Source organism: Serratia sp. JUb9, from assembly GCF_014298095.1.
GTDB classification, from domain to species: domain Bacteria; phylum Pseudomonadota; class Gammaproteobacteria; order Enterobacterales; family Enterobacteriaceae; genus Serratia_B; species Serratia_B rhizosphaerae.
This window is the reverse complement of sequence record NZ_CP060416.1, coordinates 4,876,524-5,038,687: the sequence shown is the minus strand read 5'-3', so window position 1 is coordinate 5,038,687 and position 162,164 is coordinate 4,876,524. Positions and strand designations below refer to the sequence as shown.

General features: G+C 58.3%; 142 protein-coding genes, 1 tRNA gene and 1 pseudogene (1 of these 144 only partly in view). 92 read left to right on the top strand and 52 right to left on the bottom strand.

All coding sequences use genetic code 11. From position 1 onward, the window contains the following. Positions 1-168 precede the first annotated feature (168 nt). Positions 169-870, top strand: coding sequence for a FadR/GntR family transcriptional regulator (locus HF675_RS23685; protein ID WP_105233124.1), 702 nt, complete (start codon positions 169-171; stop codon positions 868-870). 35 nt (positions 871-905) lie between these two features. Beyond that, positions 906-2,312, top strand: coding sequence for a multidrug transporter subunit MdtD (gene mdtD, locus HF675_RS23680; RefSeq protein WP_187043868.1), 1,407 nt, complete (start codon positions 906-908; stop codon positions 2,310-2,312). Here the strand turns inward: mdtD and rbsR are convergent. The 7 genes from rbsR to kup form a co-directional block, all read right to left on the bottom strand. Continuing rightward, positions 2,305-3,309: a ribose operon transcriptional repressor RbsR gene (rbsR, locus tag HF675_RS23675; protein WP_187043867.1), complete on the bottom strand. Its 1,005-nt coding sequence runs from the start codon at positions 3,307-3,309 to the stop codon at positions 2,305-2,307. The genes mdtD and rbsR overlap by 8 nt on opposite strands. A gap of 4 nt (positions 3,310-3,313) precedes the next feature. Continuing rightward, positions 3,314-4,240 (bottom strand): ribokinase, encoded by a 927-nt coding sequence (gene rbsK, locus HF675_RS23670; RefSeq protein WP_187043866.1) that lies wholly within the window; start codon positions 4,238-4,240, stop codon positions 3,314-3,316. A 62-nt stretch (positions 4,241-4,302) separates the two neighbouring features. After that, positions 4,303-5,190 carry a ribose ABC transporter substrate-binding protein RbsB gene (rbsB, locus tag HF675_RS23665; protein ID WP_105233128.1) on the bottom strand — a complete coding sequence of 296 codons (888 nt, stop codon included), beginning with the start codon at positions 5,188-5,190 and terminating at the stop codon, positions 4,303-4,305. 23 nt (positions 5,191-5,213) lie between these two features. After that, entirely contained in the window at positions 5,214-6,182 is a 969-nt protein-coding gene (rbsC, locus tag HF675_RS23660) for a ribose ABC transporter permease (protein WP_187043865.1), read from the bottom strand. 6 nt (positions 6,183-6,188) lie between these two features. Beyond that, positions 6,189-7,694 carry a ribose ABC transporter ATP-binding protein RbsA gene (gene rbsA, locus HF675_RS23655; protein WP_105233130.1) on the bottom strand — a complete coding sequence of 502 codons (1,506 nt, stop codon included), beginning with the start codon at positions 7,692-7,694 and terminating at the stop codon, positions 6,189-6,191. Positions 7,695-7,701: 7 nt separating this feature from the next. Next, positions 7,702-8,121, bottom strand: coding sequence for a D-ribose pyranase (gene rbsD, locus HF675_RS23650; protein ID WP_105233131.1), 420 nt, complete (start codon positions 8,119-8,121; stop codon positions 7,702-7,704). A 194-nt stretch (positions 8,122-8,315) separates the two neighbouring features. After that, positions 8,316-10,184, bottom strand: a complete 1,869-nt coding sequence (gene kup / locus HF675_RS23645) for a low affinity potassium transporter Kup (protein WP_105233132.1) — start codon at positions 10,182-10,184, stop codon at positions 8,316-8,318. Between the two features lie 279 nt (positions 10,185-10,463). Between kup and ravA the strand changes: the two genes are divergently transcribed. Together ravA and viaA are read left to right on the top strand one after the other, a co-directional pair. Continuing rightward, complete coding sequence (ravA, locus tag HF675_RS23640; protein ID WP_105233133.1) at positions 10,464-11,972, top strand: ATPase RavA; 1,509 nt, start codon at positions 10,464-10,466, stop codon at positions 11,970-11,972. 2 nt (positions 11,973-11,974) lie between these two features. Beyond that, the gene (viaA, locus tag HF675_RS23635; protein WP_187043864.1) at positions 11,975-13,438 is read left to right on the top strand and encodes an ATPase RavA stimulator ViaA; all 1,464 of its coding nucleotides are present in this window, start codon (positions 11,975-11,977) and stop codon (positions 13,436-13,438) included. A gap of 7 nt (positions 13,439-13,445) precedes the next feature. Here viaA and asnA read toward each other — a convergent pair whose 3' ends face one another. Next, the gene (gene asnA / locus HF675_RS23630) at positions 13,446-14,438 is read right to left on the bottom strand and encodes an aspartate--ammonia ligase (protein ID WP_105233135.1); all 993 of its coding nucleotides are present in this window, start codon (positions 14,436-14,438) and stop codon (positions 13,446-13,448) included. A gap of 154 nt (positions 14,439-14,592) precedes the next feature. On the opposite strand from asnA, the gene asnC reads away from it, so the two are divergent. The 16 genes from asnC (at position 14,593) to HF675_RS23550 (ending at position 30,709) form a co-directional block, all read left to right on the top strand. Beyond that, positions 14,593-15,054, top strand: coding sequence for a transcriptional regulator AsnC (asnC, locus tag HF675_RS23625; RefSeq protein WP_015962426.1), 462 nt, complete (start codon positions 14,593-14,595; stop codon positions 15,052-15,054). A 96-nt stretch (positions 15,055-15,150) separates the two neighbouring features. Continuing rightward, positions 15,151-15,591 carry an FMN-binding protein MioC gene (gene mioC / locus HF675_RS23620; protein ID WP_111737985.1) on the top strand — a complete coding sequence of 147 codons (441 nt, stop codon included), beginning with the start codon at positions 15,151-15,153 and terminating at the stop codon, positions 15,589-15,591. A 381-nt stretch (positions 15,592-15,972) separates the two neighbouring features. Further along, positions 15,973-17,862 carry a tRNA uridine-5-carboxymethylaminomethyl(34) synthesis enzyme MnmG gene (gene mnmG / locus HF675_RS23615; protein ID WP_111737986.1) on the top strand — a complete coding sequence of 630 codons (1,890 nt, stop codon included), beginning with the start codon at positions 15,973-15,975 and terminating at the stop codon, positions 17,860-17,862. 125 nt (positions 17,863-17,987) lie between these two features. Beyond that, a complete protein-coding gene (gene rsmG, locus HF675_RS23610; RefSeq protein WP_187043863.1) occupies positions 17,988-18,608 on the top strand; it encodes a 16S rRNA (guanine(527)-N(7))-methyltransferase RsmG in 621 nt (206 codons plus the stop codon). Positions 18,609-19,250: 642 nt separating this feature from the next. Continuing rightward, the gene (gene atpI / locus HF675_RS23605) at positions 19,251-19,634 is read left to right on the top strand and encodes a F0F1 ATP synthase subunit I (RefSeq protein ID WP_105233139.1); all 384 of its coding nucleotides are present in this window, start codon (positions 19,251-19,253) and stop codon (positions 19,632-19,634) included. Between the two features lie 20 nt (positions 19,635-19,654). Next, positions 19,655-20,434 (top strand): F0F1 ATP synthase subunit A, encoded by a 780-nt coding sequence (gene atpB / locus HF675_RS23600; protein WP_015962431.1) that lies wholly within the window; start codon positions 19,655-19,657, stop codon positions 20,432-20,434. Between the two features lie 50 nt (positions 20,435-20,484). Then, on the top strand, positions 20,485-20,724 hold the full coding sequence (gene atpE, locus HF675_RS23595) for a F0F1 ATP synthase subunit C (RefSeq protein ID WP_004093904.1): 240 nt from the start codon (positions 20,485-20,487) through the stop codon (positions 20,722-20,724). A gap of 59 nt (positions 20,725-20,783) precedes the next feature. Continuing rightward, positions 20,784-21,254 carry a F0F1 ATP synthase subunit B gene (gene atpF, locus HF675_RS23590; RefSeq protein ID WP_015962432.1) on the top strand — a complete coding sequence of 157 codons (471 nt, stop codon included), beginning with the start codon at positions 20,784-20,786 and terminating at the stop codon, positions 21,252-21,254. Between the two features lie 14 nt (positions 21,255-21,268). Next, positions 21,269-21,802, top strand: a complete 534-nt coding sequence (gene atpH / locus HF675_RS23585) for a F0F1 ATP synthase subunit delta (protein ID WP_105233140.1) — start codon at positions 21,269-21,271, stop codon at positions 21,800-21,802. 12 nt (positions 21,803-21,814) lie between these two features. Beyond that, entirely contained in the window at positions 21,815-23,356 is a 1,542-nt protein-coding gene (atpA, locus tag HF675_RS23580) for a F0F1 ATP synthase subunit alpha (protein WP_111737988.1), read from the top strand. 57 nt (positions 23,357-23,413) lie between these two features. Next, a complete protein-coding gene (gene atpG / locus HF675_RS23575; RefSeq protein WP_105233142.1) occupies positions 23,414-24,277 on the top strand; it encodes a F0F1 ATP synthase subunit gamma in 864 nt (287 codons plus the stop codon). Positions 24,278-24,433: 156 nt separating this feature from the next. Then, positions 24,434-25,816 carry a F0F1 ATP synthase subunit beta gene (gene atpD, locus HF675_RS23570; protein WP_105233143.1) on the top strand — a complete coding sequence of 461 codons (1,383 nt, stop codon included), beginning with the start codon at positions 24,434-24,436 and terminating at the stop codon, positions 25,814-25,816. 20 nt (positions 25,817-25,836) lie between these two features. Further along, complete coding sequence (locus HF675_RS23565) at positions 25,837-26,256, top strand: F0F1 ATP synthase subunit epsilon (RefSeq protein WP_004933814.1); 420 nt, start codon at positions 25,837-25,839, stop codon at positions 26,254-26,256. Positions 26,257-26,535: 279 nt separating this feature from the next. Further along, on the top strand, positions 26,536-27,909 hold the full coding sequence (gene glmU, locus HF675_RS23560; RefSeq protein ID WP_105233144.1) for a bifunctional UDP-N-acetylglucosamine diphosphorylase/glucosamine-1-phosphate N-acetyltransferase GlmU: 1,374 nt from the start codon (positions 26,536-26,538) through the stop codon (positions 27,907-27,909). 197 nt (positions 27,910-28,106) lie between these two features. Beyond that, entirely contained in the window at positions 28,107-29,936 is a 1,830-nt protein-coding gene (glmS, locus tag HF675_RS23555) for a glutamine--fructose-6-phosphate transaminase (isomerizing) (protein WP_105233145.1), read from the top strand. 116 nt (positions 29,937-30,052) lie between these two features. Beyond that, a complete protein-coding gene (locus tag HF675_RS23550) occupies positions 30,053-30,709 on the top strand; it encodes an O-methyltransferase (RefSeq protein WP_105233146.1) in 657 nt (218 codons plus the stop codon). Between the two features lie 46 nt (positions 30,710-30,755). On the opposite strand, the gene HF675_RS23545 is transcribed toward HF675_RS23550, so the two are convergent. Further along, positions 30,756-31,067 (bottom strand): hypothetical protein, encoded by a 312-nt coding sequence (locus tag HF675_RS23545; RefSeq protein WP_105233147.1) that lies wholly within the window; start codon positions 31,065-31,067, stop codon positions 30,756-30,758. A gap of 213 nt (positions 31,068-31,280) precedes the next feature. Between HF675_RS23545 and pstS the strand changes: the two genes are divergently transcribed. From pstS to HF675_RS23500, 9 genes are all read left to right on the top strand, one after another. Beyond that, on the top strand, positions 31,281-32,321 hold the full coding sequence (gene pstS / locus HF675_RS23540; RefSeq protein ID WP_105233148.1) for a phosphate ABC transporter substrate-binding protein PstS: 1,041 nt from the start codon (positions 31,281-31,283) through the stop codon (positions 32,319-32,321). Positions 32,322-32,399: 78 nt separating this feature from the next. Next, positions 32,400-33,356 (top strand): phosphate ABC transporter permease PstC, encoded by a 957-nt coding sequence (gene pstC, locus HF675_RS23535; protein WP_105233149.1) that lies wholly within the window; start codon positions 32,400-32,402, stop codon positions 33,354-33,356. Position 33,357: 1 nt separating this feature from the next. Next, complete coding sequence (pstA, locus tag HF675_RS23530) at positions 33,358-34,248, top strand: phosphate ABC transporter permease PstA (RefSeq protein ID WP_105233150.1); 891 nt, start codon at positions 33,358-33,360, stop codon at positions 34,246-34,248. Positions 34,249-34,296: 48 nt separating this feature from the next. Further along, the gene (gene pstB, locus HF675_RS23525; RefSeq protein WP_105233151.1) at positions 34,297-35,073 is read left to right on the top strand and encodes a phosphate ABC transporter ATP-binding protein PstB; all 777 of its coding nucleotides are present in this window, start codon (positions 34,297-34,299) and stop codon (positions 35,071-35,073) included. A 12-nt stretch (positions 35,074-35,085) separates the two neighbouring features. Then, positions 35,086-35,829 (top strand): phosphate signaling complex protein PhoU, encoded by a 744-nt coding sequence (gene phoU, locus HF675_RS23520; RefSeq protein ID WP_105233152.1) that lies wholly within the window; start codon positions 35,086-35,088, stop codon positions 35,827-35,829. 249 nt (positions 35,830-36,078) lie between these two features. After that, entirely contained in the window at positions 36,079-37,923 is a 1,845-nt protein-coding gene (locus tag HF675_RS23515; protein ID WP_111737992.1) for a polyurethanase, read from the top strand. A gap of 169 nt (positions 37,924-38,092) precedes the next feature. Next, the gene (locus HF675_RS23510) at positions 38,093-38,932 is read left to right on the top strand and encodes an ABC transporter substrate-binding protein (protein WP_187043862.1); all 840 of its coding nucleotides are present in this window, start codon (positions 38,093-38,095) and stop codon (positions 38,930-38,932) included. A 77-nt stretch (positions 38,933-39,009) separates the two neighbouring features. Beyond that, positions 39,010-39,735: an amino acid ABC transporter permease gene (locus HF675_RS23505; RefSeq protein ID WP_105233155.1), complete on the top strand. Its 726-nt coding sequence runs from the start codon at positions 39,010-39,012 to the stop codon at positions 39,733-39,735. 1 nt (position 39,736) lies between these two features. Continuing rightward, positions 39,737-40,474: an amino acid ABC transporter permease gene (locus tag HF675_RS23500; RefSeq protein WP_105233156.1), complete on the top strand. Its 738-nt coding sequence runs from the start codon at positions 39,737-39,739 to the stop codon at positions 40,472-40,474. Here HF675_RS23500 and yieH read toward each other — a convergent pair. After that, positions 40,471-41,136 (bottom strand): 6-phosphogluconate phosphatase, encoded by a 666-nt coding sequence (gene yieH / locus HF675_RS23495; RefSeq protein WP_105233157.1) that lies wholly within the window; start codon positions 41,134-41,136, stop codon positions 40,471-40,473. The genes HF675_RS23500 and yieH overlap by 4 nt on opposite strands. 195 nt (positions 41,137-41,331) lie before the next feature. On the opposite strand from yieH, the gene HF675_RS23490 reads away from it, so the two are divergent. Further along, the gene (locus HF675_RS23490) at positions 41,332-42,669 is read left to right on the top strand and encodes an NCS2 family permease (protein WP_105233158.1); all 1,338 of its coding nucleotides are present in this window, start codon (positions 41,332-41,334) and stop codon (positions 42,667-42,669) included. A gap of 48 nt (positions 42,670-42,717) precedes the next feature. Here the strand turns inward: HF675_RS23490 and HF675_RS23485 are convergent, their stop codons facing one another. The 11 genes from HF675_RS23485 to rpmH form a co-directional block, all read right to left on the bottom strand. Beyond that, entirely contained in the window at positions 42,718-43,761 is a 1,044-nt protein-coding gene (locus HF675_RS23485; protein ID WP_105233159.1) for a hypothetical protein, read from the bottom strand. A gap of 94 nt (positions 43,762-43,855) precedes the next feature. Continuing rightward, positions 43,856-44,422, bottom strand: coding sequence for an NADPH-dependent FMN reductase (locus HF675_RS23480; protein WP_105233160.1), 567 nt, complete (start codon positions 44,420-44,422; stop codon positions 43,856-43,858). A 415-nt stretch (positions 44,423-44,837) separates the two neighbouring features. Continuing rightward, positions 44,838-46,118, bottom strand: a complete 1,281-nt coding sequence (locus tag HF675_RS23475; RefSeq protein ID WP_105233161.1) for a histidine-type phosphatase — start codon at positions 46,116-46,118, stop codon at positions 44,838-44,840. Positions 46,119-46,166: 48 nt separating this feature from the next. Next, entirely contained in the window at positions 46,167-47,531 is a 1,365-nt protein-coding gene (locus HF675_RS23470; protein WP_105233162.1) for an MFS transporter, read from the bottom strand. A 153-nt stretch (positions 47,532-47,684) separates the two neighbouring features. Beyond that, on the bottom strand, positions 47,685-48,494 hold the full coding sequence (locus tag HF675_RS23465; protein WP_111737994.1) for an inositol monophosphatase family protein: 810 nt from the start codon (positions 48,492-48,494) through the stop codon (positions 47,685-47,687). Between the two features lie 133 nt (positions 48,495-48,627). Next, complete coding sequence (locus HF675_RS23460) at positions 48,628-49,620, bottom strand: LacI family DNA-binding transcriptional regulator (RefSeq protein WP_111737995.1); 993 nt, start codon at positions 49,618-49,620, stop codon at positions 48,628-48,630. Positions 49,621-49,667: 47 nt separating this feature from the next. After that, entirely contained in the window at positions 49,668-51,032 is a 1,365-nt protein-coding gene (gene mnmE / locus HF675_RS23455) for a tRNA uridine-5-carboxymethylaminomethyl(34) synthesis GTPase MnmE (RefSeq protein ID WP_105233165.1), read from the bottom strand. Positions 51,033-51,164: 132 nt separating this feature from the next. Then, positions 51,165-52,802, bottom strand: a complete 1,638-nt coding sequence (gene yidC, locus HF675_RS23450) for a membrane protein insertase YidC (protein ID WP_105233166.1) — start codon at positions 52,800-52,802, stop codon at positions 51,165-51,167. A 2-nt stretch (positions 52,803-52,804) separates the two neighbouring features. Further along, a complete protein-coding gene (yidD, locus tag HF675_RS23445) occupies positions 52,805-53,062 on the bottom strand; it encodes a membrane protein insertion efficiency factor YidD (RefSeq protein WP_105233167.1) in 258 nt (85 codons plus the stop codon). After that, positions 53,026-53,385, bottom strand: a complete 360-nt coding sequence (rnpA, locus tag HF675_RS23440) for a ribonuclease P protein component (RefSeq protein ID WP_105233168.1) — start codon at positions 53,383-53,385, stop codon at positions 53,026-53,028. The genes yidD and rnpA overlap by 37 nt, the downstream gene beginning before the upstream one ends. Positions 53,386-53,403: 18 nt before the next feature. Then, positions 53,404-53,544: a 50S ribosomal protein L34 gene (gene rpmH / locus HF675_RS23435; protein WP_015842368.1), complete on the bottom strand. Its 141-nt coding sequence runs from the start codon at positions 53,542-53,544 to the stop codon at positions 53,404-53,406. Between the two features lie 735 nt (positions 53,545-54,279). Between rpmH and dnaA the strand changes: the two genes are divergently transcribed. The 5 genes from dnaA to yidA all read left to right on the top strand — a co-directional run bounded on the left by dnaA (position 54,280) and on the right by yidA (position 61,396). After that, the gene (gene dnaA / locus HF675_RS23430; RefSeq protein ID WP_105229200.1) at positions 54,280-55,671 is read left to right on the top strand and encodes a chromosomal replication initiator protein DnaA; all 1,392 of its coding nucleotides are present in this window, start codon (positions 54,280-54,282) and stop codon (positions 55,669-55,671) included. A 4-nt stretch (positions 55,672-55,675) separates the two neighbouring features. Continuing rightward, positions 55,676-56,776, top strand: a complete 1,101-nt coding sequence (gene dnaN / locus HF675_RS23425) for a DNA polymerase III subunit beta (RefSeq protein ID WP_015344002.1) — start codon at positions 55,676-55,678, stop codon at positions 56,774-56,776. A gap of 161 nt (positions 56,777-56,937) precedes the next feature. Beyond that, positions 56,938-58,026, top strand: coding sequence for a DNA replication/repair protein RecF (recF, locus tag HF675_RS23420; RefSeq protein WP_187043861.1), 1,089 nt, complete (start codon positions 56,938-56,940; stop codon positions 58,024-58,026). A gap of 18 nt (positions 58,027-58,044) precedes the next feature. Then, complete coding sequence (gyrB, locus tag HF675_RS23415; protein ID WP_105229202.1) at positions 58,045-60,459, top strand: DNA topoisomerase (ATP-hydrolyzing) subunit B; 2,415 nt, start codon at positions 58,045-58,047, stop codon at positions 60,457-60,459. Positions 60,460-60,580: 121 nt separating this feature from the next. Beyond that, a complete protein-coding gene (yidA, locus tag HF675_RS23410; RefSeq protein WP_105229203.1) occupies positions 60,581-61,396 on the top strand; it encodes a sugar-phosphatase in 816 nt (271 codons plus the stop codon). 25 nt (positions 61,397-61,421) lie between these two features. Here yidA and HF675_RS23405 read toward each other — a convergent pair whose 3' ends face one another. From HF675_RS23405 to HF675_RS23395, 3 genes are read right to left on the bottom strand one after another with little or no spacing between them, the layout of a single operon-like run. After that, positions 61,422-62,363: an ornithine cyclodeaminase family protein gene (locus tag HF675_RS23405; RefSeq protein ID WP_105229204.1), complete on the bottom strand. Its 942-nt coding sequence runs from the start codon at positions 62,361-62,363 to the stop codon at positions 61,422-61,424. Continuing rightward, complete coding sequence (locus HF675_RS23400; protein ID WP_111736161.1) at positions 62,350-63,318, bottom strand: threonine/serine dehydratase; 969 nt, start codon at positions 63,316-63,318, stop codon at positions 62,350-62,352. The genes HF675_RS23405 and HF675_RS23400 overlap by 14 nt, the downstream gene beginning before the upstream one ends. After that, positions 63,315-63,920, bottom strand: a complete 606-nt coding sequence (locus HF675_RS23395) for a transcriptional regulator (RefSeq protein WP_105229206.1) — start codon at positions 63,918-63,920, stop codon at positions 63,315-63,317. The genes HF675_RS23400 and HF675_RS23395 overlap by 4 nt, the downstream gene beginning before the upstream one ends. 253 nt (positions 63,921-64,173) lie before the next feature. Between HF675_RS23395 and dgoR the strand changes: the two genes are divergently transcribed. From dgoR to HF675_RS23360, 7 genes are all read left to right on the top strand, one after another. Beyond that, on the top strand, positions 64,174-64,869 hold the full coding sequence (dgoR, locus tag HF675_RS23390) for a D-galactonate utilization transcriptional regulator DgoR (RefSeq protein ID WP_160029318.1): 696 nt from the start codon (positions 64,174-64,176) through the stop codon (positions 64,867-64,869). Continuing rightward, the gene (locus tag HF675_RS23385) at positions 64,866-65,759 is read left to right on the top strand and encodes a 2-dehydro-3-deoxygalactonokinase (protein ID WP_105229208.1); all 894 of its coding nucleotides are present in this window, start codon (positions 64,866-64,868) and stop codon (positions 65,757-65,759) included. The genes dgoR and HF675_RS23385 overlap by 4 nt, the downstream gene beginning before the upstream one ends. Then, positions 65,743-66,360 carry a 2-dehydro-3-deoxy-6-phosphogalactonate aldolase gene (locus HF675_RS23380; RefSeq protein ID WP_105229209.1) on the top strand — a complete coding sequence of 206 codons (618 nt, stop codon included), beginning with the start codon at positions 65,743-65,745 and terminating at the stop codon, positions 66,358-66,360. The genes HF675_RS23385 and HF675_RS23380 overlap by 17 nt, the downstream gene beginning before the upstream one ends. After that, complete coding sequence (gene dgoD / locus HF675_RS23375; RefSeq protein WP_111736164.1) at positions 66,357-67,505, top strand: galactonate dehydratase; 1,149 nt, start codon at positions 66,357-66,359, stop codon at positions 67,503-67,505. The genes HF675_RS23380 and dgoD overlap by 4 nt, the downstream gene beginning before the upstream one ends. A 118-nt stretch (positions 67,506-67,623) precedes the next feature. After that, positions 67,624-68,940 (top strand): MFS transporter, encoded by a 1,317-nt coding sequence (locus tag HF675_RS23370; RefSeq protein ID WP_187043860.1) that lies wholly within the window; start codon positions 67,624-67,626, stop codon positions 68,938-68,940. Between the two features lie 75 nt (positions 68,941-69,015). Next, on the top strand, positions 69,016-70,308 hold the full coding sequence (locus HF675_RS23365) for an MFS transporter (RefSeq protein WP_105229212.1): 1,293 nt from the start codon (positions 69,016-69,018) through the stop codon (positions 70,306-70,308). Between the two features lie 46 nt (positions 70,309-70,354). Continuing rightward, a complete protein-coding gene (locus tag HF675_RS23360) occupies positions 70,355-71,635 on the top strand; it encodes a DUF3748 domain-containing protein (RefSeq protein ID WP_187043859.1) in 1,281 nt (426 codons plus the stop codon). Positions 71,636-71,670: 35 nt separating this feature from the next. On the opposite strand, the gene HF675_RS23355 is transcribed toward HF675_RS23360, so the two are convergent. Continuing rightward, complete coding sequence (locus HF675_RS23355) at positions 71,671-72,009, bottom strand: YceK/YidQ family lipoprotein (protein WP_105233170.1); 339 nt, start codon at positions 72,007-72,009, stop codon at positions 71,671-71,673. Between the two features lie 302 nt (positions 72,010-72,311). On the opposite strand from HF675_RS23355, the gene ibpA reads away from it, so the two are divergent. Continuing rightward, the gene (gene ibpA / locus HF675_RS23350) at positions 72,312-72,722 is read left to right on the top strand and encodes a small heat shock chaperone IbpA (protein ID WP_105229214.1); all 411 of its coding nucleotides are present in this window, start codon (positions 72,312-72,314) and stop codon (positions 72,720-72,722) included. Between the two features lie 103 nt (positions 72,723-72,825). After that, on the top strand, positions 72,826-73,254 hold the full coding sequence (gene ibpB / locus HF675_RS23345; RefSeq protein WP_105229215.1) for a small heat shock chaperone IbpB: 429 nt from the start codon (positions 72,826-72,828) through the stop codon (positions 73,252-73,254). A 75-nt stretch (positions 73,255-73,329) separates the two neighbouring features. Here ibpB and HF675_RS23340 read toward each other — a convergent pair whose 3' ends face one another. The 8 genes from HF675_RS23340 to HF675_RS23305 form a co-directional block, all read right to left on the bottom strand. Continuing rightward, the gene (locus HF675_RS23340) at positions 73,330-74,583 is read right to left on the bottom strand and encodes a valine--pyruvate transaminase (RefSeq protein WP_105229216.1); all 1,254 of its coding nucleotides are present in this window, start codon (positions 74,581-74,583) and stop codon (positions 73,330-73,332) included. A gap of 168 nt (positions 74,584-74,751) precedes the next feature. Next, positions 74,752-75,726, bottom strand: a complete 975-nt coding sequence (ghrB, locus tag HF675_RS23335) for a glyoxylate/hydroxypyruvate reductase GhrB (protein ID WP_187043858.1) — start codon at positions 75,724-75,726, stop codon at positions 74,752-74,754. A gap of 87 nt (positions 75,727-75,813) precedes the next feature. Further along, positions 75,814-77,082, bottom strand: a complete 1,269-nt coding sequence (locus HF675_RS23330; RefSeq protein ID WP_105229218.1) for an MFS transporter — start codon at positions 77,080-77,082, stop codon at positions 75,814-75,816. 187 nt (positions 77,083-77,269) lie between these two features. Continuing rightward, the gene (locus HF675_RS23325; protein ID WP_105229219.1) at positions 77,270-78,229 is read right to left on the bottom strand and encodes a sugar kinase; all 960 of its coding nucleotides are present in this window, start codon (positions 78,227-78,229) and stop codon (positions 77,270-77,272) included. A 5-nt stretch (positions 78,230-78,234) separates the two neighbouring features. Further along, the gene (locus tag HF675_RS23320; RefSeq protein WP_111736166.1) at positions 78,235-78,987 is read right to left on the bottom strand and encodes a sugar phosphate isomerase/epimerase; all 753 of its coding nucleotides are present in this window, start codon (positions 78,985-78,987) and stop codon (positions 78,235-78,237) included. 153 nt (positions 78,988-79,140) lie between these two features. Continuing rightward, on the bottom strand, positions 79,141-80,178 hold the full coding sequence (locus HF675_RS23315) for a LacI family DNA-binding transcriptional regulator (RefSeq protein ID WP_105229221.1): 1,038 nt from the start codon (positions 80,176-80,178) through the stop codon (positions 79,141-79,143). A gap of 147 nt (positions 80,179-80,325) precedes the next feature. Next, a complete protein-coding gene (locus HF675_RS23310) occupies positions 80,326-80,988 on the bottom strand; it encodes an OmpA family lipoprotein (protein ID WP_105229222.1) in 663 nt (220 codons plus the stop codon). Positions 80,989-81,235: 247 nt separating this feature from the next. Then, a complete protein-coding gene (locus HF675_RS23305; protein ID WP_105229223.1) occupies positions 81,236-81,802 on the bottom strand; it encodes a DNA-3-methyladenine glycosylase I in 567 nt (188 codons plus the stop codon). A gap of 197 nt (positions 81,803-81,999) precedes the next feature. Here HF675_RS23305 and HF675_RS23300 point away from each other — a divergent pair, with 197 nt between their 5' ends. Further along, complete coding sequence (locus HF675_RS23300; protein WP_187043857.1) at positions 82,000-83,988, top strand: autotransporter outer membrane beta-barrel domain-containing protein; 1,989 nt, start codon at positions 82,000-82,002, stop codon at positions 83,986-83,988. A gap of 36 nt (positions 83,989-84,024) precedes the next feature. Here the strand turns inward: HF675_RS23300 and HF675_RS23295 are convergent, their stop codons facing one another. Next, on the bottom strand, positions 84,025-85,350 hold the full coding sequence (locus tag HF675_RS23295; RefSeq protein ID WP_111736168.1) for an MFS transporter: 1,326 nt from the start codon (positions 85,348-85,350) through the stop codon (positions 84,025-84,027). A gap of 277 nt (positions 85,351-85,627) precedes the next feature. Here HF675_RS23295 and glyQ point away from each other — a divergent pair, with 277 nt between their 5' ends. The 3 genes from glyQ to HF675_RS23280 all read left to right on the top strand — a co-directional run bounded on the left by glyQ (position 85,628) and on the right by HF675_RS23280 (position 89,518). Further along, the gene (gene glyQ, locus HF675_RS23290) at positions 85,628-86,542 is read left to right on the top strand and encodes a glycine--tRNA ligase subunit alpha (RefSeq protein ID WP_015344023.1); all 915 of its coding nucleotides are present in this window, start codon (positions 85,628-85,630) and stop codon (positions 86,540-86,542) included. Positions 86,543-86,551: 9 nt separating this feature from the next. After that, positions 86,552-88,621 (top strand): glycine--tRNA ligase subunit beta, encoded by a 2,070-nt coding sequence (gene glyS / locus HF675_RS23285; protein WP_105229226.1) that lies wholly within the window; start codon positions 86,552-86,554, stop codon positions 88,619-88,621. 177 nt (positions 88,622-88,798) lie between these two features. Further along, the gene (locus tag HF675_RS23280; RefSeq protein ID WP_187043856.1) at positions 88,799-89,518 is read left to right on the top strand and encodes a DUF3053 domain-containing protein; all 720 of its coding nucleotides are present in this window, start codon (positions 88,799-88,801) and stop codon (positions 89,516-89,518) included. A gap of 42 nt (positions 89,519-89,560) precedes the next feature. On the opposite strand, the gene adhE is transcribed toward HF675_RS23280, so the two are convergent. Then, positions 89,561-92,233 carry a bifunctional acetaldehyde-CoA/alcohol dehydrogenase gene (gene adhE / locus HF675_RS23275; protein ID WP_111736169.1) on the bottom strand — a complete coding sequence of 891 codons (2,673 nt, stop codon included), beginning with the start codon at positions 92,231-92,233 and terminating at the stop codon, positions 89,561-89,563. Positions 92,234-93,370: 1,137 nt separating this feature from the next. Between adhE and HF675_RS23270 the strand changes: the two genes are divergently transcribed. The 4 genes from HF675_RS23270 to HF675_RS23255 all read left to right on the top strand — a co-directional run bounded on the left by HF675_RS23270 (position 93,371) and on the right by HF675_RS23255 (position 97,607). Next, complete coding sequence (locus HF675_RS23270) at positions 93,371-95,290, top strand: PTS mannitol transporter subunit IICBA (protein WP_111736170.1); 1,920 nt, start codon at positions 93,371-93,373, stop codon at positions 95,288-95,290. Positions 95,291-95,348: 58 nt separating this feature from the next. Continuing rightward, a complete protein-coding gene (locus HF675_RS23265) occupies positions 95,349-96,500 on the top strand; it encodes a mannitol-1-phosphate 5-dehydrogenase (RefSeq protein ID WP_111736171.1) in 1,152 nt (383 codons plus the stop codon). A 93-nt stretch (positions 96,501-96,593) separates the two neighbouring features. After that, positions 96,594-97,145, top strand: a complete 552-nt coding sequence (locus HF675_RS23260) for an MltR family transcriptional regulator (protein WP_234008661.1) — start codon at positions 96,594-96,596, stop codon at positions 97,143-97,145. 99 nt (positions 97,146-97,244) lie between these two features. Further along, a complete protein-coding gene (locus tag HF675_RS23255) occupies positions 97,245-97,607 on the top strand; it encodes a YibL family ribosome-associated protein (RefSeq protein WP_105229231.1) in 363 nt (120 codons plus the stop codon). 69 nt (positions 97,608-97,676) lie between these two features. On the opposite strand, the gene yiiM is transcribed toward HF675_RS23255, so the two are convergent. The 3 genes from yiiM to sodA all read right to left on the bottom strand — a co-directional run bounded on the left by yiiM (position 97,677) and on the right by sodA (position 101,113). After that, positions 97,677-98,348: a 6-hydroxyaminopurine reductase gene (gene yiiM / locus HF675_RS23250; protein WP_111736172.1), complete on the bottom strand. Its 672-nt coding sequence runs from the start codon at positions 98,346-98,348 to the stop codon at positions 97,677-97,679. Positions 98,349-98,439: 91 nt separating this feature from the next. Then, a complete protein-coding gene (locus HF675_RS23245; protein WP_187043855.1) occupies positions 98,440-100,368 on the bottom strand; it encodes a methyl-accepting chemotaxis protein in 1,929 nt (642 codons plus the stop codon). A gap of 121 nt (positions 100,369-100,489) precedes the next feature. After that, the gene (gene sodA / locus HF675_RS23240) at positions 100,490-101,113 is read right to left on the bottom strand and encodes a superoxide dismutase [Mn] (RefSeq protein ID WP_105229234.1); all 624 of its coding nucleotides are present in this window, start codon (positions 101,111-101,113) and stop codon (positions 100,490-100,492) included. Positions 101,114-101,458: 345 nt separating this feature from the next. Here sodA and fdnG point away from each other — a divergent pair, with 345 nt between their 5' ends. The 11 genes from fdnG to HF675_RS23185 all read left to right on the top strand — a co-directional run bounded on the left by fdnG (position 101,459) and on the right by HF675_RS23185 (position 115,710). Continuing rightward, positions 101,459-104,506 (top strand): formate dehydrogenase-N subunit alpha, encoded by a 3,048-nt coding sequence (gene fdnG / locus HF675_RS23235; protein ID WP_160029281.1) that lies wholly within the window; start codon positions 101,459-101,461, stop codon positions 104,504-104,506. Positions 104,507-104,518: 12 nt separating this feature from the next. After that, positions 104,519-105,424, top strand: a complete 906-nt coding sequence (gene fdxH, locus HF675_RS23230; protein ID WP_015344035.1) for a formate dehydrogenase subunit beta — start codon at positions 104,519-104,521, stop codon at positions 105,422-105,424. After that, on the top strand, positions 105,421-106,056 hold the full coding sequence (fdoI, locus tag HF675_RS23225) for a formate dehydrogenase cytochrome b556 subunit (protein ID WP_105229237.1): 636 nt from the start codon (positions 105,421-105,423) through the stop codon (positions 106,054-106,056). The genes fdxH and fdoI overlap by 4 nt, the downstream gene beginning before the upstream one ends. Then, a complete protein-coding gene (fdhE, locus tag HF675_RS23220; protein WP_105229238.1) occupies positions 106,056-106,985 on the top strand; it encodes a formate dehydrogenase accessory protein FdhE in 930 nt (309 codons plus the stop codon). Before fdoI ends, fdhE begins: the two co-directional genes overlap by 1 nt. Positions 106,986-107,129: 144 nt before the next feature. Continuing rightward, positions 107,130-107,765: a DcrB-related protein gene (locus tag HF675_RS23215; RefSeq protein WP_105233171.1), complete on the top strand. Its 636-nt coding sequence runs from the start codon at positions 107,130-107,132 to the stop codon at positions 107,763-107,765. 35 nt (positions 107,766-107,800) lie between these two features. Next, positions 107,801-108,406, top strand: coding sequence for a glutathione S-transferase (locus HF675_RS23210; protein ID WP_105229239.1), 606 nt, complete (start codon positions 107,801-107,803; stop codon positions 108,404-108,406). Positions 108,407-108,480: 74 nt separating this feature from the next. After that, on the top strand, positions 108,481-109,872 hold the full coding sequence (selA, locus tag HF675_RS23205; RefSeq protein ID WP_105229240.1) for an L-seryl-tRNA(Sec) selenium transferase: 1,392 nt from the start codon (positions 108,481-108,483) through the stop codon (positions 109,870-109,872). After that, positions 109,869-111,710 carry a selenocysteine-specific translation elongation factor gene (selB, locus tag HF675_RS23200; RefSeq protein ID WP_187043854.1) on the top strand — a complete coding sequence of 614 codons (1,842 nt, stop codon included), beginning with the start codon at positions 109,869-109,871 and terminating at the stop codon, positions 111,708-111,710. Before selA ends, selB begins: the two co-directional genes overlap by 4 nt. 258 nt (positions 111,711-111,968) lie before the next feature. Beyond that, the gene (locus HF675_RS23195; protein ID WP_187043853.1) at positions 111,969-114,278 is read left to right on the top strand and encodes a type VI secretion system Vgr family protein; all 2,310 of its coding nucleotides are present in this window, start codon (positions 111,969-111,971) and stop codon (positions 114,276-114,278) included. An 11-nt stretch (positions 114,279-114,289) separates the two neighbouring features. After that, positions 114,290-114,619, top strand: a complete 330-nt coding sequence (locus HF675_RS23190; RefSeq protein ID WP_187043852.1) for a hypothetical protein — start codon at positions 114,290-114,292, stop codon at positions 114,617-114,619. 98 nt (positions 114,620-114,717) lie between these two features. After that, positions 114,718-115,710 (top strand): acyltransferase, encoded by a 993-nt coding sequence (locus tag HF675_RS23185; RefSeq protein WP_187043851.1) that lies wholly within the window; start codon positions 114,718-114,720, stop codon positions 115,708-115,710. Between the two features lie 37 nt (positions 115,711-115,747). Here HF675_RS23185 and HF675_RS23180 read toward each other — a convergent pair whose 3' ends face one another. From HF675_RS23180 to xylA, 3 genes are all read right to left on the bottom strand, one after another. Beyond that, positions 115,748-117,145, bottom strand: a complete 1,398-nt coding sequence (locus tag HF675_RS23180) for an amidohydrolase family protein (protein WP_187043850.1) — start codon at positions 117,143-117,145, stop codon at positions 115,748-115,750. Between the two features lie 204 nt (positions 117,146-117,349). Beyond that, positions 117,350-118,801: a xylulokinase gene (gene xylB / locus HF675_RS23175; RefSeq protein WP_187043849.1), complete on the bottom strand. Its 1,452-nt coding sequence runs from the start codon at positions 118,799-118,801 to the stop codon at positions 117,350-117,352. 70 nt (positions 118,802-118,871) lie between these two features. After that, positions 118,872-120,191 carry a xylose isomerase gene (xylA, locus tag HF675_RS23170; protein ID WP_105229256.1) on the bottom strand — a complete coding sequence of 440 codons (1,320 nt, stop codon included), beginning with the start codon at positions 120,189-120,191 and terminating at the stop codon, positions 118,872-118,874. A 374-nt stretch (positions 120,192-120,565) separates the two neighbouring features. Here xylA and xylF point away from each other — a divergent pair, with 374 nt between their 5' ends. The 4 genes from xylF (at position 120,566) to xylR (ending at position 125,558) form a co-directional block, all read left to right on the top strand. Continuing rightward, a complete protein-coding gene (gene xylF / locus HF675_RS23165; RefSeq protein WP_105229257.1) occupies positions 120,566-121,564 on the top strand; it encodes a D-xylose ABC transporter substrate-binding protein in 999 nt (332 codons plus the stop codon). Positions 121,565-121,586: 22 nt separating this feature from the next. Beyond that, positions 121,587-123,128 carry a xylose ABC transporter ATP-binding protein gene (locus HF675_RS23160; protein WP_187043848.1) on the top strand — a complete coding sequence of 514 codons (1,542 nt, stop codon included), beginning with the start codon at positions 121,587-121,589 and terminating at the stop codon, positions 123,126-123,128. Beyond that, complete coding sequence (gene xylH / locus HF675_RS23155) at positions 123,106-124,290, top strand: xylose ABC transporter permease XylH (RefSeq protein WP_105229259.1); 1,185 nt, start codon at positions 123,106-123,108, stop codon at positions 124,288-124,290. The genes HF675_RS23160 and xylH overlap by 23 nt, the downstream gene beginning before the upstream one ends. Positions 124,291-124,379: 89 nt before the next feature. Next, on the top strand, positions 124,380-125,558 hold the full coding sequence (gene xylR, locus HF675_RS23150) for a D-xylose utilization transcriptional activator XylR (RefSeq protein WP_105229260.1): 1,179 nt from the start codon (positions 124,380-124,382) through the stop codon (positions 125,556-125,558). Between the two features lie 6 nt (positions 125,559-125,564). On the opposite strand, the gene HF675_RS23145 is transcribed toward xylR, so the two are convergent. Continuing rightward, complete coding sequence (locus HF675_RS23145; protein ID WP_111736186.1) at positions 125,565-126,419, bottom strand: LysR family transcriptional regulator; 855 nt, start codon at positions 126,417-126,419, stop codon at positions 125,565-125,567. A 185-nt stretch (positions 126,420-126,604) separates the two neighbouring features. Between HF675_RS23145 and HF675_RS23140 the strand changes: the two genes are divergently transcribed. Together HF675_RS23140 and HF675_RS23135 are read left to right on the top strand one after the other, a co-directional pair. Further along, entirely contained in the window at positions 126,605-127,750 is a 1,146-nt protein-coding gene (locus HF675_RS23140; protein WP_255427367.1) for a cyanate transporter, read from the top strand. Positions 127,751-127,841: 91 nt separating this feature from the next. Beyond that, complete coding sequence (locus HF675_RS23135) at positions 127,842-129,182, top strand: esterase-like activity of phytase family protein (RefSeq protein WP_105233173.1); 1,341 nt, start codon at positions 127,842-127,844, stop codon at positions 129,180-129,182. A 45-nt stretch (positions 129,183-129,227) separates the two neighbouring features. Here the strand turns inward: HF675_RS23135 and HF675_RS23130 are convergent, their stop codons facing one another. Genes HF675_RS23130 through HF675_RS23120 form a run of 3 tightly spaced genes read right to left on the bottom strand, consistent with a single transcriptional unit; the run spans position 129,228 to position 131,039 of the window. Then, a complete protein-coding gene (locus HF675_RS23130) occupies positions 129,228-129,722 on the bottom strand; it encodes a fimbrial protein (RefSeq protein WP_105229262.1) in 495 nt (164 codons plus the stop codon). 13 nt (positions 129,723-129,735) lie between these two features. Further along, complete coding sequence (locus HF675_RS23125) at positions 129,736-130,695, bottom strand: fimbrial protein (RefSeq protein WP_232251589.1); 960 nt, start codon at positions 130,693-130,695, stop codon at positions 129,736-129,738. Positions 130,696-130,712: 17 nt separating this feature from the next. Then, positions 130,713-131,039 carry a hypothetical protein gene (locus tag HF675_RS23120; protein ID WP_111736188.1) on the bottom strand — a complete coding sequence of 109 codons (327 nt, stop codon included), beginning with the start codon at positions 131,037-131,039 and terminating at the stop codon, positions 130,713-130,715. A gap of 652 nt (positions 131,040-131,691) precedes the next feature. On the opposite strand from HF675_RS23120, the gene HF675_RS23115 reads away from it, so the two are divergent. From HF675_RS23115 to HF675_RS23065, 11 genes are all read left to right on the top strand, one after another. Further along, a complete protein-coding gene (locus HF675_RS23115) occupies positions 131,692-132,213 on the top strand; it encodes a fimbrial protein (protein WP_105229264.1) in 522 nt (173 codons plus the stop codon). Between the two features lie 63 nt (positions 132,214-132,276). Next, positions 132,277-132,822 carry a fimbrial protein gene (locus HF675_RS23110; protein ID WP_105229265.1) on the top strand — a complete coding sequence of 182 codons (546 nt, stop codon included), beginning with the start codon at positions 132,277-132,279 and terminating at the stop codon, positions 132,820-132,822. A gap of 46 nt (positions 132,823-132,868) precedes the next feature. Continuing rightward, a complete protein-coding gene (locus HF675_RS23105) occupies positions 132,869-135,442 on the top strand; it encodes an outer membrane usher protein (protein WP_238404489.1) in 2,574 nt (857 codons plus the stop codon). Between the two features lie 22 nt (positions 135,443-135,464). Then, positions 135,465-136,226, top strand: coding sequence for a fimbria/pilus periplasmic chaperone (locus HF675_RS23100; RefSeq protein WP_187044793.1), 762 nt, complete (start codon positions 135,465-135,467; stop codon positions 136,224-136,226). A gap of 32 nt (positions 136,227-136,258) precedes the next feature. Next, on the top strand, positions 136,259-136,915 hold the full coding sequence (locus tag HF675_RS23095) for a fimbrial protein (protein WP_111736189.1): 657 nt from the start codon (positions 136,259-136,261) through the stop codon (positions 136,913-136,915). 51 nt (positions 136,916-136,966) lie between these two features. Continuing rightward, on the top strand, positions 136,967-137,506 hold the full coding sequence (locus HF675_RS23090; protein WP_105229267.1) for a fimbrial protein: 540 nt from the start codon (positions 136,967-136,969) through the stop codon (positions 137,504-137,506). Next, positions 137,472-139,238, top strand: a complete 1,767-nt coding sequence (locus HF675_RS23085) for a Wzy polymerase domain-containing protein (RefSeq protein ID WP_370569825.1) — start codon at positions 137,472-137,474, stop codon at positions 139,236-139,238. The genes HF675_RS23090 and HF675_RS23085 overlap by 35 nt, the downstream gene beginning before the upstream one ends. After that, on the top strand, positions 139,228-139,635 hold the full coding sequence (locus tag HF675_RS23080; RefSeq protein ID WP_105229268.1) for a hypothetical protein: 408 nt from the start codon (positions 139,228-139,230) through the stop codon (positions 139,633-139,635). The genes HF675_RS23085 and HF675_RS23080 overlap by 11 nt, the downstream gene beginning before the upstream one ends. After that, a complete protein-coding gene (locus HF675_RS23075) occupies positions 139,632-140,867 on the top strand; it encodes an FKBP-type peptidyl-prolyl cis-trans isomerase N-terminal domain-containing protein (protein WP_187043847.1) in 1,236 nt (411 codons plus the stop codon). Before HF675_RS23080 ends, HF675_RS23075 begins: the two co-directional genes overlap by 4 nt. A 40-nt stretch (positions 140,868-140,907) precedes the next feature. Next, positions 140,908-141,540, top strand: coding sequence for a LuxR family transcriptional regulator (locus HF675_RS23070; RefSeq protein WP_187043846.1), 633 nt, complete (start codon positions 140,908-140,910; stop codon positions 141,538-141,540). A 76-nt stretch (positions 141,541-141,616) separates the two neighbouring features. Beyond that, positions 141,617-141,711 (top strand) — tRNA-Sec (locus HF675_RS23065). A 122-nt stretch (positions 141,712-141,833) separates the two neighbouring features. Here HF675_RS23065 and HF675_RS23060 read toward each other — a convergent pair. Further along, a pseudogene (locus HF675_RS23060) lies at positions 141,834-142,022 on the bottom strand (transposase); the annotation flags it as partial. A gap of 773 nt (positions 142,023-142,795) precedes the next feature. Between HF675_RS23060 and HF675_RS23055 the strand changes: the two are divergent. Together HF675_RS23055 and HF675_RS23050 are read left to right on the top strand one after the other, a co-directional pair. Continuing rightward, a complete protein-coding gene (locus tag HF675_RS23055) occupies positions 142,796-143,089 on the top strand; it encodes a contact-dependent growth inhibition system immunity protein (protein ID WP_105229276.1) in 294 nt (97 codons plus the stop codon). 517 nt (positions 143,090-143,606) lie between these two features. Then, positions 143,607-145,100 (top strand): sodium:alanine symporter family protein, encoded by a 1,494-nt coding sequence (locus HF675_RS23050; RefSeq protein ID WP_105229277.1) that lies wholly within the window; start codon positions 143,607-143,609, stop codon positions 145,098-145,100. A gap of 200 nt (positions 145,101-145,300) precedes the next feature. Here the strand turns inward: HF675_RS23050 and HF675_RS23045 are convergent, their stop codons facing one another. Genes HF675_RS23045 through HF675_RS23030 form a run of 4 tightly spaced genes read right to left on the bottom strand, consistent with a single transcriptional unit; the run spans position 145,301 to position 149,225 of the window. Continuing rightward, on the bottom strand, positions 145,301-146,236 hold the full coding sequence (locus HF675_RS23045) for an HpcH/HpaI aldolase/citrate lyase family protein (protein ID WP_105229278.1): 936 nt from the start codon (positions 146,234-146,236) through the stop codon (positions 145,301-145,303). Next, positions 146,236-147,315, bottom strand: coding sequence for a cysteine protease StiP family protein (locus tag HF675_RS23040; RefSeq protein WP_187043845.1), 1,080 nt, complete (start codon positions 147,313-147,315; stop codon positions 146,236-146,238). The genes HF675_RS23045 and HF675_RS23040 overlap by 1 nt, the downstream gene beginning before the upstream one ends. A gap of 1 nt (position 147,316) precedes the next feature. After that, positions 147,317-148,090 (bottom strand): hypothetical protein, encoded by a 774-nt coding sequence (locus HF675_RS23035; protein ID WP_187043844.1) that lies wholly within the window; start codon positions 148,088-148,090, stop codon positions 147,317-147,319. Then, a complete protein-coding gene (locus HF675_RS23030) occupies positions 148,083-149,225 on the bottom strand; it encodes a phosphoribosyltransferase domain-containing protein (protein ID WP_187043843.1) in 1,143 nt (380 codons plus the stop codon). Before HF675_RS23030 ends, HF675_RS23035 begins: the two co-directional genes overlap by 8 nt. Positions 149,226-149,857: 632 nt before the next feature. Here HF675_RS23030 and HF675_RS23025 point away from each other — a divergent pair. From HF675_RS23025 to HF675_RS23000, 6 genes are read left to right on the top strand one after another with little or no spacing between them, the layout of a single operon-like run. Then, the gene (locus tag HF675_RS23025; protein ID WP_187043842.1) at positions 149,858-150,439 is read left to right on the top strand and encodes a TerD family protein; all 582 of its coding nucleotides are present in this window, start codon (positions 149,858-149,860) and stop codon (positions 150,437-150,439) included. A gap of 2 nt (positions 150,440-150,441) precedes the next feature. Continuing rightward, the gene (locus tag HF675_RS23020; protein WP_187043841.1) at positions 150,442-151,593 is read left to right on the top strand and encodes a TerD family protein; all 1,152 of its coding nucleotides are present in this window, start codon (positions 150,442-150,444) and stop codon (positions 151,591-151,593) included. A 22-nt stretch (positions 151,594-151,615) separates the two neighbouring features. Continuing rightward, complete coding sequence (locus HF675_RS23015; protein WP_105229284.1) at positions 151,616-152,071, top strand: tellurite resistance TerB family protein; 456 nt, start codon at positions 151,616-151,618, stop codon at positions 152,069-152,071. Positions 152,072-152,087: 16 nt separating this feature from the next. Further along, the gene (locus HF675_RS23010) at positions 152,088-153,128 is read left to right on the top strand and encodes a TerC/Alx family metal homeostasis membrane protein (RefSeq protein ID WP_105229285.1); all 1,041 of its coding nucleotides are present in this window, start codon (positions 152,088-152,090) and stop codon (positions 153,126-153,128) included. Positions 153,129-153,176: 48 nt separating this feature from the next. Further along, positions 153,177-153,755 (top strand): tellurium resistance membrane protein TerD, encoded by a 579-nt coding sequence (gene terD / locus HF675_RS23005; protein ID WP_105229286.1) that lies wholly within the window; start codon positions 153,177-153,179, stop codon positions 153,753-153,755. Between the two features lie 36 nt (positions 153,756-153,791). Further along, positions 153,792-154,367 carry a TerD family protein gene (locus HF675_RS23000; RefSeq protein WP_105229287.1) on the top strand — a complete coding sequence of 192 codons (576 nt, stop codon included), beginning with the start codon at positions 153,792-153,794 and terminating at the stop codon, positions 154,365-154,367. Between the two features lie 130 nt (positions 154,368-154,497). On the opposite strand, the gene HF675_RS22995 is transcribed toward HF675_RS23000, so the two are convergent. After that, positions 154,498-155,160 (bottom strand): HAD-IB family hydrolase, encoded by a 663-nt coding sequence (locus tag HF675_RS22995; RefSeq protein ID WP_187043840.1) that lies wholly within the window; start codon positions 155,158-155,160, stop codon positions 154,498-154,500. 419 nt (positions 155,161-155,579) lie between these two features. After that, positions 155,580-156,581, bottom strand: coding sequence for a zinc-binding alcohol dehydrogenase family protein (locus HF675_RS22990; protein WP_187044790.1), 1,002 nt, complete (start codon positions 156,579-156,581; stop codon positions 155,580-155,582). A gap of 151 nt (positions 156,582-156,732) precedes the next feature. Here HF675_RS22990 and HF675_RS22985 point away from each other — a divergent pair, with 151 nt between their 5' ends. The 4 genes from HF675_RS22985 to HF675_RS22970 form a co-directional block, all read left to right on the top strand. Further along, positions 156,733-157,638, top strand: coding sequence for a LysR family transcriptional regulator (locus HF675_RS22985; protein WP_187044791.1), 906 nt, complete (start codon positions 156,733-156,735; stop codon positions 157,636-157,638). Between the two features lie 523 nt (positions 157,639-158,161). Then, positions 158,162-159,325: a putative lipopolysaccharide heptosyltransferase III gene (gene rfaQ, locus HF675_RS22980; RefSeq protein ID WP_105229290.1), complete on the top strand. Its 1,164-nt coding sequence runs from the start codon at positions 158,162-158,164 to the stop codon at positions 159,323-159,325. A gap of 72 nt (positions 159,326-159,397) precedes the next feature. After that, positions 159,398-160,639, top strand: coding sequence for an O-antigen ligase (locus HF675_RS22975; protein WP_187043839.1), 1,242 nt, complete (start codon positions 159,398-159,400; stop codon positions 160,637-160,639). 368 nt (positions 160,640-161,007) lie between these two features. Continuing rightward, positions 161,008-162,164, top strand: partial view of a ShlB/FhaC/HecB family hemolysin secretion/activation protein gene (locus HF675_RS22970; protein WP_187043838.1) — the 5' portion only. The gene runs 574 nt beyond the window's last position; only the first 1,157 of its 1,731 coding nucleotides appear in the window; its start codon is at positions 161,008-161,010; its stop codon lies beyond the right edge, outside the window.

The window sequence follows — 162,164 nt, the reverse complement described above, 5'->3', positions numbered from 1 at the left end:
TCAGAACGCCGCAACCCCTAATTTCAAAAAACTTTTCAACTGCGTTATTTTTCAGCAAAAGGGGCTAAAAAGCGCATTTTTACATCACTTTTTCCGACAAACAGCCATAAAACCCCGCGCTCAGTAGAGTAAAATAAGAGTAACGACGTAAGCCAAGGACCCGCAGCCATGCAATTAAATGCTCAACAACAGGCCGCACAACGCAATCTTTCTTATTTACTGGCAGAAAAACTCGGCCAACAGATTCTGGCCGGCGAATTTAAAGCGGGCAGCATTCTGCCCGGTGAAATGGAGCTGGGAGAAACATTTGGCGTCAGCCGCACCGCCGTACGGGAAGCGGTAAAAATATTGGCGGCCAAAGGCATGCTGCTGCCGCGACCGCGTATCGGGACGCGGGTGATGCCGCAAAATCATTGGAACTTCCTCGACCAGGAGCTGCTGACCTGGTGGATGACGCGGGAAAACTTCGATCAGGTCATGCAGCACTTCCTTATTCTGCGTACGTCGCTGGAGCCGCAGGCCTGTTCACTGGCCGCCATACAGGCTGACGGTGAACAAAGAGCGCAGTTGACGGCGCTGATGGCGGAAATGCGCGCCCTGCACGATGATTTTGACCGCGAACGCTGGATACAGGTGGACACGCAATACCACCAGCTAATTTACGCTTCCAGCGGCAACCCTTTCCTGATCTCGTTCTCTAATCTGTTCAGTTCCGTATACCAGAGCTATTTCAGGGCGATAACCAATAATGAGGTGATCAAGCTGCAGCAGCACCAGGATATTGTCGACGCCATCCTGGCCAAAGACGCCCAGGCCGCCTTTAAGGCATGCCAGACTCTGTTAGGCGAAAAAAATCCTTCTTCTATATAGAAGAAGGGATTTACCCAGGATTAAGCAGGAAAATAATGACGAAAAACGCACGCAGTATGGCAGGGTTGCCTTGGATCGCCGCTATGGCGTTCTTTATGCAGGCGCTGGACGCCACCATTCTCAACACCGCCTTACCGGCGATCGCCCATAGTCTGGAACGTTCGCCGCTGGCCATGCAGTCGGCGGTCATCAGCTATACCCTGACCGTCGCCATGCTTATTCCGGTGAGCGGCTGGCTGGCCGACCGCTTCGGCACGCGGCGGGTGTTTATCTTCGCCGTTTCGCTGTTTACGCTGGGATCATTATTGTGTGCGCTCTCTCCCAGCCTTAGTTTCCTGGTCATGTCCCGCGTTATTCAGGGCGTCGGCGGAGCGATGATGATGCCGGTGGCGCGGTTGGCGCTACTGCGCGCCTATCCGCGCAGCCAACTATTGCCGGTACTCAATTTTGTCACCATGCCCGGTCTGGTGGGGCCGATCCTCGGCCCGATGCTCGGCGGCTGGCTGGTGACCTACGCCACCTGGCACTGGATTTTCCTGATTAATATCCCTATCGGCCTGCTCGGCATTTTTTATGCGCGCAAATATATGCCGGATTTCACCACGCCAAAACGGCCGTTTGATTTCCTCGGCTTTATGCTGTTCGGTTTAAGTCTGGTGATGATATCCACCGGCCTGGAGCTGTTCGGCGAACGCGTGCTGGCCAGTTATATCTCGCTGGGCGTATTTTTAGGCGGGTTTGTGATGCTGGCAGGCTATATCGCCCATGCCCGTCGTCGTACGCAGCCGTTGATTGGCCTGGATTTATTCAAGACACGCACATTCTCTGTCGGCATTGCCGGCAACGTAGCCTCACGCCTTGGCACCGGCTGTATTCCCTTTTTGATGCCGCTGATGCTGCAGGTTGGCTTCGGTTACTCGGCGATTATTGCCGGCTGTATGATGGCGCCGACCGCCATCGGCTCGCTGCTGGCTAAATCGACCGTGTCTCAGGTGCTGCGCTGGTTCGGTTACCGCAGTACGCTGATTGGCGTTACGGTGATTATCGGCGTGTTGATTGCGCAGTTTGCGCTGCAAAGCCCGGGGATGCCGCTGTGGCTGCTGATTATTCCGCTATTTTTACTGGGGATGGCGATGTCGACCCAGTTTACGGCGATGAATACCATCAGCCTGGGCGATCTGAGCGACGCCAACGCCAGCTCAGGCAACAGCGTGCTGGCGGTAACCCAGCAGCTTTCCATCAGTTTCGGCGTGGCAGTCAGCGCGGCGGTGTTGCGCTTTTATGATTCACTGTCGCTGGGCACCATTATCGACCACTTCCACTATACCTTTATTACCATGGGTATCGTCAGCGCCGTCTCCGCGCTGGTCTTTATGCTGCTGCGCAAAAAAGACGGTCGCAATTTGATCACCGGCAAGGAGAAACGCGCCAAAGTCAGTTGAGTTGGCCGACCGAGGCGCGCTCCACCAGCTCCGGGGTCAACACCATCACCTGTGCCGCACGCTGTGGGTTCTGCAGGCGATTGATCAACGCATCGATCGCCAGCTCTCCCAGAGAGTCTTTCGGCTGATGAATGGTGCTTAACGGCGGCGCCAGATATTTCGCCAGTTCTATATCGTCATACCCCATCACCGCCATATCCTGCGGCACGCGCAGCCCGGCCTGGAACAGCGCCTGATACACGCCGACCGCCACCGCGTCATTACCGGCAAACACCGCATGCGGCGGTGCCGGCAAGGCAAGCAGTTGCTGCATGGCGCGAACGCCACCTTCAAACTCAAAGTCACAATGCACTTCATAGCCCGCTGGGATCGGCAATCCTGCCTGCCGCATCGCGCGGCGGTAACCTTCCAGACGGTTGCACGCGGTGGTTTTATCCTGCGGCCCGGCAATACAGGCAATCTGCCGGTAGCCGCGGGCGATCAGATGTTGCGTAGCCATTTCACCACCGAGCAGCGAGTTGTCCTGAATAATGTCATTCGCCCCTTCAAAAGGCGCCCAGTCCATCATCACAATGGGCAGTGACGGATAACGGCTCAGGTTCGCCGGCGACGGCCGATGGTTTTCGGTGCACATGACCAACAGGCCGTCGACGCGTTTTTGCAACAGCGTTTCCATGCTGCGGTTCATCCGCGCCGCATCTTCCTCGGTGTTACACAGAATCAGGCTATAGCCACGTTCGTAACAGCTGCGTTCCACGCCGCGCACCACTTCGGCGTAAAACGGGTTATTGCTGGCGGTCACCAGCATACCGATGGTATGCGTCTGTTTGAGCTTCAGGCTGCGCGCCAGCGCCGAAGGCGCATAGTTCAGCTGCTCAACCGCCGCCATCACTTTGTCTCGCACCGCATCGCTGACAAAACGGTTGTTATTAATGACGTGCGACACGGTTGAGGTTGATACGCCCGCCAAACGGGCGACATCTTTCATGGTGGCCAAAAACTTACTCCTGCCGTTGCAAAAAGGCGTCTATCTCTTCACGCCAGGGCACGGAAGGCTGCGCACCCGGACGCGTGACGGCGATCGCCGCGGCGGCATGGCCGAAACGTACGGCCTCCAGCATCGTTTTACCTTCCAGCAGCGCCGTCAGCAGCGCGCCGTTAAAGGTATCGCCGGCGGCGATGGTGTCAACCGCCTCAACCTTAAAGGCCGGTACCAATTTGCCCTCACCGCGTTCGCTCAACCACACGCCGCGGCTGCCGAGTGTAATCAGCACCGTATCAATGCCTTTTTGATGCAGCGCCTGTGCCGCACGCGCGGCATCCTGTTCATTGCCCACCGCAATACCGGTCAGACGCTCGGCTTCGGTTTCATTGGGCGTGATCATATCCAGCATCGCCAGCAGCTCGTCCGGCAGTTCACGCGCCGGCGCCGGATTGAGGATCACCCGCGTCTGATGCTGTTTGGCCAGGTGCGCAGCGGCGATCACCGTATCGAGCGGTGATTCAAGCTGCATCAGCACGGCATCGGCATCGATCACCCGCTGCTGATAGCTCGCCAGATAGTCCGGCGTCAATGCCGCATTGGCTCCGGCATCAATGCCGATCACGTTTTCACCTTCGCCATTGACGAAGATAAGCGCCACGCCGGTGGTGCAGTTTTCAACGGCTTCGATGGATTGCGTATCAACGCGATCGGTCGCCAGTTGCCGGCGAACCCGTTCGCCAACGTCGTCGGCGCCCACGCAGGCAATAAAGGCAATATCGGCGCCGCTGCGGCCAGCGGCCACCGCCTGGTTAGCCCCTTTGCCGCCGAACGCCACCTTATACTGTTTCCCGATCACCGTTTCGCCCGGGCGGGGAAATTGCTCAATATTAAGGATATGGTCGGCATTGATGCTGCCCAGCACCACCAGTTTTCCTGTTTCCATCGCATGGATTCCTTTAACTGCACGCCATCGGCACGTCTGTTCCGATGGCGCGGGTATGACTCTTATTGGGTGACCAGTTTCAAATCAACCGGAATGGTTGCCGCCACTTTTTCGCCTTTCAGCACTTTATCCGCGGTTTCTACGCCGATAACGCCGATTTGATCGGGACGCTGCGCCACCGTTGCCGCCAGCTTACCGCTCTCAACTGCTTTAACGCCGTCGGCGGTGCCGTCAAAGCCGACGACGATTACGTCGCTTTTCCCGGCGGTTTGCAGCGCGCGCAGTGCGCCCAGCGCCATTTCATCGTTCTGAGCGAACACCGCCTGCACGTCCGGGTGCGCCGTCAGCAGGTTCTGCATCACGTTCAGCCCCTTGGTGCGGTCGAAATCCGCTGGTTGGCTGCCCAGCAGCTTAAACTTGTGCTGCGCCTGCGACTGTTTGAAGCCTTCACCACGCTCACGGGCGGCAGAAGTGCCGGCAATGCCCTCCAACTGGATCACTTTGGCGTCCGCACCGACTTTGTCGGCAATAAAGTCGCCGGCCATTTTACCGCCGACGCGGTTATCGGACGCGATATGGCTGACCACCTCGCCTTTGGACGCCACGCGATCCAGCGTAATGACCGGAATTTTCGCCTGGTTGGCCATTTTAATCGCATTACCGACCGCATCGGAATCTGTCGGGTTGATCAACAGCATTTTTGGATTCTGCACCATCAGATCCTGCACATTGGCCAACTCTTTCGCCGGGTTATTCTGCGAATCCAGCACCACCAGCTTATAACCCAGCTTGTTGGCTTCCTGCTGCGCGCCATCCTTCATCGACACGAAGAACGGGTTATTCAGCGTGGAGACCACCAGCGCGATGGTGTCTTTCGCCAACGCATTGGCGCTCAGGGTAGCGCTGAGCGCCACCGCGGAAACCAGCATCGTTACTTTTTTCATTTTCATGGTCATTATTCCTGTAGGGGAGGTTACTTGTTGCTTTTATTGTCTACCAGTACCGCCAGCAGTATCACCACCGCCTTGACGATCATTTGGTAGTAGGAAGAAACACCCAGCAGATTCAGTCCGTTATTCAGGAAGCCGAGGATCAGCGCGCCGATCAGGGTGCCGACGATACGCCCCTTGCCGCCGGCCAGGCTGGTGCCGCCCAGTACTACGGCGGCGATGGCGTCCAGTTCATAACCGGTGCCGGCGGTAGGCTGCGCCGAAGACAGGCGTGCAACTTCAATCACCCCGGCCAGCGCCGCCAGCAGGCCACACAGTGAATACACGATGATTTTGACCCGACCTACGCTGATACCGGACAGGCGCGTCGCCGCTTCATTGCCTCCCAGCGCGTAGATGTAGCGGCCCAGACGGGTATGTTGCAGTATGTACCAGACGGCAATAAACACCATCGCCATAATCCAGATCGGCGTAGGCACGCCCAGCGGACGGCCGATGCCGAACCAGCCAAACGCGTCGGCCACATCGGTAAAGCCGGTATTCACCGGGCTGCCGTTGGTGTAAACCATGGTGACGCCGCGCAGCAGCAGCATCATCACCAAAGTGGCGATAAACGCCTGCACCTTACCTTTGGCGACGATAACGCCGGTACAGGCGCCGACCGCGGCCCCCAGCGCCAGCGCCGCAGCAACCGCCACCAGCGCGTTGACTTCCAGGCCGACGATCGAGGCCGCCACCGCGCCGGTTAGCGCCAGCAGCGATCCCACCGACAGATCGATGCCGGAGGTCAGGATCACCAGCGTCATCCCTACCGCCATGATGGCGTTGACCGAGGTCTGCTGCAGAATGTTAAACAGGTTATTGAGCGTGAAAAAGTTCGGGCTCATGGACGACACCACGGCGATCAGCACCAGCAGCGCAATCAGCGACTTCTGTTCCAACAGCCATTCTTTACTGAACCAGCGCTTGGTTGCGATAGTCTGAGAACTCATAGTTAATTACTCCTGCTTTGCGCCGTATTGCTTGCCGACGGCCGCGGCCATCAACGCTTCCTGAGTGGCCTGCTCAATCGGGAACTCACCGCTGATGTGGCCTTCATGCATCACCAGTACGCGATCGCTCATCCCTAACACTTCCGGCATCTCCGAAGACACCAGAATGATGCTGAGCCCTTCTTGCTTGAACTGGTTGATAAGCTGGTAAATCTCTTTTTTCGCCCCGACGTCGACGCCGCGCGTCGGTTCATCAAGGATCAGTACCTTAGGCCGCGTCATCAGCCCGCGGGCAATCGCCACCTTCTGCTGATTGCCGCCGGAAAGCAGGCCAATCGGCTGCTCCATTGACGGGGTTTTGATGTTAAACAGGCGAATAAAATCCCCTACCGCCTGCCGTTCCTCAGCCTGTTTCAGGCTGCCACCGGTGCGGCTGAAATAGCGCAGCGCGGTCAATGACATGTTTTCTTTGACCGACATGCCGAGCACCAGGCCGTCGCGCTTGCGGTCTTCGGAAATATAAACGATGCCGTTTGCCAGCCCGTCCTGCGGCGAACGGCACAACACTTCGCGGCCGTCCAGCCGCACGCTGCCGCTCTTGCGCGTCGCCGCGCCGTAGAGGATTTTCATTAATTCGGTACGGCCGGCGCCCATCAGCCCGGCAACGCCAAGAATTTCGCCGCGATACAGGGTGAAACTGACATCATGCACGCCGGGGCCAGACAACTGGCTGACTTCCAGCCGTTTGTTGCCGCGCGGCAGGTTCAGCCTCGGGTATTGGTCTTCCAGTTTACGGCCAACCATCATTTCAATCAGCCGCTCTTCCTGCAGCTCATTCACCGGCCGCTCGGCGATAAACTGGCCGTCGCGGAAGATGGTAACGTCATCACAGACCTCGAAAATCTCTTTCATCCGGTGCGAGATATACACAATGCCGCAGCCTGCCGCTTTCAGTTCATTGATCACCTTAAATAAGGAGGCGGTCTCGGTATCGGTCAGCGCGTCGGTAGGCTCATCCATAATGATCACCTGCGACTCAAAGCTCAGCACCTTGGCGATTTCCACCATCTGCTGATCGCCAATCGACAGTTCCCCCACCAGACGGTGGCTGCTGTAACGCAGATTAAGACGCTGAAGCAACTTGTCAGCCTCGGCGTACATGCGTTTCCAGTCGATACGGCCAAAGCGGTTAACGAATTCGCGGCCGAGAAAGATGTTCTCCGCAATGGTCAACTGCGGGATCAGGTTCAGCTCCTGATGAATAATGCCGATGCCCGCATCCTGTGACGCTTTCGGCCCGTGAAACGCCACCTCTTTACCGAGGAAACGCACGCTGCCGGCATCTTTGCTGTAGATGCCGGTCAACACTTTCATCATGGTGGATTTGCCGGCGCCGTTTTCGCCCACCAGCGCCATCACCCTGCCGGGGTACACGCTGAGCGCCGCCCCGGACAGCGCCTTCACGCCGGGAAACGCCTTATCTATCCCGGTCAGTTGCAATAAAGGTTGCATAAATACCTCAGAAAGTTACGCCGGCGCACAGGATAATGTTCGCATAGGGCGAACATTCCCCGCTGCGAATCACCGCCCGGCTGTGCCCGGTTTGCGCTTTGAAATCGCCGTGGCTGATATAGCGCACGCTGATGGTATTTCCCTGCTGCTGCCCCAACTGCGTCAGTTGCGCCAACAGAGCGCTATGGAGCGAGGGGTTTTGCGTGACGAGCTCTTCGGCCAACATGGCACTTTCCACCTGCATTTCCTGCGTGACCGCAGTAAACAGCTGTAAAAAAGTCGGCACGCCGGCCATCAGCGCCACATCGATACGCTCAACGCCGGCCGGGATCGGCAAACCGGCGTCACACAGGGTGAGCTGGTCGGTATGGCCGAGACGGGAAACCGCCGCGGAGATGTCGGCATTAAGCAGCACGCCTTTTTTCATTTCTTTCGCTCCACTTATTCTTTACCAGCGAAACGTTTCGCTTGTCGTGGAGTGTAAAAAAACAACAAAGGAAGGCAACCGACATAGCGTGGAAATGTGATCGCTATCGAAACGTTTCGATATCAGCACGGCAACGCAGGTAAAAAAGAAGGGGCGCCGCATGCGACGCCCCCGAGAGAAGAGATAACGGAACCTTATATTTCGACCTGCGTTCCCAGCTCGATAACCCGGTTCGGCGGAATTTCAAACTGATCCGGCGCCCGCAGCGCATTACGGCTGAGCGCAATAAACAGCTTACCGCGCAAGAACAGATACCACGGCCGTTTGCTCAACAGCAGCGATTCATGCGACATAAAGAATGAGGTTTCCATCATACGGCACGGTAAACCCTCCAGGCCGCAGCGGTGGAACACCTCCTCGACGTTCGGCGTTTCTCGCCAGCCGTAGCTGGCGACCACGCGCCAGAAGGTCGGCGACAGCTGCTCAATGGTGACCCGCCGGACATTATGGACGTACGGCGCATCTTCGGTACGCAGCGTCAGCAGCACCACACGCTCATGCAGCACCTTGTTATGTTTGAGGTTGTGCAGCAGCGCAAACGGGATCACGTTGGTGGCGCGCGACATAAACACCGCGGTGCCCGGCACCCGCACCGGCGGCGATTTCTCCAGCGAGGCGATCAGCGCCTCCAGGGAGTTGCCGTGCTCATGCATACGGCGCAGCAGGCGAAAACGTTCGCTCTTCCAGGTGGTCATGACGATAAACATCATCAGGCCGATGGTCAGCGGCAACCAGCCGCCGGAGAACAGCTTCAGCGCGTTGGCAGAGAACATCGGCACATCAATCAGCAACAGAGCTATCAATATGCCCACCGCCAGGAAGCGATTCAGGTGCCAGTTTTTAATCGCCACCGAGGTCACCAGAATGCTGGTCAGCACCATGGTGCCGGTTACCGCAATGCCGTAGGCCGCAGCCAGATTGCTCGAATGTTCAAAGCTGACGATCACCAGCACCACCGAGATATACAGCAGCCAGTTAATCACCGGGATATAGATTTGGCCGGACTCCATTTCCGAGGTATGGATAATGCGCATCGGCGGCAGATAGCCCAGACGCACCGCCTGACGGGTTAAGGAGAAGACGCCGGAGATCACCGCCTGCGAGGCGATCACCGTCGCCAGCGTGGCCAAAATCAGCAGAGGAATCAGCGCCCAGTCCGGCGCCAGCAGAAAGAACGGGTTTTTGATCGCTTCCGGGTTCTTTAACAGCAGCGCGCCCTGGCCAAAATAGTTCAGCACCAGCGACGGCAACACCACGGTGAACCAGGCCAGACGAATAGGGAATTTACCGAAGTGGCCCATATCGGCGTACAGCGCCTCAACGCCGGTAATCGACAGCACCACCGCCCCCAGGGCAAAGAACGACACTTTCTTATATTCGAAGAAGAAGTTCAGCGCCCATTTCGGGTTCAGCGCCTGCAGCACCTCCGGGTTATCGATGATGCTGCGCACGCCGAGCAGCGCCAGGGTCAGGAACCAGATCAGCATTACCGGAGCAAACAGTTTGCCCACGCTGCCGGTACCGTGCTTTTGAATAATAAACAGCAGCGTCAGCACCAGAATCGCCAGCGGAACAATATAGGGATCCAGCGCCGGCGCGGCGATTTCCAGACCTTCGATCGCTGACATCACCGAGATCGCCGGGGTGATCACCACCTCGCCGTAAAAGAAGCTGCCGCCAATCAGGCCGAGTATCACCAGCACCGCCGTGGCGCGCGCCGAGGTATTGCGCCCGGCCAGCGACATCAGCGTCAAGATACCGCCTTCACCGGCGTTGTCCGCCCGCATTACGTAGGTGAGGTATTTCAGCGAGACAATAATGACCAGCATCCAGAAAATCAGCGACAGGAAGCCAAACACCACATCGGGCCGGACATCAAAACCATAATGACCTGAAAAACACTCTCTCAGGGTATAAAGCGGGCTGGTGCCAATATCGCCATACACCACGCCGATAGCCGCCAAGGTTACCGCCGCCAGGGACTGCTTACGTTCTGTGCTCATAATTCGTTTTCTTGATTAGAACAACCGTTAGCGCTGCATCCGCCAAGACGGGCTCCAAGATCCATTACGTCCACTAAAAACCGCACAGTATGCACGAATTCCTTAGGTTGCCTACTCTATAAAATGTCTCAGAAAAACGACAAAGTGTGAGCAAACAATACATTTGATAATAGAAAGTTTTGGCTAATCAACCAGCTATACCATTAAAAATGATGGTGGTTTATCATCGCCCATTCGGACAAGATTGGCTAATTTATCTCGGACAACGCGAAAAATCTTATGGCGTCTTCATCACTACTGGCAGAACGAATTTCCCGGCTCAGCAGCGCGCTTGAGAGCGGCCTTTATGAACGTCAGGAAGCCATCCGGCTCTGCCTGCTGGCGGCGTTAAGCGGCGAAAGCGTATTTCTGCTCGGGCCGCCGGGTATTGCAAAAAGTCTGATCGCCCGCCGCCTCAAATTCGCCTTCCGCCATGCCCGCTCCTTTGAATACCTGATGACCCGCTTCTCCACGCCGGAGGAAGTATTCGGCCCGCTCTCCATTCAGGCGCTCAAAGACGAAGGGCGCTACCAGCGCCTGACCGACGGCTACCTGCCGGAAGCGGAAATCGTGTTCCTCGATGAAATCTGGAAGGCTGGCCCCGCCATTCTCAATACCTTGCTGACCGCGATTAACGAACGCCGCTTCCGCAACGGCAACAGCGAAGAGCCGATACCGCTGCGCCTGCTGGTCGCCGCCTCGAATGAACTGCCGGAGGCCGACAATAGCCTGGAGGCACTGTATGACCGCATGCTGATCCGTCTGTGGCTGGACAAGGTGCAGGATAAGCAGAACTTCCGCTCGCTGCTGACCAACCGGCAAAGTGAAAACCAAAACCCGGTGCCGGAAGCACTGAGCGTCAGCGATGAGGAGTTCCGGCAATGGCAGGCGCAGATCGATAAAATTCAGCTGCCGGAGAACTGCTTTGAACTGATATTCCTGCTGCGCCAGCGGCTGGATGCGCTTGAACAGGCGCCCTATGTTTCCGACCGACGCTGGAAAAAAGCGCTGCGCTTACTGCAGGCCTGCGCCTTCTTCAGCGGCCGCGAAGCCATTGCCCCGATCGATCTGATGCTGCTGAAAGACTGCCTGTGGCACGATCTGGCCTCCATGAAGCTGATGCAGCAACAAATTGACCAACTGCTGAGCGAGCAGGCCTATCAGCAACAGACGTTACTGCTCCAGTTGCAGCAGTTGCATACCCGCTGGATGCAGCACCAACAACAGCAAAGCGATCGCCGGGCCATCAGCCTGGTGAAAAAAGGCGGCATGTTCAGCCGTAAACCGCAATACGCGCTGGGTGAATCACTCGGCAGCGGCACGCTGACGCTGTTGCTGCAAAAGCCGCTGCAGCTGCATGATATTCAGGTTAACCATTTGAGTATCGACAGCAGCACGCTGGAAAGCTGGCTGCAAAAAGGCGGCGAGGTGCGCGCCAAGCTCAACGGCATTGGTTTCGCGCAGCAGATTGATTTAGAGGTGGATGAGCAGCAGCACCTGACCGTGCTGGACGTCAGCCGCCAGCCGTCGCTGCTGGCGCTGCCGGGCAAACAGACCAGCGCCACGCCGCCGGAACTGCTGGAGGAACTGGATACGCTGATGCAGCGGCTGGCGGAACAGCGGCGGTTATTCAGCCAGCATCAGCCCTGCCTGTTCACCCCGGCCGCCGGCCTGGCCAAGATAGAAGCCAGCCTGCTGCAGGTAGCGGAGCAAATTAAACAGCAGCAACAGCAAATGCAGGGCCAGTAACCGTGCTGAACCTGGAGACGCTCAACCTGCTGCTGGCCATTACTGAAGGCGAGCTGATCGAAGATATGATCGTCGCCATGCTGGCTGCGCCGCATCTGTCCGCGTTCTTCAGGAAATTCCCGGCGCTGCGCCGCGCGCTGGATCGCGATCTGCCGCGCTGGAAGCTGCAACTAAAGCAGCGGATCCATGAGGCAATGGTCCCGCCGGCGCTGGCGCAGGAATTCTATCGTTACCAACAGTGCCAATTGGAAAGCAACGCGCAGTTTTATCAAAACCTCAACGATACCCTGGAACTGCTGCGCCAGTTGGTTTCCCCCTTCTATGAACAGGCGCGCAAGCTGGTGGACGCCGCCGATCTGCCCAATCATCCGCTGGATGACAGCTTCCAGACCCTGTTTCTGCAGCGTTGGCGCATCAGCCTGACGCTGCAGGCCACCATGCTGCACCACCAGCTGCTGGAGCAGGAGCGCGAACAGCTGATGGCGGAACTGCAGGAGCGCCTGGCGCTGAGCGGCACGCTGGAGCCGGTGCTGGCGGAGAACGATACCGCCGCCGGCCGGCTGTGGGATATGAGCAAAGGGCAGTTGCAGCGCGGCGACTATCAGCGGCTGGTGGAATACGGCAACTTTCTGCAAACCCAGCCCGAACTGAAGAAACTGGCCCAGCAGTTGGGACGCAGCTACGAGGCAAAAGCCATTCAGCAGCAGGATGCGCAGCCGGAGCCGTACCACGTCATGGTGCGGGTGCCCGCCACACTGCCGGAAGAGGTGAACGGCGTGCATCAAAGCGATGATATTTTACGCCTGCTGCCGCCGGAGCTGGCGACGCTCGGCATTGAGGAACTGGAGTTTGAGTTTTACCGCCGCCTGCTGGAAAAACAGCTACTGAGCTACCGTTTGCAGGGGGATGCCTGGCAGGAGAAGCTGATGATCCGCCAGGTCACTTATCAGCAGCAGGATCAACAGCCGCGCGGGCCGTTTATTGTCTGTGTTGATACCTCCGGCTCAATGGGCGGCTTCAACGAACAGTGCGCCAAGGCGTTTTGTCTGGCGCTGCTGCGCATTGCGCTGGCGGATAACCGCCGCTGCTACATCATGCTGTTCGCCAACCAGATCGTCCATTATGAACTGACCGCCGCCAGCGGTATTGAACAGGCGGTGCGCTTTCTCGGCCAGCATTTCCGCGGCGGCACCGATCTGGCGGCCTGCCTGAGCGCAACGGTGGGGAAAATGGCGGAGAGCGGCTGGTTCGACGCCGACGCGGTGATTATTTCCGACTTTATTGCCCAGCGGCTGCCGGACGAAGTGATTAAAAAGGTGAAACAGCAGCAGCAGAGCCATCAGCAGCGTTTTCATGCGGTGGCAATGTCCGCCTACGGCAAACCCGGCATCATGCGCATCTTCGACCATATCTGGCGCTTTGATACCGGGCTAAAAAGCCGCTTAATGCGCCGCTGGCGGCGCTAACCCGGCGTTACAGCAGGCCTTCCACGCTTTCACGCACTTCCGGCGACCATACGCCGCACTGCACCTGGCCGATATGCGACAGTTGCAGCAGCAGCATCACCAGGCGCGACTGACCAATACCACCGCCGATGGTCTGCGGCATTTCACCTTTCAGCAGCGACTGATGCCACTCCAGCTGCAGGCGATCTTCATCTTCCGTCAGGGCCAGCTGGCGCTGCAATGCGGCGGCGTCAACGCGGATCCCCATTGAAGATAGCTCGAACGCGTCTTCCAGCACCGGGTTCCACACCAGAATATCGCCGTTAAGGCCGGACAGTCCTTCAAAGCTGGTGGTGCTCCAGTCATCATAATCCGGCGCACGCACGTCGTGAGAGCGGCCATGTGACAGCTTGCCGCCGATGCCGATCAGGAATACCGCGCCCAGCTCTTTGGCAATCGCCCGCTCACGCCCTTTAGCGTCCAGTTCGGGGAAACGCTGCAGCAACGCTTCGCTGTGCACGAAGTGAATCTGTTCCGGCAGGAACGGCGCCAGCCCATATTCGCGACTGACCGCCGCTTCCGTTTCCTTGATAGCGCTATAGAGGCTGCGTACGGTGCTTTTCAGGTGATCCAGGTTGCGTTCGCCATCCCCCATCACCCGCTCCCAGTCCCACTGGTCGACATACACCGAGTGGATGGCGCTCAGGCGATCTTCATCCGGACGCAGTGCCTTCATATGGGTATACAGGCCCTCACCGGCGCTGAAATCATGGGCGCCCAGAGTTTTCCGTTTCCATTTAGCCAGGGAATGCACCACTTCAAACGTCGCGTCCGGCAGGGTTTTCACCTTGACCTGCACCGCTTTTTCGCTGCCGGACAGGTTATCCTGCGTACCGTCGCCCAGGCGGCTGAGAATAGGCGCCTGAACCTCAATCAGACCCAGCCGCTGCTCCAGCTGGCGGGAGAAGAACGATTTTACGAAGCTGATTTGTTGTTGTTTTTGGATAAACTGTTTTTTCATTGCCGTATCTCTTAAATCCTGTCTCTGTTGCTGATGATTAAGCAACACAACAGCGCCTCAATTCAATATCCATCAAACAATATTGCGCTTTGACTTTTAATCGTTCATTTTTAAGCGGTGATAATTCAATAAACCATAATTTATGGGGGATAAAATGGCGGAAATTTATCAGATCGATAATCTCGATCGCGGCATTCTCAACGCGCTGATGGCTAACGCGCGTACGCCTTATGCCGAACTGGCAAAAACCTTTGCCGTCAGCCCGGGGACCATTCACGTACGCGTCGAGAAGATGAAGCAGGCCGGCATCATTACCGGCGCCCGGGTCGATGTGAACCCCAAACAGCTGGGCTACGACGTCTGCTGCTTTATCGGCATCATATTAAAGAGCGCCAAAGACTACCCTTCCGCCCTGAGCAAACTGGAAAGCCTGGAAGAAGTGGTCGAGGCCTACTACACCACCGGCCATTACAGCGTGTTTATCAAGGTGATGTGCCGCTCGATCGATGCGCTGCAACAGGTACTTATCAACAAGATCCAAACGATTGACGAAATTCAGTCGACGGAAACGCTGATCTCGCTGCAGAACCCCATTATGCGCACCATCGTCCCGTGACGGATTTTTACTATACCCATATTATCCACAGGTAGATCCCTGGCGATTCACAGCGTACAATGCAGCCTCTTTGCAGCAGGTTGAGATCATTCATTCATGGCAGACATTACTCTGATCAGCGGCAGTACGCTTGGCAGTGCTGAATATGTGGCGGAACATCTGGCCGAAAAACTGGAAGACGCCGGTTTTTCCACCGAGATGCTGCACGGGCCTGAACTGGATGAACTGACGCAGTCCGGACGCTGGCTGGTGGTCACCTCCACCCACGGCGCCGGCGAACTGCCGGATAATCTGCAACCGCTGTGGGATGAGATCTCCGAACGCCAGCCTGATTTATCCGAGGTGCAGTTCGGCGCAGTCGGTCTGGGCAGTTCGGAATACGATACCTTCTGCGGCGCGATCAAACAGATCGACGATCTGTTACAGGCTCGCGGCGCAAAAAGGATCGGCGATCGCCTGGAGATCGACGTGACGCAGCACGACATTCCGGAAGATCCGGCGGAAGAATGGCTGAAAAGTTGGGTTAATTTACTCTGATTCGTTCAAAGATCGTGCGAACGATTGTGTATAACTAAGCTTAAAAGCAGGGTAAAAGCGGTAGTTATCCAAATAACAACTGCCGTATGCTTTTTGTCCTGTGCATAACTAGCCATTTAGATCCCAGCTTATCAGCGTCAGGATCACCGGTCATTCACAGTAAACGATCCTTCCTAATTTCATGATCTCTATCGTGAATACGCGGTTATCCACAGAGGATCGCGATCCTAATAAGAGATCTAATAAAGAGATCTTTAAATAAAAAGATCTTCTTTTAATTACCTGACGATCCGTACCGCTTGGTCGATCGTCTAAACTTGAGTAGAATCCCCCACCCCAGGGCAAACAACGATCGTTCGCAATACGGCGAGGTGCAGTTCCATGTTTTATCCAGAGCAGTTTGACGTCATTATCATCGGCGGCGGCCATGCCGGCACCGAAGCGGCAATGGCCGCGGCAAGAATGGGGCGTCAAACCTTATTACTGACGCACAATATTGATACGCTGGGGCAAATGTCTTGCAACCCGGCGATCGGCGGTATTGGTAAAGGGCATCTGGTTAAGGAAATTGATGCACTGGGCGGCCTGATGGCTACGGCGATCGACCATGCCGGCATTCAGTTTAGGATACTAAACGCCAGCAAAGGCCCTGCGGTACGCGCTACCCGCGCCCAGGCCGACCGCGTGCTCTATCGCCAGGCCGTACGCACTGCCTTGGAGAGCCAGCCCAACCTGATGATCTTCCAGCAGCCGGTAGAAGATCTTATCGTTGAGAACGATCACGTTGTCGGCGCCGTTACGCAAATGGGGCTGAAGTTCCGCGCTAAAGCAGTGGTGCTCACCGTGGGGACATTCCTCGACGGCAAAATTCATATCGGCCTGGAAAACTACAGCGGCGGCCGTGCCGGCGATCCGCCTGCCATTTCACTGTCGCAGCGTCTGCGAGAACTGCCGCTGCGGGTTGACCGTCTGAAAACCGGCACTCCGCCGCGCATTGACGCCCGCACCATTGATTTCAGCGTGCTGGCCGAACAGCACGGCGACACGCCGACGCCGGTATTTTCGTTTATGGGAAATGCCGACCAGCATCCGCGTCAGGTGCCGTGCTATATCACCCATACCAATGAAAAAACCCATGACGTGATCCGCAGCAACCTCGATCGCAGCCCGATGTACGCCGGGATCATCGAAGGGATCGGCCCACGTTACTGTCCGTCGATCGAAGATAAAGTGATGCGCTTTGCCGATCGCAACGCACACCAGATCTTCCTCGAGCCGGAAGGGCTGACCAGCAACGAAATCTACCCGAACGGTATTTCCACCAGTCTGCCGTTCGACGTACAGATGCAGATCGTCCGCTCGATGGAAGGGATGCAAAATGCCCGCATTATTCGTCCGGGTTACGCTATTGAGTATGATTTCTTCGATCCGCGCGATTTGAAACCAACGCTGGAAAGCAAATTTATTCAGGGCCTGTTCTTTGCCGGTCAGATTAACGGCACCACCGGTTACGAAGAAGCCGGTGCGCAGGGGCTGCTGGCCGGTTTGAATGCCGGACGTTACGCCAACGAAGACGAAGGCTGGGCGCCGCGTCGCGATCAGGCCTACCTTGGCGTGCTGGTGGACGATCTGTGCACGCTGGGCACCAAAGAGCCGTACCGCATGTTCACCTCACGGGCGGAATATCGTCTGATGCTGCGTGAAGACAACGCCGATCTGCGTCTGACGGAAAAAGGCCGCGAGCTGGGCCTGGTGGATGATGTCCGCTGGGCTCGCTATAACGACAAACTCGAACAGATCGAGCGCGAACGTCAGCGTCTGCGCGACGTTTGGCTGCACCCGCATTCGGAAAACGTTGAGCAAGTCAACAAACTGCTGAAAACGCCGCTGTCGCGCGAAGCTAATGGTGAAGAACTGCTGCGCCGTCCGGAAATGGATTACGCACTGCTGACCTCGATCGACGCTTTCCAGCCGCCGTTGGCCGATATTCAGGCCGCCGAGCAGGTGGAAATTCAGGTGAAATACGAAGGCTATATCGCCCGTCAGCAGGAAGAGATCGAGCGCCAGCAGCGCAACGAGAACACCTTGCTGCCGCTTGACCTGGACTACCATCAGGTTTCCGGGCTGTCGAACGAAGTCATCGCCAAGCTCAACGATCACAAACCTACCTCCATCGGACAGGCATCGCGCATCTCGGGGATTACTCCTGCGGCGATCTCTATTCTGCTGGTGTGGTTGAAGAAGCAAGGCCTGCTGCGCCGCAGCGCATAAATCTGCATTTTCGGCGGCCGATTGCCCAATGGATAGGCAATCGGCCGCTGACATCATTTTCAGCCTGAATTATCATAGCCCTTCGCCATCTTCGGCGGATTTCGCGTTGGTCAGAGGACTCCATTGTGGACAAAAAGTTAGACTCGCTGCTGGCTGCAGCCGGTATTTCGCTTCCCGATCGTCAAAAACAGCAGTTGCTGGGCTATGTCGGCATGCTGGATAAGTGGAACAAGGCGTACAATCTGACCTCTGTGCGCGATCCGCAGCAAATGCTGGTCCGCCATATTCTCGATAGCATCGTGGTTAACCCGCACCTTGAAGGCTCACGCTTTATTGATGTCGGCACTGGCCCAGGTCTGCCCGGCATTCCGCTGGCCATTGTGCGTCCGGATGCGCATTTTACGCTGCTCGACAGCCTGGGTAAGCGGGTGCGTTTTCTGCGGCAGGTACAGCACGAGCTGGGGCTGACCAATATCGAGCCGGTACAGAGCCGGGTGGAAGAATTCCCGGCCGAGCCGCCGTTTGACGGCGTAATCAGTCGCGCATTCGCCTCACTGCAGGATATGCTGACCTGGTGCCGCCATCTGCCGGCGCAAGGGCAGGGGCGCTTTTATGCGCTGAAGGGCGTCCGTCCTGACGAAGAGCTGGATGCATTGCCAGAGGGTATTGCGCTTGAAGAGGTGGTGCGTTTGCAGGTGCCGGAATTGGAAGGCGAACGTCATCTGGTGGTGCTTAAGGCAAACTGAGTTTGTTTTTGATCAAACAGACGGCAGATTGAACCTTGCTACATATGTAAAAATAAGCAGACTAATTAACTGGCCGCTTTTTTTAGTTAATTTACTTTTTTTTAACACAAAGGCAGCAGTTAATTAGCGAAAATACCCTAATTACGTGTAGTAATTGTCACGTTAGCAATTATGTGAATAAGATCGCCTTTTGCTGCTGTTGTTAACGCGTAATAACAATATTCTTTCTGTGGATGTCAACGAAAGGTTTTTAGCGGGTATAAAGATTGTTTTTGAACGGTTAAATTATACTATTTTGATTTATAAAGCATTTTTATCGCCCTAATCGCTAAAGACGTTTTATGCGCACATGGGTTATAAATCGAACGTTAGCCCTATTGTTGTGATCAATTGCACGTTTTAGTGTGCAACAGAGGAATAATCGGACAATAAAATCGAGGTATTATTCCGCCTATTTTCTTGCGAAAATAGTCTGAATTTGGTGAATTTAAATAATTGTTCACCTTTTCGCTACTTATCGATTGAATTCGTTGAAGTGACCCGTATAATTTGCTCGTTTTTTGCTGCTTGACTCTATGCAGCAAAGACAGTGTCATACGTCACTCAGCATACCCCCTTAGGGGTACGGAGAGAACAAACGTCATGTCTGTGTCCCTTTACAGCGGGAAAGTCGCACGCAAACTGCTGTTTTTGCAGTTTATGACTTTTGTTCTGATCAGCGCCGCCTTCGGTTTCAAGGGGCTGGCGTGGGGCGTTTCGGCGTTGGCAGGCGGACTTGCCGCCTGGCTGCCAAGCGTCATGTTTATGCTGTTTGCCTTGCGCCACCAGGCGCAGACGCCGGCGCCCGGTCGGGTTGCCTGGTCGTTCGCCATTGGCGAGGGGCTAAAGGTCGTGATCACCATCTTTTTGCTGATCGTGGCGCTTGGGGTGTTCAAAGCGGAATTTATGCCGCTTGGCCTGACCTATTTAGCGGTGTTAGTGGTGCAGATAGTGGCACCAGCCGTGATTAACAGTTACCGAACTTAACTAAAAGGGTAAGAGGCATCATGTCTGCAGGAGAAGTCTTGACTCCACAGGAGTATATCGGTCACCACCTGACGCAGCTTCAGGTCGGGACGGGGTTCTGGTCGATTAACATCGACTCGATGTTTTTCTCCGTCGTCCTCGGGGCGCTCTTCCTGGTGATCTTCCGCAAAGTGGCCAAAAACGCCACCAGCGGTGTGCCGGGTAAACTGCAAACCGCAGTGGAACTGGTGGTTGGGTTCGTCGACAGCAGCGTGCGCGACATGTATCACGGCAAGAGCAAGGTGATTGCTCCGCTGGCGTTGACCGTGTTCGTCTGGGTCTTCCTGATGAACCTGATGGATTTGCTGCCTATCGATTTCCTGCCGTATATCGGCGAACACGTTCTCGGCCTGCCTGCGCTGCGCGTAGTGCCTACCGCCGATGTCAACGTGACGCTGTCTATGGCGCTGGGCGTGTTTATCCTGATTCTGTTCTACAGCATCAAAATGAAAGGCGTTGGTGGGTTCGTTAAAGAGTTGACCATGCAGCCGTTCAACCACCCTGTATTCATTCCGATTAACCTGATTCTTGAAGGTGTCAGCCTGCTGTCCAAGCCTGTTTCACTGGGCCTGCGACTGTTTGGCAACATGTATGCGGGTGAGTTGATCTTCATCCTGATTGCCGGCCTGTTGCCGTGGTGGTCACAGTGGGTCCTGAGCTTGCCTTGGGCTATCTTCCACATCCTGATTATTACGCTTCAAGCCTTTATTTTCATGGTTCTGACGATCGTCTATCTGTCGATGGCGTCTGAAGAGCACTGATTTTTCCTAAAACACTTGCATTTATAAACTGAAACAAACTGGAGACTGTCATGGAAAACCTGAGTATGGATCTGCTGTACATGGCTGCCGCTGTGATGATGGGCTTAGCGGCAATCGGTGCTGCGATCGGTATCGGCATCCTGGGTGGTAAATTCTTGGAAGGTGCAGCGCGTCAGCCTGACCTGATTCCTCTGCTGCGTACACAGTTCTTTATCGTTATGGGTCTGGTTGACGCCATCCCGATGATCGCTGTTGGTCTGGGTCTGTACGTGATGTTCGCCGTCGCGTAAGCAGAGAAACGCTCTGCCGACTTACCCACACTCATTAACTTTAAAAGAGGCATTGTGCTGTGAATCTTAACGCAACAATCCTCGGCCAGGCCATCGCGTTCGTCCTGTTTGTCTGGTTCTGCATGAAGTATGTATGGCCGCCAATTATGGCTGCCATCGAGAAGCGTCAGAAAGAAATTGCTGACGGTCTCGCTTCTGCAGAGCGTGCCAAAAAAGATTTGGACTTGGCGCAAGCCAATGCGAGCGACCAGCTGAAAACTGCTAAAGCAGAAGCTCAGGTGATCATTGAGCAAGCGAACAAGCGCAAAGCTCAGATCATGGATGAAGCGAAAGCCGAAGCCGAGCAGGAACGTAACAAAATCGTGGCGCAGGCTCAGGCTGAGATCGAAGCTGAACGTAAGCGCGCTCGTGAAGAGTTGCGTAAGCAAGTCGCGATGCTGGCTATCGCCGGCGCCGAGAAGATCATCGAACGTTCCGTGGATGAAGCTGCTAACAGCGACATCGTTGATAAACTGGTCGCTGAACTGTAAGGAGGGAGGGGCTGATGTCTGAATTTGTTACTGTAGCTCGCCCCTACGCCAAAGCAGCTTTTGACTTTGCCGTTGAGCACCAAAGCGTAGAACGCTGGCAGCAGATGCTGGCGTTTGCTGCTGAAGTCACTCGCAACGAACAGATTTCCGAACTGCTGTCCGGCGCTGTTGCACCGGAAACGCTGTCGAATACGTTCACCGCGGTTTGTGGCGATCAACTCGACGAAAATGGCCAAAACCTTATTCGCGTTATGGCCGAAAATGGGCGTTTACTGGCGCTTCCTGACGTAGTGCAGCAGTTCGTTGAACTGCGCGCCGCGCTGGAATCCACCGTCGAAGTCGAGGTGCTCTCTTCAAGCGCACTGAATGACGAACAGCAGGCCAAGATTGCCGCTGCGATGGAAAAACGTCTGTCACGCAAAGTTAAGCTGAATTGCAAAATTGACAAGTCTGTACTGGCCGGCGTGGTTATCCGCGCAGGCGACATGGTGATCGATGGCAGCGTACGCGGCCGTCTTGAACGCCTGGCAGACGTCTTGCAGTCTTAAGGGGACTGGAGCATGCAACTGAATTCCACCGAAATCAGCGAACTGATCAAGCAGCGCATTGCTCAGTTCAATGTAGTGAGCGAAGCTCACAATGAAGGTACTATCGTTTCCGTCAGCGACGGAATCATCCGCGTACACGGCCTGGCCGATGTTATGCAGGGCGAGATGATCGCACTGCCAGGCAACCGTTACGCAATCGCATTGAACCTGGAGCGCGACTCCGTAGGTGCCGTCGTCATGGGTCCGTATGCGGACCTGGCTGAAGGCATGAAGGTAAAATGCACCGGCCGTATCCTGGAAGTTCCAGTCGGCCGCGGCCTGCTGGGCCGCGTGGTTAACACCCTGGGCGCGCCTATCGACGGCAAGGGCCCGGTTGAGCACGACGGTTTCTCCCCGGTTGAGACCATTGCACCGGGCGTTATCGACCGTCAGTCGGTCGACCAGCCGGTACAGACCGGTTATAAATCCGTTGATGCCATGATTCCAATCGGCCGTGGTCAGCGTGAGCTGGTGATCGGTGACCGTCAGACCGGTAAAACCGCGCTGGCGATCGATGCGATCATCAACCAACGCGATTCCGGCATTAAGTGCGTCTACGTGGCTATCGGCCAGAAAGCGTCCACCATTTCTAACGTGGTGCGTAAACTGGAAGAACACGGCGCGCTGGCCAACACCATCGTTGTGGTGGCTACCGCTTCTGAATCCGCTGCACTGCAATACCTGGCGCCATATGCCGGTTGCGCAATGGGCGAATACTTCCGTGACCGCGGTGAAGATGCGCTGATCGTATACGATGACCTGTCCAAACAGGCCGTTGCCTACCGTCAGATCTCCCTGCTGCTGCGTCGTCCGCCAGGTCGTGAAGCATACCCAGGTGACGTATTCTACCTGCACTCCCGTTTGCTGGAGCGTGCAGCGCGCGTTAGCGCCGACTATGTTGAAGCTTTCACCAAGGGTGAAGTGAAAGGCCAGACCGGTTCTCTGACCGCGCTGCCGATCATCGAAACCCAGGCGGGTGACGTTTCCGCGTTCGTTCCGACCAACGTAATCTCGATTACCGATGGTCAGATCTTCCTGGAATCCAACCTGTTCAACTCCGGTATTCGTCCGGCAGTTAACCCGGGTATCTCCGTATCCCGTGTTGGTGGTGCAGCGCAGACCAAGATCATGAAGAAACTGTCCGGCGGCATCCGTACCGCGCTGGCGCAGTATCGTGAACTGGCGGCATTCTCTCAGTTCGCTTCCGATCTGGATGATGCAACCCGCAAGCAGCTGAACCACGGCCAGAAAGTGACTGAACTGCTGAAGCAGAAACAGTACGCGCCAATGTCCGTCGCACAACAGTCTCTGGTGCTGTACGCTGCAGAACGCGGCTACCTGGAAGACGTTGAAGTCGCCAAGGTCGTGAGCTTCGAAGCTGCACTGGTTGCTTACGCGGATCGCGAACACGCCGAGCTGCTGAACCACATCAACCAAACTGGTAATTTCAACGATGAGATCGAGGGCAAACTGAAAAACGTCCTCGAAACCTTCAAGAAAACCCAGTCCTGGTAACGCGCAGCGGCCTGCAGTTGAAAGACAGCAGGCCGCTGGCAATGAGGAGAAGCAGAGATGGCCGGCGCAAAAGAGATACGTAGTAAGATCGGCAGCGTGCAAAACACGCAGAAGATCACTAAAGCGATGGAGATGGTCGCCGCCTCCAAAATGCGTAAATCGCAGGATCGCATGGCGGCCAGCCGTCCTTATGCAGAGACCATGCGCAAAGTGATTGGTCACCTTGCGTTGGGGAATCTGGAATATAAACACCCGTACCTGGAAGAGCGTGATGTTAAGCGCGTCGGGTATCTGGTGGTGTCGACTGACCGTGGTCTCTGCGGCGGCTTGAACATCAACCTGTTCAAAAAGCTGCTGGCGGAGATGAAAGGCTGGTCCGAAAAAGGCGTTGAAACTGATTTGGCGCTGATTGGCTCTAAAGCCGTTTCTTTCTTTGGTTCCGTGGGCGGCAACGTGGTTGCCCAGGTGACCGGCATGGGGGATAAACCTTCCCTGTCGGATCTGATCGGGCCGGTGAAAGTGATGCTGCAGGCCTACGACGAAGGTCGTTTGGACAAGCTGTACATTGTCAGCAACAAATTTGTTAATACGATGTCCCAGGAGCCGCAGGTTCTTCAGTTGCTGCCGCTGCCGCCTGCCGATGACGGCGAGCTGAAGAAGACAGCCTGGGATTACCTGTATGAACCCGATCCAAAAGTGCTGCTTGATACCTTGCTGCGCCGCTATGTGGAATCGCAAGTTTATCAGGGCGTCGTGGAAAACCTGGCCAGTGAGCAGGCCGCGCGAATGGTAGCGATGAAAGCCGCGACCGATAACGGCGGTAGCCTGATCAAAGAGCTGCAGTTGGTATACAACAAGGCACGTCAGGCCAGCATCACTCAGGAACTCACCGAAATCGTTTCGGGAGCCTCCGCGGTTTAACCAGGTTATTACCCTAAGTAGTTCAGATTGCAGGAAGGCGGCAACTGAGCGAGTCCCCAGGCGCTTACTTGAGTAAGCAACTGGGAGGAAAGAAAGCCGTCAACGCATCTGCAGTTTGAAATACGACGGGTAAACGAATTACGTAGAGGATTCAAGATGGCTACTGGAAAGATTATCCAGGTAATCGGCGCCGTGGTGGACGTCGAGTTCCCTCAGGATGCCGTACCAAAAGTGTACGATGCCCTTGAGGTAGAAAACGGTAACGAAAAACTGGTGCTGGAAGTTCAGCAGCAGCTGGGCGGCGGCGTTGTACGCTGTATCGCCATGGGTACTTCCGACGGTCTGCGTCGCGGTCTGAAAGTTAACGACCTGCAGCACCCGATCGAAGTACCAGTAGGTAAAGCAACGCTGGGTCGTATCATGAACGTATTGGGTCAGCCAATCGACATGAAAGGCGACATCGGCGAAGAAGAGCGTTGGGCGATTCACCGCGCGGCGCCAAGCTACGAAGAACTGTCCAGCTCTCAGGATCTGCTGGAAACCGGTATCAAGGTAATGGACCTGATCTGCCCGTTCGCCAAGGGTGGTAAAGTTGGTCTGTTCGGTGGTGCGGGCGTAGGTAAAACCGTAAACATGATGGAGCTGATCCGTAACATCGCGATCGAGCACTCCGGTTACTCTGTGTTTGCGGGCGTGGGTGAGCGTACTCGTGAGGGTAACGACTTCTACCACGAAATGACCGACTCCAACGTACTGGACAAAGTTTCCCTGGTTTACGGCCAGATGAACGAGCCGCCGGGTAACCGTCTGCGCGTTGCACTGACCGGCCTGACCATGGCGGAAAAATTCCGTGATGAAGGCCGTGACGTTCTGCTGTTCGTGGATAACATCTACCGTTACACCCTGGCGGGTACCGAAGTGTCCGCACTGCTCGGCCGTATGCCATCCGCGGTAGGTTATCAGCCAACGCTGGCGGAAGAGATGGGCGTTCTGCAGGAACGTATCACCTCGACCAAGACCGGTTCTATCACCTCCGTACAGGCCGTTTACGTCCCTGCGGATGACTTGACTGACCCGTCTCCAGCCACCACCTTTGCGCACTTGGACGCAACCGTGGTACTGAGCCGTAACATCGCTTCCCTGGGTATCTACCCGGCCGTTGACCCGCTGGATTCCACCAGCCGTCAGCTGGACCCGCTGGTTGTGGGTCAGGAACACTACGACGTTGCGCGTGGCGTGCAGTCTATCCTGCAGCGCTACCAGGAACTGAAGGACATCATCGCGATTCTGGGTATGGACGAACTGTCTGAAGAAGACAAACTGGTCGTATCCCGCGCGCGTAAAATCCAGCGCTTCCTGTCTCAGCCGTTCTTCGTGGCAGAAGTCTTCACCGGCGCGCCGGGCAAGTTCGTATCGCTGAAAGATACCATCCGTGGTTTCAAAGGCATTATGGACGGCGACTACGACCACCTGCCGGAGCAGGCGTTCTACATGGTTGGCACCATTGAAGAAGCAGTGGAAAAAGCCAAGAAACTGTAACGCCTTGAGAGGAGGGTGATATGGCTATGACTTACCATCTGGATGTTGTCAGCGCGGAAAAACAGATGTTTTCCGGCCTGGTGCAGAAGATCCAGGTGACAGGCAGCGAAGGCGAACTGGGTATTTTCCCGGGGCATGCGCCGCTGCTGACTGCCATCAAGCCTGGCATGGTGCGTATTGTTAAACAGCACGGTGAAGAAGAGTTCATCTACCTGTCTGGCGGTATCCTTGAGGTACAGCCAAGCGTGGTGACCGTGCTGGCGGACACTGCCATCCGTGGAACGGACCTCGATGAAGCCAGAGCGCTGGAAGCCAAGCGCAAAGCTGAAGAGCATATCCGTAGCTCTCATGGTGATGTCGACTATGCTCAGGCATCCGCTGAGCTGGCGAAGGCGATCGCGAAACTGCGCGTTATCGAACTCACCAGAAAAGCGATGTAAGCAATACCGAAATAAGAAAGCGACCCAATGCGGTCGCTTTTTTTTTGCATTAAAATAAGCGTTTGACCCTGCTTATCGTTGCGGCGTATTCGAGCAGGCGGCGGCGGTATTGTGTCTCCGAACGCCGACAGTTTGCCAGCTGTGGAATCGGATTGCGCCGAATGACGGCGCGCCTAGAGCCACGCGGCTTAGCTCGGCTTCGTGCAGAGAAATATGTAGTAATTTCGATGCTAAACGGTTTTACTTTCGTCTATTAAAATTGGAGTTATCAGGTTGCTTATGTCGAACAGCGCAATGAGTGTAGTGATCCTCGCCGCGGGCAAGGGAACGCGTATGTATTCCGACCTGCCCAAGGTTTTGCATCCGCTGGCGGGTAAACCGATGGTGCAGCACGTTATTGATGCCGCGATGAAGCTGGGGGCGAAGAATGTCCACCTGGTTTATGGTCATGGCGGTGAACTGCTGCAAAGCACGCTGAATAACGCAGAGCTGAACTGGGTGCTGCAGGCTGAGCAACTGGGCACCGGCCATGCGATGCAGCAGGCGGCGCCGCACTTTGCCGATGATGAAGACGTGCTGATGCTGTACGGCGACGTACCGCTGATCTCCGTCGAGACGCTGACGCGTCTGCTGGCGGCCAAGCCGCAGGGCGGCATTGGCCTGCTGACCGTCAAGCTGAACGACCCGACCGGCTATGGCCGCATCGTGCGTGAACAGGACGACGTGGTCGGCATTGTTGAACATAAGGACGCCAGCGAACAGCAGCGTCAGATTAACGAGATCAATACCGGTATTCTGGTGGCCAACGGCGGCGATCTGAAACGCTGGTTAGGCATGCTGAGCAACGATAACGCGCAGGGTGAATATTACATCACGGATATCATCGCGCTGGCTCATGCCGACGGTAAGAAAATCGAAGCGGTGCATCCTGATCGCCTGAGCGAAGTTGAGGGCGTGAACAACCGCCTGCAGCTGGCGACGCTTGAGCGCATCTACCAGGCCGAACAGGCGGAAAAACTGCTGCTGGCCGGCGTGATGTTGCTGGACCCGGCGCGTTTCGACCTGCGCGGCGAGCTGACGCACGGGCGCGACGTGCTGATTGACGCCAATGTCATCGTTGAAGGGCAGGTACAGCTGGGCAACCGGGTGAAAATCGGCGCCGGCTGCGTGCTGAAAAACTGCGTGATCGGCGATGACTGCGAAATAAGCCCTTACAGCGTGGTCGAAGACGCGGTATTGGCGGCTGATTGCACCGTCGGTCCGTTTGCCCGACTGCGTCCCGGCGCGGAACTGGCGCAAGGCGCGCACGTTGGCAACTTTGTCGAGATGAAAAAGGCGCGCCTGGGCGTGGGCTCCAAGGCGGGGCACCTCAGCTATCTGGGCGATGCGGTGATTGGCGACGACGTGAATATCGGCGCCGGCACCATTACCTGCAACTACGACGGCGCCAACAAGCATCAAACCATTATCGGCGACGGGGTGTTTGTCGGTTCCGATACGCAGCTGGTGGCGCCGGTCACGGTGGCCAAAGGGGCGACGATTGCCGCCGGCACCACGGTCACGCGCAACATTGCGGAAGATGAGCTGGTGCTGAGCCGGGTGAAGCAGGTGCACATCCAGGGCTGGCAGCGTCCGACCAAAGCGAAAAAGTAAAAATAAGGATGGCCGTTATGCGGCCATCCTGTGTTTTGCACTGCCTTTTCGCGGCAGAAGGCAGCGCAAAACATATAAGTCCTCTTCAGAGGATCATCCCCATTCTCTACAAGGCTCGGGGCGCACGGTAATAACCGGCAAAAAATCAGGTCAGGCATCGAAGCGTCCGAAAAGACGCTTAATTAGGAATAGAATCCATGTGTGGAATTGTAGGCGCAGTAGCGCAACGTGATATTGCAGAGATCCTGTTGGAAGGCTTACGCCGTCTTGAATACCGTGGTTATGACTCGGCCGGGCTGGCGGTCGTCGACGCCGAGGGCCACCTTAACCGCGTGCGTCGCGTAGGTAAAGTCAACGCGCTGGCGGAAGCGGTAGAGCAGCAACCTTTGCACGGCGGCACCGGCATCGCGCACACCCGTTGGGCGACCCACGGCGAACCGACCGAAGCTAATGCTCACCCGCACGTTTCTGATTACATTTCCGTGGTGCATAACGGCATCATTGAAAATCACGAGCCGTTGCGCGAGCTGTTGATTGAGCGCGGCTACCGCTTTGCGTCTGAAACCGATACCGAGGTGATCGCGCATCTGGTGCACTGGGAGCAGCTGCAGGGCGGCACGCTGCTGGAAGTGGTCAAGCGTGTGATCCCTCAGCTGCGCGGCGCTTACGGCACCGTGGTGATGGACAGCCGCGACCCAAGCGTGCTGGTGGCCGCCCGTTCCGGCAGCCCGCTGGTGATTGGCCGCGGCGTCGGCGAGAACTTTATCGCCTCCGATCAGCTGGCGCTGCTGCCGGTGACCCGTCGCTTCATCTTCCTGGAAGAGGGTGACGTGGTGGAAGTTACCCGCCGCACCGTGGCGATTTTTGACCAGCAGGGCAACCCGGTCGAGCGCGAGGAAATCGAGTCGCAGGTGCAGTACGACGCCGGTGACAAGGGCGCTTACCGCCACTACATGCAAAAAGAGATCTTCGAACAGCCGTTGGCGCTGAAAAACACCCTGGAGGGGCGCTTCAGCAACGGCCAGATCAACCTGAGCGAACTGGGCCCGCAGAGCGAAGCGCTGCTGGCGCAGGTGCAGCACGTGCAGATCATCGCCTGCGGCACCTCCTATCACTCCGGGATGGTGGCGCGTTACTGGTTTGAAGCGCTGGCCGGCGTGCCGTGCGACGTAGAGATCGCGTCCGAATTCCGTTACCGCAAATCGGCGGTGCGCCCGGGCAGCCTGATTATCACCCTGTCGCAGTCCGGCGAAACCGCAGATACCCTGGCGGCGCTGCGCCTGTCCAAACAGCTGGGCTACCTGGCGTCGCTGGCGGTGTGCAACGTGGCCGGCTCGTCGCTGGTGCGTGAATCCGATATGGCGCTGATGACCAAGGCCGGCACCGAAATCGGCGTGGCGTCCACCAAGGCCTTTACCACTCAGTTAACCGTGCTGCTGATGCTGGTGGCGCGTCTGGGCCGCCTGAAAGGCATGGCGGAAAGCGTCGAGCACGATATCGTGCACGGCCTGCAGGCGCTGCCTGCGCGCATTGAACAGATGCTGTCGCTGGATAAAAACATCGAGGCGCTGGCGGAAGGCTTCTCCGATAAGCATCATGCGCTGTTCCTCGGCCGCGGCGATCAGTACCCGATCGCCATGGAAGGGGCGCTGAAGCTGAAGGAGATCTCCTATATTCACGCCGAGGCCTATGCGGCCGGTGAGCTGAAGCACGGCCCGCTGGCGCTGATTGACGCCGATATGCCGGTGATCGTGGTGGCGCCGAACAACGAGCTGCTGGAAAAACTGAAATCCAACATTGAAGAGGTGCGCGCGCGCGGCGGTCAGCTGTACGTGTTCGCAGATCAGGACGCCGGTTTCGTCAGCAGCGAAGGGATGACCATTATCCCGCTGCCGCACGTGGAAGAGATCGTTGCGCCGATCTTCTACACCGTGCCGCTGCAGCTGCTGTCTTATCACGTGGCGCTGATTAAAGGCACCGACGTCGATCAGCCGCGTAACCTGGCGAAGTCGGTAACCGTCGAGTAAAACCGCTGCTTTTTTGCTGATTAATCCGGCGTGCTGTGTAAACGGCGCGCCGGATTTTTTATGGTGGAAGAACGGCTGAACTATACTGAATGCGGTTCAACGATGAGGAGTCAGGTATGCAGCAGTCGTGGCAGGACGTGGATACTTATCTGGAGCGTTGTTTAGCACATCAGGATGATAATTTGGCGCAAACTTTGGCGCTGAACGCCGAGCGTGGTTTACCGGCGTTTGATGTGTCGCCGCTGCAGGGGCAGTTCCTGACGCTGATGGTGCAAATCAGCGGGGCGCGTCGGGTATTGGAGATTGGTACGCTGGGTGGGTACAGCACCCAATATCTTGCCCGCGGGTTGCCGGAGGACGGCCATGTGGTGACGCTGGAAAAAGAGCCGGCCAACGCGGCGGTGGCTCGGGAGAATCTTCAACGCGCCGGCTTGCTGGAGCGGGTGTCGATTGTGGTGGGTGCCGCAGCGCAGACGCTGCCAACGCTACAGTCTCAGCTGCCGTTCGATCTGACGTTTATCGACGCCGATAAACAAAATAGCCTGCTGTACCTGCAGTGGGCGATCAAGCTGAGCCGCACGGGCAGCGTAATTATCATGGATAATGTGGTGCGAGGAGGAGCTATCGTCGCGGCCCAGCGCGATGTTCATGCCGAAGGCATCCGCCAGGCGCTGGAGGCGGTGCAAAATATGCCGGCATTAAGCGGCACCGTATTTCAGACGGTGGGCGAGAAAGGCTGGGACGGTTTCGCAGTCTTGCGCGTGGAAAAGTGAACACCGCGTAATAACAAGCCGGCCTCAGCGCCGGCTTGTTTATTCGCTAGCCTTTCACCTTATTGCTCAGTTCCTGCAACGAACGTTTTAGCTCATCGATCTGACGATCTTTATTCCTGTTTTCATCCTGCAGCTGTTTTAGCTCCCTTTCATGATTTTTCTGTTGATTGATAAGTTCATCGAGATCCCGCTGCGTATAGTTGGATGTTCGGTAACCGTCATCGCCTTCAAACAGAATTTTTTCGCCGCCTGTGGTGCCTGAGAACCTAGAATCGCGTGGAAAATTATTTGCCGCCATAACGTTGGCAGAAGCCAGCAGAGACAGGCCAAGCGCCGATAAGATAAATACTTTTTTCATTTGAGATCCTTTCGTTTTCGTACTACGTAATCGGAGTCATATTCGGAAGGTAGTATAATCAATGAGTTATATTGTTTTATTGCTGGTTGTCATATAACTGTCATATTTCATACATTTTACTGTCACCAAACTGTCCTATTTTCCCTCCTGCAGCAATACTTACTCTGATGAAAACGATTTGAAATCGATTTTTGATGCCCCTTAGGAGGGATTATGAAACTGATGCGTACCACCGTCGCCAGTATTGTAGCAGCGACTTTCTCCATGGCCTCTGTGTCCGCGTTCGCTGCCGCCAGCCTGACCGGTGCAGGTGCGACATTCCCCGCGCCGGTGTATGCCAAGTGGGCAGATTCCTATCAAAAAGAAACCGGCAACAAAGTTAACTATCAGGGGATCGGTTCCTCCGGCGGCGTGAAGCAGATCGTTGCCAATACCGTTGACTTTGGCGCCTCCGACGCACCGCTGTCCGACGAAAAGCTGGCGGCTGACGGCCTGTTCCAGTTCCCGACCGTGATTGGCGGCGTGGTGCTGGCGGTGAATATTCCCGGTATCAAATCCGGCGACCTGACGCTGGACGGCCAGACGCTGGGTGATATCTACCTGGGTAACATCAAAAAATGGAACGACCCGGCAATCGCCAAACTCAACCCGGGCGTGAAACTGCCGGATCAGAATATCGCCGTGGTGCGCCGCGCTGACGGTTCCGGCACCTCTTTCGTCTTCACCAGCTACCTGGCGAAAGTGAACGCGAAGTGGAAAGAGAAAGTGGGCGCCGGCTCGACGGTAAACTGGCCGACCGGTCTGGGTGGTAAAGGCAACGACGGCATCGCCGCCTTTGTCCAGCGCCTGCCGGGTTCTATCGGCTACGTTGAGTATGCCTACGCCAAACAGAATAACCTGGCGTACACCAAGCTGGTCTCCGCCGACGGCAAGCCGGTCAGCCCGACCGAAGATGCCTTCAGCGCCGCCGCCAAAGGCGCGGACTGGAGCAAAACCTTCGCGCAGGATCTGACCAACCAGAAAGGTGATAACGCCTGGCCGATTACCTCCACCACCTTCATCCTGGTGCACAAGGCGCAGAAGAAGCCTGAGCAGGGCACCGAAGTGCTGAAGTTCTTTGACTGGGCGTACAAGTCAGGCGCTGAGCAGGCCAAAGCGCTGGATTACGCGGTACTGCCTGATGAAGTGATCGAGCAGGTGCGCGCCGCATGGAAAACCAACGTGAAAGACAGCGCCGGTAAGGCTCTGTACTAAACGGCCGAAGCAGCACGCGCCGTTTCTGTAGGGGCCCGGTTCGCCGGGCCCTCCAAGCTTTAAACAGAAGAGTAATTTATGGCTGAGTACAAGCCGACCATCAAAGCGCCGAGCAAAAACGGCGACGTCATCTTCAGTGCGCTGGTTAAGCTGGCTGCGCTGATTACCCTATTGTTGCTGGGCGGCATTATCGTTTCGCTGATTTTTGCCTCCTGGCCAAGCATCCAGAAATTCGGCTTCGCCTTCTTGTGGACCAAAGACTGGGATGCGCCGGCGGAGCAGTTTGGTGCGCTGGTGCCGATTTACGGCACCATTGTTACCTCGCTGATTGCGCTGATTATCGCCGTGCCGGTCAGCTTCGGCATTGCGCTGTTCCTGACCGAGCTGGCGCCGAACTGGCTGAAGCGCCCGCTGGGCGTCGCCATTGAGCTGCTGGCGGCGATCCCGAGCATCGTCTACGGCATGTGGGGGCTGTTCGTCTTCGCCCCGCTGTTTGCCGAATACTTCCAGACGCCGGTGGGCAACGTGCTGTCCGGTATCCCGATCGTCGGCGAACTGTTTGCCGGCCCGGCCTTCGGCATCGGCATTCTGGCCGCCGGGGTGATTCTGGCGATTATGATCATCCCGTATATCGCTGCGGTAATGCGCGACGTGTTCGAACAGACGCCGGTGATGATGAAAGAGTCGGCCTACGGCATCGGCTGCACCACCTGGGAAGTGATCTGGCGTATCGTGCTGCCGTTTACCAAAAACGGCGTGATCGGCGGCGTGATGCTGGGGCTGGGGCGCGCGCTGGGGGAAACCATGGCGGTGACCTTTATTATCGGCAACACCTACCAGCTCGACAGCGCATCGCTGTATATGCCGGGCAACAGCATCACCTCGGCGCTGGCTAACGAGTTCGCCGAGGCGGAATCCGGGCTGCACACCGCGGCGCTGATGGAGCTGGGGCTGATTCTGTTTGTTATCACCTTTATCGTGCTGGCGCTGTCGAAACTGATGATCATGCGTCTGGCCAAGAATGAGGGGCGTTAACATGGCGACGATGGATATGCAAAACCCTGAAGCGGTGGCGGAAACCCGCCGCAAAATGCAGGCCTGGCGCCGGCAGAAGAACCGCATCGCTCTGTTTTTATCAATGGCGACCATGGCGTTCGGCCTGTTCTGGCTGATTTGGATCCTGTTCTCGACCGTCACCAAAGGCGTGGACGGCATGTCGCTGGCGCTGTTTACCGAAATGACGCCGCCGCCGAATACCGCCGGCGGCGGGCTGGCCAACGCCATTGCCGGCAGCGGCCTGCTGATCCTGTGGGCGACCATCTTCGGCACACCGCTCGGCATTCTGGCCGGTATTTATCTGGCGGAATACGGGCGTAAATCCTGGCTGGCGGAAGTGATCCGTTTTATTAACGACATCCTGCTGTCTGCGCCGTCGATTGTGGTTGGCCTGTTCGTCTACACCATCGTGGTGGCGAAGATGGAGCACTTCTCCGGCTGGGCGGGTATCGTCGCGCTGGCGCTGCTGCAGGTGCCGATCGTGATCCGCACCACGGAGAACATGCTCAAGCTGGTGCCGGATACGCTGCGCGAGGCGGCCTATGCGCTCGGCACGCCGAAGTGGCGCATGATTTCCGCCATCACGCTGAAGGCGTCGGTCTCCGGCATTATCACCGGCGTGCTGCTGGCCATCGCGCGTATCGCCGGCGAAACCGCGCCGCTGCTGTTTACGTCGCTGTCGAACCAGTTCTGGAATACTGACCTGATGCAGCCGATCGCCAACCTGCCGGTCACCATCTTCAAGTTCGCCATGAGCCCGTTTGCCGAATGGCAGCAGCTGGCCTGGGCCGGGGTGCTGTTAATCACGCTGTGCGTACTGCTACTGAATATTCTGGCGCGTGTGGTTTTCGCCAAGAAAAAGCATGCATAAAAATTTTACGCGTCGCTGCGGCGGCGCGGTAACAAGAGAGAAGTCTTGATGAGTACAAGTGAACTCGCTTCCAGCAGCAAAATTCAGGTCCGCGATCTGAACTTTTACTACGGCAAATTCCACGCGCTGAAAAACATCACGCTGGATATTGCCAAAAATAAAGTGACCGCGTTTATCGGCCCGTCCGGCTGCGGTAAATCCACCCTGCTGCGTACCTTCAACAAGATGTACCAGCTGTATCCGGAGCAGCGTGCCGAAGGCGGCATCCTGCTGGATGGTCAGAATATTTTGACCGATAACCAGGATATCGCGCTGCTGCGCGCCAAGGTCGGCATGGTGTTCCAGAAGCCGACGCCGTTCCCGATGTCGATTTACGACAACATCGCCTTCGGCGTACGCTTGTTTGAAAAGCTGTCGCGCGCCGATATGGACGAGCGCGTACAGTGGGCGCTGAGCAAGGCGGCGCTGTGGAATGAAACCAAAGACAAGCTGCACCAGAGCGGTTACAGTCTGTCCGGCGGTCAACAGCAGCGTCTGTGCATTGCGCGCGGCATCGCCATTCGCCCGGACGTGCTGCTGCTGGATGAGCCGTGCTCGGCGCTGGATCCGATCTCCACCGGTAAGATTGAAGAGCTGATCAGCGAGCTGAAGTCGGATTACACCGTGGTGATCGTAACGCACAATATGCAGCAGGCGGCGCGCTGTTCCGACTCAACGGCGTTTATGTATCTGGGCGAGCTGGTGGAGTTTAGCGATACTGACACCCTGTTTACTGCGCCGCAGAAGAAACAGACCGAAGATTACATCACTGGTCGTTATGGTTGATTAGGATGCATCATGGATAACCTGAATTTAAACAAGCACATTTCTGGACAGTTCAACGCCGAGCTTGAGCACATCCGCACTCAGGTGCTGACGATGGGCGGGCTGGTGGAACAGCAGCTGACCGACGCCATTACCGCGATGCATAACCAGGACGGCGAGCTGGCCAAGCGGGTGATCGACGGCGATAAAAAGGTCAATATGATGGAGGTGGCGATTGATGAGGCCTGCGTGCGCATCATCGCCAAGCGCCAGCCGACCGCCAGCGATCTGCGCTTGGTGATGGCGATCATCAAGACCATTTCCGAGCTGGAGCGCATTGGCGACGTGGCGGATAAAATCTGCCGCACCGCGCTGGAGAAGTTTTCGCAGCAGCATCAGCCGCTGCTGGTGAGCCTGGAGTCGCTGGGACGCCATACCGTACAGATGCTGCACGACGTGCTGGATGCCTTTGCACGTATGGATCTGGACGAGGCGATACGCATCTACCGCGAAGATAAAAAGGTCGATCAGGAGTATGAAGGCATCGTCCGCCAGCTGATGACCTATATGATGGAAGATTCGCGCACCATTCCCAGCGTGCTGACCGCGCTGTTCTGCGCCCGTTCGATTGAGCGCATCGGCGACCGCTGCCAGAATATCTGCGAATTTATCTTCTACTTCGTCAAGGGGCAGGATTTCCGCCACCTGGGCGGGGATGCGCTGGATGAGCTACTGGCGGACGGCAAAAAGCCCGAGGAAGATGACGAAAGCGAATAACTTTCTGAACGTTTAAAAGGCGCACACTGTGCGCCTTTTTTTATACCTGCCGAGCCAGATAAAAATAACCCCCGCCAAATAAATAATATTTATTTTATATATTTCTTGGTTTCTGATTTCGTAAAAAAAATAATCGACACCATGGAATGGTGTCGATTAATATCGCCATGAACACTACGGTGGTGTTAATTGACTGACGCTATCTTATCTTCATTGGAAATATAAAATACAAATAAAAAAGGAATTTGTATGGGTATTTTTAATTATAAAGGCTTGAGCGATGCTGAATCGCAGGAATTATTCTCCGATGCATTAGCCATGACTATGTATAGCTACCATAATCTGGATGATGGCTTAGCCTACGGTTATCAACATTATGGTTTTAACCTGGGGTTGCCGCTCACGCTGCTCACCGCGCTGGTCGGCAATTCCCAGTCGCAGGGCATTGTGCCGGGGTTGCCGTGGAACCCCAATTCCGAACAGCAGGCGCTGGATAAGATCAATGCCGCCGGCTGGCAGGTGATTAGCGCTGAACAGCTGGGGTACCAGGGTAAAACCGATAAGCTGGGCACGTATTATGGCGAATCCTGGAAGTACAAAACCTCCCAGGCGGAAGTGCTGGGCAAATACGACAGCGAGGGGAAATTAATCGGCCTGGGCGTCGCGTTTCGCGGCACCAGCGGCCCGCGTGAAACGCTGATTACCGACACCATTGGCGATGCGATCCACGATCTGGTTGCCGGCCTGGGGCCGGCCTCGTTCTCGAACAATTTCGCGTTGAACGCCTTCGGTCGTTTACTGGCCGACGTGGCCAAGTTTGCCGCGGCAAACGGCCTGAGCGGCGAGGATGTGACGATCACCGGCCATAGCCTTGGCGGTCTGGCGACCAATAGTCTGGCCTTTTTAAGTGAAGACTATTGGGGCGGCTTTTATTCAAACTCAAAATATCTGGCTTTTGCTTCGCCGACTCAGCATGAGGGCGATGGTAAGGTGCTGAATATTGGCTATGAAAACGACCCGGTATTTCGCGTGCTCGACGGCACGAGTTTTAATTGGTCGACGCTGGGGGTTCATGATAAACCGCATGAATCAGCGACCAATAATATTGTTAATTTTAACGATTATTACGCGTCGAAATTCTGGGGGATGCTGCCGTCATCAATATTAAATCTGCCCAGCTGGATCTCGCATATGCCGTTCGCCTACGGTGACGGACTGTCGCGCATCGTTAATTCTGAGTTTTATTCGTTTATGGATCGGGATTCCACGGTGGTTGTTTCTACGCTGTCCGATGTGATGCGCGGTAAAACCTGGGTGGAAGATCTGAATCTTGCGGCGCAAAAACATACCGGCACGACCTTTATTATCGGGACGGATAAGAACGATATGATCGGCGGCGGCAAGGGGAATGATTACCTGGAAGGTGGGGGCGGCAATGATACCTTCCGCGACGGCGGCGGGTTTAACTATATCTCCGGTGGTGAAGGGCATGACACCCTGATTCTGCAACAGGGAATCGCCAAGACGCAGGTGGCTTATGACGGGGAAAACCTCTATCTGCGCGACAGCACCGGCGCCATTACCATCGCCAACAGCGTAGAGACGTTGCGCAGTCAGAGCAGCGGCGTATTCGGCAGCAAGAAGCATGTTGATTATCTGGTAAAAGATGACGGGCTGATGGTGGGCAATGTCCATGTTGATTACACCCGGCACGGCATCGGCAGCGAAGCGGACGATGTTCTGCAGGCGGCCGGCAACCAGCGCTGGCTGTTCGGGCTTGACGGTGATGACACCCTGCTGGGCAGCAGCAGTGGTAACCTGACGTTCGTCGGCGGCAGAGGCAATGATGTGATGCACAGCGCCGGCCAGAACAATACCTTCCTGTTTGAAGGCGAGTTTGGTCAGGATCAGGTGATTGATTTTGGTCAGAGCGACAGGCTGGTGTTCTTTACGCCGCAGGATAAGGGCGGTGATTTCCGTCAGTATGCGACGCAGCAAAACGACGATGTGGTGTTTAACTTCGGCGATAATCAGGTCACGCTGGTGGGCGTTTCTCTGGATTATCTCAGCAACAGCCAGATCGTGCTGGTATAACGCCATAATCCGGCGTGCGGGCGTGGCATCAAAGGCGCCATGCCCGTTTATAGACTCAATGGCCATAAAGATAAAATGGTTATAAATATAGCGATTTATATTATTTCCAGCCCTAAATGGCGGCTGCTAGCTTAGCTGACAACAGGACATCAACCACTTAGGAGCCTTTATGAAACCGCGCGTTTTAGCATTCACTCTGCTCGCCAGCCTGAGCGGCCTGGCCGTCGGGACCGCCCAGGCGGATAAGCTGGATGATATTATACAGGCCGGCGTGGTGCGCGTTGCCGTGTTCGACAGTAACCCGCCGTTCGGCTATATCGACCCGCAGAGCAAAAAACTGGTGGGCTATGACGTGGACGTTGCCGAGGCTATCGGCAAGGCGCTGGGCGTGAAGGTTGAACTGCGCGCCACCAACCCGGCTAACCGTATTCCGCTGCTGGCATCGAAAAAGGTGGATTTGATCGCCGCTAACTTCACCATTACCGATGAGCGCGCGAAAGCGGTGAATTTCAGCGTGCCCTATTTCGCCACCGGGCAGAAGTTTATCGCCCGCAAAGGCGTACTGAAAACGCCGGATGACATTAAAACGCTGCGTATCGGCGCCGATAAAGGCACGGTGCAGGAGATCACGCTGCGCGAGCGCTATCCGACGGCGAAGGTGATCTCTTACGACGATACGCCGCTGGCCTTTGTTGCTCTGCGCAATGGCAATGTACAGGCGATCACCCAGGATGACGCCAAGCTGGTGGGGCTGCTCGGCAACCTGACGCCGGCGCAAAAGGCCGACTTTGAAATTTCACCGTTCAGCATCACCAAAGAGTATCAGGGGATCGGCATTCCCAAAGGGGAAACGCGCCTGACGACGACCATCAATGACACCTTGATCAAGCTGGAGCAGGACGGCGAAGCGGTGAAAATTTATAACCGCTGGTTCGGCCCGGACAGCAAATCGGCCCAGCCGCGCGGCGAGTTTAAAATTGCGCCGCTGGATCGGCAGCCTAAAGCCTGACGTACGGCGCATCCGTTGTTTCTGTCAAAGGTGCGGCATGCCGCGCCTTTGGCGCATACTCAGCCCAGAGGATAACCATGAATTTGCCACCCATCGAGGACTGGCTGCTGGCGCCGCAGTATTTACACTGGCTGTGGCAGGGTTTTTTGCTGACGCTGTGGCTGTCTGCCTGCGCCGGAACGGCGGCGACGCTGTTGGGGTTTGTGCTGGCGGCCCTGCGCGACAGCGGGCTGGCGCCGTTACGCTGGTTGGTCACGGGGTACTGTTCACTGTTTCGTAATACGCCGTTGCTGGTGCAGCTGTTTTTCTGGTACTTCGCCGCCGGGCAGCTTCTGCCCGCCAATGCCATGCAGTGGCTGAATATGCCGCATCAGCTCGGCTGGCTGACGTGGCCCTCTTTTGAATTCCTCGCCGGTTTTGTCGGCCTGACGCTCTATTCCGGTGCGTTTATTGCCGAAGAGATCCGCGCCGGCATTCGCGGCGTCGCCGCGGGACAGAAGCAGGCGGCCAGCGCGCTGGGGTTGGGCCGCTGGCAGGCGATGCGCTATGTGGTACTGCCGCAGGCGCTGAATATCGCGTTGCCTCCTCTGCTGGGCCAGTATATGAATCTTATCAAGAACTCCTCGCTGACGATGGCGATTGGCGTTGCCGAGCTGTCCTATACCTCACGTCAGGTGGAGACCGAAACGCTGCGTACCTTCCAGGCGTTTGGCGTGGCGACGCTGCTGTATATTGCCGTTATTGCGCTGCTGGAGGGCTGGGGACTGTGGCGCCAGCAGCGACGGCTGCAGAGGGGGCATTAAGATGGATTTTCGCGTTATTCACGACAATCTGGGCTACCTGTTATGGGGAGCCTGGCCGGATGGCGAACTGGGCGGCGCGGCCCTGACGCTGGCGCTCAGCTTGATGGCCGGCGTCGCTTCGGCGTTGATCGGCATCGTTCTGGGAACCCTGCTGGCGATGTCGCGCGGCGTCGCCGCCGGATTGCTGGCCGCCGTGCTGGGGTTCTTCCGCGCGATTCCGGTGATTATGCTGATCTTCTGGGCCTACTTCCTGCTGCCCATGGTGTTCGGCGTCGAGATCCCGGCAATCACCACCGTGGTATGCGCGCTGGCGCTGATTGCGGGCGCCTATCTGGCGCATGCGGTAAAAGCCGGGATCCTGGCAATTGCGCCCGGCCAGTGGCAGGCGGGGCTGTCGCTGGGCCTGACGCGCTGGCAAACGCTGCGGCTGATCGTCCTGCCGCAGGCGCTGCGCATGATGACGCCGTCGTTTATCAACCAGTGGATCGCGCTGATTAAAGATACCTCGCTGGCTTATATCGTTGGCGTGGGCGAGCTGACGTTTCTGGCAACCCAGGTGAATAATCGCAGCATGGTTTACCCGATGGAGATCTTTCTGTTTGTGGCGCTGGTTTACTTTGTGCTGTGCCTGGCGCTCGATCTGCTGGCCAACGCGCTGGGTAAGCGCTTCAGCCCGCAAAGCAAAGCGCCGCGGCGCTTCTGGCATTGGCGGCGCAAGCCGGCCGTCGCAGCCGGCTAGCGGGTCAGCTGCCAGCCGCGCTGTTTCCACAGCGCCGGCAGTTGCGTCAGCGCATCGAACGTGGTCACCAGCGGGTGATCGATCGGCGGATTATGCGGATCGGCGCAGAAGTAAAAGACCGGAATGCCGGCGGCGATGCCCGCCTGCGCACCCGCCGGGGAATCATCCACCATGATGCAGCGTTCCAGCGGCACGTTCATCTGCTGCGCCGCGTGGTAGATCACCGCCGGGTCCGGCTTCCAGCGTTGCAGATCGTAGCCGCTGTACAATCGGTCATCAAAATAGCCTAGCATGCCGGTCAGGCCAAGCGAGTGCTGCATCTTGCTGACCGGCCCGTTGGAGACGGTGCAGACCGGAACGGTGATCTGCGCCAGCAGTTCGCGCGCGCCGGCAATTTCCTGCAGCTCGCTGTCGAACAGCCGCGCCACTTCCTGACGGAACAGCGGTTCCAGCACGTCCCTGGCCAGCGTGACGCCATGCTCGGCGTTCACCCGATCGATAATCTCATACAGCTTGATGCCTTTGTATTTCTTGAATACCTCTTCCAGGGACAGCGTGATGCCGTGCTGGGCGAACATATGCACATAGGCCATGCTGCACAGCACTTCGCTGTCCACCAGCGTACCGTCACAGTCAAATAGGATGCAGTCAATCTGGGTCATCGTTGTTATATCCTTATCGGGAAGCAATGCTGCCACTTTAACCGAAGCGGTACGCTATCGGCGAATAAATCAACGGATTAGCGATTCTCTGCGCGCTGAGGACGGAAAAAAACCGCCGAACGACGTCAAATTGCCGAATTTTTGTTATAGGATAGCCCGCAGACCGTTCTGTTCCCTTCTTCGGAATTCTTGATAATGACCAAACCAGTAACCGGCCTTGTTGCTGAACAAGGCTTGCTTGGGCGCGTGTTTAAGCTCAGGCAACATGACACCACGGTGCGTACGGAAACGATTGCCGGCTTCACCACGTTCTTGACCATGGTGTATATCGTGTTCGTTAACCCGCAGATATTGGGCGCGGCAGGGATGGATACGCAGGCGGTATTTGTCACCACCTGCCTGATCGCCGCGTTCGGCAGCATTTTGATGGGCCTGCTTGCCAACCTGCCGGTGGCGCTGGCGCCGGCGATGGGACTGAACGCTTTCTTCGCCTTTGTGGTGGTCGGCGCGATGGGCATCTCATGGCAGGTGGGCATGGGCGCCATCTTCTGGGGCGCGGTCGGCCTGCTGCTGCTGACCATTTTCCGTATTCGCTATTGGATGATCGGCAATATTCCGTTGAGCCTGCGCGTCGGCATTACCAGCGGCATCGGCCTGTTTATCGCCATGATGGGGCTGAAAAACGCCGGCATCGTGGTGGGCAATGCCGATACGCTGGTTACCGTCGGCAACCTGACTTCCCACAGCGTGCTGTTGGGGGCGCTGGGCTTCTTTATTATCGCCATTCTGGCTTCGCGCAATATCCATGCGGCGGTGCTGGTGTCGATTGTCGTTACCACCCTGATAGGCTGGGCGCTGGGGGATGTGCAGTACGGCGGCGTGTTCTCTATGCCGCCGAGCGTCACTTCCGTCGTTGGCCAGGTCGATCTGGCCGGCGCGCTGAATATTGGCCTGGCCGGGGTGATCTTCTCCTTTATGCTGGTTAACCTGTTCGACTCCTCCGGCACCCTGATCGGTGTGACCGACAAAGCCGGCCTGGCCGATGAAAAAGGCAAGTTCCCGCGGATGAAGCAGGCGTTGTACGTTGACAGCATCAGTTCGGTAGCCGGCTCCTTTGTCGGTACGTCGTCCGTGACCGCCTATATTGAAAGCAGCTCCGGCGTTTCCGTCGGCGGCCGCACCGGTTTGACCGCGGTGGTGACCGGCATTTTGTTCCTGCTGGTGATTTTCCTGTCGCCGCTGGCGGGGATGGTGCCGTCGTATGCGGCGGCGGGCGCGCTGATTTACGTTGGGGTGCTGATGACCTCAAGCCTGGCGCGCGTTACCTGGAGCGATCTGACCGAAGCGGTGCCGGCCTTTGTGACGGCGGTGATGATGCCGTTTAGCTTCTCGATCACCGAAGGCATCGCACTGGGCTTTATTGCTTACTGCGTGATGAAGCTGGGCACCGGGCGCTGGCGTGAAATCAGCCCTTGCGTGCTGGTGGTGGCGCTGCTGTTTATCCTGAAAATCGTCTTTGTTGACGGTCATTGATCGTTAATCCGACGGGCCAGGCGCCGCTGGCCCGTCGGATTACTCTTGCTATTCAGCGCTTGGCGTCTTGCCGAGCATCCACTCCAGCGGTTGTGCAAAGCGGGCGAGCCAGCTCTGTTTAGCGCTTTCCGGCTGTTCAAAGTGCAGTACCTGCACCTGATTTTTTGCGCCGAAAAGTTCGGAAAAATCTAATGCTATTGCTTGGGTACTAAATTTTTGTCGGTTGTAGTAAGCAATGACGATGCGCTTATTGCCGGCCAGGCTCTGAGTTGCCGGTTTGATCGCCCCCACCGGCGCCACCAGCAGGCCGCCTGAGTAACACTGAGGATATTTCGCCAGCAGATTGGCGGCGTGCAGAGCGCCCTGACCGCGGCCAAAAAGATAAACCGCCTGAGGGTTCAGCCCGAGCTGCGGCGTCAAGTCGTGCAGGGTGCGCTGCACCATATTGTGGGTGCTTTCATCGCTGTAGTTTGACCAGCGGAAGCTGTTTTCCGACAGCATCTGCGTGCCATTCAGCTCGATATAGGCAACGCCCATGGCGCCGAACATCAGCTTCTCCTCGGCGCTGATGTTGGCCTGTTTGCCGTAGGCGTGCAGGAACACCACCGTTGGCCAGCCGCCGGCCGGCGGTTCGCCCTGCGGCAGCGTATAGCTGGCTTTGCCTTCATGCCGCTGCGCACGCTGCTGATAGCGGGCTTTGGTTTGCGCCAGGATGGACTGGTAGGTTTTGCCGTGCTGAATGGCGTTAAAGGCATCCTCTTCCAGCAAGTTGTAGTAATACCACAGGCCGCGTTTGGCGCTGAGCTGCAGATAGCGTTCCGCCAGTTCAGTTTGCCCTTTTTCGGCAGAAGAGACGGCAAGCTGATAAGGCGCCCAGATGCTGTGTTCATCTTCACGCATCAGCGTCAGGTAGAGCGACATTGCCTCTGTTTTCTGATCTTCTTTACTGTGTGCCGAACGGGGCAGTTTGTTATGCAGCGGGCTGTCTGTCGGGAGTTCAACCGGTTCTTCTCCCGCAGGGTAATGCATTTCTGTGGCGTTGACAGGACTGGTGTTAAAAGCCGTTAATAAGGCTAAAATTAAAAAATACATGATTATATTATTGATAGGTAAAAATATTTTGGCATATCCATTCCATTATTGGCGTCTTCTGTGCTTTGTTTTTGAAGACGCCAAAAAGGAAGCCTTATCGCAACTGGGCGATATAATCGCGGAATGCGGCTAACTGGCTGCGCAGAAAATCCAGCGTAGCCTGATCGGTCAGCTCTCCCGCCTGCTCATCCACTTTATTTTGAATCACGCCGCCCATAAATTCGGGCCGGTTCATCACCATCGCATCCAGGAACACCATGATCTGCCGCAGGTGATACTGACAACGCGCACCGCCGATCGGCCCCATGGAACTGGTTTGGATCGCCAAGGGTTTACCGGCCAGCGGCTGGTTCGGCAGGCGTGAAATCCAGTCAATGGCGTTTTTCAGGCCGCCGGGTACAGAGTAGTTATATTCCGGCGTAACGATAATGACGCCGTCGGCCTGGCGAATTTTCTCGGCAATGGTTTCAACCGTGGCGGGAAATCCTTCTTCCTGCTGCAGGTCGGCGTCATAAAGCGGGATATCGCGAATGGAGGGTAAGGCTTCGATAACCATGCCTGGCGGCGCCAGTTTGGGCAGCGTATTGGCTACGATGGCGTTGTAAGAGCCTTTACGCAGGCTGCCTAGTAGGGTCACGATCTTTAATGCTTGGTCTGACATGATGATACCTCCCTGACTAATGAACAGATTCAGCTTAGAACAACCGTTAAATAGTATGGCAAATAACCGAGGGTTAACAGTGAGATTTTGTCGTATCTACGCTTTTCTTGCGGTAAAACAAGAAAAAATGGTGAGGGGAATGTGTGTTTTTGCTTGCTTCGTCCTGTTTTTTCTTTCAGTCCGCTATTTTTGTGATAATTGTTTAAGCTGGTCAACTTGATGAAACGTAGGGACTTTACCTGCGATTGCGCGGCAATTTCACCGCTTTTTTCCAGCCCGAACTGCGGGACAAACTGCCAGCATGGCAGCCGCTTCAGCGGCGGTTCGCGCGCGACCAGCGTTGGTCATCGTCTTTCTTCTGTGTGATGTGGCCGATAAGACGTGGCGCATCATGGTGCGCCACGTCGCCGGGCCATTACGGCGTGTAATGCACCGCCGGTAATGCCGTCGGGTCAATTGCCGCGCGCAGTTGGTGTAACGATGCAGACCAGGGGCACAGTACGCCAACCGGTGACGGCCGGCAGCCAGGGCGGCTGAGGTCGGTTTTTAACGGCGGGGTCCGGGCGTCCAGCGGCGTCAGACGACGAATTTGATCGAGCGACTGTGCCTGAAAGTAGGTGCGCAGAAAGCGTTGACCGCTCTGTTTATCGCGCCAGCGCTCAAACACCAGACTGCCGGCCGGCGGAATATTTCCGCGCGGGTACCGATCCTGCTGCCAGCTGAAGCCCAGCAGGGTGCGCAGATAGGCGATATTGGTGTCATGCGCGACGAACAACAGCCAGCGCGCCGGCGGCGGGGCATCAGCCGATGCACGATCGGAGGCTAAAGCCTGCGTTATTTGATTCAGCAATACCGAACCGCCGCGCCGGGCGATATAGGGTACGTCATTGGTAAAATCGTAGCGGGCGGTGAGCAAGGGTAGCAGAGGCGCAATCGCCGACGCGCTGCCGCCGTGGCCGAAGGCCACCTGCGCGGCGGGCAGGTTCTCGCTGTATGCCAGGCGAATGCTTTCCGCCATATTAGACAGGGTGCCAAGGCCGGTGATGCTGAAGCGGCCGTCCTCTTTGCGTTCGATGCGCCAGGGTTGCTCAAAGGCCGGGCAGGGCTTGTTCGGCTGGCAGACGGCGGCCTGCAGGCGAGCAATGTCACGGCTGAGGCGCTGCTGAGCCTGCTCCGGGCTGCCGCCCATCGCCTGCTGGATCGCCGCCCGGGCTTTTTCCGCGTCCAGCGGCGTCAGCCCCATTTTATCCGCCTGAAATAACGGATCCTGCTTGTCGCTGACCGCATGGATCGCCACGCCGCAGCCGGGAAATGCCCCATCCATCAGCGCCTGAGCGGTGGCGCGGGTACGTTGCAGCGGGCTGGCCCAGACGTACACCGCGCCGGGAGCCGGGCAGCCGCGCTCAAGCAGCCCTTGACGCCGATAATATTCGGCCTCGTAACGCCCTTTCAGCACGGCGGCCGCGTAGCCGTGGCCGGTGAGCTCGCCGTCGCGGGTGGTCCATTGCGGCCAGGCGCGATCGGTACCGTCCTGCATCGCCTGCCGGTTGCCGGGCGTCGGCGGCCTGACGCCATGACGGCTGACCTCCACCACTTTTTCCAGCACATAGTGTGATTCCGCCTGACTGGCGCAGGAGGCCGCGCCCAGCACAACGGCAAATAACAGGCGTGACCATCCCTTTTGCGAAAGCAACATGACTTATTCCTCGCTATTTTTAATTAAGGTTAATCTATTTATTTAATTTTATGAACGGGATATTTGCGTTTGCCGATGTATTGTCTGGCGGTGAGCAACAATGCCGGCGGTAATAAATGTCAGCGCAGCGGAAAATAAACCGGCGCCGATCCAAAACAGCGATAAGGTGTCAAAATTATACAGCGTTTTACCTGCTTCAATCACCGAGGTGCGATCGATAATCACGCCGGTAATACATTCACCCAGTCCGGCGCCGGCATAGCTGGCAATACCGATGGTGCCGAGCGCGGCGCCGGCCGCTTTCTTCGAAGAGATATCCACCGCGATTAAGCCGCCGAGAAAACAGGTCAGAGCGCCAATCGTCGCGCCGAAGATAATCATCGACAGCACGTCGGTGTAGTCGTTACGCGGAAACCACACCATCAAGGCGAAGCCGGCGGTATTTAACAGGCCGATTGCCCCCGCCATGATGCTGCGGTTACGCGGGAAGATACGATCGGACAGGATACCGGCGATAATGGTGCCGGCGATGCCGGCAATGGCGTTGACGCCGATAATGCCGGAGGCTTCCAGCGTGGTGTAGTGCTTGGCCTGCTGTAAAAAGAAAATGCCCCAGGAGTTGACCGCGTAACGGTCGATATACATAAAGGCCGAGGCCAGCGCCAGCGTCCACAGCGCCGGGTTGCGCAGCGACCACAGCTGGTTTTTCAGCACCGTTCCCTTATCTTCCGACAGGGCTTCCGGTTCGTTGCGGATCACGCCAATCGGCGGATAGCCGGCGCTTTGTGGCGAGTCGCACATAAACAGTAAAATTAACACCACGCCCACGACGCCGAGCATCGCCGTGGTGAAATAGCCAAAATGCCAGCCAAAGGCGGCGATCACCGCGGCGATGGCCATATAGGTCACCGCTTCGCCAATATTGTGCGCCGTGGACCAGATGGCGTAGAAGGTCCCGCGCTCTTTATTGCCGTACCAGCGCGCCAGCGATACGGCGCACGGGCCGACGCCCATGGACTGCGCCCAGCCGTTGATGCCCCAAAACAGCGTCAGCAGCAGCGCGTTGGTGGTCATGCCCATCATAACGTTCATCCCGGCGCTCAACAGCAGCCCCAGGCTCATAAAACGCACGACGTTGGCATGGTCGGCCAGGAACCCGTTCACCAGCTTGCCGATGGCGTAGCAGAAAAACAGGGCGGAACCGATCATACCCAATTCGCCGGGGGTGATGCCGATGTCGACCAGGGCGCTTTTCGCCACGGTGAACGACAGCCGGCAAACGTAAAACATCACGTAAGCCGCCGTCATCGCCAGAAAGGTGCGGCCGCGCAGGAGGCGGAATTTTTTCTCATTCAGCGGGCCATGGGAAGGCGTGGCCGGCGCCGCTTTAAAATAAGCGAAGATACCAGACATAATTTCACTCCATAAGGCGGATTAGCAAAATACACGCCGATTAAGCGCTCTGCGGTTATTCCGTTGGCAGAGAAATTTGTCCTTAACTATTTTAATCTGTAGGGCACATAATCTGAATAAATTGCCTTTCCATTTATTTTTTCGAGCAAGCGGTTATTTAACCTGTTGCTGAATTAATTCACGCAGCTGGGAATAAATCTCCGCGTTGGCCATTAACGCCACGTTGCCTTTCTGTAATCCCCGATCGGCCAGGAAATCATTGGTGACGCCGCCGGCTTCCTGCACCAGCAGCATGCCGGGCAGGCTGTCCCAGGCGTTCATATGTGGCTCGTAATAGCCGATTAATCGGCCGGCGGCGACCTGAGCGGTCATCAGCGCACCGGAACCGCTGCGGATAAACATGCCGCCGGCGTGCAACAGGCGGCTGACAAACGGCACAAACTCTTCCGGCGTCACGCGGTGCGAGGTGCCGACCCCCATCACGCCATCGCGCAGTGAACGGCCCGGATGCACGCTGATGGACGCATGATTGAGAAAGGCGCCGCCGCCGCGCCGGGCGTGGAACATTTCCTGATGGTTGGGATCGTAAACCACGCCGATAACCGGATCGCCGTCGAAGATCACGCCGATCGAGACGCACCAGGTATGTAATCCGTTGAGAAAACAGGCGGTGCCGTCGATCGGATCCACCACCCAGGTGTAGGGCGCGGTGCCGTGGCCGCCGCCGCTCTCTTCCCCGAGAAAGTCGTCCTGAGGAAAGCGCTGGGCGATCAGACGACGCGTCAGCGCTTCCACTTCCCGATCGGCCTGGCTGACCACGTCCTGCAGGTCGCCGCCTTTGTGCTCAACGGCCAGCTGCTGGCGCCGCTGGTAAAAATCGTACGCCAGCCTGCCGGCCTGTTGCGCAACGTCGCAGGCAAAGCGGTAGCGCGCTGCGATATCCTGTTCAGATGTTGATGCCATTTTCCCTCCGCTGCATTTGCACACGTGTGCAATTAGAATGATAACACGGTGTTGTTACGAGATTGCTACAGGATAATGGCGAAAGTGAAAAGTTTATTCCGTGATCGTTCGCGCATAAAACATAATTTTCGTTTTATGCCGATCCTCGCACGATAAGCTCGACGGGGACGCTTTTGCGCACCGCCGGCTGATTGAAGTGGCGGATGCGGCTGACCAACAGGTCTACTGCGGTACGCGCCAGCATTTCCGTATCCTGACGCAGGGTGGTCAGCTGATAGGCGGAAAAATCTGCCTGTGGGATATCGTCGAAACCGATAATCGGCAGCGTGCGTGCGGGGTGATGACGGCGTATAAAATCCATGGCGCCAATGGCCAGCATATCGGTGGCGCAAAACAGGGCGTCTAGCTGCGGCCGTTGCGTCAACAGCGTGGCTGCCGCCTCCCAGCCGGCCTGGTAACCCCCTTGCGGGCAGATCGCGCTGGTGACCGTCAACTGTTGCTCGCTGAGCCGGCGGGTGAACGCCTGTTGCCGCTGATGGCTGCTGAAGGAGGCGTCTTCGCCGATAAACCCCGGATGTTTTACCCCATGCTGCATCAAGCGCTGCGCGGCCTGCTGCGCGCCGTCGCTGTTATCGCTGCATACCTGATCGGCGCCGTCCAGCTCCGCCTGGCGGTTGATCAGCGTCACCGGGATTTTGCGCGCCAGGTATGCTTCCGCCAGCGACAGCGGCGGGGCGCCGGAGGTCAGGATCACGCCTGCGACGTGGTAACTTAACAGCTCGCGCAGCTGCGGCTCCAGCTGCTGAGGGTCATCGGCATTGATCAGCAGCGGCATAAACCCCTGTAAGGTCAGGTGGTGCGTCAGCGGCGCCAGCAGTTTACTGCGGAAAGGGTTGTCAAAGCCGGCGGTGACCAGGCCGATGAAGTTACTGCTGCCGGTAATCATCGAACGGGCGATGATATTGACCTGATAACCCAGCTCGGCGGCGGCCGCTTCTACCCGCTGGCGCGTTTTTTCAGAGACGGAAGCGCCGGGGGTGAAGGTGCGTGAAACGGCGGAGCGTGAAACGCCCGCCAGGCGCGCAACGTCGCTGGCGGTAACCCAACTGTTTTTTGCATCACTCATGACTGCCGTTTCCCGCTGGTTGGCGCGGCGTTGTTGCCTCGCGCTGATTATTTCCCGATACAGAAGCTGGAGAAGATGCGCCCCAGCAGGTCGTCGGAGGTAAATTCGCCGGTGATTTCGCTCAGCGCCAGCTGCGCCTGCCGCAGTTCTTCCGCCAATAGCTCACCCGCGTAAGCGCTCACTAACTGTTCCTTGCCCTGCAGCAGGTGCTGTGCCGCCAGTTCCAGCGCCTGCAGATGGCGGCGGCGGGCCAGGAAGCCGCCTTCCATATTGCTGGTGAAGCCCATGCTTTGCTTCAGGTGGTCGCGCAGCACCTCGATACCGTCGCCGGTTCGCGCCGACAGGCGAATAAGTGAGTGACCATTCACTTCCGTTATGCCCTGCGATTCGCCGGTGATGTCTGCCTTGTTGCGCACCACGGTGATCGGCAGTTTGCCGGGCAGGCGCGCCATAAATTCCGGCCAGATCTCGGCGGGTTCGGTGGCGCCGGTGGTGGTGCCGTCCACCATAAACAGCACCCGATCCGCCTGTTCAATCTCGCTCCAGGCGCGTTCGATGCCGATACGTTCCACCTCATCGCTGGCCTCACGCAGGCCGGCGGTGTCGATGATGTGCAGCGGCATGCCGTCGATATGGATATGTTCGCGCAGCACGTCGCGGGTGGTGCCGGCGATATCGGTGACGATGGCCGCTTCACGACCGGCTAACGCATTGAGCAGGCTGGATTTTCCTGCATTTGGCCGGCCGGCGATCACCACCTTCATGCCCTCGCGCAGCAGGCTGCCCTGACGCGCTTCGCCGCGTACTTCGTCAAGGTCGCCGATCACCGCGTTCAGCTGGGCTTCGATTTTGCCGTCAGAAAGGAAGTCGATTTCCTCATCCGGGAAGTCGATCGCAGCCTCCACATAGATTCGCAGGTGAGTAAGTGCTTCCACAAGCTGGTGGATACGGCTGGAAAAAGCGCCCTGCAGCGAGTTCATCGCCGAGCGCGCCGCCTGCTCGGAGCTGGCGTCGATCAGGTCGGCAATCGCCTCCGCCTGCGCCAGATCGAGCTTATCGTTCAGGAAGGCGCGCTCGGAGAATTCGCCGGGCTGCGCAATACGCACGCCGGGCAGCGCCAGGACGCGCTTAAGCAGCAAATCAAGGATCACCGGGCCGCCGTGGCCCTGCAGCTCCAGCACGTCTTCGCCGGTAAATGAATTCGGCCCCGGGAACCACAGCGCAATGCCCTGATCGAGGGTAGCGCCGTCGGCGTCGCGGAACGGCAGATAGTCGGCGTAACGCGGCTTTGGCAGCTTGCCGAGCAGCGTCTGGGCGACCTCGGCAGCTTTCTGGCCGGAGATACGCAGAATGCCGACGCCGCCGCGTCCCGGCGGGGTGGCTTGGGCGACGATGGTATCGGTGGTATTCATAGCCTTTATCCTTCAACGGGCAGCTGCGCTGCTAAAAACCTGTTGTTCATCATATCAGATACAAAAAGGCGGTCTCGCGACCGCCTTTTGGGATGACTGCAAACGTTCGGCAACCGAACGCCTACAATACGCTTATGTCTTTTTCTTGTCGCGGCTGTGCAGGCCGCGTTTTTCCAGGCCGCGATAAATCAGCTGCTGCTGGATGATGGTCACCAGGTTACTGACGATGTAGTACAGCACCAGACCGGACGGGAACCACAGGAAGAACACGGTGAAGATCACCGGCATGAAGGTCATGATCTTCTGCTGCATCGGGTCGGTCACGGTGGTCGGCGACATCTTCTGGATGAAGAACATCGTCACGCCCATCAGGATTGGCAGGATGTAGTACGGGTCCTGCGCCGACAGGTCATGGATCCACAGCGCGAACGGCGCGTGACGCAGTTCTACCGAGCCCATCAGCATGTAGTACAACGCCAGGAAGATTGGCATCTGAATCAGCAGAGGCAGGCAGCCGCCCAGCGGGTTCACTTTCTCCGCCTTGTACAGCGCCATCATTTCCTGACTCATACGCTGCTTGTCTTCGCCGATACGTTCACGCATCGCCTGCAGTTTTGGCTGCAACATGCGCATTTTCGCCATCGAGGTGTACTGCGCTTTGGTCAGCGGGTACATGATGCCGCGCACGATAAAGGTGATGACGATGATCGAGAAGCCCCAGTTGCCAATAAAGCTGTGCAGGAACTTCAGCAGCTTGAACAGCGGTTGGGAGATGAACCACAGCCAGCCGTAATCCACCGTCAGGTCGAGATGCGGCGCCAGTTCAGCCATTTGGTCCTGCAGTTCCGGGCCAACCCACAGCGTCGAGTTCAGCTGCTGTTGTGCGCCGGCCTGCACCACTACCGGCGTAGACTTGAAGCCGATGGCCGACTGGTCATTGCCCAGCTTGGCGGTATAGAAGGTGTTGGTACCCTGCGTAGCCGGCACCCAGGCGGTAGCGAAGTACTGCTGCAGCATGGCAACCCAGCCGCCCTGCGTGGAGACGCTCAGATTCTCGTCTTTATCAAACGCGTATTTTTCGTACTTGGTGTCGCTGGTGGAGTACGCCGCGCCGCGGAAGGTGTGCAGCGCAAAGTTGCTGCTGCCGGTGTCGCGGTGCTTAGGCAGTTCGGTGGTCTGCTTCAACTGGCCGAACAGGGTCAGCTCCAGCGGGGTTGAGCCTTTGTTGTCGATGTTGTAATCGACGCCGACCGCATAGTGGTTGCGCTTCAGGACAAAGGTCTTGGTATAGACGGCGCCGTCTTTGCCGGTAAAGGTCAGCGGAATGCGCAGCTCGTCCTGACCGTCGGCCAGGGTATAGCTGTCCTGTGCGCTCTGATACAGAGGACGCTCGCCGTTGGCCGGGTTATCCGGGCCGTTTTTGCCGGTCAGGCCGCTTTGCGCCTGATAAACAAATGACGGTGTGGTTTCTAGCAGCTGGAATGGAGTCGATGAACCCAGGGTATCCGGGTAAGCCAACAGTTTAGCCTGCTCGATATCGCCACCGCGGGTGTTGATAGTCAGCGACAGCACGTCGGTATTAACGGTAATCAGTTTACCTTGGCCGCTGGCGGGTACGCCTGAGCTTGTGGCATCACCGGTTGCGGAATTCGTGGTCTGCGTCGTGGTCTGCGCGGCTGGTTGCGGAGCGTGGTCCGTCTGCCAGGCCTGCCAGATCATGAAAGACACGAACAGCAAAGCGATGAGAAGAAGATTGCGTTGCGAATCCATCGTTAGTGTTCTCTGTTATCGTCGGTTTTCGGCGGCACGGGATCATCGCCACCTGGGTTCAAAGGGTGGCATTTTAATACGCGTTTCACTGTCAACCAACTGCCTTTTATCATGCCGAACCTGCTTAATGCCTCAATTGCGTAATGAGAACATGTCGGCTGGAAGCGACAACGAGGCCCAAGCAGCGGACTGATGACGAGCTGATAGCCTCGCACCAGCCCGATCAGGATGCGGGAGCCTGGCGACAGTGGCGACGCCATAATTTTTCCAAAGCTTCCGTCAACGCGCGGTTATCCAGATCCGCTATCCCCTTTTTCGCCACCACGACAAAATCCATCGGCGGCAGCTCATGCTGACGTAAACGGAAGCTTTCGCGGGTTAGGCGTTTGATTCGGTTACGTTCATGGGCGCGTTTGACGTGTTTTTTGGCGACGGTAAGACCGATGCGGGGATGCCCCAGCTGGTTCAGGCGGCCGAGAATGGTGATTTGCGGCGTGCCGGCCCGTTGTGGCTGCTGGAAGACGAAAGTGAAATGAGTGGGAGTTAACAAACGTAACTCCCTGGGAAAAGCGAGCTTAACCACTCAGAGGGTTAGCTTTTATTACTTAGAAACAGACAGACGAGCACGGCCTTTCGCACGACGGCGGGCCAGAACTTGACGACCATTTTTAGTGGCCATACGAGCACGGAAACCGTGGCTACGGTTGCGCTTCAATACGGACGGTTGGAAAGTGCGTTTCATGGCGATTTCTACCTAAACTTAAATTGATTACTGATCAGTAAACGCGTTTGGCTACTCGGCGTGAAGACGACCGACGCCTCAATCGCAATACATAAAGAGGCGGGATTGTAATAATTGTACAGTCCTGAGTCAATTCACATTGCGTTAGCCTACCTGGTTGCTTGCCAATACGGCATAAAATCCGGCTTGGCCCGTGGTCAACGCAGAATCCCGTCTGGCGAATAACGCACCATGAAGGAACCAGGCATCACACGTAGGGCGAAGATTATACGGACTCAGGGTTAAATCGCAAGGATCCGCGCGCGATCCCGGTGATAAAGCGCAAGATCCGCAGGTGGATAACCGGGTATAACCTGTTACCGATGTAAAAAACGCACCCTGACAGACAATATAATGCGGTGAATGACCGGATTTTGTGGAAAAGATCGCCGCGCGCCGGGGTCTGTGGATAAAATGGATCTAATCTGTGAGGAAGGGGAGGATCTCTGGCTCCATTTGCGCTATGATCCGTTGTTCCGATCGCGATCTCCCATGCCGGGATCGTGGCCGGGCGACCCTGAAATTCGCCGCGCAGCCTCCGGGTGCGACGGTCATGTGGAAGGGATAAACCGTGAAAGGCGGTTCGCATGCCCCCAGGCGGTCAGCCGATACCGGGCCTGTGTCAAAAACCATGAGTTATAAAAAAGTAGCCCGATTCTTTTCTTTATTATTGATCTTGTTCGAGTGGAGTCCGCCGTGTCACTTTCGCTTTGGCAGCAGTGTCTTGCCCGATTGCAGGATGAGTTACCTGCCACAGAATTTAGTATGTGGATACGCCCCTTGCAGGCGGAACTGAGTGACAACACCTTGGCGCTGTATGCGCCCAATCGTTTCGTGCTGGACTGGGTACGAGATAAATACTTAAACAATATCAACGGACTGCTGAACGATTTCTGCGGTACGGACGCCCCTTTGCTGCGTTTTGAAGTCGGCAGCAAGCCCATCAGCCAAACCGTCAGCGAAGCGGTGGCCGAAAGCCGCAGCGCCCCTGCGGCGCCGGTGGCGCGCACGGCTGCGCCTTCACGGCCGAGCTGGGACAACGCGGCCCCGCAGCCGGAGCTGTCCTATCGCTCTAACGTCAATCCCAAGCACACGTTTGATAACTTCGTTGAAGGTAAGTCGAACCAGCTGGCGCGCGCGGCGGCGCGTCAGGTGGCGGACAACCCGGGCGGCGCCTATAACCCGCTGTTCCTGTACGGCGGCACCGGTCTGGGTAAAACTCACCTGCTGCACGCGGTGGGCAACGGCATTATGGCGCGCAAGGCCAATGCCAAAGTGGTCTATATGCACTCGGAGCGTTTTGTGCAGGACATGGTCAAAGCCCTGCAGAACAACGCGATCGAAGAGTTTAAGCGTTACTACCGCTCGGTTGACGCGCTGCTGATCGATGATATTCAATTTTTTGCCAATAAAGAGCGTTCGCAGGAAGAGTTCTTCCATACCTTTAATGCGCTGCTGGAAGGCAATCAACAGATTATCCTGACGTCGGACCGCTATCCGAAAGAGATCAACGGCGTGGAAGACCGCCTGAAGTCCCGCTTCGGCTGGGGTCTGACGGTGGCGATCGAACCGCCGGAGCTGGAAACGCGCGTCGCGATCCTGATGAAAAAGGCCGACGAGAACGACATTCGCCTGCCGGGCGAAGTGGCGTTTTTCATCGCCAAGCGCCTGCGTTCCAACGTGCGTGAGCTGGAAGGCGCGCTGAACCGCGTGATCGCTAACGCCAACTTTACCGGCCGCGCCATTACCATCGATTTCGTGCGTGAAGCGCTGCGCGATCTGCTGGCGCTGCAGGAAAAACTGGTCACCATCGACAACATTCAAAAGACGGTGGCGGAATACTATAAGATTAAAGTCGCGGATCTGCTGTCTAAACGGCGTTCGCGCTCCGTCGCCCGTCCGCGCCAAATGGCGATGGCGCTGGCGAAAGAGCTCACCAACCACAGCCTGCCAGAAATCGGCGATGCGTTTGGTGGCCGCGACCATACCACGGTGTTGCACGCCTGCCGGAAGATTGAGCAGTTGCGTGAGGAAAGTCACGACATCAAAGAAGATTTCTCCAACTTAATCAGAACATTATCTTCGTAGCGCTATGAAATTTATCGTCGAACGTGAGCATCTGCTAAAACCGTTGCAACAGGTGAGCAGCCCGCTGGGCGGCCGCCCAACGCTGCCGATTCTGGGTAACCTGCTGCTGCAGGTGACGGAAGGTTCCCTGTTGCTGACCGGTACCGATCTGGAGATGGAGATGGTGGCGCGCGTCGCCCTGTCCCAACCCCATGAGGCGGGCGCGACTACCGTCCCCGCGCGCAAATTCTTTGATATCTGCCGTGGTCTGCCGGAAGGCGCCGAGATCGCCGTGACCCTGGAAGGGGAGCGGATGCTGGTGCGCTCCGGGCGCAGCCGCTTCTCGCTGTCCACCCTGCCGGCGGCGGATTTCCCTAACCTGGACGACTGGCAAAGTGAGGTGGAGTTCACCCTGCCGCAGGCGACGCTCAAGCGGCTGATCGAAGCGACCCAGTTCTCCATGGCTCACCAGGACGTGCGCTATTACCTGAACGGCATGCTGTTTGAAACCGAGGGCGCGGAGCTGCGCACCGTGGCGACCGACGGCCACCGGCTGGCGGTCTGCGCGATGCCTATCGAGCAGCAGCTGCCGCTGCATTCGGTGATCGTGCCGCGTAAAGGGGTGATGGAGTTGGTGCGCCTGCTGGACGGCGGCGATACGCCGCTGCAGCTGCAGATCGGCAGCAACAATATCCGCGCCCACGTCGGCGACTTTATCTTCACTTCCAAGCTGGTTGACGGCCGCTTCCCGGATTATCGCCGCGTATTGCCGAAGAATCCGGATAAAACGCTGGAGGCCGGCTGCGATCTGCTGAAGCAGGCGTTCGCCCGGGCGGCCATCTTGTCGAACGAGAAGTTCCGCGGCGTGCGGCTGTATGTCAGCCATAACCAGCTGAAGATCACCGCCAATAACCCGGAACAGGAAGAAGCGGAAGAGATCCTCGACGTGGCGTATGAAGGCACCGAGATGGAGATCGGCTTCAACGTCAGCTACGTGCTGGACGTACTGAACGCGCTCAAGTGCGAAGAGGTGCGCCTGCTGCTGACCGACTCGGTATCCAGCGTGCAGATTGAAGACGCGGCGAGCCAGGCGGCGGCCTACGTTGTCATGCCAATGCGGTTGTGATCGACATCCGGGCTATCTTGCTTGCCATTTTACGTTTGGGCAGTGCTCGCAATCCTCACGTACTCGACGTACGCTCCGGTTGCTGCGCGCTGTCCGCACGTAAACTGCCTGCGCCGATAACGCCCTCACATTGAGCGTCATTTCCCGGTGATAGAATAGGCATGGCATTAACGCGTTTACTGATTAAAGATTTCCGCAATATTGAAGCGGCGGATCTGGCGCCGGCGCCGGGGTTTAATTTCCTGGTTGGCGCCAACGGCAGCGGCAAAACCAGCGTGCTGGAGGCGGTATACACCCTTGGCCACGGGCGCGCGTTTCGCAGCCTGCAGGCCGGACGGGTTATCCGCCACGAGCAATCGGAGTTTGTGCTGCACGGCCGCATAGACAACGGCGCGGAGCGTGAACTGTCGGTCGGGCTGAGCAAAAGCCGCCAGGGCGACAGCAAAGTGCGCATCGACGGCAGCGACGGCCACAAAGTGGCGGAACTAGCCCAGCTGTTGCCGATGCAGCTGATCACGCCGGAAGGTTTTACCCTGCTGAACGGCGGGCCGAAGTACCGGCGCGCTTTCCTTGACTGGGGCTGTTTCCATAACGAACCCGGTTTTTTCATCGCCTGGAGCAACCTGAAGCGGTTGCTGAAGCAGCGCAATGCCGCGCTGCGCCAGGTGAGCCGCTATGCGCAGATTCGCGCCTGGGATCAGGAACTGATCCCGCTGGCCGAGCGCATCAGCGAATGGCGGGCGGCTTACAGCGACGCAATCGCCGCGGATATCACCGCGACCTGCGCGCAGTTTCTGCCCGAGTTCGCCCTCAGTTTTTCGTTTCAACGCGGTTGGGACAAAGAAAGCAGCTATGGCGAACTGCTGGAGCGTCAGTTTGAACGCGACAGAGCATTGACCTATACCGCGTCGGGGCCGCATAAGGCGGATTTCCGCATTCGCGCCGACGGTACGCCGGTAGAGGATTTACTATCGCGCGGTCAGCTGAAACTGCTGATGTGCGCGTTGCGCTTGGCGCAGGGTGAGTTTCTCACCCGGCAGAGCGGGCGGCGTTGCCTGTATCTGATTGATGATTTTGCCTCCGAGCTGGACACCGGCCGTCGCCGGTTGCTGGCCGATCGCCTGAAAGCCACCCAGGCCCAGGTTTTTGTCAGCGCGGTGAGCGCTGAACAAGTAATCGACATGGCCGGTGAAAAGGGCAAGATGTTCCGCGTGGAACAAGGTAAAATAGAGGTTCAACCACAGGACTAAAATGAGCGAGAAACGTTGATGTCGAATTCTTATGACTCCTCAAGTATCAAGGTATTAAAAGGGCTGGATGCGGTGCGTAAGCGCCCGGGCATGTATATCGGCGATACCGATGACGGCACCGGTCTGCACCACATGGTATTCGAGGTTGTGGACAACGCTATCGACGAAGCACTCGCTGGCCACTGTAGTGATATTCAGGTCACCATCCATGCCGACAACTCCGTGTCGGTGCAGGATGACGGCCGTGGCATTCCGACCGGGATCCACCCGGAGGAAGGCGTTTCCGCCGCGCAGGTCATCATGACCGTACTGCACGCCGGCGGTAAGTTCGACGATAACTCTTACAAGGTTTCCGGCGGCCTGCACGGCGTGGGCGTCTCGGTGGTTAACGCCCTGTCCGAGAAGCTGGAGCTGACTATCCGCCGCGATGGCCAGGTGCACGAGCAAACCTACAGCCACGGCGAGCCGCAGGCGCCGCTGACCGTGGTCGGCGAGACCGAGCAGACCGGCACCATGGTGCGCTTCTGGCCGAGCCATCAGACCTTCACCAACGTGGTGGAGTTCGAGTACGACATCCTGGCAAAACGCCTGCGCGAACTGTCGTTCCTGAACTCCGGAGTTTCCATCCGTCTGAAAGACAAGCGCAGCGACAAAGAAGACCACTTCCACTATGAAGGCGGCATCAAGGCGTTTGTCGAGTACCTGAACAAGAACAAAACCCCGATCCACCCGAACGTGTTCTATTTCTCCACCGTGAAAGACGATATCGGGGTGGAAGTGGCGCTGCAGTGGAACGATGGTTTCCAGGAAAACATCTACTGCTTCACCAACAACATTCCGCAGCGCGACGGCGGCACCCACCTGGCGGGCTTCCGTGCGGCGATGACCCGTACGCTGAACGCCTATATGGACAAAGAAGGCTACAGCAAGAAGGCGAAGGTCAGCGCCACCGGCGACGATGCGCGTGAAGGCCTGATCGCCGTGGTTTCCGTGAAGGTGCCGGATCCGAAGTTCTCCTCCCAGACCAAAGACAAACTGGTCTCCTCCGAGGTGAAATCGGCGGTGGAACAGCAGATGAACGAACTGCTGAGCGAATACCTGCTGGAAAACCCGTCCGATGCGAAGATCGTCGTAGGTAAAATCATCGACGCGGCGCGCGCACGTGAAGCGGCGCGCAAGGCGCGTGAGATGACGCGTCGTAAAGGGGCGCTGGATCTGGCAGGCCTGCCGGGCAAGCTGGCGGACTGCCAGGAACGCGACCCGGCGCTGTCCGAACTGTACCTGGTGGAAGGGGACTCCGCGGGCGGCTCTGCCAAGCAGGGGCGTAATCGCAAGAACCAGGCGATTTTGCCGCTGAAAGGTAAAATCCTCAACGTGGAGAAAGCGCGTTTCGACAAGATGCTCTCTTCGCAGGAAGTGGCTACCCTGATCACCGCACTGGGCTGCGGCATCGGCCGCGACGAGTACAACCCGGACAAACTGCGTTACCACAGCATCATCATCATGACCGATGCCGACGTCGACGGCTCGCACATCCGTACGCTGCTGTTGACCTTCTTCTACCGTCAGATGCCGGAAATCATTGAGCGCGGCCACGTGTTCATTGCCCAGCCGCCGCTGTACAAAGTGAAGAAAGGCAAGCAGGAGCAGTACATCAAAGATGATGACGCGATGGACCAGTACCAAATCGCCATCGCGCTGGACGGCGCCACCCTGCACACTAACCCTGATGCGCCGGCGCTGTCGGGCGAAGCACTGGAAAAACTGGTGTCCGAGCACAACAGCGTGCAGAAGCTGATTGCGCGTATGGAGCGCCGCTACCCGCGCGCGCTGCTGAACAACCTGATCTACCAGCCGACGCTGGCGGAAGAGGACCTTGGCGACCGTGCGAAAGTGCAAGGCTGGATCGAAGCGCTGGCTAACCTGCTGAACGAAAAAGAGCAGCACGGCAGCAGCTACAGCTTTGAAATCTATGAAAACCGCGAACGTCAGCTGTTCGAGCCGGCGCTGCGCATCCGTACCCACGGCGTGGATACCGACTATCTGCTGGACTTCGACTTCATCCACGGCGGCGAATACCGCAAGATTTGCCAGCTGGGCGAGAAGCTGCGCGGCCTGATCGAAGAGGGCGCGTTTATCGAACGCGGCGAGCGTCGTCAGCCGGTCGACAGCTTCGAAAAAGCGCTGGAGTGGCTGGTGAAAGAGTCACGCCGCGGCCTGGCGGTTCAGCGCTATAAAGGTCTGGGCGAGATGAACGCCGAGCAGCTGTGGGAAACCACCATGGATCCGGAAAACCGCCGCATGCTGCGCGTCAGCGTCAAAGATGCGATCGCGGCGGACCAGTTGTTCACCACCCTGATGGGGGATGCGGTTGAACCTCGTCGCGCCTTTATCGAAGAGAACGCCCTGAAAGCGGCGAACATCGATATCTAAGCGTCGACAGCACGATAAAATCCGCGCCGGGCAACCTGCGCGGATTTTTTTTCGGCTTTTTTCACGCTGACAAGCCAGGCTGAAACGCGTTAGCATGACAAAAAACAGTGGGAGACTGCGCATGGCTATTGAACTGATTGCAATTGATATGGACGGCACGCTGCTCAATCCGCAGCACCAGATTACGCCGGCGGTAAAGCAGGCGATCGAGGCCGCGCGCCGCCAGGGAGTGCACGTGGTGCTGGCGACCGGGCGGCCTTACGTTGGCGTGCAGGACTATTTGCGTCAGCTGGATATTCAGGGAGCTAACGATTACTGCATTACCTATAATGGTGCGCTGGTGCTGCAGGCGGTCGACGGCGCCTGCGTCCTGCAGGAAACGCTGGGTTTTGAGGACTATCTATACTTCGAACAGCTGGCGCGCGAGCTGGGCGTCCACTTCCACGCGTTTGATTTCGACACGTTGTACACCCCGAATAAAGACATCGGCAAATATACCGTGCATGAGGCTTCTCTGACCGGTATCCCGCTGAAATACCGCAGCGTGGAAGAGATGGATCGCCAGATGCGTTTCCCGAAAGTGATGATGATCGATGAGCCGGCGCTGCTCGACGCGGCGATTGCGCGCATTCCCGCCGAAGCGCAGGCGCGCTATACGCTGCTGAAAAGCTCGCCGTACTATCTGGAGATTCTGCATAAGCAGGTGGATAAAGGCGCCGGGGTGAAAATGCTGGCCGAACATCTGGGCATCGCGCAGGCAAACGTGATGACATTGGGCGATCAGGCCAACGATACCGCGATGATCGAGTATGCCGGCGTCGGCGTGGCGATGGGCAATGCGATTGACGAACTGAAAGCGGTGGCGCAGTTTGTCACCAGCAGCAACGCCGAGGACGGCGTGGCGCGGGCGATCGAGAAGTTTGTACTCAATGCCTGACCAACCAGGGGCGCCGCGGCGCCCTTTACACGGCGGCTAACACCCCTTTCGCAATTTGTAGGTCCTGAATCGCCAGCCCGGTGAGATCGGCTACCGTGATCTGCTCTCGGCCGCTGCGGACTTTTCCACCTTGCGCCAACGCGGCGCCAAATTCGACGATCGGCGTCGATGTCAGCATATTTTGCCGGTAAGCCGCCGCTATTTCGCCATATTCCGCACACTGCGCCAGCGCATCAACCAACAGAATATCTGCCTTGGCCGTCAGCGCGGTCGCCAGCTCCTGTTTGCCGTCCGCGTCGGCGCCGACCGCGGTGATATGGGTGCCGGGGCGGATATCCGCCGCCTGCAAAATTGGCTCACGGCTTGGCGTGGTGGTGACGATCAGCCGGCAGTGTGTCGCCAGCTCTGCCGCATCCTGCGTAGTGCGCACCCGGAAGCCCTCGGCTTCGGCATCGTGGCGATAAGCCTCCAGCGCCTGCTGATTCCGGCCCCATACCCATAGGTCGCGGCAGTCGGTAACCGGCTTCAGATATTGCAGCTGCAGCCTTGCCTGCAAACCGGTGCCGAGGATGCCGATCGCCTGAATATCCGGCGGTGCGCAGAGTTCGGCGGCGATGCGTCCGGCCAGCGCGGTGCGCAACGCCGTCAGCCACCCCTCATCCAGCAGCAGCGCCTGCGGTTCACCGGTCAGGGCGGAAAATGCCATCATCAGCCCCTGGTTGCTGGGCAACCCGCGTTCAGCGTTGCGGTAGAAGCCGGTGGACACTTTGACGACGAATAACTCATCCCCCTCCAACCAGGCCGATTTGATACAGCCATCACCGGCCGCCTGTTCAAACAGGAAGTGCTGTACCGGCGGTTGCTGAACCCGGCGCTGCGAATAGGCGATAAAGCCCTGCTTCAGCAGCGCCGTGACGGCATCGGCATCGAAAGCGGCCAGGATTTGCTGCCGGTCAAGGATGCGCATGGTCGATGGCCTTCAGGTATTTCTCCAGCACGATATTTTTGCCGCACAGCACTACCGCGACCTTTTTCCCCTGCAGTTCCGGCGCCAGCTTTATGGCGGCGGCCAACGCCACGCCGGCCGCACCTTCGATAATCCAGCGCTCGCTGGCGGCCAGGGCGCGCATTGCCCGGCGGATTTCCGCTTCGCTGACCAGCACGCGCCGATCGATCAGGCGCTGGCACAGCGGGAAGGTGATAGCATCAGGTTCGACGCCACCGGCGGTGCCGTCAGACAGGGTCTCCTGCTCCTCGACCGGGTGGATATGGCCGGCCTCCAGCGCGCTGTACATGCTGGTGGCGTTCTCCGGCCAGCAGCCAATCAGCCGGGTTTTCGGCGACAAATGCTGCAGTACGCTGCCGATGCCTGCAATATACCCGCCGCCGCCGACCGCCACGAATACCGCATCCAGATCGCTAAGCTGTTCGACCAGCTCCATGCCGCAGGTGCCCTGACCGGCGATCACCTGTTCATCGTTATACGGGGAAATATACACCTTGCCCTGTTCGGCGGCGGCGCGCTCTCCGGCGATTTCCGCCTGCAGTGCATCGCCGGGCACCAGCGTCACATCGGCGCCGAGCGCGCGGATGGCGTCCAGTTTGACCGAGGCGGCGTTCTCCGGCGCATAAACCGTCACGCCGATACCCATCAGTTTACCCGCCTGCGCAATGGCCAGGCCGTGGTTGCCGCTGGAGGCGGCGATCACGCCGTTGCGGCGCTGGGCGTCGCTCAGCAGGCGCAGTTTGTTGCTGGCGCCGCGAAACTTGAAGGAGCCGGTTTGCTGCAAATGGTCGCACTTTAGCCACAGTTCACAGCCTAATTGCTGTGAAAGCAGGATGCTGTGCTCCAGCGGCGTGACGCGTACCTGTGGCCGCAACTGCCGGTGCGCGTCCTCAATGGCGGCGAATAAATCTGTCATACCGACTCCTTAATATTTTTCAGGTAGTTGTAAACCGTGGCGCGGCCGATACCGAGGATTTTCGCGACATAGCCGGCGGCATTTTTTCCCCGGAAGGCGCCCTGGTGATACAGCGCTTCCACCAGCGCCCGTCTGGCGGGGCCGCCCAGCGTCGACAGCGTTTGCTGATGCTGCTGCAGCCACTGGTGAATAAAGGTATTGATGCGTTCCTGCCAGTCGTCCTGGAACAGCACGGCGGGCTGTGGCTGGAGCGTGCTGCCGGACAGGAAAGTCTCCAGCGCCGCTTTGGCGCTGCTGAGCACCGTAATATCCAGATTGATGCACATCAGGCCGATCGGGCGCTGGTTGTCGTCACGCAGCACTGCGCTGATAGAGCGCATTTGGCCGCCGTCCCAGTTGTGCTTCTGATAGGGGCCGAGCACCTGCAGATCCAGGTTGTCCTGCAGGTCGTTCAGGTTGGAATCTTCGCCCAGTTCACGCTGCGAACGGTTATTGGCGATATACACCAGCTTCTGACTGGCCAGATCGTGGATCGCTACTTCGGCATAGGGGGTAAACAGCAGCGCGATGGCATCGGCGATGGCGTGATAGCGGTTCAACATGGGCGGAGGCATTCCGAATAGACTTAAAAGTCTACATTGTACTTTTTATTCCAATTTGTAAAACAAAATTGATGTCAGGTGATTGCCGTGTTTGTTTTGTGACCCAGATTGTAGTACGAGATTTATTAATGGTACTACAATCATGGGGTAGGTAACGGTGAGTCAATAAAGATTGTGCTGCAATCACAGGTATTACCAACGCTGGCGGAGTAAAGTTAAAGCCTGTCCAGCAGGTGAACACAGTGGGGAAACCATGAAGCAGCAGATCGGTAAAACTGACCGCATCATTATTGAGATTGGCCGGCAGATCGTCGGCGGTAAGTATGTTCCTGGTGCAGCGCTGCCGTCAGAAGCGGAGCTGTGTGAAGAGTTTGCTACTTCGCGCAATATCATCCGCGAAGTGTTACGGGCGTTAATGGCCAAACGGCTGGTGGAGATGAAGCGATACCGCGGTGCCTTCGTCACCCTGCGTAATCAGTGGAACTATCTGGATACCGATGTCCTGAACTGGGCGCTGGAGCAGGATTATGATCCGCGCCTGATTGCGGCAATGAGCGAGGTACGCAACCTGGTGGAGCCGACCATCGCCCGCTGGGCGGCGGAGCGTGCCACGTCCAGCGAGTTGGCGGTGATAGAGGCGGCATTGAACGACATGCTCGCCCATCACCAGCAGCGCGAGTTGTTTAATGAGGCGGATATTCGCTACCACGAAGCGGTGTTGGCGTCGGTGCATAACCCGGTATTGCAACAGCTCAGTGTGGCGATAAGTTCACTGCAGCGCGCAGTGTTTGAGCGTACTTATATGCCGGATGAGGACAATATGCCGCGCACGCTGCGTGAGCATCAGGATCTGTATGACGCGATACGTCATCAGGATGCGGATGCGGCAGAGCGCGCTGCGCTGACGATGATCGCCAGTTCGACAAAAAGGTTAAAGGACATGCTATGAGTGACAGCTTTATCGCGATTGACTGGGGTTCCACCAACTTGCGCGCCTGGCGTTATGAACGGGGCGTATGCGTCGACAGCGTGCAGTCCGAAGCCGGAGTCACCCGCCTCGGTGAGCGTTTGCCGCAGCAGGTATTTGGCGAGCTGATGGCCCGTTGGGCGGAGCCGCTGCCGGTGGTGATGGCGGGGATGATTGGCAGCAATGCCGGCTGGATTCAGGCGCCGTATTTGTCTTGTCCGACCCGCCTGACCGGCATCGCCGCCCAGTTGACCACGATAGAGCAAGCCGCGCCGTATCACGCCTGGATTATCCCGGGGATATGCGTTGCTAACGAAGATAACTGTAATGTGATGCGCGGCGAGGAAACACAGCTGGTCGGCGCCTATGCCGCGCGGCCGTCGCCGCTGTACGTCATGCCGGGTACTCACAGCAAATGGGTGCGGATGGACGGGGATGCGCTGGTGGATTTTCGCACCGTGATGACCGGCGAACTGCACCATTTACTGCTGGCCCATTCACTGGTTGGCGCCGGCCTGGGCGAACAGCTGAGTGATGAACGGGCGTTTGAACGCGGGTTGGCGATAGGGCTGAGCGAACGGCATATCGTCCGTCGGCTGTTTGAAACCCGCGCTGCCCATTTGCTTGGCAAGTTGGAAAAGAGCGCGGTCAGCGACTGGCTGTCCGGCCTGCTGATCGGCAATGAAGTGGCGCAGATGCAGCAGGAATTTGCGTTACCGGCGCAGGATGCGTTAACGGTAATCGGCAACCCAAAACTGACGGCGCGTTATGCCCGGGCGCTGAGCATGGCTGGCATGGCTCACAGCGTATTGGATGGCGATGACGTTTTTCAATTAGGCATCAGGAGCATAGTCAATGAGTTGGAATACTAAATTGCCGTTGATCGCTATTCTGCGCGGCATCACGCGGCCGGAGGCAGGTGAACATATAGAGGCGCTGCTGGCAGCGGGTTTTGATGCGATAGAAATCCCGCTGAACTCGCCGGAGTGGGAGGAGAGCATCGGTGATGCGGCGCAGCGTTTTGGCGATCGCGCGTTGATTGGCGCCGGCACGGTATTGCAGACGCAGCAGGTAGAACGCCTGGCGACACTGGGCAGCCGGCTGGTGGTGACGCCCAATACGCAACCGGCGGTTATCAGCCGTGCGGTTGCGCTGGGCATGACGGTGTGCGCCGGCTGTGCGACGGCGACCGAAGCATTCAACGCGCTGGACGCCGGTGCGCAAGCGTTGAAAATTTTTCCGTCCATGTCGTTCGGCCCGTCTTATATCAAAGCGCTGAAGGCCGTATTGCCGCCGCAGGTGCCGGTCTTCGCCGTTGGCGGCATCACGCCGGAAAACGTGCACCAGTATTTGGCCGCAGGTTGTGTTGGCGCAGGATTAGGCAGCGATTTATATCGCGCCGGTCAGCCGCCGGAACGTACCGCGCAGCGGGCCGCTGCTTTTGTCCAAGCCTATAAGGAAGCCACATCATGAAAATCACCAAACTGACCACCTATCGGCTGCCACCGCGCTGGATGTTCCTGAAAGTAGAAACCGATGAAGGCATTATCGGCTGGGGCGAGCCGGTAATTGAAGGACGGGCGCGCAGCGTTGAAGCCGCAGTGCATGAGCTGTCCGAATACGTGGTTGGGCAGGATCCGGCACGCATCAATGATATTTGGCAAACGCTGTATCGCGGGGGTTTTTATCGCGGCGGGCCGGTGCTGATGAGCGCGATCGCCGGCATCGACCAGGCATTGTGGGATATCAAAGGCAAAGCGCTGGGGGTGCCGGTGTACCAGCTGTTAGGGGGGTTGGTGCGTGATAAAATCAAAGCGTATAGCTGGGTCGGTGGCGATCGGCCGGCAGAGGTGATCGCCGGCATAGAAAAACTGACGCAGATTGGCTTCGACACTTTCAAGCTGAACGGCTGCGAAGAGATGGGCATCATTGATAGCTCGCGCAAAATCGATGCCGCGGTGGCGGTGGTGGCACAGATTCGCGAAGCGTTTGGCAACAAGATTGAGTTTGGCCTCGATTTTCACGGCCGTGTCGCTGCGCCTATGGCGAAGGTCTTAATTAAAGAGCTGGAGCCTTACCGTCCGCTGTTTATTGAAGAGCCGGTATTGGCGGAGCAGGCCGAATATTACCCGCGTCTGGCGGCGCAAACCCATATTCCTATCGCCGCGGGGGAGCGTATGTATTCACGCTTTGATTTTAAACGCATCCTGGCTGATGGCGGCCTAGCGATCGTGCAGCCGGATCTTTCACATGCGGGCGGCATCACCGAATGTTTTAAGATTGCGGCGATGGCGGAATCTTACGACGTATCGTTAGCGCCGCACTGTCCGCTGGGGCCGATCGCGCTGGCTTCTTGCCTGCACGTTGACTTTGTGGCGCGCAACGCGGTGTTCCAGGAACAGAGTATGGGGATTCACTATAACCAGGGGGCGGAACTGTTGGATTACGTGCTTAACAAGGATGATTTCGCCATGGACGACGGCCATTTCTATCCGCCGTGTAAACCAGGGTTAGGGGTTGAGGTGAACGAAGAGCTGGTGGTTGAACGCAGCAAACAGGCTGCCGACTGGCGCAATCCGATCTGGCGCCATGCCGATGGTGCCGTTGCTGAATGGTAAGCGTGCGTTAGTCAAAATAATCAAACCTAATAGGAAAGTATATATATTAAACAGCGCCCGGCTGAGGGGGTTTCCTGGCCGGGTGCACACCTGCAAATAGATAGCTCGGGGGTAAGTGATGAATAACGATCTGTACTCCTCAACCATCAATAAAATGAATGTCAGGATCATTCCTTTTATTATGGTTCTGTATTTAATTGCTTATATCGATCGATCTAATATTTCGGTGGCGGCGTTACAGATGAATGCCGATTTGGCCATGACGGCCGAAATGTACGGTATTGCCGCCGGTATATTTTATATTTCCTATATTATATTTGAAGTTCCGAGCAATGTTATCCTGACCCGTGTTGGCGCAAAACTCTGGATTGCGCGGATTATGGTCACCTGGGGCGTTATCGCGGCCGGCATGAGCCTGGTGCAAACGCCGATGCAGCTGTACATCATGCGTTTCCTGCTGGGCGTCGCCGAAGCCGGCTTTACTCCCGGCATTATTTATTATCTCTCCTGTTGGTATCCGCGCAGCGAGCGTGCACGCGCTATGTCCCTGTTTTATATCGGCGCGGCGCTGGCTTCGGTGATCGGTTTGCCCCTTTCCGGCTCTATTCTCAATCTGCACGGTCTTTTCGGTATTGAAGGCTGGCGTTGGTTATTCCTGTTGGAAGGCATCCCGGCGTTTATGCTGGGGATCGTGGTGTATTTCTATCTGGATGATGCGCCGGAAAAAGCGCGTTGGCTAACTACGGCACAGCGTAGCTGGCTGAGTGAGCAACTGGCCAGTGAAAATGCGCAGACGGCGATCGGTCATCATCATGACTGGCGCACAGCGTTGAAAACCCGGCGCGTCTGGGTGCTGAGCCTGTTATGGCTGCTGCAGGCGTTCGGCACCATTGGCATCACCCTGTTTCTCCCGCTGATCGTGAAAGGTGTGGCGGCGCAGCAGAGCAATTTTATGGTCAGTGTGCTGTCCGCCGTCCCGTTTCTGTTCGCCTGTATTTTTATGTATGTGAATGGCCGCCATTCCGATCTGACCAAGGAGCGCGCCTGGCATCTCGGTTTGCCACTGATGGTCGCTGGTGCGCTGCTGTTGCTGGCGATCTACAGCCAGAATCTGCTGCTGGCGTACGTGTTGCTGGTATTGACCGTTGGCCTTAACTGGGCCATTACGCCTATTTTCTGGGCGGTGACTACCGAAACCGTCGTGGGTGCTGCCGGCGCCGCCTCTATTGCGTTGATTAATGCCGTAGCGAATATTGCCGGCCTGATTTTCCCTCCGGTAATGGGAAGAATAAAAGATGTGACCGATAGCTATAACAGTGCGCTGATTATTGTCGCTCTGGCATTAATTATTGGTGGTGCCATCGGTTTGAAAATTGGCCGGAAAAACATGTCATCCGTTGCTAAAAAAGAAACCAGTATTTCCTCTCGTTACTAGTATTTATCCGGCGAAATCGTACCCTACACACGTATTTCGCCATTATTAAAATCCGAAAAATAACGGAATACGATAATGGAAATGACATTAACCGCAACACCAAAAACCAAGCGTCGCTACCTGACATTATTAATGATATTTGTCACCGTGGTGATTTGTTATGTCGATCGCGCCAATTTAGCGGTGGCGTCGGCGCATATTCAGCAGGAGTTTGGCATCAACAAGGCGCAGATGGGCTATATCTTTTCTGCCTTTGCCTGGACGTACACGCTGTGCCAAATCCCCGGCGGCTGGTTCCTCGATCGCTTAGGTTCCAAACTGACCTACTTTATCGCCATTATGGGTTGGTCGATTGCGACATTGCTGCAGGGGTTCGCCAACGGGTTAAGCGCGTTGATCGGCTTACGGGCGGTCACCGGGCTGTTTGAAGCGCCGGCATTTCCGACGAACAACCGTATTGTGACCAGCTGGTTCCCGGAACAGGAACGTGCATCGGCCGTCGGTTTTTATACTTCCGGCCAGTTTGTCGGTCTGGCGTTTTTAACGCCGCTGTTGATTTGGGTGCAGGAGCTGCTGAGCTGGCACTGGGTGTTTATTATCACCGGAGGCGTCGGCATCGTCTGGGCGCTGATTTGGCACTTCGCGTATCAGTCGCCGCGGAAAAGCAAAGGCGTGAATGAAGCGGAGCTGGCGTATATCCAGGCCGGCGGCGGCATGGTGGACGGCGATGTTCCCGATGAGAAAAAGGCGCGTGTCGCCCTGACAGCGGCGGACTGGAAGTTGGTGTTCCACCGCAAGCTGTTGGGGGTATACATCGGCCAGTTTGCCATTACCTCGACCCTGTGGTTTTTCCTCACCTGGTTCCCTAACTACCTGACGCAAGAAAAACACATTGCTGCGCTGACCGCCGGCTTTATGACCACCGTACCATTTTTGGCGGCATTTTTCGGCGTACTACTGTCAGGATTTGTCGCCGATCGCTTGCTGCGTAGCGGGAAATCAATAGGTTTTGCACGTAAAACGCCGATCATCTGTGGGCTGCTGCTCTCTACCTGCATCATGGGCGCGAACTACACCGACGATCCGTTCTGGATTATGGTGCTGATGGCGCTGGCGTTCTTTGGTAATGGTTTTGCCTCGATAACCTGGTCGCTAGTGTCATCGTTAGCGCCGGTGCGCCTGATTGGCCTGACCGGCGGTTTGTTTAACTTTGTTGGCGGATTAGGCGGAATTACCGTACCGCTGGTAGTCGGCTATCTGGCACAGGACTACGGCTTCGCCCCGTCGCTGATTTATATTTCCGCCGTGGCGCTGATTGGCGCATTGTCCTATTTGTTGCTGGTGGGCGATGTGAAACGGGTAGGTTAATCCGCTAAACTGGCGGCTCAATGCCAGCATGCGCAGGGGAGCCGCCATGAGTCAACGGGACACACAGCTTACGTTCGATCAACGGGGCCATCAGTTAACCAATATCAACGTCTGGACGCCGTGCAGCCAGTGGCTGGCGTATGACGTGCGCCCGAGCGGCGCATCGTTTACCGGGCTGACCATCGAGCGGGTCAACGTAGCCAGCGGCGAAGTGCAGGTGGTGTACCGCGCCGAGCATGGCGCGCACGTCGGCGTGGTGACCGTCAGCCCGGACGCGCCGGCGCGCTATGCGTTTATCCACGGGCCGGAGCACCCGGACAGCCACTGGCATTATGATTTTCATCACCGTCGCGGCGTGATAGTCAGCGAGCCGGACCGCGAACTGGCGGTGACGCTCGACGCGTTGGATATCACCGCCCCCTACACGCCGGGCGCGCTGCGCGGCGGCAGCCATGTTCATGTGTTCAGCCCCGACGGCAGCCGGCTCAGTTTTACCTATAACGATCACGTGATGCATGAGCGCGATCCGGCGCTGGACCTGCGCAACGTCGGCGTCGCGCTGCCGCTGCGCGGCGTTAATCCGCCGAAACAGCATCCGCGCGAATATGACGGCAGCCACTTCTGCGTGCTGGTCAGCCGCACCACGCCGCAGCCGGGTCCGGGAAGCGATGAGATTAACCGGGCGTATGAAGAGGGGTGGGTCGGTAATCACGGCTACCTGAAGCCGGACGGCAGCCGGCAGCGCTGGGCGCTGGCGTTTATCGGCGACACGCTGGCGGAAAACGGTGAAAAACTGCCGGAAGTGTTTATCGTCGACCTGCCGGAAAACGACGCCGACTATGCAAAGGCCGGCGATGAGCCGCTGCAGGGCAGCGAAGGTCGCCTGCCGGCACCGCCGCGCGGCGTGCGACAGCGGCGGCTGACCTTTACCGGCGAACGGCGCAACCCCGGCGTGGCGACAGCGCCGCGCCACTGGCTGCGCAGCGCGCCGGACGGCAGTCAGATCGCTTTTTTGATGAAAGATGATAACGGCGTGGCGCAGCTGTGGACGGTTTCTCCCAACGGCGGGGCGCCGCGGCAGGTGACGCAGGGCAAACATGCGGTGCAGTCGGCGTTTAGCTGGCACCCGCAGGGCGGGCATGTTGCGCTGGTCTGTGATAACAGCGTGATGTTGTGCAATATGGCGACCGGCGCGCTGCGTCGCCTGACGCCGCGTAGCGAGCAGCCGCCCAGCGGCGATGCGGTGGTGTTTTCTCCCGATGGCAAACGGGTGGCGTTTATGCGGGACGTGGCGGGCTTTAGCCAGATATTTATCGTCGAGGTCTAGCAAAGAGGGCGGGTCGGCGTGCGACCCGTATCACGTCAGTGTGTGACGGGGCCTTGTCCCGGGTTGCCGGTAGAGGCCAGATTCTGCTGCTCGCTGCGCAGAATGCGCTCTCTTGGCGAGTCGGCAGTTTTGTCGCTGTCGGCACGCAGGTAGTCGTAAGGCAGCAACACGGTATCCATTACCGCAGAGAAAGGCAGATCCAGCGCCACCAGCGGCTTCATTGCCCAGCCGGTCTCATTGTCTTTCAACATGTTCATACTGGCGCGCGTGCCGGGATAGTAGCCCATATCGGGGCCGCTGTGGCTCATTACGCTGGAGCAACCGCTGGTCGCCAACAGCAGGCAACTGGTCGCCATCAATCTTTTCATCATCATTTCCATCCTGAAGGGTGCTGTTCCCCTGAATTGCTGATTTATCACATCCGGCAGATGCTTTTAAAGGAGCAAAACGCCGCTCTGTGGCGGTTATCTCACTCTTTATTGTATGTGATAAAAAAACTTTCGCTGCCTTCATTGGCAATTTTTTATCTTGGGCGCTTGAAAGGGAAAAAGCAAACCCCATTTAATCTACAAGGCCAAATTAAGAATTCGCCGTCAGGGAATTCCGGTCGTTGCGTCTGTCCATGATGGAAGACCTGTTTTTTAAACCTCGCTAAAGTGCCTTAGGAGGCTATGTTATGCGCAGTTTCGATTTGTCCCCGCTCTACCGTTCCGCAATTGGTTTTGACCGTTTATTTAACGCGCTAGAAGCCGGGCAGAGTCAGGGAAATGGTTATCCTCCCTACAATGTTGAGCTGGTTGACGAGAATCATTATCGCATTGCCATTGCGGTTGCCGGCTTTACCGAGCAAGAACTGGAGATCACCTCGCACGATAATCTGCTGACGGTGCGCGGCGCACACAGCGGCGAGGCGACAGAAAAAACCTATCTGTATCAGGGGATTGCTGAAAGAAACTTCGAGCGTAAATTCCAGCTTGCCGAACATATCCATATTAAAGGCGCCAAACTGGAACATGGTTTGTTGTATATCGATATGCAACGCATCGTGCCGGAAACGTTAAAACCGCGCCGTATCGAAATTAAATGATTGTTATTATTTCCGCTGATTAATTATTTTCAAAGGAAATATCTGATGCCCGCCGAAAGGGGGCGTTATAAGTGTCTCTCGCTTCATAGAAGGAGTAACTATTATGCGTAACTACGACTTATCCCCGCTGCTTCGCCAATGGATCGGTTTTGATAAATTAGCCAGTTCAATGGGTGGACAGGAACCTCAGGGATTCCCTCCCTACAATATTGAAAAAAGTGATGATAACCATTATCGCATTTCCCTGGCGCTGGCCGGATTCAGGCAAAGCGAGCTGGATATCGAGGTGGAAGGCCCGCGCCTGACGGTGCGCGGTAAACCGACGCCGGCGGAGAAACCGGTGGAGTACCTGCATCAGGGGCTGGTCTGCAAAGAGTTCAGCCTGAGCTTTACGCTGGCTGAACATCTGCACGTGGCCGAGGCCCAGTTTGAGAACGGCCTGCTGCACATTGATTTGGTGCGGCAGGTGCCGGAAGCGTTGCAGCCGCAGCGCATCGCCATCGGCAGCACGCCGGGGCTGGAAGAAAAATAACCGGCCGCTGACGCGGTAAAAAAACGGGGGGAAGTCCTGACGGACTTCCCCCCGTTGCGTTTATGGCCGGCGGCGTTACTGCGCTTCGCGGTGCGCCCGCTCCACTTCCTCCGCCAGAATGGCGATGCCGCGTTCGATTTTATCCGGCTCCGGCACGTAGTTCATGCGCATGCACTGATGGGTATGCGGCCACTCGTGCTCCAGCCCCGGGAAGAAGTAGTGCCCCGGCACCATCAGTACGCCGCGCTGCTTCAGGCGCTGGTACAGCAGCTCGGTGCTGATCGGCAGGTCTTTAAACCACAGCCAGAGGAAAATCGCGCCTTCCGGTTTATGGATCAGGCAGCGCTCTTCCGGCAGATAACGGCGGATGGTGGCGATGGTCTGCGTCACCCGTTGCTGGTAGAACGGCTTAATCACTTCGTTTGACAGGCGCAGCAGGTCGCCGCGTTCAATCATTTCCGCCGCGATTGCCGGGCCGATGCTGCCCGGTGACAGGCTGATAATACCGTTCATATTGGTCAGCGCGGTGATGGTTTTCTCATCGGCAATCACGATGCCGCAGCGCGACCCCGGCAGGCCCAGTTTAGACAGGCTCATGCACAGGATGATGTTCGGGTTCCACAGCGGCGTGGCGTCGCTGAAGATAATGCCCGGGAACGGCACGCCGTAGGCGTTATCGATCACCAGCGGAACATCGTGCTGCTGTGCCAGCGCGTCAAGCTGGATCAGCTCGTCATCGGTGATGACGTTACCGGTCGGGTTGGTGGGGCGCGACACGCAGATCATGCCGATATCGTCGCCGATAGTCAGGTTGTCGAAATCGACGTGATACTTGAACTGGCCTTCCGGCAGCAGCTCGATATTCGGCTTGGCGGAGACAAACAGCCCTTCGTCCAGGCCGGCGTCGGCGTAGCCGATATACTCCGGCGCCAGCGGGAACAGCACGCGACGCCGGTTGCCGTCGGCGCAGCGGCCGGCGAACAGATTGAATAAGTAGAAAAACGCGCTCTGACTGCCGTTTGTCAGTGCAATGTTCTGTGGTTCGATCTGCCAGCCCAGCTCTTCACTCAGCAGGGTGGCCAGCGCTTTAAGCAGCGTATTCTTCCCTTGCGGGCCGTCATAGTTGCACAGCGCTTCGGTCAGTTTGCCCTGGTCGAGCATCTCCTGACACAGCTGTTTGAAGTAGTGCTCCATCTCTGGGATTTGCGCCGGATTACCGCCGCCGAGCATGATGGCGCCCGGGGTGCGCAGGCCTTGGTTCAGGTCGTCCATTAAGCGGGTGATGCCCGAGTAACGGGTAAATTTGTCGCCGAAAAGTGAAAAAGTCATAGGTGCAGCATATTGGTTTTTGCAGGGAGTCGCCCACCATACCGCCAGATAATTGCGGGCGCAATGCGCAGGATAAAACCCGCATCAGCGTTAAATTTTAATTATATGCATAATGTTGGGGTTTTGTTCTGATGGGTAAGGGCGGGTGATCCCGCCCGGTACAGAGCGCTATTTCAGCACCTGTGGGTTAACGCAGTTTTCCGTCACCGTGCCGGTCAGCGCGGCGATCAGGTTATCCACCGCGCACTCGGCCATGCCGTAGCGGGTTTCATGGGTGGCGGAGCCAATATGCGGCAGGGCGACCACGTTCGGCATTTTCAGCAGCGGCGAGGAGACCGGCAGCGGCTCTTTTTCGAACACGTCCAGCCCGGCGGCGTGGATAGTGCCGTTTTGCAGCGCCTCAATCAGCGCCTGCTCGTCGACCACCGGCCCGCGGCCGGCGTTGATCAGAATGCCGCTTTGCTTCATCTTCGCCAGCTGCTCGCGACCGATCAGGTGGAAGGTCTGCTCGGTCAGCGGCAGGGTAATACAGACAAAGTCCGACTCGGCCAGCAGGGTATCCAGGTCGCAGTGACGCGCGCCAAAGCGCTGCTCCGCTTCCTGATGCGGGCGACGCGCGTTGTACAGAATCGGCATGCCGAAGCCGAAGTGGGCGCGCTGGGCCAGCGCCAGGCCGATGCGGCCCATGCCGAGAACGCCCAGCGTTTTATGGTGCACGTCGACGCCGAACCAGTCCGGGCCGATGCTGCCCTGCCAGTCGCCGGCCTTCACCCGCTCGGCCACTTCCACCACGCGGCGCGCCGTCGCCAGCACCAGGCTCATGATGGTATCGGCCACGGTTTCCGTCAGCACCGTCGGCGTGTGCATCAGCACGATATTACGGGCGTTAAGCGCCTCGACGTCGAAGTTGTCATAGCCGACGGAGACGGTGGATGCCGCACGCAGTTTCGGCGCCTGCTGCAGAAAGGCTTCATCAACCTTGCCGCCGGAACCGATGATCCCCTCGGCCTGTTGCAGCGCCCGTTTGAATTCATCGGCATTGTCAGGATTCAGGCCGTTGAAGGCATGTACGGTGAAATGTTGTTCCAGGCGTTCACGCAGGGCGGCGGGGAGTTTTTTGTACAGTACGATCGAAGGCTTCATCTTGAACTCCAGTTGGCCCCGCGGGGCCAAAGCGCTGTGCTTTGGCCCGCGGGACGGACTCGTTTTGAAAACAGAAAGTGTAGCTAATTACGCCAGTTGCGGCTGCGCGTCGTTACGCGGGGGCTTGACCACCAGTGTCACCACCACTGCCACCACCAGCGCGACGGCCATAAACATATAGGAGGCCGCCGGCGTGCCGGTGGCGCCGTTCAGGTAGCCGACGAACCAGGAACCGAAGAACGATCCCAGAGCGCCCATGCTGTTGATCAGCGCCATGGCGCCGCCGGCCACGTTTTTCGGCAGCATTTCCGGAATGATGGCGAAGAACGGGCCGTAAGGGGCGTACATGGCCGCGCCGGCTACCACCAGCAGGCCGTAAGACACCCAGAAATGATCGGCGCCTACCGCATAAGAGCCGAAGAACGCCAGCGCGCCGACCAGCAGCAGCGGCCAGACGAACAGTTTGCGGTTTTGCATCTTATCAGAGGCCCAGGAGACCACGATCATGGCGATGGTCGCCGCCAGATATGGCACCGCGGACAGCCAGCCGGCCTCTACCATGCCCATATTCATGCCGCTGCGCAGAATCGACGGCAGCCACAGCACGAAACCGTACACGCCGATGCTCCAGGCAAAGTACTGGACGCACAGCAGGATCACGTTGCGCGAACGGAACGCCTCGCCGTAGTTGCGCACCGCCTTGATGCCCTGCTGCTCGGCTTCCAGCTGCGCCTGCAGCGCCTGTTTTTCTTCTGCGTTCAGCCAGCCGACCTGAGACGGTTTGTCTTTCACCAGCGCCCACCAGCAGAAGGCCCAGATTACCGCCGGAATGCCCTCGATGATAAACATTTCACGCCAGCCGAAGGCGTGAATCAGGTAGCCGGACACCACCGACATCCACAGGACGGTCACCGGGTTGCCGAGGATCAGGAAGGTGTTGGCGCGTGAACGTTCGGATTTGGTAAACCAGTTGCTGATATAGATCAGCATCGCCGGCATCACCGCCGCTTCCACCACGCCAAGCACAAAGCGGATGGCCGCCAGCATCGGGATATTGCTGACCACGCCGGTCAGGGAGGCGCAGCCGCCCCACAGGATCAGGCACCAGAAGATCAGCTTTTTAACGCTGCGGCGCTCGGCGTAGATAGCGCCGGGTATTTGGAAAAAGAAGTAACCCAGGAAAAACAGCGCGCCCAGCAGCGAGGACATGCCTTTGGTGATGCCGAGGTCGTCGTTGATGCCGGCGGCCGAGGCGAAGCTGAAGTTGGCGCGGTCGAGATAAGCCAGACTGTAGGTGATAAACACGATGGGCATGATGTACCACCAGCGTTTAGCCGCAACGGTTGCTTTATTCATGTTCAGATTCCTCAGTGGTGTCGTTTCCGCGCAGACGGGCTGCCAATCCCGCGGAAGCGGTTCTCCCGACGTTGTCTGGGTGTAGGGCCAGAGGGGCGTCTTGGGAGCCGGCGGTTAGCCGATTATGTTTTTTTGTTGGCCCGTGGCGGTCAGGTACGGCCTGCGGCCGCGTCTGACCACGGCGGGATCACTCCGCCAGCGCCGCGCGGGTTGGCAATCCTTCGCTGTCGCCGATGGCCTGAATGGCCAGCGAGCCGATCTTGTTGCCGCGCTGCACCGCCTGTTTTAGCGTTTTGCCTTCCAGCAGGGCGCTAAGGGTCCCGACGGCAAAGCCGTCTCCCGCACCAACGGTATCCACCACGTTGCTGACTTTAATTGCCGGCACCGCCGCACAGTCGCCGGCGGCGGTTTTAAACCAGGCGCCGTCCGGGCCGGTTTTGATGATCACCGCCTGCACGCCGCGCTCCAGATAGAAATCGGCAATGCCTTCCGGCGTTGACTGACCGGTGAGGATTTGCCCCTCTTTCAGCCCCGGCAGCACCCAGTCGGCGGCGAACGCCAGTTTGTTCAGCTGTTCGATCATCACCTGCTGGCTGGACCACAGCACCGGGCGCAGGTTGGGATCGAAGGAAATGGTTTTGCCCATCGCGCGCATTTCATGCGCGGCGAAGTGGCTCAACTCCAGCGACTGGCCGGAGAGCGCGGCGGCGACGCCGCTAAGATGCAGGTGACGCGCCGCGCCGAAGTAGTCGCGGTTGAAGTCGGCGGTTGACAGATGGCTGGCGGCGGAGCCTTTGCGGAAGTACTCCACGGTGGGATCGGTTCCATCTGTGTTCTTGGATTTGATCTGGAACCCGGTCGGATACTGGCCGTCGACCGTCACCTGCTGATAGTTAATGCCTTCTTTTTTCAGCTGCTGCAGAGTGAAGCGGCCGAAGGTGTCGTTACCCACCCGGCTGACCCAGCCGACCTGCAGGCCGAGGCGCGCCAGGCCGATGGCGACGTTCAGCTCCGCCCCGGCGATGCGTTTGGTGAAGTGTTCCACCTCCGCCAGATCGCCGGTCTCCGCCGCGACGAACATCGCCATGGCTTCGCCCAGCGTGACGACATCCAGAGAGGTATTGCGCTGTGCTGTCAGTATGCTCATGGTGATTACTCCGCGCGTAACAGGTTGACGTAGTGACGGGTAACGGCCTCAAGGTCGTCGCCCTGCAGGGGGAATTCGATACCGCGCGGCACGTCCGCCGGCAGTTGAGCCAGAAGCCGGCGCCACTCGTCGCCGGCATCGTCCAGCGCAATGGCGCGCCAGCCGCGCGGCCCCTGCACCGCCGCTTTGACGTGGATATAACCGACGTGACGCGCCAGGCGTTCGGCTGCGGCGCGGGGGTCTTGCCCCACCCAGAGCCAGTTGGCCATGTCGAAGGTCATGCTGATCGGCAGCTGGCTATCTTCCGCCGCGTGCAGGAAGGCGTTCATCGGCGACAAAATCCCGCAGTCGGCGGTCTGGTCGTTTTCCACCACCAGCTGAACCGGATGTTGCATCAGGTCCACTTTCAGTTCAGTGAAATCAAAGCCCGGCTGGTAATGGCCCAAAGAGAGTTTCAAACGGCGCGCTTTCAGCGCCTGGGCCTCCGCCAGCAGCGCGGGCAGTTTAGGGTTAACGTGATGATCGGGAGTGAAAAGCGGCTCCGGGGCGGAATACACCGCGAACAGCTGCTGACGTTCGATCTCCTGCGCCAGCTGCGGCAGGTTATCCAGTTCGGCCGGGCTGAACAGTTCCCGGCGGATTTCCACGCCGTCCGCGCCGGCATCGGCAATGATCGGCAGCATGGCGGCCTGTCCGCCCCTCTGCTGAACGGTATCCGTGCCGTAAGCGCCGGTCACCACGATAACTTCTCTTTTCATATTTTTACTCCTGAGGTGGCGAAATCTCCACCGCTGCTGTTAATGGCACGTTAAATGGAACCGGTTCCATATAAAAGCCTCAGAATGTAAAAATATGATCGCAATCACGACAATGCAGCAAAGACGCGGGGCGGAGCGTGATAAACGCCGGAATTAACGGGTGGTGGAGCCGCGTACGATCAGTTCACCGGAGAACACACGCTCGTCAGGCGGAGCGTCGCGGCCTTTGATGCGCTGTACCAGCTGTTCCAACGCGGCATGGCCGATCTGGTAGGTCGGCTGCTTCAGCGTGGTGATGCCGACGCCGGCCAGCTCGGCCCATTCCAGTTCGTCAAAGCCCAGCAGGCCGATGTCGCTGCCCCAGTGGATGCCCAGCCGGCGCATCGCGCGCGCCACCTGCAGCGTCAGGGCGCCGTTGGCCGACAACACCGCCTTGCGCATGCCGCGGCGGCGGGTGTGGAAATCGCGCAGCGTCTGCTCCAGCTGCGCGGCGTCGTTCAGCGGGGTTTCCGTCTGCTCGGCGATCAGGTCTGGGTGCTGCTGCGTCATAATCTGGCGGAAGGCGTGCAGACGTTCGAGGCGCGTATTGACCGTGCCGACCGGCTCGCTGAGGAATAAAATCGCCTCAAACCCCTGCTGCACCAGGTGCTCGGTGGCGATCACGGTGGCCTCGTGGTTGTTCAGGCCGACCACGTCGCAGGCAAAGTCGGGGATCTTGCGGTCGATCAGCACCATCGGCAGCTGCGACTGCTGCAGCTGCGACAAGGCTTCCTCCCGCATGCCGACGGCGTTCACCACAATGCCTTCCACCCGGTAGCTGCTGAGCAGCTGCAGGTAGTGCTGTTCCTGATTGACTTCGTTATTGGTGTTGCACACCAGCAGGGTAAAACCGTGCTGACGGCAGGCGGCTTCGATGCCGCGCATCACGTCGACGGAGTAGGGATTGGTGATATCGGCGATGATCAGGCCGATCAGGCGCGTTTGTCCGCCTTTCAGGCTGCGGGCCATCTGGCTGGGGCGATAGTCGAGCTGCAAAATCGCCTGTTCGATACGCTGTTTGAGCGGGGCGGAAAGCAGGTGCTGTTCACCGTTGAGATAGCGCGACACGCTGGTTTTGCCGGTTTTGGCCATTTTCGCCACGTCGCTGATGGTGGCGCGCCCGGTTGCACGTGAAGCTTTCACACTGCTCACAATCAATCCCCCGTAGATTTATTGCCAAGGAGACTAACATAGTGCGCGGCGCTCTTCCTACTGACGAAGAGCCTGATGGGGCCGGCGCTGAAGCAGGGCGGTCGCGCACGGGGCCGGACGTTGCCCGGCCCCGTCAACAGCCGCCGGTTACTGCAGCGGGCTGAGGGTGATTTCCACGCGACGGTTTTGCGCCTTGCCTTCGGTGGTGCTGTTGGAGGCAATCGGGTTGTCCGGGCCGGCGCCGACGCTGCGGATGCGGTTGGCGGCTACGCCCTGGGTGATCAGCGCGCTGCTGACGCCGTCGGCGCGCTGCTGCGACAGCTTCATATTGTGGGCGCGCGCGCCGGTGCTGTCGGTGTAGCCGACAACGTTAACCGCGGTTTTCGGGTACTCTTTCAGCACCATCGCCACGCCGGTCAGGGTGTTGGCGCCCGCCGGTTTCAGCGTGCTGCTGTCGGTGTCGAAGGTGACATTGTTCGGCATGTTCAGCACGATGTTGTCGCCCTGACGGGTAACGCTGACGCCGGTGCCGCGCATTTTGTCGCGCAGTTTCGCTTCCTGCACGTCCATGTAGTAGCCTGCGCCGCCGCCGAGGGCCGCACCGGCCGCAGCGCCGATCAGCGCGCCTTTGCCGCGGTCTTTCTTCGATGACGACAGTGCGCCGATGCCAGCGCCCAGCGCCGCGCCCAGGCCGGCGCCGACGCCGGATTTACCTGCCTGAGACTCGCCGGTGTAAGGGTTGGTGGTACAGGCCGACAGAGCCATGGTCATCGCCACGGCGGCGGCGATAATCGCAACGCGTTTTTTCATGTTATTTCCTTTTGTGCATCAAAATCTGTGCGCATATTTCCAATCGGGAAGCGCTTAAAAATAGCCATTGGGCCAGCGCCAGCGTGAAGACTCCATGTGGCGCGCTAGTATGACGTCTTTTCCGGCCGGCAGTTCCGGCCAGGCGCGACAAACGCTTTTTTTGTGCCTTTTCAGGCGCCTCTGTTATCCGGCAAAACGCGTGGGATGGCTATGTCCAGAATTCTGAAAGCGCATTGCTGAACGTTATTTACGGCGTTTTGGGGTAACAGAGACAATCGGTGAGATGATCGTTCACCAGGCCGCTGGCCTGCATAAAGGCGTAGCAGATGGTGGAACCGATAAATTTGAAGCCGCGTTTTTTCAGTGCTTTCGACATGGCGTCGGAGACTTCGGTCTTTGCCGGCACCTGCGCCAGTTCGTGCCAGTGATTAAGCTGCGGCCGGCCGTCGACAAAGCGCCAGATAAAGGTGACGAACTCCTCGCCGGCGGCCTGCATTGCCAGATAGGCGCGGGCATTGGCGATGATCGCTTCGATTTTGCCGCGGTGGCGGATAATGCCGGCATCCTGCAGCAGCCGCTCCACGTCCTGTTCGGTCATGGCGGCGACCCGCGCCGGATCGAAGTTATGGAAGGCGCGGCGGTAGTTTTCACGCTTTTTCAGCACGGTGATCCAGGAAAGCCCCGCCTGCTGCCCCTCCAGACACAGCATTTCAAACAGTTCGCGCGCATCGGTGGTCGGCACGCCCCATTCATGATCGTGATAGGCCAGATACAACGGATCGGCGGTGACCCAGCCGCAGCGTTGGTCAGTCATACAAAGTTCCTTTTTCTGTATATATTTACAGCCATCATTGCCCTAAACGGCGTATCTGGCAAGTCTCTGATTATTTTATTATCTGCCGCCTTGACGTGAGGGAAAAGCCGACAATATTTATAACAGTGCCGTTTAACAAATGGTCAAAAAATACGCGGTTTTTTCTTTAATATTTACGGACTCTCAGGAGTCAATTCATGCCTCTAAAAATAATGCGCGCTCCCGGCAGGGCAGCGCTGGCGGTGGCTTTAGTCCTGGGGCTGGCGGTGTCCGCATCGGCCCATGAGCGGGTGTATGTGTTTGGCGACAGCCTGAGCGACAGCGGCAACAACGGACGCTACACCTACGATGGCAGCCGGCATCAGCTGTACGACGAAGCGCTGGCGCAGCGTATCGGTGCGGCGCTGCTGGCGTCCGATCTCGGCGGCGACAACTATGCGGCCGGCGGTGCGGTGGCGGTGCCGGCGCTCAACCCGGCGGACAATACCCAGGAACAGGTGCAGCGCTATCTGGGGCAGAACAACGGCCGCGCCGACGGTAACGGCCTGTATATTCACTGGATCGGCGGCAACGATCTGGCGGCGGCGGCGTTAAATCCGGCTACAGCGTCGCAGGTCAGCTATAACAGCGCGGCAGCGGCGGCGCTGCAGGTACGCTCCCTGCTGGATGCCGGCGCCGGTACGGTGATCGTGCCGACGGTGCCGAACATCGGCTTTACCCCGCAGCTGATGGAAGCGATTGTGCAACAGGCGCTGGCGCCGGTGCAGGCCGCCGCACTGCAGGCGGCCTATGCGGCGCTGAACGCGGTGGCGACGCCGGACGCCGCCTCGCGGCAGCAGGCGATTCACCGGGCGCTGAGCGCGGCGGCCCAGCAGGGCAGCAGCGATCCGCAGATGCAGCAGGCGATCGCCGCACAGCTGATCGCCGCCTATGACAGCCTGAGCGCGCAGGCGAGCCAACTGACCGATTTTTATAACCGCAGCGAGGACCAGTTGCTGGCGCAGGGCGGCGGCAATATCGTACGCGCCGACGTGAACCGGCTGTTTGGCGAGGTGATCGCCAATCCGCAGCAGTTCGGCTTCACCAATACCGCCGGCATGGCGTGTCCGGCCGGCGTTTCTTCGGCGGTATGTCGTTCCGCCGCGCCCGGTTTTAACGACGGCCAGGCCTTCCTGTTTGCCGACCATTTCCACCCCAGCCCGCAGGCGCACCTGCTGATTGCCGATTATATTCAGGCGGTGCTGGACGGCCCGGCGCAGGCGGCGGCGCTGACGCAGGCGACGGCGGCGATGGCGCGCGACAGCCGCGCCACCCTCGACAGCCGTCTCCAGCAGCTGCGCAGCGGCGGCAACCCGCAGGGGGCGTTGGGGGTATTCGGCGGCTATGCCGGGCAACATTATGATTATGCCGCCAATAACGCGGCCGGCGACGGCAACGCCACCACCCACAATCTGACGCTGGGGGTGGATTACCAACTGACGGACCGCTGGCTGATCGGCGCGCTGATCGCCGGCGCCAATGACGATCAGCAACCCTCCAGCCGCTATGACTACAAGGCGCGCGGCGTGCTGTTCTCCGCCTTTACCTCGCTGGATGTGTTTGAACACGGCTGGGTGAATGCCGATCTGCACTACGCCAGACTGGATTACGACGATATTCGCCGCAGCGTGCAGCTTGGCCCGCTAACGCGCAGCGAAACCGGTTCGACCTCCGGCAAACAGTGGGGTGCACGCGTTACCGCCGGCTATGACTTCCCGCTGACCGCCAGCCTGACCACCGGGCCGATGGCGCAGTTTGCCTGGGACTACAGCAACGTTTCCGGCTATAGCGAAGACGGTAATGACAGCACCGCGATGCGCTTTAACGATCAAACCTACCATTCGCAGATCGGCGCGCTGGGCTGGCGGCTGGACAGCAATCTCGGCGTGGTTAATCCGTACGCTGAAATCAGCTATCAGCATCAGTTCGGCGACGACGTATATCGCGCCGGCGGCGGTCTGAAGTCGACGCAAACCTCGTTTACCCGTGACGCCGCCGGCCAGGATAAAAACTGGGTCGATGTGACGCTCGGCGCCAATATGCCGCTGACCGACCGGGTGGCGGCGTTCGCCACCGTATCGCAAACCGGCGGCCTGAGCAGCGGCGAACAGGTGATGTACAACGTCGGCGTCAGCGCCCGCTTTTGATGAGCCTGCCGGGCGTTTTCCTACGCCCGGCGCATATCAGGCGGGATGGCGCGCAATGCCGGCGGCGGCAGCGCGGGCGGTAATTTTCTTTTCCGGCTGCAGCCGGGTCATGCACAGCATGCTGCAGAAAGAGACCAGCGCGGTGGCGAAGAACATCGCGCTGTAGCCGTGCTGCTGCGCCAGCCAGCCGCTGAGCATCGGCGCGCTGATGGACGCCAGGTTGGCGATGGCCAGCGTAATGCCGCTGTACGCCCCGACCGACGCTTTCGGCGTCACGTCCAGCACCACCGACCAATACACGTTATTCACCAGCGCGTTCAGCGCGTTGCCCAGCGTCATCAGCGCAATAATCGCGGCGGGCGACTGCATAAACGGGATCAGCAGGAAGCAGCCGGCGGTCAGCAGCAGCGTGACGGCGGCGAACAGATTGCGCGCCACACGCAGGTTACCGCTGCGCGCCAGCAGCGCATCGGTGATGCGTCCGCCGAGCAGCACGGTGAAGCAGGCGCCGCTCCACGGGATCATCGCCACATACCACAGCGCATGCAGGTCGTAATGGAAGCTGTCCTGCAGATATTTCGGTCCCCAGGTGACCAGCACAAAGGTGACATACAGAAAGGAAAAGTAGCCGAGCGCGTTGAACACCAGGGTGCGGTTGGTGAAGAACGCCCGCCACGGCAGCGGCGCCTGATGCTCGTCATTTTCCTCCCGATCGCTGCCAATTGCCGCCAGTTCGGCGGCGTTAACCTTCGGGTGCTGCGCCGGCGTATCGGTAAAGCAGGCGGCGAACAGCAGAATCGCCAGCAGCGAGAACAGCCCGAGCAGCATAAACATACTGCGCCAGTCGTCGGTCAGCAGCAGCAGGCCGACCGCCAGCGGCGCGGTCAGCAGCGAGCCGATCTGCGTGCTCAGCAGCCCGATACCCAGCGCGAAGCCGCGCTCTTTGCGCGGCGACCAGTGGCCGATGGTTTTATTCATCAGCGCGTAGGCCGGGCCTTCGGCAAAGCCGAACAGGATGCGCAGGGCGGCAAAGCCCATCAGCGCGGAGCCGCCGAACAGCGCAACGCCCAATTCGCCCGCCCAGGCGGTGGCGATCTCCAGCAGCGACCACAGCGCGCCGGCCAGCAGCCAGACTTTTTTGCTGCCGACGCGGTCGGCGAGGATGCCGCCGCACAGCGAGCCGAACAGATAGCCGAAGCCGAAGTAGCCCAGCACCGCCCCCAGCTGCGTCTTGTTGAAACCGAACTCGCGGGCGATGTCGTTGGCGGCGAACGACAGCGCGCCGCGATCGACATAGTTAATCAGCGCGATAAAAAACATCATGGCGAAAATGCGGTAGCGATAACGACTGTCTGCCTGCATGGAACAACCTCCTGAGCGTGGGGAACCTCAGGCAGCGAGCAAGATTGGTGCCAGCCGCGGCGATAAACGGCGCAGTGCGCGCCGGCCGCGGCGGCGGAGAGGCCAGGCGGCAGCAGAACATGCGCTTTCAGCGTGCCGATGCGCCGCGCTGGTGCGCAAAACGTTTTTTTTGCACGCTGATTTACACCGGAGGCCGGATTCTGGCTGTATATCTTACGGTCAACGGGTATACTGGCCCATTCCATCTAAATCCACTTGTATCGCGTGCGAATCTAACATGCAAAAGTTTGATACCAAGACCTTTCAGGGCCTGATCCTGACACTGCAGGACTATTGGGCGCGCCAGGGCTGCACCATTGTTCAACCATTGGACATGGAAGTCGGCGCGGGAACCTCTCACCCTATGACCTGCCTGCGTGCGCTGGGCCCAGAGCCGATGGCCTCCGCCTATGTGCAGCCGTCCCGCCGTCCGACCGACGGCCGCTACGGTGAAAACCCGAACCGCCTGCAACACTACTACCAGTTCCAGGTGGTGATTAAGCCTTCACCGGACAATATTCAGGAACTGTACCTGGGCTCGCTGAAAGAGCTGGGTCTGGATCCGACCATCCACGACATCCGCTTCGTGGAAGACAACTGGGAAAACCCGACGCTCGGCGCCTGGGGCCTGGGCTGGGAAGTGTGGCTGAACGGCATGGAAGTGACCCAGTTCACCTACTTCCAGCAGGTCGGCGGCCTGGAGTGCAAGCCGGTGACCGGCGAGATCACCTACGGCCTGGAGCGTCTGGCGATGTATATCCAGGGCGTGGACAGCGTCTACGATCTGGTGTGGAGCAACGGCCCGCTGGGCGTAACCACCTACGGCGACGTGTTCCATCAGAACGAAGTGGAGCAGTCGACCTACAACTTTGAATACGCCGACGTGGATTTCCTGTTCAGCTGCTTCGAGCAGTACGAGAAAGAAGCGCAGCAGTTGCTGGCGCTGGAAAAACCGCTGCCGCTGCCGGCGTATGAGCGCATTCTGAAGGCCGGACACACCTTCAACCTGCTGGACGCGCGCAAGGCGATCTCCGTCACCGAGCGTCAGCGCTATATTCTGCGCATCCGCACGCTGACCAAAGCCGTGGCGGAAGCCTACTACGCGTCCCGAGAGGCGTTAGGCTTCCCGATGTGTAAAAAGAACGAGAACTAAGAGGCAGCCATGACTCAACAGACTTTCCTGGTGGAAATCGGCACGGAAGAGCTGCCGCCGAAGGCTCTTCGTTCCCTGGCGGAATCCTTTGCCGCCAACTTCAGCGCCGAGCTGGACAACGCCAACCTTGAGCACGGCGACGTCAGCTGGTTCGCCGCGCCGCGCCGTCTGGCGCTGAAAGTGGCGAACCTGAGCGCGGCGCAGGCCGATCGCGAAGTTGAAAAACGCGGCCCGGCGATTGCGCAGGCGTTTGACGCCGAAGGCAAGCCGAGCAAAGCGGCCGAAGGCTGGGCGCGCGGCTGCGGCATCAGCGTCGATCAGGCCGAGCGTCTGAAAACCGACAAAGGCGAGTGGCTGCTGTACCGCGCGCTGGTCAAAGGCCAGTCCGCGCAGCAGCTGCTGGCGGAGATGGTCAGCACCGCGTTGGCGAAGCTGCCGATTCCGAAACTGATGCGCTGGGGCGACCAGGAGACTCAGTTCGTGCGTCCGGTGCATACCGTGACCATGCTGCTGGGCGATGAGCTTATCCCGGGCACCGTGCTGGGCATCGAGTCGGCGCGCACCGTGCGCGGCCACCGTTTTATGGGCGAGCCGGAATTCACCCTGGATAACGCCGACCAGTATCCGCAAATCCTGCTGGAACGTGGCAAAGTGGTGGCGGATTATGAAGCGCGTAAGGCGATCATCAAGCGCGACGCCGAGCTGGCGGCGCAAAAGATTGGCGGCAAGGCCGATCTGAGCGACAGCCTGCTGGAAGAAGTGGCGTCGCTGGTGGAATGGCCGGTGGTGCTGACGGCGAAGTTTGAAGAGAAATTCCTGGCGGTGCCGGCGGAAGCGCTGGTGTACACCATGAAGGGCGACCAGAAGTACTTCCCGGTGTACGACGCCGCGGGCAAACTGCTGCCGAACTTTATCTTCGTCGCCAATATTGAATCGAAAGATCCGCAGCAAATCATCTCCGGTAACGAGAAGGTGGTGCGCCCGCGTCTGGCTGACGCCGAGTTCTTCTTCGACACCGACCGCAAGCAGCGTCTGGAAGACAACCTGCCGCGGCTGGAGAGCGTCCTGTTCCAGAAGCAGTTGGGCACCCTGCGTGACAAAACCGACCGCATTCAGGCGCTGGCGGGCTGGATTGCCGGCCAAATCGGCGCCGACGTCAACCACGCCACCCGCGCCGGCCTGCTGTCGAAGTGCGACCTGATGACCAACATGGTGTTCGAATTTACCGACACCCAGGGCGTGATGGGCATGCACTATGCGCGTCACGACGGCGAAGCGGAAGACGTGGCCGTCGCGCTGAACGAGCAGTATCAGCCGCGCTTTGCCGGCGATGCGCTGCCGCAGTCGCTGGTCGCCTGTTCGTTGGCGATTGCCGACAAGATGGACACCCTGGCGGGCATCTTCGGCATCGGCCAGCACCCGAAAGGCGACAAAGACCCGTTTGCGCTGCGCCGCGCGGCGCTGGGCGTGCTGCGTATCATCGTTGAGAAGAACCTGCCGCTGGATCTGCAGACCCTGACGGAAGAAGCGGTGCGCCTGTACGGCAGCAAGCTGACCAACGCCAAGGTGGTGGATGAGGTGGTGGACTTTATGCTGGGCCGTTTCCGCGCCTGGTATCAGGAAGAAGGCCACGCGGTCGACACCATTCAGGCGGTGCTGGCGCGTCGTCCGACCAAGCCGGCGGACTTTGACGCCCGGGTGAAAGCGGTGAGCCACTTCCGCACGCTGGACGAAGCGGCGGCGCTGGCGGCGGCGAACAAGCGCGTCTCCAACATTCTGGCCAAATCCACCGACACCCTGCTGGATCAGGTGCGCGCGTCGGTGCTGAAAGAGCCGGCGGAGCTGAAGCTGGCGACGCATCTGGTGGTGCTGCGCGACAAGCTACAGCCGTACTTCGCCGAAGGCCGCTACCAGGAAGCGCTGGTGGAGCTGGCGGCGCTGCGTGAAACCGTCGACGAGTTCTTCGAAAGCGTGATGGTGATGGCGGAAGATGAAGAAGTGCGCGTTAACCGCCTGACGCTGCTGAGCAAACTGCGCGAGCTGTTCCTGCAGGTGGCGGATATCTCCGTGCTGCAGTAAGTCTGCGCGGTGAGGAACGAAGGCGCCTGCGGGCGCCTTTTTTTACGCCTTTTTGCCGCGGCGATCGGTAAATCGCGTATCGAACCCGCATCAGTTGTTCTATTCTTATAGGCGCAGGGAGAGCGAAAAAGGCAGGAAGCTGATGAAAAGACACGTTTATCACGGGAGTTATTTCACATGGCGGTAGGGATTCAGAGCAAAGGCGTAATGCGCTGGTTGGCGCCGATTGTGGCGTTGTTGGTGGTGATGCAGCTGACCGCCTGCGGCGATAAAGAGCCGGAGCAGCGCAAGGCATTTATCGACTATCTGCAAAACACCGTAATGCGCAGCGGCGTGAAAATACCGACGCTGAGCGAAGACCAAAAGCAGAAGTTTGGCAACTATGCCGGCGATTACGCAATTTTAGTCGCATTTTCACAGCAGTTAACCAAATCCGTTGACGCCAGTCTGATACCGGCGATCGATCAGGTGAGCCAGATCCGCACCGCGCAGGATTACATCAGCAAGCGCGACGGGCTGCAGCAGTCGATAGGCGCGCTTAATCTGCTGGGGCAGCAGATACAGACCGCCAAGTCGCAGGCGGACAGCGCCCGTACGGCGCTGAAGCAGCCGGACGATCTGAAGGCGGTGTATAACCAGGCCTATGACAAAATCGTCACCGCGCCGGCCAACGCGCTGATGCCGACCATTCCGGCAGCGGCCGGCTTTATTCAGGAGCTGGTGCAGGTAGGGGATTTCCTGCAGGCGCAGGGCAATCAGGTCAGCTTTAACAACGGGGGCGTGCAGTTCCGCAATCAGCAGCAGGTAGCGCAGTACAACGCCATGATGACCAATCTGGCGGCGAAGCAGCAGGACCTGCAGAACGCACAGAAAGCCATCAATGAGGTGGTGCGTTAAGCCTGCTGGACATGCGCCCTGACCAGCAGGGCGCATTTAGCGTTAGTCCGTGACTTTGACGGCCTCTTTTTCTTTCACCGCGCGCTGGCGCTCGACGTCGGGCGCATCGCTGTAATAGCGGCCGTAAAAACAGTCCAGCAGGAGCTGCCGAAGATCCTTAATCAGCGGATAGCGCGGATTGGTGCCGGTGCACTGGTCATCGAAGGCGTCAACCGCCAGCTTATCCAGCACCGACAGAAAATGCGTTTCATCAACGCCGGCCTCCTGCAGCGAAGCCGGGATCGCCAGCTCCGCCTTTAATCCCTCCAGCCACGTCAGCAGGTTCTCGACCTTTTGCTCTGCGCTGTCGCCGGCGGCGGCCAGCCCCAGATGATCGGCGATTTCGCCATAGCGGCAGCGGGCCTGCGGGCGATCGTACTGGCTGAAGGCCGTCTGCTTGGCGGGGCCGTCATTGGCGTTGTAACGAATGACGTTGGTCAGCAGCATGGCGTTGGCCAGCCCGTGGGCGATGGGAAATTCCGCCCCCAGCTTGTGCGCCAGGGAGTGGCAGATGCCGAGAAACGCATTGGAGAAGGCGATGCCGGCGATGGTGGCGGCATTGTGCACCCGTTCCCGCGCCCGCGGGTTTTGCGCGCCGGCCTGGTAGCTGAGCAGCAGGCTCTCCTTCAGCAGCTTCAGCGCCTGCAGCGCCTGCCCGTCGGCATATTCGTTGGCCTGCACCGAGACATAGGCTTCCACGGCATGGGTGATGGCATCCATACCGCCGTAGGCGCACAGCGTTTTGGGCATATTCATTACCAGATCGGCATCGACGATCGCCATATCGGGCGTCAGCGCATAGTCGGCCAGCGGGTATTTTTGTCCGCTGGCTTCGTCGGTGACGACGGCGAACGGCGAGACCTCCGAACCGGTGCCGGAGGTGGTGGGGATGGCGATCAGCCGGGCTTTTATCCGGGTGTTGGGGTAAGTGTAAATGCGTTTGCGGATGTCATGAAAACGCAGGGCGAGATCGCTGAATTTGACGTCGGGATGTTCATACATCATCCACATCACCTTGGCGGCATCCATCGGCGAACCGCCGCCGAGTGCGATAATCACGTCCGGTTTAAACTGCAGCATGCGCTGGGCGCCGGCGTTAACCATCGTCAGGGTTGGCTCCGCGCCCACCTCGGAGAACACGTCGGTTTCCACGCCTTGCGCATGCAGAATGGCCAGCACCGGTTTGATGAACCCCTGGCTGAACAGATACGGGCCGGTGACGATAAACGCGCGTCTGGCTTTGCCCTGTACGGCGACCTCCTTCAGTGCGGAGGATAAGGCGCCGCGACGGAAGTAGATGGCCTGCGGCAGTTTGTGCCACAGCATGTTTTCCGCGCGCTTGGCCACGGTTTTACGGTTGAGCAGGTGTTTGGGGCCGATATTTTCTGAAACGGAGTTACCGCCCCAGGAGCCGCAGCCCAGCGTCATGGACGGAGGCAGCTTAAAGTTATACAGATCGCCGATGCCGCCTTGGGATGCCGGCGTGTTGATCAGAATGCGCGACGTTTTTAGCCGGCTGCCGAAGCAGGCGATGCGCGCCTTCTGATTATCCTGATCGGTATACAGACAAGAGGTGTGGCCGGCGCCGCCAAACGCGGCCAGGGCGACGGCTTTATTGATGGCGTCATCGAAGTGCTGTGCGCGATACATGCCCAGCAGCGGGGAGAGTTTCTCGCCGGAGAACGGTTCGCTCTCGCCTATCTCGGTGGCCTCGCCAATCAGCACTTTGGTGTTGGGCGGCACCTCAATACCCGCCATTTCGGCGATTCTCAATGCGGATTGACCGACGATGTCGGCATTGATGCGGCCATTTTTCACAATGATGTCGCGCACCGCCTGCCGCTGCGCTTCCGGCAGCAGATAGCCGCCGTTGGCGGCAAAGCGTGCACGAACCTCGTCATACACGGCGTCGACGACGATCACCGACTGTTCGGAGGCGCAAATCATGCCGTTATCGAAGGTTTTGGACATCAACACGGAGGCGACCATGCGTTTGATATCCGCCGTTTCATCGACCACGACCGGCGTATTGCCGGCGCCTACGCCGATGGCGGGTTTACCGGAGCTGTATGAGGCTTTTACGCGGCCGGGGCCGCCGGTCGCCAGGATCAGATCCACCTGCGGATGGTGAATCAACCGATCCGCCATCTCGACGGTGGGGCTGTCCAGCCAGCCGATAATATCGGGCGGCGCGCCGGCGTCTACCGCAGCGCGCAAGATCACTTCCGCCGCCTTATTCGCGGCCTTGCTGGCTCTGGGGTGAGGGGAAAAAATAATGCCGTTACGGGTTTTCAGGCTGATCAGCGCCTTGAAAATGACCGTCGACGTCGGGTTGGTGGCGGGGACGATCCCGCAAATAACCCCGATTGGCTCGGCGATGGTCAGGGTGCCGAAGGCGTCATCTTCTGCCAAAATACCGCAGGTCACCTCATCCTTGTAGGCATGATAGACATGCTCGGAAGCAAATTGATTCTTCATCACTTTATCTTCAACGATCCCCATACCTGACTCGTCAACCGCCAGCTGCGCCAGTGGGATGCGGGCATCAGCCGCCGCCAGGGCCGCGGCATGAAAAATTCTATCAACCTGCGCCTGAGAATAGTCGGCGAATATCGCCTGGGCTTTTCTGACACGCGTAATTAACTTGTTTAAATTCGACGTCGTGATGTGTGGCATATTTCTCTCCCGTAAAAAATGCAATAAATAAAAAAGCAAAATAGCAAGGTAGAGAGAAAGTATAGGTAGCCCGTGGCGGCTTTCTAGCGGAAGGCTAAAAAAAATCCTAACTGGATAATTAGGATGGATAAATATTTTTTTAATATGCATATCGAATGATTATGATGTGATTATCAATGAATATATATTATCGTTGAAATTATTTTTATGCTGATAGTACCGCATTTGTTTTATTTTCTATTTGTTGTTTTTTATTTTCATAATTAACTGTTGTTTATGTGTTTTTTGTTTGTTTTTGCCGTTGTTTTTTGTCGTCGATTCTGAGGTTATATTTCTTTTTGTGATTTTGTTTTTTATTTTTTGAGTAAGTGAGTGAATATAAAACCAAGTGTGTCTTTAGGGTTGAGAAAGATGCCTGCTGGCAGTTTCCGCCAGGCTGCAGTAGACCATGTTATGGTTTGATGAGATTATTTTTCTCACTGCGGTGATGGATTTTTCGTTTTTTAATTAACACAAAGAATAATAACGTCTTTCATCGGTATGTGCCCTTTGGTGGATTTTGATGGCGACATCCCACGGGATAAAGAACAAAAGAGATGGGGTGAGGGGGGCAAGCGGACAAGAATGGCGCTAAAGCGTCCGCGAGGAACCTGGCAGGATACACTGCGCCGGGTGGTTTCTGTACTACACTTCACGATAATTCCGCGTTGTAACTTTCTTACGGGCAGACGCCCTGTTTCTCCACGATGTCGCCTGCCGGCACGGGATGACCGCAACATTTTCCGCCAGGCGTTAGCGCAGTGAAAATAAATTGTGACTAACATCACAATATAAAAACAAACAACAAAAGACTAAGTGTGATTTGAGTCACATAAAATGGCGTATTTCGATCGGAATTGCCGCAGTGTTGCTTTTTTACACGACAAAAATGTGACCATGATCACTGTGTAGGGTGGTGTTTTGCGGTCATTTGAGTGACTTGTGTCACAAAATTTCCGTGAGGTACGCGTTGTCAACCGAGCGTGCTAGAGTCCGCCTCACAGACAGCACCAAGCGGCTGGATCGTAACAACAATAATGCGCGCTCTTATTCGCCGGCGCGTAATGCTATTACCGCTTCACAATAGGGGTGTGTTTTATGCTTTCACCAGACATTAAGGTTAAAGTGCAGAACTTTGGCCGTTTCCTCAGCAATATGGTGATGCCGAATATCGGCGCGTTTATCGCCTGGGGCATCATCACCGCACTGTTTATCCCAACCGGCTGGCTGCCGAACGAAACGCTGGGCAAGCTGGTCGGCCCGATGATCACCTACCTGCTGCCGCTGCTGATTGGCTACACCGGCGGTAAACTGGTGGGCGGCGAGCGCGGCGGCGTGGTCGGCGCCATCACCACCATGGGGGTGATCGTCGGCGCTGATATGCCGATGTTCCTCGGCTCAATGATCGCCGGCCCGCTGGGCGGCTGGGCCATCAAGCATTTTGACCGCTGGGTGGACGGCAAGATCAAAAGCGGCTTCGAAATGCTGGTGAATAACTTCTCCGCCGGCATTATCGGCATGCTGCTGGCGATTCTGGCCTTCCTCGGCATCGGGCCGCTGGTGGAAGCGCTGTCCAAACTGCTGGCGGCGGGCGTCCACGTGATGGTGGTGCATAACCTGCTGCCGTTGACCTCGATCTTTGTCGAACCGGCGAAAATCCTGTTCCTGAATAACGCCATCAACCACGGCATCTTCTCGCCGCTGGGCATTCAGCAGGCGACCGAAGCCGGTAAATCCGTCTTCTTCCTGATTGAAGCCAACCCCGGCCCGGGGCTTGGCGTGCTGCTGGCGTATATGTTCTTCGGCCGCGGCAATGCCAAGCAGTCCGCCGGCGGCGCAGCGATCATCCACTTCTTCGGCGGCATTCACGAAATCTACTTCCCGTATGTGCTGATGAACCCGCGCCTGATTCTGGCGGTGATCCTCGGCGGCATGACCGGCGTGTTTACGCTGACGATGCTGAACGGCGGGCTGGTGTCTCCGGCATCGCCCGGCTCGATTCTGGCGGTGCTGGCGATGACGCCGAAGGGCGCCTATTTCGCCAACCTGGCGGCAATCTTCGCAGCCTTTGTGGTCTCCTTCGTGGTTGCCGGCTTCCTGCTGAAAACCTCAAAAGTGAAAGAAGAGGACGATCTGGAAGAAGCGACCCGCCGGATGCGCGACATGAAATCGCAGGCGAAAGGCGGCCAGCCGGCCGGTGCCGCGCTGGACGGCGATCTGAGCACCGTACGCAAAATCATCGTGGCCTGCGATGCGGGCATGGGCTCCAGCGCCATGGGCGCCGGGGTGCTGCGCAAGAAAGTGGCCGACGCCGGGCTGAGCAGTATTTCGGTCACCAACAGCGCCATCAACAACCTGCCGGACGACGTGGATCTGGTGATCACCCACCGCGACCTGACGGAGCGCGCGATGCGTCATGCGCCGCAGGCGCAGCATATCTCGCTGACCAACTTCCTCGACAGCAACCTGTACAGCGATTTGACCGCGCGTCTGCTGGCCGCCAACGACGGCGCGTCTCAGCAGCCGCAGCCGGCGGCCGCCGCGCCGGAAGAGAGCGCCGCCGACGATGAACCGGCGCTGTTCAAACTGGGCGAGGGTAATGTGTTCCTCGGCCTGGAGGCCAGCGATAAAGAGCAGGCGATCCGCTTTGCCGGCGAGCAACTGGTGAAAGGCGGCTACGTCGAGGCGGAATACGTGCCGGCGATGCTGGAGCGTGAAAAACTCACCTCCACCTATCTGGGGGAATCCATCGCCGTGCCGCACGGCACCATTGAGGCGAAAGACCGCGTACTGCGCACCGGGGTGGTGTTCTGCCAGTACCCGCAGGGCGTGCGCTTCGGCGAGGAAGAAGATGAGGTGGCTCGCCTAGTGATCGGCATCGCCGCGCGCAATAACGAACATATTCAGGTGATTACCAGCCTGACCAATGCGCTGGACGACGATACGGTGATTGAGCGCCTGGCGAATACGACAAGCGTGCAGGAAGTGCTGGAGCTGCTCGGCGGCAAGAAAGACTAAATCCCATAAGGGCGCGGCGACAGGCTGCGCCCTTGTCATATTTAAGAAGGTTATCATTATGAAAGCATTACATTTTGGCGCCGGTAATATCGGCCGCGGCTTTATTGGCAAACTGCTGGCCGATGCGCATGCCGAACTGACTTTCGCCGACGTTAACCAGACGGTGCTGGACGCGCTCAATCAACGCCATAGCTACCCGGTGCGCGTCGTCGGCGAGCAGGAACGCACGGAAACGGTGAATAACGTCAACGCGGTCAACAGCGGCAGCGATGACGCCGTGGCGCTGATCGCCGACGCCGATATCGTCACCACCGCCGTCGGCCCGCAGATCCTGGCCAAAATTGCCGCTACGATCGCCAAAGGGCTGAGCGAACGCCGCCGCCAGGGCAATCAACAGCCGCTGAATATTATTGCCTGCGAGAACATGGTGCGCGGCACCAGCCAGCTGAAACAGCACGTCTTCGCCGAACTGTCGGCGGAAGAGCAGGCGTGGGCGGAGCAGCATGTCGGCTTCGTCGATTCCGCTGTGGATCGCATCGTGCCGCCGGCGGAAGCGGGCAGCGACGATCCGCTGGCGGTAACGGTGGAGACCTTCAGCGAATGGATCGTCGACCAGACCCAGTTCAAGGGCGCGCCGCCGGCGATTGCCGGTATGGAGCTGACCGATAACCTGATGGCGTTTGTCGAACGTAAACTGTTCACGCTCAATACCGGCCACGCGATTACCGCCTATCTGGGCCAGCAGGCCGGGCTGCAGACCATCCGCGACGCAATTCTCGACCCGGCGGTGCGCCTGGTGGTGAAGGGCGCGATGGTGGAGAGCGGCGCGGTGCTGATCAAGCGCTACGGCTTTGAGCCGGCAAAACACGCGGCCTATATCGAGAAAATCCTCAGCCGGTTTGAAAACCCCTACCTGCACGACGACGTCGAGCGCGTGGGCCGTCAGCCGCTGCGTAAACTGAGCGCCGGCGACCGTCTGATCAAGCCGCTGCTGGGCACGCTGGAGTATGGCCTGCCGCACGCCAACCTGATTCAGGGAGTTGCCGCCGCCATGCATTACCGCAGCGCGCAGGATCCGCAGGCGCAGGAACTGGCGCAGCTGCTGAGCGAACGCGGGCCGAAAGCCGCGCTGGCGCAAATTTCCGGTCTGCCGGAAGACGGCGAGGTTGTGGAACAGGCCGTAGCTGTGTATAACGCCATGCAAAAGTAGTGCGTGATGATGAACACACGGGCGCAGCCTGCTGCGCTCCTGCAGCCCGAGTTCGCCATTGACGGCCTCCCTTACGCCTTTCGAACAGCGACGATGGAAGAAGCACAGGCATTTGAAAACCAGGTTCTGGAAAAGCTGAACGCCGGCAAAACGGTACGCAGTTTCCTGATTGCGGCGGTAGAGCTGCTGGCGGAAGCGCTGAACGTATTGGTGGTGCAGGTGTTTCGCAAGGACGACTATGCGGTGAAATATGCCGTCGAGCCGCTGTTGTCCGGCGCCGGCCCCCTGGGGGAACTGTCGGTGCGGCTGAAGCTGATGTATGGCCTCGGGGTGATCGCGCGTCATGAGTATGAAGACGCTGAACTGCTGATGGCGCTGCGTGAGGAGCTGAACCACGACGGCGCCGAGTATCGTTTTGTCGATGATGAAATCCTCGGACCGTTCGGCGAGCTGCACTGCGTCAGCGCACTGCCGCCGCCGCCGGCGCTGTTGCCGCCCGGCGAGGCGGATGAAGCGCTGCTGGCGATGCAGCAGCAGCGCTACCAGCAGATGGTGCGCTCCACCATGGTGTTGTCGGTGACCGCGCTGATTGCCGGCATCGGCGCCAAGCAGCCGTCCCGCCTCTCCCCGCTCGGACGCGCGTAACGGCGTCCGCGTATCCCGCCGGGTAACCGGCCGCGCATTTTGCTACAATGCAGCAAACCCTCCTTTAAACGTGCCGGTTCGGCACTTCAGGTCAGAGAAATGAAAGAGAAAGAAAAGGCAGAGATTAAGCGCCTTAGCGACCAGCTGGACGCGCTGAACCATAAAGATGTCCAGGTCATCCAGCAGGGCAACCCGGAGCTGATCGCGCAGCACAACAAGGAAAAAGAGAAGCTGGCGACGGAGATCGAGCGTCTGAAAAACGTGCGTACGGAAAAGTTGAGCGACGAAGCGCAGAAGCTGAAAAAACTGCCGTTCAGCCGTGAAATCACCAAAAAAGAGCAGGCCGATATGGGCGCGCTGAAAAAAAGCGTGCGCGGGCTGGTGGTGGTGCACCCGATGACCGCGCTGGGCCGTGAAATGGGCCTGAAAGCGGTCACTGGCTACGCGAAAAAAGCGTTTTGATGTTCGGACGGGGCGACGCGTGCGCCCCGTCTGCCTGCCCCGTCGTCCTTCTTCCTTCGCCGCCCGGCGTCAGCGCCCCAGCAAACGACGGTTAAAATCTTCGATTTTGCCGCGGGTAATACGCAACAGCATGGTTTTACTCCAGCTGGCGGACAACCCGGCCGCCGACAACAGGCGGCGATACTGCTCCTCATCGAACGGCATGTGCCAGGCGATGCCGATCGCCTCGGCCAGCGAGACGTCGCTGCAGCGCGTCGCCAGCAGCAGCGGCTGGTCACCGCTGACCTGCCCGGGAGAGATCACCCGGTACAGCCAGCCGCAGCGGCCGCTTTGCTGCATCAGCAGCGACAGATCGTCGATGTCGAAATGATAATTGAGCTTGAAGCACGGCGAGCGCGGCTGGGTCACCTGAATCAACGCGTCGCCCCAGTGGAAAATATCGCCGATAAACACGTTGTGCTCGGTCAGCCCGCGGGTTGAGAGGTTTTCGCCGAATGCCGGCGCGCTGAACAGTTCGGCCTGCGCCGGAAACTGCTGCCGCCAGTGGTCATAATGTTCGCTCGGGTAGTGGCACAGCGCGCGATCGGGGCCGCCGTGATAGCTTTTTTCCGCCTGCTGATCGCCCTCCAGGCCGAGCGGGGTCAGCGGCAGGGCGCCGTCGACCTGCCGTTTGGCAATCGCGCTCGGGCGTCCGCCCGGATAGGTCTGAATGTGGCCGATATAAACGGCGGGATTGGTCATAGGCGCCTCCTGGCTCAGGACTGGTTCTAGCATAGCCCGTGTGCGCCGGGAGGAACAGAGACGCCGCCCCGAAAACGGCGCGGCGATACGGTTAAAACGTGGTCCAGTTATCCTGTTCGCTTGGCGCGGGCGCGACGGTTTTCACCACGCGCGCGGGCGGCGCATCGGGCGGCTCGGCGCCACGTGACGGCGCATCTTCCAGCCGGAACACCGCCACGCTCTGCTGCAGAATTTCCGCCTGCTCCTCCAGCGAGTCGGCGGCGGCGGCGGACTGTTCCACCAGCGCGGCATTTTGCTGCGTGGTCTGATCCATTTCGGCAATCGCCTGGCCTATCTGGTCGATGCCGCGCGTCTGCTCATCGGAGGCGGAGGCGATCTCCGCCATGATGTCGCGCACGTGGCCGACGGCGAGTACGATCTGCTCCATGGTGCTGCCGGTGTCTTCCACCAGTGCGGTGCCGTTTTGTACGCGGTCGACCGATTCGCCGATCAGTCCCTCAATCTCCTTGGCCGCCTGCGCGCAGCGCTGCGCCAGGCTGCGCACTTCGCTGGCCACCACCGAGAAACCGCGCCCCTGCTCGCCGGCGCGCGCCGCTTCGACGGCGGCATTCAGCGCCAAAATATTGGTCTGGAAGGCAATGCCGTTGATCAGGGTGGTAATTTCAGCAATACGCTGCGAACTGCTGGAAATATCGCGCATGGTGGCGACCACGCTGCTCACCAGCTTGCCGCCCTGAAGGGCGGTTTTAGAGGCGTCCGACGCCAGCTGGTTGGCATGATGGGCGTTGTCCGCATTCTGCTTCACCGTGGCGGTCAGCTGCTCCATGCTGGCGGCGGTTTCTTCCACCGCTGCCGCCTGCTGTTCGGTGCGTGAGGAGAGGTCGGTATTGCCGGCGGAGATTTCACCGGCGGCGGTGTAGACCTGGCCGACTCCTTGCTGAATTTTTTCAATCATATCGCGCAAGTTCTGGTTCATCGTCGCCATCGCCTGCAGCAGTTGACCCAGTTCGTCGCGGCGTTCAGGCACCTCCACCCGGCGCAGATCGCCGGTAGCGATGCGCTGGGCGATTTCCAGCGTGTTGCTCAGCGGCCGGGTGATCTGCAGCGTCATCCGCCACGACACCAGCAGCCCGGCGATAATGGCGAGCAGCGTGGTCAGGCCCATCTTCCACTGCGCACTGTCGATGTCGTTTTTGGTCTGGGTCAGCTCATCTTTCAGAAAAGCGCGCACCAGCTTGCCGATGTCGCCGGCGTTTTTTCCCAGCTCGGCGTTCAGCGCCTGCTCATGCTCATAGGCGGGCATATAGGCTTTGATATGGACGAGATAATCGTCCAGCGTGTCGAGTAAGGGCTGCAGCAGGGATTTTTGTGCATCGGGCAGCCGCTGGTGCAGCGTTTGCGCGCCGTGGCGGGCGTCATCAATGGCGGCCAGCAGCGGCGCTTCAGCATCGCGGGTCAGGTTCAGCAGCAGGCCGCGCGCATTATAGCGGATCTGCGTCAGTTGCCTGCCAAGCTGAATAAAGGCCAGCTGCAGATCGCCGCTGCCGATCTGACGTTCGGCCTGCGTGAGCTGTTGCTGGACTTCCGACATATTCCAGCTCTGGCGAATGGCGTTTTTGGCGGCGATCGCGTCGATGAATTTCTGCTGTTGCTGTTGGTATTTGCCAAGCATGTCCACCAGCCGTTGCAAATCTTTGCGGCTTTGCGGGTCCCAGTCCAGGCTTTGTCCCTGGGCGATAAGCTTTTCTGCGGCGTTGATATTTTTGTAGTTTTCTTCCAGGTATTCGGCGCGGTAGCTCTGCGCATACAGTGCCCGGTTGTAGCGGGCCTCATTGATTTCGTGACTCAGCCGGTCGCTGAAATCGATGCGTGCAGAGCGGGATTCGATCAGTGTGAGGTAGCGGATGCCGGTAGCGGCGATGGCTATCGCCAACAGCAGCATCAGGACGAAGCCGAGAGTGAGTTTTTTCCCTACGCCAAGGTGAAGATACCTGCCTGTTAATGTTTGTAATACCGCCATGATTTGTCCTTTTTTTAAGCGATGCGATTGGAAAGACCATCGGCATGGCAGGGATAAACTTTAGCGGGTTTTTAAACAAAAAATGCCCGCGGGAGGCGGGCATTATGCGGTGAGGCGAAGATTACTTCTTGGCGGCGAAACGCGCGGCGGCTTCGTCCCAGTTCACCACGTTCCAGAATGCTTTGATGTAGTCCGGACGTTTGTTCTGATATTTCAGGTAGTAAGCGTGTTCCCACACGTCCAGGCCGATAATCGGGAAACCGGATGCGCCGGCAACGGCTTCGCCCATCAGCGGGCTGTCCTGGTTAGCGGTAGACACCACCGCCAGTTTGCCGTCGTCTTTCAGCACCAGCCAGGCCCAGCCGGAGCCGAAGCGGGTGGCGGCGGCTTTCTCGAACTCTTCCTGGAATTTCTCCACGCTGCCGAAGTCACGCTCGATGGCGGCTTTCAGATCGCCGGACAGGGAGGTGCCGGTTTTCAGGTTTTTCCAGAAGAAGCTGTGGTTGGCGTGGCCGCCGGCGTTGTTGCGCATAAAGGTGCGCTTGTCGGCCGGGACTTTATCCAGGTCTTTGATCAGCTCTTCAACGCTCAGGGAAGCCAGTTCCGGGTAGGCTTCCAGCACGGTGTTGGCGTTGTTGACGTAGGTCTGATGGTGTTTGGTGTGATGGATCTCCATCGTCTGCTTGTCAAAGTGCGGTTCCAGCGCGTCATAGGCGTACGGCAGTGATGGCAGTGAATAACTCATGATCATCGTCTCCAGTGTGATAGGGCGGCGCAAGGATGTAAGCACCGCGTAAGCAGTCGGATCATTATAGTTAATTAAATGATATTGAAAATGATTATCAATGCCCTGTGCTTTGTGCGGTTTTTGCGCAACCCATGACTGTGATCAATGTCTCACTTTTGTGTCATTTTGTGTCTATATTATTCACTGAGACAGCACGGCTTTATAACAACCCCTGTATCGCTATGGTAATATACGGGCGTTATAACGTTACCACTATAACAACGATCATTATTAGCGCTTCCACGCCTGGCGTGAGGCAAGCGCATTCGAAACAATGTGACTACGCGATGAAGGAGACCCCCCATGCAGGTCAGCAGAAGGCAGTTCTTTAAGATCTGCGCTGGCGGTATGGCAGGGACGACGGTGGCCGCGCTGGGGTTCACCCCCGAGGCGGCGTTAGCGGAAACCCGGCAGTACAAACTGCTGCGCGCCCGTGAAACCCGTAACAACTGTACATACTGTTCCGTCGGCTGTGGGTTGTTGATGTACAGCCTTGGCGACGGCGCCAAGAACGCAAAAGAGAGCATTTTCCATATCGAAGGGGATCCGGATCATCCGGTCAGCCGCGGCGCGCTTTGCCCGAAAGGCGCAGGTCTGGTGGATTTCATCCACAGCGAAGGCCGGCTGCAGTACCCTGAATACCGCGCGCCAGGCTCCGACAAATGGCAGCGGCTCAGCTGGGATGACGCCTTTACCCGCATCGCCAAGCTGATGAAAGAAGACCGCGACGCCAACTTTATCGCCGCTAATGAACAGGGCGCCACCGTTAACCGCTGGCTGTCCACCGGCATGCTGTGCGCATCAGGCGCCAGTAATGAAACCGGCTATTTAACACAGAAATTCACCCGCGCTCTCGGCATGCTGGCCGTAGACAACCAGGCGCGCGTCTGACACGGACCAACGGTAGCAAGTCTTGCTCCAACATTTGGTCGCGGTGCGATGACCAACCACTGGGTGGATATTAAGAACGCGAATTTGATCGTCGTGATGGGCGGTAATGCGGCAGAAGCGCATCCGGTGGGGTTCCGCTGGGCGATGGAAGCCAAAATTCACAATAAAGCCAAGCTGATTGTGATCGATCCGCGCTTTACCCGTACGGCATCGGTGGCGGATTTCTATACGCCAATCCGTTCCGGCACCGACATTGCTTTCCTGTCGGGCGTCCTGCTGTACCTGATCACCAATAACAAAATCAACCGCGAGTACGTCGAGGCCTACACCAACGCCAGCCTGCTGGTGCGGGAAGACTTTGCCTTTGAAGACGGCCTGTTCAGCGGTTACGACGCCGACAACCACAAGTACGACAAAACCACCTGGAACTACCAGCTGGACGAAAACGGCTACGCCAAGCGCGACGTCACGCTGCAGGATCCGCGCTGCGTGTGGAACATGCTGAAAGAGCACGTCAGCCGCTACACGCCGGAAGTGGTGGAGAATATCTGCGGTACGCCGAAGGCCGACTTCCTGCAGGTGTGTGAATATATCGCCGAAACCAGCGCTCATGACCGCACTGCGTCGTTCCTGTATGCGCTGGGCTGGACGCAGCACTCGGTCGGGGCGCAGAACATCCGCACCATGGCGATGATCCAACTGCTGCTCGGCAATATGGGCATGGCCGGCGGCGGCGTCAACGCGCTGCGCGGCCACTCCAATATCCAGGGGCTGACCGACCTGGGCCTGCTGTCGCAGAGCCTGCCGGGCTACCTGACCCTGCCGTCCGAACAGCAGACCGACCTGACCAGCTACCTGAGCGCCAATACGCCGAAGGCGCTGCTGCCGGGGCAGGTCAACTACTGGAGCAACTACCCGAAATTCTTCGTCAGCCTGATGAAGAGCTTCTACGGCGACAAGGCGCAGAAAGAGAACGACTGGGGCTTTGACTGGCTGCCGAAGTGGGACAAAGGCTACGACGTGCTGCAGTACTTCGAGATGATGTCGCAGGGCAAGGTCAACGGCTACTTCTGCCAGGGCTTTAACCCGGTGGCGTCGTTCCCGAACAAAAACAAGGTGGTGGCCTCGCTGTCCAAGCTGAAGTTCCTGGTGACCATTGACCCGCTGAATACCGAAACCGCCAACTTCTGGCAGAACCACGGCGAGTTTAACGACGTGGATCCGTCGCAGATTCAGACCGAGGTCTTCCGTCTGCCATCGACCTGCTTCGCCGAGGAGAACGGTTCGATCGTCAACTCCGCGCGCTGGCTGCAGTGGCACTGGAAGGGTGCCGACGGCCCGGGCGAAGCGATGAACGACGGTGAAATTCTGTCGGGCATCTTTACGCGTCTGCGCGAGATGTACGCGCGCGACGGCGGCGCCGCGCCGGAGCCGGTGCTGAACATGACCTGGGACTACCTGACGCCGGACAACCCGTCGCCGGAAGAGGTGGCGCAGGAGAGCAACGGTAAGGCGCTGGCGGATATCCTCGACGCCGACGGCAAGGTTCTGGTGAAAAAAGGCCAGCAGTTGAGCACCTTTGCCCATCTGCGCGACGACGGCACCACCGCCAGCGGCTGCTGGATCTTCGCCGGCAGCTGGACGCCGGACGGCAACCAGATGGCGCGCCGCGACAACGCCGACCCGTCCGGTCTCGGCAACACGCTGGACTGGGCCTGGGCGTGGCCGCTTAACCGCCGCATTCTGTACAACCGCGCCTCGGCCGATCCGTCCGGCAAGCCGTGGGATCCGAAACGCCAGATGCTGGAGTGGGACGGCGCCAAGTGGACCGGGATGGACGTGCCGGACTACAGCACCGCCGCGCCGGACAGCGACGTCGGGCCGTTTATCATGCAGCCGGAAGGTATGGGGCGTCTGTTCGCCATCGATAAAATGGCGGAAGGGCCGTTCCCGGAACACTACGAGCCGTTTGAAACGCCGCTCGGCACCAACCCGCTGCATCCGAAGGTGGTGTCCAACCCGGCGGCGCGCGTGTTTAAAGACGATCTGGCGACGATGGGCAAATCCGACAAGTTCCCGTACGTCGGCACTACCTACCGTCTGACCGAGCACTTCCACTACTGGACCAAGCACGCGCGGCTCAACGCCATCGCGCAGCCGGAGCAGTTTGTGGAGATCGGCGAGAAACTGGCGCAGAAGAAAGGCATCAAGCAGGGCGATACGGTAAAAGTCAGCTCCAACCGCGGCTATATCAAGGCCAAGGCGGTGGTGACCAAGCGTATCCGCACGTTGCAGGTGAACGGTCAGGAGGTCGACACCATCGGCATCCCGATCCACTGGGGCTATACCGGGGTGGCGAAAAAAGGCTTCCTGGCCAATACCCTGACGCCGTTTGTCGGCGACGCCAATACGCAGACGCCGGAGTTCAAGGCGTTCCTGGTCAACGTGGAAAAGGTGTAACGGAGACGAGTTATGGCAATGCAATCTCAGGACATTATTCGTAAATCCGCCACCAACGGCCTGACGCCGGCGCCGCGCGCCCGTGACGACAAAGCGGAAGTGGCGAAGCTGATCGACGTCACCACCTGTATCGGCTGTAAAGCCTGTCAGGTGGCCTGTTCCGAGTGGAACGACATCCGCGATGAGGTCGGTCACAATGTCGGGGTGTACGACAACCCCGCCGATCTGACCGCCAAATCCTGGACGGTGATGCGTTTCTCCGAAGTGGAGATGGACGACAGCGGCAAACTGGAGTGGCTGATCCGCAAGGACGGCTGCATGCACTGCGCCGATCCGGGCTGCCTGAAGGCCTGCCCGTCGGAAGGGGCGATCATCCAGTACGCCAACGGCATCGTCGACTTCCAGTCGGAGCACTGCATCGGCTGCGGCTACTGCATCGCCGGCTGTCCGTTCGACGTGCCGCGCATGAACAAGGACGACAACCGGGTGTACAAATGCACCCTGTGCGTCGACCGCGTTGATGTCGGCCAGGAACCGGCCTGCGTGAAAACCTGCCCGACCGGCGCCATTCACTTCGGCACCAAAGAGGCGATGAAAAACGTCGCCGCCGAGCGGGTGGGCGAACTGCAGACGCGCGGCTACCAGAATGCCGGGCTGTACGATCCGGCCGGCGTCGGCGGCACGCACGTGATGTACGTGCTGCACCATGCCGACAAGCCGCAGCTGTATCACGGCCTGCCGGACAACCCGTCGATAAGTCCGGCGGTGACGTTCTGGAAAGGCGTGTGGAAACCGCTGGCGGCCATCGGCTTTGCCGCCACCTTCGCAGCCAGTATCTTCCACTATGTCGGCGTCGGCCCGAACCGCGTCGAAGAGGATGAGAACGACGAGCTGCACGATGAGGAGACGCGCAAATGAGGAAGGAAAAGCCAATTCAGCGCTACAGCGCGCCGGAGCGGATTAACCACTGGATCGTGGCGTTCTGCTTTATTCTGGCGGCCATCAGCGGGCTGGGGTTCTTTTTCCCGTCCTTTAACTGGCTGATGAATATCTTCGGCACGCCGCAGCTGGCGCGCATTCTGCACCCCTTCGCCGGGGTGATCATGTTTGCCGCGTTTATGCTGATGTTCCTGCGCTACTGGAAGCATAATCTGATCAACCGTGAAGATATCCTCTGGGCCAGGAACATCCACAAGATTGCGATGAACGAGGAAGTCGGCGACACCGGGCGCTATAATTTCGGCCAGAAGTGCGTCTTCTGGGCGGCGATTATCAGCCTGCTGTTGCTGCTGGCCAGCGGCATCGTCATCTGGCGGCCTTACTTTGCGCCGGCCTTCCCTATTCCGTTGATCCGCATCGCGCTGCTGGTGCATTCGCTGGCGGCGGTGGGGCTGATTATCGTGATTATGGTGCACGTGTACGCCGCCCTGTGGGTGAAAGGCACCATTACCGCGATGGTCGAAGGCTGGGTGCCGGCCGCCTGGGCCAAAAAACACCACCCGCGCTGGTACCGTGAGGTCCGCGAAAAACGACAGGAAAACAAACCCTGATGAGTATCCGCATTGTTCCTAAAGAGCAGTTAGGGGCACAGCGTGAAAAGCCACACACGGCGGAAGCAATTCCGCCGTTACTTTTCGCGAATCTGAAAAGCCTGTACACCCGCCGCGCTGAACGCCTGCGTCAGCTGGCGGCCGATCACCCGCTGGGGGATTACCTCCACTTCGCCGCCGCCATTGCCGAGGCGCAGCAGCACGCGCAGCATGACCACCCGCTGCAGCTGGACCTGTCCGACGCGCTGCGTCAGGGCGCCGAACGCGGCAAACCGCCGCTCGACCTCAGCGTTTATCCGCGCAGCGCGCACTGGCGTACGCTGCTGACGGCGCTGATCGCCGAGCTGCGCCCGCAGGCGCCGCAGCACGTGCTGGCGGTGCTGGATAACCTGGAGAAGGCCTCCGAACAGGAGCTGGAGCAGATGGCGACCGCCTTGCTCAACCGCGAGTTCGCGCAGGTGGGCAGTGAAAACGCGCCCTTTATCTGGGCGGCGCTGTCGCTGTACTGGGCGCAGATGGCCAGCCAGATCCCCGGCAAGGCGCGTGCCGAATACGGCGAACACCGCCAGTTCTGCCCGGTGTGCGGCAGCATCCCGGTCTCCAGCATGGTGCATATCGGCACCGTCAACGGCCTGCGCTACCTGCACTGCAACCTGTGCGAAAGCGAGTGGCACGTGGTGCGCGTGAAGTGCAGCAACTGCGAGCAGACGCGCGATCTGAACTACTGGTCGCTGGACAGCGAACAGGCGGCGGTGAAGGCGGAAAGCTGCGGCGACTGCGGCACCTATATGAAAATTCTCTATCAGGAGAAGGATTCACAGGTGGAAGCGGTGGCCGACGATCTGGCGAGCCTGATCCTCGATGCCAAAATGGAAGACGAGGGATTTGCCCGCAGCAGTATCAACCCATTCCTGTTCCCGGGCGAGTAGGCGGAAATCGGCGACAGGCGCTGTGACAAGGGGCTGGGGCGTGATTTTGCAGGCGCCTCGGTAATTTCCTGTGTCTTATCTGGCATTCGCCGGAGCGTCTTGCTACGTTTACGCCATAGCGCGTAAAGCGAAAGGAAAGGGATGATGTTCAAAAAGATAGTGAAATTCGCCGCCGTAGCGGCCCTGATCGCCGGCCTGAGCGCCTGCGATGACTCGGACACCAAACAGCCGACGGTGCCGAAGCCCGCGCCGAAACCGACCGCCGCCCAACCCGCGCCGCAGCCGGAGAAGCCTGCGCCGCTGCCGGGGCTGAGCGTCTCGCTGCAGCAAGGCAAGCTGACCTTTGAGCTGCCGTCCGGCTTTAGCGATCAAACGGAAAACAGCGGCATCATTAACGACCATACGTCGACCATTCAGCGTTTCCTGAATGGCAAGTCGCGGCAGAGTGCCGTCTCCTCCGAGGTGATTCCGCCGGCGGGAATGAAGCTGAACGGCAGCGACAAAATGCTCAGTGAGCTGATGCAGAGCATGCTTACCGAACTTTCCGGCCGCTATAAGCAGATTGAAAAGACCAAAGAAGAGAACTTTACCGTCGGTAAGCAGAAATTCCGTCGTCTGGATACCGAACAGAGCGTCAACGGGCAAAAAGTGGTTTCCACCATTGTCCTGACGGTGTTCAATAAACGCGTGATTACGCTGCAGATGCTGTCGCCGGCGAAGGAGCTGGAGGTGCACCAGGCGCTGGTGCAGCGCATTGTTGATACGCTGACGGTGAAATAAACGGCGCTGCCTACCCGCAGCCAACGGGAGGGAAGATGAAACTGATCGGCAGTTATACCAGCCCTTTTGTCCGCAAGATTTCCGTGCTGCTGCTGGAGAAGGGGCTGGCGTTTGAATTCGTCAACGATCCGCCCTATGAGGCGCAGACGCGGGTAGGCGAGCACAACCCGCTGGCCAAAGTGCCGGTGCTGATCGATGAGCACGGCGAGGCATTTTATGACTCGCGGGTGATCGCCGAATATCTGGACCTGCTGCCTGCTGGGCCGCGCTTCCTGCCGGACGACCGCGCGCTGGCGCTGCGGGTGCGGCGCAGCGAAGCGCTGGCGGACGGCGTGACCGACGCGGCGTCGCTGCTGTATCGCGAGAGCCTGCGCGCCGCGGGCAAACAGGATGAAGCGTGGATGCTGCGGCAGCGCGATAAGCTGCAACAGGGACTGGACGCGCTGGAAGCGCTGGCGCAGGAGAAAGCGCTGCTGAACGGCGAGCAGCTGACGCTGGCGGATATCGCCGCCGGCTGCGCGCTGGGTTATCTCAACTTCCGCCGTATCCTGCCCAACTGGTGCGTGGGGCGTCCGGCGCTGGTCAAACTGGCCGAGCGTCTGTTCGCCCGCGAAAGTTTTGCCCGCACCTCGCCTCCCTGATGAACTGACGGGCGCGCCGGACGCGCCCCGTTTTTGCTGAATACAACCCTGAACACACCTGACACCGAGCGACCATGAGCACTGAAGCCCATTCTCTTTACAGTCAGCTGCCGGCGATTGACCGCCTGCTGCGCGACCCGGCGATAGAACCGTTGTTGGCCAGCCACGGCCAGACGCTGATTGGCGAACTGCTGCGCCAGATGCAGGCGCAGGCCCGCGAGGCGATTAAACGGCAGGGATGCCTGCCGGAGTGGTGCGGCGACTGGCCGCAGGCGCTGCAGGCGCGGCTGGCGCAACAGCAGCAGCCGCGTCTGAAGACGGTGTTCAATCTCAGCGGCACCGTTTTACACACCAACCTGGGACGCGCCCAACTGGCGCAGCCGGCAATCGCGGCGATTGGCCGGGTAATGGGCGCGGCGGTGACGTTGGAGTACGATCTGGACGGCGCCGGCCGCGGCCATCGCGACCGTGCGGTGGCCGATATGCTGTGTCAGCTGACCGGCGCGGAAGACGCCTGCATCGTCAACAATAACGCCGCGGCGGTGCTGCTGATGCTGGCGGCGGTGGCACCGGGCAAACAGGTGGTGGTGTCGCGCGGCGAGCTGGTGGAGATTGGCGGGGCGTTCCGTATCCCGGACGTGATGCGCCAGGCGGGCTGCCAGCTGGTGGAGGTGGGCACTACCAACCGCACCCATCTGAAAGACTATCAGCAGGCGATTACCGAGCAGACCGGGCTGTTGATGAAGGTGCACACCAGCAACTACAGCGTGCAGGGCTTTACCGCAGCGGTTGATGAGGCGCAGCTGGCGCAGCTTGGCCGGCAGCACGGCCTGGTGACCGCCACCGATCTGGGCAGCGGTTCGCTGATTGATATGACGCAGTACGGCCTGCCGGCGGAACCGATGCCGCAGCGGCTGCTGGCCGACGGCGTCGATCTGGTGACCTTCTCCGGCGACAAGCTGCTGGGCGGGCCGCAGGCCGGGATTATCGTCGGCAAAAAAGCGCTGATCGCGCAGCTGCAGCAGCACCCGCTGAAACGCGCGCTGCGCGTCGGCAAAATGACGCTGGCGGCGCTGGAGGCCACGCTGCGCCTGTACCAACAGCCGGAGCTGCTGGCGCAGCAGCTGCCGACGCTGCGCATGTTGACCCGGCCGCAGCAGGAGATGCAGACCGCCGCCGAGCGTCTGCTGGCGCAGTTGTCTCCGCACTATGCAGGCCGTTTTGCACTGGGTGCCGAACCCTGCTGGTCGCAAATCGGCAGCGGTTCGCTGCCGGTCGATCGTCTGCCGAGCTATGCGCTGACCTTCGCGCCGCTGGACGGCCGCGGCGCTACCCTGGAGCGTCTGGCGCAGGCGTGGCGCGCGCTGCCGCAGCCGGTAATCGGCCGCATTAACGACGGCAAACTGTGGCTCGACCTGCGCTGTCTGACGCAGGAAGCGGCATTGGCGGAGGCGCTTTTGTCATGATTATCGCCACCGCCGGCCATGTCGACCATGGCAAAACCACGCTGCTGCAGGGGATCAGCGGGATCAACGCCGATCGCCTGCCGGAGGAGAAACGTCGCGGCATGACCATCGATCTCGGCTACGCCTACTGGCCGCAGCCGGACGGGCGGGTGCTGGGCTTTATCGACGTACCGGGGCACGAAAAATTTCTCGCCAATATGCTGGCGGGCATCGGCGGCATCGATCACGCGCTGCTGGTGGTGGCCTGTGACGACGGCGTGATGCCGCAAACCCGTGAGCATCTGGCGATCCTGCGCCTGAGCGGTCGTCCGGCGCTGACGGTGGCGCTGACCAAGGCCGATTGCGTCGACGCCGAGAGGCTGGCGGAAGTCGAAGCGCAGGTGCAGGCTGAACTGGCGCGGCAGGGCTGGCCCGACGCGCCGCTGTTTATTACCGCTGCGGCGCAGAATCTGGGCATTGAGGCGCTGCGTGCGCATCTGCTGGCGCTTGAGCCGGCGGCGCATGCGCTGACGCGCCGTTTCCGTCTGGCGGTCGACCGCGCCTTCAGCGTGAAGGGCAGCGGGCTGGTGGTGACCGGCACCGCGCTGGGCGGCAGCGTCAAGGTGGGTGACACCCTGTGGCTGAGCGGCCAGAACGTGCCGGTGCGGGTGCGCGGGCTGCATGCGCAGAACCAGTCGGCCCAGCAGGCGCAGGCCGGGCAGCGTATCGCGCTGAATATCAGCGGTGATGTCAGTAAAAGCGACGTGACGCGCGGCGACTGGCTGCTGGCGCAGCGGCCGGCGCTGCAGGCGGAACGCATTCTGGTGACTCTGGAGCAGGACCAGCCTCTGAAGCACTGGCAGCCGCTGCATATTCACCATGCGGCCAGCCATATCACCGGCCGGGTGTCGCTGCTGCAGGATTCACTGGCGGAACTGATCCTCGACCGGCCGCTGTGGCTGGCGGAAGACGATCGGCTGGTGCTGCGTGATATCGCCGCGCGTGAAACGCTGGGCGCAGCGCGCGTACTGGCGCTGACGGCGCCGAAACGCGGCAAACGCCAGCCGGCGTATCTGCACTGGCTGACGCAGACGGCGCAGGCGCAGGATGATGCGCAGCGGCTGATGCTGCAGCTGCAGCAGGGGCCGCTGGACGTGGCGGCCTTTGGCTGGGCGCGCCAGCTGAGCGATGAGCGGCTGACGCAGCTGCTGGAGGAGCACGAGGTGCTGGCGGCCGGCGGCAGGGCGCTGTCGCTGGAAAACGCCCGCCAGGCGGAGCAGCGCCTGCTGCAGGTGCTGGCAGAGTATCACCAACAGCATGGCGATCAGTTGGGCCTCGGGCGCGCGCGCCTGCGGCGCATGGCGCTGCCGACGCTGGATGAGGCGCTGGCGTTTTTACTCATCGAACGGCTGCTGGCGGTCGGCGCGCTGCGCAACAGCCGCGGCTGGCTGCATCTGCCGGAACATGGCCTGGCCTTTAGCGAACAGGAGCAGGCGCTGTGGCAGCGCATCGCGCCGCTGTTTGGCGATGCGCCATGGTGGGTGCGCGATCTGGCGGCAGAGCTGGCGGCCGATGAGGCCGAGGTGCGCGCCACGCTGCGCAAGGCGGCGCAGTTGGGTCATGTGACCGCGGTGGTGGTCGACCGCTACTATCTCAGTCAGCGTGTGGCGCAGTTCGCCGCGCTGATCCGCGAACTGCACGACGGCCAGGGCGGTGCCAGCGCCGCTGATTTTCGCGATCGGCTGGGCGTCGGGCGCAAGCTGGCGATCCAGGTGCTGGAGTTCTTTGACCGCAGCGGGTTTACCCGCCGTAAAGGCAATCAGCACCTGCTGCGCGACCGCGGGCTGTTCGACGCCTGATCCCCCTATTCTCCTGTCTTCCTGCGCGCTCAGCCGGGCTTTCCCTGGCTGAGCGTTTCGCGTTTTCTCGCCTTGGTGTGCGGTTTTCATCTAAGAATATGCTGATTTTTTGTGCATCAACCGGCTTCCGTCACATTGTTTTATAAGCAATGTGTTAACAATAGAGTAACTGTATCGTAGCAATGGTGCTGCTCTCGCTGAGGCTGGCATCCCGCTCATCGTCAGCAAAGATCGTCTTGGTTTTAGGGAGAAGCAGTCATGTTTGACCGTATTACTGTGACAACGCCGGCGGGCGCCGGTGCGCTGAAGTTCTGGAAGCTCAGCGGGGTGGAAGAGGTTTCCAGCTCGTTCGAACTGCAGGTGATGCTGCTCAGCACCGATGCCCGCCTGGACCGCCGGGCGATGCTGGGCCAGCCGATCACTTTGACCATTCCGACGCAGGGCGTACTGTCCGCACCGCGTTATCTCAACGGCAAGGTCACCTCGGTCAACGTGCACAGCGCCGATATTAACGGCGCGCGCTACGCCGTTTACACCCTGACGATGGAATCTGACCTGTGGCCGCTGAAGCGGGACCGCAACCAGCGTATCTTCCAGAACCAGCGCGTGCCGGATATCGTCAGAACGGTGCTCGGCGAGTACGGCGTACAGGTGGAGGAGCAGCTTTCCGGCAGCTACCGCAGCTGGGAGTACTGCGTGCAGTATCAGGAGAGCAGCTACGACTTTATCTCCCGGCTGATGGAGCTGGAGGGGATTTACTTCTTTTTCCGCCACGAGGCGGACAAACACACGCTGGTGCTGCACGATGCGCCGCAGCAGCACCAGCCGTTCAGTGGTTATGAGGTGATTCCCTATCACGCCACGCCGTCCGGCGGCAGCACCGGCGAACAGGGAATCGGCCAGTGGGCGATCTCCGAGCGGGTGACGCCGGGGATCTACAGCATCGACGACTATGACTTCCGCAAGCCCAACGCCTGGCTGTTCCAGGCGCGGCAGAACCCCAGCTCGCCGCAGCCGGGGCAGATTGACTACTACGACTGGCCGGGACATTTTGTCGAGCACGGCGACGGTGAATTTTACGCCCGGGTGCGGCAGGAGGAGTGGCAGGCGGAGCACCAGCGTATTAACGCCACCGCCACCGCGCTGGGCATCGTGCCGGGCTGCACCTTTACGCTGCTCAACCCGCCGTTTACCAGCGACAACGGTGAGTATCTGGTGCTGAGCGCCCGCTACGATCTGGAGGAAAACAGCTACGCCAGCGGCGGCGACGAAGCGGTGCACCGCATCGAGATGACGGTGATCCCCGCCGATACGCCGTACCGTTCGCCGCAGCGCACGCCGTGGCCGCGCACCCACGGCCCGCAGACCGCGCGGGTGGTGGGGCCGCAGGGCGAATCGATCTGGACCGATAAGTACGGCCGGGTGAAGGTGAAATTCCATTGGGACCGGCAGGCCAAGGGCGACGAAACCAGCTCCGGCTGGGTGCGCGTCTCCAGCGCCTGGGCCGGTCAGGGCTTCGGCGGCGTGCAGATCCCGCGCGTCGGCGACGAGGTGGTGATCGACTTTATCAACGGCGACCCGGACCGGCCGATGGTCACCGGCCGGGTGTATAACGAGGCCAGCATGCCGCCGTGGGCGCTGCCCGCCGGCGCCACCATGATGGGCTTTATGACCCGCTCCAAAGACGGCCACAGCGACAACTCCAGCCATCTGTTCTTTGAGGACAAGGCCGGCTCGGAGATGGTGCAGCTGCACGCCGAAAAGGATATGAATATTTCGGTGGAGAACGATAAAACGGTGGCCATTGACGGTAACCGCACCACCACCATTCAGAAAAAACAGAAAGATGAGGTGATCGGCGACGCGACCTTTATCTACCACGGTACGCGCACCACCACGGTAACCAAGAAAGAGACGAAAACGTTTGAGGACGGCGAAAAGGTCACCATCACCAACGGCCGCAACTCGGAGATCGCCAGCGGCGGCGAAAAGCTGAAGATTACCGGCGAACGCAGGGTAGAGACGGTGGGTACCGAAGAGCAGATTGTGTCGAAAAAGGTGACCCGGCGTTATAACGATGGTATGGATTTTTATCTGGACGGCAAACGTTATGACCAAATAACGGGCGAACGTCATGTTATCGTGACCGATGACGTTACCGACGAGTACCAGAGCAACCTGAACCAAACGATCACCAAAAATGTCGACACCAAAATTCTCGGTAATTGGAAGCAGGATGCCAAAGAGGGCATGACGCTGACCTCAGATCAGATGATTACCATCGACAGTAAGGTTAAGGTCAGTATCAAAACGCCGGCGGCGCTGGAGTACAAGGACCATAAAGAGACTATGTCGATGTTCTCGTTCGATTTCACGGCGGCGAAGGTGGTGACGGAGGGCTATTCCACCACCATTACCGTCGGCGGAAAACTCGGTCTGGCAACGATGAAATTCGACAAGACCGGTTTTGATCTCTCGACCAAAGAGGGGCGGGTGGAGTTTGGTCAGGCAATGGTGCAGGTTGGGCAGATCATGTCGCAGTTTAACGGCCTGACAATCATAGGCTGAGGGATATAGTTATGAAGTTCGCTATCATTATTTCCGTGATTATTTTTGCGGGTTTTTTTGCATATATCGCCCACCTGTTTTACCGCGACCACAAGATAGACGCCCAGGGACGGGAGCTGCTGGCGCGCGTGGAGGAAGTGCATTACCGCAGCGCCAACGATACCGGCAGCGTCAATATCCGCTACCGGCTGTCGTGGCCGGAAGGCGGCGGCACCAAACAGGTGGAGGGCAGGGAGACCATCCCGGCCTTCTACTCGTCACAGGTGCAAAAAGGCAGCGAAGTGACGATCCGCTATCTGGACGACGACCATATCGCGTTTGTGTTTGATAAAGATCGCTAGGCCGAATCTGATAGTGCGCGTTGGGCTTGTCGCTCAAATCCGCACGCTATACCCTGCGCTGTAACTTCGTTAACGATAAGTGACATGCAAGGGCGTGGATGAGCAATAAAATTGGCTGGATAGATAACTTACGCGCCGTAGCGTGCCTGATGGTGGTGATGATCCACGCCACCACCGCGCTGCTGACCACGCCGGAGAAACTGGGCAGCCTCGCCTGGGATGCGGCCAACCTGCTCAATGCCCTGTCCCGCGCGGCGGTGCCGCTGTTCTTTATGATCTCCGGCTACCTGTTCTTCGGCGAGCGCAGCGCCAACCGCAAACACTTTGTGCGGATCGGCTGCTGTATTTTGTTCTACAGCGCCGTGGCGCTGGCGTATATAGCCTTCTTCACCAAGATTGGCTTCTGGCCTTCATTGCGCACGCTGCTGCAAAAACCGGTGTTCTATCACCTGTGGTTTTTCTACGCCATCGTGGTGGTTTATCTGCTGTCGCCGCTGATCAACGTCAAGCCGGTATCCGGCCGCTATCTGGCGGCGGCGCTGCTGATTCTGGCGGTGATGGCCAACCCGAATACCGATAAGTTCGCCATCGACGGCGTGCACCTGCTGCCGGTTAACCTGTATATCGCCGGCGATACCTTCTACTACCTGCTGTATGCGCTGGCCGGGCGGGCGATCGGCATGATGGACACCGGACGACGCGGCGTCAGCCTGCTGGCGGCGCTGGCCTTTGTCGGCAGCGTGGCGCTGATTATCATCGGCACCCGGCATCAGTCGCTGATTAACGGCAATTTTGCCGCCACCTACTACCTGTACGCCAACCCGCTGGTGTTTATCGCGGCGGTGTCGCTGCTGGTGTGGTTTAAAAACTGCCTGGCGCAGCCGGTGGACTGGCTGGCGGTATTCTCCCGCCATTCGCTGGCGATCTACGGCCTGCACGCCCTGATTGTCAATCTGGTGCGCCATCAGGGCTGGGATCTCGGCGGCCATCCGCTGCTGGATATTTTCTGGGTGTTCGGCCTGGCGCTGGGCCTGAGCCTGCTGCTGTCCGCCGGGCTGCAGAAAATCGACCGCCGCCGGCTGGTGTCCTGAACGGGCTGCGGCATAGCCGCCGCAGCCGTTATTCGCCTCAGGCTCTGGTGACGCTGCCGTACACCAGACGCCCCTGATGGAAAGTGGCGCGGCGCGGCGACATGCGCGCCACCGCTTCGGCCGAACAGCTGGCGTCGACCAGCATAAAGCCGGCGTCGTCGCCGGCCTGCGGCCACACGCGCTGGCCTTTATCGTTCAGCGGCAGCACGTTGCCGGTGGCAATGGCCAGGGAACGCGACAGGTGGAACTCGTCCGAACCCCGGTACAGCTGGGCATAGAGGTTGGCTTTTTCCAGCATATCGCCGCTGCCGAACGGCGACCAGTGGTCGATCACGCTGTCGGTGCCGGTCATCACAAATACCCCTTTTTCACTCAGCTGCGGCAGCGGCATCATCAGGCTGCCGATCGGCACCGTCGAGGCGATGGTTATCTGCTGCGCCGCCAGCCGTTCGGCGGTCTCCGCCACGCGTCCTTCATCCAGCGTGCTGAGCGCGAAGGCGTGGCTGATGGTGACCTTGCCGCGCAGCGCCGGGTTTTTCTCGACGGTGGCAATCATATAGTCGATGGCCGCGACGCCCGCCGGGCTGGTTTCATGCAGGTGAATATCGACGCCCTTGCCGCTGTCGAGTGCGATCTGGAACATGGCGTCGAGCGATTTCTCCATCGCGCCGTCGACGTTGGTCGGGTCGAGACCGCCGACGTACTGCACTCCCATCTGCATCGCTTCACGCATCAGCGCATCCACCTTTGAATGCAGCAGGCCGTGCTGCGGGAAGGCGACGATCTCGCAGCTGAAGCCGGCGCGCTGATTTTCCAGCGCACGCTGCAGGTGTTCAAGACTTTTCAGCCCGCTGACCGGGTCGATATTGCAGTGGCTGCGCGCCACCGTACTGCCTTTGGACTGCAGCAGGGCAATCAACCCTTCGGCGCGCTGCTGCGAGGTCGGCAGCAGTTTGGGGATCAGCGTCTGCTCCAGCGCAATCATATCCATAATGGTTTTGCCCTGGCGCGGGCGCGGCGCCTGCCACGGGCCGCCGTAGAAGGTTTTATCCAGGTGGATATGCATATCGCGCGTGCCGGGCAGCAGCAGCTGGCCGCCTGCCGAATAGCGCGGCAGAGCGGCGGGCGGCGTGGCGCCGGCCGGGTGCAGCGCCGCGATGTTGCCGTCTTTAATCTCCAGCGTGTAGCGCGCGGTGCGGGTGCCGATCACCGTATCGCCGTCGTATTCGAAGCCCTCTTCCAGCAGGACGTCGCTCAGCAGGTAGTGGCGGTCGGTGAGGATCATCGGCGGCGCCGGTGCGGCGCTGGGGTCACTATTGGCGGGCGTGGCCGCCTGCGCCACGCCGCCGCTGAGGCCGAGCACCGCGCAGGCGGTGGTCAGCTTGCCGGTTTGGCTGAGAAAGGTTCTGCGGCTTTGTTGTTGGCTGTTTTCCACAATCGGTTCCTTATCCAGAGGTGTTGTGTTGCAGCCATTAATTTAAAAAAGTCGCGCCGGGGTTGGCAGCGACATTTGCCACTGGTGATTATTCGATTTGGTAATGATGAAGGAGAGGCGGTCGCAACAAGAGGCGGTGCAATGCTGGCGGATCCGTCGTTCTGCGGATTCTTATCGGGGCCAACGCGGGTTGGCCCCTTTTGTTCACATCAACGGCAGCAGACAGCGATACAGTTCGCGGAAGGTGGCGCGGCGCTCCGCGTACTCCTGATGACGCCCGGCATCCGGCGTGTGCAGCTGCTCCAGCGGCAGCGGGGGCAGCAGTTCGGCCAACGGACGCTGCGGGTTGAGCGCGATCTGCGCCAGCCGCGCCGCGCCCAGCGCCGGGCCGACGTCGCCGCCGGTGCGGTATTCCAGCCGCTGGCCGCTGATATCCGCCAGCATCTGCCGCCAGAACGGGCTGCGTGCGCCGCCGCCGATCAGCGTGATGCTGTCAGGATGCAGGCCGCTGGCGTGCAGCGCATCCATGCCGTCGGCGAGCGCAAAGCCCACGCCTTCCAGCACCGCGCGCGCCAGATCGTCCGGCCCGTGCTGATGGGTCAGCCCCCAGAATACGCCTTTGGCGTTCGGATTATTGTGCGGCGTACGTTCGCCGGACAGGTAGGGCAGGAACCACAGCGGCGCGTCCGCCGGACTGGCCTGCTCGACGTTGTGCAGCAGGGTAGCGACGTCGGCAACGTTGGTCAGCCGGCATACCCAGTTCAGGCAGGAAGCGGCGCTGAGCATCACCGACATCAGATGCCAGGTATCGGGCAGCGCATGGCAAAAACTGTGGACGGCGCTGGCCGGGTTGCTGAGGAAACCGTCGCTGACGGCGAAATAGACCCCGGAGGTACCGAGCGACAGCATCGCCTGGCCGGGCTGATACAGCCCGACGCCGATCGCGCCGGCCGCATTGTCGCCGCCGCCCGCCGCCACCGGCGCCTGCGGCATGTCCCAGCGCTGCGCCAGCTCGGCATTCAGCCGGCCGGTGAGCTGGCTGCCTTCAAACAGCGCCGGCATCTGGCTGCGCGTCAGGCCGCAGGCGGCCAGTATCTCATCGCTCCAGTCGCGCCGGGCGACGTCCAGCCACAGCGTGCCGGCGGCGTCCGACAGATCGCTGGCGAATACGCCGCACAGCCGCCAGCGCAGGTAATCTTTCGGCAGCAGCACCTTGTCTATCTGACTGAAGATGTGCGGCTCATGCTGCCGCACCCACTGCACTTTCGGCGCGGTAAAGCCGGGCATAATCAGGTTGCCGGTAATGGCGCGCGAGCGCGGCACCGCCTGCTCCAGCTGGCGGCACTGCTCAAAGCTGCGGCCGTCGTTCCATAACATGGCGGGGCGCAGCACCTGCTGCCGGTGATCCAGCAGCACGGCGCCGTGCATCTGGCCGGTCAGACCGATGGCCTGCACCTGCCGCAGGCCATGTTGCCGGCCGAGCGACAGCATGGCGCGATCGGTCGCCTGCCACCAGTCCTGCGGATCCTGTTCGGACCACAGCGGCTGCGGGCGGGAGATGGTCAGCGCTTCAGTGTGGCTGGCCAGCAACTGCCCGTGTTCATCCAGCAGAATGGCCTTCACGCCGGAGGTGCCAAGATCGATGCCGATATACATAGAAGGTCCCTTTAAGTGGCATATCCGGATTAACGCGGCTGCGGGGCGGACGCGTCCGCCCCTGACAGGGTTAACCGAACAGATAACGGTTGATCAGATTCTCATATTTTTCCTGGTGGCCGCTGTGGTGCTGCGGCGCCAGATCATGCTGTTCAGCGTACTTGGCCAGCGCTTCCAGCGACAGTTTTCCCTGCAGAATCTGCTGGCCCAGTTCGCCGTTCCAGCCGGCATAGCGTTTGGCGACCTGCCGATCCAACTGCCCGTCCTCGATCATTTTGGCCGCCACTTTCAGCGCCAGCGCCATGGTGTCCATTGCGCCGATATGGCCGTAGAACAGGTCATATTTATCGGTGCTCTGGCGGCGCACCTTGGCGTCGAAGTTCAGGCCGCCGGTGGTGAAGCCGCCGGCCTTGAGGATTTCGAACATCACCAGCGCGTTCTCCTCGACGCTGTTCGGGAACTGGTCGGTATCCCAGCCGAGCTGCGGATCGCCGCGGTTGGCGTCTACGGAACCGAAGATGCCGAGCGCGATGGCGCTGGCGATTTCGTGGTGGAACGAGTGGCCGGCCAGCGTGGCGTGGTTAGCTTCAATATTGACCTTAATCTCCTTTTCCAGCCCGAACTGTTTCAGGAAGCCGTAAACCGTGGCGACGTCGTAATCGTACTGATGCTTGGTCGGTTCCTGCGGTTTCGGCTCAATCAGCAGCGTGCCCTGGAAGCCGATTTTGTGTTTGTGCTCCACCACCATCTGCATAAAGCGGCCAATCTGCTCGCGCTCCTGCCGCAGATCGGTGTTCAGCAGCGTTTCGTACCCCTCGCGGCCGCCCCACAGCACATAGTTTTCGCCGCCGAGCTGCTGGGTGGCGTTCATGGCGCTGTATACCTGCGTTGCCGCCCAGCTGAAGACTTCCGGGTCCGGGTTGGTGGCCGCGCCGGCGCCGAAGCGCGGGTTGGTGAAACAGTTGGCGGTGCCCCACAGCAGTTTGACGCCGCTGCTTTGCTGTTTTTCGGCCAGTACGTCGGTCATCACGGCAAAATTATGCAGGTACTCTTTCAGCGAATGTCCTTCCGGCGCCACGTCGACGTCGTGGAAGCAATAGAAGGGGACGTTGAGCTTATGGAAAAATTCAAAGGCGACGTCCGCCTTGCGCCGCGCCAGCTCCAGCGCATCGCCCGCCTGCTGCCAGGGGCGCTCGAACGCGCCGCTGCCGAACATGTCCGCGCCGTTCCAGCAGAAGGTGTGCCAGTAACAGGCGGCAAAGCGCAGGTGGTCGGCCATGCGTTTGCCCAATACGATTTCATCCGGGTTGTAGTGGCGGAATGCCAGCGGATTGTTGCTGCCGGTGCCTTCGTAACGAACTTGTTCAAGCTGATCAAAATAAGATTGCATTCTCGACTCCTTGGTAACGGAACCCGGCTTTACGGGATGCCTTAATCTTCGGAGTTCGTGATGATTGTCTCAATTATGTTATTTCACACTCAAATTCAGATAATTATTAAATGTGCGTCGGATCTCATATTGCGCATTTAATTACGCGATCTGCCCGATGGCGCCATAAGACGTTTTTATTGTCGCTGACAAATTGTCACAAGGTTAAAACATGATCGCCATCATAAAAATAACATTAAACCAAAAAACGTAATTCGCCGGTAAAAATCAGTAATTGCTGTGCGATAGGTAAGCGACAACAATTCCCGGGACGTTGTGCCACAAAAAGTCGTTTCAATTATTACCCTACAATTTCAATAAAGAAGGTATATAAGATGAAATTTAAGCACTTATTCCTCTCCGCCTGCGCCATGCTGGCGCTGGTCAGCCAGCCGGGGTTCAGTAAAGACGTCAAGATAGGTATGGCGATTGACGATTTGCGCCTGGAGCGCTGGCAGAAAGACCGCGATATTTTTGTCAAAAAAGCCGAATCGCAGGGAGCGAAAGTGTTTGTGCAGTCCGCCAACGGCAATGAAGAAACCCAGATGGCGCAGATTGAAAACATGATCAACCGCGGCGTCGATGTGCTGGTGATTATTCCTTATAACGGGCAGGTGCTGAGCAACGTTATTGGCGAGGCGAAGCGTGAAGGGATCAAAGTCCTGGCCTACGACCGCATGATTAATAATGCGGACATCGATTTTTATATCTCGTTTGATAATGAGAAAGTGGGCGAGCTGCAGGCGCAGAGCCTGGTGCAGCGCGTGCCGCAGGGCAATTACTTCCTGATGGGCGGCTCGCCGGTGGACAATAACGCCAAACTGTTCCGTCAGGGGCAGATGAACGTGCTGAAACCGTTGATTGACGGCGGCAAAATCAAAGTGGTCGGCGATCAGTGGGTGGACGCCTGGCTGCCGGAAAACGCCTTGAAAATCATGGAGAACGCCCTGACGGCCAATAACAACCATATCGATGCGGTGGTGGCGTCCAATGATGCGACCGCCGGCGGCGCGATCCAGGCGCTGGCTGCGCAGGGGCTGGCGGGTAAGGTGGCGATCTCCGGGCAGGATGCCGACCTGGCGGCGGTAAAACGTATTCTCGCCGGCAGCCAGACCATGACGGTGTACAAACCTATCAGTAAATTGGCCGATGAGGCCGCCAATATTGCGGTGCAAATGGGCCGGGGCGAACAGCCGAAATCCAACGCCAAATTAAATAACGGTACTAAAGACGTGCCGGCCTGGTTATTGACGCCTATTTCCGTCGATAAATCGAATATCGACAGCACGATAGTCGCTGATGGTTTCCATAAAAAATCCGATCTGGGTAAATAAACGCCGCCGTACGGAGGTCGTTATGTCCTGTTTATTGCAAATGAAGGAAATCACGAAACAATTTGGCGCGGTAAAAGCGGTGGATAATATCAGTCTGCAACTTGAAGCCGGCCAGGTTTTATCATTGTGCGGTGAAAATGGTTCGGGAAAGTCCACGTTAATGAAGGTGCTGTGCGGGATATATCCGCACGGCAGCTATCAGGGCGATATTTATTTTTCCGGTCAGTTAATAACGGCGAAAACCATTCGCGATACCGAGAAAAAGGGTATCGCCATCATTCATCAGGAGCTGGCGCTGGTCAAACAGATGACGGTGCTGGAGAACATGTTTCTCGGCAGCGAGTGGGGGCGCTATGGCCTGATGGACTATGACGCCATGTATCAGCGCTGCCAGCGCCTGCTGGCGCAGGTCAAGCTGGCGGTGGACCCGGATACCCGCATCGGCGAACTGGGGCTGGGCCAGCAGCAGCTGGTGGAGATTGCCAAGGCGCTGAACAAGCAGGTGCGCCTGCTGGTGCTGGATGAACCGACCGCCTCGCTGACCGAAAGCGAAACCGCCACGCTGCTGACGATCGTGCGCGATCTGCGCGATCGCGGCATCGCCTGTATTTATATTTCCCATAAATTGAACGAGGTGAAGGCGATCTCGGATCTGATCTGCGTGATCCGCGACGGCAGGCACATCGGCACCCGCCCGGCAGCCGACATGAGCGAGGAGGAGATTATCGCCATGATGGTCGGCCGCGAACTGACCGAGCTGTATCCGCAGGCGCCGCACACGATCGGCGAGGTGGTGCTGCAGGTTGATAATCTGACCGCCTGGCACCCGGTTAACCGGCATATCCGCCGGGTTGACGACGTGTCGTTTACGCTGCGGCGCGGGGAAATTCTCGGCGTCGCCGGGCTGGTCGGCTCCGGGCGTACCGAAACCATGCAGTGCCTGTTCGGCGCCTATCCCGGGCGCTGGCAGGGGAACATTACGATCGAGGGGCAGGCGGCGACGATTGGCAACTGCCGTCAGGCGATGCGCTACGGTATCGCCATGGTGCCGGAAGACCGCAAACGCGACGGCATCGTGCCGGTGATGGGGGTCGGCGCGAATATGACGCTGGCGGCGCTGGGTGACTTCAGCGGCCCGCTGTCGGCGCTGGACGAGGCGCGGGAACAGGTGACCATTGAGCAGTCGCTGGCGCGGCTGAAGGTGAAAACCGCATCGGCGGAGCTGGCCATCGGCCGCCTGAGCGGCGGCAACCAGCAAAAAGCGATCCTCGCCAAATGCCTGTTGTTGAAACCGAAAATCCTGATTCTGGATGAACCGACGCGCGGTATCGATATCGGCGCAAAATACGAAATCTACAAATTAATCAATCAGCTGGTGCAGCAGGGCATTGCGGTGATCGTCGTGTCATCCGAATTGCCGGAAGTGCTGGGCCTGAGCGATCGCGTGCTGGTGATGCACCAGGGGAAAATCAAGGCCTCGCTGGAAAACCGCAATCTGACCCAGGAACAGGTGATGGAAGCCGCGTTGAGGAGTGAAAAACATGTCGAAAAACACGCTGTCTGAGGCAAGCCTGCCGTCTGCGCCCGCCAAAAAGGCGCTGCTGCCGCTGAGGTCGCTGAACCTGCAGGTGCTGGTGATGCTGGCGGCGATCGCTGTCATTCTGCTGTTCTTTACTTTTACCACCGAAGGGGCGTATCTCAGCGCGCGCAATATCTCCAACCTGCTGCGCCAGACGGCGATTACCGGCATTTTGGCGGTCGGCATGGTGTTTGTGATTATCTCGGCGGAGATCGATCTGTCGGTCGGTTCGATGATGGGGCTGCTGGGCGGCGCGGCGGCGATTTTTGATGTCTGGCTCGGCTGGCCGCTGCCGCTGACCGTCGCGGTGACGCTGCTGGCCGGCTTGCTGCTCGGCGCGTGGAACGGCTGGTGGGTGGCCTATCGCAAAGTGCCTTCCTTTATCGTCACGCTGGCCGGCATGCTGGCGTTCCGCGGCATTTTGGTCGGCATCACCAACGGCACCACCGTTGCGCCGACCAGCGGCGCGATGTCGCAGATTGGTCAGAGCTATCTGCCCGGCGGCCTGGGGTTCGGCATCGGCGCGCTGGGGCTGGGGCTATTCGTCATCTGGCAGTGGCGGCGACGCAGCAGACGCGCGCAGCTCGGGCTGCCGTTGCCGGCGGCCGGCGGCGCCGTCGCCCGGCAGAGCATTATGGCGGTGGTGGTGCTCGGGGCTATCTATCTGCTGAACGATTATCGCGGGGTGCCGACGCCGGTGCTGATCCTGACGGCGCTGATGCTGGCGGGGATATTTATGGCTACCCGCACCGCGTTTGGCCGGCGTATCTACGCCATCGGCGGCAATATCGACGCGGCGCGGCTGTCGGGGGTGAATGTGGAGCGCACCAAGCTGGCGGTGTTCGCCATTAACGGCCTGATGGTGGCGATCGCCGGGCTGATCCTCAGCTCCCGGCTGGGAGCCGGCTCGCCTTCGGCGGGCAATATTGCCGAGCTGGACGCCATCGCCGCTTGCGTGATTGGCGGCACCAGCCTGGCGGGCGGCGTCGGCAGCGTTGCCGGCGCGGTGCTGGGGGCGTTTATCATGGCGTCGCTGGATAACGGCATGAGCATGCTGGACGTGCCCACCTTCTGGCAGTACATCGTCAAAGGCGCGATCCTGCTGCTGGCGGTGTGGATGGATTCCGCCACCAAGCGGCGCGCATAAACGTTTTACCTCACAAATCTCGCCGCATTTTTACTGCTCCCTGAACGGCTGTGCTATTCAGGGAGTGGTTTGTTTTCCGGGGATATCGCATGTTCGAAAAACGTTACCGTATTACATTGTTATTTAACGCGAATAAGGTGTATGACCGCCAGGTGGTGGAAGGGGTGGGGGAATATTTACAGGCGTCGCAGTGCGACTGGGATATTTTTATTGAAGAGGACTTCCGCTGTCGCATCGATAACATTAAAGAGTGGCTGGGCGACGGGGTGATCGCCGATTTTGACGACCGCGAGATTGAACGGCTGCTGGATAACGTTCAGGTGCCGATTGTCGGCGTCGGCGGCTCCTACCACCGTGACGACGACTACCCGCCGGTGCACTACATCGCTACCGACAATCATGCGCTGGTGGAAGCGGCGTTTATGCATCTGAAAGAAAAAGGGCTGAACCGCTTTGCGTTTTACGGCCTGCCGCCTGAGGGCGGTAAACGCTGGGCGCAGGAGCGCGAGAATGCATTCCGCCGGCTGGTGGCGCAGGAACAGTATCAGGGGGTGGTGTATCAGGGGATGTCGACCGCGCCGGAAAACTGGCAGTACGCGCAGAACCGGCTGGCGGACTGGGTGCAGACCCTGCCGCAGCAGACCGGCATTATTGCCGTGACCGATGCGCGCGCCCGCCATCTGCTGCAGGTGTGCGAACACCTGGCGATTCCGGTGCCGGAGAAATTGAGCGTGATCGGCATTGATAACGAAGAACTGACGCGTTATCTGTCGCGCGTGGCGCTCTCTTCGGTGGCGCAGGGGTCGCGGCAGATGGGCTACCACGCCGCCAAGTTGCTGCACCGCCTGCTACAACAGCGTGAGCTGCCCCTGCAGCGTATTCTGGTGCCGCCGCTGAAAGTGATCGAACGGCGCTCGACGGATTACCGTTCGCTGCGCGATCCGGCGGTGATTCAGGCGATGCACTATATCCGCCATCATGCCTGCCGCGGCATCAAGGTGGAACAGGTGCTGGATGCGGTGGGGCTGTCGCGCTCCAATCTGGAGAAGCGCTTTAAAGAGGAAACCGGCCAGACGATTCACCATGCGATCCACGCCGAGAAACTGGAGCGGGCGCGTAACCTGCTGGCGACGACCGCGTTATCGATCAATGAGATTTCGCAGATGTGCGGCTACCCGTCGCTGCAATATTTTTACTCGGTGTTCCGCAAGGGCGACGCCATGACGCCGAAAGAGTACCGGGAAAAATACGCCGAAACGGCCTACTGACGCCGTTCATGCCAGCCGGCAAAACGCCGTCAACCGCTGCGCCAGCGCGCCGGCGGCGGCGGGGGCGCCGTCGCGGTAATACAGCGCCAGCTCGAAATCATTCACCGGCGGCAGGCCTTCCGCCTCACCCAGTACGCGGTGGCTCGGCAGCCGGCAGCCGGCGGGCAGCAGGGTGACGCCCAGTCCGGCGGCGGAAGCGGCGGTCAGCGCCGCCAGGCTGGCGCTGCTGTAGCCGATGCGCCAACGCCTGCCGAGGTTGTCCAGCGCCTGACACAGCTCGTCGCGGTACAGCCCGTTGAGCGGAAACACCGCCAGCGGTACCGGCGACTGTTCAATGGCGGGAAAGGCCAGGCTGTCCAGCCACAGCAGCGGCTCCGGCCGCGCGGCGCGCGGCGGCTGGCTGCGGCGCTGTTTAACCAGAATCAGGTCCAGTTCTTCACGGCCGTAGGCGTGGTGCAGATCGGCGCTCAGGCCGCTGGTGACGTCCAGCCGCAGGTGCGGGTGCTCGCGGCTGAATTCGGCCAGCAGATCGGTGGTGGAGGCGGCGAAGTCCTCCGGCACCCCGAGGCGCAGCACGCCGTCGCGCCAGATGCCGGTCAGCGCGTCGTGCGCCTCTTCGTTCAGCGCGATAATGCGCCGGGCGTAGCTGAGCAGTTTTACGCCCTCTTCGGTCAGCAGCACCTGATGGGAGGAGCGTTCAAACAGCGGCTTGCCGAGCATCTCTTCCAGCCGGCGAACCTGCTGGCTGACGGTCGACTGCGACAGACACACCCGCTCGGCGGCGCGGGTAAAGCTGCTGCTGTCGCATACGGCAACGAAGCTGAGCAGCAGCTGCGGGTTGAACATCGGATAACGATTCATTTTGTCACTGCTGACCATTCCATTATTTAATTTCCAAATACTAACGGCATTTTCTACAGTGAGGCAACGTTGCCGTCACCGCCTTGTGACGGCCCTCCTTCCGTATTCACAGACTGGAATCCATGGTGGAAAATCACTCTCAACCGGCGGCTCAGGCGTCAGTCGCGCGCCGCTGGTTTCATCCTTTGTTATGGGCGCTGGTGCTGATCGGCCTCAATATGCGCCCGCTGTTAACCTCCGTCGGCCCGCTGTTGCCCACGCTGCGCCAGGCCACCGGCCTGAGCTTTGGCGGCGCGGCGCTGCTGACCGCGCTGCCGGTGCTGATGATGGGCCTGATGGCGCTGGCCGGCGGATGGATCAACCGCCTGCTGAGCGAACGCGCCAGCGTATTGCTGAGCCTGCTGGCGATTGCGCTGGGGGCACTGTGGCGCGAACTGGCGCCGGACAGCGTGCAGCTGCTGCTCAGCGCGGTGCTGGGCGGGCTGGGCATCGGCGTGATACAGGCGGTGATGCCGGGCATTATCAAACACCATTTTCTCAAGCGGATGGCGCTGGTGGCCGGCTTATGGTCGGCGGCATTAATGGGCGGCGGCGGTCTGGGGGCGGCGGTGACGCCGTGGCTGAACCGCGGCCACGACTGGCACAGCGCGCTGGCCTGGTGGGCGCTGCCGGCGTTGGCGGCACTGGCGGTCTGGCTGTGGGCGAGCCGCGGACTGGGGCGGCTGACGTCGCCGGCGGGCGCGCAGGCGGGCAGCCTGTTCCGCAGCCCGCGCGCCTGGCTGCTGGGGATTTACTTCGGCCTGATTAACGGCGGCTACGCCAGCCTGATCGCCTGGCTGCCGCCGTACTATATGCAGCTTGGCTGGCAGCCGCAGGCCAGCGGCGTATTGCTGGCGCTGATGACGCTGGGACAGGTGGCGGGCGCGCTGGCGCTGCCGGCGCTGGCGCGTGGTCACGATCGTCGTCCGCTGCTGTGGGCGGCGCTGATCATGCAGCTGGTCGGGTTTATCGGCCTGATCGGCTGGCCGCTGCAGACGCCGTGGCTGTGGGCGCTGCTGGCCGGTGTCGGCCTCGGCGGGGCGTTTCCGCTGTGTCTGGTGCTGGCGCTGGATCACCTGCCGCAGCCGGCGGCGGCCGGGCGGCTGGTGGCCTTTATGCAGGGCATCGGCTTTTTGCTGGCGGGCGTTGCGCCGTATATTTCCGGCCTGCTGCGTGACTACAGCGGCGGTTTCCTGCTCGACTGGCAGCTGCATACGCTGTTGGTGCTGCTGCTGATGGCGCTGACGGCGCGCTTCCATCCGCGCAGCTACCGGCAGAGTGGCGACGGGTAATATTTCTGTCATTGCGGCTGCCTATAGTGACGGTGCCTTTACCTCCGGGTAGACCACCTCATCAGGGAGACGGAAAATGACAATGAAAACAATGATGAAAACCACGCCTCTGGCATGCCTGTTCGCCAGTATGTTGTGCAGCACGACGCTGTGGGCGCAGCAGGAAGTCGATGCGCAGCTGGCCGGCCATGCGCTACTGCCGGTCAGCAGCACGGTGACGCCGCCGGACGACGCGCCGGCAGATCTGCGCCAGAGCGGCAAATACACCAGCGGCCAGCGGGTCAGCGTGCCGGGCAGCGTTGCCGGCCTGTCGGCCGATCGTCCTACCGGCATCGGCCTGCCGATCGACGGCCAGCCGCGCCAGGGGCACTCCGGCATTAAACATATGCCGGACGGCAGTTACTGGGTGCTGACTGATAACGGCTTCGGCAGCAAGGCCAACTCGCCGGACGCGATGCTGTATCTCAGCCACTACCGCATCGATTTTAAAACCGGCGCGGTTGAGCCGTTAAACACGGTATTTCTGCACGATCCGGACAAGAAAGTGCCGTTTCATATCGTTAACGAAAGCACCGACACGCGCTATCTGACCGGCGGCGATTTCGATCCGGAAAGCTTCCAGTTCGCCGATAATGCGCTGTGGATCGGCGACGAATTCGGCCCCTATCTGATCAAGGCCACGCTGGACGGTAAGATTCTGGCGGTGTTCGACACCCAGGTGAACGGCAAGGTGGTGAAATCGCCGGACAACCCGACCCTGACGCTGCCGGGCGCGCCGGACGGCAAACAGAACTTCCAGGTGGCGCGCTCCAAGGGGTTTGAAGGTATGGCGCTGTCTAAAGACGGCAGCAAGCTGTACCCGCTGCTGGAAGGGGCGCTGTGGGACGGTGAAGATTTCGAGCAGGTCGGCGGCAAACGCTATCTGCGGGTGCTGGAGTTTGACGTTAAGCAACAGCAGTGGAGCGGACGCAGCTGGCAGTACGTGCTGGAGGATAACGCCCATGCGATCGGCGATTTTAATATGATCGACGCCACGCACGGGCTGGTGATTGAGCGCGATAACGGCGAAGGCACGGCGGACCAGGCCTGCGCCGCCGGCGCGCCGACGGAGAATTGCTTCAGCCAGGTGGCGAAGTTCAAACGGGTGTACCGCATCGCGTTTTCCGACGCCAACGTTGGTAAACCGGTGGAGAAGCAGGCCTATATCGACCTGCTGAAGATCCAGGACCCGAACAAGCTGGCGCGCAAGCCGCTGAATAACGGCGTGCTGACTTTCCCGTTCTTTACTATTGAAAACGTCGATGTGGTGGACGAGCGCCATATCATCGTCGGCAACGATAACAACTTCCCGTTCTCCTCCAGCCGCCAGCCGAATAAGGCGGACGACAATGAGTTTATCCTGCTGGATGTGCCGCAGCTGTTAAAACCTTAAAGTATGTCCGGCGCGCGCCGTCTGACACGGCGCCCGCCGGTGGCGTTAAAAATAATCGATCTGCATGGTGGCGCCGCTGGTGAATTTCCCTTCCGTCAGCGTGGCGGAGGCGGATTTGACCGGCACGGCGTCCAGCGCAGGCAGCGTGGTGTAATCGATATTGAGCGCGCTGTTGAGGTTAAACGGCTTGCCGTCCGCCAGCAGTTTAATGCCCAGACCGTTGATGCTGGTGTGCAGCACGTTGGCGTCAAACGCCGCGCCGGTGCCGACGATTTTCATCTTCAGCTGTCTGGCGGGGTCGAGAAATTCACAGTGCACGCTGTAGCTCAGCCGCTGCATATAGCGGCTGCCGTCGATGCGGTTAACGCCGACCTTGCCGAAGTCCACGTCGATGGTGCGTCCGTCGTTAATCTCACAGGGCGGCGGCGCCACCACCGTGGCGGTGATGCTGACCCGCGTCCCCTGATCGGCGGCGTAAGCGCCGTAGCCGGATAGCGCGGCCAGCAGGCCGGCGGCCAATGTTCTTCCAATGCATGTCATGGCGGGAGCGTCCTCAAGGCGCGCTGAAAATCAGCGTAGCTGAACCGGACAGCGGCCCGGTGGCGATGCTGGTATAAGGCACGTTGTTTTTTACCGGCACAAAGGTGAGGGTGTCGCTGCCCATACCGTTGACGATCCGGGTGCGGAAAGCATTGTTGGGTTTGATCACCGCGTCTTTATACACCATGGCGACGCCCACGTTGGCGTTGCTGGTTTTGATGAAGTCCGGCGAAAACCCGGTGGCGTCGCTGACCAGTCTGATCAGCACATCCTGGGTGGCGCTGCTGTCGTCGCACTGATAACTGAGCGCCTTATCCTGCTTGATTTGCGCATCCGTGACGGTTTGCGTCAGGAAGTCCTGGCGTATCTGGTTAAAGTCGACGTTAATCTGCCGGCCATTGTTGATGGTGCAGCTGGTGGTCACGAAATAGGCGTCGTTATCGGCAATCAGGCGCCAGCGGTAGGGGCCGCAGTTCGGGCATCCCTGTCGGTCATTGGTCTGCCTGAAATTGATTTGGCCGATGATGTCCCCTTTGTTGATTTTAATATCCGGGGTAGGAAAGCGGCTCAGCACGATATAGACCCGGATATTCACCGTCTGCTGGTCCAGGTTGGTCAGCGTCATCACGCTGATGCCCGCCGGCACCGGGGAGTTATAGTCGGCGCCGTTAATGGTGGTGCCGCTGCCGATGCCGCCAAAAATCGCATTGTTCATGGTTAACGCCGGGCTGTCGGTTTTTAGAAAGTCGGTCCAGCTGGCCACGTCGTTTTTACAGGTGACCTGGCTGACGTTGACGATCTCGTTTTTACCGTACGACAGCTGCGGCCCGATGCGCACCCGTACGTCAACGGGCGTTGTCGAGCCGCCCTGGGGAATATAACCGCCGTCGGAAGTCCGGCAGGTAAACGCCTGCGCCTTGCCGGCCAGCAGCAACGGCGCCAGGCAGCATAATAAAAAAACAAATTTTTTCACTGTTGTATCCCAAATATTTAGTCATTAAAGAGTGCACGCGCCGTTTTGCGGCATGCGGCAACCATCCTTTGTTGCTCCGTGGCGGCGGGATACCATCTCAGCGAGTTTTTTACCGATCCGTGGCTGACAATGGCATCGCCATTAGCAACCATTTCCAGTAATAAATTCCTGGCTCTATATACACCCTCGTTTATATATTCCGCCAGTTGTCGAGTAGATAGCCATTCATGCTGGGGAGGCAGTTCATTCTCCTGAGTTAACGGGGGAGATAACGTCAATAATGCGTACAGCAGCCGCTGTTTTAGCTGCCGTATTTCCTTCTTTTTGGGCGATAACACTTCCATAGTATCTCCTCGGACTTCTTTATAGCTTTACCCGGGTATGGCGGTGTTTATCTATATGCTGTGTATAGGATAAAACCCAGTTAAAGCAAAAGATTAACGGTATGTAATGGTGATTATTTATGGCGTCAGCGATCGCGTTGCGACAGGCGAAAGACCCGTGCAGAGCATCAGATAAAGCCAATTTTGGTTTATTATATTCAAAATGGCCTCATTTTAGATCTCATTGTTCGCGAAATAATAAAAAACAGGATATTGTTCTAGTTTTATATTATTTACGATCTATGGCGCTAAAAATAACAATAATTTTACCGGATAAAGGAAATATATTGCGAATATTGCGGCTTAACTAGAAATCACTTTTTTTAATGTGGGCTATTTGCCAGAATAACCGTCACCAGCCATAAGGGTCTGCCGGGTAAAGTTGAATTGTAATTTAATGTGATTTTTATGAAATCACAGCGGGTTTTCTTTGCTTTTTTACCTTTGCTGTAGCGGTGGTTTTTTCCGTTATACCTTTGGTTTAGGTACGTTTACTACTCACAAAATGCTAAAGAATCAGAGCGCGTTATTTATCTGCGGATAAATTTCCGGTGTGGTCTGTTCTTTATTTATTGGATATGTGCATTCTCTTCTTATAAGGAATATAGGTTCTATGAAACTTAATAAAATCATGCTGGCCGCGGCGATGGCATTTGGCGCAACCTCTTTCGCTCACGCAGCCGATCAGGGGCACGGTAAAGTTAACTTTATTGGTTCTATTATTGATGCGCCTTGCTCTATCGCCCCTGAGTCTCTCGACCAGACCGTCGATCTGGGCCAGGTATCCAACGTGGCGCTGAAAAACGGCGGCTCTTCCAATCCGCGTTCGTTTGATATCAAGCTGGAGCAGTGCGATATCGCCACGCTGAAGAGCGTCACCACCACCTTTACCGGTTCGGCGTCGCCGACCAATAAAGATCTGCTGGGCATTACGGGTACCGCCAGCGGCGCCGGCGTTGCCATCACTTACGGCGGTAAAGCCGTTGAACTGGGCAAAGCCACCACTGCTCAGAACCTGAATGAAGGCAATAACACCTTGCGTTTTGCTGCCTACCTGCAGGGCGAAGGCGCTTCCGCCGCCGTGGTTCCGGGCGATTTCTCTGCCGTAGCCGATTTCACCCTGGCTTATCAGTAAGCCATAGCGTCGCCGGGCATGGCGACATGCCCGGCCGTTATCTCCCGTCAAAGGAATGCCGCGATGTTGTCACAATGGAACCAGGCCAGCGCCATTGCTTTGCTGGCCAGCTGCGCGCTGTTTTCCGCCCCGGGCCAGGCCGCGCCTGCCGGGCAGGGGTGGGGCCAGGTCAATATGCACGGCGCTATTATCGATACCGCCTGCGCGATTGCCGCCGGCAGCCGCGATCAGACCATCGATATGGAGACGGTTCCGCTGGGGCAGATAATGCGCGACGGTCGGGGAATAACGAAAACGTTCAGTATCGAATTGGTGAATTGCGTCGTAGAGCGGCCGGGAAATAAACCTGACTGGAAGTTCTTTCAGGTGACGTTCGACGGCCATGCGGACGGCTCGCTATTCGGCGTGCAGGGCGAAGCCCGGGGCGTCGCGTTAAAAATTGATGATAGCAACGGCAAAGTGGTGATCCCTGGCGAACCTCTGGCGCAGGAAAGCGTGACGCCGGGAAACCGCGTGCTGAAATATTCAATGACATTAATGCCAAATCACCAGCCGCTGAAGGCGGGAGCATATTTTTCCACAGTGCGTTTTAAGCTGGATTACTTTTGATTTCTTGTCGTACTGACGGTTAATACATGTTGAAGGGATGTTTATTATGCTTTCACCGGCAGGGAAGTTATTTCGCCTGCAAACGCTGGGGCTGTGCGTTGCTTTGGCGTTTGGCAGCCCCGTAACGTGGGTGTTTGCCGCTGAAGAAATTCAGTTTAATACCGACGTATTAGATATTAACGATCGTCAGAATATCGATCTGAGCCAGTTTACCCGCAGCGGTTACATTATGCCGGGTAATTACACCATGGTGGTTCACGTTAATAAAAACGATCTGCCGGAGCAGCCTATCCGCTTTGTTGCGCCGGAAAATAATGCCAAAGGCAGTGAAGTTTGTCTGCCGCCGGCATTGGTCAAACAGCTGGGCGTAAAAGAAAAGCTGGAAAGTACGCTGCGCTGGACGCACGGCGGGCAGTGTCTGGATGTACACAGCCTGGCCGGCATGGAGGCGCGCGGCGATTTAAGCTCTTCATCGCTGTATCTCAATATTCCCCAGGCCTATCTGGAATACAGCTCGGAAAACTGGGACCCGCCGTCGCGCTGGGATAACGGTATTCCGGGGCTGTTGCTGGATTACAACCTCAATGCGCAAACGCAAAAGAACCTGAAGGCGGGCGGCGACAGCTACAGCCTGAGCGGCAACGGCACCGCCGGCGGCAACCTGGGCGCCTGGCGTCTGCGCGCTGACTGGCAGGCCAGCGTTAACCACCAGACCGGCTCGGGCAAGGCGAGCGACAAGCAGTTCGACTGGAGCCGCTATTACGCCTACCGGGCGATACCGGCGCTGCGCTCCCGCCTGACGATGGGGGAGGACTACCTGAATTCCGATCTGTTCGACAGCCTGCGCTTTACCGGCGCCAGCCTGCGTTCGGACGACAATATGCTGCCGCCGAACCTGCGCGGCTACGCGCCGGAAATCAGCGGCGTGGCGAAAACCAACGCCAAGGTGGTGGTCAGCCAGCAAGGGCGCGTGCTGTATGAAACCCAGGTGGCCGCCGGCCCGTTCCGCATTCAGGACATTAATGATGCGGTGTCCGGCGAACTGGACGTGCGGGTGGAAGAGCAGGACGGCAGCGTGCAGCAGTTCAAGATGAGCACCGCCAGCATTCCCTATCTGACGCGGCCGGGCCGGGTGCGCTACAAGCTGGCCGCCGGCAAACCGACGGAGTGGGGGCACCATCTGCGCGGGCCGCTGTTTGGCACCGGCGAGTTTTCCTGGGGGATCAGCAACGGCTGGTCGCTGTACGGCGGCGCCATCGGCGGCGGGGACTACAACGCGCTGTCGCTGGGGCTGGGGCGCGATCTGATGCTGTTGGGGGCGCTCTCCTTCGACGTCACCCAGTCGCGGGCCAGACTGCCGCAGGAAGGGGTCAAAAGCGGCGGTTCTTACCGCCTGAGCTATTCGAAAAACTTTGACGAGTACGACAGCCAGGTCACCTTCGCCGGTTACCGCTTCTCCCAGGAAGATTTTATGAGCATGGGGGAGTATCTGGACGCCCGCTATCAGGGGGACCGCAACGGCAAGAGCAAGGAGATGTACACCCTCTCCTTCAATAAACAATTCCGCGATCTGGGGTTGAGCGCCTACCTCAACTACAGCCATCAGACCTACTGGGACCGGGCGGCGAACGATCGCTACAACCTGATGCTGTCGCGCTATTTCGATCTGGGCGAGTTTAAAAACCTGAGCCTGTCGCTGTCGGCCTACCGCAACCGCTATAACGCGCGCAATGACGACGGCATGTACCTGTCGCTGTCGGTGCCGTGGGGCAGCAGCGGCACGATCAGCTACAACACCACGATTGACCGGAACGACAACACGCACCGCGTCGGTTACTACGACCGGGTGAATGAGCACGACAACTATCAGCTGAGCGCCGGCGCCGGACGCAGCGGAGCGACGCTCAGCGGTTACTACAGCCACGAAGGCGATATGGCGCAGGTGAACGCCAACGCCAGCTACCAGGCCGGCCGCTACAGCGCCGTCGGCCTGGCCGCGCAGGGCGGGATGACGCTCACGGCGGAAGGCGCGGCGCTGCACCGCATCGCGACGCCGGGCGGCACCCGGCTGTTGCTGGATACCGACGGCGTGCCCGACGTGCCGGTGCGCGGTTACGGCAGCACGGTGGCGACCAACCGCTTTGGGCAGGCGGTGGTGACGGATGTGAACAGCTATTACCGCAATAAGGCCAGCATCGATCTCAACGCGCTGGGCGACAAGGTGGAGGCGACGCGTTCGGTGGTGCAGGCCACCCTGACCGAAGGCGCCATCGGCTACCGGCGTTTTGCGGTGATCGCCGGTGAGAAAGCGATGGCGATTATCAAACTGGCGGACGGTAGTGAACCGCCGTTCGGCGCCACGGTGATGAATGCGCGTAAGCAGGAAACCGGGATCGTCAACGACGGCGGCAGCGTTTACCTGTCCGGGATCAACCCGGGCGAGGTGATGACGGTGCACTGGAACGGCGCGGCGCAGTGCGAGGTGCATCTGCCGACGCCGCTGCCGGCCGATATGTTGATGAATAACCTGCTGCTGCCTTGCCGCCCCGTCGGCGCAGGCGCGCAGGATACTCCCCGACCCGATGACCAGACCGGCGCTGCGGCGCACGGTCACCGATAACGGACTGATAACTGTGAAAACAATGCTTAACCAGACTCAAACCAGACTGAACATCGCCGTATTGGGCGCACCGCTTGTGATTGCCGCGCTGCTGACGGCCGCGCCGGCGCAGGGTGCGATTGCGCTGGATCGCACGCGGGTGATTTTTGACGGCGACCAGAAGACGGTCAGCCTGAATATCAGCAATCAGAACAAACAGCTGCCTTATCTGGCCCAGGGCTGGATCGAGGATGAGCAGGGCAACAAGATTCAATCGCCGTTTACGGTGCTGCCGCCGGTGCAGCGGGTTGATCCGGGCAAGCCCAGCCAGGTGAAGATTCAGGCGCTGCCGGCGGCCAAACTGCTGCCGCAGGACCGCGAGACGCTCTACTACTTCAACCTGCGTGAGATACCGCCGCGCAGCAACAAGCCGAATACCCTGCAGATCGCGCTGCAGACGCGGATCAAAATGTTCTACCGTCCGGCGGCCGTCGCGCCGCAGAAGAACGCGGCGCCCAGCCAGCAGTCGCTGACGCTGACCCGTCAGGGCGATAAATATGTGGTGAATAACCCGACGCCTTACTACGTGACGCTGGTGGACGGTGCGGCGCGCAAGGGCGGCAAGAGCGTTGCCGGTTTTGAACCGGTGATGGTGGCGCCGAAAGGCAGCGCGCCCCTCGGCGTGTCCGCTTCGGCGATCGGCTCCGCCCCGGTGCTGACTTATATCAATGACTACGGCGGCCGTCCGCAGCTGGTCTTCCGCTGTACGGGCAACCTTTGCCTGACGGTGGCGGACAAGCAGTAACCGGCATTTTCAACACAGCGGAGACAATAACAATGCGACGCAAGAGCCAGAAGTTGTCCGGCCGGGCTTTTATCCGCTACCAGCGGCGGCTGATTGGCCTGACGGTGGCGGCGGCGATGATGCTGCCGCTGACGGCGGGTGTGGTGGTGCTGCTGATGCCCCCGGCGCAGGCGGTGGATAACTGGGACGTCGAGGGCGCGAACGGCGTACTGCATGTGCACGGCGCGCTGAGTGAAAGCGCCTGCAGTCTGGAGATGGAGACGGCGCGACAGGAGGTCTGGCTGGGTGAGCTGGGCAGCGCCGGTTTTCAGCACCCGGGCGACCGGGGCACGCCGGTGGCTTTTCAACTGCGGCTGAAGGACTGCCTGCGCGCGCCGGCCAGCAATCGCGACCCGTGGGGGGGCGCGCTGGCCTGGAGCGGCAGCCAGCCGGCGGTGTCGGTCAGTTTTACCGCGCCTGCCGATGCGGATGCGCCGTCGCTGATCGGGGTGAGCGGCGTCAGCGGGCTGGCGCTGCGGCTGGCGGACGATGCCGGCACGCCGGTGCGGCTGGGGGCACGTAACACACCGCGGCTGCTGACGCCGGGGCAGAACACGCTGACCTATACCGTCACGCCGGTGCGTACGCCGGCGACGCTGGGCGTCGGCGCCTATCGCGCCACCATTGATTTTCGCCTGTATTACGACTGATGCGCATCGTGCGCAAGGCGGTGCGGCGTTATGCCATTAAGGGAGGCGACCATGAGAACCACCGTGAGAAAACTGCGCGGCGCGCTGCTGGCGGCCGGCGTGCTGATGCTGGGCGGGCCGGCGGCGGCGGATGAGAACATGCGTTTTGAGGGCACGCTGGTGGCGGAACCTTGCGTGATCCCGCCGGGCGAGGAGCTGATTCGGCTCGATTTCGGCACCATTGTCGACAAGTACCTGTATCTGAACGGCCGGACGCTCAGCCAGCCGTTTTCTCTGCATCTGGCGGAGTGCGATCTCAGCCTGGGCAATACGGTGGCGGTGACCTTCAGCGGTGCTGAGAACGCCAGGCTGCCGGGGCTGCTGGCGCTGGACGGCGGCAGCAGCGCCTCCGGCGTCGCCATCGGGCTGGAAAACCTCGACGGCACGGCGCTGCCGCTCAATGACGCCAGTAAAAAATATCGCCTGGCGGCGGGCAGCAACCTGATTGCGCTGCAGGCCTATGTGCGGGGCGAACCACAGGCGATTGCCGACAAAACCATCGGACGCGGGGAATTCAGTGCGACGGCCACTTTTAGTCTGGAATACGAATAACGCGCTGGCGGCGGGCTTTCTCGCCCTGCTGGCCGCGTCGCTGTGCTATCTGCCCAATATGGGCGGCAGCGGGCTGAAGCTGCCGCTGAATGCGCTGACCTACGCGCTGATGGCGGCGATGCTGCTGCTGATTTGCTGGCGACAGCCAGGACGCCGCACGTGGCGCTTCAGCCGCAGCGCGGCGTATTTTTTGCCGGGCGTCGCGCTGTTGGCGTTGCCGCTGGCCTATGCGCCGCCGGACGGTTACGCCGCCGCCGCGTGGCGGGTGAGCGCGCTGCTGGCCGGCGGAGCCTGGTACTGCGGCTGGCTGCAGGTTCGTCTTGCCTTCCGCTGGCGCACGGCGCTGATTACGCTGCTGCTGGCGCTGGTCATCGGCCAGAGCCTGATTGCGCTGCTGCAGCTGTTCTGGCCCGCCTGGAGCTGGGTGCCGCTGCGCGGCAGACGCGTCTTCGGCATCTTCCAGCAGCCGAACGTGCTGGGCAGTTTTATCGCCACCGGCCTGGCGCTGGCGCTGATGCTGGCGGTACTGCCGGGCTATGTGCTGCGCTCGGCGCGGGCGGAGCGCGCCAGACAAACGGGTCTGGCGGCGTTGCTGGCCCTGCTGGCCGCCTTGCTGGTATGGGTGCAGTCGCGCGCCGGTTGGCTGGGGGGCGTGCTGGTGCTGGCGGGGTTTTGGCTGGCGTTCCGCCGCGTCTGCGCCGACCGGCTGCTCCGGGCCGGGCTGGCGGTGCTGTTGGGCGGGGCATTCGGCGTGGGCATGCTGCTGTGGCCGGGCGGTGACGGCGGGATGGCGTATGTGTCCCACGCGCTGTCGAACCAGGCGCGGATCGCCATGCTGCAGGACACGCTGAAAATGATCGCTGCGAAGCCCTGGCTGGGCTGGGGTTACGGCCAGTTTGAGTATGCGTTTCAGCATTTCCGCATCGCCCAGTTGCCGCTGACGCCGGTGCTGGAGATTGCCGGTCATCCGCACAATGAGATCCTGCTGTGGTGGGTGGAGGGCGGCCTGGTGGCGCTGGCGGGCATTGTCCTGCTGGTGCTGGGCGGCGTGCGTCTGCTGCGGCAGGCGCTACGCGTTGACCGTCGGGCTTTCTCCTGCCGCCGTCGCCATGCCGGCGAGGCGACGGCGCTGTGTCTGGCGCTGCTGCCGATGCTGCTGCACAGCCAGCTGGAGTATCCGTTTTATCTTTCGGCCCTGCACTGGCTGCTGTTTACGCTGCTGCTGGCGCAGCTGGATCGCCTGAGCAGCCGCCGCGTCGCGCTGACGATCCGCCGCACTGTGCCGCTGCGCCTCGGTATCACGCTGCTGTGCGTAGGCGGGCTGGTGCTGATGCTGGCGGCGCTGCGCGCGGGTTGGCTGTTGACGCAGGCGGAACGCGGCGGGCTGCGCGATGTGCGCCCGCTGCGCGAGATGTCGCCCGTCGTCGCCTGGAGCCAGCAGCCGCGGCGGGAGTTTGATTTACAGACGCACCGCCTGCTGGCCTACAACCAGACGCGCGATGAGCGCGAACTGACGCGATACCGCGACTGGGCCAGGCGCTATCTGAAGGTACGCATCGACGCCAACGTCTACGCCAGCCTGATCGCCATTTTACGTTACCAGCGACGCGACGCCGAAGCCGAGCAATACCGCACCGCCGCCGCGCTGTTGTTCCCCGCCGACCGGCGTTTTTCCGGCCCGCGGCAGGTCACGTTTAACCACGAAAGGAAGCAAAACAACCATGACCGATAACTCTGTGCGCCTTGCCGTCCGGGCGGGCATTCTGATGCTGGCGCTGTTAGGCGCTACGGCCTGCCAGAACGTCAAGCCCAAAGCGGCCGACAAGCCGCAGTCGGCGCCGTCCGTCGAGACGCAGCGTCAGCAGCGCGAGGCAAAGCGTTTACAGCAGTGCCAGCAAGAACTGGCGGCGCTGCAAAAAATCAATCCTGAACGCTATCAGGACAACCAGCGCGCTTTCGACAGCCTGATGAGCGGCGCGTCGCAGTATGCCGGCCTGCGCGCCCGGGTGAACGACGATACGCAGGAGACGGTGGATGCGCTGTATCGCTATAAGGTCAGCCGGCTGTGCGCGGAGATCGAACAGTCGGTACTGATCGGGCTGGCCGAACGCGGGGAGCAGGTTAAATGACGCGTCGTGTGCCCGTGGCGGCGTGGCTGGCGCTGGCGGCCTGTGCGCTGCCCCGGCACGCCCTGGCCGATGACGGCATTCCCGCCCTTCTGCAGTTTGCCGAGCAGTATCAACAGCGCAGCGATACGCCGCCGGATGCGGCGCGGAAAACGCCATCCGCCGCGCCGCCGCATACCGCGAAAACCACCGCTAGCGCCCGCCCGGTGGTAAAACCCTCGCCTCCCGCCGCCGTAACGCTGATGCCGCGCCGCAGCTTGCAGGAACGTGATGAACAACTGGCCCGGCAGCGGCTGGAGCTGCAGGCATTGCGGCAGGAGAATGCCGCGTTGCGCGCCGCAGCGCATGAGACGCCGGCCCCGACGGTGCTGCCCGATCTGGCTCCGCTGCAGCAGTGGCTGGCCGGGCTGCGTCGCGCCTGGCAGGGCACGCCGGATAGCCGGCGCGCCGCTGAGCTGGTCAAGCAGGCGCAGCAGCAGGTGGCGCAGGAGGCGCAGAAGCGGCGGGAACAGGAACAACGCTTTGCCAAAGAGCGTGGCGCATGGAGGCAACAGCAGCAGACGCAGGCGCAGTGGACCGTTACGCCAGAGCAGCTGCAGGACGAGAATAACCGCCTGTCCTACGCGGCGGGCAGCGCGCTGGGGCGCGATATTCAGACCATGCTGACGGAGCGCCAGAGCTGGGGCGTGCCGGTGGATCGACGCAGCCTACTGGCCGGCGTGCTGGATAACCTGACGGGGCGTGAACGGCTGCCGCAGCAGGAGCTGAATGCGCTGATGGTCAAGGCCGATGAGACGGCCGGTGCGGCGCGGGAGCGTATTGTCAACGCACAGCAGCAGCGGGATCGGGCCTATGTGGCGCAGTTCAGCAAACGGCCGGGCGTGCAGCGTTCACCGACGGGGTTTTGGTACCGGGTGGATTATGCCGGTGACCGGGCGTTGCCGCAGGATGCGGTGATCGACGTGGTGGTAAAGGAAAAACTGACGGACGGCACGGTGATCCAGGATATGGATCTGAACGGCAAAGTGCTGTCGCTGCCGCTGTCCGGTTTTCCGCCGTTGTTCCGTGAGGCGATCGGCCATCTGCGCGACCACGGCAGCATCACCATGGTGGTGCCGCCGGCGCTGGCCTACGGCGAGACCGGCTATCCGCCGAAGGTGCCGCCGAACGCCACCATGGTGTACGAGCTGCGTATCGACAACAGCCGGGCGCCGCAGCCGGCGGCGGATGACTAAGGGTGTGCAAAAACGGAAAGCAAACCGCAGGAGAGCAGAGATGAATGCCGTAACGACACTGGCCGTACTGGACGACAACCGCTATTTTGCCGGCGGGCTGCAAAAAGCGCTGACCGCGCGTTTTTACGCCGCCGGCGTGGAAACCCGCGTGCTGGAGGGGCCGCAGGCGTATCTGGCTGACCTGCTGTTCCACTACTTTCCGCCCGGCAGCCCGAGCTGTTTTTGCCGCTATGCAGAAAAGCGGCCGTCGGCATTGCCGCTCTATTTTGCCGTGCGGCCGCTTCACGGCTACGGCCACGCCGATGTGCGGCCCGACTGCCGTCTGCAGGCCGGGGTGATCGTGCAGAATATGCCGATCGACGCCGTGCTGCGGCAGGTGGAAAACGCGCTGTTGCAGCGGCGTATCGCGCCGCCGGTGCTGCCGTATGTGACAGAGCATTGCCCTTGCCAGCGCTATGCGCTGACCGTTCGCGAGCGGGAAATCATGCTCTGCCTGCGCCAGGAGATGCGGATCACGGAGATCGCCCGGCGGCTGGCGATCAGCGTTAAAACCGCCAGCCAGCATAAGATCAACGTGATGCATAAAATGGGGTTTCAGCGCAATGCGGAGCTGTATGACTGGCTGCGGCAGGGGTTTATCGGTGAGCGGCCGTTTGAGGAGCGTTTGAGCTGACGCGTCGGCCACAAATTGCCGCTTAGCGCGCGGCCGCAATTCGCGCTATAATCCGCCCCCTTGCTGCGATGTCTACGGAAGATCATCGTCCCCGGTGGGGCGGCCGGACTTCAAATCCGGTTGGGGCCGCCAGCGGTCCCGGGCAGGTTCGACTCCTGTGATCTTCCGCCAATTCGCCTCCACTGAATTCCTCCACAGTCAATAAATCCCTTATACTACCTGCTATTGCAATCAGTTATGTTCTCCTGAGGTCAACTCATGTGATCTCTTCCCCAAATCAGTGCCAGGCTAAATCAGAGATCCGGGCTTTTTTGCAGACTTCGGACAAATTCCTCCGGAGTCTGGTTATTTAACGAAGAATGGGGTCTTTGCCGGTTATATTCCTGTCGCCAGCACTCGACCTTTTCCTGCGCATCTTCCAGTGACAGGAACCTGTGAACGTTCAGACACTCGTCACGGAAGTTACCGTTAAATGGTTCGATTATGCGGGGTACTTACAAGAACTCTCGACCATATCGTTCTGTGCCATGGCCTACTTTAGTGTGACTCTTTCTCGATAACATGATTTATAGAAAAGTAGCTAAATAGAAGCATAAGTATTGTGAAAGTAAAATAGCTTGCCATGAATGTGATAACCGTTTTTAGCTTATCCTCTGTGGAGGATATCATCATTGAGTAAAGTGCAGAGCAAGTCACACCAATAAATAACAATGTTGCATAGTTAAGGCACTTTGCCAAAAGTATTTTATGTTTAAATCTTGATGGTTTAATGAAAATTCTTGTCGGTGATCGAGCAAATGATTTTTTTATGATCCATAAAGCCAGTACGATGACTAGTAAGAACATGAACCAATCTGGTGGGTAGTTAGGGTTCACCTTTCTATCAATTATTGAATATATCATGACACCCAGAAGGGACATATTCAGTGAGCTAAGATATCCTTTCATATGTTGATGGTGAAAGTTGTTTTCTTCGCTAATTGGTACTTGGTATTGCTTGAACATTTTAAACTCCTCTATGTTGATATAATCGTCAGATTATCATTACTATGGATAAGTATTCAATTGTTTTTTCTATGATTATGTCATCTGGTCCAGTTTACTGCAGTGTTATCTGTATTGCATGTGATGCTAGAAAATTAATAGATTATTATCTTAATCTGGTAAATATCACCAAAGTAAAGATTGTGGTTAAATAAAAACACATCATTGTAATAAATGTTATATTTAAACCGCCTTTCCCGAGGTTTAATTTATGCTTTTAACTACTAACATTGACATTATGATTGAAGGTACGCTGAATCAGGATTTTGATTATATTACCGGGGCGGAGACGATTGATGATGCCATCGACATCTATACAAAAGAATTAACAACGCAAGATCGTCAAGCGTTGAAAAAAGAAGTGTTGGTCTTTCTGTCGAACGATGACGATATTATCGAATCTGAATTCAACGCGCGTTATGTTAATTATTTTTCGCCGGAGGATGGCAAGGGGTTGCTCTTGCGCGTGCTTGCGGGTATCGAGAAAACTGAGCAGGATAAATAAAAATCTGGCAATAGCGCTCTCTGAGAGGCAAATTTAACGCAACAAACCACAGGAAAAACTTACCCCCTCCGTTACGACCCTGCCCAACACCCCGTTCCATTCGGAAACCGTATGACGCTTGCGCCAAGGGTTATGCGATATTTTATCAATCGGCATGATAACCGGTGTAGCGCGACGCTTTATCAGAACGTCAGATCTGCAGGCTCAATGCGTTCAGCGTTACATATTCTGCGCGTTACATATTGATTAACCAATAGATTATTCAATGGATAGTCGGTTTTTCTTACGTTGCCGCCATGCTTGCCGTTCAGAAAAATTGTTTAAATATGGGAAGTACTCCACACCGAGAGGCTTGCAAAGATCGGCGTTTTACGACAGGTTACATAAGTGTTAATTAGTTACGTAAAGTAACTATGTCACCTGATAAAAAAATAACTCTCACGCTCGACGGCACAGCCCGGTGTTAGGCAGGTGAACTGCCAACGTTACCAGGGTATCAACGAAGGAGTTGGATTGCATGAATGAACTTGTCAATGCCGTCAACGGCGTGATCTGGAGCCAGGCGCTCATTTATCTCTGTTTGGGCACCGGCCTGTACTTTTCTTTACGTACCCGATTTTTGCAACTGCGTCACCTGAAGGGGATGGTGCGTCTGATCTTCCAGGGTAAAGCGAATGCCGCCGGGGTCTCTTCTTTCCAGGCGTTATCCATGACGCTGGCCGGACGGGTAGGCACCGGTAATATTGCCGGGGTAGCCACCGCCATCACCTTCGGTGGCCCGGGGGCCTTGTTCTGGATGTGGACGGTCGCGTTTCTCGGCGCCAGTTCAGCCTTTGTGGAATCGACGCTAGGCCAGGTTTATAAAGAGAAGCTGGATGGCGAGTATCGCGGCGGCCCGGCCTTCTATATCGAAAAAGGGCTGGGCATGAAGTGGTATGCCTGGATTTTTGCCATCGCCACCATCTTCTCCTGCGGCGTGTTATTGCCGGGCGTGCAGGCCAACTCCATCGGCGCCAGCCTGGATATCGCGTTCGGCATCAGCCCGAACGTGACGGCGGCGATCATCGCCGTGCTGCTGGGGTTCATCATCTTCGGCGGCGTGAAGCGCATTGCGAGCTTCGCCGGTACCGTGGTGCCGTTTATGGCGCTCGGTTACATCATCGTGGCCTGCGTGATCGTGGCGCTCAATATTGACCAACTGCCCGGCGTCATTTTGTTGGTCTGGAAGAGCGCGTTCGGCCTTGATGCCGGCTTTGGCGCCATTTTAGGGCTGGCGATCATGTGGGGCGTGAAGCGCGGGGTGTATTCCAACGAAGCCGCACAGGGAACCGGCCCGCACGCGTCTTCCGCCGCCGCCGTCAGCCACCCGGCCAAGCAGGGGCTGGTGCAGGCGTTCTCGGTTTATATCGACACCTTGTTCGTGTGCTCCGCCACCGGGTTCATGCTGTTGATTACCGGCCTGTACAACGTTCAGGGGCCTGAGGGAGCCGCCCTCTATACGGGGATTGCCGGCGTTGCCGCCGGCCCCGGCTATGTGCAAACCGCGATGGAAAGCATGATGCCGGGCTTTGGCAGTTACTTCGTCGCCATCGCGCTGTTCTTCTTTGCCTTCACCACCATCGTGGCTTACTACTACATCGCGGAAACCAACGTCGCTTACCTCAACCGTAAAATACATCGTCCATGGCTCACCCTGGTGCTGAAAATCGGGCTGATGGCATCGGCCGTCTACGGCACGGTGAAAACGGCGGATCTGGCATGGGGGATGGGGGATATTGGCGTGGGGCTGATGGCCTGGCTGAACATCATCGCCATTTTGCTGCTGCGCAAGACGGCGTTCACCTGCCTGAAGGATTATGAGAAGCAGCTGGCTGAAGGCGTCGATCCCGTGTTCCATCCGGAGAAGCTGGGCATTGAGCGGGCGGATTACTGGATTAACAACCGCGCTGAGGTAAACCTGATCCGTGAGTCGACAGGAAACATTAATGAGAATGCAGGTTCTTCCAGATAGCGCATCATAAGGACAAGAGTTGCTGATGATGTCCCGATAAACCGGCGCAGGCCGGTATGCAGGAGGGCGCGGTGCCAGGCTTTATCAGCCTCGCTGAGCCCTCCGTTGTGGGAATGGCCCGCGCACCATCAAGCGAGGCCGCCACGCTGACGCGCTGTTGTATGCGGGACGGTAGCTTTTTGTCATAGGGGGGCTGATGTTTAAACGGCCGTAGCGCTCCCGCTCTGTTCACCGGATAACCCGTAAATACAGGCACGCTTAAGGATCCCGGCAGCCCAACGACGATGCGTTGCCGGCTCGCACATCGCGCCCTGAGACTTAAACACGGCCTGCGTGGCATTGAGGATACGCAGTGCATCCGCGTGCTCATCTGCAGAGACCATCAGCGCCTGTTCAATAATGCTAATCTGGGCCGGATGAATCGCTGTTTTACCCACCAGCCCGTGAGAGATATCAAGCGATAGCTCTTTGGCCATGACGGCATAATCGTCAATATGTTCGCAGACGGGCGCGGTCAGTGAAAAACCCTTCGGGCCAAAAACGGAAACCAGCATTTTTATCACGTAGCCCATCGGGCCGTCATATAGCGTCAGGTTGCGCGGTCGGCGTAATGAGATGACGTTCATAAGATCGTTTCCGCCAATGCGTAGCGCAATAATCCTGTTGCGGCAGGGGTGTGAAACCAGCGTTGCAGCCAGCTCACGCATGTGAACGATATCAAAGACATCTTCGGTTTCAAGGGTCGGCATCAGACACAAATGCGTGTCTGATATCAGCGTCCACCAGGTCGGCAATGAGGCAAGGATAAACTTGGGTAGCACCATCCCGTCAATGGCGGTTAAATCAAGCTGCTCGATCAGCCGTTTTCCCATTTCCGCATGCCGGGGGCGGATAAACACCAGCGGCCAGCCGTCATTACCCTTGGCGGCCTTTGCCGCATTCAGCTCCTGCATAAGCCGTTTAAGATTTTGCAGAGCGAACGGGATATCCGCTTCGCTAACCGCATCTTCAAGACAAATAATTAGCGAACGCAGGCCCGGGATTTTGCCGCGTATCACGGCATCGGCGATATCATTCCGGGTGGCGGGCATATAGAGCGTAGCGCCGAGATTCCACGGAGAGAGACGATTTTTCATCAAAGAACCTTTTTTATGATGGTGACGGCTCTGTACTGACCAATGGCGTTACCCATTTCGGTCACAGCGATCCCTTTATCCCGGGCAAGGCCGACCAGCAGGGCAACGTCAGGGTCGTCCATCGTGCGAACAAAAACATGGTCCGGTACGCGACGCAGCACGGCTCTGGTCGCCTCGGCGATGCCGGGCTTGATGCGATTTACGCTGTCGACGGCGTATGTGTCGGCAAGGTGGGCGATAACATCGCGGCTTGTCTGCCAGAGCCCGGCATTGTTTTCCCTGCGCCAGCGTAGTGGCGCAAGCGAAGTCAGGGCTAGCTGTTTGCGGTGATGCGCGACGATGCCCACCAGCATGCGGCTGCACTCATAGTCGCGCAGATGGTCGCAAATGACACAGCCGTGTAACCCTTCGGCAGACCATACCGAGCGAGAAATAAGCCCGGAGACCGGCGCGCCCATAATGCCGAACGGTATCAGCCAGTCATCATCGCTGGCTGCCAACCATGAACAGCCGCAAGGATCGGCCAGCACCACGAGGCGAGGCTGTTGCGGATAGCCCGCTCGTCCTGCCAAAGCCCGGACTAGCTCACCCGTGATGGCGCCTTTACCCGTCCATCCGTCAACAAACACTATGCCCTTTGTACCGTGACGGCCTTCAATAATTTCCAGAGCTGATGAATCAATCCCCCGGTCGCGAATAATGCTGATGCCATAGTGATAGGATGTTTTACCCATATCCCGCAGCGTCTGGTGCAGCATGACGCCGAGCGGTACACCGGCTCTGACAAGGCTGACTAAAACAATGGGTTCATCACTGAATCGGTGCGCCAGCGCGATGGCGATTTGCGTGACTTCTCGCGCCAGCCTGTCGGCGCCTCGCTTCAGGGCCTGGGAGAATAAATCAAGATGCCAGGGAGTCGGTGCGGGTTCCTGGCTTAACATATCCGAGTAATGCTTTTGGCCTGACTGGATCAGCTCTTCTTTTCTCTCTACCGGCGTCATGTCCATCACGACCGGTTTTAACAAAAACTGTACGTCATCAGATAAATAAGAGCCGGAAAAAGGCTTAATGAACCGCATATTATTTTCCCCCGAAAATATGCTGCGTAATGGCATCGGCGAACTGGCTCTGGCGAGGGATTGCAAACCAGCTACACAGTGTCATAAACCGATGATCGCTGAGGCTGTCGCCAAGGCCGATGACCGGGAAAATGCCGCGCTCCGCTCTGAGTTTGTCCAGCAGCCAGGAGACGGCCAGCCCTTTCTCAACAGGCTGAGGCACCCAGGCGACGTTATTGCCATTACGGTGGATGTAAAATCCCTCGGTAGAGAAGATCTGTGCAAGGTCATCAGCCAGGGAATAAAGCTCATCAAGGCGGGTGCTGTCCCGGTGTTTTATCACCAGATAGATGGGGGTGTTGTCATATTCGACGTTTAGCCTGGCCCAGGCGTTAATATTCCTGACTTCCATCATACGGGTGATGGACCGCTGCATTGAAAGCAGCCTTTCCCGGTAGGGCGCCAGATTCCGCAGCATAATTGCCTGCCATTCCTGATCCGGCGTTCCGTCCGGCGCCAGGATGACCGCGCCGTGCGTCGTTATGGACCACGAACGGAAGGGGATGTTAACCCTGCTGATTTCCTCTGTCCCACGGGCGGTCACCGGAATAAGCTCCGCATGCTCCAGTAACCAATCCACCAGCATGGACTGTTCTTCACTCATAAAGCTGCGCGGGTGCAGATCTTTGTCGAGGGCCGCAGTTCGAAAAGGTTGCTGCGCCAGTGCGCCAACCATTTTGCGCCGGGTCTGGAAAAGCGTGTCGTCGAGATCGCTGAGAGCAACTGGTTTATTCATAAGTCACAATCTCCACTGCGGGAGCCACGTCGGCCAGCGCCTTTAATAGAAGGCTGTCCACACTCTGTGCGGGCGTCTCGATACATAGCAGGATGCGGTCAAAGTGCTGGTGGGCCACGTTATAAACAAAATTGGCGATGCCCAGACCATAATTGTCCGTGAATGTAATCGCTGACTTAATGGCAAAGCCGGTAGCGATGGGAGAACGGGTGGTTGAACTGTAAACAACGGCGGCACCTGCTTGTTCCAGTCGTTCTGCAAGTAGGTAGGGTTCCCAGACGAATTCGCCGGTTCCCAGGACCAGAACACGTTCCGCTGATGACGCCGTAATATTGCGCCCTAAATCGCCGGCAGGTTCAGTCATACCCAGCCGGCCCCAGGATTGTTTTCCCACTATGTCCCAGGTACCGCGGGAGGACACATTGACGGAGGGCATCACCGGCACGACGGCATCCGATGCGGGTTCCCAGCGCCACTGGCCACTGACCAGAGATATAGCGCTGACGGGGAGCGGACTACGTTGGAGTAATGCGTCGTTGCTCCAGTCAGTGAGCGTCACGGCGACAATCTGCTCCAGCCGTGCAAGCTTTCCTGTACCGCGTAACGCGGTCAGCAGGTTGATAAATGTGTTGCCGGTGGTGGCCTCGTCGTCGATCAGCACCAGGGTGCGGGCTGCCGCTACCCTGCGACGCATTTCAGCGGATTCGGGCTGATAAATAAGATGGTCGGTGGCGTGGCTGTGTTCTTCCTTAAATTCACACAGCAGCTCCCCCTCGACAGGGTGGCGTGTTGAGGTGAGGTAAACGCTATGACGATATTGCCGCCTGACCTCATCAAATACGCCGGCGCCCAGGCCGACGGCTGTTTCCGCCATCCCGATGAACAGTACGGGTTCAGGGAGTGAAGCGGGGAACTGGCCGGCGAGTTGACGGTAGACCTGACGCATAACCCGTGGCGCTACCGGGATATGTCTTCCCAGCACCTTGCTGACGAACAGAAAGGCCCGCTTCGGATTTCGTCTTTCGGCAATCTCAAACAATGTCTCGAGCGCATAATCGCCACGCTGGGAGGTAACCTGAATCGTACCGCTATGCAGTGCCTGGCGGTAGACGGTACCCTCAGTGATTAAAGACATAATTGGCCTCAATTCAGGTGGTTAGTATGTTGAGCAGGGGGACGGGGCGCATCATTATCGATCTCGCCGCCGCGTGGGCGTTGTGAGTCTTTCCGGCTGGACGTTAGCGTCAAAAAATAAACCGCACCCGATTTCATTCATCATGCTTCACTTAATTAAGAAATAACCGAAGCTAAGAATTTTCTATTATTTGATTTATTTTTATTAAGATAATTCCATTATCATTAGCGTGATGAATGTATTATCGATAACATTATTCTTACAATTATTAAGAAAATACTTAGCGCCTTCCGTAATACTTGCTTGGATTGGTGAGACTCCACAAGATAAATTTTGCGAATAAATGCATAACGGAAAAACACGGAAAAAACGAGTAGGCCAGTCTATGAATGGAGGGAGGCAATGTCAATTATATGCTGATGATAAGTTTTTCTGTGGCTATGATACATTTATGCTTGGTTGTTATTGTATAACTGTTTGTTTTTTATCTGTTATTTTGTGTTTTTTATATTTATGATCGATAAGGGGTATAAACTTTCCCTTGTCAGGGTTGTGCATCATGATATGATTTTTACCCAGCCTGTTGATAGCTAAATTTATTGTGATAATTAAACCTCTCCAAGGAATGAAATATGGTTTCTTTAAGCAAGAATCAGACTGTGTCACTCAGTAAACAATCGTCTGCATTAAGCCGGCTTCAATTCGGACTAGGTTGGGATCCGGTTAAGAAAAAAGGATTGCTGGCAAGCATCTTTGGCAAAAACGATGCGATTGATTTGGATGCCAGCTGTGTTCTTATGGATGGTGCTGGAAATAAAATTGACACTGTCTGGTTCAGCAAGCTTAAATCCAGCTGCGGTTCTGTAATTCACGGCGGAGATAATCTGACCGGTGAAGGGGATGGCGATGATGAAGTGATTGAGGTGAATCTGAGCAAGCTGCCTGCCAAGGTTGAATACCTTGTCTTCACCGTCAACAGCTTCCGCGGACAAACCTTCAATGACGTCGACAACGCTTTTTGCCGCGTCGTCGATCAGTCAGGTACCGAGCTGGCTCGCTACGAACTGACCGAGCAGGGATCGCATACCGGCATTGTGATTGCTTCATTACGTCGTAATAACAATAACTGGGATTTCACCGCCCATGGAAATGCCAGCCGTGGTCGCACGATTGACGATATGCACGATGACATCGTCGCTACCGTGGTGCGCTAATCATGATGTTGACTCCAGGGGGCAACGTCCCCGTTCCTTCGCAGGCGCTTTGTGTCCGGATCACCGCCGGAGGCCCTGTCGACTCCTCCGCCTTCCGTCTGTTTGCTGACGGCAAAGTCAGGGGCGATGCCGACATGGTGTTTTACGGTCAGCCCCGCAACGATGACGGCTCAATCAGCCTGGTCAGTGAAGGCCAGAGCACCCTATTCACCGTGTTGTTAAACCAGCTGCATGCCGATGTACAGAAAGTGGCGTTCACGGTCACCTGTGACGGCCAGCAGACCGTTTCGGCGCTGCGCAATCTCCGTATTGAGGTTGAGCAGGGCGCTTCATACCTTGCCGGCGGGCATGTCGAGCTTGCGGGGCGACAGGAAGCGGCGCTGATACTGGGTGAGTTCTATCGCCGTAATAATGAATGGAAATTTCGCTTTGTAGCGCAAGGGTTTAATGGCGGGCTGAAGCCGCTTGCCGAGCACTATGGCGTGGATATCGCTGATGAGCCGGCTCCGGCGGCAGCTCCCCCCGTGGTCACTACGCCGCCAGAAAATAAAATCAGCCTGAGTAAAGTCTCCCTGACGAAAGACAAACCGGCGATCAGCCTTACCAAGCGCGACAATTTTGGTGAGATCCGCATTAACCTGAACTGGCACCGGGGAAGCAGCCGCTCTGGTTTTGCCGGGATGTTTGGCGCTAAAGGCATCGACCTTGATTTGGGAGCATTCGTCAAGCTCCGGGACGGCTATAAGTCGGTTATTCAGGCATTGGGCAATGCATTTGGCAGCTACCACGGCGAACCTTACGTGCAGCTACAGGGGGATGACCGTACCGGAGAGGTTTCTGACGGCGAATGGCTGCATATCAACGGCCACGAGTGGAAACACATTCATGAAGTACTGATTTACGCCTTTATCTATGAGGGCGTTCCCAGCTGGGATAAGACCGATGGCGTCGTAACGATTCATGTGCCGGATCAGCCGCCGATCGAAACCCGGCTCACCGAAGGTGAAAACCGTCGCACCCTGTGCGCGATTGCCAGACTGGTTAACGAGAATGGTTCCATCAAGGTTGAGCGCATCAATCAGTATTTTAAAGGTCAACAGGAGATGGACAGGGCGTTTAACTGGGGGTTTCGTTGGACCGCCGGTTCTAAATAACAGCATAGTGAAGGATTACGGTATGGGCTTTATTGGCAAAGTAAAAGGCGCATTCAATACGGGGCGTGAAGAATTGACCCGTCAGGTTGGCCGTTACAAGAACAAAAAATTTATGCAGGGCACGGTTGCCATTTGCGCACGTATTGCTGTGGCGAGTGATGGCGTCAGCGCTGAAGAAAAACAAAAAATGATGGGCTTTCTGCGTTCTTCTGAAGAACTGAAAGTTTTCGACACCAGCGAAGTGATCGAATTTTTCAATAAATTGGTCTCCAGCTTTGATTTCGATATGGAGATCGGCAAAGGGGAAACCATGAAGTATGCCCTTGCACTTAAAGATCAGCCGGAGGCAGCGCAGCTGGCGCTACGTGTAGGTATCGCTGTTGCCAAAAGCGACGGCAATTTTGATCAGGATGAGCAAACGGCCGTACGTGAAATTGCCGTTGCGTTGGGTTTCTCCCCGGCAGAATTTGGCCTCTGATCTTTAAGGGTTCATCATGGATGCAACACATATTGGTTTCCCGGCTGAAACCGTTATCGTTTTTGTCACGTTAGCGGTTGGCGCCATTTTTATTGACTTGTTTATGCATCGCCACGACAAGCCGATCTCACTGAAGAGCGCTGCCCTCTGGTCTGTCTTCTGGGTCGTTGTCGCAATGGCCTTTGCCGGTTTTCTTTATCTTCATCATGGCGCGGAGGTCGCTAGCCTCTTTGTGACAGGCTATGCGCTGGAGAAAGTGCTGTCCGTCGACAACCTGTTTGTCATGATGGCTATTTTTTCCTGGTTTGCCGTGCCGGATCGCTATCGCCACCGGGTTCTTTACTGGGGCATCATCGGTGCCATCGTCTTCCGCGGGATCTTCGTTGCGCTGGGTACCGGCCTGCTGAGCCTGGGGCCGTACGTTGAAATCGTCTTTGCGCTGGTTGTGGCATGGACCGCGGTCATGATGCTCAAAAGCGGAGACGATGATGACGATATCGAGGATTACTCACAGCATCTGGCCTACCGCATGGTAAAACGCTTTTTCCCTATTTGGCCGAAACTGAGAGGCCACGCGTTCCTGTTGACCCAGAAGGAGGTCGATGAGGCATTAAGGGAGCCGGAAAACCATGATGTAACCGTCGGGCGCGGTAGAAAAGCCGCCCTCTATGCGACGCCTCTTATGCTGTGTGTCGCCGTAGTCGAACTCTCTGATGTGATGTTTGCCTTTGATTCGGTGCCGGCAATTATTGCGGTCAGCCGCGAGCCGTTGATCGTCTATAGCGCGATGATGTTCGCCATTCTGGGCCTGCGCACGCTCTACTTCGTGTTGGAAGCGTTGAAGCAATATCTGGTTCATCTGGAGAAAGCGGTGATCGTGCTGCTGTTCTTTATCGCGATAAAACTGGGCCTCAATGCGACGGATCATATTTGGCACCATGGATACAGCATTGCAGCGACAACCAGTCTTTATATTGTTCTGGGTGTTCTGGCGTTGGGCATTCTGGCAAGCGTCTTATTCCCGGCAAAGGATGAACCCGAGGTTAAGGGGAATTAATCTCCAAGCCTCCCGACTAAAACCCATAATTAATAATGAGGTTAACTAATGAGTGTTTCTCTTTCGAAAGGCGGTAACGTTTCTCTGACAAAAACAGCGCCAACCATGAAAAATGTGTTGGTTGGTCTGGGCTGGGATGCTCGCTCTACCGATGGTCAGGACTTTGACCTGGATGCGTCTGCTTTTCTGCTGGCTGCGAATGGCAAAGTGCGTGGCGATGCCGACTTTATCTTCTATAACAACCTGACATCAACCGACGGTTCGATAACCCATACCGGTGATAACCGCACCGGTGAAGGCGACGGCGATGATGAGTCCCTGAAGATCAAATTGGATGTCATTCCTGCGGATGTAGATAAAGTTATTTTTGTGGTCACCATCCACGATGCGCAGGCGCGTCGTCAGAGCTTTGGTCAGGTTTCCGGCGCATTTATCCGCCTGGTCAATGACGATAACCAGACTGAGGTTGCACGTTACGACCTGACGGAAGATGCCTCTACCGAGACCGCGATGCTGTTCGGCGAACTTTATCGTCACAACGGCGAGTGGAAATTCCGCGCCGTTGGGCAAGGGTATACCGGCGGGCTGGCATCTGTCTGTGCTCAATACGGTATCAACGCATCTTGATGGAAGCCCGTACTTAATTATTAGCAGGAGCTAAACATGGCAGTTTCTCTCGTTAAAGGCGGTAACGTATCCCTGACTAAAGAAGCCCCTACCATGAATGTCGCAATGGTCGGTCTTGGTTGGGATGCCCGTGTTACTGATGGTCAAGGATTCGATCTTGATGCGTCTGTATTTATGGTGGGTGAGGACGGTAAGGTTCTGTCGGACTCTCACTTTATTTTCTTCAATAATAAAACCAGCCCGGATGGCGCCGTTGAGCACCAGGGAGACAACCGTACCGGTGAAGGTGACGGCGACGATGAGCAGGTAAAAATCGACCTGATGAAAGTCTCTTCAGATGTCAAAAAGCTGGTTTTTTCGGTCACTATTTATGAGGCTGAAAGCCGTAAACAAAACTTCGGCATGGTAAATAACAGCTTTATGCGTGTTTATAACAATGATACCGGTGCCGAGATCGCACGTTTCGATCTGTCCGAAGATGCCTCGACTGAAACTGCGATGATTTTTGGCGAACTGTACCGTCACGGCAGCGAGTGGAAATTTAAAGCGGTCGGTCAGGGGTATGCCGGGGGGTTATCCGCGCTTGCTGCTCAGCATGGCGTGAATATCTGACAACTTGGTTCTGTTACCGCCATGCCGGCGCAGGTTCGGCTAAATACGTTTTTCATAACCCGCAACGGTACCAAACCGTTGCGGGTTTTTTGTGCTATTCATCCGGATAGCTGATGCTGTTGATAAACGCTCAAGGAATGTGTTTATGGGCGACAGGTCGTTTGCTAAAACCCCTGACGGGGTGGAAATGCCGCCAATATGCCTCCTTTGCCGCGGCTAACAGCTCATAATCTCCCCGCGAATCGCCCCAGGCCCTCAGGTGAAATTGACTGAGAGAACCATAGGTTGCTTCAAGCCGGTGGATTTTCTGAATACAACGGCAGTTATGGCCGACGATACGGCCGGTGAGTACGCCGTTAATGCTTTCCAACCGTGTACCGATAAGCTTTATTCCCAGCCTGTCGGCAAAAGGCTGGAGGACGAGCATGGGCGATGCCGAGCATAAGGTGACTTCTGCACCGGAGGAGACTTCATAAGCGACGGCCATCAAACCTTTTGGGCGCATAAGGTGTGTCCAATAGCGCTTACAATACTCTTCGGCTTTGAGTGTTAACCATGCTTCATTAACATCGGTGAGGAATAGGGTAATCAATACTTCTTTCAATTCATCACGGGTGAGTTTTCGCCGCATGCACCTGAGCGTCGGGGTAACGAGTTTTGCCATATTCTTGATAAAGCGTCGTTTGCCAAATGCAAAGCGTAAGAAAGGAAGAAAGCTATCATGCCTGGTCAGAGTACCGTCAAAGTCAAAGACAGAAAGGACATGGTTTTTTGTTTTAATGATCTGGGTCATAAATTATTAAGATGAATAAATTAATTAAATGAATAATAAAAATATAAACCTTCCTGAAGGTGATATGTAATTATTGTAAGTAACATAATGGATATTATATATTGAAGTATGAAATATCAATGCTATTTGTGATTTTTAAAGTGATAAAACTTCTGGGGAATATTTTTTTCGACCGACACCTTTAGTCGTTTTTTAATGTGAAGGATTCATTTCTCTGAACGGATTTCGGTTCCACACTCTGCTGCAGTAGGGCAAAGCGTTGGTGTTGAATAAGCTGATATTATTATCAATCGTGCCGCCAGCCGGCGGGTATTGGCGTGTTACCACGGCTAGCAAGCGCCGCGGTTTGATTCTCTTCATACTCTATTGCCGCATACCGCGGCAATAGAGTTCCTTACCATAAAGCCCAAAATAGCGCGTTAAAACCCGGCCAGCACGATTTTGCCTCGCGCTTTGCCGCTTTCGATCAGGGCATGGGCTTTGCGCAGGTTGTCTGCGGTGATCGGTCCGTAGTGATCGCCCAGCGTCGAGCGCAGGGTGCCGTCGTCGATCAGGCGGCTGACGTTTTGCAAAATCTCGTGCTGGCGCTGCATATCGGCGGTCTCGAACATGGAGCGGGTAAACATCAGCTCCCAGTGCAGCGAGATAGCCTTGCGTTTGAGCGGCATCACGTCGAGGGTTTGCGGATCGTCGATAACGCCCATTTTCCCCTGCGGCGCCAGCGCTTCGATAATCTGGCCGAAGTGTTTATCGGTGTGGGTCAGGCTGGCGACATAGCGCACCTGATCGATGCCGATTTTTTTCAGTTCTTCCGTCAGTGGCCGGCTGTGGTCAATGACGTGGTGCGCGCCGAGAGATTTCACCCATTTGGCGGTTTCCGGCCGCGAGGCGGTGCCGATCACCGTTAGGCCGGTCAGCTTGTGCGCCAGCTGGGTCATGATGGAACCGACGCCGCCGCCGGCGCCGACGATCAGCAGCGCCGCGTCTTCGTCTGGTTTTACTTCCAGTCGGTCAAACAGCAGTTCCCAGGCGGTCAGCGAGGTTAACGGCAGCGCCGCCGCGTCAGCGTCGCTCAGCGACTGCGGCTTGCGGCCGGCGATGCGCTCGTCCACCAGACCATACTCGGCATAAGAGCCGGGGCGCACGATGGAGCCGGCGTAAAACACCTCGTCGCCCGGTTTAAACAGGCTGACTTCTGCCCCGACGGCTTCTACTTCGCCGACGGCGTCCCAGCCCAAGATGCGCGGCGCATCGGTCGGCGCACCGTTGCGTACCTTGGTATCCACCGGGTTGACGGAGATGGCGCGGATTTTTACCAGCAGATCGCGCGGGCCGGGCTGTGGCTTGGGCAGCTCGGTTTCGTACAGCGACTGCGGGTCGGCGATGGGTAAACCGTTCTGGCTGTAAACAATGGCTTTCATCATGCGGTTCCTTATTAATACGACGAATAATGAATGTATGTTAAACGCCGGCCGGTGGGTGAAACATGCCGGACAGAGAGCAGGACTTTCACTCCTGCTGTGAAAATCATTTACAGTGATAGCGTCAGACTTCAAATAATGGGGATAAATGATGATTCGTCTGGAGGACGTTACGCTGTTTGTCCGCTCCGCCGCGCTGGGCAGTTTTTCCAACGCCGCGAGGGAAGCGGACCTGTTGCCCGGACAGGTGAGTGCGGCGGTGCAGCGGCTGGAGCGGGATCTGGATAAGCGGTTGTTTGCCCGTTCCACCCGCAGCCTGCGCCTGACGGCGGAGGGGGAAAAATATCTGCCCTACGCGCTGGAGATGTTGGCGATCGTGCAGGCGGGGGCGGAAAGTCTGCACAATACGGATCATGAATTCAGCGGCGAGCTGAAAATCGCCGTGCCTTCCGACACCGGCCGCAATCTGCTGTTGCCGCTGCTCAATGCCTTCTGTCGGCAGCATCCGAAGCTGACGCTGCGCCTGTCGCTCTCCGATCAGGTAAGCGATGTGTTCCGCGACCCGGTAGACGTGGCGATTCGCTACGGCGTGCTGAACGACAGCAGCTATGTGGCGCTGCCGCTGGCGGACAATAACCGGCGGGTGCTGGCCGCCTCGCCAGACTATCTGGCGCGCCACGGCCGGCCAGAGACGCTGGACGCGCTGGTGGATCACCACTGCATTCTGTTTACCATCAACGGTCACGCCTGGGACCGCTGGCCGTTTTATCCCGAGGAGGGGAGCCAGGAGCTGAAGGTTTACGGGCGGCTGATCAGCGATGATGCCGACGTTGCCCGGCGTTGGGCGGTGGACGGCATGGGCATTGTCTATAAGTCGTGGATCGATCTCTATCCGGATATCGCCGCCGGCAGGCTGGAAGTGTTGCTGCCGCAGATCCCGGGCCAGGCGGCGCCGCTTAACTTTATCTGCCCGCACCGGCGCCAGTTTTCGCCGGCGATTCGCGAACTGTACCGGCAGTTGCAACAGGCGCTGAGCGATATCGCCGGGCGACGGTAGCCGCGCCGGTATGAAGGTCTTCCCCGTTGCGAATGGCGCCTGTTTCCCTTACGGCGTCATTTTATAGGTTTTTTCTTATTTATATTACGGATGATAAACCCTAATCTACTACTCCTAAAATATATATAACCGCCCGGTTCTACAGCATTAATCTTACTGCGGCAGGTTATTGAATCGCTGTTTCCATTCAATTTCTGCACAATTAAAAATCAATATATTTCCAATATTAATTGATTATTTAAATAATACCCTAAGTAATAACCTTTTATTTTGTCGTGGATTGATCGTTTTCAGCGATCAATCAGATCACATTGATCTGCACAACCAATTATCTTTGCGCTGTTTACACGGTTAAGATCGGAGCGGATCGCCGCTGTAGGGCTTTGCCGCTATTTTTTTGCTGACGATCCTTCCCGGCGTGCCGGCATCGTTGTTTATTCGGTGTTAATTTTTCTTGTGTATTCGCTCTTTCGACATAGGTGCGAAAGTAAAGCCCGTGGCATTTTTCCTGAGACGACGAATTATGAGCAGTCACCCCCACGCCGTATTTAACTCTCCTCATAAGGCGTTATTGCCCGATAGTCGTCTCCCCAATGTTTTATTACACCGTGAACGGGTGCAGCGCATATTGGTGATTAAACTGCGGCACTTTGGCGACGTATTACTGACGACGCCGTTGCTCAGTACGCTGCGGGCGAATTATCCCAACGCGCTGATTGATGTGCTGGTGTATGACGGTACCGAGGCCATGCTGGCCGGCAACCGCGATGTTTATCTGGCCTATACCGTGGATCGCAGCCTCAAACATCAGGGGCTGAAGGCGCAATACCGTGGCGAGTACGCGCTGTGGAACAGCTTGCGCACCGGGCATTATGATTTGGTCATCAACCTCTCCGATCAGTGGCGTGCGGCGCTGTACTGCCGCTTCCTCAAACCTACTTTCAGCCTTGGGTTCGCCTATCCGAAGCGTAACAACCGGCTGTGGCGGCGTTGTCATTCTCTGTTGGTCGATACCGAGGGGCATGAGCGGCAACATACCGTGCTCAATAACCTCAGCATTTTGGCGCCGCTGGCGCTGCCGACGCAGGTCACGCGCGTGACGCAATCCTGGCGACAGTGCGATATCGATGACGTGGAGCGGCTTGGCCGCCATTACCGGCTCAGGAATTTTGTCCTGATTCAGCCGGCGGCGCGCTGGGCGTTCAAAACCTGGACGGCGGCCGGCTTCAGCGAGGTGATCAATCACCTGACCGCCAGAGGTGAGACGGTGGTGCTCACCGGCGGGCGCTCGGCCGAAGAGGCGGCGATGATCGACGCCATTCTGGCCGGCTGCATCTCACCGCAGCGGGTGATTAACCTGGCGGGGCGGCTGGACTTGCCGGAACTGGCGGTGCTGATTTCCCGCGCCAGGCTGTTTATCGGCGTGGATTCGGTGCCGATGCATATGGCCGCCGCGCTGCAGACGCCGTCCGTAGTGCTGTTCGGCCCCAGCAATCTGGCGCAGTGGGCGCCGTGGCAGGCATCGCACACGCTGCTGTGGGCCGGTGATTACCGGCCGCTGCCGCCGCCGGAAGCAGTGGATACCGCGACGGCAGAACGCTATCTGGCCGCGATCCCGCCCGGCGATGTGATACGGGCGGTCGACCGGCATTTGGCGCCGTCGGATGCGCCCGCTTCTGTGGGTTGATGACGCTGGTGCGTCGTCGTTTCTCTATGGCGCTTGCGCCACGTTTTTCTTCTCTGCGATGAGTATTTCACTATGGTTTCTGTTCCTGCTCTTACTGTCCCGCAGTACCGGCAACGATTATTCGCCTTTACGGCCTTGTTACTTGGCGCATCGCTGCCGACCTCCAACTTCCTGATGAATGTCGCCCTGGGGCTGGCGGTGGTCTGCCTGTTGTGGCAGCGGGATGGCCGTCAGTGGAGGGCTTTGGCGGTTCATCCGCTGGTATGGCTGCCGGCGCTGATGTTCGCGCTGTTGGCGCTGTCGCTGCTGACGCACAGCCATGCGTATGGGGCGTCGATGGTCGGCAAGTATAAAAAGTTACTGTATGTGCTGCCGCTGGCGCTGTTTTTTCTGGCCGACCGCCGCCTGGCGGCGCATTTTCTCTGCGGTTTCCTGTGGGCCAATGCGCTGATACTGGCCATCAGCCTGGCCGGCGGCGCCGGACTGGCGACGCGCTGGGGCATCAGCCCTGACAACCCGACGGTGTTTAAGCTGCAAATTACCCAGAATGTCTTTATGGCGTTGGCCGCGCTGGTCTGGCTGACGCGCGCCTTTGCCTGCCACGGTATGCGCCGCTGGCTGTACGGTGCGCTGGCGTTGCTGGCGGCGGCCAATGTATTGCTGATGGTGCAGGGGCGAACCGGCTATGTGGCGCTGGTGGTCGGCATGGGGATCTGGCTGCTGCTGACGCTGCGCCGACGGCAGCGGGTGGCCGTTATCGCCTGCGGCGTCGTGGCCGTCGCGATGCTGGCGCTGATCCCTAATCTGGCGATGGAGCGACTGACGCTGGGGGTGCAGCAGGTGCGGCATTGCGTGCTGGCCCCCGCAGCAACGGCTTATCAAGCCTGCGATAACTCGATGGGGCAGCGCACCGCCTTTGCCCGCGAATCGTGGCGGCTGATTCAACAGGCGCCGCTGCTGGGCAACGGCGCCGGCAGTTTCTGGTACGGCAACGCGGAGACCGGCTACAGCGTGCATAATCCGCACAATGAGTATCTGCTGGAAATGGTGCAAAACGGCCTGTTGGGCCTGGCGTTATTTATTGGCTGGATGTGGTGCTGCTATCGTGTGGCCTGGCGACAGCCGGTGCAGCGTCGTAACCTGCTGGTGGCGGTGCTGTGCAGCTATATGGCCTGTCATCTGTTTAACTCGTTCCTGCTGGATTCTTCCGAAGGGCACCTGTTCGTGGTGATTGCGGCATTGCTGGCGGGGTGGGCGGTGATGCCGCGGGAGATGGCGGATAAGAATAGTCACCCTGCAAATAAGAGGGGCTAATTTCGTCATGTTGCCCCGCATTTAAAAACCGTGAGGAACAATGGCCCGCTTACGCCTCTCTGCGGAGAAAGTGTGAGCGGGAGGTCATATTTTAATATATGAAAATAAATAGTGCTTAATAGTAAATAAATAGAATAATTGATTAGCGAATGAATTCTTCTGACTATCCGATGAGAATTTAAATTTAAGATTATTTATATTTATTGTCCGGTTCGTCATGAGGGTTCTGCGTAGTAATTCATTGAAAACGTAAATAATAAATTAGGGGCTTCTAAAAATATCATTATTACTACTAAGGCATTACTTGATTTTTGATAAGCTGGGTGGATAATGCGTCGGATATAAATTTATGAAACGGAATTCATAGCATGAAAGGGAATTTATCCTCGCTTTTATGGCGACGGGCGCTGCCTGTTCCGCTGTTCGCCGGCGTATTGTTGACGCTCTCCATGCCGACGCTCGGTGCGCCGACGCCGGACGGTGTATTACAACATGCCGCCGCGCGGGACGCGCAGGAACAGCAGCGCCAGCAGGAGCGTGAACGCGCGCTGCAGCAGCAGAATGCGCCGCACAGCGACGTACGCCTGAACCGCCCCGATGTCGCGCTGCCTGATTACCCGTCTGATGAACACCCCTGTTTTACCATCAACCGTCTGCAACTGATTGGCGAAGCGGCCGGACGCTTTCAGTGGGCGCTGGACGCGGCGCAAGACGCCAAAGGCCGCTGTCTGGGCCAGCAGGGCATCGTGCTGGCGATCAACAAGGTGCAGAACCGCATTCTGGCCGCAGGCTATGTCACCACCCGGGTGATGGCGCAGGAGCAGGATTTGACCAGCGGCGTGCTGACGCTGACGCTACAGCCTGGCCGCATTGCCCGCGTGCGTTTTGAGGAGGGTGTCTCCTGGCGCGGGCGGTTGTGGAATGCGTTGCCGGCGTCGACCGGTGATATCCTCAACCTGCGTGCGATTGAGCAGGGGCTGGAGAATTTTAAGCGTGTGCCCAGCGTCGAGGCCGATATTAAAATCGCTCCCGGCGAACAAGAGGCGACCAGCGACCTGCTGGTGAGCTGGAAGGAGGGACGCCCGGTGCGCCTGAGCTTGGGGCTGGATGACAGCGGTTCGAAAAGCACCGGCCGCTATCTGGGATCCGCCACGCTGGCGATTGACGCGCCCTTTGCCCAAAACGATCTGTTTTACGCCAATATCGGCAAAAACCTGTTCGAACACGGGCCGTTCGGCAACCGCTCACATACGCTGAACTACGTTTTCCCGATCGGCTACTGGAGCCTGGCCGCCAACTATAACGATTACACCTATCACCAGAATATCCCCAACGCCAACGAAGTGCTGAGCTACAGCGGTAAAAGCGAAAACCTGCAGCTGACGCTGTCCCGCCTGCTGTTTCGTAACCAGTCCCATAAGCTGACGCTCAATATGCGCGCCTATCGTCGTCATGCCACCAATGCGGTCGACGGCTACAACATTGATAACCAGGAGCGTCGCACCGCCGGTTGGGAACTTGGCCT

Coding starts and splice junctions, on each gene's coding strand:
- ghrB (WP_187043858.1), bottom strand. CDS start 75,726: ATGAAGCCTTCGATCGTACTGTACAAAAAACTCCCCGCCGCCCTGCGT.
- HF675_RS22990 (WP_187044790.1), bottom strand. CDS start 156,581: ATGAAAGCCATTGTTTACAGCCAGAACGGTTTACCCATCGCCGACCCG.
- HF675_RS23310 (WP_105229222.1), bottom strand. CDS start 80,988: ATGAAAAAACGCGTTGCGATTATCGCCGCCGCCGTGGCGATGACCATG.
- dnaN (WP_015344002.1), top strand. CDS start 55,676: ATGAAATTTATCGTCGAACGTGAGCATCTGCTAAAACCGTTGCAACAG.
- HF675_RS23015 (WP_105229284.1), top strand. CDS start 151,616: ATGGGCTTTATTGGCAAAGTAAAAGGCGCATTCAATACGGGGCGTGAA.
- ravA (WP_105233133.1), top strand. CDS start 10,464: ATGGCGTCTTCATCACTACTGGCAGAACGAATTTCCCGGCTCAGCAGC.
- HF675_RS23515 (WP_111737992.1), top strand. CDS start 36,079: ATGGGTATTTTTAATTATAAAGGCTTGAGCGATGCTGAATCGCAGGAA.
- HF675_RS23265 (WP_111736171.1), top strand. CDS start 95,349: ATGAAAGCATTACATTTTGGCGCCGGTAATATCGGCCGCGGCTTTATT.
- yidC (WP_105233166.1), bottom strand. CDS start 52,802: ATGGATTCGCAACGCAATCTTCTTCTCATCGCTTTGCTGTTCGTGTCT.
- atpD (WP_105233143.1), top strand. CDS start 24,434: ATGGCTACTGGAAAGATTATCCAGGTAATCGGCGCCGTGGTGGACGTC.
- pstB (WP_105233151.1), top strand. CDS start 34,297: ATGAGTACAAGTGAACTCGCTTCCAGCAGCAAAATTCAGGTCCGCGAT.
- yieH (WP_105233157.1), bottom strand. CDS start 41,136: ATGACCCAGATTGACTGCATCCTATTTGACTGTGACGGTACGCTGGTG.
- HF675_RS23075 (WP_187043847.1), top strand. CDS start 139,632: ATGACGCGTCGTGTGCCCGTGGCGGCGTGGCTGGCGCTGGCGGCCTGT.
- HF675_RS23070 (WP_187043846.1), top strand. CDS start 140,908: ATGAATGCCGTAACGACACTGGCCGTACTGGACGACAACCGCTATTTT.
- HF675_RS23470 (WP_105233162.1), bottom strand. CDS start 47,531: ATGTCTGGTATCTTCGCTTATTTTAAAGCGGCGCCGGCCACGCCTTCC.
- HF675_RS23395 (WP_105229206.1), bottom strand. CDS start 63,920: ATGTTGAACCGCTATCACGCCATCGCCGATGCCATCGCGCTGCTGTTT.
- HF675_RS23485 (WP_105233159.1), bottom strand. CDS start 43,761: ATGTATTTTTTAATTTTAGCCTTATTAACGGCTTTTAACACCAGTCCT.
- HF675_RS23110 (WP_105229265.1), top strand. CDS start 132,277: ATGTTGTCACAATGGAACCAGGCCAGCGCCATTGCTTTGCTGGCCAGC.
- fdoI (WP_105229237.1), top strand. CDS start 105,421: ATGAGGAAGGAAAAGCCAATTCAGCGCTACAGCGCGCCGGAGCGGATT.
- xylH (WP_105229259.1), top strand. CDS start 123,106: ATGTCGAAAAACACGCTGTCTGAGGCAAGCCTGCCGTCTGCGCCCGCC.
- yiiM (WP_111736172.1), bottom strand. CDS start 98,348: ATGACCAATCCCGCCGTTTATATCGGCCACATTCAGACCTATCCGGGC.
- atpI (WP_105233139.1), top strand. CDS start 19,251: ATGTCTGTGTCCCTTTACAGCGGGAAAGTCGCACGCAAACTGCTGTTT.
- asnC (WP_015962426.1), top strand. CDS start 14,593: ATGGCGGAAATTTATCAGATCGATAATCTCGATCGCGGCATTCTCAAC.
- HF675_RS23405 (WP_105229204.1), bottom strand. CDS start 62,363: ATGCGCATCCTTGACCGGCAGCAAATCCTGGCCGCTTTCGATGCCGAT.
- HF675_RS23260 (WP_234008661.1), top strand. CDS start 96,594: ATGGAAGAAGCACAGGCATTTGAAAACCAGGTTCTGGAAAAGCTGAAC.
- HF675_RS23295 (WP_111736168.1), bottom strand. CDS start 85,350: ATGCAGGCAGACAGTCGTTATCGCTACCGCATTTTCGCCATGATGTTT.
- mioC (WP_111737985.1), top strand. CDS start 15,151: ATGGCAGACATTACTCTGATCAGCGGCAGTACGCTTGGCAGTGCTGAA.
- HF675_RS22995 (WP_187043840.1), bottom strand. CDS start 155,160: ATGACCCAGATCATTAAAACAAAAAACCATGTCCTTTCTGTCTTTGAC.
- rbsD (WP_105233131.1), bottom strand. CDS start 8,121: ATGAAAAAAGGCGTGCTGCTTAATGCCGACATCTCCGCGGCGGTTTCC.
- xylF (WP_105229257.1), top strand. CDS start 120,566: ATGAAATTTAAGCACTTATTCCTCTCCGCCTGCGCCATGCTGGCGCTG.
- HF675_RS23565 (WP_004933814.1), top strand. CDS start 25,837: ATGGCTATGACTTACCATCTGGATGTTGTCAGCGCGGAAAAACAGATG.
- atpA (WP_111737988.1), top strand. CDS start 21,815: ATGCAACTGAATTCCACCGAAATCAGCGAACTGATCAAGCAGCGCATT.
- HF675_RS23030 (WP_187043843.1), bottom strand. CDS start 149,225: ATGTCTTTAATCACTGAGGGTACCGTCTACCGCCAGGCACTGCATAGC.
- HF675_RS23320 (WP_111736166.1), bottom strand. CDS start 78,987: ATGAAAAGAGAAGTTATCGTGGTGACCGGCGCTTACGGCACGGATACC.
- xylA (WP_105229256.1), bottom strand. CDS start 120,191: ATGCAATCTTATTTTGATCAGCTTGAACAAGTTCGTTACGAAGGCACC.
- glmU (WP_105233144.1), top strand. CDS start 26,536: ATGTCGAACAGCGCAATGAGTGTAGTGATCCTCGCCGCGGGCAAGGGA.
- HF675_RS23685 (WP_105233124.1), top strand. CDS start 169: ATGCAATTAAATGCTCAACAACAGGCCGCACAACGCAATCTTTCTTAT.
- HF675_RS23305 (WP_105229223.1), bottom strand. CDS start 81,802: ATGACTGACCAACGCTGCGGCTGGGTCACCGCCGATCCGTTGTATCTG.
- HF675_RS23020 (WP_187043841.1), top strand. CDS start 150,442: ATGATGTTGACTCCAGGGGGCAACGTCCCCGTTCCTTCGCAGGCGCTT.
- HF675_RS23270 (WP_111736170.1), top strand. CDS start 93,371: ATGCTTTCACCAGACATTAAGGTTAAAGTGCAGAACTTTGGCCGTTTC.
- phoU (WP_105233152.1), top strand. CDS start 35,086: ATGGATAACCTGAATTTAAACAAGCACATTTCTGGACAGTTCAACGCC.
- terD (WP_105229286.1), top strand. CDS start 153,177: ATGAGTGTTTCTCTTTCGAAAGGCGGTAACGTTTCTCTGACAAAAACA.
- HF675_RS23460 (WP_111737995.1), bottom strand. CDS start 49,620: ATGAGTGATGCAAAAAACAGTTGGGTTACCGCCAGCGACGTTGCGCGC.
- HF675_RS23550 (WP_105233146.1), top strand. CDS start 30,053: ATGCAGCAGTCGTGGCAGGACGTGGATACTTATCTGGAGCGTTGTTTA.
- xylB (WP_187043849.1), bottom strand. CDS start 118,801: ATGTATATCGGCATCGATCTTGGCACCTCCGGCGTGAAGGCCATTCTG.
- kup (WP_105233132.1), bottom strand. CDS start 10,184: ATGAGCACAGAACGTAAGCAGTCCCTGGCGGCGGTAACCTTGGCGGCT.
- rbsK (WP_187043866.1), bottom strand. CDS start 4,240: ATGGAAACAGGAAAACTGGTGGTGCTGGGCAGCATCAATGCCGACCAT.
- pstC (WP_105233149.1), top strand. CDS start 32,400: ATGGCTGAGTACAAGCCGACCATCAAAGCGCCGAGCAAAAACGGCGAC.
- HF675_RS23300 (WP_187043857.1), top strand. CDS start 82,000: ATGCCTCTAAAAATAATGCGCGCTCCCGGCAGGGCAGCGCTGGCGGTG.
- HF675_RS23500 (WP_105233156.1), top strand. CDS start 39,737: ATGGATTTTCGCGTTATTCACGACAATCTGGGCTACCTGTTATGGGGA.
- HF675_RS23325 (WP_105229219.1), bottom strand. CDS start 78,229: ATGAGCATACTGACAGCACAGCGCAATACCTCTCTGGATGTCGTCACG.
- HF675_RS23385 (WP_105229208.1), top strand. CDS start 64,866: ATGAGTGACAGCTTTATCGCGATTGACTGGGGTTCCACCAACTTGCGC.
- HF675_RS23255 (WP_105229231.1), top strand. CDS start 97,245: ATGAAAGAGAAAGAAAAGGCAGAGATTAAGCGCCTTAGCGACCAGCTG.
- adhE (WP_111736169.1), bottom strand. CDS start 92,233: ATGCCACACATCACGACGTCGAATTTAAACAAGTTAATTACGCGTGTC.
- HF675_RS23095 (WP_111736189.1), top strand. CDS start 136,259: ATGCGACGCAAGAGCCAGAAGTTGTCCGGCCGGGCTTTTATCCGCTAC.
- yidA (WP_105229203.1), top strand. CDS start 60,581: ATGGCTATTGAACTGATTGCAATTGATATGGACGGCACGCTGCTCAAT.
- ibpA (WP_105229214.1), top strand. CDS start 72,312: ATGCGCAGTTTCGATTTGTCCCCGCTCTACCGTTCCGCAATTGGTTTT.
- rpmH (WP_015842368.1), bottom strand. CDS start 53,544: ATGAAACGCACTTTCCAACCGTCCGTATTGAAGCGCAACCGTAGCCAC.
- rbsC (WP_187043865.1), bottom strand. CDS start 6,182: ATGAGTTCTCAGACTATCGCAACCAAGCGCTGGTTCAGTAAAGAATGG.
- selA (WP_105229240.1), top strand. CDS start 108,481: ATGAGCACTGAAGCCCATTCTCTTTACAGTCAGCTGCCGGCGATTGAC.
- HF675_RS23100 (WP_187044793.1), top strand. CDS start 135,465: ATGCTTAACCAGACTCAAACCAGACTGAACATCGCCGTATTGGGCGCA.
- HF675_RS23050 (WP_105229277.1), top strand. CDS start 143,607: ATGAATGAACTTGTCAATGCCGTCAACGGCGTGATCTGGAGCCAGGCG.
- HF675_RS23090 (WP_105229267.1), top strand. CDS start 136,967: ATGAGAACCACCGTGAGAAAACTGCGCGGCGCGCTGCTGGCGGCCGGC.
- atpG (WP_105233142.1), top strand. CDS start 23,414: ATGGCCGGCGCAAAAGAGATACGTAGTAAGATCGGCAGCGTGCAAAAC.
- HF675_RS23000 (WP_105229287.1), top strand. CDS start 153,792: ATGGCAGTTTCTCTCGTTAAAGGCGGTAACGTATCCCTGACTAAAGAA.
- pstS (WP_105233148.1), top strand. CDS start 31,281: ATGAAACTGATGCGTACCACCGTCGCCAGTATTGTAGCAGCGACTTTC.
- mnmE (WP_105233165.1), bottom strand. CDS start 51,032: ATGAATACCACCGATACCATCGTCGCCCAAGCCACCCCGCCGGGACGC.
- HF675_RS23380 (WP_105229209.1), top strand. CDS start 65,743: ATGAGTTGGAATACTAAATTGCCGTTGATCGCTATTCTGCGCGGCATC.
- HF675_RS23190 (WP_187043852.1), top strand. CDS start 114,290: ATGAAGTTCGCTATCATTATTTCCGTGATTATTTTTGCGGGTTTTTTT.
- gyrB (WP_105229202.1), top strand. CDS start 58,045: ATGTCGAATTCTTATGACTCCTCAAGTATCAAGGTATTAAAAGGGCTG.
- glyS (WP_105229226.1), top strand. CDS start 86,552: ATGACTCAACAGACTTTCCTGGTGGAAATCGGCACGGAAGAGCTGCCG.
- dgoR (WP_160029318.1), top strand. CDS start 64,174: ATGAAGCAGCAGATCGGTAAAACTGACCGCATCATTATTGAGATTGGC.
- fdxH (WP_015344035.1), top strand. CDS start 104,519: ATGGCAATGCAATCTCAGGACATTATTCGTAAATCCGCCACCAACGGC.
- atpE (WP_004093904.1), top strand. CDS start 20,485: ATGGAAAACCTGAGTATGGATCTGCTGTACATGGCTGCCGCTGTGATG.
- HF675_RS23080 (WP_105229268.1), top strand. CDS start 139,228: ATGACCGATAACTCTGTGCGCCTTGCCGTCCGGGCGGGCATTCTGATG.
- HF675_RS22985 (WP_187044791.1), top strand. CDS start 156,733: ATGATTCGTCTGGAGGACGTTACGCTGTTTGTCCGCTCCGCCGCGCTG.
- yidD (WP_105233167.1), bottom strand. CDS start 53,062: ATGGCGTCGCCACTGTCGCCAGGCTCCCGCATCCTGATCGGGCTGGTG.
- HF675_RS23400 (WP_111736161.1), bottom strand. CDS start 63,318: ATGACAGATTTATTCGCCGCCATTGAGGACGCGCACCGGCAGTTGCGG.
- xylR (WP_105229260.1), top strand. CDS start 124,380: ATGTTCGAAAAACGTTACCGTATTACATTGTTATTTAACGCGAATAAG.
- HF675_RS23040 (WP_187043845.1), bottom strand. CDS start 147,315: ATGCGGTTCATTAAGCCTTTTTCCGGCTCTTATTTATCTGATGACGTA.
- HF675_RS23055 (WP_105229276.1), top strand. CDS start 142,796: ATGCTTTTAACTACTAACATTGACATTATGATTGAAGGTACGCTGAAT.
- HF675_RS23245 (WP_187043855.1), bottom strand. CDS start 100,368: ATGGCGGTATTACAAACATTAACAGGCAGGTATCTTCACCTTGGCGTA.
- HF675_RS23215 (WP_105233171.1), top strand. CDS start 107,130: ATGTTCAAAAAGATAGTGAAATTCGCCGCCGTAGCGGCCCTGATCGCC.
- rfaQ (WP_105229290.1), top strand. CDS start 158,162: ATGAGCAGTCACCCCCACGCCGTATTTAACTCTCCTCATAAGGCGTTA.
- HF675_RS23370 (WP_187043860.1), top strand. CDS start 67,624: ATGAATAACGATCTGTACTCCTCAACCATCAATAAAATGAATGTCAGG.
- HF675_RS23480 (WP_105233160.1), bottom strand. CDS start 44,422: ATGTCAGACCAAGCATTAAAGATCGTGACCCTACTAGGCAGCCTGCGT.
- HF675_RS23465 (WP_111737994.1), bottom strand. CDS start 48,494: ATGGCATCAACATCTGAACAGGATATCGCAGCGCGCTACCGCTTTGCC.
- HF675_RS22975 (WP_187043839.1), top strand. CDS start 159,398: ATGGTTTCTGTTCCTGCTCTTACTGTCCCGCAGTACCGGCAACGATTA.
- HF675_RS23135 (WP_105233173.1), top strand. CDS start 127,842: ATGATGAAAACCACGCCTCTGGCATGCCTGTTCGCCAGTATGTTGTGC.
- mdtD (WP_187043868.1), top strand. CDS start 906: ATGACGAAAAACGCACGCAGTATGGCAGGGTTGCCTTGGATCGCCGCT.
- glmS (WP_105233145.1), top strand. CDS start 28,107: ATGTGTGGAATTGTAGGCGCAGTAGCGCAACGTGATATTGCAGAGATC.
- fdhE (WP_105229238.1), top strand. CDS start 106,056: ATGAGTATCCGCATTGTTCCTAAAGAGCAGTTAGGGGCACAGCGTGAA.
- atpB (WP_015962431.1), top strand. CDS start 19,655: ATGTCTGCAGGAGAAGTCTTGACTCCACAGGAGTATATCGGTCACCAC.
- HF675_RS23365 (WP_105229212.1), top strand. CDS start 69,016: ATGGAAATGACATTAACCGCAACACCAAAAACCAAGCGTCGCTACCTG.
- pstA (WP_105233150.1), top strand. CDS start 33,358: ATGGCGACGATGGATATGCAAAACCCTGAAGCGGTGGCGGAAACCCGC.
- HF675_RS23045 (WP_105229278.1), bottom strand. CDS start 146,236: ATGAAAAATCGTCTCTCTCCGTGGAATCTCGGCGCTACGCTCTATATG.
- asnA (WP_105233135.1), bottom strand. CDS start 14,438: ATGAAAAAACAGTTTATCCAAAAACAACAACAAATCAGCTTCGTAAAA.
- HF675_RS23510 (WP_187043862.1), top strand. CDS start 38,093: ATGAAACCGCGCGTTTTAGCATTCACTCTGCTCGCCAGCCTGAGCGGC.
- HF675_RS23355 (WP_105233170.1), bottom strand. CDS start 72,009: ATGATGATGAAAAGATTGATGGCGACCAGTTGCCTGCTGTTGGCGACC.
- HF675_RS23545 (WP_105233147.1), bottom strand. CDS start 31,067: ATGAAAAAAGTATTTATCTTATCGGCGCTTGGCCTGTCTCTGCTGGCT.
- HF675_RS23025 (WP_187043842.1), top strand. CDS start 149,858: ATGGTTTCTTTAAGCAAGAATCAGACTGTGTCACTCAGTAAACAATCG.
- ibpB (WP_105229215.1), top strand. CDS start 72,826: ATGCGTAACTACGACTTATCCCCGCTGCTTCGCCAATGGATCGGTTTT.
- HF675_RS23185 (WP_187043851.1), top strand. CDS start 114,718: ATGAGCAATAAAATTGGCTGGATAGATAACTTACGCGCCGTAGCGTGC.
- glyQ (WP_015344023.1), top strand. CDS start 85,628: ATGCAAAAGTTTGATACCAAGACCTTTCAGGGCCTGATCCTGACACTG.
- HF675_RS23330 (WP_105229218.1), bottom strand. CDS start 77,082: ATGAATAAAGCAACCGTTGCGGCTAAACGCTGGTGGTACATCATGCCC.
- mnmG (WP_111737986.1), top strand. CDS start 15,973: ATGTTTTATCCAGAGCAGTTTGACGTCATTATCATCGGCGGCGGCCAT.
- rbsA (WP_105233130.1), bottom strand. CDS start 7,694: ATGCAACCTTTATTGCAACTGACCGGGATAGATAAGGCGTTTCCCGGC.
- HF675_RS23145 (WP_111736186.1), bottom strand. CDS start 126,419: ATGAATCGTTATCCGATGTTCAACCCGCAGCTGCTGCTCAGCTTCGTT.
- sodA (WP_105229234.1), bottom strand. CDS start 101,113: ATGAGTTATTCACTGCCATCACTGCCGTACGCCTATGACGCGCTGGAA.
- HF675_RS23360 (WP_187043859.1), top strand. CDS start 70,355: ATGAGTCAACGGGACACACAGCTTACGTTCGATCAACGGGGCCATCAG.
- dgoD (WP_111736164.1), top strand. CDS start 66,357: ATGAAAATCACCAAACTGACCACCTATCGGCTGCCACCGCGCTGGATG.
- HF675_RS23505 (WP_105233155.1), top strand. CDS start 39,010: ATGAATTTGCCACCCATCGAGGACTGGCTGCTGGCGCCGCAGTATTTA.
- HF675_RS23195 (WP_187043853.1), top strand. CDS start 111,969: ATGTTTGACCGTATTACTGTGACAACGCCGGCGGGCGCCGGTGCGCTG.
- HF675_RS23130 (WP_105229262.1), bottom strand. CDS start 129,722: ATGACATGCATTGGAAGAACATTGGCCGCCGGCCTGCTGGCCGCGCTA.
- HF675_RS23490 (WP_105233158.1), top strand. CDS start 41,332: ATGACCAAACCAGTAACCGGCCTTGTTGCTGAACAAGGCTTGCTTGGG.
- rbsB (WP_105233128.1), bottom strand. CDS start 5,190: ATGAAAATGAAAAAAGTAACGATGCTGGTTTCCGCGGTGGCGCTCAGC.
- HF675_RS23210 (WP_105229239.1), top strand. CDS start 107,801: ATGAAACTGATCGGCAGTTATACCAGCCCTTTTGTCCGCAAGATTTCC.
- HF675_RS23120 (WP_111736188.1), bottom strand. CDS start 131,039: ATGGAAGTGTTATCGCCCAAAAAGAAGGAAATACGGCAGCTAAAACAG.
- HF675_RS23105 (WP_238404489.1), top strand. CDS start 132,869: ATGCTTTCACCGGCAGGGAAGTTATTTCGCCTGCAAACGCTGGGGCTG.
- HF675_RS23475 (WP_105233161.1), bottom strand. CDS start 46,118: ATGTTGCTTTCGCAAAAGGGATGGTCACGCCTGTTATTTGCCGTTGTG.
- HF675_RS23280 (WP_187043856.1), top strand. CDS start 88,799: ATGGCGGTAGGGATTCAGAGCAAAGGCGTAATGCGCTGGTTGGCGCCG.
- HF675_RS23340 (WP_105229216.1), bottom strand. CDS start 74,583: ATGACTTTTTCACTTTTCGGCGACAAATTTACCCGTTACTCGGGCATC.
- HF675_RS23035 (WP_187043844.1), bottom strand. CDS start 148,090: ATGAATAAACCAGTTGCTCTCAGCGATCTCGACGACACGCTTTTCCAG.
- selB (WP_187043854.1), top strand. CDS start 109,869: ATGATTATCGCCACCGCCGGCCATGTCGACCATGGCAAAACCACGCTG.
- HF675_RS23010 (WP_105229285.1), top strand. CDS start 152,088: ATGGATGCAACACATATTGGTTTCCCGGCTGAAACCGTTATCGTTTTT.
- atpH (WP_105233140.1), top strand. CDS start 21,269: ATGTCTGAATTTGTTACTGTAGCTCGCCCCTACGCCAAAGCAGCTTTT.
- HF675_RS23115 (WP_105229264.1), top strand. CDS start 131,692: ATGAAACTTAATAAAATCATGCTGGCCGCGGCGATGGCATTTGGCGCA.
- recF (WP_187043861.1), top strand. CDS start 56,938: ATGGCATTAACGCGTTTACTGATTAAAGATTTCCGCAATATTGAAGCG.
- HF675_RS23160 (WP_187043848.1), top strand. CDS start 121,587: ATGTCCTGTTTATTGCAAATGAAGGAAATCACGAAACAATTTGGCGCG.